A 223305-nucleotide genomic window follows, 5' to 3' on the forward strand; every position below is an offset into this window, starting at 1 on the left:
CGTCTCCTTCACTTCGGACTGGCTGTTTCCGACCGAGGAAAGCCGCACCGTGGTGCGTGCGCTCAACGCCGCCGGCGCCTCGGTTTCCTTCGTCGAGATCGAGACCGACCGCGGCCACGACGCATTTCTGCTCGAGGAGCCGGAATTCTTCGCCGCCGTCGGCGGATTTCTGGACTCCGCCGCCCGCGCCCGCGGCCTGGAGGATGCGCCGTGAGTATGAACCACGACGCCCGGGTCGACCTCGCCATGGTGGCCGGCCTGATCGACCCGCGCGCCCGCGTGCTCGACGTTGGATGCGGAGACGGGGCGCTTCTGGACCTTTTGATCACCGACAAGCAGATCGACGGCCGCGGCATCGAGATATCGCAGCGCGGCGTCAACGAATGCGTCGCGCGTGGCCTGTCGGTGATCCAGGGCGATGCCGACACCGACCTCAGCCATTATCCCGACCAGGGCTTCGACTACGTGATCCTCTCGCAGACGCTGCAGGCCACACGCAATCCCAAGGAAGTGCTCGAACAATTGCTGCGGATCGGTCGGCGTGCGATCGTCTCGTTCCCGAATTTCGGCCATTGGCGCGTGCGCCTGTCGCTGCTTTTGCGCGGGCGCATGCCGGTCACACGCGACCTGGCCTATAGCTGGTACGACACGCCCAACATCCATTTCTGCACGATCCGCGACTTCGTCGCTCTGTGCGAAGAGATCGGCGCGACCGTGGAGAGCGCAACCGCGCTCGACGGCAACGGCCAGAAGATCGGCGTCTCGCTGCCATGGTGGTTCTGGAACTTCTTCGGCCAGCAGGCGGTGTTCCTGCTGAGGAAATGACACTCACACCAACAAGGCGGTCGCGTACATGATCAACAGACCGGCCGCGACGCCGCCAGCGTAGTTCAAGCCGCCCAGGGCGGCGAACCCGCCCTTTCTCACCGTCAGCGCCGTCACCTCGACCATCACCTGGAAGATCGCCCCGGCACCGACGCCGAAACACAAAGCCAGCCAATAGGGCCCCGGTGCTTGCGTTCCGGCCCAAACGCCGGCGACCGCCGGCAGCCCCGCGAGCCCGGCAAGCAGGACGAACAACGACAAAGGCGGTTTTGCGCGTACGAGCGGCGCCGCGATGCCGATGCCCTCGGTCACGTTGTGAATGATGAAACCGACGACCAGAAAGGTCGCCAAGGCGCCGGCGCCGGCCGAAAGCGCGCCGCCCACCGCCAGGCCTTCGCCCAGATTGTGCAGCCCGATGCCAAGCGCGATGAAGCCGGCGAGCGCGGCGCCCTGCGGCGCGGCGCCGCGCCAGCGCCCGGCCACGAACAACGCCAGCGCCGTCAATGCCGCGGCCACCCATACCGCCGTCTGGCCGCGCAGACGCTCCAGGGCGGCCGAACCGGCCTCCAGCCCCTCGCCCAGCGTGTCGAGGAAAAGATAGGCCAAGAGCCCGACGGTCAGCGCCAGCAGAAAATCGAACGTACCGGCTGAAAGCCCGCGCATTGCGGGAAAGGCCAGCATGCCGGTCGCAACCGGCGCCACGCCGAGCAGGAGCCCAATCACGGCAAGCCGCCACAGCGAGCCGGCGTCGAGCCCCGGCGTGGCCTGTGCGACCTCCACCGTGTGTTCGAACGTCGCCCCGGTCGAGGTCACCAGCACGATATGATGCGCTTCGCCCTCGACCCAAGGATAGGGAACCGTGACCCGGGCGCCGTCAAGACGCCCGACCGGTCCGGCCGGCGTCAGGTCGAAAGCACGATAGGCCCCGTCGACCTGGACCTGGGCGATGGCGACCGGCTGCGATCCGTCGGCGCGGATGCCGAGCTCGATCATGCCCGGGCGCAGGCGCGTGCCTTCCACCACGACCTGTTCGACAGGCGGCGCGGCGGCCCCGATCCGGTCGAGCGGGCGCGCGCCCAGCACATAGGCGACGATCGCGGCCAGGATCAAAAGCGGAAGCGCCAGCCAGACGAAACGGACCATCACACCACCTCGAAATGGCTCATCCAGCCGAGTTCCGCAAATTCGGTCTGATGGGCATGGAACATGTAGAGGCCGGGTTCGTGGTTGGCGAAGCTCAGCTCGACGATGCCGCGCTGCGCCTGGCACTGCATGACGGTGTCGATCCGGCGATGGGTCGGCGTCAGCGTGGTGCCGTGATCGTAATAGTCGAAGAAATTCGCATGCACATGCAGCGAATTGATCGGATCGAATTCGGTGATGTTGATCAGATAGATGCGGACCGGCCTCGACCTTTCGATCCGGATCGGCCTGTCGAAATAGGCGAACGGAATGGTGTTGACGGCGTAGAATTCGTTCTCGTCGTCGAAATTGGTGTCGAAGCCGTTCATCACCATCACCAGTTCCTGCCAGTTCGCATTCTGCGGCGTGCCCAGCTTCCGCGCCGCGGCGTCGTCGCGCGACAGCGGATGTCGGTCCGGGTCGGGATCGACGATGAAGGCGCCGTAGAGCCCCTTGTGGATGTGGCGCTTGAGCGGGATCGAATGGCAGTGGTAGAGATGGCAGCCGTACGGCTCGGCCGCGAACTCGTAGGTGAACGCCTCGCCCGGCCCGATTTCGCCCGCCCCGGGCACGCCGTCCATGCGCGCCGAATGAATGCCATGGAAATGCATGGTGTGCGGGTGCGAGCCGGCGTTGAGGAAGCGGATGCGCAGACGCTCGCCCTCCGTGCAGCGCAGGGTCGGCCCCGGGATACGGCCATTGTAGGTCCAGGCTGGGAAGAACACGCCGGGCGCGATCTCCACCTCGCGATCGACGGCGGTGATCGTCCACTCGCGGACCGGCCGACCGTCGGGGTCCGTCGTCACGACACCGGTGTCGAACTCGGTCAGGAATTCCATCGGATCGAAGCCGTTGCGATCGGCGTCCACCGTTCCAACGACGCGGTTTTGACCATGCCGGCCGGCCATGCCGTGGCCAGCGGAGGGCGCGCCTTCGCCATCCTGTTCGCCCGCTGCCGAACGCTCCATTCCGAAGGCCGCACCCGCCAGCACGGCCCCGGCCCGCAGCAGGCCGCGTCTGGGAATGCGTCCGAACGGTCCCAAACCCATGATCGACCCTTTTTGCAAATGATTTGCATTACCAATAACAGGCAACCCCTCCAGAAGCAAGCGCGTCACGCGCGCCGTTGGCGGGTATCACCCCCGATGCCCACGAAGAACCGACCGCGCCATGTTCAGCGCTGCAAATCATGATGGAGAAAACCGCCCGGTCAGGGGCGACAGGCCCGACTGCTGCTCAGCGCGCGCGGGCACCGCGTGCCAGAAGCTCTCTCGCCCCGTCGGCGAGGTCACGCGTCAGCTCACCCGCCGGCATCGCCCGGCCGAGTGCCGCGGCCTGGCCGGCCCATAGGGGCGAGAAGTCGCGTGAACCGGTCTTTTCCGCCTGCCCCCGCAGCGGGGCGACGGCGGCCGCGGCCAGCGGAAAGGCAGGCGCCTCGGCGCTGAGCGGCCCAACCTCGCGCACGATCCGGTTGAGAAGCCCGCGCGCCGGCCGGCCGGTAAACACATTGGTCAGCACCGTTTGGTCGTCGCGCGCCGCGGCGAGCGCGGCCCGATGGACGGGCGCGGTCAACGCTTCGGGGCATTGCAGATAGGCGGTTCCGATCTGCACCGCCGCCGCCCCCAGCATGAAGGCCGCCGCGACGGCGCGCGGATCGGCAATCCCGCCGGCGGCGATCACCGGCACCGCAACGGCGTCGACAACCTGCGGCACAAGAGCCATCGTGCCGGGCTGGGCAGCGACGTCGTCGGTGAGAAAAAGGCCGCGATGACCACCCGCCTCGGCGCCCTGTGCAATAATCGCATCGCAGCCGCGCTCTTCCAGCCAACGTGCCTCGGCGACCGTGGTGGCGGACGCGATCACGCGGGCACCGGTTTTTTTTAACCGCCCGACCAACGCCGGCGCGGGCAGGCCGAAATGGAAGCTCACCACCTGCGGGCGAAGTTCCTCCACCAGCGCGCACCCCGTCTCGTCGAATGGGTTGCGACCGGCTCCCGGTGGAGCCGTGTCGGGGTCGATACCGAATTCGGCGTAGTAGGCCGAAAGCCGCATACGCCAGCCGGCTTCGCGCGCAGCGTCGGGGGCCGGCGGCACGTGGCAGAAGAAATTGAGGTTCACCGGCCGATCGGACCGCTGGCGGATCGCGCCGAACTCGGCACGGATCCGTTCGGGCCCGAGCAAGGCGCAGGGCAGAGACCCGAGCCCGCCCGCCGTGCTGACGGCAACGGCAAGCTCGGCGCCGGACGAACCGGCCATCGGCGCCTGCAGGATCGGCACCTCGATGCCGAAAAGCTCAACAATGCCGTTATCGGGCCACATCGGCCTGTCCCTCCTCGGTTCCCCGAACGCGCCGCGCATCGATTTCCGCCATCGCGCGTGTCGCGCCCTGCGGGGTCAGCGCCGGCACGAAGACGCGCCGCGAGCTGCGCTGCGCAACCGGCAATCCCTGATAGAGACGCTTTTGCGCCTCCACGATGGTGACGCCTGAAAAGATCGGCGAGAACCGCCGCCCGGTCTGCTCGATCAGGCGATGGAACCTGAGCATCCAGCGCCTGCGCGACGGCGGAAAAAACAGCGCCTCGCTCCACTGCCCCGGCGTGAAATTGGTGTCGCGCAAAAGGCTGGTGAGCTGGCCGCGCGACCAGGGCCTTCCGGTGCCGAACGGCGTATGCTCGAAGCGTGCCCACACGCCGCGCCGGTTCGGCACCACGATCACGAGCCGCCCGCCGGGGGCGAGCACCCGCCACAGCTCCATCAGCGTTTCGCGCGGGTTTTCCGCATGTTCCAGCGAATGCACCATCAAGATGCGATCGATGGAGGAATCAAACAGCGGCAGTTCCTCATCGAATACCAGCGCCGTCGTGGACGGGCCGTTGGGCGGCCAGTTCACCGCCCCCTGCGTGGCCGGCATGAATGCGAACACCCGTTCCGCGTCGGCCCCGAACCGCTCAAGCCAGGGCACGGCATACCCGAGACCGACCAGGCGCTCATTGGGTAAATTGGCCCATACGCTCGACAGCGCCATGGCGATCGAGCGCTCGGCCAGGCGCCCGAGCACGGATGCGTAGAAAGATCTAAGATCGACGATGTCCGAATACATGGCCGGACGGTATCCGCGCCCAGGCGCAACGGCAAGAATTCCCTGCGACGGGGTGACAGTTCCATGCCCGCCGGCTTATCGTCCGGCCTGAGAAAGCGAGGATGCCCATGGCCCTGGAAATCGACCAATTCATGTGCCGCGACGATAATTTCGGCGTGCTCGCGCACGATCCCGAAAGCGGCGAGACCGCCATCATCGACGCGCCCGAGACCGCGCCGATCCTGGAAGCGGTCGACCGCACGGGCTGGACGCCGACCGTGCTGCTGATAACCCATCACCACGGCGACCACGTCGCCGGCAATCTCGATCTCAAGAAGCGCTTCGGCCTGAAGATCGTCGGACCCGGGCCCGAGGCGGACAGGATCCCGGGCATCGACGAGACCGTCAAGGACGGCGACCGCTTCGCCTTCGGTTCGGACGAGGTCCACGTGATCTCCACGCCGGGCCATACCGCTGGCCATGTCTGCTACCACTTCGCGCGATCGGGCGTCGCCTTCACCGGCGACACGCTGTTTGCGCTCGGCTGCGGACGGCTGTTCGAATGCAAGCCGCCCGACATGTTCGCCTCGCTGAAGAAACTCGCCGCTCTGCCGCTGGAAACGGTGATCTATTGCGGCCACGAATATACCCAAGCCAATGCCCGCTTCGCGCTTTCGGTCGATCCGAGCAATTCCGCGCTCAAGGAACGCGCCGCCCTCGTCCAGACCAGGCGCGCGGCCAACCAGGCGACCCTGCCCACCACGCTGATCGAGGAGATGGCGACCAATCCGTTCCTGCGCGCGCACGATCCCGTCATCCGCCGCAATCTCGGCATGGAGACCGCCAGCGACGAAGCCGTCTTCGCCGAGATCCGCAAGCGCAAGGATATTTTCTGATCGGACGGGTCAGGCGAGCAGCACGCCGAGCGCGATCGCGAGCTGGCCGGCATAATAGAGCACCCAAACGGCCGGCCGGCTCCAGCGCCGGTGGGCGGACGCCTCGGCAAGCAGGAAACGTTCCGCCGCCAGAATGGCGTCTGAGGCCATGAACGACACCGCGCCGACGATCACCAGCGGCGCAGGCAGAAACAGCGCGGCAACTCCCATGGCCAGGATCGCAACGACATAAACGGCGACCGGCACCAGCAGTGCGGCCGGCAGGACCGGGCGCAATCGCATGTAGAGCACGCCGGCGAACGCCGCCAGGGCGAGCGCCGCCAGCGGCCGCCAGGGCTCGCCGGCAAACAGCGCCGCACTGCCAGCCCCGGCAAACAGCACCGCATAGGCCAGGTGCGCGCCCAGAAACGACGCCAGACCGGCCATGAAGGCGCCTTCGCCCTCCCGCGCCAGGCAGGCGTCGCCGAGCGCGCTCAGCGCCAGGGCGAGCGTGAGAAGCCACGGCCCGCCGACGGCCAGGGACAACACCGCCAGCAGCGCCACGCCGGCCGTCTTGGCGACCAGGCGCCGCCAGGACGGCGGCCGTGCCGTCATCGGCAGATAAAGCGTGGCCGCCACGACCGACAGGACGAGCGTGCCGTTGGCCGTGCCGACCAATCCGCCCTCGAACGGCATCATTTTGCGTCCCCTCCCGCGGCAACCGCGCCGTGCACGCGGCGGGATAAGAGATTCTTGGCCGCAAGCGCCGCGCCAGCGGTGATCAGCAGGCAGGCGGCGACGATACGCCATGTCGGCTCGGCGAAACCGAATACGATCAGCACCAGGGTCGACAACAGCGGCGCGGCATAGCTTGCCGCGCCAAGCACCTGGATATTGCCACGCTTGACCCCGTGATCCCAGGCGTAAAAAGCGCCGCCGACCGGCATCAGCCCGAGGCCCGCGATCGCCAGCCATTGTCCGGCACCCTCGGGCCACACCGTGCGCTCCAGCGCCACGTGGCACACCAGCGAAAGGATGGCGGCGGCCAGACAGAACCAGGTCACCACGCTGGTCGGCACGGCGGGAAAACGGCGCGACAACAGCGAATAGGACGACCATGTCAGCGCGCACAGAGCCGCCATGGCGTAGCCGAAACCATAGCGGGCGTCGAAGCCGAGCCCACCGCCCTTGGAGACGATCAGCACCGTGCCGGCCAGCCCCATCAGCGCGCCGACGACGTGGTGCCAGCCGAGCCGCTCGCCCGGCATGAGCGCCGAACCCAGCACGATCAGCAGCGGCCACAGATAGGCGATCAGGCTCGCCTCGACCGCGGGCGCGTTGCGCAGGGCGGTGAAATAGAAGAAATGATAGCCGAACAGGCCGCCGATGCCGACCACCCATGCAAGCGGCGGTATCGGCATCCGCTGCGCCGGCGACAGGCCGGCTGCGCGGGCGACCAAACCCAGCGCCGCGCCGACCGCGAACGCCATCGCCGCGAGCTGGAACGGCGGCACCCGTCCCGAGGCGTCGGTGAACAGCGCCAGCAGCGCCCACATCACAACAGCCGAAAATCCGATCAGGGTCGCCCGCCCCATGGCCTGTCTCCTCCCGCCCGGCCCGGCGGCACCGCCGCGCCGGCAGGATCGGACCTATCCGGCCTCGCCCGCGCATGGCAAGACCAGATTGCCATCTTTGCTAGTCCAGGAGTTCGAAACGTTTCGTTTCCAGCGTGAGCGTGCCGATCTTGGTCTTGGCCGTCACGCCGACGGGTGCGTAGACGCCGGTGGCGCCGATCTGTGCGAAGGCGATCCGGATATGACTCGTGTCGCGAATGTAACGCAGCGAGCGGTTGTCGCGGCGATAGCCCGATACCGGCACGAACTGCGCCCGGCACACCACCGTGTCGCCCTGATAGCCCTTTGCCGACAGCCTGCCGCGCCCGGCGGGCGAAAGGCGCAGATCGGCCCGCAGCGCGCCGTCGAACACGCTGATGGTGCGGTTGCACACATCGGCCTCGCGATCCGCCGGCACGAGCGTCGCCGACAGCGGATCGGCGACATCGACGAGATCGGTCGCGCCGTGCGCAATCCAGTCGTCGCGCTTGGTGTTGACCGGCGGCGCGTTCACCGCCTTGTGGACCCGCCCGTCGGCAAACGAAATCTGGGTCCGTTTCTTCTTCTTGCCGCTTTCATAATCGGCCACGTACCCCTTCGGGCGCGCTCTGTCGTTGTCGAAGCGGCCCATCGCGGTGACCGTGCCCCGCGTGTCGTCGAAAATCCTGGCAAGCCCGGCGCTCGACACGCGCCCTTCGACCTTGAAACGGTCCCGACTGACCATGGAGGAAAAACTCGAACGCGCGACGACGATCCCGTAGATCGTCACGACCTGTTCGACACGCATCGAGCGCCATTGCTCGGCACGCGCCGGCGCCGCGCTCAAGAGAACGGCGGCGAGGATCGGCAACACACAGGTCTTGAGACGCAAAGGACACACTCCGCAGTTCGGCCGCAGTTCGGCCGAAGCCGACGATCGCATCCCCTGGGCGTCCTAACACCACGAATCGGGCCTATCTGTGAATGGGCTGCGTCGGTATTGGGTAAACGGACCGATAATCGCCTTACACCGCGCCGACCAATCGCCTCACACATACGCCGGCGCTTGACGATCAGCGCAAATGCCACTATGGGAGGCCGACTTTTCCGAGAGGCCGCCCTGAAACGTCCGCGCGCCACATGATGATGGTGCGGTTCGGACTTTGGCCGGTGTCGAACCGAAGGTACGAATTATGTCCCGCGTTTGCGAACTGACCACCAAGTCCGTGCTCTACGGCAACAATGTAAGCCACGCCAACAACAGGACGCGGCGGCGTTTCCTGCCCAATCTCGTCAATGTGACGCTGATGTCGGAGACGCTGAACCGCAATGTGCGTCTGCGCGTGTCGGCCAGCGCTCTGCGCACGGTTGAACATCGCGGCGGCCTGGATGCCTTCCTGCTCAAGGCCGACTCCAGCGAGTTGTCGCCCAAGGCACGCCTGCTGAAGAAGCAGATCGTCAAGAAGCTCGACGAAACGCCCGTACCGGCCTGACATCGTCTTTCGAGGCGGGGGACAACCGCCTTACCCGGGCGCCGTGACGCAAGCCGCCGCGGCGCCCACTGGTTCCATCACCCAGGCTAAAAAAATGACGCGCTTTGCCTCCATTGCCCCGTTCGTGCTCGCGATGACCGCCGTCGTCGCGGCGTCCAACTATCTGGTCCAGTTTCCGTTCGCCCATTTCGGGCTCGAAGAGATCCTGACCTGGGGCGCCTTCACCTACCCCGTCGCCTTCCTCGTCAACGATCTGACCAATCGCCGCTTCGGCCCGGTCGCCGCGCGCAAGGTGGTGCTTGCAGGCTTCGTGCTCGCCGTCGCGCTGTCGATCTGGCTCGCGACACCGCGCATCGCGATCGCCTCGGGCAGCGCCTTCCTGGCCGCGCAGTTCCTCGATGTGGCGGTGTTCGACCGGCTGCGCAAGAACGCCTGGTGGCAGGCGCCGTTCGTCTCCACCGTGCTCGGCTCGGTGCTCGACACGGTGCTGTTTTTCTCGATCGCCTTCGCCGGGGTCTTCGCCGGTATCGACGCCCTGTTCGGCATGGAGGACGGGTCGCTGGCCTTTCCCGTCGCCTTGCTGGGCTGGCAGGTGCCGCTATGGGTATCGCTGGCGGTAGGCGATTTCGCCGTCAAGATCGGCGTCGGGCTTGTCATGCTGGCGCCCTACGGTGCGCTGCTTTCGGTGCTGAAGCCCGCCCCTGCGGCAAGATAGCTTGACGCGGGGCGCGCGCGCATCGGGCCGCCCGTCACTCCTCGTGCAGGCGGAATTCCAGGTAGAGATTGCGCTGCAGGATGGAGTGGTTGTCGTCTGAAATCAGCGACACCATGACGGCGCCGTCGGCGCGGCGCCACACGTCGAGCCCTTCCATGTTGTCGATCTGATAGCCCATATCGGCTTCGAGCAGCACGGGCCCGTCGGCCACCTTGCCCTTGCCGATGCTGTCGCCGTCGATCCGTTTCAGCCGGATCGCCACGCCCTTGGCGACCGAATAGCTGCGTTCCAGAAGCAAAAGATCGCCGCCCGGCAGGAAGGCGCCGTCGGTGATGTCGAAATCGCCGCTGCGCCGGACGGTGAAAATGCCGCTGGTCGGCCCTTCGAGGATCGCGGCGAAGATGTCGCCGTTCCGGTCGAGGCTTTTTTCGGAAATGACGATGCGCGCGCCCGCATGCGGCCCGTCGGCCGGCGCGTAGAGCACGGTTTCAAAACCGCGATTGCGCCGCAGCTCGTGGGCCGGCACCAGAAAGTCGAGATCGCCCAGCGGTCCCTTCATGTCTTTCGGCGTCAGCCGGAACACCGAGATGCGGTGCGCGCGCTCGAAGCCGACCGTCGCCTCATCGCCACTCACCGCCAGCCCCTCGGCGTCGGTGGTCCATTTGCGGCCGATGACATCGCCTTTGTCGTCGACCATCTGCTGCAGGGTGAAATCGGCGAAGCCGGAGGGGCGACCCGCCTCGTCCCGAACGAGGTGGCCGAAATACCAGAAGCCGGTATCGGTCACACCGACGAAACGCTGGCCTGCGTCGAGGAAACGGATCGCCGACATGGCGCCGAAATTCCAGGAGCCCGAGCCGAGTTCCAGCCCGCCGACGAATTCGAGCGGGCCGAAACGGGTTTCGCTGGACCCGAGCTTGAATTGGAGGATCGGTCGTGCGCTGATTTCGGCCCGCTCCACCGGCGCCGGCTGCGCCTGGGCGCCGATGGGAAGCGTCATTCCGGCGACCGCGATCCCGACCGCGAACCGAGCCGCCCGAAGCAAGCGCCGGGCCAAGGCGGTCAACCCGCGCGCCGCATCGCGGCCCCGCCACGGCGGTCGCCCTGGCCGTTTTCTTCCTCAAACAGCGAAGCAAGCTGCTCGGTCATGGCGCCGGCGAGTTCCTCGGCGTCGACGATGGTGACCGCGCGGCGGTAATAGCGCGTGACGTCGTGCCCGATGCCGATCGCGATCAGTTCGACGGGCGAGCGGGTCTCGATCATCTCGATCACCGCGCGCAGATGCCGTTCGAGATAATTGCCCGGATTGACCGACAAGGTGGAATCGTCGACCGGCGCGCCGTCGGAAATCATCATCAGGATCCGACGCTGCTCGCGCCGGCCGATCAGGCGGTTATGCGCCCACAACAGCGCCTCGCCGTCGATGTTTTCCTTCAGCAGGCCCTCGCGCATCATCAGGCCGAGATTGCGGCGCGCGCGCCGCCACGGCGCGTCGGCGGATTTGTAGATGATGTGGCGCAGATCGTTGAGCCGGCCGGGATTTGCGGGCTTGCCGTCCTTCAGCCACTTCTCGCGCGCCTGCCCGCCCTTCCAGGCCCGCGTGGTGAAGCCGAGGATCTCGACCGAAACGCCGCAGCGCTCCAGCGTGCGCGCGAGAATGTCGGCGCAGGTCGCCGCCACCGTGATAGGCCGCCCACGCATGGAGCCGGAATTGTCGAGCACCAGCGTAACCACCGTATCGCGGAAATTGGTGTCGCGTTCCTGCTTGAACGACAGCGGCTGCATCGGGTCGATCACCACGCGCATCAGCCGCGCGGTGTCGAGATAGCCTTCCTCGAGGTCGAAATCCCAGGAGCGGTTCTGCTGCGCCATCAGCCGGCGCTGCAGGCGGTTGGCGAGCCGGCCGACCACGCCCTGCAGATTGGCGAGCTGCTTGTCGAGGAAGGCGCGCAGCCGTTCAAGCTCTTCCTCTTCGCACAGCTCCTCCGCGCCGATCGTCTCGTCGAAGGACGTGGTGAACACCTTGTAATCGAAATCCGGCGGAAGCGACGTGTAAGGCAGGTCCGGACGCTTCGCCTCGCCGGGCGTCTCGGCGTCGTCGACATCCTCATCGGACAGGTCGTCGGAGGTGGCGTCGGTCGCTTCGCTTTCGCCCGCCTCCTGGTCCTCGTCGGAGGCCTCGCTGTCGTCGGACTGCGAATCCTCGCTGCCCTGCTCCTGGTCGTCGCCTTCCTCGCTCTGATCCTCGCCCTCGGGCGGGTCCTCGTTGTCCTCGCTGTCCTGGGTCTCCTCCTCGTCGCCCAGTTCCTCGGCCATTTCCATCGACACCAGCATGTCGCGCACCGTGCGTGCGAATGCCGTCTGGTCTTCCAGATCTCCCGAAAGACGCTCGATATCGGCGCCGGCCTTGTCCTCGATCCAGTCGCGCCACAGATCGACGAGCCGTTCGCCGCTCCTCGGTGTCGCGCGGCCGGTCAGCTTCTCGCGCACCACCAGCGCGATCGCCTCCTCGATCGGCGCGTCTGCCTGTTCGACCACAGCCGCCAGATTGGCCTTGGAATATTTGTCTTCCAGCATCAGCGCCAGATTGTCGCCCACGCCGGTCATGGCGCGCGCGCCGATCGCCTCGACCCGGGCCTGCTCGACCGCGTCGAACACGGCGCGCGCCTGCTTGCCTTCGGGCGCCAGCCGGGTGTGCACGGCATTGTCGTGGCAGGCGCGCCGAAGCGCCATCGAATCGCCGATGCCCCGCGTCACCGACAGCTCGTTCGCCGTCGGCCGCTTGGTGAGGTCGGGCAGGCGCGCCCGGTGACCGGCGAGCGCCGGCTTGTCCTTTGCGAACGCGATCTCGAGTTCGCCATCGCCCGAAATCGCCCGCATGCACACCGAAACGGCGCGCTTGAAGGCTTCCGCCTCGCCCGCCGTCTTAGGCTTGCCGCCGCGCTGGTTGTCGCCTGGACCCGCCATGCGTTTCCCGTATCAGCCCAAAACCACGTTGGCGGCCGATTCCCTCAGCTCTTCGCCGAAGGCGCGCTGGTAGAATTCGGCCACGAGAGCCCGCTCCAGCTCGTCGCACTTGTTGAGGAAGGTAAGCCGGAAGGCGTGGCCGACATCGCCGAAGATCTCGGCGTTCTCTGCCCACGTAATCACCGTGCGCGGGCTCATCACCGTCGCCAGGTCGCCGTTCATGAAGGCCGAGCGCGTCATGTCGGCCACCCGCACCATCTTGTTGACGATGTCGCGGCCCCGGTCGTTGCGATAGTGCTTGGCCTTGGCCAGCACGATTTCGACCTCGTTGTCGTGCGGCAGATAGTTGAGCGTGGTGACGATCGACCAGCGGTCCATCTGCGCCTGGTTGATCTGCTGCGTGCCGTGATAGAGGCCGGTCGTGTCGCCGAGGCCGACCGTGTTCGCGGTCGCAAACAGGCGAAACGCCGGATGCGGCCGGATGACGCGGCTCTGGTCGAGCAGCGTCAGGCGTCCGGACGATTCCAGCACGCGCTGGATCACGAACATCACATCCGGCCGGCCGGCATCGTATTCGTCGAAACACAGCGCGACATTGTGCTGGTAGGCCCAGGGCAGAATGCCGTCGCGGAACTCCGTCACCTGCTTGCCGTCCTTGAGCACGATCGCGTCCTTGCCGACGAGATCGATACGGCTGACATGGCTGTCGAGATTGACGCGCACGCACGGCCAGTTGAGGCGGGCGGCGACCTGCTCGATATGCGTCGACTTGCCGGTGCCGTGATAGCCCGAGATCATGACGCGGCGGTTGAAGGCGAAGCCGGCCAGGATGGCGAGCGTGGTGTCGCGGTCGAAGAGATAGTCGGGATCCACGTCGGGAACGTGCTGATCGGCGGCCGAATAGGCCGGCACGACCATATCCGAGGAAAAGCCGAACGTATCCTTCACCGAGATGGTGGTGTCGGGAAGATTGGCGATGTCGCGATCGATCTTGTTCATCATGCCTCCAGCGCGCCGGAACCCGTCGGGCGTCGCCGTTTGTTTCTCACGAATTCGGGGGCAGTGCTTACCAGACCTTGGCTTCAACAGAAACCGGATTGTTTCAGCACCCGGTAGGCCTGGATCACGTCGCGGAACCGGTCTTCCGAACCCCGGTCGCCGCCATTCGCATCCGGATGGTGGCGCTTTACGAGCTCTTTATAGCGCGCCTTGATATCGGCGCCAGTCGCTTTCTCGTCAAGCCCAAGCGTTTCCAGCGCCTTGGCCTCAAGCGGTTTGGCCTTGCGTGCGCGCGGCCGCGACGGTTCGGCGTCGCCGAATAGGTTGAACGGGTCGCGCACGCGCCGATAATACCCGGCCCGGCCGGATCGCTTGTCGGCGATGTCGGGGCTCGACCGGGAGGCTGATTTGGCGCCCATCGCCCAGGTCGGGCGGTGGCCGGTCAGCGCCTCTTTCTGATAACGCGCGACCTCGCTGTCGGCGAGGCCGGAGAAATAATTGTAGCCCTTGTTGTATTGGCGCACGTGATCCAGGCAGAAGCAGAAATATTCGCCCTCGCGCATACGCCCGACCGGCGCGCGATGCAGGCCGGCCTCGCCGCACCCGTCCCACTGGCAGCGCGGCGCCCCCCTCTTCACCTCTGCCTGAGGATCGGGGCGGACGCGGATGCGGTCAAAGAGTTTCGAATCCAGTTTCATGCCTGTCCGATTATGGGGGCTTCGGCCCCGGAAACAAGAATTGACATTTGCGCAAGGTTCCCCCTACGCCGGTGATTTGCGTATTCCGGCCCGAACCGGCCACTCAGGAGACCCCGCATGAGCCTTCAATCCGCGATCGAGACCAAGCTGCGCGCACGCTTTTCGCCCGAAAGCCTGGACGTCATCAACGAAAGTCATCTTCATGCCGGCCATCATCACCTCGACGGCGGCCACGAGGCCGTCTTCGACGGCAGCGGCGAAACCCATTTCCGGATCCGCATCGTGTCGGAGGCGTTTGCCGACATGAGCCGGGTCGAGCGCCACCGCGCCGTCAACGAGGCGCTGGCCGAGGAACTGCGCGCCGGCCTGCACGCGCTCGCCATCGAGCCGACGGCGCCGGGCGAAAACACCCGGCGCTGACGCAAGGCACGCTATTTCTCGGCGTCACGCACCCTCAATTTCACGATCCGGTTCTTGTTGCGCTTCATGACGATGAAGCGTTTGCCGTGGAAGGTGAAGGCCTGTTTTTCCTCCGGGATCGACTGTGCCTCGTGGATCACCAGCCCGGCGATCGTTGTCGCCTCCTCGTCCGGCAAGTGCCAGTCGAGCGCGCGGTTCAGGTCGCGGATCGGCACCGATCCGTCGACCACGACCGAGCCGTCCGCCTCCTGCTTGACGCCCTGGACGTCGACATCGTGCTCGTCGGCGATCTCGCCGACGATCTCCTCGATGATGTCCTCCAGCGTCACCAGCCCTTCGACCTCGCCATATTCGTCGACCACGATCGCCACATGCGCCTTCTTGCGCAGGAAGGCGTTGAGCTGGTCGTGCAGCGTCGTGGTATCCGGCACGAACCAGGGTTTGCTGGCCACCTTGAGGATGTCGACGCGCCGCGGGTCGTTGTCGACCTCGTGCAGGGCGCGCAACAAATCCTTGGCGTGGACCACACCGACGATGTTGTCGGTCGATTGCCGGTAGACCGGGATGCGCGTGTAGGGACTTTGCAGGATTTCGCGCACGACGACGTCCGGCGGATCGTCGGCGTTGACGAGCCGCATGCCGGTACGATGGATCATGACGTCGGAGACTTCGAGTTCGGCGAGATCGAGCAGGCCGCCGACCCGGTCGCGCTCCTGCTTGATGAAGGCGCCCTCGCGATGCAGCACCTCGACCGTACCCCGCAATTCGTCATGCGCCGACACCATCGGCGCGTCGCGGGCCAGGTTGATGCCGAAAAGCACCAGGATGCCGCGCACGATGACATTGGCGGCCGACGAAACCGGGCCGAACAGGAACACGATCGCGCGCGCGAACGGCGACACCGTCAGCGCGAACTGTTCGGGCCGGAACAGCGCCAGCGACTTCGGCAGGATTTCCGCGAAAATCACCAGCATCACCGTCATGACCAGCGTGGCGTAGACCACGCCAGCCTCGCCGAACAGCCTGAGAAAAAGGCTGGTCGTCAACGCCGAGGCCAGAATGTTGACCAAATTGTTGCCGATCAGCAGCGCGCCCACCAGGCGGTCCTTGCGCTCGATCAGCTTTTCGACGATCCCGGCGCGAACGTCGCCCCCCGCCGCAAGCGAGTGCAACCGCGCCTTGGAGGTTGCCGTCATGCCGGTTTCACTGCCCGAAAACAGGAAGGACAGCATGATCAGGAAAAGGATGACGGCGCCGGTCAGCCACAATTCGGAAGTCATCCGGGATGGTTCTCCCTGAGAAAGGACAGCACTTCCGCGGCCGGCACGTCCTTGGCGATATAGGACTGGCCGATGCCGCGGCTCAGAACGAAGGTCAGCGCACCGCGCGACACCTTCTTGTCCTGCATGATATAGGTGAGCAATGTCTCGGCGTCCGGAAGCCGTCCGGAAATATCGGCCATGCGCGTCGGCAGGCCGACGGCCGCCAGATGCGCCTCCACCCTGGCCGCGTCGTCGGCGCTGCACTGGTTGAGCCGCACCGAAAAGCGGTGCGCCAGCGTCATGCCGATCGCCACGCCTTCGCCGTGCACCAGTCTTTCGCCGTCATAGCCGGTGGCGGCCTCGAGCGCGTGACCGAACGTGTGGCCGAGATTGAGCAGCGCGCGCTCGCCGGCCTCGGTCTCGTCGCGGGCCACGATCGCCGCCTTGGACCGGCACGATTGCGCGATCGCCTCGGCCCGCGCCGCCCCGCCCGAAAACACCGCGCGCCAGTTTTCTTCCAGCCAGTCGAAAAAACCCGGCCGGTCGATCAGCCCGTATTTGACCATCTCGGCATAGCCGGCGCGGAATTCGCGCGCCGGCAGCGTGTCGAGTACGGCCGTGTCGGCAAGCACCAGGCGCGGCTGGTGAAACACGCCGACCAGGTTCTTGCCGCGGGCGGTGTTGATGCCCGTCTTGCCGCCGACCGAGGAATCGACCTGCGCCAGCAGCGAGGTCGGCACCTGGACAAACCCCATCCCGCGGCGAACGACGCCGGCGGCAAATCCGGCCAGGTCGCCGATGACCCCGCCGCCAAGCGCGATCACCAGGTCGCCGCGCTCCAGGCGGGCGCCCAGCAGGGCGTCGACGACCTGCTCGAACGGCCCGAAACTCTTGGTTTTTTCGCCCGGATCGAGCGTGATGGCGCTATGGTCGATCCCGGCCCTGGCCAGGCTATCGGCGAGCGCGTCGAGATGAGCGGCGGCGACGTTTTCGTCAGTGACCACCGCGCAGCGCACGCACTCCATCCTGCGCGCGATCTCCCCACCCGCCCGCGCGATCAGGCCCGGACCGATCAGGATGTCGTAGGCGCGCGCACCGAGGCCGACCTCGACGCGCGTGACCGGCATGTTCGCAGCGTCCTGCATCATGGCGCGACCTCCCTGTCTGTTCCGGCTTCGAGATGACGCACAAGCGCGTCGAGCACGTCCTGCGCGATCACCTCCTTCGGCTCATCGCGCGACTGAACGGTGACGTCGGCCAAGGCATAGACCGGGTGACGCTCCGCCATCAGTCGTTCCATCACCGCCCTTGGATCCGAGGTCTTCAGCAGCGGCCGGTTCCTGTTCTTCATGACCCGTTCCATCAACACATCGATATCCGCCTTGAGCCAGACCGAGACCGCGCGTTCCGCGATCGCCTGCCGGGTCTGGGCGTTCATGAACGCGCCGCCGCCGGTTGATACGACGCGCCCGCCCTCCTCGAGCAGCCGAGCGATCACCCTGCGCTCGAGGGCACGGAACTCGGTTTCACCGTAGAGCGCGAACAGATCGGCCACCGACAGGCGCGAAACGGCCTCGATTTCATGATCACTGTCGATGAACGGCAGATCGAGCACTTGTGCGACCTTGCGCCCGATAGCCGTCTTGCCCGCACCCATCAGCCCTGTGAAAACAATCGTCTTCTTGCCGAGCAGCGCACGCAGCTTGGTTTCGACGGCATTCGGCGCGATCGTCATGAAACAGTTCCTTCGCCGCGCGTATGCACATCAAAATCGCCAGGGCGTCAAGCGCTTGCGCGCGCCGTCGCCGGGGTTGAATTCGCCCCCTCGCCAAAGCATAAGTAGGCGGGCGGGCACAGTATTGGGGATTTTCAGGGCGAATGCCGACCCTTTTTCGGTTCTTGGTGACCATAGCGGTACTGGTTGGCATCGCGTACGGAGCTATGTTCGCGCTGGCCACGTTCGTGGAACCCAGGAAGGGCGAGATGTCGGTGAGAATACCGCCTGAAAAGCTCAACCCCTAGGGTTCAGGCCGGGGCGGTCTCCCGGGATGGGACGCGATGAACAGTCGGACCGCGATCGAAGCATTTCTGGAAATGATGAGCGCGGAGCGCGGAGCGAGCGCCAACACGCTCGACGCCTATCGCCGCGACCTTGAGGAAGCCCATGGCGACATGACCGGCGGTCTCGCCGACGCGGATGCCGGCGCCGTTCACACCTATCTGGGGGCGATCGCGGCGCGGGGTTTCGCGCCCTCGACCCAAGCCCGCAAACTGTCCGCCCTGCGTCAGTTCTTCCGCTTCCTCTATGCAGAGGGCTTGCGCACCGACGATCCCACGGGAACCGCGAGCGCACCGCGCAGGACCGCTTCCCTGCCCAAGATCCTCAGCGAGGCCGAGACCGGGCGGCTGCTCGATCTTGCGGCCGCCGAGGCGTCAAACCCGCCGCCCGGAATCGCCCCCGCCGCCGCCCTTCGCCTGCACGCCCTCGTCGAGACGCTCTACGCGACGGGCCTGCGGGTTTCGGAACTGGTCGCGCTGCCGATCGGCGTGGCGCTGCGCGACGACCGGTTCTTCATGGTGCGCGGCAAGGGCGGCAAGCAGCGCATGGTGCCGCTGACGGACGGCGCGCGCCGGGCAATGAGCGCCTGGCTCGACGCGCGCGCCGCCGGCAAGAGCACCGCCGACAGCGCGTTTTTGTTTCCGGCCGCCTCGGCGAGCGGATATCTGCCCCGGCAGGCATTCGCGCGCGAGTTGAAGGCGCTGGCCGCGCGCGCCGGCATCGCGCCGTCGAAAATATCGCCGCACGTGATCCGTCACGCCTTCGCAAGCCATTTGCTGCAGAACGGCGCCGATCTGCGTGCGGTGCAGCAATTGCTCGGCCACGCCGACATTTCGACGACGCAGATCTACACCCATGTACTGGAAGAACGCCTGGTGCGACTGGTCAACGACCATCATCCGCTTGCCGATTAGACCCGCGAACGTTATGTGAGGGCCTGTCCGGCGCTGCAACCGGCCGACAAACACCGGTTCAGCGCCCTTTTCGCGTATCGTGAGCACGGCTGATCCACAGCGAATGTATAATTATCTCGACTTCGAAAAACCCGTCGCGGATCTCGAGGGCAAGATCCTCGAATTGAAGACGCTGAACGAAAGCGGCGAAGCCGTCGACGTGGCCGACGAGATCGCACGCCTGGAAAAACGCGCCGCCGATGCCTTGAAAGATGCCTACCGCGCGCTGACGCCGTGGCAGAAGACCCAGGTCGCGCGCCATCCCGACCGTCCGCACTGCCTGGACTATGTCAAGCGCCTGTTCACCGACTTCACCGCGCTGGCCGGCGACCGCAGTTTCGGCGAGGACAACGCCATTATCGGCGGATTCGCCCGTTTCAACGGCCAACCGGTAGCGGTTCTCGGCCAGGAAAAGGGCGCCGACACCAAAAGCAGGCTGAAGCACAATTTCGGCTCGGCCCGGCCCGAGGGTTACCGCAAGGCCGTGCGCATCATGAAACTCGCCGATCGCTTCAACGTGCCCCTGGTAACGCTGGTCGACACGGCCGGCGCCTATCCGGGCGTGGGCGCGGAGGAGCGCGGCCAGGCCGAGGCGATCGCGCGTTCGATTTCCGCCTCGCTGGCCTTGCGTGTGCCCGTCGTGTCGGTGGTGATCGGCGAAGGCGGTTCCGGCGGCGCGATCGCGATCGCCACCGCCAACAAGGTCTACATGCTGGAACATTCGATCTATTCGGTGATCTCGCCGGAGGGCGCGGCCTCGATCCTGTGGCACGATTCCACGCGCGCCAAAGACGCCGCCACCTCGATGAAGATCACCGCGCAGAACCTGCTCGAGATGAAGATCATCGACGGCATCATCCAGGAGCCGATGGGCGGTGCCCATCGCGGACCCGAAGCCGTCATCGAGGCGACCGGCAAACAGATCGCGACCGCACTGGAGGAAATGACCGGCGCCGATATGGACTGTCGCGAGCACCGGCGCGAGAAGTTCCTGGCCATCGGCCGCTCGGTCTGATCCGCCGCGGCCGCGGCAAGTCCGCGCTGTCGGCGGGCCGGAAAATCGGTCGCCGCGAACCGCGAACGGCGCAATTTGGACCCGCTTCGCCACAAAATCGCCAAGTCTTGGCCGTCAATGACAAGCGCGTGAGGCACGCGGGACGGACCTTGTGATAAGGATTTTTCAAGGTTAACGACCTTAACGTGCGCCGAATGCGGGGCCGCGCCGGACGCGACCGCACCCGAAGCGATGTTTGTAGGCAGCCGACACCGATGATCTCAAACCTGATACGAAGGGGACTCCTTGTCGCGGCGATGGCGCTGGCCCTGGCCGGCTGCACGGAATCGACGCTGCAATCGGCAAGCGGCAAGGCCGAGCGGCCGGTGCCGGCCCGCCTCGTTTCGGAGATGAAAGCCAAGGGCATGAACCGCAATTCGCCGGTCATGGCCCGCGTCTTCAAGGAAGAAGGTCAGCTCGAGGTCTGGAAGCAGAAGACCAACGGCCGCTACGACCTGCTCGCCACTTACGAGATCTGCAAATGGTCCGGCAAGCTGGGCCCTAAATTCACCGAGGGCGACCGCCAGGCACCGGAAGGGTTCTACACCGTCAAACCGGCGCAGATGAACCCGCGTTCGAACTACCATCTCGCCTTCAACATGGGCTACCCGAACACCTATGACCGCGCCAATGGCCGCACCGGGTCGCATCTGATGGTGCACGGCGCCTGTTCGTCGGCGGGCTGCTATTCGATGAACGACAAGGAGATGGAAGAGATCTACGCGCTCGCCCGGGATGCCTTCCGCGGCGGTCAGCGCGAATTCCAGATCCAGGCCTTTCCGTTCCGCATGACGGCGCGCAACATGGCGCGCTATCGCAACGACCCGAATTACAAATTCTGGACGATGCTGAAGGAAGGTTACGATCATTTCGAGATCACCAAGGTACCGCCCAAGGTGGACGTGTGCGAGAAACGCTACGTGTTCAACCGCACCACGGAAGGCGGCGCTGCCTTCTCGCCCACCGGCGCATGCCCGCCGAGCGTTCAGCCCGAGGCGCTGATGACCGCCTTTCAAAGCTATCGGTCCAGTTACGACGCCGCCTTCGCCACCCACACCGCCCAGGGCGGCGGCGAGGCGCCGAAAGCCTCGATCGCCGGTCTCAAGGAGGCCGATCTGGTCGCCGACTGGACCCGCCGCCGCGCCCGCGGCGAGCGCGTGCCGGTCGAGCCGCCGTCGCTGTCGCCCGACGGCACCGTGGTCACCACATCGGTGATGGGGCGCATCGATTCGCCCGCCGGCCGCCGCCAGGCCGCGATCGACGCCGAAAAGGCGGCCAAGCGCAAGGCCGAGGAGGAAAAGGCCGCCGCCGTGCGCCGCGCCGCCGAGGCCAAGGCCGCCGCCGAAGCCGCCAGGAAGGCGGACGAAGAAGCGGCCGCGCGCGCCGCCGAGGCTCCCGTCGAGACCACGCCGCAGGACGATCCCGGCATGCTCGGCTCGGTGCGCAAGCGCTTTACCAATCTTTTCGGAAGCTGATGCCGCGGCCATGTCCGCTGCCACGGATGTCTACGATCTGAGGGGGCTGCACTGCCCGCTGCCCGTCCTGCGGACCCGCAAACGGCTGGAGGGCATGCAGGCCGGCGCACGGCTGTGGGTGGAAACCACCGATCCGCTCGCCGTGATCGACATTCCCGCCTTTTGCGCCGAGGCCGGGCACCGGCTGATGTCGAGCGAGGCCGCACAAGGCGGCGGCCACCGTTTCCTGATCGAACGGAGCGGGTAGCGCAGCGGCCGGCGGCGCACCGCCTCCTTCAGGGCCGGTATCCGCCGATCGCGAGCGGATTGTCCTCCAGCGCGCGGCGATCGGGCGTATCGATCCCCGGCCGCTCCGCGAAGGCGTCGAACAGGCGGCGGACATAATCCTGCGGCACATCCTTGGTGATCAGCACCAGCCGCGTCCCGCGCCTGCCGTCGGGCCAGGCGGCAAGCCGCACCGGCGGATGCAGAAAACGCCGCACACCGTGGATCACCAAAGGCCGTTCCGGCTCCTCGACCGTCTCCACGATGCCCTTCATGCGCAACAGGCCCTCGCCATGCGTGGAACGCAGGAGGTCGAGGAAATTGGCCACCGCCGCGAAGGCGATCGGCCGGTCCAATGTCAGCGAAAACGTCTCGAAACGATGGTCGTGCGCATGGTGGTGGTCGTGCCGGTGCCCGTCGTCGGCGTGGTCGTGGTGGTGGTGATCATCTGCCGCGACCGCGCGCAGCCATCGTTCGACATCGACGCTCTTGGTCGACGGATCGTAGAGCCCGCAATCGAACAAGGATCCGACATCCGCCTCGCCGCCGGCCGCATCGAGCACCGGCGCGCCGGGATTGATCCGCGCCAGCCGCGCGCGCAAGGACGCCTCGGCCTCGCGCGAAGCCAGGTCCGTCTTGGTCAGAACGATCCGGTCGGCCACCGCAACCTGGCGTACCGCTTCCTCGTGCGCGTCGAGCGTGGCCTCGCCGTTAAGCGCGTCGGCGACCGCGATCACGCCGTCCAGCCGATAGGCGGCCAACAGCGCCGGGTGCGCCATGATCGACTGCAGCACCGGACAGGGGTCGGCGAGCCCGGTGGTCTCAACGACGACGCGCGCCAGCGGGGCGAGCCGGCCGGTCTGCACCCGGTCGGCGAGATCGGCCAGCGTGTCGACCAGTTCGCCGCGCACCGTGCAGCACAGGCAGCCGTCGGACAGCTCGATAATACCGTCGGAGGCCTGTTCGACGAGCAGGTGATCGATCGGCACATCGCCGAACTCGTTGATGATGACCGCGGTCCCGGCCATGCCCGGCGCCTTCAAAAGCCGGTTGAGCAGCGTGGTCTTGCCCGCGCCGAGAAATCCGGTGAGCACGCTGACTGGAACCGGCGGGCGGGGAGCGGTCTGAAGGTCGGTATCCACGCGCGCTATTGCACCGCCGTTTGCCTGGCCGGCGTGTAGTCCGGACGCGGCGTCGGAATGGGCACGTTGGCGTATTCCACCGCCGCCGCCGGCGATTTCGGCCCCGTCGCGCCGCCGAGGCCGACGGCAACCAGGCGCGGCTCGCGGTCGAGATCGCGGATATGGGGCGAACGGATGATCATGCGGCCGTCCTCGTCGCGGTTTTCGGCCCGTTCCTTGCGCGCGTCCTCGGTGCAGATCACCGGGCGCATATTCGTCGCCTCGACGAGCATGCCGCCGTCGACCGGCAGCGTGGCGAGCGACGAGGCGAAGGACTGATTGCGTTGAAACCCGTCCTCCAGCAATTGCGCGGCCTTCTCGGCCCGTTGCGAGACGGACGGTTCGCCGACCAGCACGGCGATGATCGTGCGCCCCTTGCGGGTGGCCGAGGCCACGAGATTGAAGCCCGCCGGACAGGTAAAGCCGGTCTTCATGCCGTCGGCGCCGTCGAACCGGCCGATCAGCGTGTTGTGGTTGGGCAGTTTCACCTTGCCGGCCGCCAGCCCCTCGATGGCGAAATAGCCGACATGTTCGGGAAACTCTCTGCGGATCGCCACCGCCAGCAGCGCCATGTCGCGCGCCGTCGTATACTGCTCGTCGTCGTGCAGCCCGTGCGCGTTGACCCAGTGCGAGCCGCTCATGCCCAGGCGCCGCGATTCCGCGTTCATGCGCGCGGCGAACGCCTTTTCGGACCCGGCGATGCTTTCGGCGATCGCCGTGGCGACGTCGTTGGCCGACTTGACCATGATGATCTTGATCGCATTGTCCAGGGTCAGCACCGAGCCGGGCTTGTAGCCCATCTTGCTCGGCGGCTCCTTGGCCGCGTTCCTGGAGATCGTCACCGGCGATTTCAGCGTCACCTCGCCGGCCTTGACGGCGCGAAAGGCGACATAGGCCGTCATCAGCTTCGACAGCGATGCCGGATACCAGCGCCGGAACGCCTCCTCCTGGGACAAGACCTTGCCGGATTTCAGGTCGACGACGATTGACGGGCCGGCCTGCGCCGGCGATGCCGCGATGATGATCGCCGCCACCAGCCATGCCGGTTTCACGAGACGCATCGCCCAATTCCGTGTCGATTTCACTATGGCCTCTCCGGGGATTTGCGCTACCTTCGCCCGGTCCCGACAGGCCCGGATGGCGGGTCGGGACGCTTCAGTCGAGCGTCGGCGGGTCTTATTTAGCGCATGTGACGCCATGATGGCAAAGCCGGCCGGGACCGGCGCGACAGGGCGGATTTGCGCCTTGATGTGGAGTGGGAGCCTAAAGAATGCCAATACTCAACCGGGCGGCCGAGCTTCAGGAGGAAGTCAGCGGATGGCGCCGCCAGCTGCATCGCAGGCCGGAACTGAATTTCGACCTGTTCGAAACCTCGACCTTCGTGGCCGAAAAGCTGCGCGAATTCGGCTGCGACGAGGTCGCCACCGGGATCGCCAAGACCGGCGTCGTCGGGATCATACGCGGACGCCTGGGCGACGGGCCGACGATCGGGCTGCGCTCCGACATGGACGCGCTGCCGATCAACGAGGCGAGCGGCGTTCCGCACGCGTCGGAAACCCCCGGCAAGATGCACGCCTGCGGCCATGACGGCCACACCGCCATGTTGCTCGGCGCGGCCAAATATCTGACCGAGACCCGCAATTTCCACGGCACCGTGGCGGTCATCTTCCAGCCGGCGGAGGAAGGCGGCGGCGGCGGCCGCGTCATGGTCAAGGAAGGGCTGATGGAACGCTTCGGCATCGAGCGCGTCTTCGGCATGCACAATGCGCCCGGCCTGCCCGTCGGCCAGTTCGCGACCCGGCCCGGCGCGATCATGGCCTCGACCGCCGAATTCACCATCACGATCAAGGGCAAGGGCGGGCACGCGGCCTTTCCGCACCAGACGGTGGACCCGATCGTCATCACCAGCCGGATCGTCGACGCCATGCAGTCGATCGCCTCGCGCAGCGCCGACCCGGTCGACCCGCTGGTCGTGTCGGTGACGAAATTCCACGCCGGCGACGCCTATAACGTCATTCCCGAGACGGCCGAGATCGCCGGCACGGTGCGCACGCTGCGCCGCGAGACCGCGGACCTGGCCGAGGAGCGCATCCGCGCGCTGGTGACCGGCATCGCCGTGGCGAGCGGGGCGGAGGCGAATATCCACTACGACCGCAACTATCCCGTCACCTTCAACCATGCCGAAGAGACCGATTTCGCCGTCGACGTGGCGCGCGACGTCGCCGGCGACGCCAAGGTCGATCCGCAGATGCCCGCAATGATGGGCGGCGAGGATTTTTCCTATATGCTGGAGGCCCGGCCCGGATCGTTCGTCTTCGTCGGCAATGGCGACACCGCCAACCTCCACCACCCCGCCTACGACTTCAACGACGAGGCGATCCCGCACGGTATTTCCTATTGGGTGCGGCTGACGGAAAAGGCGCTCGCCGCCTGAACCGGGATCCGCGCCGGCCGGCGCGGGCTGCCGCTGACGCCACGGCGGATGTTCCGACGCCGCCGGGCTCCATCGCAGAACCGGAAGCACGGCGACGGCGATGCTATGGCCGTTACGGCATGGCCAAAACGCGGTTGGCGAAGCGGCGCGAAACCGCTATGAGGGCGACGGGGTCCCGTAGCTCAGCAGGATAGAGCATCAGATTCCTAATCTGAGGGTCGCAGGTTCGAATCCTGCCGGGATCACCAGTTTCCCAAAGGTCCGTTCAAGGATCATGCCGGCCCCGGAACGGCGCGGCGGCGCTGGAGACGCGATTATGCGGCGCGGCGGAGGCGCTCGTCTCGGGGGATGGTCGCGGTCAGTTGATCGTCATGACGACTGCATCATCGTCGTCATCGTCGCTCGCCCGCGCGACCGGATCTAAATCCAGATGCCATGCCGGCGGAAGCCGCTTGTTTTCCAGAAAGCGCCTGATTTCACCCGGCCGGTCGCACGCCGCCTTGGCGGCCAGAAACGCGCTGTAGGGAATATTCCGGGACTGCGTCTGCATCGCAACCTCCTCCTTGGCCAGCATTGAAGCCCCAGAAATTGGCCGAAATCTGACAGACACTAATTTTTCGTGAACACGGACGCCAAGCGGCACGACGGGTGCGTCTGCACGCCAGCACTCCACCGCGCCAGCAGTGGATTTCATCCCGCTGCAACAAAACCGTAGCCGGACTGTCATGCGCTGCCGATAGGCGACGGGCTGAAAGTACTGGAACTTTCGCCAACCCAATCCAGGGAGAGCATCATGAAGCCCTATGGTATCGCAGCCGGTCTCGCGGCCGGACTGTCGCTCCTTTCCGTCAATTCAGCCTTCGCCGTCACCGAGATTTCGTGGTGGCATGCAATGGGCGGCGCGCTCGGCGAGACCGTCAACGAGATCGCCACCGATTTCAACGCCTCGCAGGACGAGATCGTCCTGACGCCGGTCTTCAAGGGCACCTACGAGGAAACGCTGACGGCCGGCATCGCCGCCTTCCGCGCCGGCGAACAGCCCAACATCCTTCAGGTCTTCGACGCCGGCGCGGCCACCGTCATCGGCGCCAAGGGCGCGGTCAAGCCGGTGCAGGATCTGCTCGAGGACGCCGGCGCGTCCTTCGACATCGAGGACTACATCTCCGGCGTGCGCTATTTCTACGCCGACAGCCACGGCAAGATGATCGGCATGCCGTTCAACTCCTCAGCGCCGATCATGTATTACAACGAAGAAGCCCTAGAAAAGGCCGGTGTCGAAGCACCCAAGACCTGGGAAGAGTTCGAGCAGATCGCGCCCAAGCTCAAACAGGCCGGCTACATCCCGCTGGTGCAGTCGCATCTGACATGGGAATTCACCGAGAATTTCTTCTCCCGCCACAATCTGCCGTTCGCTACCAACAATAACGGCTATGACGGCGCCGAAGGCACCAAGCTGCTCGTCAACACCGACGGGCTGAAGATGATGTTCGCCAAGCTCGCCGCGTGGAAGCAGAACGGTCATTTCGAATGGTACGGCACGGGCTGGAGCGATAACCAGACCCCGTTCGAACAGGGCAAGGTCGCGCTCTGGGTCGGCTCGTCGGGATCCTTCGGCGGCCTGACCAAGTCGGCCACCATGCCCTTCGGCGCCGTGCCGCTGCCCTACTGGGAAGCGATCGCCGGCGAGGAAGGCTACCAGTCCTTCATCGGCGGCGCGGCGCTGTTTGCCATGGCCGGCAAATCCGAGGAAGAAAACAAGGCCACCGCCAAATTCTTCGAATACCTGACCTCGCCGGAGGTGCAGCTGATGTGGCACAAGAGCACCGGCTACGTGCCGGTCACCAACGCCGCCTATGAGCTCGCCAAGCAGCAGGGCTACTACGACGAGACGCCGCAGGCCGAAATCGGCATCCAGCAGCTCAACATGAAAGCCGGCGAGTGGACCAGGGGCTACCGCATGGGCTTCTACGTCCAGATCCGCGACGTGATGAACCGCGAATACGGCAAGCTGTTCACCGGCGAGACCACCGTGGACGAGGCGTTCAAGGCGATCGAGGCCGAAGGCAACCAGCTTCTCGAGCGTTTCGCCAAGACCGGTAGCTAGGCATCGGTTCCTTCCCGACAGCGGGGCGCATCCGGCAACGGCTGCGCCCCTTCCCTTCCCGGCAACGGAGCCTCGCGCCATGAACAAGGTCCGGTTCGGCCATTCAATCGTCCCTTATCTGTTCCTGCTGCCGCAGATGGCCGTCGTTGCGGTGTTTTTCTACCTGCCCGCCGGCGAGGCGGTGCGCTCGTCCTTCTTTCTGGAGGATCCGTTCGGGTTCAGTTCCACCTTTGTCGGTCTGGACAACTATGCCGATGTGCTGTCGAGCACGGAATATCGCCGTGTGGCGATCTTCACCGTCTGGTTCACCGTTCTGGTCGCCTTCTTCGCGCTCGCCATCGCGCTGCTGCTCGCCGTCAAGGCCGACGCGGTGCTGCGCGGCGCCAAGACCTACCGCACGCTGCTGATGTGGGTCTACGCCATCGCGCCCCCGGTCGCCGGCCTGCTCGGCATCCTGTTGTTCGACCAGCATGTCGGCCCGTTCGTCGACATCGCCTCCTGGTTCGGCTGGACCCTGCGCATCGGCGTCAACTATTACGACACCGCCTTCGCCATGATCACGACCGCGGTCTGGTACCAGGTGGCGGTCAACTTCATCTTCTTCCTGTCCGGCCTGCAGTCGATCCCGCGCGCGGTGCGCGAGGCAGCCCTGATCGACTGTCGGTCCGGCCTGCGGCGGTTTTTCACCGTGACGCTGCCGCTGCTGACCCCGACCGCCTTCTTCCTGCTGGTGATCAACGTCACCTACGCGCTGTTCGACACGTTCGGGCTGATCGACCTGATGACCAAGAACGAGCCGGGCAACAACCCCGTAACACTGGTCTACAAGGTGTTCCTGGACGGGTTCCGCGGCAACGATCTCGGCGGCTCCTCGGCGCAGTCCGTCATCCTGATGATCGTCGTCTTCGCACTCACCGTCGTGCAGTTCCGCTTCATGGAACGCCGGGTGCATTATGCGTGAGGCCCAGATGAGCGACGCCGTCTCCGCCGCCCGGCCGCTTGCGCCGGCAAGCCACAGGCCGGCCTTCAAATGGGGCCCGGTCTTCGACCACGCCATCCTGATCGCCGGCGCGGCCTTCATGCTCGTGCCGGTCTTCCTCGCCTTCATGACCTCGACCCACGACGCCGTGACGGTTCACACCGGCGGCGTCCAAGCGTGGCCCGGCGGCAGTCTGATCGACAATTACGCGACCGTGATGTTCGACGGTCTCGGCTTTTCCGGCGCGGTCAACGGCACCACGATGATGCTCAACTCGCTGATCCTCGGCCTGGGTTTCGCCGTCGGCAAGATCGTGCTTTCGATGATGGCCGCCTATGCGATCGTCTATTTCCGTTTTCCGCTGGCCGAATTCGCGTTCTGGGCGATCTTCGTCACCCTGCTCCTGCCGCTCGAGGTGCGCATCCTGCCCTCCTACGAGATCGTGCAGTCGATGGGGCTGATCAACACCTATACCGGCCTGATCGTGCCGCTGGTGGCCTCGGCGACCGGAACGTTCTTTTTTCGCCAGTTCTTCAAATCCGTGCCCGACGAGCTGATCGAGGCGGCGCGCATCGACGGCGCGGGACCGCTAAAATTCTTCCGCGACATCCTGCTTCCGCTCAGCCGCACGATGATCGCCGCGATCTTCATCATCATGTTCGTCTACGGCTGGAACCAATATCTGTGGCCGACCCTGATCACCACCAACGAGGACTATTTCACCCTCGTGCGCGGCATCAAGCAGATCATCCAGGTCTGGGTCGGATCGCAAATTCCCGAATACGGTCAGGCGATGGCGCTCGCCGTCCTCGCCATGCTGCCACCCGTCATCGTCGTGGTGGTGTTCCAGAGCTGGTTCATCAAGGGCCTGACCGAGAGCGACAAATAGGAGCAACACAGATGGCCCGGCTGCATATCGACCAGGTTTCCAAGATCTATACCGGCACCCAGCGCGCCGTCGACACGGTGTCGATCGACGTCGACGACGGCGAATTCCTCGTGCTCGTCGGTCCGTCCGGCTGCGGAAAGTCGACGCTTTTGCGTATGATCGCCGGGCTCGAGGCGATCACCGAGGGGGCGATCACCATCGGCGAGCGCGTCGTCAACGACCTCGACCCGGCCGAGCGCGACATCGCCATGGTGTTCCAGAACTATGCGCTCTACCCGCATATGAAGGTCTACGACAACATGGCCTACGGGCTGCGCAACCGCGGCATCGCCAGGGACGAGATCGACAGGCGCGTACGCGAGGCCGCGACCACGCTTGAGCTGGGCCCGCTTCTGGAACGCAAACCCCGCGAACTGTCGGGCGGACAGCGCCAGCGCGTGGCCATGGGCCGGGCGATCGTGCGCAACCCGGCCGCCTTTCTGTTCGACGAGCCGCTGTCCAATCTCGACGCCAAGCTGCGCAGCCACATGCGCGTCGAGATCAAGCATCTGCAGCGCTCGCTCGGCATCACTTCGGTCTATGTCACCCACGACCAGCTCGAGGCGATGACGCTGGCCGACAAGCTGGTGGTCATGAATGCCGGCAAGGTCGAGCAGATCGGCGCGCCGCTCGACGTCTACGAACGCCCGGCCAGCACGTTCGTGGCCAGCTTCATCGGCGCGCCGGCGATGAACCTCATCCCCTTCTCGGCCCTCGGCGACGACGGCCGGCTGGGCCTGCGCGACGCGGCGGTGGCCACGATCGGCTTTCGCCCGCAGGACATCATCGAGGTCGCCAACGACAATGAGGACGGCGACGGCCTGTCGTTGCGCTTTGTCGTCGATGCCGTCGAGCCGGTCGGCTCGGAAAGCTATCTGCACGGCAAGGTCGGCGCCGAACGCGTTGTGGTGCGCATCGACGGCCGGGCGCCGCATCGCGAAGGCGACAGGATCGGCATCGCCGTGCCGTCCGAACGGCTGCACGCCTTCGACGCCGACGGCCGGCGGCTGGACGACTGGCGCACGCCGGACGCAGTCGGCGACGCCGGCACCGCCATACGCAAGACCCGCGCCACGTGAGAGGGGTCGCGGAAGCGGCGGGCATAAGGTAGGAAACGGAAGGATCCGTCAGACTCCTTCCGTTTCGAGGCCGCCATGCCCAACCCGCTCTACGACGCTCTCCTCCGCCCGCATGAGGGCAGCGACCGGCCGTTCCTGATCCTCAAGACCGGCGAGCGGCTGAGCTACGGCGAATTCCTGGCGATGGCGGGCCGCTTCGCCCATGCGCTGCGCGCGGCCGGCATCGAGGTCGGCGACCGCGTGGCGCTTCAGGCGGCGAAATCACCACAGGCGCTCGCCGTCTATGCCGCCTGTGTGGCCGCCGGCGCGGTGTTCCTGCCGCTCAACACCGCCTACACGGCGTCCGAGGTGGAGTATTTCGTCACCGACGCGCAGGCAAGGCTCCTGATCTGCGACCCGGCGGCCGCGGCATCGCTGGCGCCGGTCGCCAAAGCCGCCGGCGCGGCACTGGCGACGCTCGACGCCGCCGGAGGCGGCAGTTTCGCGGCCGCCGCCGACGGCAAGCCCGGGCACTTCGATCCAGTCGAGCGCGGGCCGGACGATCTGGCCGCCTTTCTCTACACGTCAGGCACCACCGGCCGCTCCAAGGGGGCGATGCTGACCCAGGACAATCTATTGTCCAACGCCCGGGTGCTGGTCGACTACTGGCGCTTTTCGGCCGACGACGTGCTGTTGCACGCTTTGCCGATCTTTCACACGCACGGCCTGTTCGTCGCCACCAACGTCATGCTTCTTTCGGGCGGCGCGATGATCTTCCTGCCCCGGCTCGACGTCGACGACCTGATCGCCGGCCTGCCGGGCGCGACGGCGATGATGGGCGTGCCGACATTCTACACCCGCCTGCTCGCCGATCCGCGCCTGACGCGCGATCTGGTCGCGCATATGCGCCTGTTCATCTCCGGCAGCGCGCCGCTCCTTGCCGAAACCCACACCGCCTTCGAGGCCCGCACCGGCAAGCGCATCCTCGAACGCTACGGCATGACCGAAATCAATATGGGCACCTCCAACCCCTATGACGGCGAGCGCCGCGCCGGCACGGTCGGGTTTCCCTTGCCCGGCACGCAACTGCGCGTCTGCGATCCGGAAACCGGCAAGGCGCTGGCGCAAGGCGAGATCGGCGTCATCGAGGTGCGCGGACCCAATGTCTTCAAGGGCTATTGGAACATGCCGGAAAAGACCCGCGCGGAATTCCGCGACGACGGCTTCTTCATCACCGGCGATCTCGGAACGATCGACGCCGACGGCTACGTCACCATTGTCGGGCGCGCCAAGGACCTGATCATCTCCGGCGGCTACAACATCTATCCGAAGGAGATCGAGCTCGTGCTCGACGAGCAGGAGGGCGTGGCCGAATCGGCCGTGATCGGCGTGCCGCATCCTGATCTCGGCGAAGGTGTCGTCGGCGTCGTCACCGCCAGGCCGGGTACCGCCATCGACGCGCAGGCCCTGCTTGACGGCCTGGGCGACAGGCTGGCGCGCTTCAAGCAGCCGCGCCGGATCGTCATCGTCGACGAACTGCCGCGCAACACCATGGGCAAGGTTCAAAAGAACGTACTGCGCGAGCGTTACGCGACGATTTTCACGACCTGATCCGGGTTCAAAACAGCACGCCCCGCGTCATCGTCACCGGGCCAGAACGTCGTCCCAGTCGGGTTGATGGCGCTTGAACTCGTCGGCAACGAACCAGCAACCCGGCACGATCGTCCGGCCCGCCGCCCGCGCGTCGGCGACCAACCGTTCGACCATCGCCTCGGCGATGCCCTGCTCGCGATAGGCAACCGGCACGAAGGTGTGGTTGGCGTCAATCACCCCCTCGCCGAGATGACGCCAGGTCAGGCGCGAGTCCTCGCCATTGGGCATGGCAACGACATAGTGTCCGCCGGCCTGCGTTTCCGCCGCACGGATTTGCGGTTGTGTTTTGCTCATCACTTGGCCTTTTTCAAAACATCCGCCCATTCCGGGTGCCGGCGGAACTGCGACGCGGCGAACGGGCACAACGGAATGATCGTCTTGCCTGCGGCGCGCGCGTCGTCGACGGCCCGCGCAACGAGGCGCGCGCCCGCGCCCTGGCCGCGAAAACTGTCGGGAACGCCGGTATGATCGATGATGATCTGGCGTGTCCCGATCTTGGAGAAGGTCAGTTCCGCCTCGTCGCCGGCCGCCCCACGCAGGACATAGCGTCCTTTCGAGTCCGTCTCCTGGAGTTCGATGTCTTGCGACGGCTCGGTCATGAACGGGGCTCCCTGGCAACGAACAGGCTGATCGACAGGCTTTCTGGTCTCAAACTGCGAAGGATGGATCGTATCCGTCCTCGCGGCGATATATGGTGACATCACCGCGGGCCGTCTGCAAACGGCTTTCCGACCGGTTGATCCGCACCGGCAGACAGAGCGGGTTGGAACGTCGAAACGGATCGAATCGCCTTGACATGCGTTTGCCGTTCTCTTCTCTGGTTCTACCGGTAGCGGAAGATCATGCGCATAATCGCCCTCTTGAATCGCGGCGGCGGCACGCTCCGCACCACCGACCTCGACGCCCTGGAAGCTCATTTGCGCGAGGCGATGCGGGCTGCCGGACACATGATCGACATTCGCTTCATCGACGGCGAGGCAGTCGGCCGCGAACTCGAAGCAGCCGCCGGGAGCCCAAATCATGACGCGGTGCTGGCCGGCGGCGGGGATGGCACGATCTCGGCCGCGGCCGCGGCGCTGATGGGCTCCGGCAAGACGCTGCTGGTGCTGCCGGCCGGAACGATGAATCTCTTCGCCCGCGCGCTCGGCCTGCCGATGGACCTGCACAAATCGGTCGACGCACTGGCAAGCGGCGTCGCGCGCGACGTCGATATCGCCACCGCCGACGGCCGACCGTTCGTGCACCAGTTCTCGGTCGGTCTGCATGCGCGCATGGTGTTGATGCGTTCGCGCTTCGAATATGCCTCGCGGCTGGGAAAGATGCTCGCCTCGCTGCGCGCGGCATCCGCCGCCCTCGCCAAACCCTCGACCATCGAGGCCGAATTGGTCATGGGCGAGACGGTGGTCCGCGCCAGAACGCCGGGCATCGGCATCTCCAACAACCTGTTCGGGGACGGTCCGTTGCCGATCGCCGACAAGCCGGACGGCGGCGTGCTCGGCATCTATATTTTCCGCACCGCGCGGCGCCTGGAGATCGCCGTTTTGTTCCTCGCCATGATGCTCGGCCGCTGGAAGGAGATCGAGACCGTCGACATCCACCAGTCAAAAGAGGTTTTGCTGCGCATCCGTTCGCGTCGCCGCAACCAGGTCTGCGTGATCGACGGCGAACTGGTGCCTCTCGGCAACGAAACCGTCTTGCGTATCCACCCGAAGGCGCTGCGTGTCGTGGTACCCGCCGAAAAAAGCAGGTAGCGAATGCCGGAAGTCGGGCGGGCGATTTTCCAATAGCGCTATCATTCGGCCTCAGCCGGCTTCTTCGACCTGCATGCCGGCTTCCGGATCGATGGCCTCGCCCCACCATTGCGCGCCGCCCCATGCCAGGCCGGCAAGAAACAGAACGACGACGAGAACGATTTACGCTGGAAGGCCGCGACGGCCCTGACGGGCCTTTTCAGGACCAAGCGGGGTGGGCATGGGTTCAAACGCTGGCCTGCTGGAATGCGCGATGATCGGTAGCGGCGAATTCTGCACGCCGCGTCCGTGCTCCCGAGCCTAACGGTTCTGGCCCGGCATCGTCCCAACACGGCTCGCCGAACGGCTAGACATCGTCGTCGGAAGGCGGCTCGTCGCCGTCATCGATACTTTCGCGATAGATCGCATAGGCCGCGATCGCAGCGAGCGGAATGGCGATCTGGCCGACAAGGCTTCGTGAACGGATGATCGAGGGCAGCGCCGCAAGCGCGGCCGTCATGGCGAAGGACTTGACCTGTTCGGCTCGCTTTTCCTCCGCCCGCCGCCGCATTTGCAGACCGACGATCATACGGTGCACGATCAGGATCAGGCCGGCGAGCACGATGAAGCCAACGCCGAAACCGGCCGTGGCGTAGAGCGCCCCGTAGCGTTCGGACACGAAGATGAAGGCGGCGGCGATCAGAAATCCCAGGCCGAGCAGCAGTGCCGCGCCGGCAAGCGCGAAATCGATCACCGCCCGGCGAAACCGCCGCGCCGCCCGCTTGGCATCGAGGCCGGCGAGCATTTCGATTGCCGATCTGAACATGGGACGCAGCCGAGCCTCAGCGCCGCGCGATCAGGGCGAACAGGAAGCCGACGCCGGCAGCGATCGCCAGCGACGTGACCGGCTTGCGACGCACATTGTCCACCAGCTGGGTTTCGATATCCCTGGCGTTGGCGCGCAACTCTTCGAGCGCGGCCTCGCCCTGCTCGCGCAGGTGATCGCGGCCGCTGGCCGCCGCCTTGCGCGCCGCTTTCGCCGAGCGTTCGCCAGAACCGGCGAGCTGTGCCTTGACGGCCGCCAGTTCCTCTTTCAACGCCTCGATCTGCGCCTCGAATTCCGCCTGTGCCTCGGTCTTGCCGGCGGCGGCCGATTTGGCGCCTGCGCTCCGTGCTGCGTTCATGTCTGGCTCCCTGTCTTGTTGATGCGTGGCATGGACCGAACGCATACAGCCGACGGTCGTTCCCCAAAATCGTACTGGCCATGAAAAGGCGTTTCAACGGCCGTGTCCAGCCGCAATCTCATCGCCATGACGGCGACCGGCCGACGCCTTCGCCGCGCAGGGGCGCCAGTTGGCGCTACGGCGCGGACTGAGTGGGTTATTTGACATAGGGCGGAACCGAAGGGCGCTAACATCGTTTCCATAGGCGAAAGGAACGCGCCATGGAACACATTGCCGCCTTACTTCTCGTTATCGGATGTTCCGGTAATCTCGGCGACTGCCGTGAAATCCCGGTGGACGTCCCGATTTTCGAAACGCGGGAAGAATGCCGTAACGCCTTGCGCGACGTCCCCGAAACGGGCAATCAGGAGACGCCCCGGATCATGGCGACATGCGTCAATGTCGATCCTGCCCTGGTTTACGACGACGCCGAGCTGATCTGGCATGTTGATGCCGACGGCCGTCTCGAAGCCGCGCTGGAGCGAACCGACGTCCTGACGGCGTTCAATACCCATCGCGCGAGCGAGGGGCTTGCAATCACGCAGGATTTCTGAAGCTATCGCGCGGGCATCACCCTGATGCAAGGGCGAGGACCTGAAGGGACATCAGCGTAGAATGGAGAGAATGGAATGAAGAAATTCTTGCTAGTCGCGGCGGTCGTGGCGCTTGCCGGCTGCACGACCACTGAGCGCGACGCGGCGCTGGGCGGCGCGGCGGGCGCGGCGATCGGCGGGCTGGCCACGGGCACGGCTTCCGGGGCGGTCATCGGCGGCGTTGCCGGTGCTGCGACGGGTGTCTTGGTTAGCAAGGCGACACGGCGCGGATGGTGCGTGTACCGCGATCGTCGCGGCCGTCTCTACGAAGCCCGTTGCCGCGGCCTCTAAGGCCTGCCCGGCAGAACACTTGCGAACCGGCCGCGTGGTGACGCGCGGCCGGTTTTTTCGTCCATAAACCGCCTTTCGACACCATGGCGCGCCGCGGTCAGGCCACCGCGCTCAGCGCGCCGGGCCCCGGCGAGGCGCCGGCCGGGCATTTTCCCAAAATGATCATGCCCAGCACCTCGTCCTTGGTGACGTCGTTTGTGCTGGCGGTTCCGACCACCTGCCCGTTCTTCATCACGCACACCCGATCGGCGAGATCGAACACGTCATGGATGTCGTGGCTGATCAGGAAAATGCCGATCCCCTCGGATTTGAGCTGCTTGACCAGTTCGGCCACCTGGGCCGTTTCCTGCGGGCCGAGTGCCGCGGTCGGCTCGTCCATGATCAGGATGCGCGCGTTGAACAGGATCGCCCGCGCGATCGCGACCGACTGGCGTTGACCGCCCGAAAGCGCCTTGACCGGGTCCTTGAAGCGCTCGAAACGCGGATTGAGCCGCCCCATCACCTTGCGCGCCTCCGCCTCCATGGCGACGTCGTCGAGCGTGCCCCACGGCGTCAGGCGTTCGCGGCCAAGAAACAGATTGGCGGCGGCGTCGACATTATCGGCAAGCGCCAGCGTCTGGTAGATCGTCTCGATACCGTAATGCTTGGCATCGCGCGGATTGTTGATCGCGACCGGCTTGCCGTCGACGCGGATCTCGCCCACGTCGCGTTTGTAGGCCCCCGACAGGATCTTGATCAGCGTCGACTTGCCCGCGCCATTGTGGCCGAGCAGCGCCATCACCTCGCCCGGATAGAGATCGACGGACGCATCGTCGACGGCGCGGATGCCGCCGAAGGCGATCGAGATATTGGTCATCTCGACCAGCGGCGTTTGCGAAACGCTCATCGTGCCCTCCCTACTGAACCCTGCGCCGATAAAGCGTATCGAGCCATACCGCGACGACCAGCACGAGCCCGACCACGATGTTTTGCAGCGGCGTGTCGACGCCCAGCAAAACCATGCCCGACTGGAGCGACTGCATCAAAACCGCGCCCAGCATGGCGCCGGCCACCGTTCCCGCCCCGCCGGCAAGCGACGTGCCGCCGATCACCGCCGCCGCGATCACCAGCAGTTCGTCGAGCGTGCCCTGGGCGTTGGTGGCGGCATTGAGGCGCGCGGTCGAGATCGCCGAGCCGATCGCGGCCAGCGCGCCCATCAGCATGAAGATCTTCATCACCACCCAGCGGGTATTGATGCCGGCCAGTTCCGCCGCCTCCGGATTGCCGCCGATCGCAAAGACATAACGGCCGAAGCGGGTGCGCGTGGCGATGAAGGTCATCACCAGTCCGGCGCCAAGCGCGATCAGCACCGGGATGGCGATGCCGTGTGCGATGAACACGTCCTCGGGTACCGGCAGGCCCAGTCCCTCGAAATGACGGCGCACGATGCCGATCGGCCACGGATAGGAATTGACGACCCAGACCGCGCCGAGGATTAGCGCCGAGCCGACGACGCCGAGAAAGATTTCGGCCCAGACCGGACGCAGCGGAAACGCGAAACGCTTGCGCTGGATACGGCCGTTGACCAGCACGAGCATCACCGCGACACAGCCGACTATGCCGATGATCCAGCTCCAGGTCGCCCCGATCGAACCGGCCGGACCACCGCCCATCAGCCGAAACGTGGCGTCCATCGGCGCGACGGTGCGCCCGCTCGTGACCCACCAGGCCGCGCCGCGCCAGACAAGCAGACCGCCGAGCGTGACGATGAAGGCGGGAACCCCCAGATAGGCGATGACGAAGCCCTGTAGGCCGCCGATCAGCGCGCCGACGCCGATACCGGCGACGAGCGCGATCACCCAGATCCAGGGATTGCCGAAATCGAGGCTTTGCGGCAGCAGCTCCGCCTGCACGACGCCCATCACCATGCCGACGAAGCCCAGGATCGAACCGACCGACAGGTCGATATTGCGGGTGACGATCACCAGCACCATCCCGGTCGCCATCACCGCGATCGACGAGGATTGCACCGACAGGTTCCAGAGATTGCGCGGCGTCAGGAACAGGCCGCCCGACAGGAGGTGAAAGCCGACCCAGATCAGCACCAGCGCACCGATCATGCCGAGCATGCGTGTATCGAGTTCGGTCGCCTTCAAGAAGCCGGCCACCGGACCGGCCTCGGTCGTGCGGGCTCGGTCGGTCGACGCCGCCGAAGTCGCTTCGGACATCGTTTCCTCCCCCATTGTCCGCGGGGCCGTCACCGTCTGCGCGGTGTTATGTTGGGAAGACTAAAGCAATGCCGGGCCGGATTGAACCTCTGCGGTCGATCCGGCCCGCTTGTGAAGCGTACCACAACGTCCCTCACGTCGCGGCACGCGGGTCAGGTCGGTCCGTCAGCCGCAGACATCAACCTGGCCGGCGGGAACGCCCTGGCAGACCACGTCCTTTTCCACCCAGCCCGCGTCGATGACGACGTCGAGATTGTCCCTGGTGATCGGGATCGGCGCCAGGAAGACGGCGTTCATCTCCACGCCGTTCGGTCCGCCAGACCATTTTTGCGCGTCGGGAATGTCGGCCATCGCCGTACCGTCCGCCATCATCGAGGCGATTTCGGCCGCCGCCTTGCCGAGTTCGCGCGCGTCCTTCCACACCGAAACGGTCTGCGTGCCCAGGGCCACGCGGTTCAGAGCGGCATGGTCGCCATCCTGACCGGACACCGGCACCGAGCCGGCCAGGCCCTGCGCGTCGAGTGCCGCGACGACGCCGCCGGCCGTCCCGTCATTGGAGGCCACGACCGCGTCGACCGCGTTGTCGTTGGCCGTCAGGATCTGCTCCATGTTTTTCTGCGCGTTGGCGGGCAGCCAGCCGTCGGTATAGGCTTCGCCGACATTCTTGATCTTGCCGGCGTCGATCGCCTCTTTCAGCACTTCCATCTGGCCGGAAAACAGGAAATCCGCGTTCGGGTCGGCCGACGAGCCCTTGATGAAGGCGTAGTTGCCTTCCGGCTTGACTTCGAAGACCGCGCGGGCCTGCATGCGGCCGACTTCCTTGTTGTCGAAGGTCAGGTAAAAGGCCTCCGGGTTTTCGATCAGGCGGTCATAACCGACCACCGGGATGCCTTCCGCGACCGCCTTTTCGACCGCCGGGCCGATGGCGGAGGCGTCCTGCGCCAGGATGATCAGCGCGTTGGCGCCCTGCGCGATCAGCGCCTCGACGTCGGTCAGCTGTTTGGCGGCCGACGACTGCGCGTCGGCCGAGATATAGGTGTCGCCGGCGGCCTCGATCGCCGCCTTCATGGCCGCTTCGTCGGTTTTCCAGCGTTCTTCCTGAAAATTCGACCAGGACACGCCGACGATCTTGTCCTTGGCCAAGGCCGCGCCGGAGATCGGCAGGGCGAGGACGGCGCAGCTCAGCGCCAGAGCCAGTCTGTTCATGTTTTCCTCCCGGGTGCATTGTGCACGTCTTTGGCCGGAACGGTGCGAGCGGACCGGCCGCCGCCTCTATTAATTCGAGGCTCGAAAAAAATAGTGACTCACCCGGAAAGCTGTGTCAAGATGATTTTCGGACGCCCTAACGTGTTGCAATGCAACATGGAATTCCTGCAGAACTGCCGGGACGCTCAAGGGAGGAAGACGCCGCATGACGGCGATCGCACGTTCGGACGATGTGCGCCGGCAGAACCGGCGGCTGGTGTTGTCGGTACTCCGGCGCAGCGAGACGCTCTCGCGCACGGAGATCACCGCGCGTACCGGACTTAGCCCGTCTACCGTTTCCGCCATCACCTCCGACCTGCTGTCGGACGGCATCCTGCGCAAGCTTCGCGACGGCGATGCGGCGGCGGCAAGGCGGGGCCGTCCCCAGGTCGCGCTTGGTCTCAATCCCGACGCGGCGGCGGTGATCGGCGTCGTCTTGTCGCTGAACGCGCTGTCGGCGGCGTTGATCGACTATGCCGGCGACGTCATCGTCAGCGAACAGCTCCGCCTCGACACGCTGGCCGTGTCGGGCGCCGAGATCGTCGCCAGCGTGCGCGCCATGGTCGGCACGCTGGTCGACGAAGCCACCTATCGCGACCTGCGCGTTCCGCGGATCGCGGTCGCCTTTCAGGGCATCACCGATGCCGGTGCGCGCACGCTTCTGTGGTCGCCGATCACCCGCGAGATCGACATTCCGCTCGGCGACGCGCTCGAGGACGCCTTCGGCATTCCCGTCACCGTGGAAAACGACTGCAACATGATCGCCGTCGCGCTCAAGGCGAAGGATCCCGGGCACTATGGCGACAATTTCATCGCCATCCTGCTGTCGCACGGCCTCGGCATGGGGATGATGGTGCGCGGCGAGCTGTTCACCGGCACCAAATCCTCGGGCGGCGAGTTCGGCCACATGAACCATATCCCCGACGGGGCGCTGTGCCGCTGCGGGCGACGTGGGTGCATCGAGGCCTATGCAGGCAACTACGCGATCTGGCGCGCGGCCCGCGGTCTCGGCGGGGATACGCCTCCGGCGGCCGATATCGCCGATGACGACATCGCCGCTCTGGCGGCCGCCGCGCGCGCCGCCGACGGGCCGGAGCGCCGCGCCTTCGATGCGGCCGGCCGGGCGATCGGCTTCGGCCTGGGCAGCCTGTTCGCCATCCTCGATCCGGCGCCGGTGGCGATCGTCGGTCAGGGCGCGCTCGCCTTCGACCTGATCGAGGGACCGTTGCTGGAGGCGCTGGCCAAGACCGCCGGCGGCCAGCACCATCCCATCCCAAGCTTCTACACCGATCCCGACGAGATGCCGCTGATCCGCGCCGGCTGCGCCATGCGCGCCCTGACCTTCGTCGACCGGGAAATCTTCGCGCGCGGCGCGGCTTCGCCCGCAGACCGCCTCGGGCAGGCGGTGGCGTGAAACGCGGCGGCCTCACGCGCCTCATCTTTGCCGCCCTCGCCGGCCTTCTTGCCGCACGCCCGGCGACCGGCACGGAGCCCTGGGCCGAACGCGTCGTCACCCGTCACGTCGATCAGTCGCGGCTCGGCGGGCGACTCGACCGCGACGCGCTTGCCCGACTGCGCGCGGCGGGCCAGCACCTGTTCACCGGCCGTTTCACCGCGCTTGACGGCGTCGGCCGGCCACTCGCCACCCAGGCCATCATCCCCACCAAACGCAAGCGGCCGCCCGAAACAGCCTTTGCCCGGACGTCGGGTATGGATTCCAACGCCTGCTCGTCCTGCCACAACCAGCCGCTTGCCGGCGGCGCCGGCGATTTCGTCGCCAATGTATTCGTCTCGGAAGGGTTCGAGAGTTTCGACTTCGATTCCACCGATCCGCAATTCTCCAACGAACGCGGCACCAACCATTTGTTCGGCGCCGGGCTGATCGAGCTTCTGGGGCGCGAGATCACCGCCGAGCTGAAGGCGATCCGCAAGGCCGCGCTGGCCGAGGCGCGGGCAACCGGCGCGCCGGCGACCCGCGCGCTTGCCGCCAAGGGCATCGATTACGGCACGATCACCGCCCATCCAGACGGCGTGCTCGACATGGCGGGCATCACCGGCGTCGACGCGGATCTGACGGTCAGGCCGTTCAGCCAGAAGGGCGTGATGACGTCGCTGCGCCAGTTCACCGTCAACGCGCTCAACCACCATCACGGCATGCAGCCGCAAGAGCGTTTCGGCGCACGCTGGACCGGCGAGCGCGACCATGACGGCGACGGCCATGACGACGAGATCAGCGCCGGCGACGTGTCGGCGCTCGTCGCCTGGCAGGCCGGCCTGCCGGCGCCGGTGCGCGCCGTGCCCGACGAGGCCGCATGGCGCGCGGCCGCCGCCCGCGGAGAGACGACTTTCGCCGCCATCGGCTGCGAGACCTGCCACAAGCCGTTCCTGCCGCTGGCCTCGCTCGAATTCGCCGATCCCGGCCCCCACGACATGGCCGGCACGCTGCGCGCGGGCGATGTCGAGAAAGGCGCGATCTACGACCTTGCCCTGCTCGAATGGACCAAACGCCTGCCGCGCAACGCCAAGGGCGAGGTCATGGTCCCGCTGTTCGGCGACCTGAAGCGCCACCGGATCGCCGACCGCCAGGTCGCCGTGCTCGGCAACGAGCTGCTCGCCCAGCGTTTCGTGGAACGCAGCGTCTTCATGACCGCCGAGCTGTGGGGCGTCGGCTCGACCGATCCTTACGGCCATCGCAACGACCTGCCTTCGCTCGACAGCGTGATCCGCGCCCATGGCGGCGACGCACGCCGGGCGCGCGACAATTACCTCGCGCTAGCCGAAACCGAGCGCAGCGCCCTGATCGCCTTTCTGAAGACCCTGGTGATCGAGCCGGAGCGGGTAACGCCATGACCGCCTGCTCGCGCGCCCTCCCGCGTCTTGCGTGCTGGATCGCGGCCGCCGCGACGCTTTTGTCGACGCCGCTCGCCGCCGACGAAGCGCTGCCCGATCCGTCGGGCGACGTGCCGGTGATGGAGGAGCAGGCGCGCGCGGCGGGGCTCGTCCACGCCTATCGCGGCCCGTGGGAATTCTTCGTCGGCGGCGGCGCGGCTGCCCTCGACTGCGACGGCGACCGCCTGCCCGATTTGTTCGTGGCCGGCGGGCGCGAGCCGGCCCGGCTTTACCGCAACCGCAGCACGGCCGGCGGCGCACTGCGTTTCGACGAGGTCCCGCTCGGCCTCGAGCCGGACGATCTCGACAAGGTGCTCGGCGCCTATCCGCTCGATATCGACGATGACGGCCACCGCGATCTCGTCTTACTGCGGCTCGGCGAGAACCTGATCCTGAAGGGCGGACCGGACTGCGCTTTCGAAAAGGCCAATCGCGCCTTCGCCTTCGATGGGGCGCGCGCCTGGACGACGGCCTTCGCGGCAAGCTGGGAGGCCGGCCGGCGCTTTCCCACGCTCGCCTTCGGCAATTATGTCGACCGCAGCGCGCCCGGCTCGCCCTGGGGCACCTGCCACGACAACCGGCTCTACCGGCCGGGCGCCGGCCCCCGGCCAGACTATGCCGCCGCCAGTGCGCTCAGGCCGGGTTATTGCGCGCTGTCGATGCTGTTCACCGACTGGAACCGCTCGGGCACGCCGGCGCTGCGCATCACCAATGACCGGCATTATTATCGCGGCGGCCAGGAACAGCTCTGGCGCGTCGAGCCCGGCCGTCCGCCGCGCGCCTATCGCAAGTCCGAAGGCTGGCAGCACCTGACGATCTGGGGTATGGGCATCGCCGAGGGCGACCTCGACGGCGACGGCTTTCCCGAATACGCGCTGACCTCGATGGGCGACACCAAGCTGCAAAAACTCTCCCAAGAGGCCGCCGATGACGAGCCCGCCTATGTCGACATCGCCTTCGAAAAGGGCGCGACCGCCCACCGCCCCTACGCCAGCGACGATCTGAAACCGTCGACCGGCTGGCATTCCGAATTCGCCGACCTCAACAATGACGGCCTGCTCGATCTCTTTATCGCCAAGGGCAATGTCGAGCGCATGCCCGACTTCGCCGCGGTCGATCCCGACAACCTGCTATTGGGCCAATGGGACGGCACCTTCGTGGAGGCCGGTCACCTGGCCGGTATCGACCGGCCGACCAAGGGGCGCGGCGCGATCGTCACCGATTTCAACGCAGACGGCATGCTCGACCTCATCGTCGTCAATCGCGAGCAGAACCTGTCGCTGTTTCGCAATCGCGGCGCCAGGACGGCGTTCGGCACAAGGCCGATGGGCAATTTCCTGGCCGTGGAGCTCAGCCAGCCGGAACCCAACCGCCACGCCGTTGGCGCGCTCATTTCGGTCAAGGCCGGCAACAACACCTATAACCGCACCGTTCAGGTCGGCGGCGGCCACGCCTCCGGCCATGCCGGTTTCGTCCATGTCGGGCTGGGCACCGCCGAACGGGCCCAGGTGCGCGTCAAGTGGCCGGACGGCGAATGGAGCGCGCCTTACCGGGTGTTCGCCAACAATTTTGTGCTGATTGCGCGCGAGACCGACGCGGCGCGCTACTGGTATCCGCCCGACACACCGGACGCCGACAGCTGGAAGGCGAGCGGCGCACAATAACGCCGCGATCCATCGGTTCTAACCGTCCTTGATCGCGTAGCCCGCCCCGCGAATGGTGCGGATGACATCGGGCAGCCGGCCGACATTGACAGCCTTGCGCAACCGACCGACATGCACGTCGACCGTGCGTTCGTCGATATAGATCGTCTCGCCCCACACATTGTCGAGCAACTGGCTGCGCGAGAACACGCGGCCTGGATGCTGCATCAAGAATTCCAGCAGCCGGAACTCCGTCGGGCCGAGACGGATCTCGCTCTTGCCACGATAGACGCGGTGCGCCTCACGGTCGAGCATGATGTCGCCGACTTTCAAGACGCTCGACAGCACTTCGGGCTTGGCGCGTCGCAGCAACGCGCGCACGCGCGCGATGAACTCCGGCGTCGAGAACGGCTTGACGAGATAGTCGTCGGCGCCGGTCGACAGGCCGCGCACGCGGTCGCTTTCCTCGCCCCGCGCCGTCAGCATGATCACCGGCAGGCGCTCGGTCTCGGGCCGCATGCGCAGCCGCCGGCACAGTTCGATGCCCGATACCGCCGGGACCATCCAGTCGAGCACCAGAAGATCGGGCACGCTTTCCTGCAGGCGCAGTTCCGCCTCGTCGCCGCGGGTGATCACCTCGACCTGATAGCCCTCCGCCTCAAGATTGTATTTGAGCAGCACGCATAACGGCTCCTCATCCTCCACGACCATGATCTTCGCAGCGTTCATCGCCAAGTCGACACCCCGTCAGGCTTCGGAAGCCGCGCTCGAAACGGCTGTTTCGTCGAGCTTCGGCCGGTTGATGGGGAGTTGTTCGCCGGTCATCACATAATAGGCGTTCTCGGCGATATTGGTCGCATGATCGCCGATGCGCTCGAGGTTCTTGGCACAGAACAACAAATGCGTGCAGGCGGTGATGTTGCGCGGATCTTCCATCATATAGGTCAGCAGTTCGCGGAAGATGGCGGTGTATTTGATGTCGATCTTCTCGTCCCCGGCCCTGAGATCCTTGAGCGCCGCGGCGTCGCGCGCGACATAGCGGTCGACGATGCCCGAAGCCTGGGCATGCACCATCTCCGCCATCGATTCGATCGACTGCGACAGGCTTTTCGGGGTGGTCGTCTGGCCGACGGCCCCGACACGCTTGGCGATGTTCTTGGCAAGATCGCCGATCCGTTCCAGATCGCCCGCCATGCGGATCGCGCCGATCACCGCGCGCAGATCCTGCGCCATCGGCTGGCGCCGGGCGATCAGCGTGATCGCCCGCTCGTCGAGCTCGCGCTGCTTGGCGTCCATGATCGTATCGTCGGACACGACCCGCTGCGCCAGCGGATTGTCCGACGACAACAGCGACCGCGTGGCGTCGGCGACCATCGTCCCCGCAAGGTCGCCCATCTCGCGGATCAGGCGGTCGACGCCTTCCAACTCCTCGCCGAAAGAAGTGACGATATGTTCGCCCATCGGTTCATCCTTGCATTCGAAAAAACGCGCAAGCGCCGGGTCAGCCGAACCGGCCGGTGATGTAGTCCTGCGTGCGCTTGTCGTCGGGATTCGTGAACATCTTGTCGGTCGCCCCTTCCTCGACCAGATAGCCGAGATGGAACATCGCCGTGCGCTGCGAGACGCGGGCGGCCTGCTGCATGGAATGGGTCACGATCACGATGGTGTAGTTCTGCCTGAGTTCGTCGATCAGCTCCTCGACCTTGGCCGTGGCGATCGGGTCGAGCGCCGAACACGGCTCGTCCATCAGGATGACCTCGGGCGACACGGCGATGGCGCGGGCGATGCACAGGCGCTGCTGCTGGCCGCCGGAAAGCCCGGTTCCCGGCTCCTGCAGCCTGTCCTTGACCTCGTCCCAGAGCGCAGCCTTGCGCAGGCTCGATTCCACCACTTGGTCGAGCTCCGCCTTGTTCCTGGTCAGGCCGTGAATGCGCGGACCATAGGCGACGTTCTCGTAGATCGACTTGGGAAACGGGTTCGGTTTCTGAAACACCATGCCGACGCGGGCGCGCAGTTCGACGACGTCGATCCTGGGGTCGTAGATATCCTCGCCGTCGAGCGTAATATCGCCGCCGACGCGGCAGATCGCGATCGTGTCGTTCATCCGGTTGAGACAGCGCAGAAAGGTGGATTTGCCGCAGCCGGACGGGCCGATCAGCGCCGTCACCTGCTTTTCGGGAACGTCGAGATCGACCCCGAACAACGCCTGCTTGTCCCCGTAGTGAACGGTGACGCCCTTGCCGCGCATCTTGATCGCGGCAATGTCCGTCTGGTCGGCGATTTGCTGTTCAACACCAGCTTCGGTCAGCATGTTCATCGTCCTCACTCCGTTACCACCGCCGTTCGAAGCGCTTGCGCAGCACGACGGCGATGGCGTTCATGATCACAAGAAATCCGAGCAGGATCAAAATCGCGGCGGACGTCTTTTGCTGAAAGGCGGGTTCCGGAAAATCGGCCCACATGAAAATCTGCACCGGCAGGACGGTCGCCGCGTCGGTGAACCCGCCGGGTATGTCGACGATGAAGGCGACCATGCCGATCATCAGGAGCGGCGCCGTTTCGCCCAGCGCCTGGGCCATGCCGATGATCGTCCCGGTCATGATGCCGGGCATGGCCAGCGGCAAGACGTGATGGAAGACGGTCTGGACCTTGGAGGCCCCGATGCCCAGCGCCGCCTCGCGGATCGACGGCGGCACCGCCCTTAGCGCCGCGCGCGCGGCGATGATGATCGTGGGCAGCGTCATCAGGGCAAGCACCATGCCGCCGACAAGCGGCGCCGAGCGCGGCAGGCTGAACCAGTTGAGAAACACCGCCAGACCGAGCAGGCCGAAGACGATCGACGGCACGGCGGCGAGGTTGTTGATATTGACCTCGATCAGATTGGTGAACCGGTTCCTGGTCGCGAATTCCTCCAGATAGATCGCCGCGGCGACCCCGATCGGAAAGGACAGCGCCAGGGTGACGACCATCGTCAGCGCCGAGCCGACCACGGCGCCCCAGATGCCGGCGAGTTCCGGCTCGCGACTGGCGCCGGTGAAGAAGAACAGCGTATTCCAGCGGTTCTCGATCTTTCCCGCGCCGGCGAGCCGGTCGAGCCAGACGATCTCGCGATCCGTGATCTTGCGATTGGCCTCCGCCGTCTCGATCGTGCGCAGTAAAGCGTCGGCCGGTGTCTCCACACTGCTCTCCAGCGGCTCCAGCACGGTGCCTTTGCCGACCGCGCCGCCCGCCTCCCCCGACGACAATTCGGTGATCTTGACCGTGCCGCCGGCGATCTCCAGCAGCAAGGATTGCGATCCGCTGGTCAGGCGCAGACCGCCGCCCTCGCCTTCGACCGCACCCGCGCCGCGCGCCATCGCCAGGATTGCGTCGTCGGCAAAGCCGATCGCGACCTCGTCGCCCGCCCCCGAAACCCTTACATCCGCGATCCGGCGCGACGGCCCGGACTTCGCCAGCAGGCCTTTCAGATAAAGATCGGCGAAATCGTCGAGCGGCACGGCGATCTCGTGGGTCCCGCCGAGTATGGCCGGGTCCGCCTCGATCTCCTCGCGCAGCATCACGCCCGCTCCCGTCGAGACCAGCCCGCGCAGGAGCCGCCGCTCCTGCCGGCCGGAGACCTGCGGGAATTCGTTGCCCAGCCCGTCATGAACAAGGCCGAGAAAGTTTGCCGCGCGCGGGTCCGCCGGGTCGATCTTATCCGCCGACAGATCGACCTCCAGCATGACGTAATTCTGTTGGAAGGCCGGCAGCGCCTTGGTGACGATGGTGGAGAGCAGCAAAAGCAGGAAAAAGCCCGCCAGCGCCACCGCGCCCGCGCCCAGCCATTTGAAGCGTGCCTCCGCGGCGTAGCGCGCGCGCAGGCGTGCCTTCGCGGCATCGCCGGTATGAAGGCCGTCGGGCGAGGCAGGCCCGGTCGATAGGGTGGTATCAGTCATATTGCTCACGATATTTCTGGACCACGCGCAGCGCGATCACATTGAGAGCCAGCGTGATGACGAACAAGAGCAGGCCGAGCGCGAACGCCGCGCGCGTCTTGGCGCTGTCGAATTCCTGATCGCCGACCAGCAGCGTCACGATCTGAACCGTCACGGTCGTCACCGCCTCGAGCGGATTGAAGGTGAGATTCGCCGCCAGCCCCGCCGCCATCACCACGATCATGGTTTCGCCGACCGCCCGGCTTACGGCCAAAAGCAGGGCCGACACGATGCCCGGCAATGCCGCCGGCAGCACCACGCGCCGGATCGTCTCCGAGCGGGTCGCGCCCAGCCCGGCCGAGCCGTCGCGCAAGGATTGCGGCACGGCGTTGATGACGTCGTCGGACAGTGACGACACGAACGGGATGATCATGATGCCCATGACCACGCCGGCGGCGAGCGCGGATTCGGAGGCGACGTCCAGGCCGATGCTCTCGCCGACGCCGCGAAAGAAGGGAGCGACCGTCAGCGCGGCGAAGAAGCCGTAGACGACGGTGGGAATGCCGGCCAGGATCTCCAGTACAGGCTTCGCCACCGCCCGCACGCGCTGGGTGGCGTAGTCGGACAGGTAGATCGCCGCCATCAGCCCGACCGGCGCGGCGATCAGCATGGCGATGAAGGTGATCAGCAACGTGCCCGCCAGCAGCGGTACGGCCCCGAAGATTTCGGTGTTGACGTCGCCCGCCTCGCCGCCGGCGCCGGTAAAGGCACTTTGCGGCGACCAGTGCAGGCCGAACAGGAAATTGAAGATCGGGATTTCCGAGAAGAACAGGATCGATTCGAAGATCAGCGACAACACGATCCCGATCGTGGTCAGGATGGCGATCATCGAGCACAGAATGAGAAACCACTTCACCACCCGTTCGACGACGTGGCGGGCGCGATAGGCCGGTGCGATCCGCGAATAGCCGAAAAGGCTTCCGCCGGCCGCGAGAATGAGCGTGACCGCGGTGATCAGCCAGATGCTGGTCTGGTGGAGCGAGCGGAAAACGACGGCCGCGGCTTCCTTGGTTTCGTCGGGAAACGACACGATGCCGCCGAAGGCGATCGCGCGCGCATCGCGCAGGAAAGCCTGGAGCTGCGGTACGCCGAGTTCGGCCAGTTCCGCCGCGAAACGCGACTGCACGATGGAATCTTCGATACCCGGCGTGGCGATGCGCCAGATCAGGACGGCCAGCAGCGCCGGTCCGGCGGCGATCATGGCCAGAAACAGGCCGTGCTGGCCTGGAAGCGAGTGAAGCCGCGACACTTCGCCGCCGACGGTTGCGACAGCCCGCGAGCGGCCGACGAGATAGGCCGCGACAGCGAGGGCAACCATCAACAGGACGAGATAATTAACCATCGGCGACGACCCACCCCAAACAGTGTCTCGAAGTCCCGGGCGCTCTCACGCACCGGTCTTGCGGGTTTCGTATGGCGCGGCCGGCCGTTGACCGCCCGCGCCATATCGAACTGTGTCAGGAGCCCATGCCCTTGAGCGCCTTGGCTTCCTCGGCCTGTGCGGCGCGGTCGGCCTCCGGCAGCGGGATCAGACCCTTGTCGGCAAGATAGCCCTCGGGGCCCCAGGCCGCCTCGGACGTGTATTCGGCAATGAACTCTTCCATGCCCGGAATGACGCCGACATGTTCCTTCTTGGCGTAGACGAACAGCGAGCGTGACACGCCGTAGTCGCCCGACGCGATGTTTTCGAAGGTCGGCTCGACGCCCTCGACCGTTGCGCCCTGCAGCTTGTCGGCGTTCTGGTCCAGGAAGGAGAAGCCGAAGATGCCGAATGCCTTGGGGTTGGCTTCCAGCTTCTGCACGATCAGATTGTCGTTCTCGCCGGCTTCCACATAGGCGCCGTCCTCGCGGATTTCCGTGCAGGCCTTTTCATTGGCCGCCTCGACCGCTTCCTGGCAGGCCTCTTCCATCACCAGTTCGACGAACGCGTCGCGCGTGCCGGAGGTGGGCGGCGGGCCGAGCACTTCGATCTTGTCGGCCGGCAATGCCGAATCGATATCGGCCCAGGTCGCGTACGGGTTGGCAACGACTTTGCCGTCGATCTCGACATTCTTGGCCAGAGCCTTGAAAATCTGTTCCTTGCTCAGCTCCACTGCCGTGCCGGCCTTGGAATTGGCGAGCACGATCCCGTCGAAGCCGACCTTGATCTGCACCGGTGTCACGCCGGCTTCCCTGCAGCTCGCCAGTTCCTTGTCCTTGATGGCGCGCGAGGCGTTGGTGAAGTCGGGCGTGCCTTCGCCGACGCCGGCGCAAAACAGCTTCATGCCGCCGCCGGTGCCGGTCGATTCCACGACCGGCGTCTTGAACGCGCCGCTCTGGCCGAGTTTTTCGGCAACGGCGGTGGTGAACGGAAATACCGTCGACGAGCCGACGATCTGGATCTGGTCGCGCGCAGCCGCCACACCGGCGGAGGCGGCAACGGCGAGGGCCGCGGCCGACGCCGTAAGGAGAACTTTCTTCATGAGGCCTACTCCTGTTCGGAATTCTTCTTCGCCGCACTCCAGCGGCGACGAGGTCCGAGTAACCGGCCTGTGTTACAGTTCGATGACGGTTTTGTGTCGCGCCGATTACGCCGTCAGCAGGCGCCGGGAGGCCGTAGCGCCGGCGTCGCGGCGCGTCACCGATAATCCGCAAATATCAGGGGCTTGGTTTCGGGCATTGTCCCCGCCCGCGCCAGACGGCGCCGGCGGGACTGCGGGGTAGTTTTTTTTAAGGCGTCCCGGATTGCGGACCTCGAAATAAAAAGCCGGGCAGGTGAGCGCTGCGTGCGTCGTCTGGAGCACATGCGGCGGACTTGGTAGGAACCGGATCGGTTGGAGCTTGCGATTGCCGTGTTCGATCCGCCGCCGCTCATCCTGCCCGGAAACACTATCCGGCCTGAAGATTGAAATGATGGTAGCGGTTAACCATAGGGGGTGCGCTATGGCGTGATCACACCATGGTTTCACTTATCGCAAAAAAACGCAAACCAACGTCAAACGCCGAGTTCACGGCGCAGGGCTGTCGTTTCGTGCCATTTTTGGATCTTGGCCAGCAGCGCGTTCGGGCTGATCGGCTTGGGCAGGTAATCGTCCATGCCGGCCTCCATGCAGCGCGCCCGGTCACCCTTGAGCGCATGCGCTGTGACGCCGATGATCGGCGTGTGGGCCGCCTCTGGCGCCTCGGCCCGACGGATTGCCGCGGTCGCCTCCAAACCGTTCATCTCCGGCATGGAAACATCCATCAGGATAATGGAAGGTTGCATCTCGGCATGTGCCTCGACGGCCAGCCGGCCATTGCGAACGATCTCGTAGGTGAACGGCGTTTCGCCCAGGATCTGCGCGAACACGAGCTGGTTGACCTCGTTGTCCTCGGCCACGAGGATATCGACCCGGGACCGCCTCGCCGGCTCGGCGCGCGCCTTGTGGTCGTCTAACGTGTTTTCGTCCGGCGGCCGAACGGCGGTGCCCTGAAGTGACGGCGGCGCGGCGGGGCCGCGAATGGCGGGCGGTACGACGAGGACGGAAGCCTCGGCCGGCGCGTGTCGCATCCCGGTCGGACCACCATCGCGGCCGCGCCGATAGTGTATATGATCGAGAAGGACATCCCGCAGGGCGGAGGAACGCACCGGCTTGGTGAGCTGGGCGTCGATTCCGTATTCGGCGAATTCAGCGCTTGTCAGGGCATGGTCGACCGACGTCAGAAGAATGATCGCCGCCTTGTCGAGACCGGCGGTGTTGCGAATCGCGGCCGCAACCTCGAGCCCGCTCATCCCCGGCATCTGGTAGTCCAGAACCACGCAATCGACCGCGATGTCCCGCGCGGCCGCCGCTTGCAGGACCGCGAGCCCTTCGCTGCCGTTTTCGGCCGCGCATGCATCGAAGTTCCAGGAACGCATCTGTTCGAGCAGAATGGCGCGGTTGACTTCATTGTCATCCACCACGAGCACCCGCGCGCCGGAGACGTCCACGGGCGTGGGGTCGCTGCGCCTGCACTCGTCGGCGACAGGCAGTTCCACGACAAACCAGAAGGTCGAGCCTTCGCCGACTGCGCTTTCGACTCCGATCTTGCCGCCCATCAGCGCAACGAGTCGCGCGGTGATCGCCAGTCCCAGTCCGGTTCCCTCGTGACGACGTGTCGAGCTTGCGTCGCCCTGGCTGAATTTCTCGAAGACCTTTGGCAGCGTTTCCCGCGCGATACCGATGCCGGTGTCGGTTATGTCGAAGCGCAGCGCCACCTGTCCGTCCTCGACGGTGCCGGACACGTCCGCGAGCACATGACCGGAATCGGTGAATTTCACCGCATTGCCGATCAGATTTGTGAGTATCTGGCGCAGACGGCCGACATCGCCAGTCACCGTGCTTGGCAGATCGGGATCGACCCTGACGATCAACTCGAGGTCTTTTTCCTTTGCCCGCGTCGACATCAGCGTGGCCACATCCTCGACCGCCTCAGCGAGACTGAACGGCACCGGATCCAGGACGAGCTGGCCGGCGTCGATTTTGGAGAAGTCGAGAATGTCGTTGATGATCGTCAGCAGCGCGTTGCCGGATTTCAGGATGATGTCGGTAAAGGTTTTCTGCTTCTGATTGAGGTCGCTCTTCGCCAGCAGCTCGGCCATGCCGAGCACACCGTTCATCGGCGTGCGGATCTCGTGGCTCATGTTAGCCAGAAACTCGGATTTGGCCCGATCGGCAAGCACCGCGCGCTGCTCGGCGGCGCGCAGGTCCTCTTCGCGTTGTTTGAGTTCGGTGACGTCGGTGGTGGAGCCGATCAGATAAAGCGACCCGTCGGAAGCTATCATCGTGCTCTTGCGTGCGATCCGGTAGTTGGGAGCGCCGTCGGCGCCGGTGCCGGTTTCCTCGATGACCCGCATCTCGCCGGTTTTCAGAACCTCGCGATCCGCCGCCATATACGCTTCACCGTCTGCCCCGAACACCTCCACATCGGTACGCCCGACGGCAGCGTCCCTGGCAAGGCCGGTCAGGTCGCACCAGCCCTTGTTGACGTAAGCGATGCGCAGATCCGGATGCTTGGCGTAGATGGCAACCGGCACATTGTCGATCAGCGTACAAAACAGCTCGTTCTCCCGGGTCGCTTCCTGCAGAGACGCCTCACGGCGTTTCATGTCGGTAATGTCGACCCGAACCCCGACGAACAGACCGTCTTTTGTGCGTGTGTCATAGACCCGGAACCAGCGACCATCCGGGTTTCTGCGTTCGGATACCGAGTGCCCGACATGATACCGTTGCAGCGTCCGATCGATCCAGCTTTCACGATCCACATCGTAAAGGGCATCCACCTCCGGATCTCCGGAATGGCGGAAATAACCCGCATCGTGCGCCGTCTCGACCGCCAGCCGCAGCGACTGACCCGGTTCGATGAACGGCCGCAGGGCCGGCAACGAATCCTGGATGCGCTTGTTGGATAATACCAGCCGGTCGTTCTTGTCGTAGATGATGACGCCGGCCGGCAAGGTCTCGATCACCCGCGCCAGAAGCGTGCGCGCTTCATCGGCCTCGCGCTCGCGCCGCCTGATGTCGGTGACATCGAAAACGCAGCCGGCGACATAAACGGTGCCCGACGCCGTTTGCAGGCGGGTCTTGCGCACGACGTGCGAGCGCATGGTGCCGGCATAGTCAAAATCCTCCTCGACCTCGTAGGTCTCGCCGCTGGCCAGCACCGCGCGCTCGCTGTCCTCAAACAGCCTGGCGTCGGCGGGAGCCGCGATGTCGGCGGCGCGTTTGCCCAGGATCGCGGCAACGGTGGTGCCATTCAGACGCGCGAAGGCCTCGTTGACGAAGACGAACCGCAGATCCGCATCCTTGACGAACACCGCGTCCTCGACGCTGTTGATCGCCGCGTCTGCCAGATGCGCCCGCTTGAGGGTCTCGGCGAGCTCCGCCTCGCGTTGTTTCAACGCGGTGATGTCGGTGCAGATGCCCATCCGCCCGCCGTCATGGGTCGGCAGCTCGCGATGCATAAGCCAGCGCCCGTCCGACAGCCGCAGCGTTACGGCAGCATTCGGCTCCTTCGCTCGCCGCTCGAAAAACGCTTCGCGCCATGCAGCCGCGTCGAGCCCGTCGGTCGACCAGATCCCGCGCTCCAGACCGGTATCGATGAATTCGCCGACCGGCAGTCCGGGCCGGATCACATCCTCCATGCCGCGATAGAGGTCCAACAGCGCATCGTTGTAGAGAGCGATGCGATCCTCGCCGTCAAAATAGACGAACGCGTCCTGCATGACGTTGAGCGCCGCCATCAGACGTTCGGCGTTCGTCCGGCCGCCTTCGGCCACCGGCCCCGCGACGACCGCGGCCTCGGTCGGCACCCCGGTTTCGATCAACGCGGTCACGTCGCGCGCGATGCCGCGATAGCCGGCAAACCCGCCATCGGCGTCGACTTTCGGCAGGCCCGACAGCGCCACCCAGCGGCACGAGGCGCCGGGCACGTGTATCCGCTGCAAGAAATCCCGGAAGGGACGCCGCGCCGCCAGCGTTCCGCGATGCTTGGCGGCCGCCTCGGTCGACGCCGCATCGCGGTCGAGCGTGGCGAGCCGGGAACGGCCGATGATGCCAGACGGCTTGATCCCGGTCAGGATGGAGCAATTGTCGCCGATCTCGGTGTAACGGTGATCCGCGTCGGTTTCCCACGTCCAGTCGCAGGCAAGGGAGAAGAGTTCGGCGGCGATGGAGATATCGGCTTTTGCAGACATGGCGAACCCATCCGGCTCGCGCCTGACAGCGCGCGGTGTCGCCTTCTTCCGGCCTTTACCGGGACTATCGTCGCCTCGCTCCACCCTCGCAGCGTCCTTTCGGCAGCTCTAACCGAGCAAGGATGGGCGACAACGCTTAACGTATCGCTAACCTTGTTGCACGTCAGCCGCGAGCCAGGCCGCCAGCATGGTCGGCTTCGGCGTCAGGCGAAAGCGCCGTGGCAATGCTTGAATTTCTTGCCCGATCCGCACGGACAGGCCTCGTTGCGGCCCACCTTGCCCCAGGTCGACGGATCCTGCGGATCGCGATCCTCCGGCGCGACCGTGCGCGAGGACTGCAGCAAGGCAAGCGTGTCGCCCTCGTCACCGAAATCGTCCTCGCCGGTGCTGGCGTCGAGATGGTGACCCTCCGCCTCGGGCGCCTCGGGCGGCGGCGCGTCGGCCGCCTCGCGCACCAGTTCGACACGCATGAGCTGCGCCGTCACCGCCTGGCGCAGGTTGCCGAGCATGCCCTGGAAGAGTTCGAACGCTTCTGATTTGTACTCGTTGAGCGGATCGCGTTGGGCGTAACCGCGGAAGCCGATCACCGAGCGCAGATGATCGAGATTGACCAGATGCTCGCGCCACAGATGGTCGACCGTCTGCAGCAGGATGGATTTTTCGACATAGGTCATGACCTCCGGGCCGAAGCGCTCCGCGCGTTCGGCGGCCGCCTTTTGCGTCGCCTCGGTGAGACGCTCGCGGATGGCCTCCTCGTCGATCCCCTCTTCCATGGCCCAGTCCTCGACCGGCAGATCGAGGTTGAGATAGGCCGCCACCCCCTGCTTGAGGCCGTCGACGTCCCACTGCTCGGCATAGGCGTTTTCGGGGATATGCTTGGCGACCAGGTCGTCGATCACGTCCTGGCGCATTTCGGCGACGGTGTCCGACAGGTTCTCCCCGTCCATCAGTTCGATCCGCTGCTCGAACACGACCTTGCGCTGGTCGTTCATCACGTCGTCGAATTTCAGCAGATTCTTGCGGATGTCGAAATTGCGCGCCTCGACCTTCTTCTGGGCCTTCTCCAGCGCCTTGTTGATCCAGGGATGGATGATCGCCTCGTCTTCCTTCAGGCCGAGCTTCTTGAGCATGCCGTCCATGCGCTCGGACCCGAAAATGCGCATCAGGTCGTCCTGCAGCGACAGGAAGAACTTGGAACGTCCCGGATCGCCCTGACGGCCGGAGCGGCCGCGCAGCTGGTTGTCGATGCGGCGGCTTTCATGGCGCTCGGTGGCCAGGACATAAAGCCCGCCGGCGGCGAGCGCCTCGCCCTTCAGCCGCAACACGTCCTCACGGATCGCCTTTTCGAGCGCGTCCCGCTCGGGACCCTCGGGCATGTCGCCCAGCTCTTCCTGGATCCGCAATTCGGCATTGCCGCCAAGTTGGATGTCGGTGCCGCGACCGGCCATGTTGGTCGCGATCGTAATCGCGCCCGGCTTGCCGGCCTGGGCGATGATCTGCGCCTCGCGCTCATGATGGCGGGCATTCAGGACCTCGAAGCCGGGCAGGCCTTCCTTGCGCATCAGCTCGGCGAGATATTCCGACTTCTCGATCGAGGTCGTGCCGACCAGGATGGGCTGGTTGCGCCCGTTGGCATCGCGGATTTCGCGCACGATGGCGCGGAATTTTTCCTCTGCGGTGCGGTAGACCTCGTCGTCCTCGTCCAGACGCGCGACCGGAAGGTTGGTCGGGATTTCCGAAACGCCCAGGCCATAGATATTGCCGAATTCCTCGGCCTCCGTCGAAGCCGTACCGGTCATGCCGGCGAGCTTCTTGTACATGCGGAAATAGTTCTGGAAGGTGACCGAGGCCAGCGTCTGGTTTTCGGGCTGGACCTGTACGTGTTCCTTGGCCTCGAGCGCCTGGTGCAATCCCTCCGAAAAGCGCCGGCCCGGCATCATGCGGCCGGTGAATTCGTCGATGATGACGACCTCGCCATCACGCACGATATAGTCCTTGTCGCGCTGGAACAGGCGGTGTGCCTTCAGCGCGTTGTTGATGTGGTGCACGATGGCGACGTTCTCCACGTCGTAGAGCGAGTCGCCCTTGAGCATGCCCGCGTCGCGCAGCAGGTTTTCGACCTTTTCCGTGCCTTGCTCGGTGAAGGTCGCGGTACGCTGTTTCTCGTCGATCTCATAATCGGCCTCGTCCAGCCCGGGAATGAATGCGTCGACCTGGTTGTAGAGTTCGGAACGGTCGTCGAGCGGACCGGAGATGATCAGCGGCGTGCGCGCCTCGTCGATCAGAATGGAATCGACCTCGTCGACGATCGCGTAATTGTGACCGCGCTGCACCATCTGGGCCCGCTCATATTTCATATTGTCGCGCAGATAGTCGAAGCCGAGCTCGTTGTTGGTGCCGTAGGTGACGTCGCAGCCATAGGCCTCGCGCCGCTCGTCGTCGGAAAGACCGTGCACGATCACGCCGGTCGTCAGGCCGAGAAAGGCGTAGACCTTGCTCATCCACTCCGCGTCGCGGCGGGCGAGATAGTCGTTGACAGTCACCACGTGTACGCCCTTGCCCTCGAGCGCGTTCAGATAGACCGGCAGCGTGGCGACCAGCGTCTTGCCCTCGCCCGTCTTCATCTCGGCGATCGAGCCGTCGTGCAGCACCATGCCGCCGATGAGCTGAACGTCGAAGGGCCGAAGTCCGAGGGCGCGCTTGGCAGCTTCGCGCACGACGGCGAAGGCCGGCACCAGCAGGTCGTCGACCGGGGTACCGGCCGCGACCTTTTCCCGGAACTCAGCGGTCTTGGCTTTCAACTGCTCGTCCGACAGCGCTTCCATCTCGGGCTCGAGCGCGTTGATCGCCTCGACGCGCGGCCGAAGTCCTTTGATGCGGCGGTCGTTGGCGGACCCGAATATCTTGCGGGCGAGGACACCGAGGCTGACCATCAGATGGTCCTTTCGATCAATTATTTCCCGGCGAAACCGGCCGAAACGTGCTTACGATCGCGATATGTGCGGATCAAGGGGATAAAAGCGTCCGGAAAACGGTTCTGGACGCGAAGCCGAAGGACAGATAAGAGGGGCCCACCGTGATGTCAACTTGACGCCGGGAAGCGGTGGCACGCGGATTTTCGCCGTATTGACGCCCATATTGGCGCCATTCTGCGCGCTGTTTTCTGGAGACATTTCATGCCCGTGTCCTACGCCTTCCGCCCCCTGCTTGCCTGCGGAGCAGCATTGGCGCTCTCGATCTGCACCGCCACGGCCAGCCTTGCGGCGGAGACGGACGTGGTCGCGACCGTCGACGGCGCGCCGATCACCGAAGGCGATCTCGCCATCGCCGAGAGCGATCTCGATCCGCAATTCAACCAGTTGCCGGCGGACAAGCGCCGTGCCGCGGCGCTTTCCGCCATTATCGAAATCCGGCTGCTTGCAGCCGCGGCCGAGGCCGGCGGACTGGCCGACGACGACGCGTTCAAGCGCCGCATGGCGTTTCTGCGCGACCGGGCCCTGCACAGCGCCTTCGTCGAGCAAAACGTCGCCGCCAAGGTCGGCGAGGACGCGGTGCGCGAACGCTATGACCGCGAAATCGCCAACACCCCGCCGGCCAACGAGATCCGCGCCCGCCACATCCTGGTCAAGACCAGGGAAGAGGCCGAGGCGATTATCGACCAGCTCGAGGCCGGCGGTGATTTCGAGGCCATCGCCAAGGAAAAATCGACCGATGGCGCCGCCGCGCAGGGTGGCGATCTCGGCTATTTCGGCCCGGGGCAGATGGTTCCCGCCTTTGAAAAGGCCGCCTTTGCCATCGAGATCGGGGCGTTTTCCAAGGAACCGGTCGAGACCCAGTTCGGCTTCCATGTGATCAAGGTCGAGGACAAGCGCGCGCAGCAGCCGCCGGCCTTTGACAAGGTTCAGGAACAGTTGCGGTCGCTGCTCCTGCGCGAGGCCTATTTCGGCGCCGTCAAGGAACTGCGTGAAAAGGCCGAGATCGAGATTTCCGATCCGGCCCTCAAGGAGACGGTCGACGCGCTCGACCGAAGCGAATAGACGTCGCTTCTTCGAGGCAAGGCCATGCTGTCCCCCGTCTCTCCACTGGCCCCGAAAAAGGCCCCCGTCTTGCCAGCGCTCGGCGGTGTGCGGATCGCAACCGCCGCCGCCGGCATCAAATATAAGGGCCGCACCGACCTGATGGTCATGGTGTTCGAGCAAGGCACGCAGGCGGCCGGCGTATTCACGCGCTCGAAATGCCCGTCCGCACCGGTCGATTTCTGCCGCGCCAATCTCGCACCGGGCGATGCCCGCATCCTGGTCGTCAATTCCGGCAACGCCAACGCCTTCACCGGGCGCAGGGGCGCGGAGGCGACGCGGTTGACCGCCGAAGCGGCTGCACGCGCCGCAGCCTGCGAGACCGGCGCGGTTTTCCTGGCGTCGACCGGCGTGATCGGCGAGCCGCTCGAAACCGGTCGGTTCACCCATCTGCTCGACCGTCTCGTCGCCGAAGCCGAGCCCGATCGCTGGGCCGACGCCGGCAAGGCGATCATGACGACCGACACCTATCCCAAATACGCCACCGCCACGGTGAAGCTCGATGGTGTCGAAGTGACGATCAACGGCATCGCCAAGGGCGCGGGCATGGTCGCCCCCGACATGGCGACCATGTTGTCCTTCGTCGTCACCGACGCGCCGATCGAGGCGCCGGTCTTGCAAACGCTGCTGCGCCAGGGCGTCGGCCGGTCGTTCAATTCGATCACCGTCGACAGCGATACATCGACCAGCGACACACTGATGTTTTTCGCCACCGGCGCCGCGGAACGGCGCGGCGCACCGCGTATCAAGGACGCAGGCGACCGTCGGCTGGTGTCGTTCCGGCGGGCGCTGAACCGGATCCTGAAAGATCTTGCGCTCCAGGTCGTCCGCGACGGCGAAGGCGCGCGCAAGGAAATCGAAATCACCGTCTCCGGCGCGCGCTCGGCCCGGTCCGCCAAGCGTATCGCCCTGTCGATCGCCAATTCGCCGCTGGTCAAGACGGCGATCGCCGGCGAGGATGCGAATTGGGGCCGTGTCGTCATGGCTGTCGGCAAGGCCGGCGAGCCGGCCGATCGCGATCGTCTGGCGATCAGCTTCGGCGAATACCGGGTTGCTTTTGAAGGCGAACGCGACCCCTCCTATTCGGAGGACGCCGTATCGCGCTACATGCAGGGCGAGCGCATCGCCATCGGCGTCGACCTCGGCATCGGTCGCGGCCGGGCCACCGTATGGACCTGCGACCTGACGAAGGACTATGTCGCCATCAACGGCGACTACCGCAGCTAAGCAGGGGCGACACGTGCGGACGAACGTCGAAGACAGGACCGATCTGGCCAGAGTTCGGCGTTTCGAGGCGGCGGGATTTCGGGCCTGGCCTGCAAGTTTCGTGTTGTATGACGGCACATGGCTGGTCCGGCTGACCGCCGGCCTGCCGGCGAAACGGCTCAATTCCGTCAATCCGCTCGATCCGCGCGACGACGGCCGGCTCGAAGAAAGGCTGGCGCGCGTACGCCGGCGCTTCGAGGGCCATGGCCGGCCGCTGACGTTTCGCATGTCGCCGCTTGCCGGCCACACGCTGGCCCGCCATCTCGACCGGGAGGGCTGGTCGCGATTCGGCGAATCGATCGTCATGCACGCGTCTCTGGAGGAGGCCGGGCTCGAGAACGCTATCGACCAGATCCCGCTGCAGGACGTGGGACGTTTCGTCGGCGCGGCGCTGGACATCCATGCCCTCGATCCGGCCCTGCGCCCGGGCTTGTCGGAAGTGATCGGTTCGATCGAGCCCGAAACGGGATTGTTCGTGCTGGAAGGCGAGAGCGCGCCGGTAGCGACAGCGATCTGCGTTCTCGACAGCGAACTGGCCGGCCTGTTCGAAGTCGCCACATTGGCTGAAAAACGCGGACGCGGCTACGGCCGGCGCGTCGTGCAGGCCGCCTTGAAATGGGCCCGCCAACGCGGCGCGCGGGAGGCTTGGCTGCAGGTCGAGGCCGACAACGACCACGCGCTCGGTCTTTACCGCGCGCTCGGCTTTCGCCAGGCCTATCGCTACCATTATCGGCGCCCCCCCGGGTCATGACCGTTCCCCAGCCCAGCAAACCGGTCGTCCTGGTTGCCGCCTGCGCGCTGGTCGACGCCGACGGACGCGTTCTGATCGCGCAGCGCCCGGCCGGCAAGGCGCTGGCGGGCCTGTGGGAATTTCCCGGTGGCAAGGTCGAGACCGGCGAGACGCCGGAAGCGGCCTTGATTCGCGAGTTGGAGGAAGAACTCGGCCTGAAGACCTGGGCCTCGTGCCTGGCGCCGCTGACCTTCGCCAGCCATAGCTACGAGACCTTCCACCTGCTGATGCCGCTCTACGTATGCCGCCGGTTCGACGGCACGGCGGCGGGACGCGAGGGTCAGGCCATCAGGTGGGTCAGGCCGCGTGCCCTGCGCGACTACCCCATGCCGCCGGCCGACCAGCCGCTGATTGCGCATCTGATCGACCTGTTGTGATCTCCCGGTCCCCACGCCATTCGCGCAAACAGCGTTAATGGATCGTTTAGCCAGACGTGACATTTTTACCGAGCGGCCGGCCGATGCCGGACGCGCGACGCGACTGCCGGGATGGACCGATGCGATCAGAACGCGAATGGCGACCAGATGACGGGGACTATTTCCTGAACGGAAACGGCCTGAGCGCGATACGCCTGGCGCTGTTGTTCGGAGCCGGCGCCGTAGCGCTCGGCCTCGTCGTCGCCCCGCTCGCCGAAAAACGGTTCTCCGGCGGCATCGCCGCCGCCGACGCGTTTTACGGCGTCGACATGACCAGCACCGGCTCGATCGGCTCCGGCAAAACCTACACGGTGCGCAAGAGCGTTCTGCAATCGGTTCCCGGCGCGACCTGCATCATCAACGGGGATGGCCGCCAGATCGGCGATTGCTGAGCGCTTCGCAACGCATCCGCGCGGGACTGAGCGACGTCCTGCCCCGATCGGCCGGTAAGCGGAGGTTAACCGCCCTCGTTAAACCTTTCTCACGGCTTTGGGGCTAGTTTGACGACAAAGGAAAGGCGCCGAACGATGCTCTTGCGTTTCTGGAACGACCGGTCGGGCGCCACCATCATTGAGTATGGCGTGCTCTTGACGGTATTGTCGCTGGTGATCGTGGCGGCTGTCGCCAATGTCGCCGACAAGATCGAATTCCTATTCTCCGATCCCGCCAGCAAGCTGCAACAGGGGCTCGACTAGCCCGTTTCCACAATCACGTCTTGGTGCTGGCTGACCAATGCCGGCCGGCCGGTGGAATAGCGTCACGTCCCGTCAAGCCGAATTTCCTTCCGACAAGCCTTTCGCCCGCTCCAAAAGCAGATCAAGCGTACCAATCAGCGCCCGAATCTCGTCGCCCGAAAAACCCTCCAACAAGATCTTGTTGCGTTCGATCGCCGCGATTGTCAGGTCGGCATGAAGGGAGAGTCCGTTCGCCGTCAGGGTAATTTCGGCCTCGCGGCGATCCCGTGCGCTTTGGCGCCGCGAAACGAACCCACGCTCGGCAAGCGCTGACACGGCCCGACTAACCTGGGCCGGATCGAGCAAAGCGTGAAAAGTCAGCTCGCGAATCGAGATCGGCTGGAAGACACCCAATAGCGTAATCACCTGCCATTCGACCTGGCCGAGGCCGAAACGGCTGCGAGCATCCTGCACCGCTGCGCGGGTGAGGTATTTCGACAAGGTGTTGACGTGCGGCGCGACCAGGTCGCCCGCGCTGGGAAACGACGTCCGCGCTGCGTTCATACTGCCAGGTCCTCGGAATTTTTATCTCACCCGATCACTACTGGCCGATCGCGAACAATCTGTCGAGGTCGCTATAGGGCGGCAATTCGCTATTTACCGGACGACCCGCACGCAGGACGACGCGATCCGCCTGCGGACGGCTGAGAAGTTCCGACATCGACCGCGCGGGAAACAGGACAAGGTCGGCCGTCGCTCCGGCGCGCAGCGTGACGTCGCTACCCATCCGTGCTGCCGGAACCGTTGTGACCGCTGCCGCCCAGCCGGGCGTGACCTCATCCAGATGCGCCGTTCGGGTGGTTTCCCGCAACACTTCGAGCAGGTCGTAATCCCCGAACGGATGAAAGGGATCGCCGCAATTGTCGCTCGCCAGCGCGACCGGAATTCCGAGCGCGGCTGCTTCCTGCAACGGAGCGACACCGCGACGCAAAGGCGTCGAGGACGCATGGCGGTCCTGCAGCCACGAATTGACGAGCGGCAGGCTTACGAGACCGATGCCGGCCTCGGCGCACCGCCCGAGGATCGCCTGCTTGCGGGCATCGCTCATCACCGACAGGCTGCAGCAATGACCGCAGGTCACCCGCCCCTCGTATCCATGGCGAATAGTCGCCTCGGCGACGGCGAGCAGCGTGTCGGCCTGCGGATCAAGACTCTCGTCGACATGAAGGTCGATGTCGAGGTCGTGCGCGCCGGCAAGGCCGAACAGGGCGGCAAGCGAGCGCGACAGCGTTTCGGCCTGGCGTTCCGGCGGAACGCCGATCAGTTTCGTCACGCCGCCTAGCAACGCCCCGTTCTCGGCCGCCCTCGCGGCGAACGCGGCCGCCCCATCGTCAAGGTAAAACCCGATCGGCGCCATGGCCACGAATTGCAGCCCGACGCGAGCGGCCCATTCACGGCGCAATTCCGTCATCACACGCCAGAGGGCGCCCGACTGGGGTCCGAGCGCATCGAGATGGCTGCGCATCGCCGAGGTGCCATGGGCATAGGCACAGCGAAGGGCGAAGGTGGCCCGTCCACGCAGATCCTCCTCCGTCCAGTTGGCATGATCGGCCCGCGTCGCGCCGACGGCTCCCAGCAATGTCCGGTCCGGGTTTTTCACCCGCCGGCCGAGATGGGACTTGTCGAGATGGGTGTGCATGTCGACGAATGTCGGCCAAACCATCGCGCCGCCGAGGTCGAGCGCGTCGGCAGGAGCCGTGCCGGGTGGCGAGACTCCGACGAACGCGTCCCCGTCAACGGCAATGTCGGCCAGCACGAAACCGGCGGCATCGGCCTGGAAGTCCGTGGAATCTGCGACAAGACCGGCGGGAATGCGCGCCTTCGACAGCGCGAACGCACCGGACGAACGCGCCACATGATCGAGAATGCGCTGCTTCATTTTTCACGATCCATCGCGCTTTCGTGCCAACGGCCGAGAATACGCTGCGAGACGGCGCTGGTTGCCAGGAAGATCAGGACGCCCGTCAGCGAAATCAGCAGCAGGGCCGCAAACATGCGCGGGGTCTGCAGCTGATAGCTGGATTCGAGAATGCGGTAGGCCAGGCCGGATCCCTGCCCGCTGGTGCCCGCGACGAATTCCGCGACCACGGCGCCGGTAAGCGAAAGGCCGCCGGAAATGCGCACCCCGGTCAGGAAATAGGGCATGGCCGAGGGCACCCTCAGCTTCAGCAATGTCTGGCGCGGCGTCGCCCGGTAGAGACGGAACATGTCGCGCAAATTGTGGTCCGAGCTGTTCAACCCGACCGTCGTATTGGACAGGATGGGAAAGAAGGCGACCAGCCAGGCACAGGCAAGAAGGGCGAGCCTGACATTGTCGATCCAGATGATCAGCAGCGGCGCGATCGCGACGACCGGCGTCACCTGCATGATGACGGCGTAGGGAAACAGCGTCGTTTCCACGGTCTTCGACAAGCTGAACAGAATGGCGATCAGGCCGCCGCCGACGACGGCGCACACAAACGCCATTCCGGTGATCTGCAAGGTGACCAGCAGCGCTTCCGACAGCAAAGGCCAATCCTTGATCAGCGCTTCGGCAATGGCCGTGGGACCAGGCAGGATGAACGGCGAAACGCCGAAGCCGCGCACCGTGGCTTCCCACAGAACGAGACACACGACACCAAGCCCGACGGGCAGGCCGATTTGACGCCAGCGATATGAGGTATTCATAGGGCCATTGCCTTTTCGAGGGCGCTGGAAGCCTTGCGACACAGGGTCGAGTAGGCCGTGGAAGTCCGGAACTCCGCCCCTCGCGCGAGATCTGTCTGGATCGCGAGATCATCCGAAACCCTCCCGGGGCGCGCCGCCATGACGACAACCCGCTCGGAAAGATAGACCGATTCGAATACCGAATGGGTCACGAAGACCGCCGTGAACCGCTTTGCCTGCCACAATGCGAGAAGATCGTTGTTGAGCTTGAAGCGCGTGATCTCGTCGAGCGCGGCGAACGGCTCATCGAGAAGCAGGATGTCGGGATCGGTGGCGAGCGCACGCGCCAGCGACACCCGCATTTTCATCCCGCCCGAAAGCTCCCTTGGATAGGCGTCCTCGAACCCTTTCAGGCCGACCTGGTCGAGAGCCTCGGCCGCGCGGGCGCGCATCTGTGCCTTCGGCATGCCGGCGAGATCGAGCGGCAGCATGACGTTGGCGAGCGCCGTTGCCCAGGGCATCAGCGTCGGTTCCTGAAAAACGAAGCCGATTCGTCCGGCATCCCGGCGCCCCGACACCGCGCCCTCGCTGGGCTCCACCAGCCCGGCGATAATGCGCAGCACGGTGCTTTTGCCGCATCCCGAAGGGCCGAGCAGGCTTACGAAGCTGCCCGGCGCCAGATCGAGGTCCAGCTTCGACACCGCTGTGGTGCCGTTGTTGAACGTCTTGGAGATGCCCTGCAACCGGACGATTGCGTCCGGCATCACTGTCTCTGCCGTCACTTCCGGCCGACCCGCTTGTTGACAAACTGCAAGGTGTAGGCCCGCGAAAGATCGATCCCCTCCGGCAGGACGCCGGACTTGACCATCGTGTCGTAATATTCCTTCCAGCGCGCATCCGTCATCGCGCCGATGCCGAGCTCGGCGGCGTCTTCTGAATCGACGAACCCACCATTGCGGATCGCGTCGAGCGCGAACTCGAGCACGTCGTCGGCCATGTCGGGATTGCGCTCCTTGATCAGCGCGTTGCCGGGCGCCGGGTCGCCGTGCAGATAGTCCTGCCAGCCCTCGATCGAGGCATCGACGAATTTCTGCACATAGTCGGGCCGATCAGCGACGTTGTCGTGCGTTGTCATGATATTCACCGCGTAGGGGCGGTAGCCGTAATCATGCAACAAAAAGGTCACCGGGTTCTTGACGCCCGCCATCTCGAGCACATGCGGTTCGTTCGTTGCGTAACCCTGCTGGATCGCCGTTTTGTCGGCGACGAACGGAGCGATCGAGAACGTATAGGGTTTCACGTCCTCGTTCCTGAAGCCGAATTCCTGGCGCAGGAAGGGCCAGAACGTCGCCATGCCCAGCGCCCCGACATAGGCGGTATGTCCCACCATGTCCTCCAGCTTTTCATACCCCTGGTCGGGATGGCCGACCATGATGCGCGGGTCCTTCTGGAAGACTGCCGCCACGGCGGTAATCGGCGCGCCTTCGCGGGCGGCGTTGAGAGCCGTTCCGCTGGAACCGACGGTGAAATTGACCTTGCCGGCGATGAGCTGCGGCGCGGGATTGCTCTGCGGATTGCCAAGCTGGATTTCGACATCCAGCCCGTGCTTTTCGTAAAGCCCCGTCGCCAGCGCGTGGAAAAAGCCGCCGAACTCGGCTTCGGCGCGCCAGCCGATGTAAAGCACGGCTTTCTCGAGTTCGCCCTCGGCGGCCATGGCCGGCACGGCAGGAACCATCCCGCCGAGCGCGCAAAAGACGGCTCCGATCACAAAGTGTCTTCTCATCATAGCACTTCCCCTTGTTGTTTGATTGTCGCTGTCCGGTCGTATCGCCGGATCAGAAGAAACGGCCGCAATCGACGGGTTCCTGCAAAAGGCCGGCCCCCTGCAGCACTCTCACCCAATCCTCATACATCCCCCTGATCTCGGGAGCGTTCATCGGACACGCGTGAAAAAACGAGGTCTGAAACCCGATCTCGCGCAGCAGGTCGAGCCGTTGCCCCGTCTGGCGCGACATCGCATCCAACGCCGCGCCTTGATCGGCATAGATGCGCTCTATCGCCTCGTTGAGGGCCGCATTGACGGCTTCGAACAGCTCCGGCTTTTCCTCATAGGCCGGGCGGGTTGTCCACCAGTTGGAGACCAGCGACGGATTGCCGGTGGCCGCCATCGCCAGCGATCCGGCGCCGAAGATCTCATCGACGGTCGTTCCGAGATCGCGACGGCGCATGAGCGTCACGAAGGGCTCGACATTGACCGCGACGTCGACCTCACCCGCCGCCATTGCATCGGCCATGCGGTGGAACGGCATCGTCTTCCAGTGAATCGTCGCCGCATCGACGCCATGTTTGTTGAACAGGTAAAGCGGCGCAGAATGGGTTATGCCGCCATCCAGAGCGAAAACGGCGATCGTCTTGCCCTCGAAATCGGCGGGCACACGGATGTCCACGCCCCTTGCAGCCACGATGTTCATGAAGTCGGCCGAGTGGCCATTGTAGCTGCCCCGCAACGCGGCAGCCGAGACGAACTTTGTATCGAGTCCGAACTTCTCGTGAGCCATGATGGTCAGGGTCGGCCCTGAAAACGAAAGATCCATACGGCCCGCGCGCATATCCTCGATGGCCTGGACATTGGTACGCTCGACGAAAACCGGCTCGATTCCGCGCTTCTGGAAAAGCCCGAAATCGATTGCGCAGAACAGGGGCATCATGCCCATCATCGGATCGGGGTGGTGATCGATTCTCAATTGCATCTTGTGTTGGCCTCGATGTTTCCGCGTCGCATGTCCCGTCACCGCGGCCGCCGCCACTCGGCGCAGCACGGATGACGGTGATAGGAGGCGTATTTAAATGATTTTATCATTTTATTTTTCGAAGGCACGCCCGGTCCCTCACGAATGAGGACAGGAAAAGGAAACGTCTCCACTAACCTTTAGAACGATCGACCCCTCACCCCTCAACCGATAGACCATCTATTTACATGATATTATCATCTATTTGATCGAGGTCAATGCGGAATTTGCGAAAATGTTGCAGGCCCCAGCCGGCTGCGATATGTTCAAATATGGCAGAAACGTTCAAATAGGCGCGCACGCGGACAGGGCCGATCGGGGTTGGGGACACCATGACGCAAGCGAAAGCTGAGCCGGTCTATGTCGTGCCACCGGTCGTGCGCGCGATCGCGGTCCTGCGCCACGTTGCGGCTGGCAATCGCTGCCGCAATATCAGCAGCACCGCCAAGATGCTCGACATCAACCGGACGACCCTGATTCGACTTCTGGCCACGCTCGAGACCGAAGGTCTGCTTGAGGCGATTGCCGACGACGGCGGCTACCGCCTCGGCACCGGCTTGATCGCGCTGGCGTCCGAGGCGCTCAATGAGCGCAGCATCCTTCGCGTGGCGCGCCCGTTCCTGACCCAACTTGTCCGCGATCTCAACCTGTCGGCGCATCTGGGCGTGCTCGAGGGCCGCGAGATCGTCTATCTCGCCCGCGAGACACCCAATTCGCACCTCGCAAGCACGGTACGCGAGGGCACAAGATTGCCGGCTCATGCGACCACGATCGGCCGCATCTTGCTCTCCGAACTGCCTGTTGCCACGCTGCGGGCGCTTTATGCCGACCAGGACATGGAAGTGTTCTCGTCGAAAACCCCAACCACTCTGGCCGACCTTGAAGCCCAGCTTGGTGCCGACCGCGCACGCGGCATGTCCTGGAGCGTCGCCAATTTCGAGCCGGAGATCGGATCTGCGGCCGTCGCGATCCACGATCATCAGGGGCGTGCCGTTGGCGCCGTCAACGTCACGGGTCATGCAAGCATCTTCACCACCGAAAACCCGCAGACGCTTCGTATCGAGCAAAGTCTGAAGGCCACGGCGCGCGCCATGTCGGAAGCGCTTGGCTATCGAGGCCGGTCGGCCGATCAACTGTAGCAACAGGCGTAGACGCGCGCGAACGCATCGCTCGATAGGGCGCATTGGCGGCTCGCGTGCACCGCAGCCAAGGCCGTCCGCGAACGGGGCCGCGGCCGGGGCAGACATAGCGCCGCGCCAGCCGGTCTTGACGTAACAGCGGTTTTCCAGCGCGGCGGCGACCGTTGGATCATCAGGCGCGCACCGTCGCCGCCGCCCAGGGGTGCGGCGCGCCCGACAGATCGGTGTAGAACGCCTTTTGCGCCATATAGGCGCGGATGCCGTCACGCCCCTTCTCGCGCCCCATGCCGCTTTCCTTCTCGCCCCCGAACGGGGTCGAGATCGAGAACTGCTTGTAGGTATTGACCCAAACCGTACCGGCGTTGATGGCCGTGCCGACGCGCCAGCTTTTCGGAAAGTCGCGGGTCCAGATGCCGCAGGCGAGGCCGTATTCATTGTCGTTTGCCTGGGAAATGACATCGGCTTCGTCGTCGAACGGAAGAACCACCAGAACCGGCCCGAACACTTCCTCGCGGCAGATCCTGGCCGTGTTGGCGACGCCGGCAAGGACGGTCGGCAGGTAGTAGGCGCCCCGCGCGAATTCCGCTCCTGCGGGCGCAGATCCGCCGGCAAGCAGCTCGGCGCCGTCCTCACGCGCCCTGCGCACATGCTCGGCAACGCTGTCGCGGTGATCGACATGGACCAACGGCGCAACCTGTGTATCGGCCGCGAATGGATGACCGACCTTCAAGCGTTTGGTCGCCGCCACCAGCCGCTCGACGAACTCCCGGTAGATCGGGCGCTCGACAAAAAGACGTGCGCCGGCAATGCAGCTTTGGCCCGAGGACGAAAAAATACCGAAAAGAACGCCGGCCAGCGCCTGCTCGATGTCGGCGTCGGCAAACACGATGCTTGGCGACTTGCCGCCGAGTTCCAGGGACACCGGCATGAGCTTGCGCGCGGCTTTCAAGGCCAGCGCCCGGCCGGTCGCGGTGCCGCCCGTAAAGCTCACCTTGGCGATGGCCGGATGCTCGACCAGCAGGTTTCCGATCTCGCCGCCCGATCCCGGCAGCACCGAAAACAATCCCTTCGGAAGCCCCGCCGCCTCGATGATGCGCGCAAGCTCGAGCGAGACAAGCGGCGACCAGGAAGCGGGCTTGAGCAACACCGCGTTGCCGGCGGCCAGCGCGGGCGCGACCTTCTGCGCATCCGAGGCGATCGGCGAGTTCCAGGGCGTGATCGCCGCCACCAGCCCGAGCGGCTGGTGGATCGACATTGTCAGCGCATCGCCGCGACGGACCGTCAGCGCCTCGTCCGACGTTTCCAGCACCGCGCCGAAATAGCGGAACGTCCCGGCCGCCGAGCCGGCGAGCGCCGCCGTTTCGCGCAGTGTCTTGCCGGTGTCGCGGCTTTGTATATGTGCAATGCGCTGCGCATTCGCCTCGATGCCATCGGCAATCGCGTAAAGAATGCGGGCCCGTTCATGCGGCTTCAGGGCGCGCCATTCGGGATTGGCCTGCGCCTTGATCGCCCGTTCGATAGCGCGTTCGCCGTCGGCGATGCTGGCGCCGCGCAAAACGCGGTTGACGGTTCCGTCTGCCGGGAAGACCGAGCTTATCTCGGGACCGCTTCCCTCTTCCCATTCCCCGCCCACATAGAGCTTGCCCTGCGGCATTTCGATCATACCCGCCTCCAATCGCGGATCGCCCGCGTGCCCACCCGCCTGCAGGCGAAAGCAGCGCCCGGCCTGGTGGTGATTGTCTCAAGACCCGACACAGTCAGCGCTTCGGACATGCGCGCCGCAACGGCGCCAGATCCGATCGTTGCGTGCCGCATCGCCTCATCCGCTCTTGCCGGCCGCGCCCGCGGGTGGCCCGGCAAACGCTTCAGCGAACGGGCCAATGGCGCACATGTCGATTTCGATCAGGCACGGTCCTTCGGTCGCAACGGCCTCATCGAACGCCGCGGCGAAGCCCTCGACATCGCCGACGCGCTGGTGCGGCAGTCCGATCGACTGACAAAAGGCGGCGAAATCGGGTGTCGCAAGCGCCGAATAGTGCCGACGGCTTCCGTATTGCGCGTCCTGGATGTTCTGGATCACGCCATAGGCCTTGTCGTTCATCAGCAGATAGACCAGCGGCGCCCGCTCATCGACGGCCGTTATCATTTCGGCCAGCCCGAGCATGGCGCCGCCGTCGCCAAGCAGCGTGACGGCCTTGCCCCGGCACGTCGCCAAGGCTGCGCCGACCCCCATGGCCACGCCCTGGCCGATGCCGCCGCCCAAGGCATGAACGCCAAGGTTGGGCGCGGCGATACGTACATACCGATTGCCGAAGGTCGAGTTGGAAATCGTCACATCGCGGACCCAGGGATGGCCGTTTGCAAACACCCGCTCCGCCAGCGTGTCGGCAACGACCCGGTAGGGACCGAGCACATCACGCATGCGTCCTTCGGACTGCGCCCGCGCTCTGGCGATGTCGAAGGAGAGATTGGCATCGACGTCGAGCGCCGCGGGCAAGCGCTCGATGAGACGCGCCAGCGTGTCGGCGGCATCGCCATGCGCGAAGACGTCGACTGGATAGTTGCGGCCGCCCTGCGCGGCGTCGGCGTCCACCTGGATCAGCGGACTCGGCAGCGGCATCTTGTTGTTGCGCGTTTCGTTGCCGCGCAGCCGCGACCCCACCACGATCATCAGATCGCAGCTTGCGTAGAGTTCAGACGCCTCCGGAGTCATGTTGAAAGCGCCAAGGCTTGCCGGAGAGGCTTCCGACACAACCGCGCGCCCGTTGGTGGACGTGACGACGCCGAAGCCGCGACGCATCAACTCCGTGGCTTGCTTTTCCGCGCCGCGCGCGCCGCCGCCAAGCCAAAGGAGCGGACGTTTCGCGGCCATGACCAGCGCGGCGATCTCGTCGAGCACCGTTTCAGGCGCCACCGGCCGCGCCGGCTGCGGTTTGTGAACCCGGGCAGGCCCGCGCGCAGGTTTTCGCTGGATGTCGACCGGGATCTCGAGACTGACCGGCCCCGTGGGAGCGGACAGCGCCGCCGTACACGCCGCCGTCAGCACGCCGACGGCCCCGTTGGCGTCCCACATGCGAAACACCGCCTTGGAGATGCCCTGCAGCATCTGCGGCTGCCTCGGCACATCGTGAATCGCCGCGCGGTCACGGTCGGCGAACTCCAGATCGACCTGCGTGGTGATATGCAGGACCGGCGACCCAGCCGTCAGCGCCTCGGCCTGCGCGCCGGCCGCATTGCCGGCCGCGGTCCCTGTCGAGGTCAGGCACACGCCGAGCGTTTCCGATACGCGTGCATAGGCGTCGGCCATGTTCATGGCTCCCGCCTCGCCGCGCGCCGGCACGAAGCGGATGCGTTCCTGGCGGGCGATGGCATCAAGAATCGGCATGTTGTGAATCGAGATCACCCCGAACACCGTGGTGACGCCGATCTCTGCGAGATAGCGGGCAATGAAATCCCCGACCGTTTCGGAGACTGTCATAGTTTCGAGTTTCATCCCGTATCCTTCAAATGTAACGAGACAGGCCGCCCGATACTTCAAGCTGGGCGCCTGTGATGTAGCTCGCCGCCGACGAGCCAAGAAAAGCGATCGCCGCAGCCGCCTCTTCGGGCTTGCCGAGACGGCCGAGCGGAATGCCCTTTTTGGCCGCCAGCGCCGCGTACCAGTCCGCCCGGCTCTGGCTCTGGTCCTCGCGCTCGGCAAAGCGTCGCGACCATTGTCCCGAGCCGACGAGCCCGAGCAGGATCGAGTTCACCCGCACGTCTGGCGCCAACTCGACGCTCAGCGATTTGATCAGGTTCTGCACACCCGCGCGTGCCGACGAGGTGCACACCATGTGTGGTTCCGGCTGGTAGGCAAGCAGCGAGTTGACGGCAACGATCGCGCCTTTGGCCCTGCGCAGCATCGGCAGAAAGGCGCGCGTGGGATGAATCTGGCTGAACAGCTTCAACTCGTATTCGGCGCGCCAGTCGTCGTCGCCGGTTTCGGCGAAGGTCGACAGACGTCCCTGGCCGGCATTGTTGACGAGCAGGTTGCAGCGCCCGAAGCGCGCCTCGACCTCGCTGGCGAACGCCTTTACGGCGTCCGGTTCGAGCACCGACAGGGCGCGCGCCATGACGCGCTCTTCGCCATGGTCGCGCGCGAGAACCGACGCCACATCGTTCAGCCGGCTTTCAGTACGGGCGCACAGCGCCACGCTGGCGCCTGAGCGCAACAGCATCTCGACGGTGGCAAGGCCGATGCCGGACGAGCCGCCTGTGACCACCGCCACCTTACCGTCATAGCCAAGATCCATCAGGCGTCGCTCCTGGTGGGAGCGAGTTCGGGAAAGCCTGGATCGGGACGGCCCTGCATCACCGCGCGCTGGGCCGGCGTCGGCGGGCCGGCCGTCATCCACCGGTCCATCGCGTCGGGCTTGTCGCGCGGCCAGACCTGGGCTTCGTGGGTCGCCTCGTCGACCTGCTGCAGTTCGGAGGTGAACTCGATGACGAAGCCCGAGGGCGAAACGAAATAGGCGAAGGGGTTGTTGCCCGGTCCGTGGCGGCCCGGTCCCCAGGTTGGCACGTGCCCCTTCTGCTTCATACGGCCGATACCGCGCATGAACTCGTCGATCGACGGCATCTCGAAGGCAACGTGATTGACGCTCGGGTAATCGCCGCGCACGAGAGCGATCGAGTGATGATCGGAATTGCAGCGCAGAAACACCATCTGGTCGGCGGAGTAGTCGGAGACGCGGAAGCCCAGCACATCGACGTAGAAATCCTGCACGCCGTCCATGTCCGGCGTGTTCAGCACGACGTGGCTGACCTTGCGCGGCTTCGCCCATTCGGTCTCTTCATCAAGGCTCAGCGCCTCGGTACGAAACCGTAGGCGCCGGCTGTCGGGATCGAGGATCTCGAACCCGTAGCCGCCCGCATAGTCGTCGAACGGTCCCGGCTGCCCAAGCACGGTACCGCCGCGCGCCGCCACCTGACGGTGCAGCGCATCCATCGAGGCGCGGTCCGGCATTGCGAAATGCACATATTCAATGCCGTAGACCGGGCCGTCCTTCAAACCGTACAGGAACGGTTCGCTGCCGGTGCCGCGCAGCAGCGCCGTGCCCTCTTGGGCATGAGCCAGGCTGAGCCCCCACATATCCTGATAAAAGGGCAGGGTCTTGGTAATGCCGGGCCCGCGCATCATGATGCCACGCAGCCGGCCGACGCGAACGGTGTCGGTCATCGTCGTTTCCTCTCAAAATGTCCGTCGACAGTTTCAGCCAGCGCCTCGAGCGCGGCGACGAATGCTGCGGGCGCCTGCTGGTAAAGGGCGTGCCCGGCGGCGGGCACGAGGGTAAGCGAACCGCGCCAAGCCGGCTTGATCGCGGCGTGGGCCCGACGCGCGTATTCCGGCGGCGTGACAACATCTTCGGCGCCGACGATCACGTCGGTCGGCACCTGCAGTCGCGCCGCATCGTCTAGCAGTCGGCCGGCCGCAAGCATGCGGGCGGCCTGCCCATAGCCGGGACTCTGCACCCGCGCCATGCCATCACAGACCTGGTCCACGATTGCCGTATTCGCCTGCGGTGCGTAAACCAGCCGCGGCGCCCGCCGTCGGGCGAAACCATCCGGCCCGTATGCGTCGAGATCATCGATGCGCGCCTGGGCGGCGGCGCTGAGCTGACAACCGCGCGGCACGCCGTGCCCGAGCGCCGGGGAACTGAGCAGGAGCCGCCCGACGCGCTCGCGATGAGCCGCTGCGAAAGCCGCGCCGATCAGACAACCCAGCGAATGGCCGGCGAGAAACACGCGATCGAGACCAAGATGGTCGAACAGCAGCTTGAGCGCTTCGGCATAATCGCTCGCCAGCGGCCACTCGACATCGAGCGGAGCCGAGCCGCAATAACCCGGCGCGTTCCACGCTATCACGCGCCAACTTCTTGGCAGGCGGGCCAGGAGCGGCTCGAATGTTGCGGCATTGGAGCCGATTCCGTGCAGCAGCACCAACACCGCGCCCTGCGGCGCCGGCCTTTCCAGATATTCGAGACGACCGCGGACATGTTTTTCGAACGCCATCGTCGCCTCAACCAAAGACAAAGCCGTTATCGGGCTGCACACCGTGCCCGGCGAGCGCCAGGCTCCCCTCAAACGACAATAGGCAAACGGCGCCGCAAGCGACAAAGAGGATGCGCCTCGAAACCGAAGGGCTGAGCGCCTGTGCCGCCGCGCCCGCCTTCGGCCAGATGCCGCGCGCCTGGATGGCGGCACCACCACACCGGTTCGGGCCGTCGCTCGGCAAAGCGGGCAACATCCGGCTCGCCGCCTGCATGGCCCGCATCAGCGCATCGGCCAAGCCGGCTTCACCGCCGTCCAGCGCCCTGCCGCGAACCCGATATGCCCGTTCAAGCCGGGCCGCATCCTGAACCCGTTGCCAGAGCCAGTTCCTGAGAGCGTCCATCACAATGCCTGCTCGTGTGTTCTTATATGAACATTATGTTCATTATGAAATTGCCCCAACTGCTTTGGGGAGTCAACGCGGATTATTCCGGTACGCGCGGACACGGTGGCCGGCTGACGGCACATCTGACCACAATGATCGACCCCGATCCCGCGCCGGAAGCAGCCACGCCGCAGGTTCGACCGCGCCGGGATGGGCGACGGCCAGCCCCGGGCTCGTTGGCCGCGCGCTTACGCGGCCTCGTACACGACGGTGTCGGGTTCGGCGGTGCCAATTACCGACCAGACGGTGGCCGGCGCCGCGGAATTGTTGCGGAACCAATGCCCGCGGCCGGCGGGAGTCTTGACCAGATCCCGCGGCCCAAGCTCGATTTCGACCCTCTGGCCGTTTTCCTCCCAACCGACGACGAGAGACCCTTCGAGCACGAAATACGCATCCTCAACATCGCGGACGATCGGCTTGATGCCGACACCGGAAGGGATGCCCAGCATCTCCTTGCGACACGTATCGTGCTCGATTCCGCCCGGCCCGACATAGATCTTGCGGGTAAAACCTGCCTTTTCCCAAACGGTCGGAAGTTCACTATGGCGCACGACATAGCGGCTCATCAGTTTTTGCAGCGGATGATCGCCGTTGCGGTCAAACGGCAGGGTCTTGCCGGGCTCCGCGCCAAAACTGCGCGCGAGCTCGCTCGGATGCTCCCTGGGATGATAGTGATAGACGGGCGGCAACGGCTTGCCGACATCGACGGAAATCGACATCACCACCGGCTCAACGCCATCGACGCGGAAACCGTGTCCGATTTCGCGGGCATTCAGGATCATGTCTTTCGGGCCGAGATTCACTTCGACCACCTCGCCATCCTTCTCCCAGCCGACGATCAGCGCACCGTCGATGATCAGGAAGCTCTCCTCGATCTCGTGGCTGTGGCAGGCGGCATATCTGCCGGGCTGCTTGTAGATCAGGCTCAGGGTGAAATGGTCCGGCTTCAGGGTTGACGTGTCGCCGACCTTGGGCGAGCCGCCGGCGCCGATATAGCGCATCTGTGCGCGCGCCAGTTCGTCGAAACCGGCATTGGACGGGAAGGCGTTCCAGTCAAACGTCTTGTCCGTGAAGCGGCCGGTATGGGCGGCGAGCTCAGCGGCAAGGCCGGTGGTGGGCGTCGCGTGAAGTGTCATGGCGGTTCCTCTGTGTTCGACCCACCGACACGCTAGATCGCTGTCGTTTTACCTGCTAGATCATGTTTTATGGACAAAACAGACAGGGTCGATGCCGCGTCCAGGCCGGCCGAGGACAAATATCTCGTTCCCGGTTTGATACGGGGCCTGGAAGTGCTGCGGGCCTTTACGCCCGAGTGCCGCGAGATGTCGCTCTCCGAGATCGCCCGCCTGCTGGGAACCACACGCTCCGCCGCGTTCCGCGCGGTCTATACGCTGGCCCATCACGGCTATCTTCTGCATGACGCACGGCGCGGGCATTACATGCTCGGACCGGCCGTACTGCGGCTCGGCTACGGTTATCTCGCGACACGGGAACTGGTGGAGATCGCGCTTCCGGAACTGGAGAAATTGCGAGACGCCACCGACTGGTCGGCCCATCTTGGCGTGCGCGACGGGCGCGACGTGCTCTACATGCTCAGGGTTCCGAGCCATATGGGGCTTGTCAGCATCGTTCATGTCGGCAGCCGCCTGCCTGCGGCCGCGACAACGATGGGACGCGTCCTGTTGGCCGCTCTGGACGAGGCGAGTGTAATCAGGCTCTATCGCGAAGAGACCTACCCAAACACGCCCGGCCCGACCCCGCGATCGCTCGGCGAACTCCTCGCCCAATGGCGGCGCGACCGGCAATCCGACACAGTCTCGCAGATCGGCAATTTCGAAACGGGCGCCGCAAGCGTCGCCGCCCCGGTACGCGACCTCGAAGGCAAGGTCGTCGCCGCCATCAACGTCACCCAGGTCAACTCCGCCGATCCCGCCGCCGGCCATGACACCGGGATTGAGCAGGCAGTTCTGCGCGCAGCATCCTCCATCACGCGGCTTTTGGGCGGCGCGCCCAAACGCGCGACGGTGTCGACCGACACACCTTAGAACCACTCGTCTTCGAAGCGGGGCAGCGTAACGAACGGACCTTCTATCGCGTGGATAACGACTGCCCGCTCCGCAAGAGCCGGTCGCGCAGCGCGGCCGTTTGATCGTCGGACAAATCGATCGGCAGCACCAGGCAGATCGTGGCTTCGACATACCCCTCGGCATTGTAGATCGGGGCGGCCAGGCATTGCGTGAAAGCGTCAACCAGTCCCTTCGTCAGGCAAAAGCCGTCCTTCCGGGACTGCGCGATGGCCGCGATGAAATCGTCAATCATGATCCGGCGCCCATCGGGCAGCATCAGATCCTCCGGCGCGATGAGCGCCTCGATTTCCGCGCGGCTGTGTCCGGCGAGCAGGAGCCGCCCGGACGCCGTCCAAGGGATCGGAATCTGCAGACCGACGGCGGAACTGATGCGGAACGGACGGGTGCCCGGACACATATGCATGATGGTGTAGCGGCCGGTCTGCAACATGCAGAACTCGCAGGTCTCGCCGGTTTCCTTCGCCAGGCGGTCGACCTCCGCCCGCGCGCGCTTGGCGAGCGAATTCTCGCGGATATAATTCAGACCGTAGAGATACATCCGCTTGCCGAAAAAGATGCGCGCGTCGTCCGGGGAGACCTCGAGCAGGCCCGCCTCTGTCAGGTCGTTGACCACGGTATAGATCGACGAACGCGGCGCGTCCAAGGCCTTCGCCAGGGCCCCGATGCGGATGCCCTCGCCGTGACCATGCAGAAACTCCAGAATCTGCACGATGCGATCGACGCTGCGTTCTCGCCGAGTCGCGGGCTTCGCGTGCGCCGCGCGCCCTTCGGTATCAGTCCCCACGTCCTGCTCCACTTGCGTATTTCTCCGTCAATGCTATTCTGTCTTTAACACAAGACAACCGTCCTGTATACAGGACAAATTTGATCGTGAGCGACGCGCAATCCGCCGCCTTCCGACAAGGGGCGAGTACTGCCGACAAGGGGATTTCGGTGAGGTTGAGATGAGTGGCTTGTCCGGGATCCATGCGCGCATCCGCCAATCTATCGCGACGCTGCCGCGCCTCGATATCGCGCTCAAGAACACGCCACTCGAGGAAGCCGGAAACCTTTCCCGCGTGCTCGGCGGTCCGCGCATCTTCGTCAAGCGCGACGACCTGACCGGTGTGGCGCTCGGCGGCAACAAGCTGCGCAACCTCGAGTTCCGGCTCGCCCACGCGATGAAGGACGAGCCCGACACCGTCATCGTCGGTCTCGACCTGCAGTCGAATTCGGCACGCCAGACCGTCGGCGCTTGCAACAAGCTGGGATTGCGCACCATTCTCGTGCTGGAGGGGCGCCGGCCCGGCACGATCCAGGGCAATCTTCTGGTCGACTATCTTTTGGGCGCCGAGGTTCATTTCGCCGCCGACGTCCACGAACAGCGCGCGATGCTCGACCGTCTGGCCGCGGATGTGCGCGCCGGCGGCGGACGCCCGCACATCCTCAACGACAACCCGATGTTCGACGTCGCCTCCGCCGTTGCCTATCTGGAAGTGACGTTGGAGATCGTCGAGCAGCTCGACGAATTAGGGCGAGCGCCCGACTGCCTCTACATGTCGTCGAGCGGCAAAGGCCAGGCGGGCATGATTCTGGCCCAGAAACTGCTCGACCTGCGCTTCGCCATCCATGGCGTGACCGCCACGGACGAGTTCCACATTCCCTCGCGCACCGCAACCATCGCCAACCAGACCAGCACGGCCATCGGACTGGACGTAACCGTCGACGAAAAGGACGTGGTCAATTTCGACGATTTCGTCGGCGAGGGTTACGGCATCCCGAGCGAGGCCGGCAACGAGGCCGTACGCCTGTTCGCCCGAACCGAGGGTATCATTCTCGACCCCATCTATACCGGCAAGGCGGCCGCCGGCCTGGTCGCGCATGTGCGCGAGGGCCGCTTCGCAAGCGACGACGTGGTGGTGTTTGTCCATACCGGGGGCACACCGGCGATCTTCACCTGGAACGAATTATGGCTTTGACGCGCGACGCGCAAAGTCCGCACCCGGCAATGTCAACGAAGAAAAGGGGAATAGTCATGCAACGCAGAACACTTCTCACCGGCGCGGCAGGCGCCATGCTCCTGTCGGCACTGCCGGCAACGACGCTTCGGGCTTTCGCCCAGACAAGCCAGGGTGTCATCACCTTCGGCCAGAGCACCGCCGTGCTGACGCTCGATCCGGCGCACGGGGCGTTCACGGGCTATCCCGGCGGGTACGAGGCGGCGCTCGTGCTTTTCGACCGGCTGCTGGATTTCGATGCGGACATGACCATCGTGCCGCAACTGGCCGAATCCTACCGCATGAGCGACGATCTCCAGTCCTGCGAGTTGAAGCTGCGCAGCGGTGTCACCTTCCATGACGGAACCCCCTGCGACGCGGCAGCCGTCAAGTTCAACATCGAGCGGATGATGAACAAGGAGATCAACACCACCAACAGGCCGCTCTGGGACCCGATCTCGGGTGTCGACATGGTCGATGACACCACGATCGTCATCCGCATGTCGGCGCCTTTTGCGCAGCTGCCGAACACGCTCGCCCATGGGTCGGGGGCGATCGTTTCGCCGGCCGCGATCGAAAAATTCGGCGAGGACGGCTTTGCCCAGAACCCGGTCGGTGCGGGCCCCTATAGGCTGGACTCCTTCAACGCCGGACAGGAACTGGTGCTCAAGGCCTATGACGGATACTGGGGCGGCGCGCCGGGCGCGACTGGAATCGTCTTCCGCTTCATCGCCGAACCGGCGACACGCATCAACGCACTGACCACCGGAGCGGTCGACGTCATCGACGCCGTGCCGGTGCATCTGGTCGGCCAGCTCTCCGGCAATGCCGATATCGAGATCGCACGCCGCCCGGGCCTGCGCCCGATCGGTCTCGCCTTCAATCTCACCCGGCCCGCTTTGCAGGACGTGAAGGTGCGCAAGGCGCTCAATCTCGCCGTTCCCGTGGCGACGATCGCCGAGCGGGTCTTCTTCGGCTTCGCCAAGGCGCCCGATTCACCGCTGGCCTTCGACGCCATCGGCCACAGGACGGTGGGCGAAACCGTGTTCGATCAGGCCAAGGCCAAAGCCCTGCTCGCCGAGGCCGGCTATAGCGCGGGCGCCGACGGCATCCTGGAAAAGGACGGCGAGAAGCTCAGCCTGTCCTTCTTCGCGCCGGACGGTCTGTTCCCGGGCGACGTCGCAGTGGCGGAAATCGTCGCGGCCTCGCTGCGACAGGTCGGCGTCGACGCCGCGATCAACAAGATCGAGAAGGGCGCCTACTGGGATCACCTGCGCCAGGACAAGGCCAACCTCGCCTGGGACATGGCGATGTTCGGGTTCAATCCCTCCAACGCATCCGGCACCTATCACCTGGCCTCGCTGTTCAAGTCGAACGCCGACGACAATGGCAAGCCGGATGTCTGGAACATCGCCCGCTACCGCAACGAAAAGGTCGACGCGCTTCTGGAGACGGCCAGCAGCGCGCCCGAGGAAGTCGCACGCCTCGACGCGCTCGGCGAGGCCCAGGCGCTGATTTGGGAAGACGCGCCCTATCTGTGGCTGCAGATCAACGAGAACGTGTCGGCGGCCGGCAAGTCCGTCTCCGGTCTGGGCGTGCTGCCGATCGTCTTCACGACATTGCGCAACGCCTCCAGGGCATAACGACCGGCGGCACGATGTTCAGGTTCCTCGTCAAGCGTTTTGCGATGATTCCCCTGGTGGTGCTGGGAGTCGTGACGATCCTGTTCATCATCTTCAAGTCGGTGCCCGGCGACGAGGCGGCCTTCGTCGCCGGAGCCACCGCAACCCAGGAAGAGATCGAGGCGGTGCGCATCCGGCTCGGCCTCGACCGCCCCCTGGCGGAACAATATCTCAAGCATCTCGCGGGCCTCGCCGTGGGGGATTTCGGCTATTCCACCACCTTCCGCGGCAATCCGCTTCCCCATATCGTCGACAGACTGCCGGCTACCGTCGCCCTGACGGTATCGGCCATCGTGCTGACCATCCTTGCGGGCATACCCGCCGGCATCGCCGCCGCCGCCTTCCGCAATCGATGGCCGGACTACCTGATCTCGTTCACCGTCGTGGGCCTGCTCGCGGTGCCGAATTTCTGGCTCGGCATGCTGCTGATCGCCTTCCTGTCGGTCAATCTCGGGCTGCTGCCCAGTTTCGGCGCATCGGGACCAGCATCGCTGGTCATTCCCACGCTCGCGCTCGCCGCACGGCTGATCGCGCTGGTGGCCAGGATGACGCGGGGCGTCGTGATCGAGGAACTGCGCAAGGACTACGTACGCACCGCGCGCGCCAAGGGTCTTTCCCATGACGGCGTGCTGCGCGGACACGTGTTGCGCAATGTGATGATCCCGACGGTTACGGTGATCGGCCTTCAAACGGGATATCTTCTCGGCGGGTCGGTGGTCATTGAAAGGCTCTGCGCCTGGCCGGGCATCGGCGACCTGCTGCTGACGGCGGTCTCGGTGCGCGACTACACGCTCGTTCAGGCGATCGCGCTGATCTTCGTGGTATCCTTCCTCGTCATCAACATCGCCGTCGAGATCATCTACCGCTTCGTCAATCCGAGGTTGCGTTATGCATGAGGTGACGCCGGCACGACCGGCAAGGCGGCGGCGACGAGGCGTCAACGTGTTCCTGTGGCTGGGCGCGAGTCTGCTGGCACTCTTCGCGCTGCTGGCACTTTTCGGCGAGGCCGTGGCGCCGCACGATCCCAATGCCCAGGACCTTTTCGCGATGCTCGAGCCGCCCTCGGCGGCCCACCTTCTCGGCACGGACAATGTCGGACGCGACATCCTTTCGCGCATCATCGTCGGCACGCGCTTTACGCTGTCGATCGCGCTCGCTTCGGTGTTTTTCGCCGGCATTGGCGGGGTCGCGCTGGGCGCCATTGCCGGCTATTTCGGCGGCGTGACCGACCGCGTGGTCACCGGGATCATCGACCTCCTGCTGACCGTGCCCAACATCGTGCTTGCGATCGCGATCGCCTCGGTTGCCGGCTCCAGCGCAACCGGGCTCACCATCGCCATCACAGCGAGCTTCATCCCGCCGCTGGCACGGCTCGTCCGGGGCCGGGTGATCGAACTCGCCGAGGAGGATTTCGTTGCCGCCTCAATCACCGTGGGCATGAGCCATACGCGCATCCTCCTGCGCCATATCCTGCCCAACGCGGCGACTGTCATCATCATCGAGCTCAGCCTCAATGCGGGCCAGGCGGTGCTGATCGGCTCGGCGCTGGGTTTCCTCGGGCTCGGCGTCCAGCCACCCGCGCCCGAATGGGGAACCATGCTCGGCGCCAGCCGGGAATATCTGACCATGGCGCCGCACCTCGTGATCGCGCCCGGCATCGCCATCTCCCTCCTCGTTCTCGCCTTCAACGCCTTCGGCGATGGTTTGCGCGACGTCTTCGATCCAGGTTCCAGCTCATGACGGTGTCCACAATGGATTTCGGCATCATCGATTGCCACGCCCATATATTCCCGCCGGCCGCCGGCGCCGCCGGTTTTCCCGACGTTGAAACGCACCTTCTGCACCAGCAGCGCGCCATGCACATGCATGGAAACCAACCCTACCGCCGAACCCGCGACGGTTCCGTCGCCACTGAGCGCATGTTGTGGAACCAGACCGACCCGTCACCTGCGGGCCGGCGCGACTGCGCCTTCCGGGCCGGGCGGTTCGGCCGCTTCGAATGGACGAGCGGCGGCGAGGATTTTTACGTTCAGTTCCTGCCACCCTGGATGGACGACCTGTCGATGAGCGCCGAAAAACTTATGGCGTTCATGGACAATGCCGGGGTCGCGACCGCGATTCTCCAGAACGACCATATTTACGGCAATCTGGCCGAGGATTTTGCCGCCGCGGCAGGCGCCCATCCCGGCCGCTTTGTCGGCCTTGCCCAGGTCGAGGAGGCCTTCGCCTATACCGACGAGGAACTGCGGCGCCTTGCCGACGAGATCGGTCGTCTGAAGATGGCAGGCGTCTATTTTACCACGACGGGGCTGTTTCGCAGCGGCTACCGGCCAATGCACTCAGACGCCGTCTACGCCCCCTTCTGGCGCTTCATCGAGCAGAGCGGCCTGCCGGTGTTCTGGGTCCAGTCGGCAAACTCGCCGGTCGGCACCTATGAAGACGAGATGCGCCATCTGGAACGCATCGTCGAGCGCTTTCCCGGCATTCGCCATGTTCTGGTTCACGGCGTGCCGACATCGCTTTATGCCGACGACCAGGATCGTCTCACGCTTCCCGCCGTGATCGACACACTGCTTTCCCAGGCGCCGGTTTCCGCCGAAATCCTCTACCCGATCGCCTGGGGCGGGCGGCAGGACTACCCCTATCCCCGCGCGCACCTTCATATCCGCCAGCTGGTCGAGCGCTTCGGCGCCGAGCGCTTCCTGTGGGGCTCCGACGCGCCCAATGTCGACCGCTACTGCACCTACGCGCAGTCGCTGACCTATTTCACCCACTACGCCGACTATCTTTCGGACCGGGATCGGCGCGCCATCCTGCGCGACAACGCGGTCGCGCTCATCCCGGCGCTCGCCGGGCGGGACGGCACCGGATGACGCCGCTTCTCTCGATCCAGGACCTGACCGTGGAACTGACTGCCCGGGACCGCACATTCGATGCCGTAAGCGATCTGTCCTTCACCGTCGCGCGCGGCGAAGTGCTTGCGCTGGTGGGAGAATCGGGCTCGGGCAAGAGCATGACCGCACTTGCGATCATGCGGCTTTTGCCCGACCCGGTCGCGCGGATCAGCAAGGGCCGCATCCTGTTCGACGAACTCGACCTTGCCGCGGCGAGCGAGGCCAGCCTGCGCTCGATAAGGGGAAACCGCATCGGCCTGATCTTCCAGGAACCGATGACATCGCTCAATCCGTCGATGCGCGTCGGCCCGCAGGTCGCCGAGGCCCTGCGCCTGCACAAGGGGCTCGACGCCGTCGCCGCCAGACGGTGCGTGGAAGAGATCTTCGAACAGGTGCGCATACCCGATCCGAAGCGGCGCTTCGACGACTATCCGCATCAAATGTCGGGCGGCATGCGCCAACGCGTGGTGATCGCGCTCGCACTGGCCTGTGATCCGGATGTGCTGATCGCCGACGAGCCGACCACGGCGCTGGACGTGACCACCCAGGCCCAGATTCTGGAAACGTTCCGCGACCTGCAGGCCGCCGTCGGTGCCGCGACGATCCTGATCACCCACGATCTGGCCGTCGTCGCCGAAACGGCCGACCGCGTGGCCGTCATGTACGCCGGCAGGATTGTCGAGGAGACGACGACCGAAAGATTGTTTGCCGACCCCCAGCACCCCTACACGCACGGCCTGCTCGGTTCGATCCCGCATATCGCCGAAGCCGGCAGCGCCACCGAACGCGGCCGTCTTGCCGAAATTCCGGGCACCGTGCCCGCGCTGTGGGCCCTGCCCCGCGGCTGCGCCTTCGCGCCGCGCTGCCCGCGAGCCCGGCCGCGATGCGAGGTCGAACGACCGCCACTGTCCGACATGGCGCCCGGACACCGCGCGGCCTGCTGGTATCCGATGAAAGGCGCGGCATGAGCAAGCTGCTTGAGGTCAGCAATCTGGGCAAGCGCTTCACCATTGCCGGCGGGCTCGCCGGCAGGGCGCGAACCGTTCACGCCGTCGACGACGTTTCCTTCTCCATCGCCGCGGGCGAGACACTCGGCCTGGTCGGCGAATCGGGTTGCGGCAAGTCGACCGTCGGCAAGATGATCGTCAGACTGCTTGAGCCGAGCGACGGAAAGATTCTTCTCGACGGCATCGACATCTCCCATTTGTCCCATCGCCGCATGCGCCCGTTACGACGTCGCGTGCAGATGATTTTCCAGGATCCGAACGGTTCGCTCGATCCGCGACAGCGCGCCCAGGACATCGTCGCCGAACCGCTGCTGGTCAGCGGCATGCGCGGCGCCGCGCGGCGGCGGGAGCGGGTCGCCGACCTGTTCGAAAAGGTCGGATTGCGGCCGGACCAGATGCGCAACGTGCCGTCGAAATTCTCCGGCGGACAGCGCCAGCGGCTGGCGATCGCCCGCGCGCTGGCGCTCAATCCCGCGCTGATCGTCGCCGACGAACCCGTCTCGGCCCTGGACGTGTCGATCCAGGCACAGGTTGTCAACCTGATGTCGGACATCCAGCGCGAATTCGGTCTCGCCTATCTGTTCGTCGCGCACGATCTCGGCATCGTGCAGCACATCAGCGACCGGGTCGCGGTGATGTATCTGGGCCGCATCGTCGAAATCGGCGACACCGCGCGTGTCTATCAACAGCCCAGCCACCCCTATACGCGCACGCTGATGGATGCCGTGCCCAAGCCCGATCCGACGCGCCGCCACCGCCGCCTCAAGGTGCCGCGCGGCGAGGTGCCCAGTCCGCTGGACCCGCCCTCCGGCTGCGCGTTCCATCCGCGCTGCCCGGTCGCGACCGACATCTGCCGCCGCGAGCGGCCGCTTCTGCGCCGTGTTGCGTCCGGCGCCGAGGCCGCGTGCCACCATGCTGATTGATCAATCGCCGCGCCGCTGGCGCGGACACGGCCAACGCAAGCCCTGCGTTCGGCAATCATGGAGTCTTCGATGAACCTCGCATGTTCCGGCCAGGCGGCCGGTCGCTCCCCCGAGGAACGGCTTGCACAAATGGGGGTTGTTCTGCCGCCTCCCCCGCCGCCGATCGGCAACTTCCTGACGCATGTGCGCGAGGGCGAGCTTCTGTTCCTGTCCGGCCAGGGGCCGCGTGAGGCCGACGGACGCCTGCATACCGGCAAGGTGGGCGCCGATGTCTCGGTCGAACAGGCCTACGCGCATGCACGGCTGACCGGCATGAACCTGCTTTCGGTCGTGCGCGCCGCGCTTGGAGGGCTTCACCGCGTCAGGCGGGTGGTCAAGCTCCTGGGCATGGTCAATGCGACGCCGGACTTCACTCACCATCCCGACGTCATCAACGGCTGTTCGGATCTGCTCATCATGACTTTCGGCGAAAACGGCCAGCATGCGCGCTCAGCCGTCGGGCTGGGTTCGCTACCGGGAAACATCACCGTCGAGATCGAACTGGTGGTCGCGGTCGAACCATTCGCCCCGGAGAAACCGTAACCCATCTCTCCGGTACAATCTGTTACCCATGTCTCCGGAATGGACCCTATGGACCGTGGCGGAGAGGGGGGGATTCGAACCCCCGATACCCTTGCGAGTATGCCGCATTTCGAGTGCGGTGCATTCGACCACTCTGCCACCTCTCCGCGGGTCATGGTCAGCCGTTGCCGGCGCGGCGCACAGATAGCGAAGGTCGCCCGCCGAAACAAGGCCCATTGTGCCGAAAAACACCACGCTTGCTTGACTTGAAGCACCCGTTCGGCTAACGACGCGTGGCTTCCGGCGTGGAAACTCTCCGCGCCGTTTGTCATTTGAACCCGAAACAGACTGAAAAGAAGACGGCCGGGCGGAACGTATCCGCTCAACGAGCCGATCCGAACAGCGAAAGGCAAGAAATGTTCGCAGTCATCAAAACCGGCGGCAAGCAGTATCGCGTTGCCGCGGACGACCTCCTGAAGGTCGAAAAGGTCGCGGGCGAAGCCGGCGACATCATCGAATTTCCGCACGTGCTCGTCGTCGGCGAGGGCGAGGACGTCACATTGGGCGCCCCCTTCATCGACGGCGCCTCGGTGGCGGCCGAAGTGGTCGAGCAGGGCCGCGGCAAGAAGGTGATCGCCTTCAAGAAGCGGCGCCGCCAGAATTCGCGCCGCACGCGCGGCCACCGGCAGCTTCTGACCACGGTGCGCATTTCCGAGATCCTGACCGGAGGCGCCAAGCCGTCGAAGAAGCCGGCCGCCAAGAAGGACGCCGCGCCGAAGAAGGCCGACGACAAGCCCGCGGCCAAGAAAGAGGCGGCGCCGAAAAAGGCGGACGCCAAGGTCGACACCGCGGCCGCTCCGCTGTTCACCGCCCCGAAGGGCGACAAGGACGACCTGACCACGATCAAGGGCATCGGCCCGGTGGCGGCCGGGCAGTTGAACGAGCAGGGCATCACCACCTTCGCGCAGATCGCCGCACTGTCGGACAAGGACGTGGCGCGCATCGACGAAGCGATGCCGTTCAGCGCCGACCAGATCAAGGACTGGCGCGACCAGGCCAAGGAACTGGCCAAGGGCTGACCCCGAGCCCAAGGTTTGAAAAGCGGCGCGAATGCGCCCATAAGGTTGAAGGCGCCTCTGCGGCGCGAAGGAGCAGAAAATGGCACACAAGAAAGCTGGCGGTTCGTCGCGTAACGGTCGCGATTCGGAATCCAAGCGCCTTGGCGTGAAGAAATTCGGCGGCGAGAAGGTGATCGCCGGCAACATCATCGTGCGTCAGCGCGGCACCAAGTGGCACCCGGGCGAACGTGTGGGCATGGGCAAGGACCATACTCTTTTTGCGCTCGAGACCGGTGCGGTGTCCTTCCGCAAGAAAGCCAATGGCCGCACCTACGTATCGGTGAATCCGATTATGGAAGCCGCGGAATAGCCGGTTCCGCTTCAAGATACCGGCGCCCCCTCTCGGGAACCGGTGTCTGGACACTCCAGCAATAGGATCAGGGGAGATGGGGCGCCATCTCCCCTTTTTCATTGCCGGAGGACAGGACATGGTTGCCGAAAAGGAAGACGTCGAAGACGAAAGTCTGCGGATCGATTGCCCGGTACTCGTCACAGCCAGGCTGGTGCTGCGACCGCCGCATCGCGACGACCTGCCGGAGTTGATCGAGCTCGCCGACAATCGCCGCATCGCCGAGATGCTCGGGCGCATGCCGCACCCTTACGGCGAGATGGAAGCCAAGGCCTTCATCGCCACCGCGCGCAATCGCGGTCCCGGCTGCACCTATGCCATCACCAATTCCGAAAACGGCGCCTTCATCGGCTGCGCGGGACTGAACGTCACGCAGCGCGGACTGGAGATCGGCTACTGGATCGGCGAGCCCTACTGGGGTCGCGGTTACGCCACCGAGGCCGCGCACGCGCTGGTGGACCTGGCCTTCCGCGCAACCGCGATCGACACGTTGCACGCCTCCTGTCGCGTCATCAATGACGGGTCGCGCCGCGTGATCCACAAATGCGGGTTCCAGTATGCCGGCCAGGGCATGCTGGACTCGCTCTCCGCCGGGCAGGTGCCGGTAGAGCGCTACCGGCTCGACCGCAGGACCTGGGTAAGCCTGCGCACCTGGGCGCAGAGCTGAGCCGTCCGCTCCGACCGCCGCCCCGTCGCCCGTCGCCTGGACGGGCGGCGTCGCCCCTCAACCCAGCTCCATCCAGACCGGGCGGTGGTCGGAGCCGAGCGCCTGGGTGTCGACCCAGCAACGCTTCACCCGGCTCGCGAGACCGGCATAGACGAAACAATAGTCGAGGCAGCGCCGCGCGTTCCTATCGTCGAGCCGTTTCGGATCGAGCCAGGTCACGCGCCCGGCATGGTCTGGATCGACCAGCACCGCGGCGTCGATCGGCAGGCGGCTGCGCCGCGTCACTCCGAACTCGACGTCGGGATGGCCGGTCATGGCGATATATTCGGGCGAGCCGGGCACAAGGTTGAAATCGCCCATCAGCACGAACGCTTCGGGATGCGGCGGCTCGGGAAAGCCGCGTTCAGACGTACCGGTCAACGCCCCGCCTTCGATGCCGTAGGCAAGCGCCTTGTCGACCAGATAGCCGATCTGCTCGATACGTTCGGCCGGACTGGTATGGTCGAGATGGACCGAATAGAAACGCAGCGGCCCAAACGGCGTTTCGGCCATCGCCTCCAGCGCGCCGCGCTGCAAATTGAGCCGGTCGAAGGTGCGCTGGCGCGGCAACAGCAGGTTGCGCGAGGACAGGATCGGCGTCTTCGACAAAACCATATTGCCAAACTCGAACATGCGGGTGACCGCGCGCCCGTTCTCCACGGCAGACCCCATATCGCCCTGAAAGGGCGCGCCGAAGACGGAAAAATACTCGGGCAGAAGCTCCGCCATCTCCGCGACCATGTCGCGACCGGCATTGTCGGGATTGTTGCGCGAGACTTCCTGCAGCGCGATCAGATCGGCCCCGCGCACGGCATCGGCGATGCGGGACAGATCGTAGCGACCATCAAGGCCGATGCCGTACTGGATATTGTAGGTGACGCATTGCATGGTCTCGAGCCCGCCCCTGCCCAGCGGTTTACCGCACGGAGATTGCGGTAAACCGTCATTTCCGATATCGCTCTCGCGCCCGCATGCGCGAACGTAGCGGCTCAAGCAGATAGAACGGCAAGTTGTCAATCCGATGAAATTTCTCGACCAGGCCAAGGTCTATATTCGTTCGGGCGACGGCGGAGCCGGATCGGTTTCCTTCCGGCGCGAGAAATATCTCGAGTTCGGCGGGCCGGACGGCGGCGATGGCGGCCGCGGCGGCGATGTGTGGGTCGAGGCGGTCGACGGGCTGAACACGCTGATCGACTATCGCTACCAGCAGCATTTCAAGGCCAAGACCGGCATGCACGGCATGGGCCGCAACCGCACCGGCGGCAAGGGCGCGGACGCCGTGCTGAAGGTGCCGGTCGGCACCCAGGTGTTCGAAGACGACAACGAGACCCTGATCTGCGACCTGACCGAGGTCGGCCAGCGCGTGAGGCTTGCCGCCGGCGGCAATGGCGGTTTCGGCAACACCCATTTCAAGAGTTCAACCAACCAGGCGCCGCGCCGGGCCAATCCCGGCCTCGAAGGCCAGGAACGGACGATCTGGCTGCGGCTGAAACTGATCGCCGACGCCGGACTGGTCGGCCTGCCCAATGCCGGCAAGTCGACCTTTCTGTCGACCGTTACCGCGGCCAAGCCGAAGATCGCCGACTACCCCTTCACCACGCTCCACCCGGGCCTCGGCGTGGCGCGGGTCGACGCACGCGAATTCGTCATCGCCGACATCCCCGGCCTGATCGAGGGCGCGCACCAGGGCGCGGGGATTGGCGACCGATTCCTCGGCCATGTCGAACGCACCCGGGTCATCCTGCATCTGGTGTCCGCGCGCGAAGACGACCCCGCCGCCGCCTACCGCACCGTGCGCGGCGAGCTTGAAGCCTATGGTCACGGCCTCGGCGACAAGCCCGAAATCGTCGCGCTGGCGCAGATCGACACCCTCGACGAAGAAGAACGTGCCGAAAAGGTCGCCGCCCTGCAGGCGGCTGCCGGGCGCGCGCCCCTGCTCTTGTCGTCGGCCACGCGCGAAGGCGTCGAGCAAACCCTGCGCGCCTTAATGGCCGTGATCGAGGAGACCCGCGCCGCCGAGGCGCAAACAGATGACACGCCCGATCCGCGCTGGCAGCGCACGGAGCGATAATGGCCCGGCAACCGCTTTCCGCCTATCGCCGCATCACGGTCAAGGTCGGCTCCGCCCTGCTCGTCGACCCCGAGCGCGGCCTCAGGCGCGACTGGCTCGCATCGCTGTGCGCGGACGTCGCCAACCTGTCGGCGGCCGGTGCGGATATCTGCGTCGTCTCCTCGGGCGCCATCGCGCTCGGCCGCAAGCTGCTCGGCCTAGGCCGCCGGGCGCTGAAACTCGAGGAAAGCCAGGCCGCCGCCGCCGTTGGCCAGATTGCGCTCGCCGGCGCCTGGTCGGAAGAGCTCGACCGTCTGGGACTCGTCTCTGGACAGGTTCTGGTAACCCTCGGCGACACCGAGGAACGCCGCCGTTATCTCAACGCCCGGGCGACCATCTCGACTCTGTTCAAGCTCCGTGCCGTGCCGGTCATCAACGAAAACGATACCGTCGCCACCACCGAGATTCGCTATGGCGACAATGACCGGCTGGCCGCGCGCGTGGCGACCATGATCCAGTCGGACCTTCTGGTTCTCCTGTCGGACATTGACGGGCTTTACACCGCCCCGCCGGCGCGCGATCCCGCCGCCCGCTTCGTGCCCGAGGTCGACGCGATCACGCCGGAGATCGAGGCGATGGCCGGCGAGGCCGCCTCGGAATTCTCGCGCGGCGGCATGCGCACCAAGCTCGACGCCGGCAGAATAGCCACCCGGGCCGGCACCGCCATGATCATTGCGTCGGGCACCAGACTGTCGCCGCTTGCGGCCATCGACCGCGGCGAACCGTCGACTTTTTTTGCGCCCAGCCAGACGCCGGTGCGCGGCTACAAGACATGGATCGCGGGCCAACTCGAACCGGCTGGCCGGCTCGTCATCGACGACGGCGCGATCGGCGCGCTGCGCTCGGGCAAGTCTTTGCTGCCGGCCGGCGTGCGCGCGGTCGAAGGCGGGTTCGCACGCGGCGACACCGTGGCCGTGCTCGCGCCGGACGGCAGCGAGATCGCGCGCGGCCTGGTTGCCTACGACGCCGCCGATGCCGTAAGGATTGCGGGACTGAAGAGCGCCGACATCGCCCGCGTGCTGGGCTACGAAGCGCGCGCGGCGATGATTCACCGCGACGATCTCGTGGTGACGCCGGCCCCCTCGGCCAGGAAAGAGGCCCGCGGCTGAGCGCTGGGAGGACGACATGCTCACAACCAATGACGACGCCCGCATCGATGTGGTAACGCTCATGAACGAGATGGGCCGTGCCGCCCGCGCCGCGGCGCGACCGCTGGCCACGGCGTCGGAAACCGTCAAGAATGCCGCACTCCACGCTATGGCCGACGCGCTTGAGGCCAACGAGCGCCAGATCATGACCGCCAACGCCATCGATGTCGCCGACGGCACCGAAAACGGTCTCTCGGCCGCCTTGATGGATCGTCTCGTTCTGACGACTGAACGTATTCGCACCATCGCCGGGGGCGTGCGCGCCATCGCCGCCCTGCCGGATCCGGTGGGCGACGTCATTGCCGCGTGGGAGCGGCCCAACGGGCTCAAGATCGAGCGCGTGCGCACGCCGCTCGGGGTTATCGGCGTGATTTTCGAAAGCCGGCCCAACGTCACCGCCGACGCGGGAGCGCTGTGCCTGAAGGCCGGCAACGCCGTCATTCTGCGCGGCGGCTCGGATTCGGCCAATTCCGCGGCCGCGATCCACGCCTGCCTGACCGAGGGGTTGAAAACCGCCGGCCTGCCCGAGACCGCGATCCAGATCGTTCCGACCACCGACCGCGCCGCCGTCGGCGCGATGCTCAAAGGCCTCTCCGGCGCGATCGACGTCATCGTGCCGCGCGGTGGCAAGAGCCTGGTCAGTCGGGTGCAGGAGGAGGCCAGGGTGCCGGTCTTCGCCCATCTCGAAGGCTTGTGCCATCTCTATATCGATGCCTCGGCCGATCCGGACATGGCGCGCGCGATCGCCGTCAACGCCAAGATGCGTCGCACCGGCATTTGCGGCGCTACGGAGACCCTGCTCGTCGACCGCGCCGCAGCCGACACCCATCTCGTGCCGGTCCTGACCGCGCTCGCGGGGGCGGGCTGCGAAATCCGCGCCGACAGCGCGGTGCGCACCTATTATCCCGCCGCGACGCCGGCGAGCGACGACGACTGGACGACCGAATATCTCGACGCCATCATCTCGGTGAAGCTGGTCGAGGGTATCGCGGGCGCGATCGAGCATATCGTGACCCATTCGTCGCATCACACCGAGGCGATCGTGGCGGAAGACCCGGCCGTGGTCGAGCGCTTCTTCAACGAGATCGATTCTGCGATCCTGCTCCACAACGCCTCGACCCAGTTTGCCGACGGCGGCGAATTCGGCATGGGCGCAGAGATCGGCATCGCGACCGGAAAGATGCATGCACGCGGTCCGGTCGGCGTCGAACAGTTGACATCGTTCAAATACCGCGTCCGCGGTTCCGGCCAGCTCCGGCCTTGACCGGCGCCAGCCAGAGGCTTGAGGGCATTCCGGCCCGCTATCTGCGCATGCCCCATGTCGAGCGCGGCATGGCCGTCGGCATCTTCGGCGGCTCTTTCAACCCGCCGCATGCCGGCCACGCCCTGGTCGCCGAGATATCGCTGCGGCGCCTGCGCCTCGACCAGCTCTGGTGGCTGGTCACGCCGGGCAATCCCCTCAAGGACGTGAAGGAGCTCGCGCCGCTGGCGCGGCGGCTGGCGCAATCCGAGGCGATCACGCCGGACCCGCGCATCAAGGTGACCGCCTTCGAGGCGGCGCACCGCATCCGCTACACCGCCGACACACTGGAACTGGCGACACGGCGCAATCCCGGCGTCGATTTCGTCTGGATCATGGGCGCCGACAGCCTCGCCGGCTTCCATCGCTGGCAGCGCTGGCGCGACATCATGGCGATCATGCCGATCGCCGTCATCGACCGGCCCGGCGCGACGCTGTCCTTTCTCTCGTCGGTGACCGCCAAGGCCTTCAGCCGGGCCCGCATCGACGAGGACCAGGCCGCGCGACTGGCCCGCACCCCGGCGCCCGCCTGGACGTTCATCCACGGGCCGCGCTCCTCTTTGTCCTCGACCGCCCTCCGCAACGCGGACTAGCCCGGTCCCGGATACGCCGACGCTCGGTCGCGCGCCCACCGCCGCCGCCCGTCCAGTTCCAGACAGTTCGTGCCGTTTTCGTCGTGTTCCGCCGCGCCCGAAAGGAACATCATCGGCGCGATGAGCTTCGTTTCGAGCACAGAAGCGGCCAGTGCGCCGCCGACCGATCCGGCGCAATCCGCGCCGGCGATCGCGATCGCCAGCGTGATCCTGTCGACGGCGCTTGTGGCGGTCGGCAACGGGCTGATGTTCGCTTTCGTGCCGGTCCGGCTGGCCGTGGACGGATTTCCGCCAACCTGGGCCGGACTGATCCTGACCGGTCTTTCGGCCGGCGGCATGGCCGGTTGCTTCCTGACCGGGCGCATCGTCAACCGCGTCGGCCACGCCCGCGCCTATATGATCTTTTCGGCACTGATCATCCTGTCGAGCGTCGCGATCAGCATCAAGGTGACCCCCGCGCTCTGGGTTCCGGCGCGAGCGCTGTACGGCTTTGCCATATCGGGGCTCTTCATCGTTGCCCAGAGCTGGCTCAACGACGTCGTGGAAAACCACGTGCGCGGTCGCGTGATCGCCATTTTCTACGTCAGCTATATCGTCGGATTGGGCCTCGGGTCCTATCTGCTGACCTTTATCGACATCGCCACCAACGCAGCACCGGTGGTCGCGGTCGCGTTCGGCGCGCTGTCGATCATTCCCGTCGGCCTGACCCGGCTGCGCACCCCGCCGCCGCCGCCGATCGCCTCGATCGCGCTCCGGCGCGCCTGGCAGGTTTCGCCGGTCGGGCTGGCCGGCATGCTGGCCGTCGGCGGGCTGTCGATGATGGTCGCCGGCTTCGCGCCCATCCACGCCACCGCAATCGGATTTTCCAAGGACCAGGTCGCCCTGCTCCTGCTGGCCATGCCGCTCGGCACCATGCTGGTACAATTGCCGTTCGGCTGGCTGTCCGACCGCACGGACCGGCGCTACGTGCTGGTTGCCGCCTCCGTGATCGTGATCGGCGCCGGCGCGCTGGCGACTGGCGCCGACGGAAAGGAAATGGCGTGGATGATCCTGATCTACATGGTGTGGAGCGGCGCCACCGAATCGATCTATTCGATTTCCTCCGCGCACGCCAATGACCGCGCGGAAAAGGGCGACCTCGTCTTGCTGTCGAGCACCATGCTGTTCACCTGGTCTTTGTCGGGCTTCGTCATACCGGGGATAGCCACCGCCCTGACCGCCTTTGCCGGCACTGGCGCCTTCATCGCCGTGGCGATTGCCATCGCCGCCGTCTTCTGCGCCTTCGTCGTCTGGCGGCTGACGCAGGCAGACGCCGTGCCTGCCGACGAAAGCGGTGATTTCGCGCCTTTGTCCGCACAGGCGCCGCCAGCCCCCGAATTCGCCTATGCGACCGAGGAGTACGGTTCGGGGGACGCGAACGAGGCGGCCGGCCAGTCTTGAAACTGTTAAGGGTCCATGCCTATCTTTAGCATGTCACGTGACTCGCGCGTGGCGGAGTTGTTCTTACCGTGAAAGGAAAGACACTGAGAACAGCACTGGGCAAGAAGGCTGAAATCATGCCTTCGCCGGCCGGGATGACCCGACAGGGTGAATCTCAGGCCTTGAAAATCGTCCTTGAATCTCTGGAAGACTCAAAGGCGGAAGACATCGTCTCAATCGACATCCGGGGTAAATCGAGCCTTGGCGACCACATGGTGATCGCCTCGGGTCGGTCGAACCGTCATGTCGGTGCGGTGTCGGACCATCTGATCAAGGCGCTCAAGGAGGCCGGACTGGGTAGCGCCCGGGTCGAAGGCCTGGCGAATTCGGATTGGGTTCTGATCGACGCCGGCGACATCATCGTCCATGTCTTCCGGCCCGAGGTCCGCGAGTTCTACAACATCGAAAAGATGTGGCAGGCTCCCGATCTCGAGGACGAAACGGTTCACTGAACCGAAGGCGATGCGGATTGCCGTGCATGCAGTGGGCCGGATGAAGACCGGCCCCGAGGCGGAGCTTGCCGGCCGCTATTTCGATCGCCTCGCCAAAATCGGCCCGTCAGTCGGCCTGGAATGGGCGGGGCTATCCGAAACCGTCGAAAGCCGCGCCCCCGGTCCAGGCGAGCGCAAGCGCGAGGAAGCCGCGCGGCTCACCTCGGTGCTCGAGCCCGGATCTGTGTTGCTGCTTCTCGACGAACGCGGCAAGGCCCAGGGGTCGGAAGACCTCGCGCGCTGGATCGCAAAGACCCGCGATGAGGGATGCCGCAGGCTGGTGACCGCGCTCGGTGGCCCGGACGGCCACGATGCGGCGCTGCGCGACGGGGCCGGCCTTGTTCTCTCCATGGGCAAGCTCACCTGGCCGCATCAGTTGGCGCGCGTCATGATCGCCGAACAGCTCTACCGGTGCGCGACCATTCTGGCCGGTCACCCATATCACCGCATCTGACGGCGCGTTCGGGCGGCGTTTGCCGCCCGTCGCCACAATTTCCGACAAAAGCGGGCCGACTCTGCGCGCGCACCCGCACGATGCGATATGGTTGATGCTTCCTTAACCGGCCGCTCCTAGGGTCGCGACCCGAGAAACGCCGGCAGGATCAGGGCGGAGCGATGACGAGAAACCGCAGCGACAGGAACGGGAGGCGCGGACGGACCCTGCTTGCCGCTCTCGTGCTTGCGGTCGCCGTCCCGACCCCGCCTTTTGCCCAGGACATGGCGACCCTGGAGGAGAAGCGCACCGATACCGCCTCCGAATACCAAACAATCCTGCGCCAGATGTCGCTGTCGCAAGAGCGTCTCGATTCGCTGGCGGACGAGGTCGCGGCGATGCGCAAGGATAACGCGGCCATCACCACCGCCCTGATTCAGGCGGCAAAGACCGAAAAGAAGCTCTCCAACGACATCATCGCCATCGAGACACGCCTGGAAACGCTCAAACAGCAGGAAGACGCGCTAAAATCCTCGCTTCATGCCCGTCGCGGTGTCCTGGCCGAAGTCCTGGGCGCACTCCAGCGCATGGGGCTCAATCCGCCGCCGGCGATTCTGGTCAGGCCCGAGGACGCGCTGTCGTCGGTACGCAGCGCGATCATTCTGGGCGCGGTCGTGCCCGAACTCAGAGCCGAGACCGAAATCCTCCTCGGCGATCTCAAGGAACTGGCCGCGCTGCGTCGCGCGATCGCCGGCGAACGCGAGAGACTGTCTGCCACCGTGCAGGACCAGGCGGCGGAAAAGAAGCGACTGGCGCTGCTGCTGGAGGAAAAGAGCAGGCTCTTGCGGGCGAACGAATCAACCATGGAAAAAGAGCGCGAGAAGGCCGCCGCCCTCGCTGCCAGGGCAGGCAGTCTCAAAGAATTGATCGCCTCCATCGAGGCCGAGATCACCGGCGTTCAGGAAGCCGCGCGCGCGGCGCGTCTGGCGGAGGAAGAGCGCAGGCGCCGCGAGGCGGAAGCCGCGGGCCGCCCCGTGCCGGAAGCCAACCGGCTGGTAACGGGCCTACCCTTTGAAAGTCTTGAAGGAACGGTCGCGCTGCCGGTGTCGGGCACGTTCGTGCGACGCTTCGGCGAGAGCGACGGGCTCGGCGGTCACATGGCTGGCGACACGCTTCAAACACAATCCGGCTCTATCGTCACCGCACCTGCCGATGGCAGTATTTTGTACGCGGGCCCGTTTCGTTCATACGGCCAACTCTTGATCGTCGATGTTGGCGACGGTTATCATGTCGTGCTGGCGGGTTTGGCGACCACGAACGTTTCCCTGGGCCAGACGGTGCTGTCGGGAGAACCGATCGGCGCCATGGGGGAAGCAAGGGTCGCCAGCGTGGTGACATTGGGAAGTGCGAGCAGCAGTCCGGAGCTTTACGTAGAGTTCCGCAAGGATGGCAAACCCGTCGACCCGGGCCCATGGTGGGCCGACCGGGATTCTGGAAGGACGAAAGATGATTCGTAAGTTGTCGCTTCTTCTTGCCGGCGCCTTGATGGGCGCCTCCGTGATGAGCGTCGTTTACGGCCCCACGGGCTCTTCCGCGATCGCGGCCAGCTCGGAAACCTATCGCCATCTCGCGGTTTTTGGCGACATCTTCGAGCGCGTGCGTGCGCAATATGTCACGCCGCCCGAGGACAAGGACCTGGTCGAGAACGCCATCAACGGCATGCTCACCTCGCTCGATCCGCATTCGTCCTATCTCAATCCGGATGCCGCCAAGGACATGCGGGTCCAGACCAAGGGCGAGTTTGGCGGCCTCGGCATCGAGGTCACCATGGAAAACGAACTGGTCAAGGTGATCACGCCGATCGACGACACGCCGGCCGCCCGCGCGGGCGTGCTTGCCGGCGACCTGATCGCGGAGATTGATGGCGAGGACGTACGCGGCCTCAACCTGTCGGACGCGGTCGAGCGCATGCGCGGCGCCGTCAACACGCCGATTGAACTGACAATCCTGCGCGAGGGCGCCGTCGAACCGATCACGATCACGATCGTGCGCGCCATCATCAAGGTCAGGGCGGTCAAATACCGCGTCGAGGGCGATATCGGCTATGTGAAGATCGCCTCCTTCACCGAAAAGACCTTCGACGATCTGCAGGCGGCCATCACCGACATCGAAGCCGAGATTCCGGCCGACAAGCTGAAAGGTTTCGTGCTCGACCTGCGGCTTAACCCCGGTGGCCTGCTCGACCAGGCGGTGAGCGTTTCTGACGCCTTCCTCGATCGCGGCGAGATCGTCTCGACCCGTGGCCGCGACCCCAAGGACGTGGTCCGGTTCGATGCGCGTGCTGGCGACCTGACCGGCGGCAAGCCGCTGATCGTCATGGTCAATGGCGGCTCGGCGAGTGCTTCCGAGATCGTCGCCGGCGCCCTTCAGGATCATCGCCGCGCGACAGTGCTCGGCACGCGCTCTTTCGGTAAGGGATCGGTGCAAACCATCATCCCGCTGGCCGAGAACGGCGCCCTGCGCCTGACCACCGCGCTCTATTACACGCCGGCGGGAAAATCGATCCAGGGCAAGGGCATCACCCCCGACATCCGGGTCGAGCAACCGCTGCCGGACGAATTGCTCGGACGTGACGTGACGCGCGGCGAATCGGATCTGCGCGGCCATATCAAGGGTGACGAGGAAAGCGAGGAAGGTTCTGGTTCGGCCGCCTATGTGCCGGCGGAAGCCAAGGACGACGTGCAGCTTACCTACGCACTCGCGTTGTTGCGCGGTGAAAAGACCGACCCGGCCTTTCCGCCCAACCCGGACCAGGCGGTTCTCAATCAGTAAGCATGCGGCGCCGGCGGCTCAACCGTCCGGCGCCGTTCGCCCCATGCCTCGACACACCTGGTTCATTCCTGCCTGAAAGGCTCCTGGCTTGCCGCTCGACAAGCAGATCGAACGTCCCCTCGGTCAGCACGGCGCGCGACCGGCCAGCCGGCCGTGGCCGATGCCCGGCGCGGCCCAAATCGCCGGCGCTGTGAGCCTATGCATGGTTGCCGCAGCCGGGCTGTGGATCGCCCTGCTGCCAGATCCATGGCGCCAGCCCGCTGCCGAGGTCGTGGCGCTGGAGGCCGCGCGGCCCCCACCGCCCGAGCCATCCGCCGAAAAGGCCCTGGCGCCGGCCGACGAAACGGCGGCCCCGACGCCCTCCATCATTCGCGTTCCCGAAAGATCCGAGGCCACGTCGGGATCGAACGTGATCGTGATCCGCGATCCCTCCGCCATCGGCCAGGACCTGCGGGTCGCGCATCTTCCCGATCGGGCTCTCCTGGAACAGTCCGAGCATGGTCCGCTGCCGGTTCGGGCCGATGACGGGCGCCGGCCATTCGACGTCTATGCCCGACCGTGGTCGGGCGCGCGCGGCGCGCGCGTGGCGATCGTGATCGGCGGCATGGCCCTGTCGCAGACCGGCACACAGGCGGCAATCGCCAAGCTGCCGCCCGAAGTGACCCTCGCCTTCGCGCCGCAGGGCAACTCGATCGGCCGCTGGATGCAGGCCGCACGCAGCGAGGGGCACGAAATATTGATGCAGTTGCCGCTCGAGCCATTCGATTATCCGCGCGTCAATCCCGGCCGCGACACGCTGACGACTGAGGCGTCGAGCGAGCAGAATATCGACACCCTTCACAAGGTGCTGGGCCGCACGACGAACTATGTCGGCGTGATGAACTATATGGGCGCGCGCTTCACCGCCGAGGACGCCGCCTTCGCACCGGTTATGCGCGATCTCGGCGCCCGCGGGCTGCTTTATCTCGACGACGGCTCCTCCGCGCGCAGCCTCGCCGGAGAGCTGGCCGCCAAGAGCCGGGTTCCCTATGTCGAGGGCGATGCGACGATCGACCAGCGCCGCGACCGGGCCGCCATCCTGGAAAAGCTCGACGAACTGGAGCGAATCGCCCGCGCCCGCGGCTTCGCGCTCGGCACTGGATCGGCCTTCGACGTCACGGTCGATACCGTCGCGTCATGGGTGGCTGAGGCCAAAAAACGCGGCATCGAGATCGTCCCCGTCTCCGCACTCGCCGCCGATCCGGAAAAAAGGTAACACCGCACAATGGCAAGAGAGAACACCGCGGCGCGCAATACCGCGCTGCCCTACCGGCGCTGTGTCGGCATTGTCGTGTTGAACCGGGACGGCCATGCGTGGGTCGGCCGGCGCATCCACGTTCCCGACGGCGAGATGACCGGCTCCGACAAGCTCTGGCAGATGCCGCAAGGCGGGATCGACAAGGGCGAGGAACCGCTTCTGGCCGCGCGTCGGGAACTGTTCGAAGAGACCGGCATGGAAACGGTCAGCCTGCTTGCCGAAGCGCCGGACTGGATCGACTACGACCTGCCCGATCACCTCGTCGGCGTCGCGCTGAAGGGCAAATATCGCGGCCAGACGCAAAAATGGTACGCGTTCCGTTTCGACGGCTCAGACAGGGAAATCCGCATCAACCCGCCGCCCGGCGGACACGAGCCGGAATTCGACGCCTGGGCCTGGAAGCCGCTCAGCGACCTGCCCGGCATGGTCGTGCCGTTCAAGCGCGGCGTCTACGACGCGGTGATCGCCGCATTCCGGCATCTCGCCGCCTGAGGGCGGCCGCGACCGCGCGCGGCCCGTCTGTCGGCGGCCGGGGTTGGCTACCACGCGCCGCGTTTCAGCCCGGTCCACAAATAGAACCAGATGGTGGGATGATACCATTGCCGCGACGGCCCCTCGGGCGCGCGCGGCGCAAGCCTGCCTTCAAGCGCATCGCCGACCGCCTCCACGCACATATCGCGCGATAGCGCCGCCAGCCGGTGGGCATAGGTCATGATCGTGTCGCCGGGTTCGGGCGAGCCGCGCACCTGGCGCACGATCATCCCGGTGTCGACGCCGGCATCGACCAGATGCACGGTGGCGCCGAAATTCTCCCGATCGCCCATGGCCAGCGCCCAATAGCCGCCATTCATGCCGCGATAGGCCGGTGTGATGCCGGCGTGATAGTTGAGCACCGGACAGGATAGCCGCGCCAGAACCGATGGTCTGACGATGCGACAGCCGGCCAGAAGCACGACGCGCGGCTTCAGCCGGTCGATTTCCTGAACGAAGCGGTCGCTGTTGACCGACGCGACGCGTATGATGCTCTGGCCGGGACCGGGCGCGGTCTCGAGCCTCTCCGTCGCCACGATTCCCGCGATCCGGCGTGTCGACAGACGTTTGCCAAGCCGGATAAGCACCATCGTGCAAAACTGTCCGGCAAGCGAGACCCAGCCGGTCTTCCGCGCGCGCCGGCGCAGGAAGGCGAGTTGCGGTTCGCCATCCTCCTTGACGACGTCGATCGCTCCGTACCGCCGTGCGAGCGCGTTGACAATGATCCAGGGATAGGGACCGCCGGCCGTCACCACGCAAACGCCGGAGCGTTCTTGGTCACTGACGGGGCTCACGGTGTCCGCCCCATCAGGCCATTCCGCGCGCCGCGTCGGCTCGCCTCCTCCCAACCGTCTGGCGGGAAGCAGCGACGACGCGGGTAACGGCGCCCACCATCATGACGCCGATTGCCCGCCGGCCAACTCGTTGATGATCGGACAATCCGGACGATGATCGCCGTGGCAATGCTCGACCAGATGGCTGAGCACGTCGCGCAACCCTTTGAGTTCGGCGATCTTGCGGTCGATCTCGACCAGTTTCGCTGTCGCGATCTCCTTGACGTCCGCGCTCTCGCGGCCGGTATCGTCGTAAAGCGACAGCAATTGCCGGCACTCCGCGACGGAAAAGCCCAATCCCCGCGCGCGCTGAACGAAGCGCAGTCGGTGCACATCGGAGGTCGAATAATCGCGATAGCCATTGTCGCCGCGATCCGGCTTCAAGAGCCCGATATCCTCGTAATAACGGATCGTCTTGGCCGGCAGGCCGGATCGTTCGGAAGCGATGCCGATATTCATCTCATCAGTTCCCGTTCAACAGCACAAACCTTCCTAAAACAGGAAGCCTCATCAATCTGGCCCATCGTCGGTCCTATTTCAAGTCGAGACTGCGCAACCGCAGCGCGTTGCCGATCACGGAAACCGATGACAGGCTCATCGCCGCCGCCGCGATCATCGGCGACAACAACATGCCCAGCAGAGGATAGAGCACGCCGGCGGCCACCGGAACACCGAGCGCATTGTAGACGAAGGCGAAGAACAGGTTCTCGCGAATGTTGCGGATTGTCGCCCTGGCCAGCTTGCGGGCGCGCACAATGCCATTGAGGTCGCCCTTGACCAGCGTGATGCCGGCGCTCTCCACCGCGACATCGGCGCCGGTGCCCATGGCGATACCGACGTCGGCGGCAGCCAGCGCCGGCGCATCGTTGACGCCGTCGCCGGCCATGGCGACCTTTGCGCCACCGGCGCGCAGCTCCTCGATCAGCGCCTGCTTCTGCTCCGGCAGCAATCCGGCACGAATATCGTCGATGCCCAACGTCCTGGCGACGGCGCTGGCCGTTCGCTCATTGTCGCCCGTCGCCATGATCACGGTAAGTCCGCTTTTGTGCAGCGCCCGGATCGCAGCGGGTGTGGTCTCCTTGATCGGGTCGGCAACCGCTACCAGCCCGCCAAGGCGGCCGTCGACCGCGACGAACATCGCCGTCTTGCCGTCGGCGCGCAGGTCGTCGGCCCTGGCCTCGAGCGCCGCGGTGCCGATTCCCAGATCCTCCATCATCGCCCGGTTGCCGAGCGCCACTTTGCGGCCTGCTACCGAACCGTGCACGCCCTTACCTGTAACGGCGTCGAAATCCTTGGTATCGGCAAGCGAAAGGTCGCGCTGGCGGGCGCCTTCAACAATCGCCTCGGCGAGCGGATGCTCCGAGCCTTTTTCCACGCTCGCGGCCAGACTCAATATGTCGTCCTCGTCGAAGCCGTCGGCCGCGATCACATCGGTGAGTTTCGGCCGCCCCTCGGTCAGGGTACCGGTCTTGTCGACGATCAGCGTATCGACGGCGGCGAATCGTTCCAGCGCCTCGGCATCCTTGATCAGCACGCCGGCCTGCGCGCCGCGCCCGGTCGCCGTCATGATCGACATCGGCGTGGCCAGCCCGAGCGCGCATGGACAAGCGATGATCAGCACCGACACAGCAGCGAGAATGGCATAGACCATGCTGGGCTGCGGACCGAACAGCGCCCACACCCCAAACGCCACCACCGCGACCAGCACCACGGCGGGAACGAAGTAGTAGGACACGCGGTCGGCCAGGCCCTGGATCGGAGCACGCGAACGCTGGGCCTTCGCAACCATCTCCACGATCTGGGACAACACCGTGTCGGCGCCGACCCTGTGCGCCTCGATCACCAGCGTGCCGCTGCGGTTGAGCGTGCCGGCGGTGACCTGGTCGCCCTCCACCTTCTCGATCGGCACGGCCTCTCCGGTGATCATCAATTCGTCGATCGACGAACGCCCTTCCAGCACCGCGCCGTCGACGGGCACGCTGCCGCCGGGCCGCACCCGGAGCCTGTCGCCCTTTACGATCGATTCGAGCGGCACGTCTTCCTCGTTGCCGTCGGCGTCGATGCGACGCGCCGTCTTCGGCGCCAGATCGAGCAAAGCGCGGATCGCCGAGCCGGTACGCTCGCGCGCCCTCAGTTCCAACACCTGGCCGACAAAGATCAGCGCAACGATCACCGCGGCCGCCTCGAAATAGACCGGTACCGCGCCACCATGGCTGCGGAACTGTTGCGGAAACAGGTCGGGAAACAGCGTCGCAACGACGCTGTAGAGATAGGCCGTGCCGACGCCGATCGAAATCAGGGTCCACATATTCGGGATGCGGTTGACGATCGACTGGTAGCCGCGCACGAAGAACGGTATCGCCGCCCACAGTACGACCGGGGTCGCCAGAACGAGTTCGATCCACACCGCGAGGCGGCTGCCGAGCCACTCGCGAACCGGCAGACCGACCATCGGCCCCATCGCGATGATCAAGAGCGGCACCGAAAGCGCGCCGCTGACCCAAAGCCGGCGGGTGAAGTCGACCAGTTCCGGATTGGGGCCTTCCTCGCCTGTCGGCACGCCCATCGGCTCGAGCGCCATGCCGCATTTCGGGCACGACCCCGGCCCTTCACGTACGATCTCGGGGTGCATCGGACAGGTATAGAGTGTTCCCTTGGGCATCGGCGCCGGTTCGGCGCGCCCGTCGAGATAGGTTTGTGGCGCGGCCTGGAACTTGTCCAGACAGCGGGCCGAGCAGAAATAGTACCCGTTGCCGTCGTGCCGGTGGAAATGCTCCGCCCGCGCACGGTCGACATCCATGCCGCACACCGGATCGGTCGCGCTGATGTGATCTTCCGGCGCGCCTTCGAACGTGTCGCGACAGCGTTGCGAACAGAAATGATAGACGTGACCGCCATAGTCGAGGCTCGGCGTATCGGTTTCCGGCTCGACCAGCATGCCGCACACCGGATCGCGCACGATCTCCCCGTCCGCGCCGGAAGCCTGTGCATGGCCGCCGCAGCACGCAGCTTGTTTCGTGCCTGGCGATTTCGTCTGGTGTCGGCTCATGGTAGTCGCTCCCGGACCGCGTGGATATTGCAGGATCGGTTCTCCACCTTCCAGAAACAGGAAGGTCAAGCCGCTTCTGGCAGGCGTCTCGGGTCACGGGTCAACGCGGGCGCAACTGCTCCGCCCTTGACTTCCCCAAACGGTCGAAGGCCAACGCCGCGTCCGGGCGATGGTTCCCGGCATCGTCGCGGCCGATGGGAACACAGACCCGGTCTGCGCCAAGATCCGCGCCTATCCGCCGGCGTACCAAAAGCAAAACGGCCGTCGGGGGCACCAACGACCGTCTCGTATGTCTTTATGGGGTGTGGTCGGCGCTCGTGCCCCGCCTTATGCCGGCAGGATCGCGCGCTCCAGCGTGGTGAGCTGGGCCAGATAGGCCTCGGCCCTGGTGCGGGCTTCCTCGTCCTTGGCGTCGGACACGTCCTCACGCGCATCCTGGATGCGGCGAGCCAGCCCTTCACGGTCGATATCGTCGACATGGGTCGCCGATTCGGCCAACAACGTGCAGCCTTCCGGCAGAATATCGGCGAAACCGCCGAACACGACATAGCGGTCGGCCTTGCCGGCCGCGGACTTGACCGTCACGACGCCCGGCTGAACGGTGGTCATGACCGGCGCATGCTTGGCCATCACCGTCATTTCGCCTTCCGCGCCCGGAACGACGACTGATTCGACGTCCTCCGACACCAGAAGCCGCTCTGGAGAGACGAGTTCGAACTTGAAGCTCTCGGCCATCAGTGACCTGCCTGTTTCATCGTGCTTTCAGGGCTTCGCGACGCCTGGCCGCGAAGCAGTCTCGTCGGGTCGGGCTCAGGCCGCTTCCGCGGCGAGTTTCTTGCCCTGTTCCACAGCTTCCTCGATCGTGCCGACCATGTAGAAGGCCGCCTCGGGAAGGTGATCGTATTCACCCTCGCACAATCCCTTGAAGCTCTTGATCGTATCCGGCAGATCGACGAACTTGCCCGACTTGCCGGTGAAGACCTCGGCCACGAAGAACGGCTGCGACAGGAAGCGCTCGATCTTGCGGGCGCGCGCCACCGTCAGCTTGTCCTCTTCCGACAGCTCGTCCATGCCCAGAATGGCGATAATGTCCTGCAGCGACTTGTAGCGCTGAAGAATCTCCTGCACCTGGCGGGCGACAGCATAGTGCTCGTCGCCGACGATACGCGGATCGAGCATGCGCGAGGTCGAGTCGAGCGGATCGACGGCCGGGTAGATGCCCTTTTCCGAGATCGCGCGCGACAGCACCGTCGTGGCATCCAGATGCGCAAACGAAGCCGCGGGCGCCGGATCGGTCAAATCGTCGGCCGGCACGTAGATCGCCTGCACCGAGGTGATCGAGCCCTTCTGGGTGGTGGTGATGCGCTCCTGCAGCGCGCCCATGTCGGTGGCGAGCGTCGGCTGGTAGCCCACCGCCGAGGGGATGCGGCCGAGCAGCGCCGACACTTCCGAACCCGCCTGGGTGAAGCGGAAGATGTTGTCGACGAAGAACAGTACGTCCTGGCCCTGATCGCGGAAATGCTCGGCGACCGTCAGCCCGGTCAGGCCGACGCGCGCGCGCGCGCCGGGCGGTTCGTTCATCTGGCCGAACACCAGCGCGCATTTGGAACCTTCGGTCGAGCCGTTGTTCTTGTGCGGGTCCTTGTTGACGCCCGATTCGATCATCTCGTGATAGAGGTCGTTGCCCTCGCGGGTACGCTCGCCGACACCGGCGAAGACCGAATAGCCGCCATGCGCCTTGGCAACGTTGTTGATCAGCTCCTGGATCAAGACCGTCTTGCCCACGCCGGCGCCGCCGAACAGGCCGATCTTGCCGCCCTTGGCGTAAGGCGCGAGCAGGTCGACGACCTTGATGCCGGTGATCAGAATCTCGGCTTCCGTCGACTGGTCGATATATTCGGGCGCCGGCTGGTGGATGGCGCGCGTGCCGTCGCCCTTGACCGGCCCGGCCTCGTCGATCGCCTCGCCGACCACGTTCATGATGCGGCCGAGTGTGGCGTCGCCCACCGGAACCGCGATCGGAATGCCGGTGTCGCGCACCGCCTGCCCGCGCACCAGACCCTCGGTGGAGTCCATGGCGATGCAGCGCACGGTGTTTTCGCCCAGATGCTGCGCCACCTCGAGCACGAGACGGTTGCCCTGGTTCTCCGCCTCGAGGGCGTTGAGGATCGCCGGCAGCTCGCCGTCGAAGGAAACGTCGACGACCGCGCCGATGACCTGATGGATGCGGCCGGTCGCGGCGCCGGCGGCCTTCTTGGTGGCAGTCGCCTTGCTGGTGGCGGCCTTGGCCGCCGGCTTCCGTGCCGCGGCGGGCTTCGCCGCAGCCTTGGAGGCGGATGCGGCCGTCGTCTTCTTGGGGGTCGCTGCTTTCGCCATCTTCTGTGCCTCTTCGGTCCTTAATGTTCGAGACGCCGCGCCGCCGCAACAGGGCGGCGCCGCGCGCCTAGAGCGCTTCCGCGCCCGAAATGATCTCGATCAGTTCCTTGGTGATCTGCGCCTGCCGCTGACGGTTGTAGGTGATCGTCAGCTTGTTGATCATGTCGCCGGCATTGCGCGTGGCATTGTCCATCGCGCTCATCTTGGCGCCCATTTCGCCGGCCGCGTTCTCCAACAATGCGGAAAAGACCTGCACGGCAATGTTGCGCGGAATGAGATCGCTGAGCAACTCTCCCGCGTCCGGCTCGTATTCGTAGACGCTGCCGCCATTCGACACCTCGTTGCCCGCGGCTTCGGTCGCGGGTTTGGCGGGAATGAGCTGCTGCGCGGTCGGGATCTGGCTGATCACCGACTTGAACTGCGAATAAAACAGCGTGCAGACGTCGAACTCGCCGGCGTCGAACAGCGAGATCACCTTCCTGGCGACGCCGTCGGCATGGGCGAAGCCGATCTGCTTGGCCTCGCGCAGATCGACGCGCTCGACGATCAAGTTAGCGTAGTCGCGGCGAAGGATGTCGTAGCCCTTCTTGCCCACGCAGATGATCTTGACGGTCTTGCCCGCGCTCAGGAGCTTGCGCGTGTGCTCGCGCGCCAGACGCGCGATCTGCGAATTGAAGGAGCCGCACAGGCCGCGTTCGGCCGTGCACACGACGAGCAGATGCACGTCGTCCTTGCCCGTTCCCGTCATCAGCGGCGGGGCGTCGGTGCCGGACACCGCATTGGCGATGTTGGCGAGCACGACGGCCATGCGCTCGGAATAGGGCCGCGCTGCTTCGGCCGCCTCCTGCGCGCGACGCAGCTTCGCCGCGGCGACCATCTGCATCGCCTTGGTGATTTTCTGCGTCGCCTTCACGGAGGCGATGCGGTTGCGGAGGTCCTTGAGTGACGCCATAACGCGGGTTCCGTCAGCCTCAGGCGAAGTTCTTCGCGAAGGCGTCGATCTGCGCCTTCAGCTTGTCGCGCAGATCGTCCGACAGCGCCTTTTCCTTGCGGATGGCGTCCAGAACGCTCTTGCCCTCGGTGCGCAGATGGGTCAGCAGGCCCTGCTCGAACCGGCCGACATCGGCGATCGCGAGCTTGTCGAGATAACCCTGCGTACCGGCGAAGATCACCGCAACCTGCTCTTCGGTCTTGAGCGGAGAGAACTGCGGCTGCTTCAAGAGCTCGGTCAGGCGCGCGCCGCGGTTGAGGAGGCGCTGCGTCGCGGCGTCGAGGTCGGAACCGAACTGGGCGAATGCGGCCATCTCGCGATATTGGGCGAGTTCGCCCTTGATCGAGCCGGCAACCTGCTTCATCGCCTTGATCTGGGCCGAGGAGCCGACGCGCGACACCGAAAGGCCGACATTCACGGCCGGACGGATGCCCTGGAAGAACAGATTGGTCTCCAGGAAGATCTGGCCGTCGGTGATCGAGATCACGTTGGTCGGGATATAGGCCGAGACGTCGTTGGCCTGGGTCTCGATGATCGGCAGCGCGGTCAGCGAACCGGCGCCGTTGTCGTCGTTCATCTTGGCCGCGCGCTCGAGCAGGCGCGAATGCAGGTAGAAGACGTCGCCCGGATAGGCTTCGCGGCCGGGCGGACGGCGCAGCAGCAGCGACATCTGACGATAGGCGACCGCCTGTTTCGACAGATCGTCATAGGCGATCACGGCGTGCTTGCCGTTGTCGCGGAAATATTCGCCCATCGCACAGCCGGCGAACGGCGCCAGGAACTGCATCGGCGCCGGATCGGACGCGGTGGCCGCGACCACGATCGAATATTCGAGCGCGCCGCGCTCTTCCAGCACCTTGACGAACTGGGCCACGGTGGAGCGCTTCTGGCCGACGGCGACATAGACGCAATAGAGCTTCTGGCTCTCGTCGTCGCCGTCATTGAGCGGCTTCTGGTTCAGGAACGTGTCGAGAACGATGGCGGTCTTGCCGGTCTGGCGATCGCCGATGATCAGCTCGCGCTGGCCACGACCGACCGGGATCAGCGCGTCGATGGCCTTCAGGCCGGTCGACATCGGCTCGTGCACCGACTTGCGCGGAATGATGCCGGGCGCCTTGACGTCGACGCGGCGACGTTCGGTCGCCTTGATCGGACCCTTGCCGTCGATCGGATTGCCGAGTGCGTCGACCACGCGGCCAAGCAGGCCCGGGCCCACCGGGACGTCGACGATGGCGCCGGTCCGCTTGACGGTGTCGCCTTCCTTGATGTCGCGGTCGGCACCGAAGATCACAACGCCGACATTGTCGCTTTCCAGGTTCAGCGCCATGCCGCGAATGCCGCCGGGGAACTCGACCATCTCGCCGGCCTGAACATTGTCGAGACCGTACACGCGAGCGATACCGTCACCAACGGACAGAACCTGACCGACCTCCGATACTTCGGCTTCCTTGCCGAAATTCTTGATCTGGTCCTTGAGAATTGCGGAGATTTCCGCGGCCCGGATATCCATCAGCCGACCTCTTTCAGTGCAAGCTTGAGCGAATTGAGTTTGGTTTTGAGCGACGTATCGATCTGCCGCGAGCCGATCCTCACGACAAGCCCGCCGAGAAGCGAGGGATCGACGGTCAGATTGACCACCACATCCTTGCCGGCCACGCCTTTCAGCGTCGTTTCCAGCTCGTTGCGCTGCGCGGCCGTCAGATCATGCGCAGAGGTGACGTCTGCGGCCACCTCGCCACGATTCTCGGCGGCGATGCGCCGGAACGCTTCGATCATGCCGGGAACGGCGAAAAGCCGGCGATTCCTGGCGACGACCCGAAGAAAATTTGCGAAAAGTCCGCCGATCTTGGCCTTTTCGACGATGGCGGAAACCGCTTTGTACTGATCGTCGGCCGAAAAGACCGGGCTTGTGATCAGGCGCCGCAGGTCCGCGCTACCGGCAAGAAGCGCCTCGAATTCGCCCAACTCCTTTTCGACGAGCGAAACCGAATCGGCCTCAAGAGCCAGATCGAAAAGCGAGCCCGCATAGCGCTCGGCGACGTTGGAAACGGGTGAGTTAGACTGTGCCACGAACGGTCTTCTCTTCCTGGGAAGGCCGCAAGTTTTTTGCGCAAGCGTGAGAAGCCGGCTAAACCTTTGACCTTATTGATAAATCTCGACCGCTACGGCATACGCGCCGTATCCCCCGGTCGAAAGTCGCTTGCCGTCTAGCACACGCTTCCGTGACTCGCAACAACCCGAAACATCGCCGTTCCGGCACTATTGTCGCATCCGTGCGCGCTGAGGGAGCGGCCGCCCGCAATCAGGGCAGGAAACCGAAGACGAAGGCGAGAGGCAGCACCGCCAGCGCCAACTCAACGACAAGGCTCACCCAATTGAAGACAGTACCGCCCCTATCCGACAGCATGGAGATGATGCGGCCGAAGGCGGTAAACAGCCAGGATACGCCCAGCGTCAGATAAATGAATGGCTGGGCCAGAAGGATCGCGCACAGCCCGACCCCGAGATAGAAGCCGGCCATGGTGGCCCGGGCTTCGGAGACCGCCTCGGGATGGCCGGCCGCCGTTTCGAGCCGCAGCAGCCGCAACGACAGCCGCGGCGCGAACAAAAGCACCAGGCCGAAAAAAACCGTGATCGCCGCGGCACTCCAGGCGAGCCACTCGCCATTGCTGGTCGGCATTGGAAAAGCGAAATCCATCAAATCCCCCCGGAATGTCGCGGCGGGACTTGACCCACCGCCGAGCGTCTCAACCGCCCCACGTTCACACCCCGCAATCGCCCTGGAAGGCGACCGTCTCGGATCCGTAGGGGCCGTCGACCGCGATCGTGCCCGTATAACCGGTCGATTCGGTCCCCGCCTCGCCGGCCGTCATCGTGACGACGACATCGTGTTGGGACGCCCCCAGACTGCGATAGCGTCTTTCCTCGCCGGTCTCCACTTTCGTGGCCGACACCAGTTCGAGCTGCCGTAATTGATGGCCGAGCGCGATGAAGCCCGTTTCCGGATAGGGCTCGTGCAGGCCGTCTTTCTGCGTGAAAAAGACGAAGCGCCAGCTCTCGGGATCGTTGAAATTGAAGCTGTGGTCCTTGCGCCAGAATGTGCAATAGCTGTCGATATAGGGCCAGTGAATATCGGTCACGACCGGCTGGTTCGCGGCCGCCGGCGCGGCGGCCAGTAGGGCAGATCCGGCAAGCGCCCGTGCCAGGAACTTCATCGATGTCCTCCCCGTTTCCAGCGCGACTTTGACAGAAGCGGACGCCAATGCAAACCGCCGACGGACACCGGTGCCGCGCATTCCCCGGTCAATCACGGCTCCGCGTCCCGCGTCCGGCCGGCTGCGACGGCGGCAGATGCTCGATCACTTCGACAACGGCGTCGATCCCGATGTCGGGATAGTGCTCGCGCATGCCGGCGAGCATGACCGGGGCGGACCATTCGTCCTTTCTGCCGACGAAGGCTGCGGCGGCGCGCAGCGGCATTCTGGTCACCCGGGTCACCTCGACCACCAAGGTGCGTTCCGGCGCGTCCTGGCAGACATAGATCATCGGGCCGGGCCTGATCGGGGTTTCGCGCCAGCGGATCGTCGAGCGTTTCGCGCCGCTTTCGATCTGCGGAAACAACCGCGCCACGACTTCGAGCTTCTGCATGCCGGGTCTTCTCCGCTCCGGTCGCGACGGGTTATGCCTGTCGGCAACTTTTCGCAGGTCCGATGGCCGGCCCGTCCCTACAAAAAACTCTGCGGGTCGATGTCGATCTGCACCCGGACCGACCCGCGCGGCGACGGCGCGGCCTTGACCATCGCTCGCAGGAAGGCCTGCAGATCGGCCCGCAACCCGCCTTGTACCATGAGCCGAAACCGGTAGCGCCCGGCCACCAGCGACAGCGGCGCCTCGGCCGGGCCGAGAACGACGATCCCCGCATCGCCGGGCGCGGCGCGGCGCAGCGCCCGCGCATGGCCTTCGGCTTCCGCGCGCGTTGCCGCGCTGACGATGATGCCGGCAAGCCGGCCGAAAGGCGGCAGGCCGGCACGCTCGCGCTCGGCCGTCTCGCGCTCGTAAAACGCCTCCCAGTCTCCAGAGACGATCGCCCGCATCACCGGATGGTCGGGCTGGTAGGTCTGCAACAGGCCCTTGCTCTTCTTGCCGGTGCGACCGGCCCGGCCGGTAACCTGGGACAGGAGCTGGAACGTGCGTTCGGCCGCGCGCGGATCGCCATTGGCCAGGCCCAGATCGGCATCGACCACACCGACCAGCGTCAGGTTCGGGAAATTGTGCCCCTTGGCGACGAGCTGGGTGCCGATCACGATGTCGGCCTCGCCCTTTTCGATCGCCTCCAGTTCCAGCCGCAGCCGCCGTACGCCGCCGGCAAGGTCGGACGACAGAACAATCGAGCGCGCATCGGGAAAATGCGACACCACCTCCTCTGCGATCCGCTCCACCCCCGGCCCGCAGGCGACGAGATGATCGAGCGCGCCGCAGGAAGGGCAGGCTTCGGGGCGCGGTTCGGCGTAGCCGCATTGATGGCACAAAAGCTGACCGCGAAACCGATGCTCAACCAGCCAGCTCGAACAATCCGGGCACTGGAAGCGGTGTCCGCACACCCGGCACAGCGTCAGCGGCGCATAGCCGCGGCGATTGAGGAACAACAGCGATTGTTCGCCGCGCCGCCAGGTCTTGGCGATTTCGTCGATCAGCACCGGCGACAGGAAGCCGCCGCGCGCCGGCGGTTTGCGGCGCAGGTCCACCGTGTCGAGCTCGGGAAGCGCCGCCTCGGCGAAGCGGGCGGGAAGCGCCACGCGCCGGTAGCGGCCCTGCTGGGCATTGTAGCGGCTTTCGATCGACGGCGTGGCGGAGGCCAGCACCACCGGGTGCCCACCGAGATGGCCGCGCACCACCGCCATGTCGCGGGCGCTGTAGAACACCCGGTCTTCCTGCTTGTAGGACGGGTCGTGCTCCTCGTCGACGACGATCAGGCCGAGATCGCGAAACGGCAGGAAAAGCGCCGAGCGCGCACCGGCGACGACACGGACCTGATTCTCCGCTACCTGCCGCCAGACCCGCTCGCGCATGCGCGGCGGCAGGTCGGAGTGCCATTCGGCCGGCTTGGCGCCGAACCGGTCCTGGAACCGTTCAAGGAAGGCATGGGTGAGCGCGATCTCCGGCAGCAGGATCAGCACCTGCCGGCCCTGGCGGATGGCCGCCGCGACGGCCTCGAAATAGACTTCGGTCTTGCCCGATCCGGTTACCCCGTCGAGCAGGCAGACGCCGAAACCGCCCTGCTCGACCATCGCGCGCAACTCCCGACCGGCCGCGACCTGATCGCTGGAAAGATCCGGCTGCTTGAAGGCAGGATCCGGGTCGGCCACCACCGGTCGCGGCGGCAAGACGACGTTCTCGAAGACACCCTGGGCCCTCAGCCCCTCGATCACGCTCGCCGACACGCCCGCCGCCCGCGCCAATCCGGGCCGGGTCCAGCCGGAGCCGGTCTCGGCAATCTCCAACACGCGGCCGCGCGCCGCGGTCATGCGGTCGGGCAAGCATTCGGTACGCGCAATTCCGTCGACCTGCGGCTCCGGATCGAGCGCAGCGGGCGCGCGCAGAAACATGCGGGCCACCATGCCGGGCGGCGTCATCGTGTAATGCGCGATCCAGGCGATGAAACGCAGGCTTTCGCCAGATAGCGGCGGGCAATCGAACACCGCCGAGATCGGCCGCAGCTTCCTGGCGTCGACGGCGCCGGCCGGCTGATCCGAGACGATCGCGGCTACCTCGCGCGGCCCCAACGGCACGCGAACGATCGAGCCCGGCACGACGGTCATATCGTCGGGCACCGCATAGGAATAGGGCGTCTCCGTCGGAACCGGCACCAGCACCGGCACGACCGCCTGGCGGGGCGAATCTTGTTTCATGGCGCGTGACCTTGCCCCGACTTTCGTCTAGATCAAAGCCCGACACGACGGACGGCGCCAGGCCGCCGCAGAAAATTCGCTAAGGAGACGGTCATGAAGTTTTTTGTCGACACCGCCGACGTGAAGGATATCCGCGAACTGAACGAGCTGGGTCTCCTCGACGGCGTCACCACCAACCCCTCGCTGATCATGAAGGCCGGTCGCGACATCAAGGAAGTCACCAAGGAAATCTGCGACATCGTCGACGGCCCGGTTTCGGCCGAGGTCACCGCGACGGAATTCGCCGCGATGATGCAGGAAGCCGACATTCTGTCGAAGATCGCCGACAATATCTGCATCAAGGTGCCGCTCACCTTCGACGGGCTGAAGGCCTGCAAGGCGATCACCTCCGACGGCCGCAAGGTCAATGTCACCTTGTGTTTTTCGGCCAATCAGGCGCTGCTGGCCGCCAAGGCGGGCGCGACCTTCATCTCGCCCTTCATCGGCCGCATCGACGACATGGGCGTAGACGGAATGGAGCTGATTTCGGAGATCCGCACCATCTATGACAATTACGATTTCAAGACCGAAATCCTTGCCGCCTCGGTGCGCACCGTCAACCACGTCAAGCAGGCCGCGCTGATCGGCGCCGATGTCGCCACGGTGCCGCCGGCGACGCTGCGCGCCCTTGTCAAGCATCCGCTGACCGACAAGGGCCTGGAGGCGTTTTTGGCCGACTGGGCCAAGACCGGCCAGAAGATCGGGTAATCCCGACCACGGCATCAAGAAAAGCCGGGCCCGCGGCCCGGCACCGCCGGTTCACCATCGAAAAGCGGCCTACGCGGCAGACGGCGCCTCGAAGGAGGCCTGCGGATCGGCCGCGAGCCGATACACGGCGTGTTCCTGGAGACCGGCGGTCAGCACGGCCTGGTCGCCGTCGAGGACGTCCGAGGGAACCGGTTTTCCGAAGGTGATCGAGAAGTGGAAGCGCTTCTTGTTCAACAGTTCGTGGAACAGCGTCATGTCGCGCAGTTCCGTCGAATATTTGCCGAGGAAGTAAAACAGTCCCGAATTGCGCGCGGTGATGTGGACGGGTACGATCGGCGTGTCGAAACGGCGCGCCAACGCGACCGCCGAGCTCTGCCAGGGGCGTTCGGTGAGATGGCCCTCGTGCCAGTAGGCGATGCGGCCGGCGGGAAACAGCACCACCGCCCTTTCGTCGGCGAAGGCGCGCGCCGTCATTTCCAGCGTATCCCGGCTCTTTGAATGCGACTTCTCGCCCGCGCGCCATTCGACCGGAATGATCATGTCGCGAAAGCCCTGCGCCACGCGCAAGGCATCCCGGTTGGCAAAGAAGACGAGGTCGCCGCGCAGGCGCTTCAGCGCATCGTACATGGCGACACCGTCGGCAATGCCGGTCGGATGGTTCGGCGCGATGATGACGGAGCCTTCACACGGCAGGTTCTCCAGGCCGGCAACGTCGATCTCCAGCGACAGAAGACCGCTAATATGTTCAATAGCCTCGCGGCCGCCCATGGCCGCGATCCGGTCGGCCATGCGCACGGCTTCGCGATAATGAAACGCGCGATACAAAAGCGGCTTGAACACCGGCCACAGCGGATTACGCGACAGGTTGACCGTGCGCTCCTCGATGAGCTGGTCGATAATATGGGCGTCGCCGTCAGACATATGACCGTAGAGGGCCCGCCCTCCGATGAGCTTGGCGATAGAGGACGGCGACGTCGGCATATCCATGGTCATCCACTCCGGTCGACCTTGTTTGGCCAAACTCTGTGACGCAAGAATGACGCCCGCCCGCTGTGGGCGACTGACCGGGCTGAACGCTCAATTTGCCGGAAGGTTCTCCAAATCCTGCGCGAGCGCGACCCGCAGCATTTCCGCCAGTTCCCGCGCGGCGCGGTTTTCGGCGTCGCGTTCGGCGCGCAGGACTGCAAATTCCTGCCGCGGCTTGTCGAAGGCGGCGTTGACCGAGCGGTTTCCGTTGGCGACGGCCTTGCCGGTCTCCGCGTCGATCAGCCGGTAGCGCGATGTCATCACCACCGCGCCGGCCGTCGGTTCATTCTCACGCGCCACCTGGACGGACGCCGAATTGCGGAAGGTGGAGGTGACGTTGAGGTCAAGCAGGTAGCGCGGGGTCGCCGGCTGGCCGGCACCGCCGTTGAGGCCGAAGATCAGATGATTGCGCACCTCCTGCGCATAGCGGCTGGTGACCGGGTTGACCGCGATCGACCCGAGGCCGGCGCCAGCGCCGATCGACCCGGACGCTTCGCCGTAAAGCGGTCGCACGGTGCAGGCCGACGCGACCACAAGCAGCACCAGCAGCGGCACCAGGAACAGAAGCCGCAGCACGGACCTGTCACGGAAAGCCATGGGCTCAAACGACGACATTGACGATTCTCCGCAGCACCACAATCACCTTGCGCGGCGCCTTGCCGTCAAGCGCCTTCTTCACGACGTCCAGATCGAGGACCGCCTGCTCGACGGCAGCTTGATCCGCGTCGCGTGCAATTGTCAAATCACCGCGCTTCTTGCCGTTGATCTGCACGGGATAAGTGTATTGGTCGTCGACGACCAGCGCGGCGTCGTAGGCCGGCCAGGCGCGTTCGCCGACAAGTCCGGCCTCGGGACCGGCAAGCGCTGCCCAGCATTCCTCGGCCAGATGCGGCATCATCGGCGCGATCATGACGATGAGGAACTCCAGCGCCTCGCGGGCGGCGCCGGCAACGGCGGGTTCGGACTTGCCCTCCGCAATGGCCGCCAGCGGCGCCTGCAGGGTATTGGTCAGCTCGTAGAGACGGGCAACCGCCTTGTTGAAGGCGAGCTTTTCGATGTCCTCGCCGACCGCCTTGACCGTCTTGTGCGCCGTTTTGGACACCGCAGCCGCCTCGCCCTCGCGCGCCGCCGCCGGTTGCACGTCGGCAAGCAGCGGCGCGGCGCCCGACACCAGCCGCCACAGCCGCTGCACGAAGCGATGCGCGCCCTCCACGCCAGCCTCCGTCCAGATCACGTCGCGGTCGGGCGGCGAGTCGGACAGCATGAACCAGCGCGCCGTGTCGGCGCCGTAGCTGGCGATGATGTCGTCGGGATCGACGACGTTCTTCTTCGACTTCGACATTTTCTCGATCGGGCCGATGACCAGCTTCTCGCCGGTGGCGACCAGCGTCGCCTGGCGCGTGCCGCCATTGTCGTCGATCCTGATTTCGGCCGGGGTCACGAAGCCGTCCGGCCCCTTGTAGGTTTCGTGCACGACCATGCCCTGGGTGAACAGGCCCTCGAACGGCTCCTCGACGGCGTTGAGATGGCCGGTCGCCTTCATTGCGCGGGCAAAAAACCGCGAATAAAGCAGATGCAGAATCGCGTGCTCGACCCCGCCAATATACTGGTTGACCGGCAACCAGCCGTCCTTGCCGTCGACATGGGCCAGCGTCGTGGGACGCTCAATGTTCCACGGATCGGTAAAACGGGCGAAATACCACGATGAATCGACAAAGGTGTCCATCGTGTCGGTGTCGCGCTCGGCCGCGCCGCCGCATTGCGGACAGGCGACGTGTTTCCAGCGCGCATGACGGTCGAGCGGGTTGCCGGGCTTGTCGAAACTGACATCGGTCGGCAGTTCTATCGGCAGCTGCGCGTCGGAGACCGGCAGCGAACCGCAGGTCGCGCAGTGAATCACCGGGATCGGGCAGCCCCAATAGCGCTGACGCGATATCAGCCAGTCGCGCAGCCGGAACTGCACCTTGCGTTCGGCCATCGGCCGGGTGCCCGAGGGGATCTTCTCCAGCCGCTGTGCGACCTCGTCGAAGGCCGCCTTGGGCGTCATGCCGTCGAGAAAGCGCGAATTGATCATCACCCCGTCGTCGACATAGGCCTCGTCGAGGATCTGGAAGGTCGCGGCGTCCTCACCCTCGGGCATCACCACCGGCACGACCGGCAATCCGTATTTGTTGGCGAAGTCGAGGTCGCGCTGGTCGCCCGAGGGGCAGCCGAAAATCGCGCCGGTGCCGTAATCCATCAAAACGAAATTGGCGACATAGACCGGCAGCGTCCAGCTCTCGTCGAAAGGGTGGACGACGCGGATGCCGGTATCAAAACCCTTTTTCTCGGCGGTCTCCAGGGCGGCCACCGACGTGCCCATGCGCCGGCACTCCTCGCAGAACGCCGCCAGTTCGGAATTCCGTGCCGCCGCCTTCCTGGCCAGCGGGTGGTCGGCTGCGATCGCCATAAACGAGGCGCCGAAAATCGTGTCCGGCCGCGTCGTGTAGACCTCCAGCTCGGATTCGCCCTGCGGCGCGGTTTCCGCCGCGAGCGGCCAGCGGATCAGCAGGCCTTCGGAGCGGCCGATCCAGTTCTGCTGCATCAGCCGGACTTTTTCGGGCCAGCGCTCGAGCGTGTCGAGCCCGTCGAGCAGGTCCTGGCTCATCGACGAGATCTTGAAGAACCATTGCGTCAGGTCGCGTTGCTCGACCGGCGCGCCGGAGCGCCAGCCTCGCCCCTCGATCACCTGCTCGTTGGCGAGCACCGTCATGTCGACCGGGTCCCAGTTGACCTTGGCCGATTTGCGTTCGACGAGACCCGCCTTCCAGAAATCGAGGAACATTTTTTGCTGATGCTTGTAGTAGGACGGGTCGCAGGTCGCGAACTCGCGCGCCCAGTCGAGCGACAGGCCCATCGTCTTCAACTGGCCCTTCATCGTCTCGATATTGGCGTAGGTCCAGTCGCGCGGATTGACCTTGTTGTCGCGCGCCGCGTTCTCGGCCGGCAGGCCGAAGGCGTCCCAGCCCATCGGGTGCAGCACGTTATGGCCGGTCGCCCGTTTGTAGCGTGCCACCACGTCGCCCATCGTGTAGTTGCGCACATGCCCCATATGGATGCGCCCGGACGGGTAAGGGAACATCTCCAGCACGTAGTATTTCGGACGCGGGTCGTCGTTTTTCGTCTCGAACAGCTTTCGTTCGGACCAGACTTTCTGCCAACGGGGTTCTGAGACGCGGGGATTGTATCGCTCGGTTGCCATGACCGGTATTTCACTTAAGAGAGGATGCTGGGATATGTCGGGGCGGACCTTCACCATGGTTTGGCGAAGGCGTCAACTCCGGCGCGGCGCCGCATGCCGCAACGGCCAGCGTCGCGATCACGAATTCAAGGGCATAACATGGACAACGTCATCACCCGGCTTGCCGCCGTCAGGGCCGAAATCGCCAGCGCGGAGGAAGAAAACGACCGGCCTGCCGGGTCGGTCACGCTGGTGGCCGTTTCCAAGACCTTCGACGCCGCCGCGATCCGCCCGGCCATCGACGCCGGCCAGCGCGTGTTCGGCGAAAACCGGGTCCAGGAGGCGCAGGCCAAATGGCCGGCACTGAAGGCTGAGTTCGCCGATATCGAGTTGCGCCTGATCGGACCGCTGCAATCCAACAAGGCCCGGGACGCGGTCGCCCTGTTCGATGTGATCGAGACCGTCGACCGCGACAAGATCGCCGCCGAACTGGCCAAGGAAATCGCCAGGCAGCAGCGGCGGCCACGGCTTTATGTCCAGGTCAATACCGGCTCTGAGCCGCAAAAGGCGGGCCTCGACCCGCGCGAGGCCGTCGCCTTCGTGCGCCGCTGCCGCGACACGCACGGGCTCGCCATCGAGGGCCTGATGTGCATCCCGCCGGTCGAAGACAATCCCGGCCCGCATTTCGCGCTTTTGGACAAGCTTGCGGGCGAAGCCGGGCTCGATCGCCTGTCGATGGGCATGTCGGCCGATTTCCCGCTGGCGATCGCCTTCGGCGCCACCAGCGTGCGCGTCGGGTCGGCGATCTTCGGCACACGCTGACGCAGCCCCCGCGCCCCCGGCGGCCGATGCAATCAGTGCAACACGAGCTCGCCTTCGATGCTGCGCCATTCGCTCGGTGTGATCAGCCGCTTGTGCGTATACGCGATCGAATGCAACGGGCCGTCGAGCTTTTCCTTCCAGAAATCGAGAAAGGCGCCGAGCACCGGAAACCGCGGCGCGATATCGTAGTCCTGCCAGACATAGGTCTGCAAAAGATGCGGATGGTCGGGCATGTGATAGAGAATGCGTGCCGTCGTCAGCCCGTAGCCATCGAGCATCCGCTTCAGTTCGGTTCTGTCATCCATGATGCTACCCCGGTGTTCCGGTTCTCCTCCGCGAGCCTATCGTGCGTCGCTTTGGTTAATGATTTCCTCAAAAATCCAGTGAAATCAAGTTTTATGATATAAAAATCAATAGTTTAGCAGCGAACATGGCTGAGTGCTGACAATCGCCGGACTGTTGGCCGGACTTGCACTGGCATGTTTGGCGAGACGAACCCAATGTCTAATGTTGTGCCCGACGAGCGAATGGTAATAATGCCGCCAACGCCCCCGCGCGGCACAATCGCGGCAGCGCGAAGGCTTGTCGGTCACGGTTTGAAGGAATGAGGAAATAATGTCCGAGGTTCACGTTCACCGCGTTCAGCCTGCGTGGAAGAAGAATGCGCTTATCGACAACGACACCTATCTCAAATGGTACCGCGACTCGATCAAGAATCCGGATAAATTCTGGGCCAAGCACGGCAAGCGCATCGACTGGATGAAACCCTTCACCAAGGTCAAGGACACCTCCTTTTCCGGCAAGGTGGCGATCAAATGGTTCGAGGACGGTCGCCTCAACGTCTCGGCCAACTGCATCGACCGCCATCTGAAAAAGCGCGGCGACCAGGTGGCCATCATCTGGGAAGGCGACAATCCTTACGACGACCGGAAAATCACCTATCGCGAGCTCTACGATCATGTGTGCCGGCTCGCCAACGTGATGAAGAAGCACGGCGTCAAGAAGGGCGACCGCGTCACCATCTACATGCCGATGATACCCGAGGCCGCCTATGCGATGCTGGCCTGTACGCGTATCGGCGCGGTGCACTCCGTGGTTTTCGGCGGCTTTTCGCCCGACGCGCTTGCCGGGCGCATCGTCGATTGCGAATCCACCTTTGTCATCACCGCCGACGAGGGCCTGCGCGGCGGCCGCACCATTCCTCTGAAGGAAAACACCGACAAGGCGATCGCGATCGCGGCCAAGAAGAAGGTCGACGTCGAGACCGTGCTGGTGGTGCGCCGCACCGGCGGCAAGACCGGCTGGCAGGAAGGCCGCGACCTGTGGTACCACGACGAGGTCCGCACCGTGAAAGGCGACTGCAAGCCGGAAAAGATGAAGGCGGAGGATCCGCTGTTCATCCTCTACACCTCCGGCTCGACCGGCCAGCCCAAGGGCGTGCTGCACACGTCGGGCGGCTATCTCGTCTACGCCGCCATGACGCATGAATATGTCTTCGACTACCATGACGGCGACGTCTACTGGTGTACGGCCGATGTCGGCTGGGTCACCGGTCATTCCTATATCGTCTACGGACCGCTGGCCAACGGCGCGACCACGCTGATGTTCGAGGGCGTGCCGAACTACCCGAGCGCAGCGCGCTTCTGGGAGGTGGTCGACAAGCACCAGGTCAACATCTTTTATACCGCGCCGACGGCGATCCGTGCCCTGATGGGTGCCGGCGACGAGCTGGTCAAGAAGACCTCGCGCAAATCGCTGCGCGTGCTCGGCTCCGTCGGCGAGCCGATCAATCCGGAAGCCTGGGAGTGGTATTTCAAGGTCGTCGGCGAGGAAAAATGTCCGATCGTCGACACCTGGTGGCAGACCGAGACCGGCGGCATCATGATCACGCCGCTGCCCGGCGCGACCGAACTCAAGGCCGGCTCGGCGACACGGCCGTTCTTCGGTATCCAGCCGCAGCTCGTCGACAATGACGGCAATGTGCTGGACGGCGCGGCAGACGGCAATCTGTGCATCGTCGATTCCTGGCCGGGCCAGATGCGCACGGTCTACGGCGATCACGAACGTTTCGTGCAGACCTATTTTTCCACCTACAAGGGAAAATATTTCACCGGCGACGGCTGCCGCCGCGATGCGGACGGCTATTACTGGATCACCGGGCGCGTCGACGACGTCATCAACGTGTCGGGCCACCGCATGGGCACGGCCGAGGTGGAATCGGCGCTGGTCGCACACGACAAGGTCTCGGAAGCCGCCGTGGTCGGCTATCCGCACGACGTCAAGGGTCAGGGCATCTATTGTTACGTGACGCTTATGTCGGGCGAGGCACCGGACGACGATCTGAAGAAGGAACTGCGCGACTGGGTCCGCTCGGAGATCGGCCCGATCGCCTCTCCCGATTTGATCCAGTTCGCCCCCGGCCTGCCGAAGACGCGCTCGGGCAAGATCATGCGCCGCATCCTGCGCAAGATCGCCGAGGACGATTTCGGCGCGCTGGGCGACACCTCGACGCTGGCCGACCCGGCAGTGGTCGACGATCTGGTCGAGAACCGGCAGAACCGCAAGTGACACGCCGCGCGCACCGCCGGATGGCGGGCGGGCTGCGCGGGGTGCTTGAAACGCGGCGTCGAATGTCCCACCTTGGGCTCGTGTTCAACGAAACGAAAGGAGGTGATCCGATGTCGAGTGATTTCGTTTTCCGTAGTGTGGTCTCGGCGGATTGCCGCGTCGGGGAGCAGCCTTCCTGACCAGGGCATGACGCGCGGCCGGTGATTGCGATCACCTCCAGCGGCCGCGCTACGAACGGAAACACGGGGGGCCGCCTGTCGGGGCGGCCCTTTCCGTTTCAAAGATTCCTATTTGATTATGGCCAGCCGCTCGATATTGCCGGCGATTTCCTGAAAGGCGGCGTCGAGTTCCTGGCCACTTGCCGCTTCGAAATAATGCTGGATCGACCCCCGGTCCGGCGAGGCGCAGGCCTGCATGACCTGCTTTGCGTTGCGTTGGCGCAACTGAAAGCCGACGGTGAAGATCTCGATGCCCTGCTTCTTCATCTCCTCGCAGAGCCGTTCGGCCTGGTTGCGCGAACGGCCGGCCTGGCCGCCCTTTGTGGCGCCGCGCCGGGGCACACCGGCAAAGGCGGTGTTGAACTCGCCGTCGGTCATCAGGATGGCGAATTTGCCGACCTTCTTGGCATTGTGGGCAAGCGGCCGCGACCCCGCGGGCAGCACGTCCGCCCATTTGCGCGACAACATGTACCAGCTCCACTGGATGCCGATATGGCCTGCCGTGTATCCGCTCGCGCGGAACGCGCCGATCGTCGCCTTCAGCCGCGAGACGTCTGCGGTCAGCGGCTCCAAGGCCGCCGAGGGACAAAAGGCCAGCCGGTAGTCGCGGTTGACCATGGCCGTGCGCGGCGAGGCATCGCTGAATTGCTGCGCGCCCTTGCGCTCGGTCGCGCAGGAATCGGGCCGGCGCGAACCATCCGGCAGGCGGCGCGACCGGCGCAGGCCGGCCGAGACTATCTTTGCGCCGTCCAGCGCGGGAGGCTCGCCGGTGGCGAACTCCGTCTCCACATGCACCACCGGCGCCAGCACGCCGGTATTGACCGCGTCGGCATATGGCACGATGGCAAGACGCACGCGCGGGTCGGTCGCGTTCTGCCCGGCCAGAAACGTGTCGACGACATTGCCGGCGGCGGTCTGGAGATCGCGCAGCTTTCTGCCGTTCATCGAACCCGTTATGTCGAGCATCATCGCCACTTCGATCTTGCGGTCGGAATAGAGCGCTTTCGATTCGACCCGGATCAGGCGCGACGCCGCCGCGTTGAAGACGGGAAAGGCGAGATCGATCTCGGTGCTGGCCACGGCCGAAACGGTACGCGCCTGCCTGTCGATGGTCACCCGGTCGAGCGTGATCCGGTCCTGGCTGGCAAAGCTGCCCGATCCGTTCGCCTTCAGGAAGGCCAGCACCAGCGCATCGGCGTCGTCGGGCGCAATCTTGCCGGTGGTCAGGTCGCGCGCAGTCGACGTCACCGCCGCGTCAAGCGCGTTCGACAGGTTCGAACGTGTCAGCGTCACCTGGGCCAGATTGAGTGCAAACCCGCCACCGGCAACCAGAGCGGACATTACCGCAGCGGTCGCCAGGGCGAAATTGCCCGAACGATCGGTGCCGAAATTCCGTAAGCGGCTGCAAAGTCCCGTTTTGGCGCGCATTCCTGTCTTCCTCTTCGACGGATGGATGTGTCGCGAGGAGCCATGCAGCTTTCCTGCCGACGACGGCTCCAAACCGGCGCGCCGCCGAGTTGTCCGGCCAGGATGTTGATTTCATTGAAAACCGGTGTGGGGCAGGCTTACCGAGCGGTTAACGCCATCACGTTCTCAGAAGCGAATGAGGCAGGCACATCGCCCCCTGTCCCGAAACGAAACAGGACCGCGACACCGATCCCGTCAGCACCATGTGTCCCGGCGCCCGCCGCGGTAAGGCCGCACGACGGCGAGCGCGAGCAGGGCCGGCGCGAGCGCGGTGCCGCCCGGTGTGGCGACATCGGCCAGCACCCGGCCGTAATATTTGCCGCCCGCCACGTTCGAGATCGCGACCCGGCCATGCCCGACCATCCCTTCAAGGGCGGCGCGCGCCATCTTCGCGGCACGGCGTTCGCGCCAACATCTGCTCTTAAGCTCCGGGGCGTCGATGCCGCGCAGGCGCACCGTGACCGCGAGCCTGTGGCCCGGCCACAACAGCGCCTCGGCCACGAACGTGTCGCCGTCGATCACCCTGACCACACGCGCCTCGACAGGACCGCGGAACATTTCGCCCGCCGAAAGCCGGGGCGACCATGCCGACACGACCGCCGTCACGATCAGAACGAGGAGGAAAAGGCGCGAACGATTGGCAGGCGGTGCAGCGACAAGCATGGTTGGCAGAATATATTCCTATCATCCATCGAGCGCAACACCCATGCGATCCAGCTCCGCGTTCCCGTCGTGCAGAGAAATTCGGGTTGGCGGGCGTGATGCCCCGAACGCTCAGAAGTCCGTGGCGATGCCCTTGACCTCCCAGTCGCCGTAGCGGCCGGGTTCCAGCCCGCCGCGCCCGCCGACCTCGGACGGGCGTTCGGCTTCGCGATGCTTGTATTCGGCGCGTCGGGCCTCGGCCTCGGCCAGCGCCCGGCGGGCCTGCGGCGACAGCGGCCTGGAAGTGTCGCACTCTTCCGCCCGGCGCTGCTCAGCGTCGTCTCGCCCGGTGCTGTCCGTCATGCGCGCCTCCGCGGAAAATATTGAAGTTGGCCGGCGACCCACCCATCATATAGACCGGTTCGAATCCGTTTTCGAGTATCGCAAACGGCCTATCACTCTGGAGCGTCCGATGAACATGATCCGCACAGCCATGCTGCTTGCCGCGATGACGGCGCTCTTCATGTGCGTCGGGTATCTGATCGGCGGCTCGGGCGGCATGATGATCGCCTTCGTTCTGGCCGCCGGCATGAACCTGTTCAGCTATTGGAACGCCGACAAGATGGTGCTGCGCATGCACCACGCCGTCGAGGTCGACGAGGCCGCCGCGCCGGAATTCTACGAGATCGTGCGCGGGCTGTCGCACAATGCCGGCCTGCCGATGCCGAAGGTCTACCTGATCAGGAACGATCAGCCCAACGCCTTCGCCACCGGCCGCAATCCGCAAAACGCGGCGGTAGCCGCGACCACGGGGCTGCTGGAGCGGCTGTCCTACGAGGAGGTCGCCGGCGTGATGGCGCACGAGCTCGCCCATGTGAAGAACCGCGACACGCTGATCATGACGATTACCGCCACGCTTGCCGGCGCGATATCGATGCTGGGCAATTTCGCCTTCTTTTTCGGCGGCAACCGCGACAACAACAACCCGCTCGGCTTCGTTGGCGTGCTGGCGGCGATGATCGTGGCGCCGCTGGCGGCCATGCTGGTGCAGATGGCGATCAGCCGCACCCGCGAATATTCGGCCGACCGGCTCGGCGCCGAGATCTGCGGTGCGCCGCTGTGGCTCGCCTCGGCCCTCGACAAGATCGCCCGCGCCGCCGGCCGCATTCCCAACCAGGACGCCGAGCGCAACCCGGCGACCGCGCACATGTTCATCATCAACCCGCTGTCGGGCGAACGCATGGACAATCTGTTTTCCACCCATCCCGACACCGCAAACCGCATCGCGGCGCTGCAGGCGATGGCGGATGAGTTCGCGGCCGATCCGGGCGCGCGCGCGGCCGCGCCGAAGCAGGCTACCCCGCAGACCCCGGCCGATCCCGGGCCGTGGGACCGCGCCGGCAAGAACCCGGCGCCGCCGAAGGCCGAGGAGCCGAAGCGCCGGCCCAATCCCTGGGGCCGCAATCCGACCGGGCCCAAGGGGCCGTGGTCGTGACCGCACGGGCAGCGGCCGGGCGGCGGGGCAAAACCGGAGCGAAGGCGAAACCGGACGCCAGCACCGCGCCGGCGACGGAAATGCCCGGCCTTGCCGCCCGGCGCGCCGCGGCGCGCCTGCTGGCCGCCGTGGTCGACGCCAGGACCTCGCTCGACGGCCTCACCGATGCCGAGCACGGCAACCCGCAATTTACCGCACTTGAAGCGCGCGACCGCAGTCTCGTGCGCGCGATTTTGGCCGCCGCGCTGCGACACAGGCTGTCGATCGGCGCGCTGATCGACAGCCGCCTCGACCGCCCGCTGCCCGCCAAGGCCGGCACGCTGCTCCACATCCTGCACGTGGCCGCGGCGCAGATCCTGTTTCTGGACGTGCCCGACAGCGCCGCCGTCAATCTCGCCGTCGCCCATGCCGGCTCCGATCCGCGCACGCGCCGTTTTGCCGGCCTGGTCAACGCGGTGCTGCGGGCGTTGGCCGCGCGCAAGGACCGGGCTCTGCCGAAAGTGCTGGCCACGAAGCGCGACACGCCGGACTGGTTTGCCGAGCGCCTGATTGCCGCCTATGGCCCCGAGACCGCCGACGCGATCATGGCCGCCCACCGGATCGAGGCGCCGCTCGACCTCACCGTACGCACCGACCCCGGCGGCTGGGCGCAAAGACTGGGCGGCCGCCTGATGCCCAACGGCACCGTGCGCCTTGTCCAGCCGGGCACGCCGGTGCCCGAGCTTGCCGGCTACGCCGAAGGTGCGTGGTGGTGGGTGCAGGACGCCGCCGCCAGTCTGCCGGCGCGGCTGCTTGGCGCGGTCGGCGGGCGCGACGTCGCCGATCTCTGCGCCGCCCCCGGCGGCAAGACCGCGCAACTCGCCAATGCCGGCGCACACGTGACCGCCGTCGACGGCTCGGCCAACCGGCTGCGGCGGCTCGCCGTCAACCTCGACCGGCTCGGCCTATCGGCCGAGATCGTTCGCGCCGACCTGGCAACATGGCGCCCCGCGCGCCTGTTCGACGCCGTGCTGCTCGACGCGCCCTGCTCGGCGACCGGAACGCTGCGGCGTCACCCCGATATCGCCTGGACCAAAACGCCGGAGGACATCGCCCGGCTCGCCGCCGCGCAGCGCCGCCTGCTCGACGCTGCCTCGGCGCTGGTCCGGCCCGGCGGGCGGCTGGTTTTTTCCAATTGTTCGCTCGACCCCGAAGAGGGCGAACAGCTCGTCGCCGGCTTTCTGAGCGAGCGGCACGATTTCAACCGCGAACCGGTCGGCCCCGCCGAATTCGACGGGCTCGAGGGTCTCGTCAACGCACATGGCGACCTGCGAACGACGCCCGCCGACTGGCCGGCCGAGGACCCGCGCTGGTCGGGCATGGACGGTTTTTTCGCCACCCGGCTGCGAAGGAGCGGTTGACAGCCGGATTTTTGCTGTCGCACGGGTTTTTGAATCGGATACACTCCAAAAAGGGTGGAAAGTTCGAGGGATAGCGATTCGTTGGTGACGGCGGCAGGTCAATCACCGCGCCTGTGGGGGCTTGTTGCGCAAGAGGTCTGGCGTCGAACGCGCCAGCGGCTGCGCACGGCGCCGGCCTATCGCTGGCGTTATGCCGGGCGCACGCCGGAGCGGGTTCTGATCGCCCCGCCCGACCTGCGACTGGCCGACCCCCAGATTGCCTCGGAGATCTATCACGGGCGTTTCGCTCTTGCCGGCAAGGTCGTGGAGACCGGCGGCCGCTCGCCGTTCGCCATCGACCATGCCAGCCCGATATGGCGCGAGGCGCTGCACGAATTCCGCTGGCTGCGCCATTTGCGAGAGGCCGGCACCGACTTGGCTGCCGCGAATGGGCGCGCGCTGGTCTCCGACTGGATAGACACGCACGGCGCCCATATCGCCGGCACCGCCTGGGAGCCGGCCATCACCGCCAAGCGGGTGATCGCCTGGCTCCAGCACTCCACCGTCGTGCTGCAGGGCGCGGAGTTCCAGTTCTACCGCAATTTCCTGAAATCGCTCACCACCCAGATCCGCTATCTGCGCGCCATCGCCCCTTACATGCGCGGCGGCGAGGACCGGTTGCGCGCGCGCATCGCCCTGGCCTTTGCCGCCCTGTCCCTGCCGACCTCGCCGGCGACCCTGCGCACCGCCACGCGCAACCTGGCGCGCGAGCTCGACCGGCAGATCCTGCCCGACGGCGGACACGTCTCCCGCCAACCGGCCGCGGTGATGGAACTGCTCGCCGACCTTCTGCCGCTGCGCCAGACCTATGCCAACCAGGCCGAGGCGCCCCCGCAGGCGTTGATGGGCGCGGTTGACCGCATGCTGCCGGCGCTGCGCTTCTTCCGCCACCGCGACGGCAGTCTTGCCCGCTTCAACGGCATGGGGGCGACGATCCCCGACCGGATCGCCGCCATTCTGCGCCATGACGACACCGCCGGGCAGCCGCTGCTGCATGCGCCGCATTCGGGCTTCGAGCGGCTGTCGATGAACGAGACGACCGTGATTGCCGACACCGGCGCACCGCACGTGCCCGAAGCCGCCATCCCCGCCCATGCCGGCTGCCTGTCCTTCGAACTGTCCTGCGGCCGGCGCATGTTCATCGTCAACGCCGGCGTCGACCGGCACGGTCCCGAAGAGTTTCGGCCGCTGTCGCGCGCCACCGCCGCCCATTCGACCGCGACGCTCAACGACACCTCCTCGTGCCGCTTCACCACCTCGCCACGGCTGACACGACTGATCGGCGCCTCCGTGATCAGCGGACCGGGCACCGTCACGTCCAAGCGTACCGACGCAACAGGACGGCAGGGATTCGTCGCCGCGCATGACGGCTACGTACTCACATTCGGGCTCCTGCACGAGCGTACGCTCGAACTCACCCAGGACGGCGACGTGCTCGACGGCACCGATCGGTTTTTCCGTCGCGACGGAGCCGCGCCGGGCGACCGCGATACCGTGGCGATCCGCTTTCATGTCCATCCCGACATCGACTTGCTGCGCGACGAAGCCGGACGGCTGGTGCTTGCGGCGCGTGACGGCCTGGCCTGGGTATTTTCGTGCGACGGCGTCGAACCGGTGGTGGAGGAATCGATCTTCTTTGCCGGCATCAGCGGCCCACGCCGCAACCTCCAGATCGTGCTCGCCTTCCCGTCTAGGGAGGTTCCCGAAGTCGCATGGCGGCTGACCCGCACAACGCTCGAGCGGCTGTAAGCCGTTCGCGCGCCTTTGCCATGCGCCGTGCGCATTTGTTTTGCGCCCTGCTTGTGATAGGTCGCGCACGCCCCTTCCCTCGGACACAGGAGACCGCCGGTCGATGGCCGTGACGTCGAAGAACATTCCCGCTCCCGATCTGGTGCCGGTGCGCCGGGCGCTGATCTCGGTCTCCGACAAGACCGGGCTGGCCGCATTCGCCGGCAGGCTGGCCGCGGCCGGAATCGAGTTGGTCTCCACCGGCGGCACGGCGGCCGCGATCGCCGAAGCCGGGCTGGCAGTTACCGACATCTCCGATGTCACCGGCTTCCCCGAAATCATGGACGGGCGGGTAAAAACCCTGCATCCGCTGGTTCATGGCGGACTGCTCGCCATACGCGATGATCCGCAGCACGCTGCCGCGATGGACACGCACGACATCCGTCCCTTCGACCTCGTGGTCATCAACCTTTATCCCTTCGAAGAGGTCCGCAACGCCGGCAGCGACTACGCCACCACGGTGGAGAATGTCGACATAGGCGGGCCGGCCATGGTGCGTGCTGCGGCCAAGAACCATGCCTATGTCGCGGTCCTGACCGAGCCGGCCGATTACGGGCGGGTCGCCGACGCACTGGCCGAAAACGGCAATTGCCTGCCCTATCGCCTGCGCCAGGAACTCGCCGCCAAGGCGTTCGCGCGCACCGCCGCCTACGACGCCGCGATCTCGGGCTGGTTCGCCGAAACGCTCGATCTCGCCGATCCGGACTGGCGCGCCTTCGGCGGCCGGCTCGGCGAAGCGATGCGCTACGGAGAAAACCCGCATCAAAAGGCCGGCTTCTACCGCACCGGCGACACGCGTGCCGGCGTCGCCACCGCCCGCCAGGTCCAGGGCAAGCAATTGTCCTACAACAATATCAACGACACCGACGCCGCCTTCGAGCTGGTCGGCGAGTTCGATCCGGCCGAAAGCGCGGCGGTGGCGATCATCAAGCACGCCAACCCGTGCGGCGTGGCCCGGGCGACGACCCTTAGCCAGGCCTACGGCAAGGCCCTCGCCTGCGATCCGGTCTCCGCCTTCGGCGGCATCGTCGCGCTCAACCGCATCCTCGATGCCGAGGCGGCGGCCGAGATCGTCAAAACCTTCACCGAAGTCATCATCGCGCCCGGGGCCGACGCCGACGCGCTCGCCCTGATCGCGGCCAAGAAGAACTTGCGGCTGCTGCTGACCGACGGGCTGCCCGACCCGCGCGCGAGCGGCCTGACCGTGAAATCGGTCGCCGGCGGCCTGCTCGTACAGTCGCGCGACTGCGCCGTGGTCGAGGATCTCGACCTGAAAGCGGTGACAAGGCGCGCGCCCGACGCGCGCGAACTCGCCGACCTGAAATTCGCCTTCAAGGTGGCCAAGCACGTCAAGTCGAACGCGATCGTCTATGCCCGCGACGGCGCCACCGTCGGCATCGGCGCCGGCCAGATGAGCCGGGTCGATTCGGCCCGCATCGCCGCGCGCAAGGCCGAGGATGCCGCCGCGGCCGCCGGCGCGGCCGAACCGCTCACCCGTGGCGCGGTGGTTGCTTCGGATGCCTTCTTCCCCTTCGCCGACGGTCTGCTGGCGGCAGTCGAGGCGGGCGCGACGGCGGTGATCCAGCCGGGCGGCTCGATGCGCGACGAGGAGGTGATCGCCGCCGCCGATGCACATGGCATTGCGATGGTGTTCACCGGCACGCGCCACTTCCGCCACTGAAGCAGCAAGGCGGCGAGCGCCGCCTCACCTCTCGGCGGCTTCGGCCTGGTGTCGGCTCTTGACCATCGGCAGGAGAACCAGCCCGAGCAGGAACAGCGCGATCACCGGCGTGACGCCGAGCCGCTGCGCATCCTGGGTCGACAGGCCGAGTGCTTCGGACGCGAAGAAGCCGGTTGCCAGCGCGATCGTCAGCGGACCGATAAAGGTCGTCGCCTTGCCGGACAGCGCGTAAAGCCCGAACGCCTCCGTCACCCGCTCGCGCTCGACCTGATCGACCAGCAGCGTGCGCGAGGCGGCCTGGATGGCGCCGCCCGCGGCCCCGATCAGCCCGCCGGCACAATAAAAGACGATGTCGGGCAGCGAACTGCCGCCATCGGCCGCCACCGTGACGAACAACACCTCGGTCTGCGTCGTGGAGATCACCAGGATACAGCACGCCGTCAGGACCACGGCGGCGATCGCGACCACGAAGCGCGGACCGAAACGCTGGTCGAGCCGGCCGCCGAACCAGGCGCCGGCCGCGCCGGTCAGGTTGGCCAGAATGCCGAATATGCCGATCTGGATGATCGACCAGCCGAGCACGCCGGCCGCATAGATGCCGCCGAAGGTGTATAGCGCATTGAGCGCATCGCGATAAAACATGCTCGACAGCAGAAAGCTGAAATAGCTGCGCTGCGAGGGCAGGCTGCGCAGCGTGCGCCCGAGCTGCGACAGGCCGCGGCGCACCGCGCCGCGCGCCGAGGTACGCCGCGCGATGTCGGGCGTAAACAGGAACATCGGCAACGCGAAAACCATGTACCACAGCGCGGTGAAGGGACCGGCCGCGCGATCACCCTCGCGCATCGCCGGGTCGAGGCCGAAGATCGGCTCGAGCCCGAGCAGCGTGCGCCCGCTCTCCGGCGAGGCCGACATGAAACCGAGCACCAGCACCAGCGTGATCAGGCCGCCGAGATAGCCCAGCCCCCAGGCCGAGCCGGAAAGACGCCCCAGTTCGGAGCGCGGCACCAGGTCGGGCATCATCGCATTGTTGAACACGGCGGCGAATTCCATGCCGAACACGGCCAGGGCGATGAAGAATAGAACCGGCCCGATCGCCTCCATGCCCGGCACCGCCCGCCACAACATGAAACAACCGATCACGCCCAGCACGGAGAAGAACAGGATCCAGGGCTTGCGCGGCCCGGTCGCATCCGCGATCGCACCCAAGACCGGCGACGACAGCGCGATCAGCAACCCGCCTACGCCGGTCGCGTAGCCCCACAATTCCTGTCCGCGGGCTGCGTCGCTGGCCACGCTCGAGGCAAAATAGGGGGCAAAGACGAAGGTGATGATCAGCGTATGGAACGGTTGCTGCGCCCAGTCGAAAAGCATCCAGCCCCATATGCCGCGGCGCGGCGCGCGGCGCTCTTGTGTGTCGGCCATGTCCCCTCCGTCGCCCCCGTCGGCGACATGTTGCGTCAAAGCTCGGATAGATCGGCCATCATGCCTGCCGCGACCGTGAGCCGCGACAGGGAAATATCGCCGGCCTCGGTCAGGGCCTGCAGTCTTTCGCGCGCGCGTGCCACCCGCGGCCCGCCCGCCACGATCCATTCCGCCACCGGATCCGCGGCCGATCCGTGCGCGGCAAGGACCGCGACCGCCATGCCGCGGCGCGCCATGCCGATCATGTCGGTCGCGCGCGACAGGGCCAGCCCGTCATAATAGTCGACCGGCGCCACGGCGCGCGCCGCGTCCTCGATCCGCGCGACACGGAAGGTCTCGGTGAGCCCCAGATAGGCGCGCGCGGCCGTATCGAAATCGGCGCCCGCCTTCTGGGCGACCAGGTCGATGTCGGGCACGATCTCGGCGATGCCGAAATAGGCCAGGCGCGCGGCCAGTGCGTCGGGCGCGCCGGCCGCGCGGAAATCTTGGCAACGCTCCTCGAGACGGCTTCGCATGAAGTCGGGCAGCAGGTCGGCCAGTCTCGGCTCCAGCGTCTGGCGCGCCTTTTTCAACTCGGCGATGCGCGCGCCCACGCTCTGGCTGCCGTCCCCGTTTTTCAGCATCCATGCGGTCGCGGTGTGGATCAGCCGGCCGACCGTCTGGTAGAAGCGCAATTGCTGCTGACCGTCCACCCTGGTGTCGAGCGCGTCGATCTCGGCGAAGGTCGCGGCAAGGTCGAACCCGTCCCGCACCACGGCGAAGGCGCCGACCGCCTCTGCGGGCGAACAGGCGGTCACGTCCTGGAGCCGGCTGATGAAGGACGGACCGCCCCGGTTGATCGCGTCGTTGGCCAGCAGCGTGGCGACGATCTCCCGCCGCAATCGGTGAGCCAGGATCTCGTCCTTGTATTTCTTGGCCATACGCTGGGGAAAATAGCCGAGCAGGTCGGCCGCGAAATGCGGATCGTCCGGCAGCTCGCTCTCCGCCAGGTCGGCAAACAGCACGATCTTGGCGTAGGCGAGCAGAACGCCGAGCTCGGCCCGGGTCAGCGGCTCGCCGCGCGCCGTGCGCTCGGCGAGCGCCTGTTCTCCCGGCAGGGTTTCCACCGCCCGGTCGAGCAGGCCGCGCGCCTCGAGCGCGGTCATGAACCGCGCCTGGTGGCCGAGGTCCGAAAGCCCGCGCCGCGCGGTCAGCGAAAGCGCCAGCGTCTGGTGGTAGTTGTTGGCCAGCACGAGACCGGCGACCTCGTCGGTCATGGCGGCAAGCAACGTATTGCGGGTGTCCCGCGTCAAGCTGTCGGAGCGCATGGCGGCGGCCAGCGCGATCTTGATGTTGACCTCGACGTCGGACGAGTTGACGCCGGCCGAATTGTCGATCGCGTCGGAATTGCAGCGGCCACCGGCAAGCCCGTATTCGATGCGCGCGCGCTGGGTCATGCCGAGATTGGCGCCCTCGCCGACAACCTTGGCGCCGACCTCGCGCCCGATGACGCGAATGCCGTCATTGGCGCGGTCGCCGACATCCTGGTTCGATTCGTCGGCCGCCCGCACATAGGTGCCGATCCCGCCGAACCACAAGAGATCAACATCGGCCTTCAGGATCGCGGTCATGATCTCGGCCGGCGAGGCCTTGGTCTTGCCCAGGCCGATCGCATCCGCGGCGGCCTGCGAGAGCGTGATCGACTTCTGCGAACGCGGGAAGACGCCGCCGCCCTTGGAGATCTTGTCCGCGTCGTAATCCTGCCAGCTCGACCGGCCGAGTTCGAAGACGCGCTTGCGCTCGGCAAACGAGGCCGCCGGATCCGGATCGGGATCGATGAAGATGTCGCGATGGTCGAAGGCCGCGATCAGCCGGATCTGTTCGGACAACAGCATGCCGTTGCCGAACACGTCGCCCGACATGTCGCCCACGCCCACCACGGTGAACGGCTCGGACTGGATGTCTCGATTCATCTCGCGGAAATGGCGCTTCACCGCCTCCCACGCGCCCCGCGCGGTAATGCCCATCTTCTTGTGGTCGTAGCCGGCCGAGCCGCCGGAGGCGAAGGCATCGTCAAGCCAGAAACCATGCGCCTGGCTGATCGCGTTGGCGGTGTCGGAGAAGGTGGCCGTGCCTTTGTCGGCGGCGACGACGAAATAGGGATCGTCGCCGTCATGGCGCACGACATGTTCCGGCGGCATAACCGTGTCGCCGTCGAGATTGTCGGTGATCGACAGCAGGCTGGAGATGAAATTGACATAGGCGCGCTTGCCGGCCTCGAAGACCGCGTCGCGTGTCCCGCCCTGCGGCAAACGCTTGGGATAGAAGCCGCCCTTGGCGCCGACCGGCACGATGACGGCGTTCTTGACCTGCTGCGCCTTGACCAGGCCGAGCACCTCGGTGCGATAGTCCTGCGCCCGATCCGACCAGCGCAGACCACCGCGCGCTACCGGCCCGAAGCGCAGATGCACGCCTTCGACCTCGGGCCCGTAGACGAAGATCTCGCGCCAGGGGCGCGGTTCGGGCAGGCCCGTCAGCATGCGTGAATCGAATTTGAAGGCCAGCGAACGCGTTTCACCCTCGGCTTCCGGTTTGAACTTGCTGGTCCGCAGGGTCGACTGGATCAGGTTCAGGAAGCGCCGCACGATCGTGTCATCGTCGAGCACCGGAACGTCTTCCAGCGCCCGCATCACCGCCTCGGCACGTTCTTCCTGCAGCCGCGCCGCGTCTTTCGTATCGAGACCAGGGTCGAACCGGGCCAGGAACAGACCGTAGAGATCGGCCGCGATCTCGGGATAGCGGTTCAGCACCGATGCGATGAAATCCTGGCTTTGCGGGATGCCGGCCTGCTGCAGATAACGCCCGTAGGCGCGCAGGATGGTGATTTCGCTCGACGCCAGCCCCGCCGTCTGGACGAGGCCGTTATAGCCGTCATTGTCGGCCAGACCGCGCCAGACCGAGAGGAAAACGGTCTCGAACCGGGCGGCGTCCTGTTCGAGCGCCGGCGCTCTGCCGAAGGCGCTTTCCAGTTCCATGTCGTGCACGAACACAGCCGCACCATTGTCGAGATCGACCTCGAAGGTCCGCTCGGAAATGACCCGGAAGCCCATATTCTCCAGAAGCGGCACGCGCCGCGACAGGGCGACGGCCTCGCCGTGATGATAGATCTTGAGCGCGACCTGTTGCGGCGTCTGGTCGGCGTGGCGGTAGAAATCGATTGCGATCGGGTTGTCGGCGTCGAGGGCTGCGATCCGTCCGGCGTCGCGCAGCGCCTCGACCGGCTTGAAGCTGGTGCGATAGGCTTCGGGAAAGCGGGTGGCGATGGCGGTATGCGCGCTGCCTTGGCCCGCCTGCGCGGCCGCCTCGCGCAGCGCGTCGTCCCAGGTGCGCACGATGTCGCGGATCGCGGCCTCGATCGACTGGGCGCTCACCTTGGGTGTTTTGCCGCCGGAACGGCCGATGATGAAGTGGACGCGCGCCAGCGCGCCTTCCGGGAAAGCCGGATAATAAGCCGACAAGCGGCCGTCGAACGCGGTCCTCAGATAATCGCCGATCTGCGCCCGGGCACGCGAATCGTAGCGGTCGCGCGGGACGTAGACGAGCACGGAAACGAAGCGGTCGAACTGGTCGACGCGCACCAGCGCGCGCACCCGCGGCCGTTCGCCCAGCGCCAGAACCGCCATCGCGTGCTTGCGCAGAATGTGGGTATCGATCTGGAACAACTCGTCGCGCGGGTAGGATTCCAGCACGTTGATCAGCGCCTTGCCGGAATGGTCGCCCTTGTCGAAGCCCGATTTGGCCAGCACCCGTTCCGCCTTCGAGCGCAGATAGGGAATGCGGAACACCGAACGCGTATAGGCGGTCGAGGTGAACAGGCCGACCATGCGCAATTCGCCGGTCAACTTGCCCTCGGCATCGAAGGTCTTCACCCCGACATAGTCGAGATAGGCGCGGCGATGAACGATCGAGCGCGCATTGGCCTTGGTGACGATCAGCGGCTCCGGCCCGAGCAGGAAGTCGCGGATTTCCGGCGTGGTGATCGAGGTCGAGTTGCTGCCGCGGAGAATTTTCAGATCGGGGTCCGACAGGATGCCCAGGCCCCGGTTGCCGGCACGCTCCAGAATCCCGGAATCGCCCTCGCCGGTATAGCTGTATTCGCGCATGCCCAGAAAGGTGAAATTGTCGTCGCGCAACCATTCCAGAAAGGCGATGGCTTCCCCGACCGCGCCTTTGTCGAGCGGGATCGGCATGTAGCGATAGTCCGAGATCGTGTGCTCGAGCCGGGCAAGCATCGGTTTCCAGTCGACCACCGCCGCCCTGACCTGCTTCAGCACCTCTTTCAGCCGGGTTTCGAGCTGCTCGGCTTGCTGCTGCGGAATCGGCGGAACGTGAACGTGGATGACGCTGACGCGGTCGCCTTCCGCCTTGCCGCCGGGATCGCCGCGAATCTCGCACACGCCCTGGCCGTCGTGATCGACCAGGAACACCGGATGAGCGACCAGCAGCGGCTCCACGCCGCCGGCGCCGATCTCGCCCATTACCGAATCGAACAGGAACGGCATATTGTCGTTGATGACGGTGATGGCCGTCACCGGGCGACCGGCCCGCTCGATACCGCTGTCGCGCGCGATCGCGATCACGCTCTCGCCCTTGCGGTGATGGGTGAGAGCCTGCCGCACCAGATCGGTCGCCTTCGACAGCATGGCCGGCTCGTAGGCTTCGACGTCCTCCGCCGGCGAACGCGATAGCAACAATTGTTTGAAATCAGAAAACTGAGGCTCTTTCGGACGGGCGTCGCCCCTGCCGCTTGCGGGTTTGGCCTTACCCTTGCTTGCCGTCATACTTTCCTCCGGCGGGAAACTTCCGCTATCGTATCAGACGTTATCGCGAATGCGAGCCCGGCTGGACCTGAACTCCCAGCCAAGATGGGGAAAGGCAGTAAAAAGAAGATGACGGAAAGCGACCAAAGACCGACGGCCCTCGATATTCCCCCGACGGGCGACCTCAGCCCCGGGACCAGAGCCTATTTCGACAAGTGCCGGGAAAAACTCGGCCTCGTCCCCAACGTGCTCTTGTCCTACGCCTTCGACGAAAAGAAGCTGCGCGCCTTCACCGACATGTACAACGATCTCATGCTCGCCGACTCGGCCCTGTCGAAGCTCGAGCGCGAGATGATCGCCGTCGCCGTGTCCTCGGTGAACCACTGCTACTATTGCCTGACCGCCCATGGCGCCGCGGTGCGCCAGCTCTCGGGCGATCCCGAACTCGGCGAAAAGATGGTGATGAACTATCGCGCGGCCGATCTCGACCCGCGCCAGAAAGCGATGCTCGACTTCGCCGTCAAGCTGACCGAAACACCCGACAAGATCGAGGAGACCGACCGCCAGGCATTGCGCGACGCCGGCTTTGCCGACCGCGACATCTGGGACATCGCCTCCGTTGCCGCCTTCTTCAACATGTCGAACCGGGTCGCGGCCGCCGTCGATATGCGCCCCAATCGCGACTATCACGCCATGGCCCGCTGAAGGCGGGACACTACTCGCGAAAACGTCATTTCGTATCTTTGTTAAATGATGCGAAAACCCTCCTCGTGCCGACGTTCAACCTATCGGGCACACCATGGGGAGAGGACCAATGCCGAAATTTCTCTACGTCTATCACGGCGGCAGCGTGCCGGAGACCGAGGAGGAGGGCAGAAAGGTCATGCAGGCCTGGACGGACTGGATGGGCTCGCTGGGGGACGCCATCGTCGACGGCGGCAATCCGGTCGGCCAATCGAAGACCGTTATGCCCGGCGGCGGCGTCGCCGACAATGGCGGCGCCAACCCGGCCAGTGGCTACAGCCTGATCGACGCCGCCGACATGGACGATGCGCTCGCCAAGGCCAAGGGCTGCCCGATCCTGCAGGCAGGCGGCAGCGTCGAGGTCGCCGAGACGATGGACATGTAGCGCCGGACGGCGATCGGCAGTCGACGCCCATTCAACAAGACGCAATCGACCGAAGCCGCATGAACGTCGCCGGTTGCCCTGTGCATGCCGGAATCCGTTCCGGGACGGTAACCGGACAAAACACCGGCCCCGCCTAGGGCGTTTCCAGGCGAAGCGGGAGCCGGTTCGCCGTTCGAAAAACGCGTGAAAACAATAGATTAGAGCCGGTCTGCGATTCCGCGAAAAGCAGACCGGCTCTAACGCGCGGCGATCGCCGCCGCCGCGCTGGCCATCGTCGTGGCGCTCAGCCGGTTCGCGATCCGCATCGCCCGCCCGCTTCTCAGGAGCCGGCGCGCCTGAGCGGCCGCAAGCACCCAGGCGCAATCGATGGCGATCAGGACAAGCGCCATCGTCGCCGTCAGTTCGACCCAGCCGACAAGGCCGACCGAGCCCAGGTCGACGATGGTGGGCAGCAGCGCCAGGTAAAACATCATGATCTTCAGATTGCCGAGCGTGACCGCCATGCCGGCGAAAAACAGGCGCCAGGGTGCCTCCTCGCGCGGCATTTCGCCTGCGCGGACCGTGGCCGGTGCGGTCCACAATTTCCAGGCCAGCCAACACAAATAGGCAACGCCGGCATATTTGATGACCACGAAGACGAGATGAAAGCTCTGGGCGAGCATCGCCAGGCCGAAAACCGCCAGCGACAGCCAGATCGCCTCGCCGATCCACATGGCGAGCACAAACGGCAAGACGTCGCGAAATCCCTTCGCGAGAACCCGCGCCACCAGCGCGGCGATGCTCGGTCCGGGCGACCCGGCCGCGACCAACAGCGCGCCGGCGAAGATCAACAGCGAGGCGAAATCCATCTCAACGTCCAATCGCTTCGGGCTTACGATAGCGGGATTTGGCCATGAAATGACAACCGCGGCAAGCCCGGCTGCCGTGACGCGTTGGCCGCTCAGTTCCCGTCTTCGTCGGGCGCACCGGCCAGGATGCGGCCGAGCGCCAGTACCATGTGGGCTTCGATGTCGTCGCGCAGGCGCAGGCGGATATCGGCGCGGTCCTCGACCAGGTAGAGATCGACAAGCGTACCCAGCAGCGCGTTGAGAAACGCCAGCGCGTGCGGGTCGGGTGTTGGCATCGCGGGCGCGAAACGGGAAAGAAAGGGGCCCAGAAGGTCGCCGACGATACGGTCTTCGGCCTGGCCCTGGTCGTGTTCGACCGGCCGCAAGCGACGCATGACGCGCAGCAGGCCGACATGGGCCGGCACCGCGTCGGCCGCCGCCAGATAGCGGTCCAGCATCGCGCGCGCCGCCTTGTCGAGCGGCAATGTCGGGTCCAGCCGGTCGAGTTCCGCCGCGCAGCCCGCGACGATCCGCGCCACGGTATCGTCATAGGCCGCCAGAAGCAGCGCGTCGCGATCGGCGAAATAGCGGTAGACAGAGCCGACCGAGACACCGCATGCCGCGGCCACCCGAGAAGTGGTCACCGCCGCCTCGCCCTCGCTTGCCACCAGCTTTTCCGTCGCCTCGATCAGGGCCGCGCGGGTCTTCCGCGCGCGCGGCTGGCGCGGCGTCGAATTCCTTTTCGCCGACGCGGACAATCTGGCGTGCTGCATCCCCATGACCCGACTTTACGAAACTGAAACAGTTTCATTTTTATTGACACCACACGCTTTCGGACGCATCGTCAAGCGCGTTTGGGGAGGACGAGCATGCGAAATTCCGCCTGGAGAACCGTCATTGGCGCCGCGCTGATCCTGGTTTTGCCGGCCGGCGCCCTTGCCGCCGAGATCCGCGTCGAACCGGGCGCGGACGCCAACGAAAAACTGATCGAGGCGCTGATCCTGGCTGAACCGGGCGACACGGTCACGATCGCGGCCGGACGCTACGCGCTTACGGACGGCCTGTCGCTGGACGTCGACGACGTGATCGTCAGGGGCGAAGGCCCCGACCGCACCATTCTTTCCTTCACGGGTCAGACCGGGTCCGGCGAAGGCCTGCTGGTGACCTCCGACCGTGTTGTCCTGGAGGACTTCGCCGTCGAGGATACCAAGGGCGACGGCGTGAAATCCAAGGGCTCCGACCAGATCACCTTCCGCAATCTGCGTGTCGAGTGGACGGGCGGGCCGAAGGCCGAAAACGGCGCCTACGGCGTCTATCCGGTTTCGTCGAAAAACGTGCTCGTCGACGGCGTGCTGGTGCGCGGCGCCTCCGACGCCGGCATCTATGTCGGCCAGAGCGAAGATATCGTCGTGCGCAACAGCCGCGCCGAATACAACGTCGCCGGCATCGAGATCGAGAATTCCTTTCGCGCCGATGTCTACAAGAACGTTGCCACCCACAATACCGGCGGCATCCTGATCTTCGACCTGCCCAACCTGCCGGTCCAGGGCGGTCACGACATCCGCGTCTTCGACAATGACGTCGTCGACAACGACACGCCGAATTTCGCGCCGGAAGGCAACATCGTCGCGATCGTGCCGAAAGGCATGGGCATCATGGTGATGGCCAACCGCAACGTGCATGTGTTTGAAAACCGACTATCCGGCAATGCGACCGCCCATGTGCTGATCGCCGCCTATCCGGAGGATTATGACGACGACGCCTATATGTTCGTGCCGCGCGGCGTCTATGTGCACGACAACGAGTACGGCGAGGGTGGCGGCGCGCCTGACGGCGAAGTCGGCAAGACGATTTCCGACGTCTCCGGCACGCCGGTTCCCGACATCGTGTGGGACGGCGTTACCACCATCCCGGAATATTTCTCCTGGGTCGCAGCCGAAAACCGCATCTATGTCGACGAGGCCGAGGGCACGACCTTTGCCAATTTGAAGATGATCTCGCAGCTTCTTCTGCCGTGGTCGACCGCGCCCGATACCGATATTTCCGACTACAAGGGCGCCCTGCCAGAGCCGAAACCGGTAGAACTGCCGCAGGATCAGGCAGGCTGAGCGGCCGGGCGATGCGGTATTGGCTGCGTCTTCTGTCTCCCGGCCGGCGCCTTGTCGCCGCCCGCCGCGCGGCGGGCGCGGCCTTTGTCGTGCTTACCGCGATGATCGCCGGTCCGGCGGCAGCCGTCGACGACGCGGCCCTTGCGGCCAAGAGGCCGCCGAAACTCCTGTCGCAGACCGGGCTCTTCGCCGATCCGGCCACCCAGAAACCGGCGGCGGGCGTGATCCCCTTCGCGATCACCACCCCGCTATTTTCCGACCATGCGCTCAAGACGCGCTTCGTCTATGTCCCCGAAGGCAAGACGGCCCGCTATCACGATACGGAAGCGTTCGAGTTTCCGGTCGGCTCCGTGCTGGTCAAGACCTTCGCCTTTCCCGCCGATATGCGCCAGCCGGAAAAGGCGGTTCGCCTGATCGAAACCCGGCTGCTTATCCGCGGGCACGACGGCTGGCGGGCCTGGGCCTATCTGTGGAACGACGAGCAGACCGACGCGGCGTTGAACATCGCCGGCGCCAAGGTCGAAATCGCGCTCGCCGGTATCGGCGAGACGCCCGACGAACCGCTGCGCTTCACCTATTCCGTACCCAACAAGAACCAGTGCAAGGCCTGTCACGCCCTTGACGGCGCGATTACCCCGCTCGGTCCCAAGGCGCGCAATCTGAACGGTGTCTTCCCCTATGTCGACGGCCCGCGCAACCAGCTTGCCTATTGGCACGACAAGGCAATCCTCGCCGGCGCGCCGGCGCCGTCGGCCGCGCCCGTCGTGCCGGACTGGCGCGATCAAGGCGCCCCGCTCGACGCCCGCGCCCGCGCCTGGCTCGACGTCAACTGCGCGCATTGCCATCGCCGAGAAGGTCCGGCGAGCAACTCGGGGCTGTTTCTGACCTATGGCGAGACCGACCCGGTCGCGCTGGGAATCGGCAAGCGGCCGGTCGCCGCGGGCCGTGGCTCGGGCGGCCGCGCCTTCGACATCAGCCCCGGCGATCCCGACGGGTCGATCCTGCTCTACCGCGCCGAAAGCACCGAGCCCGGCATCATGATGCCCGAACTGGGGCGCACCCGTCATGACCAGGCAGCGGTCGAACTTCTGCGCGACTGGATCGCAAATCTGCGTTAACTGTTTGCCGACAAAAGCCTATCGATAGATTTGACCGCCAATATTCGGTTACATCTTCTCATATAATGTGATTCCCTTGCCCCCTATGCCTATGGCAAACGGAGGCCGGGGTACGAATTCATTCGATGTGGGGACTTCGACGACATGTCGAGACGTTATTTCGGTACCGACGGTATCCGCGGTAGAGCCAATAGCTTTCCAATGACCGCCGATGTCGCCATGAAAGTCGGCATGGCGGCCGGCCTGTCGTTCCAGCGTGGCGACCATCGCCACCGCGTGGTGATCGGCAAGGATACCCGCCTGTCCGGCTACATGATCGAAAACGCCCTCGTGGCCGGCTTTTGCGCCGCCGGCATGGATGTGTTCCTGCTCGGGCCCGTGCCGACACCGGCCGTGGCCATGCTGACGCGGTCGCTGCGCGCCGACCTCGGCGTGATGATATCGGCTTCGCACAACGCCTTTCAGGACAACGGCATCAAGCTTTTCGGACCGGACGGCTACAAGCTCTCCGACGAGATCGAAATGCGTATCGAGGGCATGCTGGATCGCGATCTGGCCGCCGAACTGGCCCACTCCGACGGACTCGGCCGGGCCAAGCGCATCGACGGCGTCCACGATCGTTACATTGAATTCGCCAAGCGCACCCTGCCGCGTTCGGTCTCGCTGGCCGGCATGCGTGTCGTCATCGACAGCGCCAATGGCGCCGCCTACAAGGTCGCGCCGGCCGCCCTTTGGGAACTCGGCGCCGAAGTCTACGCCATTCACGACGAGCCCAACGGCGTCAACATCAATGCCGGCTGCGGGTCGACCCATCCCGAAAGCCTCTGCGACAAGGTCCGCGAACTCAAGGCCGATATCGGCATCGCGCTCGACGGCGACGCCGACCGGGTCCTGATCGTCGACGAAACCGGCGCCGTCGTCGACGGCGACCAGATCATGGCGGTGGTCGCCGACTCCTGGCACCAGGCCGGCCGGCTGGCCGGCGGCGGGCTGGTGGCGACCGTGATGTCCAATCTCGGCCTCGAGCGCCATCTCGCCGACCAGGGGCTCACGCTGCACCGCACCAAGGTCGGCGACCGCTACGTCGTCGAACACATGCGCGCGCACGGCTTCAATATCGGCGGCGAGCAGTCGGGCCACATCGTCCTGTCCGATTTTTCCACCACCGGCGACGGGCTGGTTTCCGCGCTTCAGGTCCTGTCCTGCATCAAGCGCTCGGACCGGCCGGCCAGCGAAGTGTGCCGCAAGTTCGAACCCGTGCCGCAGATCCTCAAGAATGTCCGTTTCAACGGCGGCAAGCCGCTTGAAACCGATCAGGTCCGCGCGGTGATCCGCGACGCCGAGGACAGGCTCGGCGCGACCGGCCGCCTCGTCATCCGGCCGTCGGGAACCGAACCGCTGATCCGCGTGATGGCGGAGGGCGATGACCCCTCGCTGGTCGAGACCGTCGTCGACGACATCGTCGGTGTGATCGGCGAGACCAAGACCGCAGCCTGAAAACACGGCCGCCGTCGCGCATTCGCCCGCGCGCTGCGGGTCGACCGTTTCGGCCCGTGCCGTCGCCGCGCCCTTAGCGTCGTGGCAGCCGCAAACAGGCCGCTCATCTTCCTCGATACATCGCCAAGCATGACTGATGCTTAAAATGCCATGCTTTCATGGTAAAGAAGCACGGTTAAGCCGGCCTTAACTTTTCCGATTCATTATTCCGGTCGAGTTCAATCGAACCCGGCCTCACGCTGTCGGGAAACGCTAAGGGTGATCCTCATGACAAAGCCTGCCAGGCTAACGCTCTTCGGCGCGCTTCTTCTCGGCAGCGCCACCGCCGTATCCGCCGCCGATTTCTACGATCCGCCGGTGGTGGAGGCTCCCCCGCCCCCCGTCGTCTATGAAGAGGTCGATTCCGGCGGCTGGTACATTCGCGGCGACATCGACTATCACTGGTCGAACTTCAAGGACGCCGACTACGTCACCTACAGCCCGCCCGGTTATGGCGGCTTCGATTTCGGCGATCTGCGCGGCGCGTGGTCCTTCGGCGCCGGCGTCGGCTACCAGGCCAACAAATATTTCCGCACCGACCTGACCATCGACTATTGGGCAAAATCCAAGTTCACCGGCCAGACGTCTGGTTTCTGCGGCGGCCTGCCCTGCCAGTCGGTGGACGAAACCTCCTACTCCGCCCTGGTGCTTCTGGCCAACGCCTATGCCGAATTCGGCACCTGGAACGGCGTCACGCCTTATGTCGGCGCCGGTATCGGCGGCGCGCGCATCAAGTGGGACGATTTGAACAACACGGTCGGCGGCGTCACCACGGTGCACGAGGGCACCGACGAATGGCGTTTCGCCTGGGCGCTCATGGCCGGTGCCTCCTACTGCCTCACCGACAACATCCTGCTCGACGCCGGCTATCGCTTCACGCGTGTGAACGGCGGACGGATGTTCGAATACGCGCCCGTTGCCGGCCCCGGCTTCGACGAGGGCATCGACGTCCACGAGGTTCGTGGCGGCCTGCGCTATCAGTTCGGCGGATCGAGCCGCTGCGCGCCGCCGCCGCCAGCCTACGAACCGATCCCGATCGACCCGCCGGTCTACAAATAGACCGGTTCAAAAGACCGACCATCCAGACCGCCCGGCCCGCGCCGGGCGGTTTTTTGTGCCCGACAGATTGCTTGCAAGAGAAAGCGGCAAGCGGATGCGTGTTGCGTCTTATGCTTAACCGGCATTTAACCACTATAGTTAACAATGCCTCACGAACCGGCGGCCGCATCTGGACGGTGTCGACCCCGCGCAACCGGAGTGAGGTCCATGAAACTGCTTAAAGCCATCCTGCTTGCCGGCGCAGCGACCACGGTGGTCGCGCTTGCGCCAGCGGTCCACGCCGCCGACTACGATCCACCGATCTTCGTCGAGGAGGCGCCCGAATACGTGCCCGTGGAGGTCGGGTCGGGCTGGTATCTGCGCGGCGACATCGGCTATGCCGTGTCCACCAGCTCACCGGGGTCTTTCGATTACCGCACGTTCAACGCGATCACCGGCACGTACGGCCAGTCGACATTCGCCACGGGTTCGGTCGACACCAGCTTTTCCTATGGTGGCGGCGTCGGCTACCGGTTCAACGAATGGTTCCGCGCCGAAGGCGTGATCGAGGGTTTCCAGGGCAAGTTTGAAGGCACCACGGTGGCCGCCGTGCCGTGCCTCGATCCCGTCGCCAATCCCGCCTATGTTGGAACGACCTGCCGGTCTGAGGACAGCGCGCGCTATAACGGCATGTCCTTGATGGCCAACGGCTACGTCGATCTGGGTACCTATGCCGGCTTCACGCCCTATGCGGGCGCCGGCGTCGGTTATACCTATCTGCGCTGGGCCGACCTCAACAACGACACCTATTGTGTCGACGGCGCCGCGGCCTGTCCGCCGCCACAGGCCTATCTGTCGAGCACCACTCACCCCGGAGAGAAGAGCTGGCGCTTCACCTACGCGCTGATGGCCGGCATGGCCTATGACATTTCCGACGTGCTGAAACTGGATGTCGGCTATCGCTATTCCAAGATCGAGGGCGGCCCGATGTTCGGCTTCGACGCGGCAACCGCGACCGCCGGCGCGGTCGGCGTGCAAGGCACCGATGACGGACTCGAAACCCATGAGATCCGGGTGGGTGTGCGCTACGAGCTCTGGTAGTCCCTCCCGGACGCGAAATTCAGTCCTCGAGAACGGCGGGATCACCCCGCCGTCTTTCGTTTTGGCGACGCGTGGCGCGCAAAAAACCCGGCATGCGCGCCGCGCTTTTATGTTGACGTCGCCGTCTCGTGGCTCTATCGCCGTCCGTGGGCTACCCCTCCCCACCGAGGGGCGAGCTATCTGGAAGGATAGGAACACGATGACGACTTACCCCACGCCCGGACTCCGTCCGGCGAATCCCAATTTTTCCTCCGGTCCCTGCGCGAAACGTCCCGGCTGGTCGCCAGCCGCCCTCGATGTTTCCACTCTGGGACGCTCCCACAGATCGAAACCCGGCAAGGCGGCGCTGCAACAGGCGATCGCGCAGACGCGCGACGTGCTGCAGGTGCCGGCCAGCCATGTGATCGGCATCGTACCGGCCTCCGATACCGGCGCGGTCGAGATGGCGTTGTGGTCGCTGCTCGGCGCGCGCGGCGTCGACATGGTCGCCTGGGAATCCTTCGGCTCCGGCTGGATCACCGACGTGGTCAAGCAGCTCAGGCTCGACGATGTGCGCCGCATTGAGGCCGATTACGGCGAATTGCCCAAGCTTTCGCAGATCGATTTCAATCGCGACGTGGTCTTCACCTGGAACGGCACCACGTCGGGCGTGCGCGTGCCGAACGGCGACTTCATTCCCGCCGACCGCAACGGCCTGACCATCTGCGACGCAACCTCGGCCGCTTTCGCCCAGCATCTCGATTTCGAAAAGCTCGATGTCGTCACCTTCTCCTGGCAAAAAGCGCTCGGCGGCGAGGCGGCCCACGGCGTGCTGATCCTGTCGCCGCGCGCCGTTGAACGCCTGGAGAGTTACACGCCGGCCTGGCCGATGCCGAAAATCTTCCGCCTGACCAAGGGCGGCAAACTGATCGACGGCATTTTCAAGGGCGAGACCATCAACACGCCCTCCATGCTGTGCGTGGCCGACTATCTCGACGCACTCGGCTGGGCGAAATCGGTCGGCGGGCTCGACGGCCTGGTCGCCCGCGCCGACGCCAATTTTGCCGTCATCGACGCCTTCGTCGAAAATTCGGCCTGGGCCGCGCATCTAGCCCTCGTACCGGAGACGCGTTCCAACACGTCGGTGTGCCTGTCGATCGTCGATCCCGAGGTGACCGCGCTCGACCCAGACCGGCAGGCCGCCTTTGCCAAGGCCATGGTCGCGCTGCTCGACGCAGAGGGCGTCGCCTACGACATCGGCGCCTATCGCGACGCGCCGCCTGGTCTGAGAATCTGGACGGGCGCAACCGTCGAGACCGCCGATCTCGAGGCGCTGATGCCCTGGCTCGACTGGGCCTTCGCCACCCAGAAAGCCGCGCTCAAGGCTGCCGCCTGACCGCGCGAGCGCCGCGCCGGCCCGGCCGGCGCGGGCGCCACTCACCGCATCGATCCAAAATCCCGCGCCGCAGGGTCGCTACGCGATCCCTCTTCGCCAGGAAGAGCCGGCCAACCGGAAGGAAATCCCATGCCCAAAGTGCTCGTTTCCGACAAGCTGTCCCCGACCGCCGTCCAGATTTTCAAGGATCGTGGCGTCGAGGTCGACTACATGCCCGATATCGGCAAGGACAAGGACAGGCTCCTCGAGATCATCGGCGATTATGACGGCCTCGCCATCCGCTCGGCGACCAAGGTTACGGCCAAGCTGATCGAGGCGGCCACGAACCTCAAAGTTGTCGGCCGCGCCGGCATCGGCGTCGACAATGTCGACATTCCCGCCGCCTCGCGCCGCGGCATCATCGTCATGAACACGCCCTTCGGCAATTCCATCACCACGGCCGAGCACGCCGTCTCGCTGATGCTCGCCGTCGCCCGCCAGATCCCCGAGGCCAACGCCTCCACCCAGGCCGGCAAGTGGGAAAAGAACCGCTTCATGGGCGTGGAGATCACCGGCAAGACGCTCGGCGTCGTCGGTTGCGGCAATATCGGCTCGATCGTGGCGACACGCGGCGTCGGCCTGAAAATGCACGTGATCGCCTTCGACCCCTTCCTGTCGGAAAAGCGCGCCGTCGAACTCGGTATCGAGAAGGTGGAGCTCGACGAACTGCTGGCCCGCTCCGACTTCATCACCCTTCACACGCCGCTGACCGACAAGACCCGCAACATCATCAACGCCCAGTCGATCGCCAGGATGAAGGACGGCGTGCGCATCATCAACTGCGCCCGCGGCGGGCTGATCGTCGAGGCCGACCTGGTCGCCGCCTTGAAATCCGGCAAGGTCGCCGGCGCCGGCATCGACGTCTTCGAGGTCGAGCCGGCCACCGAGAACGCGCTGTTCGGGCTCGACAACGTGGTCTGCACTCCGCATCTGGGCGCCGCCACCACCGAGGCGCAGGAAAACGTCGCCCTGCAGGTCGCCGAACAGATGTCTGACTATCTGGTCAAGGGCGCCGTCACCAACGCCATCAACATGCCCTCCATAACCGCGGAGGAAGCGCCGCGGCTGAAGCCGTTCATCAAGCTCGCCGAAGTGCTCGGTACCTTTGTCGGCCAGGTCACCGAGGATGCGATCAAGGAGGTCGAGATCCTGTTCGACGGCCAGACCGCGTCCATGAACACCCGCGCCCTGGTCAGCGCGGCCTTGGCCGGCCTGATCCGGCCGCAGGTTTCCGACGTCAACATGGTCTCGGCTCCGATCATGGCCAAAGAGCGCGGCGTCATCCTGTCGGAGATCAAGCGCGACAAGTCCGGCGTTTTCGACGGTTACATCAAGCTCACCGTCAAGACGCCGACCAAAACCCGCACGATCGCCGGCACCTGCTTTTCCGACGGCAAGCCGCGTTTCATCCAGATCAAGGGCATCAATCTTGAGGCCGAAGTCGGCGAGCACATGCTCTACACGACCAACCAGGATACGCCCGGCATTATCGGCCTGCTCGGGTCGGTGCTGGGCAAGGGCGAGGTCAACATCGCCAACTTCCAGCTCGGCCGCAACCGGGCCGGCGGCGACGCGATCGCGCTGCTTTATCTGGACGCGCCGATTCCCGACGCCGTTCTGGCCGAGCTGCGCGCCAATCCCAAGATCGATTCGGCCAAGCCGCTACATTTCGACATTAACGGCAGCTGACCCGGGCCATGCCTCAACGTCCGGCCGGGTAACCGGCCAGACGCCGCCCAGAACGCTCGGCGATGAAGATGCCGCCGAGCGTCATCGCCAGCGCTAGGGCGTGATAGGGGCGCAGGTCTTCGCCGAGCACGAGGATCGACAGCACCGTCCCAAAAATCGGCACCAGATTGACGAACAGTCCGGCGCGGTTCGAGCCGATCAGCTCGACGCCGCGCACGTAAAAGACCTGGGCAAGCAGCGACGGGAACAGCGCGATGAAGGCGACCAGCGCCCAACCCCGCCCGTCCGGCCAGGTCAGCGCTCCGAAAGCGTATTCGACGGCCACGAACGGCAGCGTTCCCACAAAGGCGGCGGCCGACAGCACCATCAAGAAGCTCTGCCAGTGGATCGCCGGCCTGAACCGCAGCGCGACCGTGTAGCCGGCATAAACAAGCACCGCGCCCAGCATCAGCGCATCGCCGAGATTGAGTTCCAGCGCCAGCAGCCGCGCCGGCGCGCCGTGGCTCGCCACCAGTACGATACCCGCCACCGACACCACGAAACCGACCATCTGTCCCGGTGCGACGCGCACGCGGAAGACCAGGAAGTTGAGCAGAAAAATGAACATCGGAATGCCGCCCTGTTCGATGCTGACATTGATCGCGCTCGTATGGGCAAGGGCGGTGTAAAGCGCGACGTTGAACAAGGTGAAGCCGAAGAAGCCGAGCAGGAATAACAAGGCAAGATGCCGCCGCGCCAGCGCCCAGTCGACCCGCAATCGCCGGTGACCGATGCAGAAAAGCACCACAAAGGCGACCGCCCAGCGCAGCGCCGTCAACATCATCGGCGACACGTGCCCCACCGCCAGCTTGCCGGCGACGGCATTGGCGCCCCAGAAAAGGGTTGTCGCCAAAAGCAGAAAATAAGCGTTGCGCTGCATGAGCCATGTCCCCTGGAGGGCAGACTTTGGCCTACGCAGTTCGCGTTGCGATGTAAATCCGTGCCCGCGGCGCTTCTATCGGCGGCCAAGATGGGGTAGGCTTGCCTCGAACGAGGAAGCAGGACGCTCGGCGCATGCTTCAGAACTCATCGCCCGCCCTTATCCGCCACGCGCTTGCGCTCGCCGCACTCGTCGGGTTTTTCTTCCTGATCGGACAGAGCCCGCCGGCCTTTGCCCGCGACGGGGCGCTGCTCGTCAACCCCCGGCAGCAGACGACGCCGAAACCGAAGCCGAAAAAAGTCGAAACCAGAAAAGCCCCGGCAGCCGCCCAACCGGCAAAAACCACGCGCAAGAAGGCAACGACGCCGCGCAGCGCCACGCGCAAGTCCACACGGCGCAAGACCCGGGCGCGTGCACCGCGTGAAACCGCGCCAAGCGGTAATCCGCCCGCCGGCGAAACCCGCTTCGTCGCCGACGAAGTGATCGTGCGTTACCGGCTTGCCGCCGCGCAACCGGCGATGGACGCTCTGGTGCGGCGCCTCAATCTGCGCCATATCGAGGGTCGAACCTTCGCGCTCGCCGGCATCACCGTCCATCGCTACGCCATTATCGACGGCTCGCCGGTCACAACGGTGATCGCCGCGCTGGAAGCCGATGCCACGGTCGTCTACGCCCAGCCCAACTATCTCTACGAGCTGGCCCAGGCCGCCGCCGCCGCGTCTGGCGGCCCGCAATATGCGCTCGCCAAAATGGCGATCGACGCCGCCCAGGCCGTCACGACCGGCAAGGACGTACCGGTGGCGGTGATCGATTCGGCCATCGACGTCACCCATCCCGAACTGGAGGCGGCCTCGGTGGAGACCGCCGACGTGACCGGCAGTAAGCCGGAGCCCCACCAGCATGGCAGCACCATCGCCGCGCTGATCGCATCGCACGGCACGTTGCGCGGCATCGCGCCGGACGTGAAGATGCTCGGCATTGCCGCCTTCGATTTTGACGCCGATACCGGCGCGGTCAACAGCAGCTCGTGGCGGGTCGCCGCGGCCATCGACCACGCGCATCGATGGGGTGCGCGCCTGGTCAATATGAGCTTTGCCGGCCCGCAAGATCCGCTGATCGCGCGCAGCGTCGCCGGCATGGGTCGACGTGGCATGATCGCCGTCGCGGCAGCCGGCAATGCCGGTCCCGACGCGCCGCCGCTCTTCCCGGCCGCCTATGCCGGCGTGATCGCGGTCACGGCGACCGACCGCGACGATGCGGTCTTCGCCAGGGCCAATCGCGGCGACTATGTCGCGCTCGCCGCGCCCGGTGTGGAGATCCTCGGCATCGCACCGGGCGGACGCTACGTCGTCTCGTCCGGCACCTCGCTGGCCGCGGCCCATATTAGCGGCCTGGCCGCGCTGCTGCTCGGCCGCGCCAAGCACCTGACGGCCACCGAACTTCTCGACGCGCTGACCACGTCCGCGCACGATCTCGGCGACCCTGGCGTTGACCCGGTCTACGGCGCGGGCCTGCCCGATGCAAGCAGCGCCATAAGCCGGTTCGGCTCCTGAAGCGAAGCGCAGCCGGGCGGTCGCACCGGCCGCATAGGCGCCAAAGTTTTTCTTGAAAAAATTCAATCGCTTGAGCAAGTGGTGCGGTTTTTCTCCGTGGATTGTGAACCTATTGCCGCGTCATGGCGACCAACGGACATGGCTTTCGGGCCTGGCAAGAAGCAAACCCTGGAGGACACCATGCTGACCAAACTGCTCACCACCGCGATCGTTTCCGGTCTCATCGCCACCGCCGTCGCGCCCGTGACCGCCTATGCCCGCGACGGCGCCGGGCTGCCATTTGCCCGCATGCACAATCCGGACGGCTCGACCGTCACCTCGCGCGGCCGCCGCGACGGTTCGCGCGTGGAGACCCACCGCAACAAACACGGCAAGGTCGTGAAGCGCGTTCCGCACCGCAAACCCATCGTTCGCAAGGGCAAGCGCCGCAGCGTGCCGTGGGCGAGCTCCTACGACCGACGCACCGGCACCAGCATCACCGCGATCGGCAACGGCGATGGCACCCGTACCGTCATCACCTTCGGCATCGGCGGTTTCGGTATCCATATTTCGCGCTGAACACGGAGAAAACCGGCATCAGGCCCGCCGATCCCGGCGGTCCTGACGTCGCGCCACATCGGAGGCGGCTCATGAACGCGCGATCTGTTTCACCTCGCCCCCAACATCGGCTAGGCTGCACCGATACGCTTTTGCGGTTGCGACAGCCGTCGACCGTCGGGAGGGCCAGCCACGCCGATGCAGGGTGCGCAGGAAACGGATACGGTCTTGTTGGGCCGGATCGGCGCGGGCGACCGTGCGGCCATGCAGGCGCTTTATGCGCGCCATGCCAAGCGGCTCTACCATTATCTGCTGCGCCTGACCCGCGACGGCCCCACGGCCGAGGACCTGGTCAACGACGTCTTCATCGATTTGTGGAAGGGCGGCAGCACGTTCGAGGGCCGCGCCCAGGTTTCGACCTGGCTGCTGGCGATCGCCCGCTACAAGGCGCTCTCGGCGCTGAGACGCCGCAAGAAGACGGTCGATTCCGACGCCGCGCTGGAAAACTGGGAGGAACCGGGCGACTCACCGGAAGTCGCCGCGCAGAAAACGGACAAGGGCAAGCGGTTGCGCGCCTGTATCGAGCAGCTTTCGGCCGAACACCGCGAGGTGATCGACCTGATCTATTACCAGGAGAAATCCATCCGGGAGATCAGCGACATCGTCGGGATCCCCGAGGCGACCGTCAAGACGCGCATGTTTTACGCCCGCAAAAACCTTTCGGCGCTGATGGCGCAAGCGGGGCTCGATAGAGGCTGGCCATGACAAGAACCCTGACCAAGGACGAGCGCGAGGAACTGGAGCTGCTGCTGCCGTGGTACGCGGCCGGCACGCTCGAGGAAGACGAGCGGCGGCGCGTCGAGATCGCCCTCGAAGCGGACCCGGATCTGGCCGACAGCCTCGCGCTGGTGCGACAGGACCGCGACGCCGCGCTCGAACTGATCGCAAAAGAGGCGGTTCCCGCCTCGATGGCGGCGCGCTTCGAGGCCGCGCTCAACGCCACGCCGCACCCGGTCGAAACGCGCCAGGCAGCGCCTGTCCGGTCGACCCGGGAAGGCACTCTGGCCCGGTTCGGCGTCTGGCTCTTGGAGATTTTGTCGCCGCCGCGGCTGGCCGTGGCCGCCATGGCCGCCGCCCTGTTGATCGTGGTTCAGGCCGGGCTCCTCGTCTCGCTGATTGGCCCGGACGGAGACGGAAACGGCTTCACCGTCGCCAGCGAAGAGGACGACATCGCGCAGGCCGCGGGGCTGGCCGTGCTCGTCCAGTTCGCACCCGGTCTCGACATGGCCGCGCTCGCCACCTTCCTCGACGGGGCCGGCGGTCGCATCGTCGACGGCCCGCTTCCCAGCGGCATGTTCAAGCTGCGCTTTGCCGAGGCCGCCGACCAGGACGCGCTGGCTGCACGGCTGCGCGCCGAGACGGCGTTGTTCGCCCTGGTGCTGCCAAGCGAATGAGTGCTGCTGTTGCCCGCACGAGAGCGCGCGGCACAGGCAACCGAAACGTGAAGTGGAAAAATGGTACTCCCAAGGGGACTCGAACCCCTGTTTCCGCCGTGAGAGGGCGGCGTCCTAGACCACTAGACGATGGGAGCCCGGGAACCGCGCCGATATAGGCCTTCGCACGCACAAATGCAACATCGCGCTGCGCCCAATCGACAATTCAAGACCGCACACGGGTCTCAGCGCTTTTGCCAGGTGCAGGGTCAGCCCTGCCGGGACACGATCAGAGACCATAATTTGCCACATGGATCCACGCGGCGTCGTTCTCCGACGGCATGACCACCGGGCATCGCCGCGATCTTCAATCAGCTCGGAACCGAGCTTGTCACGGCACCAACCGATCGCCTCGTCATCGTCGCACGCGACGACGTGACGGTCGCGATCCGGCGCTAGGCGCTTACTGAACGCGAATGTCGTAACGGCCGAGAAGCCGGCGCGCACCCAAATCGTAGATGAAAATCGCCGCCTGCCCGTCCGGCAAGGCGACATGCAGCGCGACCCGATCGCCCGACAACGACTGCGACAGGATCTGCGCACCGGCAGGCAAGACGATTTCCGCTTCGATGAACGGCGCATCGGCGGGCGCCGGTACCGGGCTGTCGCCGGCGGTTTCGGGCACCTTGCCGGAATAGCTCACCTTGTAGACAACCGCTCCGAGCACGGCCATAACGGCCACGAACAGGATGCCAAGATTGATGGCGACGAACCGGACCAGCTTGCGGCGCACTTTTTCGGCAGCCGGATCGAGCGGCTTGTCCTCGGCCTCATCGGTGGCAAATTGCGGTTGTTCCATGGACGGTGTTTCCGGAGCGGACGGGCAGGATTGACGAGCGCTCCTGATAGCCGAGGCACCACACGATGGAAAGAGGCGTCGAGATGAGGCAAAGTCACGCGGACATATGCGCCGGCGACGAGCGCCGCCTGACCGTCGGAGACGACGATGGCGGCGGCCGGCTCGACCAGTGGCTCGTCGGCCAGCTGGACGGCGCTCTGTCGCGCAGCCGCATCCAGGGACTGATCAAGGCCGGCGCGGTGACGGTCGGCGATCGGGCGGTGCGGGAGCCGAAGCACAAGCTTGCCGCCGGCGACCGCGTCGCGCTGACCCTGCCCGAGCCGGAACCGGCCGAGCCGATAGCCGAAGCGATCGCGCTCGACATCCTGTTCGAGGACGATCATCTGATCGTGCTCGACAAGCCGGCCGGCATGGTCGTGCATCCCGCCGCCGGCAATTGGACCGGAACGCTGGTCAACGCGCTGCTTTATCATTGCGGTGCATCCCTGTCGGGGATCGGCGGGGTCCGACGTCCCGGCATCGTGCACCGACTCGACAAGGAAACCAGCGGCGTGATGGTGGTGGCCAAATCCGACGCCGCCCATCGCGGCCTGGCCGCCGACTTTGCCGATCACGGCCGCGACGGCATGCTCGAGCGCGCCTATTCGGCCTTCGCCTGGGGCGCGCCCGAGCGCGATACGGGCACGATCGAGGCCGCGCTCGGCCGTTCGTCGAAGGACCGCACCCACCGCGCGGTCGTCGCGCCCGAGCGGCCTGATGCGCGCCGGGCCGTCACCCACTACAAGGTCGTCGAGCGTTTTCGCGCGGCCGACGGCAAGGCCGACGCGGCCGCCCTGTTCGATTGCCGCCTGGAAACCGGCCGCACCCACCAGATCCGGGTTCATCTGGCGCATATCGGTCATCCGCTGATCGGCGATCCGGACTATGGCCGCGCCCTGCGGACCAAGGCCAACCGCCTGTCCGGACCGGCGCGCGATCTGGCGCTCGCCTTCCCGCGCCAGGCCCTGCACGCCCGTCTGCTTGGCTTTCGCCATCCCGTCAGCGGCGAAACCATGCGCTTCGAGACCCCCCTGCCGGACGACCTCGCACGCCTGGCCGCCTGCTTGCGCACGCCGTAAAAAGTTGATAATTTGAGTTCACTTTCGAGCGATCGCAATTTCCGGCGACGGAAATTCGTGAAATCGCCCGAATCCTACCTATATTTCTTATATGGTCGCGGTGCGTCTTCTTAGCGGCCGCGCATCACCGGCCCGCCGGTTTCCGGGGGCGAATTCCATCGCAGGGAGGGTGCTTTATGGCCCAGACATTACCCAGTATCGTATCGGGAGAAGGCGGTCTCAGCCGCTATCTTGAGGAAATCCGCCGATTTCCCATGCTTCAGCCCGAAGAAGAATACATGCTCGCCAAGCGCTATCACGAGCACGGCGACACGGAGGCTGCTCATAGGCTCGTGACCAGCCATCTGCGGCTCGTCGCCAAGATCGGCATGGGCTATCGCGGCTATGGCCTGCCGATCGGCGAAGTCATTTCGGAAGGCAATGTCGGCCTCATGCAGGCCGTGAAGAAATTCGAACCGGAGCGTGGTTTCCGCCTCGCCACCTATGCGATGTGGTGGATCAAGGCGGCGATCCAGGAGTATATTCTGCGTTCCTGGAGCCTGGTCAAGATGGGCACCACGGCCAACCAGAAGCGGCTGTTCTTCAACCTGCGCAAGGTCAAGAGCAAGATCCAGGCGCTCGACGACGGCGATCTCAACCCCGAACAGGTCAGCGAGATCGCCACGCGGCTCAACGTCAGCGAGGAAGAAGTCATCTCGATGAACCGCCGGCTTTCCGGCGACGCGTCGCTCAACGCGCCGATTCGCGCCACGGAAGGCGAGTCGGGCGAATGGCAGGACTGGTTGGTGGACAACAGCCGGTCCCAGGAAGAAATCCTTGTCGAGCAGGACGAACTGGAGAACCGGCGCGGCATGCTCGGCGAGGCGCTCGACGTCCTCAACGAGCGCGAAAGGCGCATCTTCGAAGCCCGCCGGCTGTCGGAGGATCCGCTCACGCTCGAAGAACTGTCGGGCGAGTTCGACATCTCGCGCGAGCGCGTGCGTCAGATCGAGGTCCGGGCCTTCGAGAAGGTCCAGGAAGCCGTCAAGGCGGCGGCGAAACGCAGGGATCAGGCTATTCGCACCATCGACGCCGGCGCCGAGGCCTGAAATCGACCGGCGGCTCGCCGCAGCCCGGGGGCGCCTTCCCCACGCGCGGGCGCGCAGATTTAAAATCGGCGAGCCGACGCGAACGGCGTTGCGAGGCCGCTTGAGCCCGCTTCGGCTTTTTGAACCGATCATCCTGATTTGGGACCGACGGGCGCCGGTACCCGGTCGCCCGATTCGGCGCAAAGCGAACTCCCGTTTGCGCGACAAGCCGGTACATACCCGCGCTCGACAACGTGGAAACCCGCCTCGGGCGGTGCCTCCATGCGCAGAAAAAGAGCTACCCGCTCGAGGCGGATTCCCACGCTTTCAGCGCTTCCTCGAAGATCTTTTCTCCAGGCAGCCCCTTTTCCATCGTCACTAGCGCCCGCCGGCCGGACTTGTAGACGATCGGCAGGTCGATCCAGTTCTGGTCCCGCAGCATGCGCATGTTCTGCGCAAGGTCGGTTTCGGCATCGTTGAGTGCGACAAGGAAGAACCCGTCGGCGATCTTGGCCGGAATCCCGCGCAGCGGATTGCCCGCCGCCTGCTCGGTGTCCTTCATTGTCATCCTGAGCACATTGTCGATCGGGCCGCTGGCGAAATTTTCCGGCGTCAGGAAAATCAGTTCCACGATATGGCTCGCCGGAAGGGTCTGGTCGGCGTTGCGGCGGATCGTCAGGCGCAACTTCAGATCCTTGTCGGGAATGCTCGCCTCGGCACGGATCGCCGGCTCTGGCGGCAGGTCGTTGCCGGGTGATTCCTGTGCCAGCGACCACACAACGGTGCCCGAATCGGCCGTGCCTTCCGCAACCGCCGTGCGTTCCTCGTAAAAAATCGCCTTTTGCGCCACCGGAACGCCGGCCTCAGCGGTCGTGGACGTGCCGCCAGCGCTGTCATCGGCTTCCGCGGCGGCCTCACCCGCACCCGGCTGTGGCGCGCCGTCAGGCGGCGTTGCCGCCGCCATCGACGTTCCCTCACCGACCGTGGCCTCGCCGCCGGCCGGGCCTTCGTCGGTTTCGCTGCCATCCGTGTTGAGACGCTGGGTGAATTTCTGCGGCGCCTCGGCTGCCGTCTCGGCCGGAGCGTCTGGATCCGGCGCCGCGGCCGTCTCCTCTTCCGCTTCGGGCTGCGGCTCAGGCTCCTGCGTTGCGGCGGCAGGCTCGCCGGCCGCCATGTCCTCGGCCGCGTCCTGGGCCGCGATTTCGGTTTGCCCAGCCCCGAACAGGCCGGTGAACCCGTCTCTGTTCAGCCACATCGCATAGCCGGCGCCTCCGACAAGGACCACCACCGCGGCTGCAGCGACCCAGCGGCCGACGGGCCGCTTGGCGCGATTGTCCGGCGGCGGCGGCGGCACGTCTTGCGGCAGGAATACCGCATCGCCCGGCGGCGGCGCCTCGTCCTTCTCCACCGGATCATCCACATCGACTTCCGGTCCCTGAACCGGGGGGCGCGCAGGCGGCGCGACCGGCGCGGATGCGGGCACAGCCGCGGCCCCCGTCTTGACGCCCGCCGGCTGACGGCCGGCTGACGGCGCGGCCGGCGCCGCGCTCACCGCCGGCGCGGCGGCGACTGCCGGTTCGGGTTTGGCCTTGTCCGGCTTCGGTTTCGAAAGGTCGGCAAAAAGCGCATCCAGTTCCGCGAGCGGATCGGACGTATCAGCCGGCGCCTTGGCCTGATATTCCCGCTCGATCTCGCGAATGGCGTTTTCGAGTTGTTGGCGCTGCCGCTCGGCGACGGCCTCAGGCGGCGGCGGATTCATGGCGTCCAGCTTGGCGCCAATCGTCGTACGGGCCTTCTGATAGACCTTCGCGCGAATCTCAGGCGTGGTTTCGCCGAGATTCCCGATCGTTTTTTTCAGAACCGCTACGAAATCTGCCATTCGTCGCCGACCTGTCCTTCCCTTTTCATGCGGCGAACCGGCATGTTTCCGGCCCGCGCCGGTGCGCCAAACTAGTCCTGAAACGGGTCCGTCACAAGTATCGTGTCGTCCCGCTCGGGGCTGGTCGAAAGCAGCGCGACCGGCGCGCCGATCAGTTCTTCCACATGACGCACATATTTGACCGCCTGTGCCGGAAGATCGTTCCAGCTCCTGGCGCCCTTGGTGCTGTCTTTCCATCCTTCGAGCGTCTCGTAGATCGGCTCGACCCGCGCCTGCGCGCCCTGACTGGCGGGCAGGTAGTCGATCTCGCGGCCGTCGAGGCGATACCCCGTGCAGACCTTGATTTCGTCGAGGCCGTCGAGCACGTCGAGCTTGGTCAGCGCGATCCCGTCCATGCCGTTGACAGCCACCGACTGCCGCACCAGCACGGCGTCGAACCAGCCGCAGCGCCGCTTGCGCCCGGTCACCGTTCCGAACTCGCGCCCCTGCTGGCCGAGGAACTCGCCGATCTGATTGTCCTGCTCGCTGGGGAACGGTCCTTCGCCGACCCGCGTCGTGTACGCCTTCGTGATGCCCAGCACATACCCGATCGATCCGGGACCGGTACCGGCTCCGGTAGCGGCCTGACCGGCCACGGTGTTGGAGGAGGTCACGAACGGATAGGTGCCGTGGTCGATGTCGAGCAGGCTGCCCTGCGCGCCCTCGAAAAGGATGCGCTCGCCGGCGCGGCGGGCATCGTCGAGAATCTTCCAGACCCGGTCCATATAGGGCAGCACCTTGTCTGCAACCTCCTGAAGCTCGGCCAGGATGACGCCGGGCTCGGCTTGCGGATGCCCCAGGCCGCGTCTGAGCGCGTTGTGGTGGGTCAGCAATCGATCGACCTTGTGTGCGAGCGTCGCCGGGTCGGCGAGATCCATGACCCGGATGGCGCGACGACCGACCTTGTCCTCGTAGGCCGGGCCGATGCCCCTGCGGGTCGTTCCGATTTTCGTACCGGAATCCGAGGCGGCATCTTCGCGATAACCGTCGAGTTCCCTGTGCAAAGACAAGATTAGCGACGTGTTTTCGGCAATTTTCAGGCGCGACGGCCCGATATCGACACCCTGCTCGCGCAAACGTTCGATTTCGGCGACAAAAGCGTGCGGATCGAACACGACGCCGTTGCCGATGACCGACAGCTTGCCCGGCCGTACGACCCCTGAAGGCAACAGCGACAGCTTGTAGACCTTGCTGTCGACGACGAGCGTGTGGCCGGCATTGTGCCCACCCTGGAAACGCACGACCAGATCGGCGCGCTCCGAGAGCCAGTCGACGATCTTGCCCTTGCCCTCGTCGCCCCACTGCGAGCCGACGACCACCACATTGGCCATGTTAAATCCTCTCTTGAACTTAGGGCGCGCGCACCCGCCGGACGGGCGCGCTTCTAGCCGCTTTCATGGCTGAATGGAATGGCTATCGCGTGCCGGCCGACAAAACAGCCTCGCAATACGGCCGCACCGAGACTTCGGTACGGCCGCTGCTGGTTCGGTGATAGTCGACGACCGGGAAAACCTGTCGCCTCCCCTGCAGGGCAGGCGTCAGCCCTGCGGCTGCGGTTCCATGCCCCCTTCGGGTTCGTCGCCGCCCGATTTCTTGCCCTCGCTGCGATGGCCCGCCTTCGGCACCGCCGACCCGCGCGACGGCGGCGTATCGTCGCCCTGGTCGCGCGACGGTTTCTGGCCGGCGATCAACTGCTTGATCTCGTCGCCTGACAGCGTTTCGTATTCCAAAAGCCCCTCGGCGATCGCGATCCAGGCCTTTTTCTTCTTGGTCAGGATGCTGCGCGCGGAATCGTAAGCCTCGTCGATCAGGCGCCGCACCTCGGCGTCGATGAGCTGCTGGGTTTCCTGCGACATGTTCTGCTGGCGCGCCACCGAGTGGCCGAGGAAGACCTCCTCCTGGTTCTCGCCATAGGCGACCTGGCCGAGCTTGTCGGAAAAGCCCCAGCGCGTAACCATCGCCCGCGCCAGTTTGGTCGCCTGGTCGATGTCGGACGCGGCGCCCGAGGTGATGTTTTCCTTGCCGAACTTGATTTCCTCGGCCACGCGGCCGCCCATCATGATCGCCAGCCGGGAGATCATGTATTTGTAGCTCATCGAATAGCGATCGCCCTCGGGCAACTGCATGACCATACCCAGGGCACGGCCGCGCGGAATGATCGTCGCCTTGTGCAACGGGTCCGACGCCGGCACGCTGAGCGCCACGATCGCATGGCCCGCCTCATGGAAGGCGGTGAGTTCCTTTTCTTCCTGGGTCATGGCGTGCGAGCGCCGCTCCGCGCCCATCATCACCTTGTCCTTGGCGTCCTCGAACTCGGCCATGGTGACAAGCCGCTTGTTGCGACGCGCGGCCAGCAAGGCGGCCTCGTTGACCAGGTTGGCGAGATCGGCGCCCGAAAAGCCGGGCGTGCCGCGTGCCAGCACTTTCAGGTCGACATTCGGCGCCAGCGGCACGTTGCGCACATGCACCTTCAGAATTTTCTCGCGCCCGGCAACATCCGGGTTGGGCACCACCACCTGACGGTCGAAACGGCCCGGACGCAGCAACGCCGGATCGAGAACGTCCGGACGGTTGGTCGCCGCGATCAGGATGATGCCCTCATTGGTCTCGAAGCCGTCCATCTCGACCAGCAACTGGTTCAGCGTCTGCTCGCGCTCGTCATTGCCGCCGCCAAGACCGGCGCCGCGATGGCGGCCGACCGCGTCGATCTCGTCGATGAAGATGATACAGGGTGCGTTCTTCTTGGCCTGCTCGAACATGTCGCGGACGCGGCTTGCGCCGACGCCGACGAACATTTCCACGAAGTCGGAGCCCGAAATGGTGAAGAAGGGCACGTTGGCCTCGCCGGCGACCGAACGGGCCAGCAGCGTCTTGCCGGTTCCGGGAGGGCCGACGAGCAGCACGCCGCGCGGAATCTTGCCGCCAAGACGCTGGAATTTCTGCGGATCGCGCAGGAATTCCACGATCTCCTCGAGATCTTCCTTGGCCTCGTCGACGCCCGCCACGTCGGCGAAGGTCACGCGACCGTGCGCCTCCGTCAGAAGCTTGGCCTTCGACTTGCCGAATCCCATGGCGCGTCCGGATCCGGACTGCATCTGGCGCATGAAGAAGATCCAAACGCCGAGGATCAGGATCATCGGCAGCCACGAGATCAGATAGCCGAACAAAGTATTCGAGCCATCGGATTCGGGACGCGCATTGATGGTCACGCCACGCTCTTCCAGGCGCGTCACCAGCGACGGATCGCCCGGAGAATAGGTCTGAAAACTGCCGCCGCCATCATTATAGGTGCCGGTGATGCGTTCGCCCGAGATCGTTACCGACTTCACGCGGCCGGACGATACCTCCTGGATAAACTCGGAATAGGCGATCTCACGCGAGCTTCCGCGCTGCTGCGGTGTCTGAAACAGATTGAACAGCGCGATCAGCAAGACAGCGATGATCGCCCACAGCGCGAGATTGCGATAATTTGGATTCATACGTTGCGTCCCGTACGCGTCAGATGCGGCGACGCGTGTGCCTGGCTCAGTGTTGGACCTAACATAGGGTTGGGCCGCGCCGTTGCCAAGCGATTGGCTCCGGCTCGGTTAAGGAGTTTATGCGGCATTGTGACCGCGCAATGGCGGCGCCGGCAAAGGCGGGCAGCCGAACACGGCGCCAAGCGCGGCAGCGAGTTCGAAATCGAACATCGGCAGATAGCAGGCAAAGGGCGCAACGACGCGGACGAAACCGTCCGCGCCGTCTTCGATCTCGCGACCTTGCGCGTCGACGAAGACCGGCTCCCCCGCCAAGGCCGAACGCTGCAGGGCTGCCGGAAGAACGTCGGAACCCTCCGTCGTATGCGCGCGCCCGCGGCCGCGCGCCTCCACCGCGACAGCGCCGGCGGGAATGGCAACGACCCGGCAACGCCGGTCCCAGAGCGCGCCGACGCGGGCCGGCACGGCGCCGGTCCAGCCTGCCCGCAATTCGCGATAAAGGAAGATGCCTGTCTTGCGGGCATCGATCACCGTGCCCGAAAGGGTCGCCCGGCACGACCCCCGAGCGAACCGGGCAAGCAGTTCTTCGGCCCGACCGTCCGCGACAAGTCGGGCCCGCCCACCCACGGCCGCGATCAGGACGGACAGAGCAAGAGCGACGGCGGGCGCATCGTCGGCCCTGGCCACATCGCGGTCGAGGCGAACGAGACCCGGCGCCGCCATCCGCGCATGATCGCGTATGAGCGCCGCGGCGCGCAGGCCGAGCGCGACGCGGTCTCGCCGCGCCGTGCGGCCCATCGCCACGAGCGCGTCCGTCAGGTCGGGATCGGCGGCAAGACGGGAGCGCGCCCGCACCCGTTCATAGGCGCGGTCGCGATTGCTGGGATCGTCTATCCAGGCAAGCCCACGCTCGCGCAGCACATCGCGCAACGCCGCGCCCGAGATGTCGAGCAGCGGGCGCACCACCCATACGAGGCCGCGCAACAGGGTCGCCGGCGCGATGCCGGCAAGGCCACGGCCCGCGCCGCGCGTGCGTCGCATGAAGACCGTCTCCGCCTGGTCGTCGCGTGTGTGCGCGGTCACGATCATCGACGCTCCGCTTTCCCGCGCCGCCTGGAAAAGCAGGTCGTGGCGTGCCTGGCGCGCCGCCGCCATCAGCCCCGTCTTGGGCTTGGCGTCCTGCCAGGCGAGAATGCGATGGGCGATGCCGAGTTGCGCGCATACGGCGCCGACATGATGCGCTTCGCGCGCGGCGGCGGGGCGCAGGCGGTGATCGACGGAGACGGCGAGAATCGCCTGATCGGGCGCATGTCGGCTGAAATGATCGTTGAGAAGAACAAGCAGGGCAAGCGAATCACCGCCGCCCGATACGGCGACCAAGACCGGTCCGGTCGCGGGAAAAACGAGATCGGAAAAAAGAGGGGCGGGCTCGGTTCCAGGCGGGCTCAGCAACCGGCGAGCGCCTGTTCGGCCTTCACCCGTTCCTTCAGCGCCGGCGAGATGTCGCGGTAGCGTTTGCCGATCTCCAGATAGGTCGCGCAGGCGACGTCGCGCTGGTTGAGGGCGGCGAGCGACACGCCCAGTTTCAGCAGCATGTCCGGTGCCTTGCGCGAGCCGGCATAGTCGCGGCTGGCGTTCAAGAACACCTCCGCAGCACTGCGATATTGCTCCATGCCAAGCAGCGCCTCGCCGAGCCAGTAATGGGCGTCCGGCGCCTTGGCGTCGTTGGGAAAGCGCGCAATATGCTCGCGAAAGCCGGCCTCCGCCGTCGGGTAGTCGCCCGAAAGAATGAAGGAGTAGGCGTTGCGATAAAGCTCTTCGGGATTATTGGTGTCCGGCAGGGCAGCCACCACCGTGCCGTCGGTATCGCCGCCACCGGCACTTGGGACCTCCACGCCGGGCAAGGTCCCGTCGTCCGCGGCCGCGACGCCGCCGGTCGGATTGCCGTCGGCGTCAAAGGTAATGGTGCCAAGCGTGCGCGGCGGATCGGCCCGCGCGGGTGGGTCGGCATCCGCCGTCTGGCGCTCGGTGGAGGTCGTGCCGGCGTCGGAGCGTTTTTCCTCGAGCTGCCGGAAGCGGAACTCGTTGTCTTCCTGCATCTTGCGCGCCTGATCCTGCATCTGCAGAATCATGAAGGTCAGTTCCTCGACCTTGCCGGTAAGCTGGCGCACCTGCTCTTCAAGCTGGCCGATACGCGGATCGGTCGCCTGAACCCGATGCACAAGGCCGCGCTCCGCCGCCGGCTGCATTGCGGCAGAGGCGACATCGGGTCGCGCCATGAGGGCCGGAGAACCGGCACCGGCGGGACCGCTCAGCAGGAACGGCAGCATGGCCGCCGCCCAGATAAATCTATTCGGTTTCATCCAATGTCTCGCTTCGAGGCAGAATTGCAGGGCTCAAAAGCCCGTACCAACACTAACAGTGCCCGCGAGTTCGGCCAAATTTTGGTGATCGATCGCGAACGGCCGGCGGCCGGGCGATCGATCACGGATCAGGCCTGGATCGGGTTAGCTTCCCGCGCCGTTCAGCACCGTCACGGCGCGTCGGTTCTGAGACCAGCAGGAAATGTCGTCGCACACCGCAACGGGCCGTTCCTTGCCGTAGGTGATCGTCTTGATGCGGTTGGCCGCAACCCCGCGCGCCACCAGGAAGTCACGTGCCGCGGCCGCCCGGCGCGCGCCGAGCGCGAGGTTGTATTCGCGCGTACCACGCTCGTCGGCATGGCCCTCGACGGTGATGGCGTAGGAGCCGTACTGGTTCAGCCACTGCGCCTGCTTGGCCAGCGTCGCCTGGGCATCGGCGCGGATCAACGTGGAATCGGTATCGAAGAAGATGCGGTCGCCGACATTGACCGTGAAATCCTGGGCCGAACCCGGCGTGGCCGAGCCAAGGCCGAGATCGGCCGGATTGTTGGGAACCTTCTTGGATGCGCACCCTGCCACGGCAAGCGCCATGAAAAGCGCGATGACCGCCGGATTCCGTGTGAGCGCTGCGATACGGCGCATGACCGCCACTCCTTCGCAAATAGATGGGTTTCTTTGACACTCCAGTAACCACATCGGGGTTAATCGGCGGCCAAGAAACACGGTTAATTCTTCGTTACCCGACGGGCATGGCCGTCCGTCCAACGACCCTTGGCAGCGCAAATGATGGCGAAATACGGCGGAAACACGACCCCGCCGCCGGAAATCGCCGCATCCGCGCCGAATTGCGCCCGGTTCGCCCTCATTCCAGCAAGGGCGACCAAGCCGGATCGGAGGCGAAGTTGGGGCTTGCGATCGGCTGCTCGTTGCGCCCGGTCAGATCGATGGAAAACAGCCGCGGCCCCGCCGAGCCGGCCGGCTGGCGGAAGAACATGATCACCCGGCCGTTCGGGGCCCAGGTCGGCCCTTCTTGGCTGAAGCCGCTCGACAGGATCCGTTCGCCGGACCCGTCGGTGCGCATCACGCCGATCTGGAATTCGCCGCCCGACTGCTTGGTGAAGGCGACCAGATCGCCGCGCGGCGACCAGACCGGGGTCGAATAGGAGCCGTCGCCGAACGAGATACGGCGCTGGTTGGAGCCGTCGGCGTTCATGACGTAGATCTGCGCCCGCCCGCCGCGATCCGATGTAAACACGATCTGCGTGCCGTCGGGCGAATAGGACGGCGAGGTGTCGATCGCGCTCGAATCGGTCAGCCTGGTGGTCGTCCGACTGCGCAGGTCAAGCGTGTAGATGTTGGAATTGCCGTCGTCGCGCAGCAGGCTCATGATCACCTTCTGCCCGTCGGGCGAGAAGCGCGGGGCGAACGTCATGCCCGGGAAATTGCCCACCAGTTCGCGCTGTCCCGTCTCGATCTGCAGGAGATAGACCTGCGGTTGGCCGCTCTCGTAGGACATGTAGGTGATTTCCTGCCGGTTGGGCGAAAAGCGCGGCGTCAGCGCGATCGCCCGACCGTCGGACAAATAGCGCGCATTGGCGCCGTCCTGGTCCATGATCGCCAGCCTCTTCTTGCGCTGGTTCTTCGGACCGGATTCGTCGATGAAGACGATGCGGGTATCGAAATAGCCCTTCTCGCCGGTCAGGCGCTCGTAGATCGCGTCGGCGATGATATGGGCGACCCGGCGCGTATTGGCCTTGGAGGCGAAGAACTGCTCGCCGATCAGTTGCTGACCGGCGAACGTGTCCCAGAGCCGGAATTCGGCGCGCACGCGCCCGTCGCTTTCCTGGGTGACACGGCCGGTGACCAGGGCCTGGGCGTTGATCACCTTCCAGTCCTCGAACCGCGGTGCAGCGTCGGGGTTGGAAATCTTCTCGATGAAGGCGCCGCGATCGATCGGCGCGAACAGCCCCGAGCGTTGCAGGTCGGCCGCAACGATGTCGGAAATCTCCTTGCCGAGCGTGTCGCCGGACAGGAATTCGGTGATGGCGATCGGCAGCGGCTCGATCACGCCCTTGTTGACGTCGATCTCCACCAGCGCGCGCGCCGGCTGCGTCGTCAGGACGCCGGCAACGGCCAGCGTCATGGCTAGCATCACGGATCTGAAAATAGCTGTCATGTCGGTCCCTTCATCAGGATCGGTGGCCTGGCGCCGTTGCGGTCTCGGTCGCGCCAGCAAGGCTTCTAGAACATATCGGTTGGATCGAAGTGAACAATGACCTCGGACCATGTCTCGTATTTGTCGCCAGGCAGGTTGAACGGGGCGCATTTCTGCACCGCCCGCAGTGCCGATTCGGCGGCGGTGCGGCCAGGTCCAGAACTGGCGCCACCCTTGATTAGTTCCGGCGGCCCGTCGAGATTTCCGGCCCGGTCGAGCCGGAAGCGCACCGACACCTTGAGCAGTTCGTAGTCGACAATGCCGGCCGGGAGCGACCAGCATCCGCCCAGCCGCTGGCGCAGCGCGTCCATTTCGCTGCGCGACAGTTTTTCGGCCGGGCGCTTGGTTTCCGCGCCGAGCGAGGCTTCACGGTTCGACCGCTTGGCGCCGCCGCCTGAGGGTTTTTCCTTGTTGAGCAGCGCCGCCACGTCATCGAGCAGGTTGTCCGTGTTCTCCGATTGCGGCTTGCGCGCCTGATCGGTCTTGGGCTTGTCGGCGTCCTTGCGCTCGGGCGCCTTGGCCGTCTGCGCCTCGGGCGGGGTCGGCCGCGCCTGCGGCGCGGGCGCGGAGTCCGGCAATTCAGCCGCATCCGCCTCGGGGCTCTCCGCCGCCACGGCCTCGGGTGCGGGGTCGGGCTTGACGTCCTGTTTCGGCTGCGGCTCGGGCCGGATTTCGGTTGCCGGAACCGGGGCCGGCGCGGCCTCGTCGGGCTGGGTCGGGGCCGGGTCCGGCGTCGGATCGGGGGCCGGCATGGGTTCGGGCTGCGCTTCCGGCAAAGCGGCGGTCTCAACCGGTTTCGGCTTCGCATCGGGCACCGGCGGCGCGTCGGTGTCGACGGAATTTTCGCCGACCTTCTCGGCGTTCTCGACCACGTCCGGCCGTTGCGTCGGCAAGGGCGCCGGCCTGTCGGCCGCCGGCGCGTCCTTGTCGCCGGTCTGCAGACGGGTCCATTCCTCGACCGGGATGGTGTCGACCATCACCGCCTGTTCTTCGGCGACTTCATAGGCGCGCGGCGCCGACAGCGTCACCAGGCCGAAACCCAGCACCACCGCGTGCAGCACCGTCGAGGCGACGAGGCCCGTTTTCATGATCCGCCAGAACCTGCAGCCGGACGCATCGGCTAGCCGTCCTGTTCCTGCAGCGTTACCAGGCCGAGATTGCGAAAGCCGGCCGCCGAGATACGGGCCATCACCTTCATGACCGTGCCGTAGTCGGCCGCCTTGTCGCCGCGCACATAGATGCGCTCGTCATAGCCGGTGCGCGCGATCGCCTCGAGCTTGGCAACCACCTCGTCGATCGGCACCTCGGTTTCCTGGAGAAAGATCTGGCCCTTGTCGTTGACCGACACCGTGATCGGCTGCGTATCGGCATTGAGCGCGTTGGCCTCGGTTTCGGGCAGGTCGATCGGCACGCCGACGGTCAACAGCGGCGCCGCGACCATGAAGATGATCAACAGCACCAGCATCACGTCGACGAACGGCGTGACGTTGATTTCCGACATCAAGGCGTGGTGACGACCACGGCGCCGGTGACCGCGTCCGCCGCGTCCACCCGATTGCACTACCGACATGGCCATGGTGCTGCTCCTGCCGCTCAGGCTTTCTGCGGAATTCTTTCATCGATTTGGCGCGAGAGTATGGCGGAGAATTCGTCCGCGAACCCTTCCATGCGCATGGCAAGCTTGCCCGCGTCGGAGGACAGCTTGTTGTAGGCGACGACCGCGGGAATGGCGGCCAGAAGGCCGATCGCGGTGGCCAGCAGCGCTTCGGCGATGCCCGGCGCGACCACGGCGAGACTGGTCGATTTCGACCCGGCGATCGCCTGGAAGGAGGTCATGATGCCGACCACCGTACCGAACAGGCCGATAAACGGCGCCGACGAGCCGATCGTGGCGAGGAAGCCGAGCCGCCCCTCCAGTCCCTCCATCTCGCGCGTCAGCGCCAGGTCCATCGCCTTGTCGATCCGCGTCTGCAAACCGATCGGCGAACGCGCCCCTTTTTCGAAACTCTTCTTCCACTCCGCCATGGCCGCCACGAAAATCGCACCCATGCCGGCGGTCGTGCGCTCCGACAAGGAGCGATAGAGTTCTTCGAGCGACTGCCCCGACCAGAAATTCTCCTCGAAGCGATCGAGCGTCGCGCGCATGCGGCGATAGGCGATCAGCTTGTCGATAATGATCGCCCAGGTCCAGATCGACGCCAGCAGCAGGCCGATCATCACCAGCTTGACGATCCAGCCCGCCTGCCAGAAGAGCGACCACACAGAAAGGCTGGTGGCAAGCTCGGGAAGAGCTGAAGATTCCATGGATATCCTGTCCTTAAGAATGGGGCGCCGGAGCCGCCGGCCCGCGCCTGTCTCCCGCCGGTCCGGTCGAACGCAGTCTCCCGGACATCACCCCACGCGCTGTCGCGGCCTTTTCCGTAGGAATCTTGGTAAAACCAAGGCGCGCCGGGACGTGACGATCCGATCGGTTCGATTCATGATGGGTTAAGGTTAAGGAGCGGTTAGGATTCGCCCCGTCTCCGCGTGGATTGGCTGTCGGCTCAGGCTTCCCGCCCCGGCATGAAGGCGGCAATCCATTCCTTTGGAAAGCGGCGCGGCCGCCCCCCTTCACCCACGATCGCCGCCTCCACCCTGGCCGTCACCAGCACGTCGTCGCCGCGCTTCAGCTCCTGGTCCATGAATATCCGCGCGCCGGAAATCTCGGCCGTACGGGTGTCGATGGTCAGGATATCGTCGATCTTCGCCGGCGCCTTGAATTCAATCGCCATTTTGCGCACCACCCAGACCAGCCTTTCGCCATGCTTGCCGTCGGCAAGCTCGGTATGATGCACCCCGGCCAGCCGCAGGAAATCGGACCGTCCGCGCTCGAAGAACTCCAGATAGCGCGCGTGGTAGACCACGCCGGAAAAATCCGTATCGGCATAATAGACCCGGGCGTGCAGCCGGTGGCCGACATCGGTCATCTCCCCGGCAATGCCCGCCGGACGTTCACCATGATCCGCCATCCCGCTTTCCTTCGTCCGATCCGTCTGGCAAGGAGCGCCCATGGGGCGCGCGCGCAAATCGATGGCATTCCTGGCCGTATTGTTCAAGCATGGCCTTGCCGGTCTGGTGCTTGTGCTGGCCGCGACCAGTTGGACGAACGCGGCGACCTTTTCGGCCCAGCGCGGCCTCAATCTCGACATTTGGGTCACCTGGCCCGACGAAAGCCGCTGGAGCGAGGAAGACGCGCTGCTGCCCTTTCCCGAATGGCGCCGCACCGTCAACCATGCCGCCCTGACACGCCTCAGGGAAGCCGGCTTCGACTTCGTGCGCATGCCGGTTGATCCCTCTCCCTTCCTGTCCGACAAATCGGCCCGTTTCCACGACCGGCTCTTTGGCGAAGTGTCGGACGCCGTACGCGCCGTCACGGCAGCCGGGCTGAAGGTCATTGTCGACATGCACCTGTTTCCCGCCGGCGGCAACCGCGCCATCGGCATGAGCCAGGTGATGGACGATGCGGCGCTGTTCGAGCGTTACGTCGAGACGGTCCGGCGCATGGCGCGCACGCTCGCGCGCGAAAACCCGTCCATGGTCGCCTTCGAGCTGATGAACGAGCCGATCGTGGACTGCGCGCCCGGTACGACGGCCTGGCCCGACCGGCTCGGGCGGCTGTTTGCCGCCGCGCGCGCCGCCGCGACCCGGCTGACGCTGGTGCTTTCGGGCGGGTGCTGGGGCTCGGCCGAGGGTCTGGCCGCGCTCGACCCGGCCACGATCCCCGACGACAATGTGCTGTGGTCGTTTCATTCCTACGCGCCCTTCCTGCTCACCCATCAGGGCGCGGGCTGGGCCGGCGACTTCATCCGCTATGTCACTGGACTGCCCTACCCGCCGCACACCGTGCCGCGCGCCGAACTCGACGCCGCGCTCGAAAAAATCCGCGCACGGATCCGCGCCGACGCGCCCTGGGCGCGCCGGGCCGGCATGCTGGCCTATCTCGACGAGGAGATCGCCAAGCTGGACACCGCCTACGAACTCGCCGCCGTGATGGCCGCCCCCTTCGTCCAGGTCGCCGCTTGGGCGCGCCGGCACGGCATCCCGCCAAAGGACATCCTGCTCGGGGAGTTCGGCATGATCCGCCAGGAATACGGCAGCCAGGCCGTCATGCCTGCCGAATGGCGGGCCGCCTATGTCGCCGACATGATCGGGCTTGCCGAAGAAAACGGCTTCGCCTGGTCTATCTGGGGCTACGGCGGCGCCTTCGGCGTGGTCGAGGCCTTCGCGGGAGAACCGACCGAAGGCGCGATACTTCGGGCGGTGGGAAAATTGCCGAAGCCTTAGATCCGTCTTGCCGGCAGCCGCGTCGATCCGGCACAGGCTGCTTGCGCCACCGACCTCATTCGTCCGCACCGAACAGGCCCGTCGGCCTGCCGTCGATACTGGTCAGGTTTTTGCGGCGCCAGTAGTCGCGCACGCCGTCCGCGCCCATCGCCTCGTAGAACGGCAAAAGTTCCTCCGGGCCCCTTTGTCCGGCAAACCGCATCAGCGGCACGCCGGTCCCGCACGAGGTTTGAACGAGGTCGATCGCCAGATCGAAAATCTGCCGGCTGCCGGCCATCTCCGGGAAACGTTCGACATGCTCGCGCCAGGCGTCGTCGCGCGCATGCACCGCCCTTGCCTGACCATAGACCCGCAGGATCAGCGGCGCGTCCTCGAACGCGGCGAACATCAGCGTCATCCGTGGCGTATCGCGGAGATGGGCCGCCGTCTCGTTGCCGCTTCCCGAAAGGTTGAGCCACACGATCCGCCTGTCGTCGAGGATGCGCAGACTGTCCAGGCCCTTCGGCGAGACATTTACCCTGCCGTCGCGGGCTGCCGTGGCGACGAAGAACAGCGGTTGCCGTTCGATAAAGGCGCGCAGGGTGGCGTTAAGCTTGCTCGAAACGGGCATGGCGACTCGGATTCGGATCGATCGCCACCCTAGCGCCTGCGTGCTGACACCGTAGTGTCAGTACATCACCGTCACTCCTCTTCGAACAGACGCCCCTGCATCTCGGCCAGGTTGCGCGGCGCTTCGAACCCGAGATGACGCCAGGCATTGCCCGTCAACAGCCGCCCGCGCGGCGTGCGCTGGATAAAGCCCTGCTGGATCAGGAACGGCTCGATGATGTCCTCGATGGCGTCGCGCGGCTCCGAGAGCCCCGCGGCGATGGTTTCGATCCCCACCGGGCCGCCGCCGAAATTCCGCGCGATCATCGACAGATAACGCCGGTCGAGCTGATCGAGACCGAGCGCGTCGACCTCCAGCCGCGACAGCGCCTCGTCGGCGATCTTGCGGTCGACCACCTCCACGCCGGCAACGGAGGCGAAATCGCGTACCCGGCGCAGCAAGCGTCCGGCGATCCGCGGCGTACCGCGCGCCCGGCGGGCGATTTCCGTCGCGCCCTCCTCGGCCATCGGCAGATTGAGGATGCGCGCGCCGCGGCGCACGATCTTCTCCAACTCCTCGACCTCGTAGAAATTGAGCCGCACCGGGATGCCGAAGCGGTCGCGCAGAGGATTGGTGATCAGCCCGAGACGCGTGGTAGCGGCCACCAGGGTGAACCGCGATAGGTCGATCTTGACCGAGCGCGCCGCCGGCCCCTCGCCGATGATCAGGTCGAGCTGGAAATCCTCCATCGCCGGATAGAGGATTTCCTCGACCGCCGGCGTCAGGCGGTGGATTTCGTCGATGAACAGGACGTCGCGATCCTCGAGATTGGTGAGCAGCGCCGCCAGATCGCCCGCCTTGGCGATCACCGGTCCGGAGGTGGAGCGGAAGTTCACGCCCAGCTCCTTGGCCATGATCTGGGCCAGCGTGGTCTTGCCGAGCCCGGGCGGGCCGACGAACAGCACGTGATCGAGCGCCTCGCCGCGCGCCTTGGCGGCTTCGACGAAGACTTTCAAATTGGCGCGCGCGGCCGCCTGGCCGACGAAGTCGTCCAGCGATTGCGGCCGCAGCGAGACGTCGACGTCCTCGCCTTTCTTTTCGGAAGAGATCAGCCGGGGCGCGGTGTTCATGACGTCCTCATCGCACGCCGGCCGGACCCCGGCAAGCCGGCGTTCATCTGGCCAGCTCCTTCAGTCCGAGCCGGATCAGCCTGGCCGAATCGGCCCCCTCGCCGGCCTCTTTCAACGCGGCGGAGACCGCGTTTGCGGCCACGTCGCGACCATAGCCGAGATTGGTCAGTGCGGAGACAGCGTCGGCGACCGGCGCCGGCGCCACGCCTTCGCCGAGTTCCTGCTTCAGGCCGATCGTGCCCGACGCCGCACCGGCATGGGCCGGCGCCTTGTCGCGCAACTCGGTGACGATGCGTTCGGCGACCTTCTTGCCGACGCCCGGCGCGCGGCTGACCATGGCGATGTCGCGCAGCGCCACCGCATTGGCCAAATCCGCCGCCGACAGGGTCGACAACACGGCGAGCGCCACCTTGGCGCCGACGCCCTGGACATTGTTCTGCAACAGCCGGAACCATTCGCGCTCGAGCGCGGAGGTGAAGCCGTAGAGCCTGATCATGTCCTCGCGGACATAGGTTTCGATATAGAGCGTCACCGCCTCGCCCGGCCCCGGCAGGCCGGCAAGCACGCGGGCGGGACAAAAGGCGACATAACCGACGCCGTGCACGTCGACCACGCAATAGTCCTCGCCAACCTCGTCGAGCGTGCCCTTAAGCTTGCCGATCATGCGCCCGCGCCCGCATAGGCCGCGGCCAGCTTCGCCGGTACGCTTTGGCGGTGATGGGCGTGGCATATTGCGATCGCAAGCGCGTCGGCCGCGTCCTCGCTGTCGAAAACCGCCTTGGGCATCAAAACCTTGACCATCATGTGGATCTGCTTCTTGTCGCCATGACCGACCCCGATCACCGTTTTCTTGACCGCGTTCGGGGCATATTCGGCAACCGAAAGGCCCGAAAGCGCCGGCACAAGCATGGCCACGCCGCGCGCCTGGCCGAGCTTCAGCGTCGCCGTGGCATCGCGGTTGACGAAAGTCTGCTCCACCGCCGCCTCGTCCGGCTCGAGCGCACGCATCACCTCTGCGAGCCCGTCATGCAACTGGCGAAGGCGAACCGCGAGCGCCGCCGAGGCATCAGAGCGCACGGTGCCGGCGGCAACGAACCGCAGCGCATTGCCCGCCGCCTCGACCAGCCCCCAGCCGGTGCGGCGCAGCCCCGGATCGATACCGATGATACGAATCGTGCTAGCCATGGCCCCACCTTAATCTGACGCAGGACCATTGCCAGCCGAATGTGAACAAACGAGAAACGAAATTGCCGCCTTCGCCCGCCCTGCCTCGTTTTCTAAACAGCACCGGAACGCCATTTGCCTCTTCCCGACTTCGACCTGTCGCTTGCCATACTGCTTGGCACCGTGCTTGTCGGCGGCATTGCCCGTGGCATGTCGGGCTTCGGGACCGGCATGATCGTGGTGCCCGTCGCGGCGGCGCTCTACGGGCCGAAAGCGGCGCTGGTGATTGTTGTGCTGATCGACACGCTGCCGATCATCCCGGTGACGATCCCCGCACTCAAGGTCGCCCGCTGGCGCGAGGTCCTGCCAGTCCTGGCCGGGCTCGGCCTGTTGTTGCCGGTCGGCATCCAGGTCCTCAAATGGGGCGACCCCACGGTCCTGCGCTGGCTGATATGCGTGGCGATCCTGCTCTGCGCGACGGCCCTGGTGAAAGGCTGGCGTTATGCCGGCCCGCGCACCGCCGGCACATCGCTGCTGGTCGGAGCGGTGGCCGGGCTGTTGTCGGGCATCGCGTCTATTCCCGGGCCGCCGGTCATCATCTACTGGCTCGCTTCGCAGCTGCCGCGCCTGATCGTGCGGGCCAATCTGATGACATTGTTTTTCCTGACGGAGGCGCTGTCGATTGGCAATATCTGGCTGGCGGGCCTGTTCGAGCGTCAGGCGGTGCTGTTGAGCATCGCCGCCGCCGGCCCCTATTTCGTCGGCCTGATGATCGGCTCGCGCCTGTTCGGCCTGGCCAGCGACAAGACCTACCGCCGGGTGACCTTCGTCCTGATCGCGGCCGCCGCGCTGTTGGCGCTGCCTGCGGCCGATCCGCTTTTTGCCGCTCTCGGCCGGCCGGTCGCGGACTGACCAATCAACCGCGGGCGAACGCGGTGTTCAGGAGCGTGATCTGGTCGGAAACCGGATTGGTCATGCCGGCGCCGGCGAGCGGGTCGGCGCCGCCGCCATAAATTTCATCGTCGAGCCGACGCACCCGTCCCTGCAGATTAAGCGAATGCGAAACCAGCGCGCGGAAGTCCTCCGGCAGCTCGGACCAGCCTTCAGCACGGTCATGGGCGGAAGCCGTGTCGAGCCGGACCTTCGATTTTTCCGCCGCAACCTGTTCGCGCGTCATCTCGCCGGAATTGGCCGCCCGCTGCAACAGCAGCCAGGAGGCAACCTGCATCAGCCGCGTCGTCAGCCGCATCGATTCGGCGGCATAAAGCGTGGCCGCCAGCCGCGACAGCTTCTTGGCCTCGGCCCGGCCTGGCCCGTCGAGATATTCCGCCGTCTGTTCAACCAGCCCCATGCCTTCGTCGTAGAGCGGCTTGAACGACGGCGAAAACAGCCTGCGCTCGGCAAGATTGATGGTATTTTCGTCGCCTCTGACCGCTTTACTCATGGACGTCACCCCGTACGCTCGACTGCTTCCGACCAGTGGCCACGCCTATAGCCCGATCAGGCCGGCGACCTAACGGTCCCGGAGGCAGAAATTGCGCGTTCTCCCCGTCGAACGCAAGGCGATGTTTAACAAAGGGTTAACGCCGCCGCCCGGATTCGTCCCGAAATCGGACAAAAAAAGAGCCGCGCTAAGCGGCTCTCAGGAGTTTAACAGGGAGGCGTCAAACAGAGCAGACCCAGCCGCTCGGTAAGAATCCAGCAAAACCGGACGAACTTAGTAAACCCCCATAAAGCTTAACGGCCGGTTAACGCCGAAGCGAAAGTCGGAGCGTTCCGGCGCGGGCGTAGACCCGGCATGGTGCCGGCCGTCACAGTGTTTTCGCCATCTCACGCAGGCGGAACTTCTGGATTTTGCCGGTCGAAGTCTTCGGGATTTCAGCGAAAACCACCATCTTGGGACATTTGAAACGCGCGAGCAGCGTTTGGCAATGCGCGAGAATTTCTGCCTCGCTCGCCGTCTTGCCCGGCTTTAGTTCGACATAGGCGACCGGCGTTTCGCCCCATTTGTCGTCCGCCCTGGCGACAACGCCGCAGGCCGCCACCGCCGTGTGCTTGTAGAGCGCGTCCTCCACCTCGATGGAAGAGATGTTCTCGCCGCCGGAAATGATGATGTCCTTCGAACGGTCCTTGAGCTGGATATAGCCGTCGGGATGCATGACGCCGAGATCGCCGGAATGGAACCAGCCGCCGGCCAGCGCCTCGTCGGTCGCCGACTTGTTCTTCAGATAACCCTTCATCACGATATTGCCGCGAAACATCACCTCGCCGATCGTCTCGCCGTCGGCCGGGGTCTTGTCCATCGTCTGCGGATCCATAACGGTCAGGTTTTCCAGCGCCGCGTAGCGCACGCCCTGCCTGGCCTTTTTCGATGTGCGCTCGCCCTTGTCGAGCGCGTCCCATTCCCCCTTCCATTCGTTGACGACCGCCGGACCGTAGGTTTCGGTCAGCCCGTAAAGATGGTTCACCATGAAACCCGCATCGGCCATGCCCGACAGCACCGCCTCGGGCGGCGGCGCGGCGGCGGTGTTGAAGGTGACGGTTTGCGAAAACGTGCGCTTTTCCGCATCGGGCGCGTTGAGCAGGCTCGACATCACCACCGGTGCGCCGCACAGATGGGTGACGCCGTGATCGGCGATCGCGTCGTATATCGCCCCGGCGCGCACCCAGCGCAGGCACACATGGGTTCCCGCCTGCACGGCCAGCGTCCAGGGAAAGCACCAGCCGTTGCAGTGAAACATCGGCAGCGTCCACAGATAGACCGGATGTTGCCCCATGCCGGCATGGATGGTGTTGGCATAAGCCATCAGCGCAGCGCCGCGATGATGATAGACCACGCCCTTGGGATTGCCGGTCGTGCCGGAGGTGTAGTTGAGCGAGATCGCGTCCCATTCGTCGTCCGGCATCGACCAGGCGAACTCGGGGTTGCCCGACGCGACGAACGCCTCGTAATCGACAGAACCGATGCGCTCGCCCTTGGGATAGGGCGCATCGGCGCCGTGCTCAAGATCATCGTAGTCGATCACCAACGGGCTCATGTCGGTGCGTGCGAGCGCGTCCTTCACCACCGCCGAGAATTCCCGGTCGACGATCAGCACCTTGGTCTCGGCGTGATCGAGCTGGAACGCGATGATGGCGGCGTCGAGGCGTGTATTGAGCGAATGCAGCACCGCCTTGACCATCGGCACGCCGAAATGGGCCTCCAGCATCGCCGGCGTGTTCGACAGCATCACCGACACGGTGTCGCCCTTGCTGATGCCGCGTGCGGCCAGCGCCGAGGCCAGTCGGCGCGAACGGGCGAAGAAATCGCGGTAACTCGTGCGAGCGGCGCCATGAATGATCGCGGTCCGGTCGGGAAAGGTCATGGCCGCGCGTTCCAGATAGGACAGCGGCGTCAATGGCTGGAAATTGGCCGCATTGCGGTCAAGGCCGATCTCGAAAATGCCAGGCACGTCTACCTCCCCATGTGCGGTTCTCGGCGAGAGTAGCGAGCCGGCGTCACCGCGTCATCCGTCAAATTGGTCGCCAAATCGGGCAGGCCCGGCGGCGGCCGGAACGCCGGCGCGGGTCAGCCGGAAAACGCCGATACCCCGTCCCACACAAGCTTCAGCGCGACCACGAAAACCGTCGCATAGGCGAGCGGATAAAAGACCTCCGCGCGCATGCGTTTCACCACATAGGCGCCGGCCAGCGTGGCCAGGGGCGCGAACGGCAGCAGCGCCAGCGACGTGCCGAGATTGACGGCGTCGAACTGGCCGAGCGCGAAATACGGGATGAGCTTGACCGCGTTGACGACCGAAAAATAGATGACGCTGGTTCCGGTATAAAGCTTCGGATCGTAGCGCAGGGGCAGGGTATAGACCTGATAGGGCGGGCCGCCGGCATGGGCGACGAAGCTGGTGAAACCGCTGACCGCGCCCCAGAACACACCGGCAGGCGGATTGTGCGTGCTCGCCTGCCCCGTGCCGGCCACCATCGAATAAAGCCAGCGCGCGACGAAGAGCAGGGTCACCACGCCCAGCACCAGCCTGACCATGTCGCCTGTGACCAGTGTCGCCGTCAGCCAGCCGATGCCGATGCCCAAAAGCGCGCCCGGCAGCATGATGGCCAGCGTACGCCGGTCGTAATAGCCCCGCCACGACCACAGCGAGACCACATCCATCAACACCAGGATAGGCAGCAGGATCGCGGCCGCCTGGACCGGCGAGATCACCAGCGCCATCAGCGGCACGCCGAGGAAACCCATGGCGCCCCCAAGCCCGCCCTTGGCCAGGCCGACGAGAACGACCGCGGGGATCGCGACGAGGTAGAAGGAGGGATCGGTAATCAGGGATGGCATCGGCGAGCGGATTTGTTTGAGGCGCAGCCATAGCGGCTGGAGAACGCGAAGGCGAGCACCAATCGGACATACGCCACGTTCCGGCCCTTCGAGGAGTGCTGGTCATTCAACGCGAGCTCGGCTATGCCCCATTCCCACCAAGATCGCACGCCATGAGCGGGCCGGAGAGCATGACCATGACACAAAAACCCCCCAATCGCTGCCGTCTTGTGCTGATCGCGCCGCAGTCGCGCGATCTCGACACGCTCGCCGCGCAGATCGAACAAGCCTGCGGCGGCGGCGATGTGGCCTCCCTGATACTGCCCCAGTTCGACATGCTCGAGGCTGAATTCCAGGATCTGGCCGAACGGATCGTTCCGCCAACCCAGGCGTGCAACATCGCGGTGGTGATCGCCGGGGCGCCGCGCATCGCCGCGCGCGCAAAGGCCGACGGCATTCATGTCGACGGCCCTCATGCCGATCTCGCCGACGCCATCAGCCGCTATCAGCCGACGATGATGGTCGGCGCCGGTGGCGCGCGCGACCGCGACCGTGCGCTGGAACTGGGCGAACTGCGTCCCGACTACCTGTTCTTCGGGCGCTTCGGATACGATTCCAAGCCGGAGCCGCATTCCCGCAACCTGGCGCTTGGCCGCTGGTGGTCGGAGATGATCGAGATTCCGTGCATCGTGCTCGCCGGCAGTCGCATCGGTTCGGTCGTCGAGGTCGCGCAAACGGGCGCGGAATTCGTTGCCGCGAGCGCGGCTGTGTTTGCCGAAGATGCCGATCCGCAAGCGGCCGTTGCCGAAATCAACCGTCTGCTCGACGAAACCGCTTCCGTCCGCGAGACGCCGCGATGAGAAGCCTGCCTCCGCTCGCCACGTTGCTTTTGGCCACTTTGACGCTCGCCGGTTCGCCGGCGGCCGCTGCCGATGGCGACCGCGCGGGCGGGTCGGACAAACCGTCCGTCGACCTGCAGCGCTTTGGTGAGAAACAGACCGATCCCGCATTCGGCGCCTACCAGCGCGGCCTTTACAAGACCGCCTACAACCTCGCCCTGCCGCGTGCCGAGAACGGCGACGCCGCCGCCCAGGCGCTGGTCGCCGAGATCCTGGCGCGCGGGCTCGGCCTGCCGCGCGACCCGGCCGAAGCGGCAAAATGGTATGGCAGGGCGGCAGAGGCCGGCATCGCCGAGGCCCAGTTCCAATACGCGCTGGTCCTGTCCGACGGCAAATATGCCGGGCCCGATCCGGACCGCGCCTTCGAGCTCATGAGGTCCGCGGCCGACGCCGGCAACCGGCTCGCCATGTTCAACTTCGCGCAGATGCTGATCAATCGCGAAGCCGGCGAGGCGGGCCTTGCCAAGGCGGTGCCCTATTATGAGAAGGCGGCCGAGGCCGGCCTGCCCGACGCCCAGTACGCCATGGCCCAGCTTTACGCCAACGGGGCAGCCGGACGCCCGCGCGACGAGGCGCGGGCGCGCGAATATCTGGTTCTCGCCGCGCGCCAGAACTACGACACCGCGCAGCTCGATCTCGGCACCTGGCTCGTGGAGGGCCGCGGCGGCGAACGCGACTACGATGCCGGCTTCGGCTGGATGAAACGTGCGGCCCAAAGCGGCAATGTCGCGGCCCGCAACCGCCTGGCCAAGCTCTACGTGCACGGTCTGGGTACCGAGCCGGACCCGATCGAGGCGGCCGCCTGGTACATCACCGCGCGCCGCGCCGGCCTGCGCGACCGCGATATGGACGATTTCCTTCAGGGCCTCACCACCGAGGAACAAAAAAGGGCGATCGAGCGGGCCAACCGCCTGCGCTGAACCGCCCGCCACGCCGCTCTCGTCTTGCCTCCCCGACGGAATTGTGTTCTTGGGAGCCGCGAAAAGGCGCCACCCGCGCCGCAAGGCACTTTCTGGATTTGAACGCATGAAGATCAACGGCAACGAAATCCGTCCCGGCAACGTGATCGAACACAATGGCGGTCTGTGGGTCGCGGTGAAGACCAACGCCGTCAAGCCAGGCAAGGGCGGCGCCTACAACCAGGTCGAGTTGAAGAACCTGATCGACGGCACCAAGCTCAACGAACGTTTTCGCGCCGCCGAGACGGTCGAAAAGGTCCGGCTCGAGCAGAAGGATTTCACCTATCTCTACCAGCAGGACGACTCGCTGGTGTTCATGGATGCCGAAACCTACGAACAGCTCGAGCTGCAGAAGGATTTCGTCGGCGACCGTTCCTCCTTCCTGCAGGACGGTATGACCGTGACGGTCGAACTTTATCAGGAAAAGCCGATCGGCGTGTCGCTGCCCGATCAGGTGACGCTGACGATCGCGGAGGCCGACCCGGTGGTCAAGGGCCAGACCGCAGCGTCGTCCTACAAGCCGGCCGTGCTCGAAAACGGCGTCCGCGTCATGGTCCCGCCCTTCATCGCGTCGGGCGAACGCATCGTGGTCGACACCAACGAAATTACCTATATCCGCCGCGCCGACTGACGGCGTCCGCGAAGAAAGACCGGATACATGGCGCGTTCAGCGATCATCAACGTCATGGTGCAGGCCGCCGTCAAGGCCGGCCGCTCGCTCGCGCGCGATTTCGGCGAGGTGCAGAACCTGCAGGTCTCGCTGAAGGGGCCGGGCGACTATGTCAGCCAGGCCGACCGCCGCGCCGAGGATATCCTCCATACCGAACTCGCACGCGCCCGCCCCGGCTATGCCTTCCTGATGGAGGAGAGCGGCGCGATCGACGGCGACGACAACCAGCATCGCTGGATCGTCGACCCCCTCGACGGCACGACCAATTTCCTGCACGGCATTCCATTGTTCGCGGTCTCGATCGCGCTCGAACGCCAGGGCCAGCTCGTCGCCGGCCTGGTCTACAACCCGGCTATGGACGAGCTCTACACCGCCGAACGCGGCGGCGGTGCCTTCATGAACGACCGTCGGCTGCGCGTCGCCGGCCGTTCGAGGCTCACCGACTGCGTGATCGGCACCGGCATTCCGCATCTGGGCCGCGGCCACCACGGCAACGCACTGATCGAGCTGCGCAACGTCATGGGCGAAAGCGCCGGCATCCGGCGCATGGGCGCGGCGGCGCTCGATCTTGCCTATGTGGCGGCAGGACGGCTCGACGGTTTCTGGGAACACGGCCTGTCGGCCTGGGACATGGCGGCCGGCGCGCTCATGATCCGCGAGGCGGGCGGCTTCGTCACCGATTTCGACGGCGGCGCGGATTTCCTCGACACCGGCTCGATCGTGGCCGGCAACGAGACGATCCACCGCGTCCTGTCCAGGCAGCTGAAGAAAACGCCGTCAGCGCGCTGAGCGGTCGGCACGGTCCAGCTCCGCCGGCGGAGCTGGAAATATTTCCCTCTGCGCGGCAACTGCTCTACAGTTTCGTCACATCCGCCCGATAGTGTAACGGCATGGACGAGATGCGGCACGACGACCAGACCGAGCCTCCCTTTCGCGGACGATTTCAACACAGCCCGGCCGAACGCTGGGCGGACGGCATCGTGCACGCGATCGGCATCGTGCTGGCGATCGCGGCGGGCTCGACGCTGCTCGCCCTGTCGGCATTCAGCGCCGCGCCGGCCGAATATGTCGCGGTGACCTTCTACGTTGCCTCGCTGCTGACCGTGTTTTCGGTCTCGTGCGCCTACAACCTATGGCCGATATCGCCGACGAAATGGGTTCTGCGCCGTTTCGACCACGCCGCCATCTTCCTTTTGATCGCCGGCACCTACACGCCGTTTCTGGCGCAGCTTACCACCGGCACGGCAACCACGATGCTCGTCGTGGTCTGGACGGCCACGGTGCTCGGAGTTTCGGTGAAGCTTTTCCTGCCCGGCCGCTTCGACCGCCTCGCCGTCGCCTTCTACCTGGCGATCGGCTGGAGCGGTGTGGTCGTGGTCGGCGATATCGTCGACGTTCTGCCCCATTCGACCCTTTGGCTTATCGTTGCCGGCGGCATGGCCTATTCGTCGGGCGTCCTGTTTTTTGCCTGGCAACGGCTGCGTTTCCAGTCCGCGGTCTGGCACGGTTTCGTGGTTTCTGGCGCCGGGCTCCACCTCGCCGCGATGCTGGACCTGATGGTCATCAGCCGCGTCTAGCTGTGGAACCTCAACGGCTTGTCCGTGTCGAGGCCCGGCGGACAGCTTTCATTTTCGTCACAATTCCGCTTAGGATCGCGCACACGGTTTGGGCGGGATCGAATTCGAGGCTTGGCAATGGCATGGTTACGAAATCTTGCGGACGACGGACTGTCGGGAGAGACCGACTATGATCCGCATAAGCTGTCGAGTCCGCAGATTTTTCTGCTCTCCATGCTCATTTTCCTGGCGATCGCAGGCTTCGTCGCCGCGATCCTCTACCGGCAGATATCCTCGGCTTTCACGACCAATCCGGGCCTGAACGGCCTGATCCTCGGCGTCCTCGGCGTCGGCATCCTGCTGGTGTTCAGCCATGTGGTGCGGCTTTTCCGCGAAGTGCGCTGGGTGAACTCCTTCCGCCTCGGCACCGAGACCGGCAATCCGGTCCTGCTCGCGCCGATGAAAGTGATGCTAAGCCGCTCCTCGGCAACGGCGCTGACCACCTTGTCGATGCGTTCGATCCTCGATTCGATCGCCACGCGGCTCGACGAAAGCCGCGACATTTCCCGCTATCTGATCGGCCTGCTGGTCTTTCTGGGTCTGCTGGGAACCTTCTGGGGACTGCTGCAGACGATCGGCGCCATCGGCAACACGATCCAGTCGCTCGACCCCGCCTCCGGCGACACCAACGACGTGCTCGATGCGCTGAAATCCGGACTGGCCGCGCCGCTGGCCGGCATGGGGACCGCGTTTTCCTCGTCGCTGTTCGGCCTGGCCGGCTCGCTGGTTCTCGGCTTTCTCGATTTGCAGGCCGGCCGCGCGCAGAACCGGTTCTACACCGAGCTCGAGAACTGGCTGTCCTCGGTCACCGATCTCGATTCCGACACGGCGGTGGCCGCCGAAACCGCCACGGCCGGTTCCGCCGAGGAGATCCGCATGGTCGCCGAGCGGCTCCGCTCGCTGCAGGAGGCCGGCGGCTCGAGCCAACGCGTGGCGACCTCGATGGCGAGCCTGGCCGAAGGCATCTCCGGACTGGTCAAGAACATGCGCAACGAGCAGCAATTGATGCGCGATTGGGTCGAGGCGCAGTCGGAAGAGCAAAAGGCGACGCGCGCCGCCCTCGAAAAGATCGCCGACGCCCTCGATCACGACAAGCAGGGAGCCGGCTGAGATGGCCCTGGCGCGCGGCCGGCAGCGCAATCGCGGCGTCGACTACTGGCCGGGCTTCGTCGACGCGCTGTCGACGCTTCTGCTTGCCATCATGTTCCTGCTGTCGGTCTTCGTGCTGGCGCAATTCCTGCTCAGCCGCGAAATCACCGGCAAGGATGCGGTCTTGAACCGCCTCAATTCACAGATCAACGAACTGACCCAGCTTCTCGCCCTGGAACGCTCCAACAATCAGGATTCGGAAGACCAACTCGCCAATTTGCGTGCCTCGCTCGAGGCCACCCAGGCCGATCGCTCGCGGCTGGAGGAGCTTCTCGCCGCCGGCGCCGGCGCCGACCAGGCCGCTGAGGAGCGCATCGGCGCGCTGTCGGGCGCGCTCGACCAGGAGCGCCGCATCTCGCAGCGCGCGCTGTCGCAGGTCGAGTTGCTCAACCAGCAGATATCGGCCCTGCGCAAGCAGATCGCCGCGCTCGAGGACGCGCTCGAAGTGTCGGAGAAACGCGACCGCGAATCCAACGTCAAGATCGCCGATCTCGGGCGCCGCCTCAACGTCGCGCTGGCGCAACGCGTGCAGGAACTCAACCGCTACCGCTCCGATTTCTTCGGCAGGCTGCGCGAGATCCTGTCCGACCGCGAAAATATCCGCATCGTCGGCGATCGTTTCGTCTTCCAGTCGGAGGTTCTGTTTCCGTCGGGGGCAGAGGTGATCAACGAGGCCGGGCGCGTGGAGATGAAAAAACTCGCCGACGCCATCCTCGATCTGCAACGGGAAATCCCGCCGGAGATCAACTGGGTGCTGCGCGTTGACGGCCATACCGACAATGTGCCGCTGTCGGGCACCGGGCGGTATCGCGACAATTGGGAACTGTCGTCGGCGCGCGCCACCTCGGTGGTGAAGTTCCTGATCGAGAACGGCGTCCCGGCCAACCGCCTGGTCGCGGCCGGCTTCGGCGAATTCCAGCCGCTCGAGGAAGGCGACACGCCGGACGTGCGTGCCCGCAACCGACGCATCGAACTCAAACTGACCGAGCGTTAGTGCCCTACCAGCCGGCGACAAGCGCCAACAGCGCCAATGCGCCCGGGATCGCCTGCACGAACAGGATCTTGCGCGACACGGTCGCCGCGCCGACCAGGCCGGCGACCACCACGCAGCCAAGAAAAAACGCCTTGATGGCAAACCCCTCCACGCCCAGCCACACCCCCCAGACGAGACCGGCCGCCAGAAAACCGTTGTAAAGGCCCTGATTGATCGCCAGCGCCTTGGACCGGGCGGAAAACTCGGCCGTGGTGCCGAAGACCTTGCGGCCGGCGGGCGTGTCCCACAAGACCATTTCCAGATAGAGGAAATAGAGGTGAAGCAAGGCCACAAGGCCGGTCAGCGCGGTTGCAATCATGGTCGGCGGTCCGTTGTTGGCGAAAGATCCGCGCCGAGCTTAGGCCGATCGAGCGCGAATGGAAGCAGTTGCGCCGGAATGGCGGCGGCGCGATTGTCAGCCGGCGCAAATCGCCTACGATGACGGCAACGGGCGGCGCGGCGGCACGATAAAGGAAGGCAGCGACATGGCGACAGACGCGGATGCGATCATCATCGGCGGCGGACTGGCGGGGCTGGTGGCCGCCGCGGAGATCGCCGATGACGGCAAGCGCGTCATCATCCTCGACCAGGAGGGGGAGAACTCGCTCGGCGGCCAGGCCTTCTGGTCGCTCGGCGGCCTGTTTTTCGTCGACAGTCCCGAGCAACGCCGGCTGCGCATCAAAGACAGCCGCGATCTGGCACTGCAGGACTGGCTCGGCTCGGCCGGGTTCGACCGACGGGAGGACCACTGGCCACGGCGATGGGCCGAAGCCTATATCGATTTTGCCGCCGGCGAAATGCGGTCGTGGCTGCACGCCATGGGCATGCGCTGGTTTCCCGTCGTCGGCTGGGCCGAGCGTGGCGGCGGCTTCGCCGACGGCCACGGCAATTCCGTGCCGCGGTTCCACATCACCTGGGGAACCGGGCCCGGCGTGCTCGAACCGTTCGTGCGCCGCGTGCGCGCGCACGCCGCCGAAGGCCGGATCACACTGAAATTCCGCCACCGGGTCAGCCGCCTGGTCAGGACCAATGGCAGGGTCACCGGTGCAGCCGGCGAAATCCTCGAACCGTCCACGGTCGAACGCGGCGAGCGGTCGGGCCGGGCCGTCATGGGTGAATTTGAGCTCGCCGCAGGCGCCGTCGTGGTGGCGAGCGGCGGCATCGGCGGCGATTTCGACTTGGTGCGCAAGAACTGGCCGGTGGAGCGGCTCGGCCTGCCGCCGGTCACCATGGTCGCCGGCGTGCCGCATCATGTCGATGGCCGCATGATCGCGATCACCAGGGATGCCGGTGGCGCCGTTATCAATGCCGACCGGATGTGGCACTATACGGAGGGGGTGAAGAACTGGTCGCCGATCTGGCCGAACCATGGCATCCGCATCCTGCCCGGCCCGTCCTCGTTGTGGCTCGACGCCACCGGTAACCGCCTGCCCGCGCCCTGCCTGCCGGGCTTCGACACGCTCGCGACCCTGAGGCACATCCTTTCGACCGGGCACGACTATTCCTGGTTCATCCTGACCCAGAAGATCATCAAGAAGGAATTCGCGCTCTCCGGCTCCGAACAGAATCCCGATTTCACCGCCAAGAGCTGGCGCGCGGTGCTGAAAAGCCGGCGCGGGGCCGGGGCGCCGCCGCCTGTCGAGGCCTTCAAGCAAAACGGCGAGGATTTCGTCGTCCGCGACACGCTCGCCGAGCTGGTCGAGGCGATGAATGCGCTCACCGATGAAAAACTGCTCGATCATGACCGCATCAAGGCCCAGATCGAGGCCCGCGATTGCCAGATCGACAACCCGTTTTCCAAGGATGCCCAAATCACCGCCATCCGTGGCGCCCGCGCCTATCTCGGCGACAAGCTGATCCGCACCGCCGCGCCGCACAAGCTGCTCGACCCGAAAAACGGTCCGCTGATCGCGGTTCGCCTGCACGTGCTGACCCGCAAATCGCTCGGCGGGCTGCATACCGATCTCGACAGCCGCGTGCTCGACAGTGCCGGCAACCCGGTTCCGGGCCTTTACGCGGCCGGCGAGGTCGCCGGTTTCGGCGGCGGCGGATATCACGGCTATAACGCGCTCGAAGGCACCTTTCTCGGCGGCTGCATCTTTTCCGGCCGCGCGGCCGGGCGCCACGTCGCCCGTTCATGACCTCATTTGGAAGCGCGGGACGCATGACCATCAAAGCCGCTTCCACGGTCGAACACATCGCCGCCCACATCACCGCGGCCGTACGCGCCGGCCAGCTCGCGCCCGGCCAGCGGCTGACGGAAGCCGAATTCTCCGCTCGGCTCGGCGTGTCGCGATCCTCCGTGCGCGAGGCCTTCCGCCGGCTGTCGGCGGACGGTCTGCTCGCGTTTGCCCCGCATCGCGGCGTCACCGTTCGCCGGCTGACCCGCGGCGAGGTCGACGATCTATTCGCCATGCGCGGTGTGCTCGAGGCGCTGGCCGTGCGCCTGGCAACACCGGCACTCAGCGCGGCGCCGGCACGACTCGCCGCGTTGCGTCGCGACCTCGACGCGGCCGCCGAAGCCAATGACATGACGCGCTTTTCGGATCTCAACGCGCGGTTTCACGCCCTTTTCACCGAAACCGCCGACAACGCGTTGCTCGGCGATACCATCGCCAGATTGTCGAACTCGATCTATTGGCTGCAGTTCCGGGTGATGGTCGACCGGCACGACGTGTTTCGTACCAACCGCGAACATGCCCGTATCGCCGAGGCGGTACTGGCCGGCGATGCGGCCGGCGCTGAAGCGGCAATGCTTGCTCACGTCGAGACCGCCCGCCAGTTGATCCAGTCGTTGAGCGACGACCATTTCGCACGCAACGACGCCCAGATAGGGTCAGCTTGACGTCTCGAATATTGTCCGACAATATTGCCTGACAATAATGCGCAATGGAACGAACCGTGGAAAACGCCCGGACCGCCCACTATCAGCCCGTCCCCCTGCCGGACTATCGCGAACTGCCCGTTGAGGAAATGCGCGCCCGCGCGCAGGCGTTCTACGAGGAGATCCGCACGCGCCACACCGTGCGCGACTTCGCCACGCGCCCGGTGCCGCGCGACATCATCGAGACCTGCATTCGCGCCGCCGGCACCGCGCCCAATGGCGCCAACCACCAGCCCTGGCATTTCGCTGTCATCGGCGACCCCGCGCTCAAGAAGCGCATCCGCGACGCCGCGGAAGTCGAGGAACAGGCCTTTTATGCCGGCCGCGGCGGCGAGGAGTGGCTGGCCGCCCTCGCTCCGCTCGGCACGGACGCCCAAAAACCTTTCCTCGAAGAGGCGCCTTGGCTGATCTGCATTTTCGGCGAGCGGCGTAGCCGGTCGGCCGACGGCGTCCGCCGCAAGAACTACTACGTACCGGAATCGGTCTCGATTGCCGCCGGATTCCTGATCGCGGCTCTGCACCGTGCCGGCCTGGCGACACTGACCCACACGCCCAACCCGATGAGTTTCCTCAACAAATTGTGCGGCCGCGACCCGCACGACAAGCCTTATATCCTGATGGTCGTGGGCTATCCGAAGGAAAACGCGACGATTCCCGCCCACGCCATGGACAAAAAGCCGCTCGAGGAGATCGCCACCTTTCTGTAAGCGGCGGCGTCACTCCGCCGCGCGAGTGAGCGCGCCCGCACCGGTTTCGAACTGCAGCCGGGCCAGTCGGGCATAGACGCCGTCCAGCGCCACCAGGCTGGCATGCGTCCCTTCCTCGACGATCCGGCCATTGTCGATCACCAGGATGCGGTCGGCCTTGAGGATCGTCGCCAACCGGTGCGCGATCACGATCGTGGTGCGATCCTGCATCAACCGTTCCAGCGCCTCCTGCACCAGCGTCTCGCTTTCGGCGTCGAGCGCCGAGGTCGCCTCGTCGAGCAGCAGGATCGGCGCGTCGCGCAGGATGGCGCGCGCGATCGCCACGCGCTGCCGTTGCCCGCCCGACAAGGTCACGCCGCGCTCGCCGACCGGCGTGTCGTAGCCCTCTTCCAGTCTGCCGATGAATTCGTCGGCATGCGCATCGCGCGCCGCAGCCAGGATCTCCGGCTCGGAGGCCCCGGGACGGCCGAAGGCGATATTATCGCGCACCGTTGCGGCAAAGATCGTCAGGTCCTGAGGCACCAGCGCGATATGGCGGCGCGCGGCGCGCGGATCGGTGCGGGCGAGATCGACACCATCGATCAGCACCCTGCCTTGCTGCGGGTCGTAGAAGCGCAGGAGCAGCGAGATGATCGTGCTTTTGCCGGCGCCCGACGGCCCGACAATCGCCACCGTCTCCCCCGGGCTGACATCGAAGGACAGGCCGTGCAGCGCCGACTGGCCCGGCCGCGACGGATAGGCGAAGGCGACGGTCTCGAACGTGACCTGGCCGCGCACCCGGTCGGGCAGGGCGAGTGGCGCGGCCGGCGTGCGCAGGCTGGTTTCCTCGTCCAGAAGCTCGCTCAGCCGTTCGGCGGCGCCGGCCGCCTGGCTGAGTTCGCCCCACACCTCCGACAGCGCGCCGAGCGCACCGGCCGCGAACACCGAATAAAGCAGAAACTGTCCGAGCGTGCCTGGCGATATCGTCCCTTCGAGCACGTCGCGCGAGCCCATCCACAACACCGCCACAACCGAGGAAAACACCATGAAGATGGCGAAAAACGTCAGAAAGGACCGCGCGAAAATCGAGGATTGGGCGGCGCGGAAGGCATTTTCGACCGCGGTCGCGAATTTGCGCGCCACGTAGGTTTCGTTGGTAAAGGCCTGCAGCGTGCGCACCGCGCCGATCTGCTCGCTGGCAAAGGCGGTCGCTTCGGCGAGCATGTCCTGCGCGGCACGGGACTTGCGCCGCACGGCGCGGCCGAACGCGACGATCGGCACCACGATCACCGGGATCGCGCCGATAACCAGCAGCGACAGTTTCGGGCTGGTCACCACCATCATGCCGAGCGCGCCGACCCCCAGGATCGTATTGCGCAGGGCAAGCGACGCCGTCGCGCCGACGGCGGACTTGATCTGCGTGGTGTCGGCCGTCAGCCTGGACACGATTTCGCCCGATTGCACCGTGTCGAAGAACCCCGGCGACAGCATCGTGACATGGGCGAAGACGTCGCGGCGCAGATCGGCCACCACGCGCTCGCCGAGCGAGATGACGAAATAATACCGGCACGCCGAAGCAAGCGCGAGCACCGCCGCGATCACGATCAGCATGGTGAAATAGTTCGCGATAAACACGGAATCGGCGCCGGAAAATCCGTGATCGACCATACGGCGCACCGCCAGCGGCAGGGTCAGCGTCGTGGCCGCGGCCAGCACCAGAAAGACGACCGCGCCGGCGACGAGCCCGGGATAGCGCTTCAGATAGGGAAGCAGCCGCGCAAGCGGCCGCAGCGAGCGCCTACGCTTTTCGGTCTCGTCTGGTGATCGTGCCATTTGCGCGTCTCCTGAAGGCGGCGTCTCGCTGCCCGGCGCTGCGGTCTTGTGATTCCGGGGCGGCTGATGTATAGGCCGCGCAGGATTTGGCGAAGCCGTAGCCGTGAATGGCCGCGGCTTCAAGTTTTACAGACCAGGCGCATCGCCGCAGGCGGCCGGCACCAGCGCCGTTGAAGACCAGGACGAGATCGATGAAAGCGAAAATCCACCCCGACTACCACACCATCAAGGTCGTGATGACCGATGGCACCGAATACATGACCCGGTCGACCTGGGGCAAAGAGGGCGACACGCTCAACCTCGACATCGACCCCAACACCCATCCGGCCTGGACCGGTGGTCAGCAGCACCTCATGGACCGCGGCGGTCGCCTCTCGAAGTTCAAGAAGCGCTACGAGGGCCTCGGCCTCTGAGACGGGCCGCCCGGCTTCCAGTTGCGAAAACCCCGCTTCGGCGGGGTTTTCTTTTGGCGGCTCGCCGGGTGAAGCTCGGGCAGGCCGCGCGGGCAACCTGCCGCGGCTCAGCCGGCTCGGTCGGCATGGCCGAGATCGCGTTCCGGCCACGCGGCGTCGCGCATGCGTTCCCAGATGGTCTCGCCGTCAATCGTAATCCGGAACGCGCCGCCGGTGCCCGAAACCAGCGTCACGGCGCCCAGATCTGACCCGAAGGTCGACAGCAGTTCCTGCGCCATCCAGGTCTCGGCAGCAGCCAATGGCACTGCGTGCTATTGACTATGCAGACCGTCGGACGGCCATCGACGCTCACGCAGCGCTCAGCTTGGCCAGGGTTTCGTCGTCGATCTCGAAATTGGCGTAGACGTTCTGCACGTCGTCATCGTCCTCGAGCACGCCGATCAGCTTCATCAGCGACTGCGCCCGCTCTTCGTCCACCGGCACGCCGTTTTGCGGCTTCCAGATCGTCTTGACCGATTCCGGCTCGCCCAGCGCCGCCTCGAGCGCCTTTGAAACGTCGCCGATGCCCTCGAACGCACATAGAATCGTATGTCCGTGTTCGTCGGACTGGATGTCCTCGGCTCCCGCCTCGATCGCGGCTTCCATTACCGTGTCGGCATCGCCCGCCGACGCCGGATAGACGATCTCGCCGACCCGGTCCCACATGAATGCGACCGACCCGGTCTCGCCGAGTGAGCCGCCCGCCTTGGTGAAGGCGGCGCGCACATTGGAAGCGGAGCGGTTGCGGTTGTCGGTCAGCGCCTCGACGATAACCGCCACACCGCCGGGACCGTAACCCTCGTAGCGGACCTCCTCGTAATTCTCCGAGTCACCGCCCGACGCCTTGTTGATGGCGCGCTGGATGTTGTCCTTGGGCATCGACTGCGCCTTGGCGTTCTGGATCGCCAGCCTGAGCCGCGGGTTCATGTCCGGGTCGGGCATGCCCTGCCTGGCCGCAACCGTGATCTCGCGGGCGAGCTTGGAAAACATCTTGGAGCGGGCGGCGTCCTGCCGCCCCTTGCGGTGCATGATGTTCTTGAACTGTGAATGGCCGGCCATGGCACCTCTTGTCGTCAAATCATGGGAATTGGCGCGCTTTATAAATATTCCGCCGCACCAGGTCCAGAAGCGCGGAGGAAAACGCTCGCGAAATCGTGACTACGCGACGGAACGCGGCCATGCGCTAATATGCATAGAACCCGCGGAGAAAAAGGAGATTGGCATGTCCCTTCATCTGCGCATTCTTGCAGCCATGCTGGTCATCGCGGCGGCTATGTGCGGCGCCGCCGCACAGGATCGCGCCCCCGTTCCTTCACAATGCCTTGCCGTTGCCGAAGCCCTGCCCAGGACGGTGTTCGTCAGCGTCTCGCCCGCCGGATCGAGCGAAGCCGCCGAGCAGGTGACCATCACCTATGCCGGCCACTCCACCTATATTATCGAGACGCCCGGCGGCGTGCGCATCGCGACCGACTTTTCCGGCGTCCACGGCGCCGACCCGCTGCCGCGCGTGGCGACCATGAACAAGGCGCACCGCACCCATTTCACGCCCTCGCCCGATCCGCGAATCGAGCATGTCCTGCCCGGCTGGAACCCGGACGGAGACGGTCCGGCCCGACATGCGCTGGTTGTCGACGACGTCTATATCCGCAACGTGCCGACCGACATCCGCCGCTTCGGCGCCATGGAACGGGACGGCAATTCGATCTTCATCTTCGAGGTCGCCGATTTGTGCATCGGCCATCTCGGCCACCTCCACCACGACCTGACCGACGCCCACTATGCCGCCATCGGCCGGCTCGACATCGTCATGGTGCCGGTCGACGGCGGCATGACGCAATCGCTGTTCAATATGAGCGAGATCGCGCGGCGGCTTTATTCCTCGATCGTGCTGCCCATGCACCGCCATTCCACGCCGATCGGCGAGTTCCTGGCGATGATGGGCGAGAATTTCGCCGTCGATTTTTCCAGCGATCGCAGCTTCGCCGTCTCGTTGGCCAGCCTGCCGCGGCGGCCGACCATCCTGGTCCTGGACGGCGTGTGATCAGGGCCATGGCCGCCTCCGCCGGCTGGCAAGGACATCTGACCCGAGCGGGGCCTTGCACAACCGATTCCCGGGACGACCCGGGGACCGGATTGGCTAATCGCCGCCCAGCTCGCCTCCGCCGGTGGCCGCCTTCAGCCGCTGCCGCTTGCGCCGCGCCAACATGTTGAGCGCCTCGACCAGGGCGGAAAAGCCCATGGCGGCATAGATGTAGCCTTTCGGCACATGGAAGCCAAAACCGTCGGCGATCAGCGTCGTACCGATCATCAGCAGGAAGCCGAGCGCCAGCATGACGATGGTCGGATTCTTGGCGATGAAGCGCGACAGCGGCTCGGCGGCGATCAGCATCACCGTCACCGCGCAGATGACCGCGATATACATGATCGCGATCTCGTCGGTCATGCCGACCGCGGTGATGATCGAATCGATGGAAAACACCAGGTCGAGCAGCAGGATCTGAAAGATCGCCGCGCCGACGCCGAGCGTCGCGGCGCGACCGACAATATCGGCCTTGGGATCTTCCGGATCGACGGAATGGTGGATTTCCTTGGTCGCCTTCCAGACCAGGAACAGGCCGCCCGCGATCAGGATCAGGTCACGCCAGGAAAACCCGTGATCGAAGGCGGTGAAGACCGGCGTCGTGAGCTGAACGATGAAGGAGATCGTCGCCAGCAGCACAAGCCGCAGCACCAGGGCCGCGCCGATGCCGATCCGGCGCGCGTTCTTCTGCTGCTCGGCCGGCAGCTTGTTGGTCAGGATCGAGATGAAGATCAGATTGTCGATGCCGAGAACGACCTCGAGCACGATCAGCGTGGCGAGCGCGACCCAGCCGGTCGGGCTCCCGAGCCAGACAAAATGCGGCGCCAGAAAATCCATCAGTGCCATGCGGGCGTCCCTCGGCGGTTCGGTTGAAAATCGTCAGACTGGGGATAGGGATGAGACACCGTTGAAACGCGCGGCGTCAACCTTCGTTCCAGAAGGCGGGGACCGTCTCTTCCAGGCGTGGCCCGAGCCTCAGCGGTGCGACCTTTTCGGCAAGGCCCGTCCGGTCGGAGATTTCGACACCCAGACCACAAATGGTCGCGGGCCCGGCCGCGGCCTCGAAGCGCCCCTTGGGCACCTTGTACAGAAACCGGTTGAGCGGCTCCTCCTTGTCCATGCCGAGCGAGGAATCGTAGTCGCCGCACATGCCCGCGTCCGACATGAACGCCGTGCCGCCATTGAGGATCTGGTGATCGGCGGTCGGATGATGGGTATGCGTGCCCACGACCAGGCTTGCCCGCCCGTCGACGAAATGGGCGAAACACATCTTTTCGCTGGTCGCCTCGGCGTGGAAGTCGAAGACGACCGCGTCCGCCTGCTCGCCCAGCGGACAGGCGGCGATCTCGCGTTCGGCCGCCTGGAACGGATCGTCGAGTTCGGGATGCATGAAGACCCGGCCCATAATGTTGGCGACCATCACCCGCGCGCCGTTCCTGGCAATGAACAGCCCGGACCCGCGCCCCGGCGTGCCGCCGGGAAAATTGGCCGGACGCAGGAACCGCTCCTCGCGCGGCGCGAATTCCAGCGCCTCGCGCTGGTCCCACACATGATTGCCGGTGGTCACCACATCGGCGCCGGCCTCCAGCGTGGTCTTGAAGATGTCTTCGGTGATGCCGAAGCCGCCGGCGGCGTTTTCGCCGTTGACGATCACGAAATCGAGCCGGAGATCGGAAATCAGGCCGGGCAGGCGCTGCCATACCGCCATGCGTCCCGTCCGCCCCACCATGTCGCCGAGAAATAGAAGCCTCATTCGGCCGGATACCTGCTTGCGTCGCATGATGCCGGCGACCGGTGTAAAGCCGGTCGTCGGCTATGAACGGTCATCTAGCGATCGGAGCCCGATGTGTGCAAGCCGGTTTCGGTCAGGATGTCGGGGATGACGGCATCGTGAGGCAAATCCGGCTCGACCTCGACCTGCTGGCAATCGAAAGCGATCCCCACCAGGCGAAGCGGGGCGCCCCCCGCCCGCAGACGGGCGATTGCCCGTCTGTAATCGCCCGCGCCGCAAACGATCCGGTGGCCGCCACGATCGAAGGCGGCAAGCGGGACGAGCATAACGTTCGGGTCCAGAACCGGTGCCTCCGCGCCGGGCCCGACCATGCCGGAATCCGCCTCGATAAGCGGCACGCCGCGCAGCAATTCACGAAAATCGGTACAGGTCGCGTTGTGAAAGACCGGCAGGCACAGTCGCGCATGTCTTTCGCGCAAGCCGAACATCAGCGGCCGCACGTCGACTTGCGAGTGCATCGGCCAGTAACCGGCGACGACATCGCCGGCCGACACGGGTATCGCCGCGCCGAATTCGGCGATGCGCAACGAGGCCTCGACGCGATAGACCGGGTCGAGCGCGTCGCGCCGCGCAAGCGCGGCCGCTCGAATTGCCTGTTCTTGTCCTCCTGGCAACGCCATGGTCGTCCCCCGGACACACCCAAACCGACGACACGTCAACGGTCAAGGCCGGCCGGACAGGCCGCGAACGCCGTATCCTATCGGGGGGCAAACATGCATGCGCCCGAAACATACCCGCCTTTGCCGGCAGTGTTGGGGCATCGCGACGATCCACGCACACCGGTGGAGAGGTTGATCCCGGGTGCCTACAAAGTAGGTGGGCGCCGTATGAAAGGACCCACGGGTCCAAACAGGGACAGCTCCCTTGGGATCAATAAGGCCCCGGGGAATGTTACTCCTGCCGCGAGGCGCAGACCGTCACGGGCGAATATAGGCTTCGGGCCCCGGTTCCGCCAGAGCCGTTGCATCGCATTTCCCTCATTACCGGACCTTGCGCCAATACCCGTGTCTCCGTACGGTTTGCGTCAAACCTGAACAATCATCCGGGAAGACACTATGCGTTTTGAAGGCACGTCGGCTTATGTCGCCGACAAGGATCTGATGGTGGCCGTCAACGCGGCGATCGCGCTCGAGCGGCCGCTGCTCGTCAAGGGCGAACCGGGCACCGGAAAGACCGAACTGGCGCGCCAGATGGCCGCCGCCCTTGGCCTCGAGCTGATCGAGTGGCACGTCAAATCGACCACCAAGGCACAACAGGGTCTTTACGAATACGACGCCGTCTCGCGCCTGCGCGACAGCCAGCTCGGCGACGCGCGCTTCAACGACATCGCCAACTACATCAGGCGCGGCAAGTTGTGGGAAGCCTTCGCCGCCGACAAGAAGGTCGTGCTTCTGATCGACGAGGTCGACAAGGCCGACATCGAGTTTCCCAACGACCTGCTGCAGGAACTCGATCGAATGGAGTTCTTCGTCTATGAGACCGGCGAAACCGTGCGCGCTAGGCATCGGCCGATCGTCGTCATCACCTCCAACAACGAGAAGGAACTGCCCGACGCCTTTCTGCGCCGCTGCTTTTTCCACTATATCCGTTTCCCCGAGGCCGAGACGCTGGCCCGCATCGTCGACGTGCATTATCCGGGCATCAAGCAGAACCTGGTGCGCGCCGCGCTCACTCAGTTCTACGAGATCCGCGACGTGCCGGGCCTGAAGAAAAAACCGTCGACCTCCGAGGCGCTCGACTGGATCCGGCTCTTGGTCGCCGACGACGTCGACCCGGCCGATCTGCGCGCCGATCCGAAAAACGCATTGCCGAAGCTGCATGGCGCGTTGCTGAAGAACGAGCAGGACGTGCATTTGTTCGAGCGCCTGGCCTTCATGGCGCGCCGGCAGGGTTAGGCCTGGCCGCACAGGTGCAAGCATCGCCGCGATGCTGGCCCTTTCCCGTCCCGGCCGGTGGCGGCAAACTAGCGCAAAACGGGCGGGGAGAAGATCGACCGTGACAGATATTGCCATCCGCCCGTTGCGACAATCCGACCATGCCGACTGGCGGCGTCTGTGGACCGCCTATCTCGCCTTTTACGAAACCACGGTGCCAGAGGCGGTCTATGCCGCGACCTGGACGCGGCTGTTCGATCCCGGCGCCTTCGAACCCAACGGCCTGCTTGCGCTTTGCCGCGGCAAACCGGTCGGGCTGGTCCATTTCATCTTCCACCGCACCTGCTGGTCCGACAAGAACACCTGCTATCTGCAGGATCTTTTCGCCGATCCGGATATGCGCGGCAAAGGCGTCGGCCGGGCGCTGATCGAAGCGGTCTACGCCGAGGCCGACCGGCGCGACGCCGCCGCCGTCTACTGGATGACGCAGGATTTCAACGAAACCGCACGCAAGCTTTACGACCGTATCGCCAGGCAGACCCCGTTCATCAAGTACCAGCGTTGAGACAGACCGTGCCGGCACACCGTCAGCCCGCGATCCGCCGACAATCCGGCAACGATCGCAACGGCTTGTTTTTGGCTGACAACCGGACGAAGGCGAATTAACGTCGGCCCATGTTCATTCCCTTCTTCCTCGAACTGAAAGCCGCGCGCGTGCCGGTTTCGCTGCGCGAATATCTGACCCTTCTGGAGGGCATGGACGCCCGTCTCGTCGACTACGATGTCGAAGGGTTTTATTATCTCGCCCGCGCCGCGCTGGTGAAGGACGAGCGCCATATCGACCGTTTCGACCAGGTGTTTTCGCATATCTTCAAGGGTGTCGAGGCGGTGTCGGGCGAAGCCGCGGTCGATGTCGCCAGCATCCCGGAGGAATGGCTGCGCCGGCTTGCCGAAAAGCATCTGAGCGAGGACGAAAAAAGGCTGGTCGAGGCGATGGGCGGTTTCGACAAGCTGATGGAGACGCTGAAGAAGCGGCTGGAAGAGCAGAAGGGACGCCACCAGGGCGGCTCGAAATGGATCGGCACCGCCGGCACCTCGCCGTTCGGCGCCTATGGCTACAATCCCGAGGGTGTCAGGATCGGCCAGCATGAATCGCGCCACCGCCGCGCGGTCAAGGTCTGGGACAAGCGAGAGTTCAAGAATTTCGACGACTCCGTCGAAATCGGCACCCGCAACATCAAGGTGGCGCTCAAGCGGCTCAGGCGCTGGGTGCGCGAGGGCGCACACGAGGAACTCGACCTCCCCGGCACGATCCACGCGACCGCCGAGCACGGCTATCTCGACGTCCAGACGAGGCCGGAACGCCGCAATGCGGTCAAGCTGTTGATGTTCTTCGACGCCGGCGGGTCGATGGACGATCACGTCCGGGTCGTCGAGGAGCTGTTTTCGGCCGCGCGCGCCGAATTCCGTCAGCTCGAATATTTCTATTTCCACAACTGTCTTTACGAGGGCGTGTGGAAGGATAACCGCCGTCGCCACTCCCAGGCGCTGCCGACTTACGACGTGCTCAACAAATACGGCCACGACTACAAGGTGATCTTCGTCGGCGACGCCTCGATGAGCCCCTATGAAATAGCCTATCCGGGCGGCTCGGTCGAACACTGGAACGAGGAGGCCGGCATCGTGTGGCTGCAGCGCGTGCTCGCGCAGTGGCCGAACGCGGTCTGGATAAACCCCGTCACACAAAAGCACTGGGACTACACGCACTCGATCCAGATGATTCGCGAGATTTTTTCCGAGCGCATGTATCCGCTGACGCTCGCCGGGCTGGAAGCCGCGACGCGGGACCTCTCGCGCAAGCACTGATCGCCGGGTGGCGGTCCCTTCCGGTGGTCTCTTTAGGCGACGCCCAACTCCATGGAACGCTCAGGCCGGCTTCTTCTCGTCGATGCTGCGCGGCATGCCCTCGCGGACCTCGATGGTGCGGTAGAAATCGGCAAGCTGTTTGCCCCGCTCCGGTTTGAAGGTGCGCCCGCCGGCCGTCAGGCTCGCGATCCGGTCGATGCGAAAGGCCCTGAAATCGCCGCGCATCTCGCACCAGGCGACAAGCGTCCATACCTTGCCCCAGAACCACAGGCCAAGCGGGCGCACGTCGCGCATGGTGCCGCGGCCGGCCTCGTCGCGATAGTCCAGCGTCAGCACCGAACGCGCCTCGATCGCGCGCTCGACCACGTCGATCGATTCGCGGTCGTTCTGGCTCACGACATAGAGCGGCGCATGGATTTCGGTTCGCGCGATGCGCTCGCGCTCATTGTCGGGCAGCACCGCGCCGATCTTGACCAACGCCTCCTCGGCCGAGCGCGCCATCGCCGCACCACCGAAGGCACGCACCATGCGCGCCCCGGCGACAAGCGCAACGATCTCGTCGCGCGTGAACATCAGCGGCGGCAGTTCGTAGCCCGACCGCATGATGTAGCCGACGCCGGCTTCGCCATCGATGGGCACGCCGGTCGACTGCAGGTCGGCGATATCGCGGTAGATGGTGCGTTCGGAGACTTCAAGCCACTCTCCCAGCATGCGGGCGGTGACGAGACGCCCACCGCGCAAATGTTGGACGATCTGGAACAGGCGGTCGGCACGTCTCATGCGGGCAGGCCCTCTTGGCTGCAACGTCCGCCAGCGCGATTGACCTCTGAGCCGGGCCGCCTCGTCGCGAACGTCTTCATCTCGATCACGCGCCGCAATGGCGCGACCTCACCGATCGGAGCCCCCCCGTTCCGGCGCGTCATGCGCGATCCCGGCAACGGCGCGCGCATGATAGCCGGGAACTGCCGGGTCTGTCACCAGCGCCGGGAACGCCGGCAAACCGCCGGGACACGGTCTTGCTCCATTCCTCCGAACGGGCGATGCCGACCTGTCCGCCCGCTCTTCCACCGGTCCCCTGCCGCCTTCTAGGCGCAGAAAATGCCGATGCTGTTGCCGTCGGGATCGATGCAGTAGGCAAAACGGCCTGCCGGAATCTCGATCACCGGCGACACCACCGAACCGCCATTGTCGGTGACGCGCTTCAGCGCGTCCTCAAGCGGTGCCGCGACGGCCAGATGGATCGTGTTTCCGCCGCCCTGGCTGGCCGGCTTGCCGGGGTAAAGATGACCGGACACGGCCTCACGCTCCTTACAGGCGAACACCGCCATCGGGTTGGGTCCGTCATTCTGGTCGGCAGGCGCATTATCCAGCACCGCGCCGTAAAAGGCCTTGGCGCGGTCCATGTCGGTGACCGGGATTTCGGCCCACACCACGGCATTTTCGGGGATGAAGCTTGTCATGGATTATCCTTTCGGTTGGGGGAGAATGCCACGCCCCTCCTGACAACATCGTGTCAGGAGGCGAGGGGGATCGCCGTCACGCAGAGCGGCGCGCACCGACCAGAAGTGGTCGGGCGTCAGGGACGCGAGGGTCCGTCGCCGTCGCGGCGGATGAAATCGGCAAGCGGGGTATCCGGCCAGCCGATATCCTTGCGGATATACGCAGGCAACGTGCAGATCAGGCGCTGTGTGCGGGCTCGGTCGCGCATGGTGCGCCAGCGCCCCGCAAAGCGGCCGACCCGGTGGACGAGCGTATGGGAAAAGGACATGGCGGCCTCCGTCGACTGTTCGATGGAGACACAGTCGCACAGGGCTGCTGACAGCCTCGCGTCAGCAGTCCGTGGCGAGCGCGGCGACGGTGCGGTTCAGTCCGAAGCGACCGGCACCGTATAGTTGAGCGGCAGCCGTCCGCCATCGGCATAAAGCGTCTGGCCGGTGATATAGCTGGCATCGTCGGAAACCAGGAAAGCGGCGACCGAGGCGATTTCGGACGGCGCGCCGATGCGACCGAGCGGCGTGCGCGACAGGATGCGGTTCCTGGCCGCCGGATCGGCGTTCACGCTGGAAAGCAGATCGGTCATGATTGAACCCGGCCCGATCGCATTGACACGGATTCCATAGGGTGCCAGCGACAGCGCCATCACCTTGGTAAGCTGGTTCACCCCGCCCTTCGACACCGAGTAAGGCACCTGGTTGGCGATCGCGAACACCGCGTTGACGGACGACATGTTGACGATCGCACCCGGCGCGCCGCCGCTCTTGACCTTGTCGACCATGTAGCGCGCGACCGCCTGTCCGACGAGGAAGGTGCCTTTCAAATTGACGTCGAGGACACGATCGAAATCCTCCTCGTTGAGGTCGAGGAAGTCGGCGCCGTGGACGATGCCGGCATTGTTGACCAGGATGTCGATATCGCCGAAACCGTCGATCGCGGCGGCGATCAGGTTGTGCACGTCAAGCCGTTTCCCGACATCGGATTTGACGAAACGGACCTCGCCGAGCAACGACAGGTCCTTTTCCGCCTTCTCGCCCTTCTCGGGATCGATGTCGGCGACGATCACCTTTGCCTTCTCGCGCAGGAAGCGCTCGGCGATGGCATAACCGATCCCGCCGGCCGCGCCGGTCACGATCGCGATTTTTCCGTCAAGCGGCATGATGCGCTCCTTGCAATTCACCAGCCGGCCTTATAACCGCCGGCACCGTGCCCGGCCAGAGGGCCGGCGCGGGCTGAAATCGTGATCAGACACCGATACCGTGCGCGTTGAGCGCGACGGTGATTTCGTCGAGGATCGCCGGATCGTCGATCGTGGCCGGCATCGCCCAGGCCTGCCTGTCGGCGATCTTCTGCATCGTGCCGCGCAGGATCTTGCCCGAACGCGTCTTCGGCAATCGCTTGACCACGACTACCGATTTGAAGGCGGCAACCGGTCCGATCCTGTCGCGCACCAGGCTGACGACCTCGCTTTCGATATCGCCCGCCCCGCGCGCGACACCGGCGTTGAGAACGACGAAGCCGCACGGCACCTGGCCCTTCATCGCATCCGCGATGCCGATCACCGCGCATTCGGCGACATCGGGATGTTCGGCCACAACCTCCTCCATGCCGCCGGTCGACAGCCGATGGCCGGCGACATTGATGATGTCGTCGGTGCGCGCCATGATGAACAGATAGCCGTCCTCGTCGATATAGCCGGCATCGGCCGTCTTGTAGTAACCGGGAAACTCGTCGAGATAGGCGCTGCGGAAACGGTCGTCCGCGTTCCACAGCGTCGGCAGGCAACCGGGCGGCAGCGGCAGCTTGACCACCACGTTGCCGAGCGTGCCGGTTTCCACCTCATGTCCGGCATCGTCGAGCACGCGCATGTCGTAGCCCGGCATCGGCACGGCCGGCGAGCCGTACTTGACCGGCAATTGCCCCAGACCCACCGGATTGTTGGAGATCGGAGCCCCGGTCTCCGTCTGCCACCAATGGTCGATCACCGGAACGCCAAGTTTCTGCTCGGCCCATTTGATGGTTTCGGGATCGGCACGCTCGCCGGCCAAGAACAAGGTACGGAATTTCGACAGATCGTATTTGCCGACATGTTCGCCCTTCGGGTCCTGCCCCTTGATCGCCCTGAAGGCGGTCGGCGCGGTGAACAGCGCCACGACGCCGTGCTCGGCGATAACGCGCCAGAACGTGCCGGCGTCGGGCGTGCCGACGGGCTTGCCTTCGAAGAGCACCGTCGTGCAGCCATGCAGGAGCGGCGCATAGACGATGTAGGAATGACCGACCACCCAGCCGACATCCGAGGCCGCCCAGAACACCTCGCCCGGCTCGATGCCGTATTCATGGCCCATCGACCATTCCAGCATGACCATGTGGCCGCCATTGTCGCGCACCACCCCCTTGGGCTGGCCGGTCGTGCCGGACGTGTAGAGCACATAGAGCGGATCGGTTGCCGCCAGTTCGACGCAGGGTACGGTGCGCCCCGATGTCTTGGCCGCGGCGACCTCGGCGGTGAAATCGACATCGCGCCCTTCGACAAGCTCGCAACCCTGCTCGGGCCGCTGCAGCACAATGCAGCGCGCAACCTTGTGGCGCGCCATCGCGATCGCCCCGTCGAGCAGCGGCTTGTAGGCCACGATGCGTCCCGGCTCGATACCGCAGGAGGCCGAAACGATCAGCTTCGGCTTCGAATCCTCGATACGGGTCGCCAGCTCCTTGGCTGCAAAGCCGCCGAACACCACGGAATGGACGGCGCCCAACCGCGCGCAGGCGAGCATGGCGAAAACCGCCTCCGGCACCATCGGCATATAGATGATGACGCGGTCACCCTTGCCCACGCCCTGGTCGGCGATAACGGCGGCAAGCGCCTCCACCTCGGCCTTCAGTTCGCCATAGGTGAAGGTTTTTTTCCGACCGGTGATCGGGCTGTCATAGATCAGCGCGGCCTGGTCGGCTCGCTCACCGGCCACGTGCCGGTCGACGGCGTTGTAACAGGTGTTGCAGGTGGCATCCGGGAACCACTGGCCATAGACGCCGGCCTCGGCGTCGAAAATCCTGTCCGGCGGCGAAAACCAGTCGATCGCCGCGGCCGCCGCCGCCCAGAACGCCTCCGGGTCCCGTTGCCACAATTCGTAGACCGCCTGATAGCGCGAAGCCATTGTTCACCTCCCGATCGAGCCACGCCCGTTTGCCCTCATTTAGCCGCCCCTCGCCGCACGCGTCCATTTGACTATGATCTAACACCGAGCGGTAGCGCCATGATGGCGCGGGCTTTGACATGCTGCCTTGATGCTGGTCAAAGGTCGAGACGAGCGCCGCACCGACAGCGCGTCGCGGAGGTCCGATGACCAAAATCCTGTCGCTGATGATCCTCTTGATGATGGTGGTTCAGCTCATCAAGCCGCTCGGCCTGCCCGGCCTGCGCCATCGCCGCGATTTCTGGAAGCTGGCGCTACTGGCGCTGGCCGCGATCTCGCTCACCGTCGCGCTGAGCCATGGCCGCTAAAGCTACGATTTCCGTATCGTCGAGCACGATCAGCGGCAGGAGATGGTCGGCCCAGGCCTGATATCCCGCCACCGAGGCGTGGAACCCGTCATGCGAGAATCCGGCTGCCGGATCGACGACCGGTAGCCGCGCGGCCGGCACCGCGCCGCGCTCCAGACACAATCTCGCTCCAATGCGATTGATCGCGCGCGCCCGTATTTCCAGAATACGCCCGAGCAATGCCGGCAAGGCGGGCACCCGCGTCATGTCGATCACCGGCGACCAGACGATGCGCGCCCGCGGCCATTTCGCCCTGACGGCGTAGAGAAGGCCGCCGAACTCCTTCTTGAAGCGCGAGACGGAATGAAAATTCTTGGTGTCGTTGGTGCCCACCGAGAGCACGATATGGGTCCAAGGCTCGGCCGCCATATTGGGCACGACATGGTCGCGCAGCTGACCCGAGGTCGCGGAATTGAAGCCGGCCGCGCGCCAGGCGACCGGCCGGCCGGCGTCGCGGTTGAGTGCGTGAGCCAGCCGCGAGGCCAGCCCCTTCTCGCTGTCGTCGATGCCGACCGAAGCCGCCGAGGAATCCCCGAGCACCAGAAGCCGTACCGGCTCGCCGCGCCCGGTCAAGGTATGCAGTACGGGCCCCTCGGGCGGCAGAAGGCGGGGTGCGCGCCGCCTGACCGCCAGCCCTTGCCAGACATAAATTGGAAAGGCGAGCCAGGAAAGCAGGGGCAGCAAACGTGACATGGCGTGGGTCCGTTGGGTCTCGCATCCCGAATAGTGCGCCGCGGCCAAAAGAAAAAGCCCGAACGCTGTCGTCCGGGCTTTTCAGGCGCTTACCCTTGTGATTGGAAACCCAGCCTGTGCCCTGCCCCGCGGAACGTCAGGTGCTGCGCGACGCCTCAAAGATGCTGTCGATCGCCGAAGCCAGCGCCGCGTCGAACTCGGCGTCGCTCTGGCGTGCGGAAAGCCCCTCCGTCAGGGCGCGCGAGAAACTTGCGATCATGCCCTTGTTCTGCGCCAGCTTTTCATTCGCCTCCGCGCGCGAATACCCGCCGGACAGCGCCACCACGCGCATGACGCGCGGATCGTCGATCAGCGGCTTGTAGAGGTTCGCCGTCGTCGGCAGCGTCAGCTTGAGCATGACCTGCTTGCCCGCCGGCACGCCGTCGAGATGCTTTTGGATTTCCGACAGCAGAATCTCTTCCGCTTGCGCCTTATCCGAGATCGAGATCGTGACCTCAGGCTCGATGATCGGCACCAGCCCATGGTCGAGGATCTGCCTGGCGACCTCGAACTGCTGGGCAACGATCGCCGCGATACCCTTGGCATTGGCCGCGTCGATCACCGACCGCATCTTGGTGCCGAAGACGCCCTTGGCGACAGCGCGTTCCAAAAGCGCGTCGAGATCCGGCATCGGCTTCATCAGCTTGACGCCGTCCTGCGCATCGGCAAGGCCCTTGTCGACCTTCAGGAACGGAACGACGCTGCGCTTTTCCCAGAGATACTGAGCGGTCGGCGTGCCGTCGATGTCGCGGTCCATCGTTTGCTCGAACAGGATCGCGCCCATCACCTTGTCGCCGGTAAAGGCGGGCGACTTGATGATTCTGGCGCGCATCTGGTGAATGAGGTCGAACATTTCCGCCTCGTCCGACCAAGCCCCCTCATCGATGCCGTAGAGCTTGAGCGCCTTCGGCGTGGAGCCGCCCGACTGATCGAGCGCCGCGATGAAGCCGTCTTTGTTCTCGGCCTGCGCGGCCATGGCCTGCACGTTGTCTTTCAGACGCTCACTCATTATCCGGCCTCATCCTGTCTCTTCAACTGGATTGGCGCTCTATCAGAGCGGGCGCGGAAACGGAACTGTGCCGCCATCGCTTTGAATCGATTGAAAGAATTTCAATCGGTTTAGCCCACCGGCATTTTGCCTCAGCCTTAACGCACCGTCGAACCGGCCGCCGCACCCGTCCTGGCGGCGGGTCAACCGCGCTTCTTGAGCGCGTCCACCCCTGGCAGGGCTTTGCCTTCCATCCATTCCAGGAAGGCGCCGCCGGCGGTCGAGACGTAGGTGAAGGCGTCGGCCACCCCGGCATGGTTGAGGGCCGCAACCGTATCGCCGCCACCGGCCACCGAGATCAGCCGACCGTCGACGGTCTGCGCCGCGGCGAATTTGGCGGCCGCCACGGTGGCGGCGTCGAACGGCGCGATCTCAAACGCGCCCAGCGGTCCGTTCCACACCAGCGTCGCAGCACGGTCGATGCGGTCGGTCACCGTCTCGACCGTCTTCGGACCGACATCGAGGATCATCGCATCGGCCGGCACCGAATCGATAGCGACAGTTTCGTTGTCCGCGCCCGCCTTGAATTCGCGCGCCACCACCGCGTCGACCGGCAACACGATCGCGCAGCCCGCCGAAGCGGCTTCGGTCATGATCTGCTTGGCCGTTTGGGCAAGGTCGTGTTCACACAAGGATTTACCGACCTGCGTGCCCCGCGCCGCCAAAAACGTGTTGGCCATGCCGCCGCCGATTACCAGCACGTCGACCTTGCCGACCAGGTTCATCAGCAGGTCGATCTTGGTCGAAACCTTGGCCCCGCCGACGATCGCCGCCACCGGCCGGGCGGGATCGCCGAGTCCCTTTTCGAGCGCAACCAGCTCCGCCTGCATCGTTCGCCCGGCATAGGCCGGCAAGACATGCGCAAGCCCCTCCGTGGAAGCGTGGGCGCGGTGCGCGGCCGAAAAGGCATCGTTGACGAAGAGATCGCCGTTTTCAGCCAGCGCCGCAACGAAATCAGGTTCGTTGGCCTCTTCTCCCTTGTGAAAACGGGTGTTTTCCAGGATCAGGATGTCGCCGGCGGCCATCGCGTTCACCGCTGCCGCCGCAACCGGGCCGATGCAGTCGGCCGCGAAATGAACCCGACGGTCCAGCACCGCCTCGGTCGCGGTCGCGATCGGCGCAAGCGACAGGGCCGGATCCGGACCGTTCTTCGGCCGGCCGAAATGCGCCAGCAAAATCACCTTCGCGCCCCGGTCCGACAGTTCGGCAATGGTCGGCGCAACGCGCTCGATACGCGTGACGTCGCCCACCTTGCCGTCTTTCGTCGGCACGTTGAGATCGACGCGTACGAGCACCCGCTTGCCTGAAACGTCGCCGATATCATCGAGTGTCTTGAAAGCCGGCATCGCCGCAAATCTCCCGTCAGAAATCGCGCCGGACCATAACGATTGCCGGCCCGGGCGCAAGTCGCCCTCCGCCTTATTGCGGCAAAACCATCTGCGATGGATCGTCGTCGTTGTCGGACTTGTGCGGCGGCGGCTTGTCAGCGGCCCGCAGCCGCTTTTCGCGCCGTCGCTCGCGCCACGATTTGAACGCTTCCAGCGCGCGGTCGCGAATCTCGCCCGCGCTCAGGAAGACCGGAATTTTCGGCGCCTCCTGATGCGGCTCAAAGGACAGCCCGACCTCGGCGATCCGTGCCTTGTCGTCGACATCGCGCACGATCAGTTCGACCGGGCCGATCGTGACCCGGTCGGCATATTCGGCCTTGCCGCCGAGACGCTCCGTCATCAACTCCACGATCGGTTTTGCCGCGTCGGCTTCCGACAGGCCGAGCCCGTAGGCGGCGTCGAGATCGGCGGCGGGACGGGTCGCGTCGATGGCGAAGGCGCCGAAGAAGTCCGCATCCTCCGGGTCGAGTTCGGCCCGGCTCGCAAACAGCCGGTCGAGCAGCCGCGGATAACGGTCGGAGACGAAGATGTAGACGTGATCTTCGGCCTCCAGCCTGCCTGCATATTGATAGGTCATCGATCGCCCGTCGCGCACCACCAGCGACGGGCGCGCCCAGCGCGGTATGCGTACGCCGGTCGCCACCGGACTGCCGGCAACGACGCGATAGGCGAGCAGTTCGTGATGGGCGGCGCCAGGCAGCTCAAGTTCAACCTTGTCGAGCGGCCCGATGCGCGGCGGCACCACAAGGCCGAGCCGGCGCGCCAGTGGCCCGATCGTCCAGCCCTGCACGATCAGCGAGACCAGTACGATGATGAACGCAGCGTTGAAGATGACGCCCCCGACGGCGAGATTCTCCAGCAGCGGCGTCAGCGCGAGCAGGATGGAGACCGCGCCGCGCAGGCCCACCCAGGACACGAAGGCCGTCTCGGCGCGGGTGAAGCGGAACGGCGCCAGGCACAGCCACACCGCGATCGGGCGGGCCACGAAGATCAGGAACAGGCCGAGCGCGACCGCAGGCAACGCGATCGCGGGGAATTGTGACGGCGTTGCGAAAAGGCCGAGCACCAGAAACATGATGATCTGCGCCAGCCAGGTGAGCCCATCCTGGAACTGCTTGAGATGCGCGGCCGAACGCACGCCGGAATTGCCGGCGATCAGTCCGGCGACATAGACGGCCAGGAATCCCGAACCGCCGACCGCGCCGGCCAGGCCGAACAAAAGCAGCGACAAGGTGATGGTGAAGATCGGCAGCAGGCCGCGATCGAGTTTCAGCCACTCCACCAGCCGCGCGATCACAAAGCCGCCGCTGACGCCGGCGGCGAGGCCGAGCCCCATCTGGATGGCGAACCCGGTCAGGATATCGACCAACAGCACCTCGGCCTTCGGATCGCTGCCGGTGGCGATCAGCGTGACGAAGGTGATGGTCAGGAAGATGGCGATCGGGTCGTTCGAGCCCGATTCGACCTCCAGCGTCGAGCGGACCCGGTCGCGGATGTTGAGATTGCCGGCCCTGAGCAGAAAAAACACCGCCGCGGCGTCGGTCGAGGCCACGGCCGCGCCGAGCAGGAAGGATTCCATCCAGCCGAGCCCGGTGAGATATCGCGCCGCGACGCCGAAAAGCGCCGTTGTCAGCGCGACGCCGAGCGTGGCCAGCGACAGCGCCGGGCCGGCCGCCTGGCGAAACGAGGCCAGCCGGGTGCCGAAGCCAGAATCGAACAGGATAACCGCCAGCGCAAGCGAGCCGACGAAATAGGCTACCGGAGCATTGCTAAAGGCGATCCCGAGACCGTCGACACCGGCGACGAGACCGATCCCCAGAAACAGAAGCAGCAGTGGCGCGCCGAAACGGAAGGCGATGAGGCTGGAAAAGGCGGCGGCGAGGATCAGCGCCGTACCGACCAGAACCACCACATAAATGCCTTCCATACGCCCGCTCCGCTCGACCTCCCGGATAGCCTCGACGCATAGAGTGCGGCGAAGGCGGGGAAGGACGCAAGCCGCAAGTCGCTTTTTTCAAGGCAAGCGAACGAATTACGCAAAAAAACGCCCGGGCAAGCCCGGGCGCCCTATCGGCATGTCTGGTGCGACGGCGCGCTCAGGCCATGGTTTTGGCGAGCGCGACCGTGGTGTCGGCCATGCGGTTGGAGAAACCCCACTCATTGTCGTACCACGACATCACGCGCACCAGGTTGCCCTCGACGACCTTGGTCTGGTCGAGCGCGAAAGTGGACGAAGCGGGATTGTGGTTGAGGTCGATCGAGACCAGCGGCTCGTTGGTATAGGCGAGAATGCCCTTCAACGGCCCGTCCGCCGCCGCGACCAGCGCCTGGTTGACTTCATCGACGGTGACATCGCGCTTGGGAACGAACTTGAAGTCGATCACCGACACGTTCGGCGTCGGCACGCGGATCGACACGCCGTCAAGCTTGCCCTTGAGTTCGGGCAGCACCAGCCCGACGGCTTTGGCCGCGCCGGTCGATGTCGGGATCATCGACACTGCCGCGGCGCGCGCGCGATAGAGATCCTTGTGCATCGTGTCGAGCGTCGGCTGGTCGCCCGTATAGGCGTGCACCGTGGTCATGAAACCTTTTTCGATGCCGAAAGCGTCGTTGAGCACCTTGGCCACCGGCGCCAGACAATTGGTGGTGCACGAGGCGTTGGAGATGACGATGTGGTCCTTGGTCAGCTTGTCGTGATTGACGCCGTAGACCACGGTCAGGTCGGCGCCGTCGGCGGGTGCCGAAACCACGACCCGCTTCGCGCCGGCCGTCAGATGCGCCGAAGCCTTCTCCTTGGACGTGAAAATGCCCGTGCATTCGAGCACGATGTCGACGCCGAGCTCCTTCCAGGGCAGTTTCGACGGGTCGCGTTCCGACGTCACCTTGAAGCTGTCGCTGCCGACCGAGATCGTGTCGCCGGAAACCTTCACCTCGGAGGGAAAGCGCCCGTGCACGCTGTCGTAGCGCAAAAGATGGGCGTTGGTCTCCACCGGCCCGAGATCGTTCACGGCCACGATGTCGATGTCCTTGCGACCCGATTCGTAGACAGCCCGGACGATGTTCCGGCCGATGCGGCCAAATCCGTTGATGGCGACTTTTACGGTCATCGATATTTCCTTCAGGAGCTCTTGCGCGGAGGCACGCCGGTGATCGTTCGAACGCCGCCGGCCCGGCCGGCGCGCAGCGATGGCGCCCAAGGCCCGCGGACGAGGCGCTTCATAGCCCTGGCAAGGCAAAGAATCCAGCCGCAACCTGATCTGGACCGGTGGATTCAGCCTTGCTGCCGCGCCGGCGTGGCTCAGTTCCGGCCGGCGAGACGCGCTTCCACGGCCTCCACCACCGCTTCGGCGGTGATGCCGAAATGTCTGTAGAGCTGCTCGTAGGGAGCGCTGGCGCCAAAACCGTCCATCCCGATGAAGATGCCGTCGGACCCGATCAGCCGGTCCCAGCTCTGGCGCACACCAGCCTCGATCGCCACCTTCACCGCCGCCGATCCCACGATCGCGGCGTGATATTCCGCGCTCTGCATGGCAAAGCGTTCCATCGACGGCACCGACACGACACGCGCGGGATGCCCCTTTGCTTCGAGCAGGCGTTGTGCGGCAAGCGCGATCTCGACTTCCGATCCGGTGGCAAACAGCGTCACGACCTCGTCGTCGCTGGCCGGCGCCAGATCGTAAGCGCCGAAGCGGCAGAGATTTTCCTCCGAGTGGTTGGTGCGCACCGCCGGCAGGTTCTGGCGCGTCAGGGCGAGGATGGAAGGGGCCTTGCCGTCTTCGAGCGCCAATTGCCAGCACTCCGCGGTTTCGACCGCATCTGCGGGCCGGTAGACGCGCAGATTGGGAATTGTCCTGAGTGCCGACAGGTGCTCGACCGGTTGATGGGTCGGCCCGTCTTCGCCGAGCCCGATCGAATCATGCGTCATCACGTAGATGACACGCTGGCCCATCAGCGCCGACAGCCTGATCGCAGGGCGGCAATAGTCGGTGAAGACGAGAAACGTGCCGCCATAGGGAATGATCCCGCCGTGCAGCGCCATGCCGTTCATCGCCGCCGCCATGCCGTGTTCGCGGATGCCGTAATAGACATAGCGACCAGAGTAGTCGCCCGGCGCGATCGGCCCGGTCTGGCTGGTCTTGGTGTTGTTCGATCCGGTGAGGTCGGCCGAGCCGCCGATCGTTTCCGGCAGCGCCGCATTGATGATCTCGAGCGCCATCTCGGAGGATTTCCGGGTCGCGACCTTCGGCTTGTCCTTGGCGAGCGCCTTCTTGTAGTCGGCGATCGCCGCTTCGAAACCGCCCGGCAGCTCGCCGCGCATGCGCCGTTCGAACTCGCTGCGGATCTCGGCTTCGGTTTCGGTCAACCGGCCTTCCCACTCCTTGCGTTCCTTGACCGAACGAAGTCCGGCCAGACGCCACATGTCGAGAATGTCGGACGGCACCTCGAAGGGTGCCGCGTCCCAGCCAAGAGCGGCGCGCGCGCCGGCGATTTCTTCGGCGCCGAGCGGCGAACCGTGCGCCTTGCTGGTGCCGGCCCGGTTCGGCGCGCCGAAGCCGATCGTCGTCTTGCAGGCGATCATGCTCGGCCGCTCCGAGGCCCGTGCCGCCTCGATCGCCTTGGCGATCGCGTCCGGATCGTGGCCGTCGCAACGCTGCGTGTGCCAGCCCGACGCCTCGAAGCGGGCGCATTGGTCGGTCGAATCCGAAAGCGACACGGCGCCGTCGATCGAAATGCCGTTGTCGTCGAAGAACACGATCAGCTTGCCGAGCTGGAGATGGCCGGCCAGCGAGATCGCCTCCTGGCTGATGCCCTCCATCAGGCAGCCGTCGCCGGCCAGAACATAGGTGTGATGGTCGACCAGCGCATCGCCGAACCGCGCATTGAGGATGCGCTCGGCCAGCGCCATGCCGACCGCGTTGGCCAGTCCCTGGCCGAGCGGGCCGGTGGTGGTCTCGATGCCGGCGGCATGACCGAATTCCGGGTGCCCCGCCGTCTTCGAGCCGAGTTGGCGGAAATTCTTGATCTCGTCGATGGTGATGTCTTCGTAGCCGGTCAGGTAAAGCAGCGAATAAAGCAGCATCGAGCCGTGACCGGCCGAGAGCACGAAACGGTCGCGGTCGGGCCAGTCGGGACGATGCGGATCGTGCTTGAGAAACTTCTTGTACAGAACCGTCGCGATGTCGGCGGCGCCCATCGGCAGGCCCGGATGACCGGAATTCGCTTTCTCGACCGCATCGGCGGACAAGAACCGGATCGCATTTGCCATACGGTCGTGTTTATCGCGTGAAGACATGTTTGCTCTCTAGGTCGTGAAGCCGCCGTGCAACGAAGCGGAAAAATCCCCGAAATCCGCGCCTTGTGAAAGGCAGGCTCCACATAGCAGGTGACCACCTGGAGTCAATAAAGCCGCCAGCGCCCCTCCGACCAAAGCGGATTTCGCGCATTTGCGACCATTAGCTGGGGAGGCCGGCCGCTGCTTGTTGACGCAACATTCACGCGCCGTCTAATCTTTCGCGGATAAGGCGTTAGGAAACCGCCTTGATTCGGGATTATCCCAAGGGAATGACCGGCGAAGCCACATTGAAAGAGGTTCTGGCGCGTCTCGCGAAGGCGATGGATGCGCTTGAAAACGCCGCCGCGGCCCGCCTCGAACAGGACCAGGACTATGCCGAGGCAGAAGCCGAGGTTCAGCGCATGAATGCCGACCGCTCGCGCCTGGCCCAGGAGCTCGACGCATCGGAAGCGCGCGCCGAACGCCTGGCGGACGCCAACAAGGAGGTGTCGCGGCGCCTCGTCACGGCGATGGAAACGATCCGCGCCGTGCTTGACCGATAACGGATGACGACAAATGGCGCAGGTCACCGTCACGATTGATGGAAAATCCTACCGGATGGCCTGCGACGAGGGCCAGGAGGAGCATCTGGTCGAACTCGCCGGCCGCTTCGACCGTTATATCGGCCACCTGAGGGGCTCGTTCGGCGAAATCGGCGATCACCGGCTCGCCGTCATGGCCGGCATCATGGTGATGGACGAGCTTTCCGAACTGCAGCGCCGCATGAAGGGGCTGGAGAGCGAGGTCGGCACCTTGCGCAAGACGCGCGACGACGCCCTGGTCAAGGCCGACAAGAACGACGCCGCACTGATCGGCACGCTCGGCGAACTGGCCGAACGCATTGAGGCGCTGTCGGCGCGACTGTCCGTCAAGACCAAAGCCGACGGGTAGTTTCACGCACGCTTTTGACGGTCCCGTCATCTCGCCGGGTTTTCACGTCTCGCGCGATATCGATTGCATGGTCGGCGTGATGGTTGCAACGCGACAGACCGCTTGACCCGGCCCCCGGGCTGGGGCATCCACGCGCTCGACCAGCGCCGGCATCCCGGCGGCGCGTTTGCGAATCGTTGCGGAGATCGACATGGCCGACGACATCACCGAGCCCACCACCGAAACCGTCGCAGCCGGCCAGTTGCGGGCCTTCATCGAGCGCATCGAGCGCCTGGAAGAAGAAAAAAAGACCATCGCCGACGACATCAAGGAAGTCTATGCCGAGATGAAGGGCACGGGCTTCGATACCAAGGCGGTGCGCACGCTGGTGCGGCTGCGCAAGCAGGATCAGGCCGAGCGCCAGGAAGCCGAAGCGATCCTCGACCTCTACAAGGCTGCCCTGGGCATGGCATGAGCCGTTGCGGGCGCCGGCGCGTCAGCGCCGCCCCGCACTTCGACCGATAGACGACACCAACATGCCGGCCCTGACGAGGGTTGGCGTCGTTTCGACGAGGCGCCGTCTGCTTCTCGCCTTTGCCTCGATCCGGCGTTCTTCGGCCTTCGGGAACCTCGGTGAGCGATCGCGTGCTATTCCACGTCGAGCACGATCTTGCCGATATGCTGTCCCTCCTCCATCCGCTCGTGCGCGCGCCAGGCGTCGCGCAGCGGAAAGATCATGTCCATGACCGGGGCGACCCGCCTTTCGGCCAGAAGCGGCCACACCCGGCGTTCCAGCGCCGCCGCGATCGCGCCTTTGAAGTCCGCCGTTCTCGGCCGCAGGGTCGATCCGGTATGAACCAGGCGCTTGAGCATCAGCTTGGAGAAATCCGCGCTGGCGACAGCACCGTTCAGGAAGGCGATCTGTACGATGCGGCCGTCGACCGCTGCCGCCTGATAGTTGCGCCCGATATAGTCGCCGCCGACCATGTCGAGAATCACGTCGACCCCCTTGGCCTGCGTCGCCTCGGCGACGACGGCGACGAAATCCTCGTTGCGATAGTTGACGGCGCGATCCGCACCCAGTTCCAGGCAGGCCGCGCATTTTTCGTCCGACCCGGCCGTGGCGATCACATAGGCGCCGAATGCCGAGGCGAGCTGGATCGCGGTGGTGCCGATTCCCGACGAGCCGCCATGGACCAGGAAGCGCTCGCCCTCCTTCAACCCGCCGCGCTCGAAGACATTGTGCCAGACGGTAAAGAAGGTTTCCGGCAGGGCCGCCGCTTCCGTGAGCGTGAAACCGTGCGGCACCGGCAAGGCATTGCTGGCCGGTACGACGCAATATTGCGCATAACCGCCGCCGGGCGCCAGCGCGCAGACCGGATCGCCCACCGACCAGCGGCGCGCGCCCTCGCCGAGCGCGGCCACCTCCCCAGCCACCTCCAGACCCGGCAGATCCGAAGCACCCGGCGGCGGCGGATAGGCGCCCTTGCGTTGCAGGACGTCGGGTCGGTTCACGCCCGCCGCGCGAACCCTGATCAGGATTTCGCCAGCACCCGGCCGCGGCACCGCGCGTTTTTCCGGTTTCAGCACCATCGGCCCGCCGGGCTCGGTGATGGCGATTGCCGTCATGGTTTCGGGGATCTTGCTCGACATGTCCAATATCGCCTCCTGCCGGAACGCGCGGCGCGAATTGATTCTCCACCGCCCGCGAATGTATCCTCCAATCGCCGCCCGGCCAATCAGGAGGAGACGATGATCTTCGCGGACGACGAACCGAAAAAGGCGCGCCCACACGTAATCGGACAGGATGTGTCGCTGCTGTCGGAGCACGAACTGGCCGAGCGCGTCGAAATGTTGCGCGCCGAAATCGCGCGGCTCGAAGCCGAGATGGCGGCACGGGGCACGACCAAGGCCGCGGCCGAAGCGCTTTTCCGACGCGGCTGAGGCCGGCCGGAACCCACCGGACGAATGCGCGAACCGCCCCCCGAGATTGCCAGACTGGATCGCTGATCCGGACCGCAATTCCGCCGCAATCATCCGTGTTCAAGCGACACTCGCCAGCCCTTCGTGGAGCCCGCCATGTTTGCCAGTTTCGGACCGATACTCGCCCTGCTCGGCGGCACCGCCTTTCTGCTGATCGGCTCGGGGCTACACGGCCTGCTGCTGCCGCTGCGCGGCCAGATGGAGGGATTCTCCACCGCATCGCTCGGCCTGCTCGGCACCGCCTGGGCGGGCGGCTTCGTCGCCGGCTGCGTCATCGCCCCGCATCTGGTGCGCCGTGTCGGCCATATACGCTCATTCGGCGCCTTTGCCGCCACCGGCGCCATCGTCGCGCTTCTGACCGGACTGGTGGTGCAGGAATATTTCTGGATCTTCCTGCGCGTGTTCACCGGCTTCGCCATGGCCGGCGCCTTCATGGTCATCGAAAGCTGGCTCAACGAGCGCGCCACCAACGAAAACCGCGGCACGGTGTTCGGCCTCTATATGATGGTCACCTACGCGTCGCTGATGGCCGGCCAGATGATGCTGGCCAGCGGAACGGTCGCCACGCCGACCTTTTTCATGATCACCGGCATCTTTTTCTGCCTGGCCCTGATCCCCACGACCGTTTCGGCCCAGGCGAGCCCGCGGCCCCTCCACAATGTCTCCCTCGACCTGAAGGGGCTCTATCGCAATTCACCGGTCGCCTTCGCAGGCTGCCTGCTGATCGGCGTCGCCAACGGCGCCTGGGGCACGCTCGGTGCCGTTTACGGCGCGCGTATCGGCATTTCCACAGCCGAAATCGCACTGATGATGAGTATCGCGGTGATCGCCGGCGCCGCACTGCAGATGCCGGCCGGGCGACTGTCGGACCGCACCGACCGCCGCTTCGTGCTGGCCGGCGCGTCCGGCGGGGCGGCCGTGATCGGCCTGGCGATCTTTCTGCTGGCCGCGCGCTCCGGAACGGTCGTGATCGCGCTCACCGCCGCTTACGGCGCTCTCGCGTACACGCTCTATTCGATCGCCGTCGCGCACGCCAACGACCACGCCGATGCCGAGGATTTCGTCAAGGTGTCGGGTGGACTGCTGCTGCTCTACGGTTTCGGCACCATGATCGGACCGGTTCTGGGCGCCGTGTTGATGGCGGCCTGGCGTCCCGAAAGCCTGTTTATTGCCACCGGCCTCGCCCACCTGGCGCTCGCCGGCTACACGATGCTGCGCGTCAGCCGCCGCGCACCGATCCCTGTCGAGGAGCGCGAGACCTTCACCTCGCATCCCTCCGAGCGCGCGCTGACCCCGGAAGGACTGCATCTCGATCCGCGCAGCGAAGCAGGCGCGGAAGCGGAAGCGGAAGCGGAAGCGGAAGCGGAAGCGGAAGCGGAAGCGGAAGCGGAAGCGGAAGCGGAAAAGGCGCTGGAAGCGGCGTCCGTGTCAAACGCGTAGACCGGCGCGCCGAACGGAGCCCCGACATGCGATCGGAAACGATGGTGGTTCGTGCAAGGACGCGGCGCGGAGATGCGGACGCCGCGACACCGCGTCACAGGGCGGAGCGCATCGCGATCCAGTGGGCTGCCGTCCGGACGCCGCCTGACAAAAAACGCTTCCCACTCTTTTCCCCGATGCTCTACCATGACCGCAATGAGCACACCCGACGCCTTTGCCGCGATCGCTGATCCGAACCGGCGCCATCTGCTGGAAGAACTGCGCCGCGGCCCCAAGACCGTCAATGAACTGGCCGCCGGACTGCCGATTTCACGACCTGCCGTCTCCCAGCATCTGAAAATCCTGCTCGATGCCGGATTGGTCGTGTTCGAAGCCACGGGAACGAAACGCGTCTATGCCGTCGACAATAACGGTTTCCTCAGGCTCAACCTGTGGCCCGATCAGTTCTGGGAAGGATAGAGGGTCGCCGGGGATGGGCTACGGGCCTGTAGCTCAAACCGGCCCGCAGCACGCCATGGTCAGTGCCTGGTCGGCGGCAATTCCATCTTTTCGATTTCGTCCTTCAGCGCCAGTTTTCTGCGCTTCAGCCTGTTGATTTCAAGGTCGTCGACCGACGGATGGGCCAGGGCCTCGTCGATCTTGCGTTCGAGTTCTCCATGCTTGCGCCGCAATTCCTCAAGATGGGATGCTAGAGACATGTGTATCGTTCCCTTTCATCTGGTCCTCGAAGCGTCCGTCACGAACCCTTTCTCCGCGATTCGTGACGGTGCCATGGCAGTGTGCCACCTGATTGCCGACAAGTCGAATGCCGGGTAGTAGCATTTTCTGAACGGGCGAGATGTGCTATGTGCAACAGGCGATGCGGCGCCCGTCGGGCTCGCCGGAAAGGCGGGAATTCAGCGCCGGGGAACCTTTGATGCAAGACCAGGACCAAGCCGAAATTCGTCTCGAATTTGCGCGCTTGAAGCAGGAACACGCTGACTTCGACGCTGCCATACAAGCGATGATCTCCACGGGCTGCGACCCCTTGCAGGTGCAGCGCATGAAAAAGAAGAAACTGTCGCTCAAGGATCGCCTGCGCGAACTGGAAGACAGCATCATTCCCGACATCATCGCCTGACCCGCGCAGACAGGCAGCCGGAGCCTGCATCGTAGCCCGTCGCTTGCGACGACCGGACGTTTCGGCTATGGCGCCTCTTGCCTCCTTCACACGGGACCAGCCCTTGCAAAGCCCCGCTCGCGACGTCGCCATCATCATGGGAAGCCAGTCGGACTGGCCGACCATGCGCCATGCCGCCGATACATTGGCAACGCTCGATATCGGCCACGATGCGCTGATCGTCTCGGCGCATCGCACGCCGGAGCGGCTTTACGAGTTCGCCCGCACGGCGCGCGACAAGGGATACCGCGTCGTCATCGCCGGCGCCGGCGGCGCGGCCCACCTGCCCGGCATGACCGCATCGATGACGCCGCTGCCGGTCTTCGGCGTGCCGATTGAATCGAAAGCGCTTTCGGGCCGGGATTCGCTGCTTTCCATCGTCCAGATGCCGGCCGGCATACCGGTCGGAACGCTGGCGATCGGCCGCGCCGGCGCCGTCAACGCCGCTCTGTTGGCAGCTGCCGTGCTTGCCCTTGGCGATGCCGCCCTCGCGGCCAGGCTCGACCGCTATCGCAAGCAGCAGAGCGATCAGGTCGCGGCACGTCCCGCCGACGACGCATGACCACGCCGCTCGCCCCGGGCGCGACCATCGGCATTATCGGTGGCGGCCAGCTCGGTCGCATGCTCGCGGCAGCCGCCGCGCGACTGGGTTACAAGACGGTGATCCTCGACCCGCAGCCCGGATGCCCGGCCGCGCAACTGGCATCAAGCCAGATCGTCGGCGCCTATGACGACCCGACCGCGCTCGCCGCGCTCGCCGACAGCGCCGACGTCGTGACTTACGAATTCGAGAACGTGCCCGTCGCGGCCGCGAGATCGCTGGCCGAGCGGCTTGACGTGCTGCCGCCGCCCAAGGCGCTGGAGGTCGCCCAAGACCGGCTGACGGAAAAAACCTTCCTCAACGACGCCGGCATATCCACAGCCCGCCATTTCGCTGTGGACAGTGACGCCGATCTCGCCGACGCGCTCGACGTGCTTGGCGGAAGCGGCGTGCTCAAGACGCGGCGCCTGGGCTACGACGGCAAGGGCCAACGGGTGCTGCGCGGCGTCGCCGCCAAAGAGTGCCGGGGCATGGTCGCGGCGATGGGCGACGTTCCCCTGATCCTGGAGGAACTCGTCGATTTCAGCTTCGAATTCTCCATCATCGCGGCGCGCGGTGCCGACGGAACCGCGCATGCCTACGACCCCGCCCGCAACGAACACCGCGACGGCATTCTGCGCCGTTCCCTGGTTCCGGCCGGCATCGAACCGGCAACCCTCGCCGGCGCGCGCGCCGGCGCTTTTGCACTTATGGAGGCTCTCGGTTACGTCGGCGTCATCGGCGTCGAGTTCTTCGCGCGCGCCGACGGCGGCTTCCTCGTCAATGAGTTCGCGCCGCGCGTCCACAATTCCGGCCACTGGACCGACGCCGCCTGCGCCGTCTCCCAGTTCGAACAGCACATTCGAGCCGTGGCCGGCCTGCCGCTCGGCGATCCCCGGCGCCACTCGAACGCGGTGATGGAAAACCTGATCGGAACCGAAATCAACGACGCGGCCGGCATCATGCGCCAGCCGGGCGCGGTGCTGACGCTTTACGGCAAGGCCGAAACGCGGCAAGGCCGCAAGATGGGTCATGTCACCCGACTAGCACCGCTGTCGGCCAAAGGTTGACACGCCGCCGCCGGATCGTTTATGGACCGCCCGAGTTTACGGCGCGCCTTCCTGGCGCGCCTTTCACGTTGGGCCCACTCGGGTCGGCATGACGGACCGGAACAATGAAGATCAAGAATTCGCTCAAGGCGTTGAAATCCCGTCACCGCGACAACCGGATGGTTCGCCGCAAGGGCCGGATTTACATCATCAACAAGTCCAATCCGCGCTTCAAGGCGCGTCAGGGCTGAGGCCGAGGCATCGAACCGGAAGGGCGCAAGCCGGCTTTCGGACAGATGCCCCGTCGCGACGGACCCGGCGCAGTGCGCCGCGGCCGTCGGTCTCCGTGGCGCGCCGTGACCTCATCACGGTATTTTCAGTTTGACGTTCCGCCGCCGAGAGCTAGATTCTCGGCCATGCGGAACGTTTTTCGATTCCTTCGACCCCTTTTCCTGGGCGCCATATTGCTGCTCGTCGTCCCGGCCGCGGCGACTGAGCCTGAGCCCGCGCCGCTCGATAAGGCCTCGCGGCTCGACACGCTGTTTTTTGACCTTAAGCGCGAACGCAACGAAAAGGCCGCCGAACGCATCGCCCAGCGCATCTGGGACGAATGGATGAAATCGGGCAGCGCCACGGTGGATCTTCTGCTTCAATGGTCGAGCGAGGCGACGCGCAAGCAGGATTTCGCCGTCGCACTCGATTTCCTCGACCAGATCGTCACGCTCGAGCCCGGCTATGCCGAAGGCTGGAACAGGCGGGCGACCGTCCACTACATGATGGACAGCTATTCCAAATCGATGGCCGATATCGAGCGCACCCTCAATCTGGAGCCACGCCATTTCGGCGCCCTGTCCGGCATGGGCGCGATCCTCAAGGCGACCGGGCGCAAGAAACTCGCGCTGCGCGCCTATGAACGCGTGCTGGCGATCTACCCGATGATGCGCAACGCCCAGAACGAGGTCGTCACCTTGACCGAAGACCTGGCCGGCGAAGGCATTTGACCGACGCCCGGCCTTGCCCGCCCCCGCCGACAAGGCAATCCCTCCACACCAGTGGTGAACCCTGCCAGCGATGAACCTCGTCTACGCGTTCTGCGCCTTCCTGCTTGCCCTTGTTCTGGTCGCCGCCGGCGTCACGCGCATCGGCGTATGGATGACGGAGAGAAAAAATCCGCCGTCGGGAAGCTTCGCCACCGTTAACGACACCCGCATGCATTTCGTCCATGTGCCCGCCGCCGATGCATCGCTCCCGCCGGTGGTTTTTATCCACGGCGCCAGTGGCAATCTGCGTGACACGATGCTGCCCCTGCGCGGGCTTCTGGAGGGGCGGGCCGAGATGCTGTTCGTCGACCGCCCCGGTCACGGCTGGTCGGCGCGCGGGCCGGCGGAAAACGCCACGCCGGCCGGCCAGGCGAAAACCATCGCGGCGCTGATGGACCAGCTCGGGTTCGGCAGGGCGATCGTGGTCGGCCATTCCTTCGGCGGCGCGGTTGCCGCCACCTTCGCCCTCGATCATCCGCGAAAGACGGCCGGGCTGGTGTTTCTGGCGGCGGTGTCGCATCCATGGCCCGGCGCCGGAACCGCCTGGTATTACGAACTGACCGCCACCCCGCTGATCGGCTATTTGTTTTCCGAAACGCTCGCGCTTCCGGGCGGCGTCCTGCGCATGACGGCCGCGACCGCCTGCGTTTTCGCCCCCAATCGCGTCCCGGACGACTATGCCCAAAAGGCCGGCATCGGTCTTGTCCTGCGGCCGGCTACCTTTCGCGCCAATGCGCAGGATGTCGCCGGCCTTTACGACTATGTCACGCGGGTGGCCCCCCGCTACGGCGAGATCGATACTCCGACCGTGGTGATCTCGGGCAGGCGCGACACCGTCGTCTTCGAGGAGATCCATTCCGTCGGGCTTGCGCGCGACATTCCCGGCGCGGAGGCGGTGTGGATCGACAATCTCGGTCACAAACCGGACTGGACCGCGCCCGATCTCACCGTGGCGGCGATCGAAACCGTCGCCGGCCTCAACCGCGACCTCGCCGCGGTCGCGCGCCAGGTCGAAGCCCGCATCGCCGGCGACGCGTTCGGCCCGATCGAGAATTGTCCCGACGAAAAACCGTCTACGAGCGCCGCATCCCGGTAAGAGACGAACGCCTGCCCGTGCGGATCAGATGCCGCTCAGCCCGTCCGAGCCGATATAGGCGATCCTGAGCATATTGGTGGCGCCCGGCGTCCTAAGCGGCACGCCGGCGGTGACGATGATACGGTCGCCGGGGCGGCAGAAGCCTTCGGAAAAGGCGATCCGGCAGGCGCGGTCGACCATGTCGTCGAGATCGGTCGCGTCCGGCGTGACCACGCAATGCGTGCCCCACACGAGCGACAGGCGACGTGCCGTCTCGACCACCGGCGACAGCGCGATGATCGGCACTTGCGGCCGCTCGCGCGCCGCGCGCAGACCCGTCGTGCCCGACGAGGTGTAGCACACGATCGCCGACAGTTTCAGCGTTTCGGCAATCTGGCGCGCGGCCAGCGAGATCGCATCCGCGCCGGTGGCTTCCGGCTCGGCGCGCTGGGCATGGACAATGCCGGCATAGGTCGGATCCTTCTCGACCTGTTCGGCGATCGCGTTCATCATGCCCACCGCCTCGACGGGATAGTCGCCGGCCGCCGATTCGGCCGAAAGCATGATGGCGTCCGCGCCCTCGAAGACCGCGGTGGCGACGTCCGACACTTCCGCCCGGGTCGGTGCCGGGGCTGAAATCATCGATTCCAGCATTTGCGTGGCGACCACCACCGGCTTGCCGGCGCGCCGCGCGGCGCGGGTGAGCTGCTTCTGGATGCCGGGCACCGCCTCGATCGGCATTTCCACGCCGAGATCGCCGCGCGCCACCATCAGCGCGTCCGAAAGCTCGATAATCTCGGAAAGCCGCGCCACCGCTTGCGGTTTTTCGATCTTCGACATCAGTGCCGCGCGTCCCCGCGCCACCTTGCGCACCTCGGCCAGATCCTCCGGTCGCTGGATGAAGGACAGCGCGATCCAGTCGACGCCCGCGTGAAGCACGGCGTCGAGGTCGCGGCGATCCTTGTCGGTCAGCGCTCCAACGGGCAGGTCGGTGTCGGGCAGGCTGACCCCCTTGCGGTCGGATATCTTCGTGCCGGCGACAACTTCGGCCTTGATCGCGGTCCCCGTCGTGCCGACCGCCTTGAGCTGCAACCTCCCGTCATCGATCAGCAGCCTGTCGCCCTTCTTGACGGAGCGCAGGATTTCCGGATGCGGCAGCTCGACACGGCTCGAATCGCCCGGCTCGGGATTGTCGTCGAAGGTGAAGGTCTGGCCGACTTCCAGCTCGACCGCGCCGTCGGCGAACTTGCCAACCCGCAATTTCGGTCCCTGCAGGTCCGCCAGAATGCCGATCGGCCGGCCGACCGCCTTTTCGACCGTCCGGATACGCTCCACGAGCGTGCGCATCAGCGGATGGTCGGCATGGCTCATATTGATGCGGAAGACATCGGCACCCGCTTCATAGAGCTTGCGGATCATGGCCTCTTCGGACGAGGCCGGCCCGAGTGTCGCGAGGATCCGGACCTTACGGCTGCGTTTCATTGATTTCCCGTTCCCGTGACGGCGGCCGTCCCGTCGGTTGCCGGTTCGTCGGTGAGCTGGACCATCCAGCTCGCCTGCTGACCTGTATCATATTCCTGGAACCCGGCCCGCTGGAAACCGCGCGGGATGCAGTCGCGCACACCGACGATTTTGAATTCCTTGTCGGCGATGCACATGTTGACCGGCCCGTCCCAGCGCCCGCCGCGTTCGGCATCTTCCGCATAAAGATAATAGTACCGTGACGACAGGCGGCCCTCGATCAGCGTCTTGCAGGTCGAACCCTCGATATGCCACCAGCCCTCGGTGATCCAGCCCGCGCTGGCGCGATAGCCGATGGCCACGCCGACGAGGTTCTGCGTAGCGTTACAGACGCGGAAATCGGCTCTGGCCGACTGCGTGGTGCCCGCGAGAAAAAGGAAAACCAGAACGGGGAGCGACACGCTGACGCAGCGGACTGCAGATCGAACGCCTGCAAAATCCATAACGCTGTCCCTCACCCGTGAACGAAACATGGTCCGTTCCTCCTTTTCGGAAAACTGCAGGCCCGTGTCAACGCGGCCCCGCCGCGATTGCCCGATCCGCGGCCGCACGATCGCCTTTGGCATCAGCCACAACAGTGTCGAAACAACGGCATTGCCATCCGCCATCGGTCGTGAAAGGACATGCACCGCCTCTTCCATTCGGTCAATCGGACAGGTTCCTGCTTTTCGGTTTGCTACGCCCATGACCCGCACCGCCCTCTTTTCCCCTGTCGAGATCGTGGACGGCGCCCGCGAGCGCGGTATCGTCCTGATCGGCGACCACGCCCGCAACGCGGTGCCTGACGAATATGGAAATCTCGGTCTTCCCGCCGCCGAATTCGAACGCCACATCGCCTACGATATCGGCGTGGAATGGGTGACGCGGCGCCTTGCCGCCCTGATCGGAGCGCCGGCCGTTCTGGCCGGATTCTCGCGGCTGCTGATCGACCCCAATCGCGGCGAGGACGACCCGACACTGATTCGCCAGCTCTATGACGGCACCGTCATAACCGGCAATTATCCGATCAGCGCGCAAGAACGCGCGCGCCGGCTCGACCGGTTCTACCGTCCCTACCACGACGCCGTCGCGGCCATGACGGCCTCGGTCGCCGCGGCGAGCGGCCGGGCGCCGTTCATCATCTCCATCCATTCCTTTACTCCCGCCATGCAGGGTCGGCGCCGGCCCTGGCATGTCGGCATTTTGTGGGACAGCGACGACCGCGCGGTCAAACCGGTACTGGAGGCGCTGCGCGCCGATCCCG

The 223305-nt window shown here is 65.5% G+C and carries 217 protein-coding genes, 3 tRNA genes, 1 other RNA gene and 1 pseudogene (2 of these 222 only partly in view); 107 read left to right on the forward strand and 115 right to left on the reverse strand.

Features of this window, described 5'->3' with window-relative positions; genetic code table 11:
- Positions 1–214 carry the 3' portion of a homoserine O-acetyltransferase MetX gene (metX, locus tag ACT2B0_RS17095; RefSeq protein ID WP_473466057.1) on the forward strand. It extends 968 nt beyond the left edge of the window, so the window shows 214 of its 1182 coding nt (coding positions 969–1182); the start codon falls outside the window, past its left edge; its stop codon occupies positions 212–214.
- A 2-nt stretch (positions 215–216) separates the two neighbouring features.
- On the forward strand, positions 217–825 hold the full coding sequence (gene metW, locus ACT2B0_RS17100) for a methionine biosynthesis protein MetW (protein WP_473466060.1): 609 nt from the start codon (positions 217–219) through the stop codon (positions 823–825).
- A gap of 3 nt (positions 826–828) precedes the next feature.
- Here the strand turns inward: metW and ACT2B0_RS17105 are convergent, their stop codons facing one another.
- The 4 genes from ACT2B0_RS17105 to ACT2B0_RS17120 form a co-directional block, all read right to left on the reverse strand.
- Entirely contained in the window at positions 829–1968 is a 1140-nt protein-coding gene (locus ACT2B0_RS17105) for a ZIP family metal transporter (RefSeq protein WP_473459484.1), read from the reverse strand.
- Positions 1968–3056 carry a multicopper oxidase domain-containing protein gene (locus ACT2B0_RS17110; RefSeq protein ID WP_473459486.1) on the reverse strand — a complete coding sequence of 363 codons (1089 nt, stop codon included), beginning with the start codon at positions 3054–3056 and terminating at the stop codon, positions 1968–1970. The genes ACT2B0_RS17105 and ACT2B0_RS17110 overlap by 1 nt, the downstream gene beginning before the upstream one ends.
- Positions 3057–3243: 187 nt before the next feature.
- Positions 3244–4326 (reverse strand): NAD(P)H-dependent flavin oxidoreductase, encoded by a 1083-nt coding sequence (locus tag ACT2B0_RS17115; protein WP_473459488.1) that lies wholly within the window; start codon positions 4324–4326, stop codon positions 3244–3246.
- A complete protein-coding gene (locus ACT2B0_RS17120) occupies positions 4313–5107 on the reverse strand; it encodes a class I SAM-dependent methyltransferase (RefSeq protein WP_473459490.1) in 795 nt (264 codons plus the stop codon). The genes ACT2B0_RS17115 and ACT2B0_RS17120 overlap by 14 nt, the downstream gene beginning before the upstream one ends.
- A gap of 107 nt (positions 5108–5214) precedes the next feature.
- Between ACT2B0_RS17120 and gloB the strand changes: the two genes are divergently transcribed.
- Positions 5215–5982 (forward strand): hydroxyacylglutathione hydrolase, encoded by a 768-nt coding sequence (gene gloB, locus ACT2B0_RS17125; protein ID WP_473459492.1) that lies wholly within the window; start codon positions 5215–5217, stop codon positions 5980–5982.
- 9 nt (positions 5983–5991) lie between these two features.
- On the opposite strand, the gene ACT2B0_RS17130 is transcribed toward gloB, so the two are convergent.
- The 3 genes from ACT2B0_RS17130 to ACT2B0_RS17140 all read right to left on the reverse strand — a co-directional run bounded on the left by ACT2B0_RS17130 (position 5992) and on the right by ACT2B0_RS17140 (position 8445).
- A complete protein-coding gene (locus ACT2B0_RS17130) occupies positions 5992–6660 on the reverse strand; it encodes a lysoplasmalogenase family protein (RefSeq protein ID WP_473459494.1) in 669 nt (222 codons plus the stop codon).
- Positions 6657–7556 (reverse strand): aromatic amino acid exporter YddG, encoded by a 900-nt coding sequence (gene yddG, locus ACT2B0_RS17135; protein ID WP_473459496.1) that lies wholly within the window; start codon positions 7554–7556, stop codon positions 6657–6659. Before yddG ends, ACT2B0_RS17130 begins: the two co-directional genes overlap by 4 nt.
- A 100-nt stretch (positions 7557–7656) precedes the next feature.
- Positions 7657–8445, reverse strand: coding sequence for a DUF3108 domain-containing protein (locus tag ACT2B0_RS17140; protein WP_473459497.1), 789 nt, complete (start codon positions 8443–8445; stop codon positions 7657–7659).
- A 301-nt stretch (positions 8446–8746) separates the two neighbouring features.
- On the opposite strand from ACT2B0_RS17140, the gene rpmB reads away from it, so the two are divergent.
- Together rpmB and ACT2B0_RS17150 are read left to right on the forward strand one after the other, a co-directional pair.
- On the forward strand, positions 8747–9046 hold the full coding sequence (rpmB, locus tag ACT2B0_RS17145) for a 50S ribosomal protein L28 (RefSeq protein ID WP_473459499.1): 300 nt from the start codon (positions 8747–8749) through the stop codon (positions 9044–9046).
- Positions 9047–9140: 94 nt separating this feature from the next.
- Entirely contained in the window at positions 9141–9761 is a 621-nt protein-coding gene (locus tag ACT2B0_RS17150) for a queuosine precursor transporter (RefSeq protein ID WP_473459501.1), read from the forward strand.
- A 34-nt stretch (positions 9762–9795) separates the two neighbouring features.
- Here ACT2B0_RS17150 and ACT2B0_RS17155 read toward each other — a convergent pair whose 3' ends face one another.
- The 4 genes from ACT2B0_RS17155 to ACT2B0_RS17170 form a co-directional block, all read right to left on the reverse strand.
- Positions 9796–10761, reverse strand: coding sequence for an esterase-like activity of phytase family protein (locus ACT2B0_RS17155; RefSeq protein ID WP_473459503.1), 966 nt, complete (start codon positions 10759–10761; stop codon positions 9796–9798).
- A gap of 62 nt (positions 10762–10823) precedes the next feature.
- Positions 10824–12728: a cobaltochelatase subunit CobT gene (cobT, locus tag ACT2B0_RS17160; protein ID WP_473459505.1), complete on the reverse strand. Its 1905-nt coding sequence runs from the start codon at positions 12726–12728 to the stop codon at positions 10824–10826.
- A gap of 12 nt (positions 12729–12740) precedes the next feature.
- A complete protein-coding gene (gene cobS / locus ACT2B0_RS17165) occupies positions 12741–13727 on the reverse strand; it encodes a cobaltochelatase subunit CobS (RefSeq protein ID WP_473459507.1) in 987 nt (328 codons plus the stop codon).
- A gap of 83 nt (positions 13728–13810) precedes the next feature.
- On the reverse strand, positions 13811–14425 hold the full coding sequence (locus ACT2B0_RS17170; protein WP_348511873.1) for a J domain-containing protein: 615 nt from the start codon (positions 14423–14425) through the stop codon (positions 13811–13813).
- 117 nt (positions 14426–14542) lie between these two features.
- Here ACT2B0_RS17170 and ACT2B0_RS17175 point away from each other — a divergent pair, with 117 nt between their 5' ends.
- Positions 14543–14845 carry a BolA family protein gene (locus tag ACT2B0_RS17175; RefSeq protein WP_348511872.1) on the forward strand — a complete coding sequence of 101 codons (303 nt, stop codon included), beginning with the start codon at positions 14543–14545 and terminating at the stop codon, positions 14843–14845.
- An 11-nt stretch (positions 14846–14856) separates the two neighbouring features.
- Here the strand turns inward: ACT2B0_RS17175 and ACT2B0_RS17180 are convergent, their stop codons facing one another.
- From ACT2B0_RS17180 to ACT2B0_RS17190, 3 genes are read right to left on the reverse strand one after another with little or no spacing between them, the layout of a single operon-like run.
- Positions 14857–16125: an HlyC/CorC family transporter gene (locus ACT2B0_RS17180; RefSeq protein ID WP_348511871.1), complete on the reverse strand. Its 1269-nt coding sequence runs from the start codon at positions 16123–16125 to the stop codon at positions 14857–14859.
- A complete protein-coding gene (gene aroB / locus ACT2B0_RS17185; protein ID WP_473466063.1) occupies positions 16122–17252 on the reverse strand; it encodes a 3-dehydroquinate synthase in 1131 nt (376 codons plus the stop codon). Before aroB ends, ACT2B0_RS17180 begins: the two co-directional genes overlap by 4 nt.
- A complete protein-coding gene (locus tag ACT2B0_RS17190; RefSeq protein WP_473459510.1) occupies positions 17252–17842 on the reverse strand; it encodes a shikimate kinase in 591 nt (196 codons plus the stop codon). Before ACT2B0_RS17190 ends, aroB begins: the two co-directional genes overlap by 1 nt.
- Before the next feature lie 143 nt (positions 17843–17985).
- Here ACT2B0_RS17190 and ACT2B0_RS17195 point away from each other — a divergent pair, with 143 nt between their 5' ends.
- The 5 genes from ACT2B0_RS17195 to ACT2B0_RS17215 all read left to right on the forward strand — a co-directional run bounded on the left by ACT2B0_RS17195 (position 17986) and on the right by ACT2B0_RS17215 (position 21895).
- Positions 17986–18129 (forward strand): histidine kinase, encoded by a 144-nt coding sequence (locus ACT2B0_RS17195; protein ID WP_106573260.1) that lies wholly within the window; start codon positions 17986–17988, stop codon positions 18127–18129.
- A 36-nt stretch (positions 18130–18165) separates the two neighbouring features.
- Positions 18166–19080, forward strand: coding sequence for a site-specific tyrosine recombinase XerD (locus ACT2B0_RS17200; RefSeq protein WP_473459512.1), 915 nt, complete (start codon positions 18166–18168; stop codon positions 19078–19080).
- A gap of 103 nt (positions 19081–19183) precedes the next feature.
- On the forward strand, positions 19184–20134 hold the full coding sequence (locus ACT2B0_RS17205) for an acetyl-CoA carboxylase carboxyltransferase subunit alpha (RefSeq protein WP_473459514.1): 951 nt from the start codon (positions 19184–19186) through the stop codon (positions 20132–20134).
- 254 nt (positions 20135–20388) lie between these two features.
- Entirely contained in the window at positions 20389–21648 is a 1260-nt protein-coding gene (locus ACT2B0_RS17210) for a L,D-transpeptidase family protein (protein WP_473459516.1), read from the forward strand.
- A gap of 10 nt (positions 21649–21658) precedes the next feature.
- On the forward strand, positions 21659–21895 hold the full coding sequence (locus ACT2B0_RS17215) for a sulfurtransferase TusA family protein (protein ID WP_473459518.1): 237 nt from the start codon (positions 21659–21661) through the stop codon (positions 21893–21895).
- Positions 21896–21923: 28 nt separating this feature from the next.
- Here ACT2B0_RS17215 and ACT2B0_RS17220 read toward each other — a convergent pair whose 3' ends face one another.
- Positions 21924–23054, reverse strand: a complete 1131-nt coding sequence (locus ACT2B0_RS17220) for a CobW family GTP-binding protein (protein WP_473459520.1) — start codon at positions 23052–23054, stop codon at positions 21924–21926.
- A gap of 5 nt (positions 23055–23059) precedes the next feature.
- The gene (locus tag ACT2B0_RS17225) at positions 23060–24154 is read right to left on the reverse strand and encodes a D-alanyl-D-alanine carboxypeptidase family protein (protein ID WP_348511864.1); all 1095 of its coding nucleotides are present in this window, start codon (positions 24152–24154) and stop codon (positions 23060–23062) included.
- 209 nt (positions 24155–24363) lie between these two features.
- Here ACT2B0_RS17225 and ACT2B0_RS17230 point away from each other — a divergent pair, with 209 nt between their 5' ends.
- Together ACT2B0_RS17230 and ACT2B0_RS17235 are read left to right on the forward strand one after the other, a co-directional pair.
- Entirely contained in the window at positions 24364–25527 is a 1164-nt protein-coding gene (locus ACT2B0_RS17230) for a M20 aminoacylase family protein (RefSeq protein WP_473459522.1), read from the forward strand.
- Positions 25528–25698: 171 nt separating this feature from the next.
- Positions 25699–25775 (forward strand) — tRNA-Arg (locus tag ACT2B0_RS17235).
- 110 nt (positions 25776–25885) lie between these two features.
- Here the strand turns inward: ACT2B0_RS17235 and ACT2B0_RS17240 are convergent.
- Positions 25886–26077 (reverse strand): hypothetical protein, encoded by a 192-nt coding sequence (locus ACT2B0_RS17240; RefSeq protein ID WP_473459524.1) that lies wholly within the window; start codon positions 26075–26077, stop codon positions 25886–25888.
- A gap of 243 nt (positions 26078–26320) precedes the next feature.
- Between ACT2B0_RS17240 and ACT2B0_RS17245 the strand changes: the two genes are divergently transcribed.
- From ACT2B0_RS17245 to ACT2B0_RS17265, 5 genes are all read left to right on the forward strand, one after another.
- Positions 26321–27631, forward strand: coding sequence for an extracellular solute-binding protein (locus ACT2B0_RS17245; protein ID WP_473459526.1), 1311 nt, complete (start codon positions 26321–26323; stop codon positions 27629–27631).
- Positions 27632–27710: 79 nt separating this feature from the next.
- A complete protein-coding gene (locus ACT2B0_RS17250; RefSeq protein ID WP_473459528.1) occupies positions 27711–28592 on the forward strand; it encodes an ABC transporter permease subunit in 882 nt (293 codons plus the stop codon).
- A 7-nt stretch (positions 28593–28599) separates the two neighbouring features.
- Positions 28600–29499: a sn-glycerol-3-phosphate ABC transporter permease UgpE gene (ugpE, locus tag ACT2B0_RS17255; RefSeq protein WP_473459530.1), complete on the forward strand. Its 900-nt coding sequence runs from the start codon at positions 28600–28602 to the stop codon at positions 29497–29499.
- Positions 29500–29510: 11 nt separating this feature from the next.
- A complete protein-coding gene (ugpC, locus tag ACT2B0_RS17260; protein ID WP_473459532.1) occupies positions 29511–30617 on the forward strand; it encodes a sn-glycerol-3-phosphate ABC transporter ATP-binding protein UgpC in 1107 nt (368 codons plus the stop codon).
- Positions 30618–30692: 75 nt separating this feature from the next.
- Positions 30693–32207: a malonate--CoA ligase gene (locus ACT2B0_RS17265; protein WP_473459534.1), complete on the forward strand. Its 1515-nt coding sequence runs from the start codon at positions 30693–30695 to the stop codon at positions 32205–32207.
- Positions 32208–32240: 33 nt separating this feature from the next.
- On the opposite strand, the gene ACT2B0_RS17270 is transcribed toward ACT2B0_RS17265, so the two are convergent.
- Entirely contained in the window at positions 32241–32543 is a 303-nt protein-coding gene (locus ACT2B0_RS17270) for a GNAT family N-acetyltransferase (RefSeq protein ID WP_473459537.1), read from the reverse strand.
- The gene (locus ACT2B0_RS17275) at positions 32543–32848 is read right to left on the reverse strand and encodes a GNAT family N-acetyltransferase (protein ID WP_473459539.1); all 306 of its coding nucleotides are present in this window, start codon (positions 32846–32848) and stop codon (positions 32543–32545) included. Before ACT2B0_RS17275 ends, ACT2B0_RS17270 begins: the two co-directional genes overlap by 1 nt.
- Positions 32849–33091: 243 nt before the next feature.
- Here ACT2B0_RS17275 and ACT2B0_RS17280 point away from each other — a divergent pair, with 243 nt between their 5' ends.
- The gene (locus tag ACT2B0_RS17280; protein WP_473459541.1) at positions 33092–34000 is read left to right on the forward strand and encodes a diacylglycerol/lipid kinase family protein; all 909 of its coding nucleotides are present in this window, start codon (positions 33092–33094) and stop codon (positions 33998–34000) included.
- 346 nt (positions 34001–34346) lie between these two features.
- On the opposite strand, the gene ACT2B0_RS17285 is transcribed toward ACT2B0_RS17280, so the two are convergent.
- Together ACT2B0_RS17285 and ACT2B0_RS17290 are read right to left on the reverse strand one after the other, a co-directional pair.
- A complete protein-coding gene (locus tag ACT2B0_RS17285; protein WP_473459543.1) occupies positions 34347–34805 on the reverse strand; it encodes a hypothetical protein in 459 nt (152 codons plus the stop codon).
- A 16-nt stretch (positions 34806–34821) separates the two neighbouring features.
- Positions 34822–35163, reverse strand: coding sequence for an ElaB/YgaM/YqjD family protein (locus ACT2B0_RS17290; RefSeq protein WP_473459545.1), 342 nt, complete (start codon positions 35161–35163; stop codon positions 34822–34824).
- Positions 35164–35423: 260 nt separating this feature from the next.
- On the opposite strand from ACT2B0_RS17290, the gene ACT2B0_RS17295 reads away from it, so the two are divergent.
- Positions 35424–35756, forward strand: a complete 333-nt coding sequence (locus ACT2B0_RS17295; RefSeq protein WP_473459547.1) for a hypothetical protein — start codon at positions 35424–35426, stop codon at positions 35754–35756.
- A 75-nt stretch (positions 35757–35831) separates the two neighbouring features.
- On the forward strand, positions 35832–36086 hold the full coding sequence (locus ACT2B0_RS17300; RefSeq protein WP_473459549.1) for a glycine zipper domain-containing protein: 255 nt from the start codon (positions 35832–35834) through the stop codon (positions 36084–36086).
- A 97-nt stretch (positions 36087–36183) separates the two neighbouring features.
- Here the strand turns inward: ACT2B0_RS17300 and ACT2B0_RS17305 are convergent, their stop codons facing one another.
- The 3 genes from ACT2B0_RS17305 to xylF all read right to left on the reverse strand — a co-directional run bounded on the left by ACT2B0_RS17305 (position 36184) and on the right by xylF (position 39499).
- The gene (locus ACT2B0_RS17305) at positions 36184–36972 is read right to left on the reverse strand and encodes an ATP-binding cassette domain-containing protein (protein WP_473459551.1); all 789 of its coding nucleotides are present in this window, start codon (positions 36970–36972) and stop codon (positions 36184–36186) included.
- Between the two features lie 10 nt (positions 36973–36982).
- A complete protein-coding gene (locus ACT2B0_RS17310; RefSeq protein ID WP_473459553.1) occupies positions 36983–38293 on the reverse strand; it encodes a sugar ABC transporter permease in 1311 nt (436 codons plus the stop codon).
- Between the two features lie 165 nt (positions 38294–38458).
- Positions 38459–39499 (reverse strand): D-xylose ABC transporter substrate-binding protein, encoded by a 1041-nt coding sequence (xylF, locus tag ACT2B0_RS17315; RefSeq protein WP_473459555.1) that lies wholly within the window; start codon positions 39497–39499, stop codon positions 38459–38461.
- Positions 39500–39704: 205 nt separating this feature from the next.
- Here xylF and ACT2B0_RS17320 point away from each other — a divergent pair, with 205 nt between their 5' ends.
- Genes ACT2B0_RS17320 through ACT2B0_RS17330 form a run of 3 tightly spaced genes read left to right on the forward strand, consistent with a single transcriptional unit; the run spans position 39705 to position 44091 of the window.
- Positions 39705–40952 (forward strand): ROK family protein, encoded by a 1248-nt coding sequence (locus tag ACT2B0_RS17320; RefSeq protein WP_473459557.1) that lies wholly within the window; start codon positions 39705–39707, stop codon positions 40950–40952.
- Positions 40949–42388 carry a cytochrome c family protein gene (locus ACT2B0_RS17325; RefSeq protein ID WP_473459559.1) on the forward strand — a complete coding sequence of 480 codons (1440 nt, stop codon included), beginning with the start codon at positions 40949–40951 and terminating at the stop codon, positions 42386–42388. Before ACT2B0_RS17320 ends, ACT2B0_RS17325 begins: the two co-directional genes overlap by 4 nt.
- Positions 42385–44091: an FG-GAP repeat domain-containing protein gene (locus tag ACT2B0_RS17330; protein ID WP_473459561.1), complete on the forward strand. Its 1707-nt coding sequence runs from the start codon at positions 42385–42387 to the stop codon at positions 44089–44091. The genes ACT2B0_RS17325 and ACT2B0_RS17330 overlap by 4 nt, the downstream gene beginning before the upstream one ends.
- 18 nt (positions 44092–44109) lie before the next feature.
- Here ACT2B0_RS17330 and phoB read toward each other — a convergent pair whose 3' ends face one another.
- The 8 genes from phoB to secA all read right to left on the reverse strand — a co-directional run bounded on the left by phoB (position 44110) and on the right by secA (position 57671).
- Positions 44110–44799 carry a phosphate regulon transcriptional regulator PhoB gene (gene phoB, locus ACT2B0_RS17335; protein ID WP_156711151.1) on the reverse strand — a complete coding sequence of 230 codons (690 nt, stop codon included), beginning with the start codon at positions 44797–44799 and terminating at the stop codon, positions 44110–44112.
- A gap of 18 nt (positions 44800–44817) precedes the next feature.
- A complete protein-coding gene (gene phoU / locus ACT2B0_RS17340; RefSeq protein ID WP_473459563.1) occupies positions 44818–45531 on the reverse strand; it encodes a phosphate signaling complex protein PhoU in 714 nt (237 codons plus the stop codon).
- 40 nt (positions 45532–45571) lie between these two features.
- A complete protein-coding gene (gene pstB / locus ACT2B0_RS17345) occupies positions 45572–46387 on the reverse strand; it encodes a phosphate ABC transporter ATP-binding protein PstB (protein WP_473459565.1) in 816 nt (271 codons plus the stop codon).
- 13 nt (positions 46388–46400) lie between these two features.
- Complete coding sequence (gene pstA, locus ACT2B0_RS17350; RefSeq protein WP_473459567.1) at positions 46401–48005, reverse strand: phosphate ABC transporter permease PstA; 1605 nt, start codon at positions 48003–48005, stop codon at positions 46401–46403.
- Positions 47998–49386: a phosphate ABC transporter permease subunit PstC gene (gene pstC, locus ACT2B0_RS17355; protein ID WP_473459569.1), complete on the reverse strand. Its 1389-nt coding sequence runs from the start codon at positions 49384–49386 to the stop codon at positions 47998–48000. Before pstC ends, pstA begins: the two co-directional genes overlap by 8 nt.
- A gap of 115 nt (positions 49387–49501) precedes the next feature.
- Complete coding sequence (locus ACT2B0_RS17360) at positions 49502–50506, reverse strand: substrate-binding domain-containing protein (protein WP_473459571.1); 1005 nt, start codon at positions 50504–50506, stop codon at positions 49502–49504.
- A 512-nt stretch (positions 50507–51018) separates the two neighbouring features.
- Positions 51019–54738, reverse strand: a complete 3720-nt coding sequence (locus ACT2B0_RS17365; RefSeq protein WP_473459573.1) for a response regulator — start codon at positions 54736–54738, stop codon at positions 51019–51021.
- A 203-nt stretch (positions 54739–54941) separates the two neighbouring features.
- Positions 54942–57671 (reverse strand): preprotein translocase subunit SecA, encoded by a 2730-nt coding sequence (gene secA / locus ACT2B0_RS17370; protein ID WP_473459575.1) that lies wholly within the window; start codon positions 57669–57671, stop codon positions 54942–54944.
- A gap of 243 nt (positions 57672–57914) precedes the next feature.
- Here secA and ACT2B0_RS17375 point away from each other — a divergent pair, with 243 nt between their 5' ends.
- The 6 genes from ACT2B0_RS17375 to ACT2B0_RS17400 all read left to right on the forward strand — a co-directional run bounded on the left by ACT2B0_RS17375 (position 57915) and on the right by ACT2B0_RS17400 (position 61981).
- A complete protein-coding gene (locus ACT2B0_RS17375) occupies positions 57915–58775 on the forward strand; it encodes a peptidylprolyl isomerase (protein WP_473459577.1) in 861 nt (286 codons plus the stop codon).
- A gap of 24 nt (positions 58776–58799) precedes the next feature.
- Entirely contained in the window at positions 58800–60041 is a 1242-nt protein-coding gene (gene argJ, locus ACT2B0_RS17380) for a bifunctional glutamate N-acetyltransferase/amino-acid acetyltransferase ArgJ (RefSeq protein ID WP_473459579.1), read from the forward strand.
- 13 nt (positions 60042–60054) lie between these two features.
- Positions 60055–60831 carry a GNAT family N-acetyltransferase gene (locus tag ACT2B0_RS17385; RefSeq protein WP_473459581.1) on the forward strand — a complete coding sequence of 259 codons (777 nt, stop codon included), beginning with the start codon at positions 60055–60057 and terminating at the stop codon, positions 60829–60831.
- Positions 60828–61247, forward strand: coding sequence for an 8-oxo-dGTP diphosphatase MutT (gene mutT, locus ACT2B0_RS17390; RefSeq protein WP_473459583.1), 420 nt, complete (start codon positions 60828–60830; stop codon positions 61245–61247). Before ACT2B0_RS17385 ends, mutT begins: the two co-directional genes overlap by 4 nt.
- A 119-nt stretch (positions 61248–61366) precedes the next feature.
- Positions 61367–61678, forward strand: a complete 312-nt coding sequence (locus tag ACT2B0_RS17395; protein ID WP_473459585.1) for a hypothetical protein — start codon at positions 61367–61369, stop codon at positions 61676–61678.
- A gap of 135 nt (positions 61679–61813) precedes the next feature.
- Positions 61814–61981: a Flp family type IVb pilin gene (locus ACT2B0_RS17400; protein WP_473459587.1), complete on the forward strand. Its 168-nt coding sequence runs from the start codon at positions 61814–61816 to the stop codon at positions 61979–61981.
- Positions 61982–62053: 72 nt separating this feature from the next.
- Here the strand turns inward: ACT2B0_RS17400 and ACT2B0_RS17405 are convergent, their stop codons facing one another.
- From ACT2B0_RS17405 to ACT2B0_RS17430, 6 genes are read right to left on the reverse strand one after another with little or no spacing between them, the layout of a single operon-like run.
- A complete protein-coding gene (locus ACT2B0_RS17405) occupies positions 62054–62524 on the reverse strand; it encodes a MarR family winged helix-turn-helix transcriptional regulator (protein WP_473459589.1) in 471 nt (156 codons plus the stop codon).
- A gap of 37 nt (positions 62525–62561) precedes the next feature.
- A complete protein-coding gene (locus ACT2B0_RS17410; RefSeq protein WP_473459591.1) occupies positions 62562–63899 on the reverse strand; it encodes a cytosine deaminase in 1338 nt (445 codons plus the stop codon).
- Positions 63896–64687, reverse strand: a complete 792-nt coding sequence (locus ACT2B0_RS17415) for an ABC transporter permease (protein WP_473459593.1) — start codon at positions 64685–64687, stop codon at positions 63896–63898. The genes ACT2B0_RS17410 and ACT2B0_RS17415 overlap by 4 nt, the downstream gene beginning before the upstream one ends.
- Positions 64684–65430: an ABC transporter ATP-binding protein gene (locus ACT2B0_RS17420; RefSeq protein WP_473459595.1), complete on the reverse strand. Its 747-nt coding sequence runs from the start codon at positions 65428–65430 to the stop codon at positions 64684–64686. The genes ACT2B0_RS17415 and ACT2B0_RS17420 overlap by 4 nt, the downstream gene beginning before the upstream one ends.
- A gap of 14 nt (positions 65431–65444) precedes the next feature.
- Positions 65445–66449, reverse strand: coding sequence for an ABC transporter substrate-binding protein (locus ACT2B0_RS17425; protein ID WP_473459597.1), 1005 nt, complete (start codon positions 66447–66449; stop codon positions 65445–65447).
- 52 nt (positions 66450–66501) lie between these two features.
- Positions 66502–67473, reverse strand: coding sequence for an ABC transporter substrate-binding protein (locus ACT2B0_RS17430; RefSeq protein ID WP_473459599.1), 972 nt, complete (start codon positions 67471–67473; stop codon positions 66502–66504).
- A 359-nt stretch (positions 67474–67832) separates the two neighbouring features.
- Between ACT2B0_RS17430 and ACT2B0_RS17435 the strand changes: the two genes are divergently transcribed.
- On the forward strand, positions 67833–68594 hold the full coding sequence (locus ACT2B0_RS17435) for an IclR family transcriptional regulator (protein WP_473459601.1): 762 nt from the start codon (positions 67833–67835) through the stop codon (positions 68592–68594).
- Positions 68595–68766: 172 nt separating this feature from the next.
- Here the strand turns inward: ACT2B0_RS17435 and ACT2B0_RS17440 are convergent, their stop codons facing one another.
- The 7 genes from ACT2B0_RS17440 to ACT2B0_RS17470 all read right to left on the reverse strand — a co-directional run bounded on the left by ACT2B0_RS17440 (position 68767) and on the right by ACT2B0_RS17470 (position 76205).
- Positions 68767–70257, reverse strand: coding sequence for an aldehyde dehydrogenase (locus ACT2B0_RS17440; RefSeq protein WP_473459603.1), 1491 nt, complete (start codon positions 70255–70257; stop codon positions 68767–68769).
- A 156-nt stretch (positions 70258–70413) separates the two neighbouring features.
- A complete protein-coding gene (locus ACT2B0_RS17445) occupies positions 70414–72087 on the reverse strand; it encodes a thiamine pyrophosphate-binding protein (protein ID WP_473459605.1) in 1674 nt (557 codons plus the stop codon).
- 10 nt (positions 72088–72097) lie between these two features.
- Complete coding sequence (locus ACT2B0_RS17450) at positions 72098–72886, reverse strand: SDR family oxidoreductase (RefSeq protein ID WP_473459606.1); 789 nt, start codon at positions 72884–72886, stop codon at positions 72098–72100.
- The gene (locus ACT2B0_RS17455; RefSeq protein WP_473459607.1) at positions 72886–73812 is read right to left on the reverse strand and encodes a VOC family protein; all 927 of its coding nucleotides are present in this window, start codon (positions 73810–73812) and stop codon (positions 72886–72888) included. Before ACT2B0_RS17455 ends, ACT2B0_RS17450 begins: the two co-directional genes overlap by 1 nt.
- A complete protein-coding gene (locus tag ACT2B0_RS17460; RefSeq protein WP_473459608.1) occupies positions 73809–74645 on the reverse strand; it encodes an alpha/beta fold hydrolase in 837 nt (278 codons plus the stop codon). Before ACT2B0_RS17460 ends, ACT2B0_RS17455 begins: the two co-directional genes overlap by 4 nt.
- Positions 74646–74652: 7 nt before the next feature.
- Entirely contained in the window at positions 74653–75027 is a 375-nt protein-coding gene (locus ACT2B0_RS17465) for a hypothetical protein (protein ID WP_473459609.1), read from the reverse strand.
- Positions 75028–75257: 230 nt separating this feature from the next.
- Entirely contained in the window at positions 75258–76205 is a 948-nt protein-coding gene (locus ACT2B0_RS17470) for a cupin domain-containing protein (protein ID WP_473459610.1), read from the reverse strand.
- 69 nt (positions 76206–76274) lie between these two features.
- Between ACT2B0_RS17470 and ACT2B0_RS17475 the strand changes: the two genes are divergently transcribed.
- The gene (locus ACT2B0_RS17475) at positions 76275–77114 is read left to right on the forward strand and encodes an IclR family transcriptional regulator (RefSeq protein WP_473459611.1); all 840 of its coding nucleotides are present in this window, start codon (positions 76275–76277) and stop codon (positions 77112–77114) included.
- Between the two features lie 43 nt (positions 77115–77157).
- Here ACT2B0_RS17475 and ACT2B0_RS17480 read toward each other — a convergent pair whose 3' ends face one another.
- Positions 77158–77952: an IclR family transcriptional regulator gene (locus ACT2B0_RS17480; protein ID WP_473459612.1), complete on the reverse strand. Its 795-nt coding sequence runs from the start codon at positions 77950–77952 to the stop codon at positions 77158–77160.
- 148 nt (positions 77953–78100) lie between these two features.
- Here ACT2B0_RS17480 and ACT2B0_RS17485 point away from each other — a divergent pair, with 148 nt between their 5' ends.
- The 8 genes from ACT2B0_RS17485 to ACT2B0_RS17520 all read left to right on the forward strand — a co-directional run bounded on the left by ACT2B0_RS17485 (position 78101) and on the right by ACT2B0_RS17520 (position 86220).
- Positions 78101–79114 (forward strand): pyridoxal-phosphate dependent enzyme, encoded by a 1014-nt coding sequence (locus ACT2B0_RS17485; RefSeq protein ID WP_473459613.1) that lies wholly within the window; start codon positions 78101–78103, stop codon positions 79112–79114.
- Between the two features lie 56 nt (positions 79115–79170).
- The gene (locus ACT2B0_RS17490) at positions 79171–80775 is read left to right on the forward strand and encodes an ABC transporter substrate-binding protein (protein WP_473459614.1); all 1605 of its coding nucleotides are present in this window, start codon (positions 79171–79173) and stop codon (positions 80773–80775) included.
- A gap of 14 nt (positions 80776–80789) precedes the next feature.
- Positions 80790–81710: an ABC transporter permease gene (locus tag ACT2B0_RS17495; RefSeq protein ID WP_473459615.1), complete on the forward strand. Its 921-nt coding sequence runs from the start codon at positions 80790–80792 to the stop codon at positions 81708–81710.
- 46 nt (positions 81711–81756) lie between these two features.
- Positions 81757–82554 carry an ABC transporter permease gene (locus tag ACT2B0_RS17500; protein ID WP_473459616.1) on the forward strand — a complete coding sequence of 266 codons (798 nt, stop codon included), beginning with the start codon at positions 81757–81759 and terminating at the stop codon, positions 82552–82554.
- Complete coding sequence (locus ACT2B0_RS17505; RefSeq protein ID WP_473459617.1) at positions 82551–83687, forward strand: amidohydrolase family protein; 1137 nt, start codon at positions 82551–82553, stop codon at positions 83685–83687. The genes ACT2B0_RS17500 and ACT2B0_RS17505 overlap by 4 nt, the downstream gene beginning before the upstream one ends.
- Complete coding sequence (locus ACT2B0_RS17510; protein ID WP_473459618.1) at positions 83684–84676, forward strand: ABC transporter ATP-binding protein; 993 nt, start codon at positions 83684–83686, stop codon at positions 84674–84676. The genes ACT2B0_RS17505 and ACT2B0_RS17510 overlap by 4 nt, the downstream gene beginning before the upstream one ends.
- On the forward strand, positions 84673–85638 hold the full coding sequence (locus ACT2B0_RS17515; protein ID WP_473459619.1) for an ABC transporter ATP-binding protein: 966 nt from the start codon (positions 84673–84675) through the stop codon (positions 85636–85638). The genes ACT2B0_RS17510 and ACT2B0_RS17515 overlap by 4 nt, the downstream gene beginning before the upstream one ends.
- 69 nt (positions 85639–85707) lie before the next feature.
- Complete coding sequence (locus ACT2B0_RS17520; RefSeq protein ID WP_473459620.1) at positions 85708–86220, forward strand: RidA family protein; 513 nt, start codon at positions 85708–85710, stop codon at positions 86218–86220.
- Positions 86221–86276: 56 nt separating this feature from the next.
- Here ACT2B0_RS17520 and ACT2B0_RS17525 read toward each other — a convergent pair.
- Positions 86277–86366: transfer RNA gene (locus tag ACT2B0_RS17525), tRNA-Ser, on the reverse strand.
- A gap of 249 nt (positions 86367–86615) precedes the next feature.
- Here ACT2B0_RS17525 and ACT2B0_RS17530 point away from each other — a divergent pair.
- From ACT2B0_RS17530 to ACT2B0_RS17540, 3 genes are all read left to right on the forward strand, one after another.
- Complete coding sequence (locus ACT2B0_RS17530; RefSeq protein WP_348488656.1) at positions 86616–87278, forward strand: 50S ribosomal protein L21; 663 nt, start codon at positions 86616–86618, stop codon at positions 87276–87278.
- Between the two features lie 79 nt (positions 87279–87357).
- Entirely contained in the window at positions 87358–87627 is a 270-nt protein-coding gene (rpmA, locus tag ACT2B0_RS17535) for a 50S ribosomal protein L27 (RefSeq protein ID WP_348488657.1), read from the forward strand.
- A 118-nt stretch (positions 87628–87745) separates the two neighbouring features.
- Positions 87746–88333 (forward strand): GNAT family N-acetyltransferase, encoded by a 588-nt coding sequence (locus ACT2B0_RS17540; RefSeq protein ID WP_473459621.1) that lies wholly within the window; start codon positions 87746–87748, stop codon positions 88331–88333.
- Positions 88334–88390: 57 nt separating this feature from the next.
- Here ACT2B0_RS17540 and ACT2B0_RS17545 read toward each other — a convergent pair whose 3' ends face one another.
- Positions 88391–89260: an endonuclease/exonuclease/phosphatase family protein gene (locus tag ACT2B0_RS17545; RefSeq protein WP_473459622.1), complete on the reverse strand. Its 870-nt coding sequence runs from the start codon at positions 89258–89260 to the stop codon at positions 88391–88393.
- 133 nt (positions 89261–89393) lie between these two features.
- Between ACT2B0_RS17545 and obgE the strand changes: the two genes are divergently transcribed.
- The 11 genes from obgE (at position 89394) to ACT2B0_RS17600 (ending at position 100547) form a co-directional block, all read left to right on the forward strand.
- Positions 89394–90443 carry a GTPase ObgE gene (obgE, locus tag ACT2B0_RS17550; protein WP_473459623.1) on the forward strand — a complete coding sequence of 350 codons (1050 nt, stop codon included), beginning with the start codon at positions 89394–89396 and terminating at the stop codon, positions 90441–90443.
- Positions 90443–91591: a glutamate 5-kinase gene (gene proB, locus ACT2B0_RS17555; RefSeq protein WP_473459624.1), complete on the forward strand. Its 1149-nt coding sequence runs from the start codon at positions 90443–90445 to the stop codon at positions 91589–91591. The genes obgE and proB overlap by 1 nt, the downstream gene beginning before the upstream one ends.
- Positions 91592–91607: 16 nt before the next feature.
- Complete coding sequence (locus ACT2B0_RS17560; protein ID WP_473459625.1) at positions 91608–92894, forward strand: glutamate-5-semialdehyde dehydrogenase; 1287 nt, start codon at positions 91608–91610, stop codon at positions 92892–92894.
- Positions 92895–92941: 47 nt separating this feature from the next.
- Positions 92942–93523 carry a nicotinate-nucleotide adenylyltransferase gene (locus tag ACT2B0_RS17565; protein ID WP_473466065.1) on the forward strand — a complete coding sequence of 194 codons (582 nt, stop codon included), beginning with the start codon at positions 92942–92944 and terminating at the stop codon, positions 93521–93523.
- 120 nt (positions 93524–93643) lie between these two features.
- A complete protein-coding gene (locus tag ACT2B0_RS17570) occupies positions 93644–94963 on the forward strand; it encodes an MFS transporter (RefSeq protein ID WP_473459626.1) in 1320 nt (439 codons plus the stop codon).
- Between the two features lie 116 nt (positions 94964–95079).
- Positions 95080–95454 carry a ribosome silencing factor gene (rsfS, locus tag ACT2B0_RS17575; RefSeq protein ID WP_473459627.1) on the forward strand — a complete coding sequence of 125 codons (375 nt, stop codon included), beginning with the start codon at positions 95080–95082 and terminating at the stop codon, positions 95452–95454.
- A gap of 10 nt (positions 95455–95464) precedes the next feature.
- Positions 95465–95947 carry a 23S rRNA (pseudouridine(1915)-N(3))-methyltransferase RlmH gene (rlmH, locus tag ACT2B0_RS17580; RefSeq protein WP_473459628.1) on the forward strand — a complete coding sequence of 161 codons (483 nt, stop codon included), beginning with the start codon at positions 95465–95467 and terminating at the stop codon, positions 95945–95947.
- A gap of 263 nt (positions 95948–96210) precedes the next feature.
- Positions 96211–97443, forward strand: coding sequence for a murein hydrolase activator EnvC family protein (locus ACT2B0_RS17585; protein WP_473459629.1), 1233 nt, complete (start codon positions 96211–96213; stop codon positions 97441–97443).
- Complete coding sequence (locus ACT2B0_RS17590) at positions 97433–98758, forward strand: S41 family peptidase (protein WP_473459630.1); 1326 nt, start codon at positions 97433–97435, stop codon at positions 98756–98758. Before ACT2B0_RS17585 ends, ACT2B0_RS17590 begins: the two co-directional genes overlap by 11 nt.
- A gap of 202 nt (positions 98759–98960) precedes the next feature.
- A complete protein-coding gene (locus ACT2B0_RS17595) occupies positions 98961–100013 on the forward strand; it encodes a divergent polysaccharide deacetylase family protein (RefSeq protein WP_481658417.1) in 1053 nt (350 codons plus the stop codon).
- A 9-nt stretch (positions 100014–100022) separates the two neighbouring features.
- Positions 100023–100547 carry an RNA pyrophosphohydrolase gene (locus ACT2B0_RS17600; RefSeq protein WP_473459632.1) on the forward strand — a complete coding sequence of 175 codons (525 nt, stop codon included), beginning with the start codon at positions 100023–100025 and terminating at the stop codon, positions 100545–100547.
- Positions 100548–100594: 47 nt separating this feature from the next.
- Here ACT2B0_RS17600 and ACT2B0_RS17605 read toward each other — a convergent pair whose 3' ends face one another.
- From ACT2B0_RS17605 to ACT2B0_RS17660, 12 genes are all read right to left on the reverse strand, one after another.
- Entirely contained in the window at positions 100595–101380 is a 786-nt protein-coding gene (locus ACT2B0_RS17605; RefSeq protein ID WP_473459633.1) for a formyl transferase, read from the reverse strand.
- 99 nt (positions 101381–101479) lie between these two features.
- Positions 101480–101878 carry a Cu(I)-responsive transcriptional regulator gene (gene cueR / locus ACT2B0_RS17610; RefSeq protein ID WP_473459634.1) on the reverse strand — a complete coding sequence of 133 codons (399 nt, stop codon included), beginning with the start codon at positions 101876–101878 and terminating at the stop codon, positions 101480–101482.
- Between the two features lie 73 nt (positions 101879–101951).
- Positions 101952–104468, reverse strand: a complete 2517-nt coding sequence (locus ACT2B0_RS17615; RefSeq protein WP_481658418.1) for a heavy metal translocating P-type ATPase — start codon at positions 104466–104468, stop codon at positions 101952–101954.
- A 327-nt stretch (positions 104469–104795) separates the two neighbouring features.
- Positions 104796–105203, reverse strand: coding sequence for a F0F1 ATP synthase subunit epsilon (locus ACT2B0_RS17620; protein ID WP_473459636.1), 408 nt, complete (start codon positions 105201–105203; stop codon positions 104796–104798).
- A 75-nt stretch (positions 105204–105278) separates the two neighbouring features.
- Positions 105279–106844, reverse strand: coding sequence for a F0F1 ATP synthase subunit beta (atpD, locus tag ACT2B0_RS17625; RefSeq protein ID WP_473459637.1), 1566 nt, complete (start codon positions 106842–106844; stop codon positions 105279–105281).
- A gap of 67 nt (positions 106845–106911) precedes the next feature.
- Positions 106912–107796 carry a F0F1 ATP synthase subunit gamma gene (locus tag ACT2B0_RS17630; protein WP_473459638.1) on the reverse strand — a complete coding sequence of 295 codons (885 nt, stop codon included), beginning with the start codon at positions 107794–107796 and terminating at the stop codon, positions 106912–106914.
- A 19-nt stretch (positions 107797–107815) separates the two neighbouring features.
- On the reverse strand, positions 107816–109345 hold the full coding sequence (atpA, locus tag ACT2B0_RS17635; RefSeq protein ID WP_473459639.1) for a F0F1 ATP synthase subunit alpha: 1530 nt from the start codon (positions 109343–109345) through the stop codon (positions 107816–107818).
- Positions 109345–109905 carry a F0F1 ATP synthase subunit delta gene (locus ACT2B0_RS17640; RefSeq protein ID WP_473459640.1) on the reverse strand — a complete coding sequence of 187 codons (561 nt, stop codon included), beginning with the start codon at positions 109903–109905 and terminating at the stop codon, positions 109345–109347. Before ACT2B0_RS17640 ends, atpA begins: the two co-directional genes overlap by 1 nt.
- Before the next feature lie 232 nt (positions 109906–110137).
- Positions 110138–110533, reverse strand: a complete 396-nt coding sequence (locus ACT2B0_RS17645) for an AGROH133_08824 family phage infection protein (protein WP_473459641.1) — start codon at positions 110531–110533, stop codon at positions 110138–110140.
- Positions 110534–110597: 64 nt separating this feature from the next.
- Positions 110598–111050, reverse strand: coding sequence for a hypothetical protein (locus ACT2B0_RS17650; protein WP_473459642.1), 453 nt, complete (start codon positions 111048–111050; stop codon positions 110598–110600).
- 88 nt (positions 111051–111138) lie between these two features.
- A complete protein-coding gene (locus ACT2B0_RS17655) occupies positions 111139–111483 on the reverse strand; it encodes an ASCH domain-containing protein (protein ID WP_473459643.1) in 345 nt (114 codons plus the stop codon).
- A gap of 77 nt (positions 111484–111560) precedes the next feature.
- A complete protein-coding gene (locus tag ACT2B0_RS17660; protein WP_473459644.1) occupies positions 111561–113744 on the reverse strand; it encodes a primosomal protein N' in 2184 nt (727 codons plus the stop codon).
- 93 nt (positions 113745–113837) lie between these two features.
- Here ACT2B0_RS17660 and fsa point away from each other — a divergent pair, with 93 nt between their 5' ends.
- A complete protein-coding gene (gene fsa / locus ACT2B0_RS17665) occupies positions 113838–114491 on the forward strand; it encodes a fructose-6-phosphate aldolase (protein WP_473459645.1) in 654 nt (217 codons plus the stop codon).
- A 69-nt stretch (positions 114492–114560) separates the two neighbouring features.
- Here fsa and ACT2B0_RS17670 read toward each other — a convergent pair whose 3' ends face one another.
- The 3 genes from ACT2B0_RS17670 to leuS all read right to left on the reverse strand — a co-directional run bounded on the left by ACT2B0_RS17670 (position 114561) and on the right by leuS (position 118758).
- On the reverse strand, positions 114561–115478 hold the full coding sequence (locus ACT2B0_RS17670; protein ID WP_473459646.1) for a GNAT family N-acetyltransferase: 918 nt from the start codon (positions 115476–115478) through the stop codon (positions 114561–114563).
- Between the two features lie 90 nt (positions 115479–115568).
- Positions 115569–116132 carry an LPS assembly lipoprotein LptE gene (locus tag ACT2B0_RS17675; protein WP_473459647.1) on the reverse strand — a complete coding sequence of 188 codons (564 nt, stop codon included), beginning with the start codon at positions 116130–116132 and terminating at the stop codon, positions 115569–115571.
- Positions 116119–118758, reverse strand: coding sequence for a leucine--tRNA ligase (leuS, locus tag ACT2B0_RS17680; protein ID WP_473459648.1), 2640 nt, complete (start codon positions 118756–118758; stop codon positions 116119–116121). The genes ACT2B0_RS17675 and leuS overlap by 14 nt, the downstream gene beginning before the upstream one ends.
- A gap of 60 nt (positions 118759–118818) precedes the next feature.
- Here leuS and ACT2B0_RS17685 point away from each other — a divergent pair, with 60 nt between their 5' ends.
- Complete coding sequence (locus tag ACT2B0_RS17685) at positions 118819–119559, forward strand: YggS family pyridoxal phosphate-dependent enzyme (RefSeq protein WP_473459649.1); 741 nt, start codon at positions 118819–118821, stop codon at positions 119557–119559.
- Between the two features lie 32 nt (positions 119560–119591).
- Here ACT2B0_RS17685 and ACT2B0_RS17690 read toward each other — a convergent pair whose 3' ends face one another.
- Entirely contained in the window at positions 119592–119864 is a 273-nt protein-coding gene (locus ACT2B0_RS17690) for an usg protein (RefSeq protein WP_473459650.1), read from the reverse strand.
- A 310-nt stretch (positions 119865–120174) separates the two neighbouring features.
- On the opposite strand from ACT2B0_RS17690, the gene acs reads away from it, so the two are divergent.
- Positions 120175–122127 (forward strand): acetate--CoA ligase, encoded by a 1953-nt coding sequence (gene acs / locus ACT2B0_RS17695; protein ID WP_473459651.1) that lies wholly within the window; start codon positions 120175–120177, stop codon positions 122125–122127.
- A 287-nt stretch (positions 122128–122414) separates the two neighbouring features.
- On the opposite strand, the gene ACT2B0_RS17700 is transcribed toward acs, so the two are convergent.
- The 3 genes from ACT2B0_RS17700 to ACT2B0_RS17710 all read right to left on the reverse strand — a co-directional run bounded on the left by ACT2B0_RS17700 (position 122415) and on the right by ACT2B0_RS17710 (position 124817).
- Positions 122415–123773 (reverse strand): vWA domain-containing protein, encoded by a 1359-nt coding sequence (locus ACT2B0_RS17700; protein WP_473459652.1) that lies wholly within the window; start codon positions 123771–123773, stop codon positions 122415–122417.
- A 234-nt stretch (positions 123774–124007) separates the two neighbouring features.
- Positions 124008–124475, reverse strand: coding sequence for a thermonuclease family protein (locus tag ACT2B0_RS17705; protein ID WP_481658419.1), 468 nt, complete (start codon positions 124473–124475; stop codon positions 124008–124010).
- Positions 124476–124586: 111 nt separating this feature from the next.
- On the reverse strand, positions 124587–124817 hold the full coding sequence (locus ACT2B0_RS17710; RefSeq protein WP_473459654.1) for a DUF1674 domain-containing protein: 231 nt from the start codon (positions 124815–124817) through the stop codon (positions 124587–124589).
- Between the two features lie 109 nt (positions 124818–124926).
- On the opposite strand from ACT2B0_RS17710, the gene htpX reads away from it, so the two are divergent.
- The 4 genes from htpX to purH all read left to right on the forward strand — a co-directional run bounded on the left by htpX (position 124927) and on the right by purH (position 130857).
- Positions 124927–125949, forward strand: a complete 1023-nt coding sequence (gene htpX, locus ACT2B0_RS17715; RefSeq protein ID WP_473459655.1) for a zinc metalloprotease HtpX — start codon at positions 124927–124929, stop codon at positions 125947–125949.
- A gap of 80 nt (positions 125950–126029) precedes the next feature.
- Positions 126030–127349, forward strand: coding sequence for an RsmB/NOP family class I SAM-dependent RNA methyltransferase (locus tag ACT2B0_RS17720; protein WP_473459656.1), 1320 nt, complete (start codon positions 126030–126032; stop codon positions 127347–127349).
- Between the two features lie 54 nt (positions 127350–127403).
- The gene (locus ACT2B0_RS17725; protein ID WP_473459657.1) at positions 127404–129137 is read left to right on the forward strand and encodes a heparinase II/III family protein; all 1734 of its coding nucleotides are present in this window, start codon (positions 127404–127406) and stop codon (positions 129135–129137) included.
- A gap of 103 nt (positions 129138–129240) precedes the next feature.
- Positions 129241–130857, forward strand: a complete 1617-nt coding sequence (purH, locus tag ACT2B0_RS17730) for a bifunctional phosphoribosylaminoimidazolecarboxamide formyltransferase/IMP cyclohydrolase (protein ID WP_473459658.1) — start codon at positions 129241–129243, stop codon at positions 130855–130857.
- 24 nt (positions 130858–130881) lie between these two features.
- Here purH and ACT2B0_RS17735 read toward each other — a convergent pair whose 3' ends face one another.
- The gene (locus tag ACT2B0_RS17735) at positions 130882–132279 is read right to left on the reverse strand and encodes an MFS transporter (protein ID WP_473459659.1); all 1398 of its coding nucleotides are present in this window, start codon (positions 132277–132279) and stop codon (positions 130882–130884) included.
- 35 nt (positions 132280–132314) lie between these two features.
- Positions 132315–137099 carry an NAD-glutamate dehydrogenase gene (locus ACT2B0_RS17740; RefSeq protein WP_473459660.1) on the reverse strand — a complete coding sequence of 1595 codons (4785 nt, stop codon included), beginning with the start codon at positions 137097–137099 and terminating at the stop codon, positions 132315–132317.
- Between the two features lie 108 nt (positions 137100–137207).
- Here ACT2B0_RS17740 and ACT2B0_RS17745 point away from each other — a divergent pair, with 108 nt between their 5' ends.
- Positions 137208–137783, forward strand: a complete 576-nt coding sequence (locus ACT2B0_RS17745) for a peroxidase-related enzyme (RefSeq protein WP_473459661.1) — start codon at positions 137208–137210, stop codon at positions 137781–137783.
- Positions 137784–137892: 109 nt separating this feature from the next.
- The gene (locus ACT2B0_RS17750; protein ID WP_473459662.1) at positions 137893–138207 is read left to right on the forward strand and encodes a hypothetical protein; all 315 of its coding nucleotides are present in this window, start codon (positions 137893–137895) and stop codon (positions 138205–138207) included.
- 236 nt (positions 138208–138443) lie between these two features.
- Here ACT2B0_RS17750 and ACT2B0_RS17755 read toward each other — a convergent pair whose 3' ends face one another.
- Together ACT2B0_RS17755 and ACT2B0_RS17760 are read right to left on the reverse strand one after the other, a co-directional pair.
- Complete coding sequence (locus ACT2B0_RS17755) at positions 138444–139055, reverse strand: LysE family translocator (protein WP_473459663.1); 612 nt, start codon at positions 139053–139055, stop codon at positions 138444–138446.
- 92 nt (positions 139056–139147) lie between these two features.
- Positions 139148–139807: a TetR/AcrR family transcriptional regulator gene (locus tag ACT2B0_RS17760; RefSeq protein ID WP_473459664.1), complete on the reverse strand. Its 660-nt coding sequence runs from the start codon at positions 139805–139807 to the stop codon at positions 139148–139150.
- A gap of 96 nt (positions 139808–139903) precedes the next feature.
- Between ACT2B0_RS17760 and ACT2B0_RS17765 the strand changes: the two genes are divergently transcribed.
- From ACT2B0_RS17765 to serA, 7 genes are all read left to right on the forward strand, one after another.
- Positions 139904–141142, forward strand: coding sequence for a parallel beta-helix domain-containing protein (locus ACT2B0_RS17765; RefSeq protein WP_473459665.1), 1239 nt, complete (start codon positions 139904–139906; stop codon positions 141140–141142).
- 11 nt (positions 141143–141153) lie between these two features.
- Complete coding sequence (locus tag ACT2B0_RS17770) at positions 141154–142260, forward strand: SO2930 family diheme c-type cytochrome (RefSeq protein ID WP_473459666.1); 1107 nt, start codon at positions 141154–141156, stop codon at positions 142258–142260.
- A gap of 144 nt (positions 142261–142404) precedes the next feature.
- Positions 142405–143757, forward strand: coding sequence for a phosphoglucosamine mutase (gene glmM, locus ACT2B0_RS17775; protein WP_473459667.1), 1353 nt, complete (start codon positions 142405–142407; stop codon positions 143755–143757).
- Between the two features lie 267 nt (positions 143758–144024).
- Positions 144025–144855 (forward strand): outer membrane protein, encoded by an 831-nt coding sequence (locus tag ACT2B0_RS17780; protein ID WP_473459668.1) that lies wholly within the window; start codon positions 144025–144027, stop codon positions 144853–144855.
- Between the two features lie 207 nt (positions 144856–145062).
- Positions 145063–145935, forward strand: a complete 873-nt coding sequence (locus ACT2B0_RS17785; protein ID WP_473459669.1) for an outer membrane protein — start codon at positions 145063–145065, stop codon at positions 145933–145935.
- A 199-nt stretch (positions 145936–146134) separates the two neighbouring features.
- Entirely contained in the window at positions 146135–147310 is a 1176-nt protein-coding gene (locus ACT2B0_RS17790; protein ID WP_473459670.1) for a phosphoserine transaminase, read from the forward strand.
- A 129-nt stretch (positions 147311–147439) separates the two neighbouring features.
- Positions 147440–149038, forward strand: a complete 1599-nt coding sequence (serA, locus tag ACT2B0_RS17795) for a phosphoglycerate dehydrogenase (RefSeq protein WP_473459671.1) — start codon at positions 147440–147442, stop codon at positions 149036–149038.
- Between the two features lie 13 nt (positions 149039–149051).
- Here serA and ACT2B0_RS17800 read toward each other — a convergent pair whose 3' ends face one another.
- Positions 149052–149957 (reverse strand): DMT family transporter, encoded by a 906-nt coding sequence (locus ACT2B0_RS17800; protein ID WP_473459672.1) that lies wholly within the window; start codon positions 149955–149957, stop codon positions 149052–149054.
- Between the two features lie 134 nt (positions 149958–150091).
- On the opposite strand from ACT2B0_RS17800, the gene ACT2B0_RS17805 reads away from it, so the two are divergent.
- From ACT2B0_RS17805 to ACT2B0_RS17820, 4 genes are all read left to right on the forward strand, one after another.
- On the forward strand, positions 150092–151510 hold the full coding sequence (locus tag ACT2B0_RS17805; protein WP_473459673.1) for a S8 family serine peptidase: 1419 nt from the start codon (positions 150092–150094) through the stop codon (positions 151508–151510).
- 81 nt (positions 151511–151591) lie between these two features.
- The gene (locus ACT2B0_RS17810) at positions 151592–152068 is read left to right on the forward strand and encodes a hypothetical protein (RefSeq protein ID WP_473459674.1); all 477 of its coding nucleotides are present in this window, start codon (positions 151592–151594) and stop codon (positions 152066–152068) included.
- Positions 152069–152245: 177 nt separating this feature from the next.
- Positions 152246–152812 carry a sigma-70 family RNA polymerase sigma factor gene (locus ACT2B0_RS17815; RefSeq protein WP_473459675.1) on the forward strand — a complete coding sequence of 189 codons (567 nt, stop codon included), beginning with the start codon at positions 152246–152248 and terminating at the stop codon, positions 152810–152812.
- The gene (locus ACT2B0_RS17820; RefSeq protein WP_473459676.1) at positions 152809–153501 is read left to right on the forward strand and encodes a hypothetical protein; all 693 of its coding nucleotides are present in this window, start codon (positions 152809–152811) and stop codon (positions 153499–153501) included. Before ACT2B0_RS17815 ends, ACT2B0_RS17820 begins: the two co-directional genes overlap by 4 nt.
- A 61-nt stretch (positions 153502–153562) precedes the next feature.
- On the opposite strand, the gene ACT2B0_RS17825 is transcribed toward ACT2B0_RS17820, so the two are convergent.
- Positions 153563–153638: transfer RNA gene (locus ACT2B0_RS17825), tRNA-Glu, on the reverse strand.
- 305 nt (positions 153639–153943) lie between these two features.
- Positions 153944–154339, reverse strand: coding sequence for a fimbrial protein (locus ACT2B0_RS17830; RefSeq protein WP_473459677.1), 396 nt, complete (start codon positions 154337–154339; stop codon positions 153944–153946).
- Positions 154340–154422: 83 nt separating this feature from the next.
- Between ACT2B0_RS17830 and ACT2B0_RS17835 the strand changes: the two genes are divergently transcribed.
- Together ACT2B0_RS17835 and rpoH are read left to right on the forward strand one after the other, a co-directional pair.
- On the forward strand, positions 154423–155457 hold the full coding sequence (locus tag ACT2B0_RS17835) for an RluA family pseudouridine synthase (RefSeq protein ID WP_473459678.1): 1035 nt from the start codon (positions 154423–154425) through the stop codon (positions 155455–155457).
- 176 nt (positions 155458–155633) lie between these two features.
- A complete protein-coding gene (gene rpoH / locus ACT2B0_RS17840) occupies positions 155634–156545 on the forward strand; it encodes an RNA polymerase sigma factor RpoH (RefSeq protein ID WP_473459679.1) in 912 nt (303 codons plus the stop codon).
- A gap of 277 nt (positions 156546–156822) precedes the next feature.
- Here rpoH and ACT2B0_RS17845 read toward each other — a convergent pair whose 3' ends face one another.
- The 11 genes and pseudogenes from ACT2B0_RS17845 to ybgC all read right to left on the reverse strand — a co-directional run bounded on the left by ACT2B0_RS17845 (position 156823) and on the right by ybgC (position 169504).
- A complete protein-coding gene (locus ACT2B0_RS17845; RefSeq protein ID WP_473459680.1) occupies positions 156823–158403 on the reverse strand; it encodes a hypothetical protein in 1581 nt (526 codons plus the stop codon).
- Between the two features lie 71 nt (positions 158404–158474).
- The gene (locus tag ACT2B0_RS17850; RefSeq protein ID WP_473459681.1) at positions 158475–159773 is read right to left on the reverse strand and encodes an adenylosuccinate synthase; all 1299 of its coding nucleotides are present in this window, start codon (positions 159771–159773) and stop codon (positions 158475–158477) included.
- A 207-nt stretch (positions 159774–159980) separates the two neighbouring features.
- On the reverse strand, positions 159981–161921 hold the full coding sequence (ftsH, locus tag ACT2B0_RS17855) for an ATP-dependent zinc metalloprotease FtsH (RefSeq protein WP_473459682.1): 1941 nt from the start codon (positions 161919–161921) through the stop codon (positions 159981–159983).
- Positions 161922–162038: 117 nt separating this feature from the next.
- The gene (gene tilS / locus ACT2B0_RS17860) at positions 162039–163298 is read right to left on the reverse strand and encodes a tRNA lysidine(34) synthetase TilS (RefSeq protein WP_473459683.1); all 1260 of its coding nucleotides are present in this window, start codon (positions 163296–163298) and stop codon (positions 162039–162041) included.
- A 65-nt stretch (positions 163299–163363) separates the two neighbouring features.
- The gene (gene ybgF, locus ACT2B0_RS17865; RefSeq protein WP_473459684.1) at positions 163364–164281 is read right to left on the reverse strand and encodes a tol-pal system protein YbgF; all 918 of its coding nucleotides are present in this window, start codon (positions 164279–164281) and stop codon (positions 163364–163366) included.
- A 144-nt stretch (positions 164282–164425) separates the two neighbouring features.
- Positions 164426–164923, reverse strand: coding sequence for a peptidoglycan-associated lipoprotein Pal (gene pal / locus ACT2B0_RS17870; RefSeq protein WP_473459685.1), 498 nt, complete (start codon positions 164921–164923; stop codon positions 164426–164428).
- Positions 164924–165143: 220 nt separating this feature from the next.
- A pseudogene (tolB, locus tag ACT2B0_RS17875) lies at positions 165144–166394 on the reverse strand (Tol-Pal system beta propeller repeat protein TolB); the annotation flags it as partial.
- Positions 166395–166522: 128 nt separating this feature from the next.
- The gene (locus ACT2B0_RS17880; protein ID WP_473459686.1) at positions 166523–167584 is read right to left on the reverse strand and encodes a cell envelope integrity TolA family protein; all 1062 of its coding nucleotides are present in this window, start codon (positions 167582–167584) and stop codon (positions 166523–166525) included.
- Positions 167585–167616: 32 nt separating this feature from the next.
- A complete protein-coding gene (gene tolR, locus ACT2B0_RS17885; protein ID WP_473459687.1) occupies positions 167617–168072 on the reverse strand; it encodes a protein TolR in 456 nt (151 codons plus the stop codon).
- 17 nt (positions 168073–168089) lie between these two features.
- Positions 168090–168800 (reverse strand): protein TolQ, encoded by a 711-nt coding sequence (tolQ, locus tag ACT2B0_RS17890; protein WP_473459688.1) that lies wholly within the window; start codon positions 168798–168800, stop codon positions 168090–168092.
- 239 nt (positions 168801–169039) lie between these two features.
- Positions 169040–169504: a tol-pal system-associated acyl-CoA thioesterase gene (ybgC, locus tag ACT2B0_RS17895; RefSeq protein WP_473459689.1), complete on the reverse strand. Its 465-nt coding sequence runs from the start codon at positions 169502–169504 to the stop codon at positions 169040–169042.
- A gap of 61 nt (positions 169505–169565) precedes the next feature.
- Here ybgC and ACT2B0_RS17900 point away from each other — a divergent pair, with 61 nt between their 5' ends.
- Positions 169566–170819 (forward strand): glycoside hydrolase family 5 protein, encoded by a 1254-nt coding sequence (locus ACT2B0_RS17900; protein ID WP_473466068.1) that lies wholly within the window; start codon positions 169566–169568, stop codon positions 170817–170819.
- A gap of 55 nt (positions 170820–170874) precedes the next feature.
- Here ACT2B0_RS17900 and ACT2B0_RS17905 read toward each other — a convergent pair whose 3' ends face one another.
- The 4 genes from ACT2B0_RS17905 to ruvC all read right to left on the reverse strand — a co-directional run bounded on the left by ACT2B0_RS17905 (position 170875) and on the right by ruvC (position 173723).
- Entirely contained in the window at positions 170875–171429 is a 555-nt protein-coding gene (locus ACT2B0_RS17905; RefSeq protein ID WP_473459690.1) for a pyridoxamine 5'-phosphate oxidase family protein, read from the reverse strand.
- 71 nt (positions 171430–171500) lie between these two features.
- The gene (gene ruvB / locus ACT2B0_RS17910) at positions 171501–172538 is read right to left on the reverse strand and encodes a Holliday junction branch migration DNA helicase RuvB (protein ID WP_473459691.1); all 1038 of its coding nucleotides are present in this window, start codon (positions 172536–172538) and stop codon (positions 171501–171503) included.
- Between the two features lie 43 nt (positions 172539–172581).
- Entirely contained in the window at positions 172582–173202 is a 621-nt protein-coding gene (gene ruvA, locus ACT2B0_RS17915) for a Holliday junction branch migration protein RuvA (RefSeq protein ID WP_473459692.1), read from the reverse strand.
- Positions 173199–173723, reverse strand: a complete 525-nt coding sequence (gene ruvC, locus ACT2B0_RS17920) for a crossover junction endodeoxyribonuclease RuvC (RefSeq protein ID WP_473459693.1) — start codon at positions 173721–173723, stop codon at positions 173199–173201. The genes ruvA and ruvC overlap by 4 nt, the downstream gene beginning before the upstream one ends.
- Positions 173724–173837: 114 nt before the next feature.
- On the opposite strand from ruvC, the gene ACT2B0_RS17925 reads away from it, so the two are divergent.
- Positions 173838–174614: a TSUP family transporter gene (locus ACT2B0_RS17925; protein ID WP_473459694.1), complete on the forward strand. Its 777-nt coding sequence runs from the start codon at positions 173838–173840 to the stop codon at positions 174612–174614.
- A 4-nt stretch (positions 174615–174618) separates the two neighbouring features.
- Here ACT2B0_RS17925 and rcdA read toward each other — a convergent pair whose 3' ends face one another.
- From rcdA to ACT2B0_RS17940, 3 genes are all read right to left on the reverse strand, one after another.
- Positions 174619–175146 carry a protease adaptor protein RcdA gene (gene rcdA, locus ACT2B0_RS17930; protein ID WP_473459695.1) on the reverse strand — a complete coding sequence of 176 codons (528 nt, stop codon included), beginning with the start codon at positions 175144–175146 and terminating at the stop codon, positions 174619–174621.
- A gap of 367 nt (positions 175147–175513) precedes the next feature.
- Positions 175514–177154 carry an acyl-CoA synthetase gene (locus tag ACT2B0_RS17935; protein ID WP_473459696.1) on the reverse strand — a complete coding sequence of 547 codons (1641 nt, stop codon included), beginning with the start codon at positions 177152–177154 and terminating at the stop codon, positions 175514–175516.
- Between the two features lie 116 nt (positions 177155–177270).
- On the reverse strand, positions 177271–178041 hold the full coding sequence (locus ACT2B0_RS17940; RefSeq protein ID WP_473459697.1) for a sulfite exporter TauE/SafE family protein: 771 nt from the start codon (positions 178039–178041) through the stop codon (positions 177271–177273).
- Between the two features lie 176 nt (positions 178042–178217).
- Here ACT2B0_RS17940 and ACT2B0_RS17945 point away from each other — a divergent pair, with 176 nt between their 5' ends.
- From ACT2B0_RS17945 to ACT2B0_RS17975, 7 genes are all read left to right on the forward strand, one after another.
- A complete protein-coding gene (locus ACT2B0_RS17945) occupies positions 178218–178880 on the forward strand; it encodes a thiamine phosphate synthase (RefSeq protein ID WP_473459698.1) in 663 nt (220 codons plus the stop codon).
- Complete coding sequence (locus ACT2B0_RS17950; RefSeq protein WP_473459699.1) at positions 178877–179839, forward strand: tetratricopeptide repeat protein; 963 nt, start codon at positions 178877–178879, stop codon at positions 179837–179839. The genes ACT2B0_RS17945 and ACT2B0_RS17950 overlap by 4 nt, the downstream gene beginning before the upstream one ends.
- Before the next feature lie 106 nt (positions 179840–179945).
- Positions 179946–180509 (forward strand): elongation factor P, encoded by a 564-nt coding sequence (gene efp / locus ACT2B0_RS17955; protein ID WP_473459700.1) that lies wholly within the window; start codon positions 179946–179948, stop codon positions 180507–180509.
- 27 nt (positions 180510–180536) lie between these two features.
- Complete coding sequence (locus tag ACT2B0_RS17960) at positions 180537–181337, forward strand: inositol monophosphatase family protein (protein ID WP_473459701.1); 801 nt, start codon at positions 180537–180539, stop codon at positions 181335–181337.
- Between the two features lie 101 nt (positions 181338–181438).
- Complete coding sequence (gene trhA, locus ACT2B0_RS17965; protein WP_473459702.1) at positions 181439–182125, forward strand: PAQR family membrane homeostasis protein TrhA; 687 nt, start codon at positions 181439–181441, stop codon at positions 182123–182125.
- 117 nt (positions 182126–182242) lie between these two features.
- On the forward strand, positions 182243–183274 hold the full coding sequence (locus tag ACT2B0_RS17970) for a MotA/TolQ/ExbB proton channel family protein (protein WP_473459703.1): 1032 nt from the start codon (positions 182243–182245) through the stop codon (positions 183272–183274).
- Position 183275: 1 nt separating this feature from the next.
- Positions 183276–184307 (forward strand): peptidoglycan -binding protein, encoded by a 1032-nt coding sequence (locus ACT2B0_RS17975; protein WP_473459704.1) that lies wholly within the window; start codon positions 183276–183278, stop codon positions 184305–184307.
- Between the two features lie 4 nt (positions 184308–184311).
- On the opposite strand, the gene ACT2B0_RS17980 is transcribed toward ACT2B0_RS17975, so the two are convergent.
- A complete protein-coding gene (locus ACT2B0_RS17980) occupies positions 184312–184665 on the reverse strand; it encodes a DUF1304 domain-containing protein (protein ID WP_473459705.1) in 354 nt (117 codons plus the stop codon).
- Between the two features lie 166 nt (positions 184666–184831).
- Here ACT2B0_RS17980 and ACT2B0_RS17985 point away from each other — a divergent pair, with 166 nt between their 5' ends.
- Genes ACT2B0_RS17985 through ACT2B0_RS17995 form a run of 3 tightly spaced genes read left to right on the forward strand, consistent with a single transcriptional unit; the run spans position 184832 to position 187937 of the window.
- Positions 184832–186487: an FAD-binding dehydrogenase gene (locus ACT2B0_RS17985; RefSeq protein ID WP_473459706.1), complete on the forward strand. Its 1656-nt coding sequence runs from the start codon at positions 184832–184834 to the stop codon at positions 186485–186487.
- 23 nt (positions 186488–186510) lie between these two features.
- The gene (locus ACT2B0_RS17990; protein ID WP_473459707.1) at positions 186511–187191 is read left to right on the forward strand and encodes a GntR family transcriptional regulator; all 681 of its coding nucleotides are present in this window, start codon (positions 186511–186513) and stop codon (positions 187189–187191) included.
- Positions 187192–187235: 44 nt separating this feature from the next.
- Positions 187236–187937: a nitroreductase family protein gene (locus ACT2B0_RS17995; protein WP_473459708.1), complete on the forward strand. Its 702-nt coding sequence runs from the start codon at positions 187236–187238 to the stop codon at positions 187935–187937.
- A 9-nt stretch (positions 187938–187946) separates the two neighbouring features.
- On the opposite strand, the gene ACT2B0_RS18000 is transcribed toward ACT2B0_RS17995, so the two are convergent.
- Entirely contained in the window at positions 187947–189749 is a 1803-nt protein-coding gene (locus tag ACT2B0_RS18000; RefSeq protein ID WP_473459709.1) for an ABC transporter transmembrane domain-containing protein, read from the reverse strand.
- 191 nt (positions 189750–189940) lie between these two features.
- Between ACT2B0_RS18000 and rpmE the strand changes: the two genes are divergently transcribed.
- Positions 189941–190162: a 50S ribosomal protein L31 gene (gene rpmE / locus ACT2B0_RS18005; RefSeq protein ID WP_156713448.1), complete on the forward strand. Its 222-nt coding sequence runs from the start codon at positions 189941–189943 to the stop codon at positions 190160–190162.
- A 107-nt stretch (positions 190163–190269) separates the two neighbouring features.
- On the opposite strand, the gene ACT2B0_RS18010 is transcribed toward rpmE, so the two are convergent.
- Both ACT2B0_RS18010 and ACT2B0_RS18015 read right to left on the reverse strand, forming a co-directional pair.
- Positions 190270–190440, reverse strand: coding sequence for an Rdx family protein (locus ACT2B0_RS18010; RefSeq protein WP_473459710.1), 171 nt, complete (start codon positions 190438–190440; stop codon positions 190270–190272).
- A gap of 70 nt (positions 190441–190510) precedes the next feature.
- On the reverse strand, positions 190511–191260 hold the full coding sequence (locus tag ACT2B0_RS18015) for a YebC/PmpR family DNA-binding transcriptional regulator (protein WP_473459711.1): 750 nt from the start codon (positions 191258–191260) through the stop codon (positions 190511–190513).
- A 163-nt stretch (positions 191261–191423) separates the two neighbouring features.
- On the opposite strand from ACT2B0_RS18015, the gene ACT2B0_RS18020 reads away from it, so the two are divergent.
- Positions 191424–192242: an MBL fold metallo-hydrolase gene (locus ACT2B0_RS18020; RefSeq protein ID WP_473459712.1), complete on the forward strand. Its 819-nt coding sequence runs from the start codon at positions 191424–191426 to the stop codon at positions 192240–192242.
- A 96-nt stretch (positions 192243–192338) separates the two neighbouring features.
- Here the strand turns inward: ACT2B0_RS18020 and ACT2B0_RS18025 are convergent, their stop codons facing one another.
- The 4 genes from ACT2B0_RS18025 to ssrS form a co-directional block, all read right to left on the reverse strand.
- Positions 192339–193118, reverse strand: coding sequence for a TerC family protein (locus tag ACT2B0_RS18025; RefSeq protein ID WP_350141779.1), 780 nt, complete (start codon positions 193116–193118; stop codon positions 192339–192341).
- An 85-nt stretch (positions 193119–193203) separates the two neighbouring features.
- Positions 193204–194034 (reverse strand): TIGR00282 family metallophosphoesterase, encoded by an 831-nt coding sequence (locus ACT2B0_RS18030; protein WP_473459713.1) that lies wholly within the window; start codon positions 194032–194034, stop codon positions 193204–193206.
- 74 nt (positions 194035–194108) lie between these two features.
- Complete coding sequence (locus tag ACT2B0_RS18035; RefSeq protein WP_473459714.1) at positions 194109–194693, reverse strand: 5-formyltetrahydrofolate cyclo-ligase; 585 nt, start codon at positions 194691–194693, stop codon at positions 194109–194111.
- A gap of 143 nt (positions 194694–194836) precedes the next feature.
- Positions 194837–194992, reverse strand: a non-coding RNA gene (gene ssrS, locus ACT2B0_RS18040) — 6S RNA.
- Between the two features lie 136 nt (positions 194993–195128).
- Here ssrS and ACT2B0_RS18045 point away from each other — a divergent pair.
- From ACT2B0_RS18045 to ACT2B0_RS18055, 3 genes are all read left to right on the forward strand, one after another.
- On the forward strand, positions 195129–195968 hold the full coding sequence (locus ACT2B0_RS18045; RefSeq protein WP_473459715.1) for an AAA family ATPase: 840 nt from the start codon (positions 195129–195131) through the stop codon (positions 195966–195968).
- 100 nt (positions 195969–196068) lie between these two features.
- Positions 196069–196512, forward strand: coding sequence for a GNAT family N-acetyltransferase (locus ACT2B0_RS18050; RefSeq protein ID WP_473459716.1), 444 nt, complete (start codon positions 196069–196071; stop codon positions 196510–196512).
- Between the two features lie 110 nt (positions 196513–196622).
- Entirely contained in the window at positions 196623–197813 is a 1191-nt protein-coding gene (locus ACT2B0_RS18055; RefSeq protein WP_473459717.1) for a vWA domain-containing protein, read from the forward strand.
- A gap of 60 nt (positions 197814–197873) precedes the next feature.
- Here the strand turns inward: ACT2B0_RS18055 and ACT2B0_RS18060 are convergent, their stop codons facing one another.
- The 5 genes from ACT2B0_RS18060 to ACT2B0_RS18080 form a co-directional block, all read right to left on the reverse strand.
- Complete coding sequence (locus ACT2B0_RS18060) at positions 197874–198593, reverse strand: helix-turn-helix transcriptional regulator (protein ID WP_473459718.1); 720 nt, start codon at positions 198591–198593, stop codon at positions 197874–197876.
- A gap of 305 nt (positions 198594–198898) precedes the next feature.
- Positions 198899–199273: a VOC family protein gene (locus ACT2B0_RS18065; RefSeq protein WP_473459719.1), complete on the reverse strand. Its 375-nt coding sequence runs from the start codon at positions 199271–199273 to the stop codon at positions 198899–198901.
- A 116-nt stretch (positions 199274–199389) separates the two neighbouring features.
- Positions 199390–199581, reverse strand: coding sequence for a hypothetical protein (locus tag ACT2B0_RS18070; protein WP_473459720.1), 192 nt, complete (start codon positions 199579–199581; stop codon positions 199390–199392).
- 96 nt (positions 199582–199677) lie between these two features.
- A complete protein-coding gene (locus tag ACT2B0_RS18075; RefSeq protein WP_473459721.1) occupies positions 199678–200466 on the reverse strand; it encodes an SDR family NAD(P)-dependent oxidoreductase in 789 nt (262 codons plus the stop codon).
- A gap of 85 nt (positions 200467–200551) precedes the next feature.
- Complete coding sequence (locus ACT2B0_RS18080; RefSeq protein ID WP_481658420.1) at positions 200552–202459, reverse strand: propionyl-CoA synthetase; 1908 nt, start codon at positions 202457–202459, stop codon at positions 200552–200554.
- Between the two features lie 185 nt (positions 202460–202644).
- Between ACT2B0_RS18080 and ACT2B0_RS18085 the strand changes: the two genes are divergently transcribed.
- The gene (locus ACT2B0_RS18085; protein WP_473459723.1) at positions 202645–202806 is read left to right on the forward strand and encodes a hypothetical protein; all 162 of its coding nucleotides are present in this window, start codon (positions 202645–202647) and stop codon (positions 202804–202806) included.
- Here ACT2B0_RS18085 and ACT2B0_RS18090 read toward each other — a convergent pair.
- The 6 genes from ACT2B0_RS18090 to tkt form a co-directional block, all read right to left on the reverse strand.
- Entirely contained in the window at positions 202753–203538 is a 786-nt protein-coding gene (locus ACT2B0_RS18090; protein WP_473459724.1) for an SGNH/GDSL hydrolase family protein, read from the reverse strand. The two genes, ACT2B0_RS18085 and ACT2B0_RS18090, sit on opposite strands and share 54 nt — an antisense overlap.
- Positions 203539–203674: 136 nt before the next feature.
- Entirely contained in the window at positions 203675–204586 is a 912-nt protein-coding gene (locus tag ACT2B0_RS18095; protein ID WP_473459725.1) for a fructose bisphosphate aldolase, read from the reverse strand.
- A 182-nt stretch (positions 204587–204768) separates the two neighbouring features.
- Complete coding sequence (locus tag ACT2B0_RS18100; RefSeq protein WP_473459726.1) at positions 204769–205971, reverse strand: phosphoglycerate kinase; 1203 nt, start codon at positions 205969–205971, stop codon at positions 204769–204771.
- Between the two features lie 73 nt (positions 205972–206044).
- Positions 206045–207940 carry a potassium/proton antiporter gene (locus ACT2B0_RS18105; RefSeq protein ID WP_473459727.1) on the reverse strand — a complete coding sequence of 632 codons (1896 nt, stop codon included), beginning with the start codon at positions 207938–207940 and terminating at the stop codon, positions 206045–206047.
- 169 nt (positions 207941–208109) lie between these two features.
- Positions 208110–209120 carry a type I glyceraldehyde-3-phosphate dehydrogenase gene (gap, locus tag ACT2B0_RS18110; protein WP_473459728.1) on the reverse strand — a complete coding sequence of 337 codons (1011 nt, stop codon included), beginning with the start codon at positions 209118–209120 and terminating at the stop codon, positions 208110–208112.
- A 191-nt stretch (positions 209121–209311) separates the two neighbouring features.
- Positions 209312–211306, reverse strand: coding sequence for a transketolase (gene tkt, locus ACT2B0_RS18115; protein ID WP_473459729.1), 1995 nt, complete (start codon positions 211304–211306; stop codon positions 209312–209314).
- A gap of 269 nt (positions 211307–211575) precedes the next feature.
- Between tkt and ACT2B0_RS18120 the strand changes: the two genes are divergently transcribed.
- The 3 genes from ACT2B0_RS18120 to ACT2B0_RS18130 all read left to right on the forward strand — a co-directional run bounded on the left by ACT2B0_RS18120 (position 211576) and on the right by ACT2B0_RS18130 (position 212690).
- Entirely contained in the window at positions 211576–211848 is a 273-nt protein-coding gene (locus ACT2B0_RS18120) for a DUF4164 domain-containing protein (RefSeq protein WP_473466073.1), read from the forward strand.
- A 13-nt stretch (positions 211849–211861) separates the two neighbouring features.
- On the forward strand, positions 211862–212236 hold the full coding sequence (locus ACT2B0_RS18125; protein WP_473459730.1) for a cell division protein ZapA: 375 nt from the start codon (positions 211862–211864) through the stop codon (positions 212234–212236).
- 190 nt (positions 212237–212426) lie between these two features.
- On the forward strand, positions 212427–212690 hold the full coding sequence (locus tag ACT2B0_RS18130; protein ID WP_106570110.1) for a DUF2312 domain-containing protein: 264 nt from the start codon (positions 212427–212429) through the stop codon (positions 212688–212690).
- Between the two features lie 173 nt (positions 212691–212863).
- Here ACT2B0_RS18130 and ACT2B0_RS18135 read toward each other — a convergent pair whose 3' ends face one another.
- Complete coding sequence (locus tag ACT2B0_RS18135) at positions 212864–213868, reverse strand: NAD(P)H-quinone oxidoreductase (protein ID WP_473459731.1); 1005 nt, start codon at positions 213866–213868, stop codon at positions 212864–212866.
- Positions 213869–213967: 99 nt separating this feature from the next.
- Here ACT2B0_RS18135 and ACT2B0_RS18140 point away from each other — a divergent pair, with 99 nt between their 5' ends.
- The 3 genes from ACT2B0_RS18140 to ACT2B0_RS18150 all read left to right on the forward strand — a co-directional run bounded on the left by ACT2B0_RS18140 (position 213968) and on the right by ACT2B0_RS18150 (position 216097).
- The gene (locus tag ACT2B0_RS18140) at positions 213968–214159 is read left to right on the forward strand and encodes a DUF1192 domain-containing protein (protein ID WP_473459732.1); all 192 of its coding nucleotides are present in this window, start codon (positions 213968–213970) and stop codon (positions 214157–214159) included.
- Positions 214160–214294: 135 nt separating this feature from the next.
- Positions 214295–215638, forward strand: a complete 1344-nt coding sequence (locus tag ACT2B0_RS18145) for an MFS transporter (protein ID WP_473459733.1) — start codon at positions 214295–214297, stop codon at positions 215636–215638.
- Positions 215639–215833: 195 nt separating this feature from the next.
- A complete protein-coding gene (locus tag ACT2B0_RS18150) occupies positions 215834–216097 on the forward strand; it encodes an ArsR/SmtB family transcription factor (RefSeq protein WP_473459734.1) in 264 nt (87 codons plus the stop codon).
- A gap of 59 nt (positions 216098–216156) precedes the next feature.
- Here the strand turns inward: ACT2B0_RS18150 and ACT2B0_RS18155 are convergent, their stop codons facing one another.
- Positions 216157–216336: a YdcH family protein gene (locus ACT2B0_RS18155; RefSeq protein ID WP_473459735.1), complete on the reverse strand. Its 180-nt coding sequence runs from the start codon at positions 216334–216336 to the stop codon at positions 216157–216159.
- 218 nt (positions 216337–216554) lie between these two features.
- On the opposite strand from ACT2B0_RS18155, the gene ACT2B0_RS18160 reads away from it, so the two are divergent.
- The 6 genes from ACT2B0_RS18160 to ACT2B0_RS18185 all read left to right on the forward strand — a co-directional run bounded on the left by ACT2B0_RS18160 (position 216555) and on the right by ACT2B0_RS18185 (position 220562).
- The gene (locus ACT2B0_RS18160; RefSeq protein WP_473459736.1) at positions 216555–216758 is read left to right on the forward strand and encodes a YdcH family protein; all 204 of its coding nucleotides are present in this window, start codon (positions 216555–216557) and stop codon (positions 216756–216758) included.
- A 136-nt stretch (positions 216759–216894) separates the two neighbouring features.
- A complete protein-coding gene (gene purE / locus ACT2B0_RS18165; protein WP_473466075.1) occupies positions 216895–217359 on the forward strand; it encodes a 5-(carboxyamino)imidazole ribonucleotide mutase in 465 nt (154 codons plus the stop codon).
- Positions 217356–218447: a 5-(carboxyamino)imidazole ribonucleotide synthase gene (locus ACT2B0_RS18170; protein WP_473459737.1), complete on the forward strand. Its 1092-nt coding sequence runs from the start codon at positions 217356–217358 to the stop codon at positions 218445–218447. Before purE ends, ACT2B0_RS18170 begins: the two co-directional genes overlap by 4 nt.
- A gap of 104 nt (positions 218448–218551) precedes the next feature.
- Entirely contained in the window at positions 218552–218677 is a 126-nt protein-coding gene (ykgO, locus tag ACT2B0_RS18175) for a type B 50S ribosomal protein L36 (protein WP_156711340.1), read from the forward strand.
- A gap of 165 nt (positions 218678–218842) precedes the next feature.
- A complete protein-coding gene (locus ACT2B0_RS18180) occupies positions 218843–219427 on the forward strand; it encodes a tetratricopeptide repeat protein (protein WP_473459738.1) in 585 nt (194 codons plus the stop codon).
- A gap of 70 nt (positions 219428–219497) precedes the next feature.
- Positions 219498–220562, forward strand: a complete 1065-nt coding sequence (locus ACT2B0_RS18185) for an alpha/beta fold hydrolase (RefSeq protein ID WP_473459739.1) — start codon at positions 219498–219500, stop codon at positions 220560–220562.
- A gap of 24 nt (positions 220563–220586) precedes the next feature.
- Here the strand turns inward: ACT2B0_RS18185 and pyk are convergent, their stop codons facing one another.
- Positions 220587–222023 (reverse strand): pyruvate kinase, encoded by a 1437-nt coding sequence (gene pyk / locus ACT2B0_RS18190; protein WP_473459740.1) that lies wholly within the window; start codon positions 222021–222023, stop codon positions 220587–220589.
- Complete coding sequence (locus tag ACT2B0_RS18195; RefSeq protein WP_473466078.1) at positions 222020–222463, reverse strand: DUF1036 domain-containing protein; 444 nt, start codon at positions 222461–222463, stop codon at positions 222020–222022. The genes pyk and ACT2B0_RS18195 overlap by 4 nt, the downstream gene beginning before the upstream one ends.
- A gap of 283 nt (positions 222464–222746) precedes the next feature.
- Between ACT2B0_RS18195 and ACT2B0_RS18200 the strand changes: the two genes are divergently transcribed.
- Positions 222747–223305 carry the 5' portion of an N-formylglutamate amidohydrolase gene (locus tag ACT2B0_RS18200; protein ID WP_473459741.1) on the forward strand. 257 nt of this gene lie beyond the right edge of the window, so the window shows 559 of its 816 coding nt (coding positions 1–559); it begins with the start codon at positions 222747–222749; the stop codon falls past the right edge of the window.

The sequence above is a fragment of the Nitratireductor sp. J20-h4 genome (genome assembly GCF_056780505.1).

Coding starts and splice junctions, on each gene's coding strand:
- ACT2B0_RS18080 (WP_481658420.1), bottom strand. CDS start 202,459: ATGGCTTCGCGCTATCAGGCGGTCTACGAATTGTGGCAACGGGACCCG.
- ACT2B0_RS17790 (WP_473459670.1), top strand. CDS start 146,135: ATGACGACTTACCCCACGCCCGGACTCCGTCCGGCGAATCCCAATTTT.
- pal (WP_473459685.1), bottom strand. CDS start 164,923: ATGCGCCGTATCGCAGCGCTCACACGGAATCCGGCGGTCATCGCGCTT.
- ACT2B0_RS17200 (WP_473459512.1), top strand. CDS start 18,166: ATGAACAGTCGGACCGCGATCGAAGCATTTCTGGAAATGATGAGCGCG.
- rlmH (WP_473459628.1), top strand. CDS start 95,465: ATGCGGATTGCCGTGCATGCAGTGGGCCGGATGAAGACCGGCCCCGAG.
- ACT2B0_RS17130 (WP_473459494.1), bottom strand. CDS start 6,660: ATGATGCCGTTCGAGGGCGGATTGGTCGGCACGGCCAACGGCACGCTC.
- ACT2B0_RS17115 (WP_473459488.1), bottom strand. CDS start 4,326: ATGTGGCCCGATAACGGCATTGTTGAGCTTTTCGGCATCGAGGTGCCG.
- ACT2B0_RS18075 (WP_473459721.1), bottom strand. CDS start 200,466: ATGCCGCTTGACGGAAAAATCGCGATCGTGACCGGCGCGGCCGGCGGG.
- ACT2B0_RS17800 (WP_473459672.1), bottom strand. CDS start 149,957: ATGCAGCGCAACGCTTATTTTCTGCTTTTGGCGACAACCCTTTTCTGG.
- ACT2B0_RS18100 (WP_473459726.1), bottom strand. CDS start 205,971: ATGCCGGCTTTCAAGACACTCGATGATATCGGCGACGTTTCAGGCAAG.
- ugpC (WP_473459532.1), top strand. CDS start 29,511: ATGGCCCGGCTGCATATCGACCAGGTTTCCAAGATCTATACCGGCACC.
- ACT2B0_RS17900 (WP_473466068.1), top strand. CDS start 169,566: ATGGCATTCCTGGCCGTATTGTTCAAGCATGGCCTTGCCGGTCTGGTG.
- ACT2B0_RS18120 (WP_473466073.1), top strand. CDS start 211,576: ATGACCGGCGAAGCCACATTGAAAGAGGTTCTGGCGCGTCTCGCGAAG.
- secA (WP_473459575.1), bottom strand. CDS start 57,671: ATGGTCAGCCTCGGTGTCCTCGCCCGCAAGATATTCGGGTCCGCCAAC.
- ACT2B0_RS17150 (WP_473459501.1), top strand. CDS start 9,141: ATGACGCGCTTTGCCTCCATTGCCCCGTTCGTGCTCGCGATGACCGCC.
- ACT2B0_RS18045 (WP_473459715.1), top strand. CDS start 195,129: ATGCGTTTTGAAGGCACGTCGGCTTATGTCGCCGACAAGGATCTGATG.
- tolR (WP_473459687.1), bottom strand. CDS start 168,072: ATGGCCATGTCGGTAGTGCAATCGGGTGGACGCGGCGGACGCGGTCAC.
- efp (WP_473459700.1), top strand. CDS start 179,946: ATGAAGATCAACGGCAACGAAATCCGTCCCGGCAACGTGATCGAACAC.
- ACT2B0_RS17700 (WP_473459652.1), bottom strand. CDS start 123,773: ATGCGCGCCAAAACGGGACTTTGCAGCCGCTTACGGAATTTCGGCACC.
- aroB (WP_473466063.1), bottom strand. CDS start 17,252: ATGCAGGACGCTGCGAACATGCCGGTCACGCGCGTCGAGGTCGGCCTC.
- obgE (WP_473459623.1), top strand. CDS start 89,394: ATGAAATTTCTCGACCAGGCCAAGGTCTATATTCGTTCGGGCGACGGC.
- ACT2B0_RS17265 (WP_473459534.1), top strand. CDS start 30,693: ATGCCCAACCCGCTCTACGACGCTCTCCTCCGCCCGCATGAGGGCAGC.
- ACT2B0_RS18095 (WP_473459725.1), bottom strand. CDS start 204,586: ATGAGTGAGCGTCTGAAAGACAACGTGCAGGCCATGGCCGCGCAGGCC.
- ACT2B0_RS17110 (WP_473459486.1), bottom strand. CDS start 3,056: ATGGGTTTGGGACCGTTCGGACGCATTCCCAGACGCGGCCTGCTGCGG.
- ACT2B0_RS17990 (WP_473459707.1), top strand. CDS start 186,511: ATGACCATCAAAGCCGCTTCCACGGTCGAACACATCGCCGCCCACATC.
- ACT2B0_RS17780 (WP_473459668.1), top strand. CDS start 144,025: ATGACAAAGCCTGCCAGGCTAACGCTCTTCGGCGCGCTTCTTCTCGGC.
- ACT2B0_RS17105 (WP_473459484.1), bottom strand. CDS start 1,968: ATGGTCCGTTTCGTCTGGCTGGCGCTTCCGCTTTTGATCCTGGCCGCG.
- ybgF (WP_473459684.1), bottom strand. CDS start 164,281: ATGAAACCGAATAGATTTATCTGGGCGGCGGCCATGCTGCCGTTCCTG.
- ACT2B0_RS17285 (WP_473459543.1), bottom strand. CDS start 34,805: ATGTTCAGATCGGCAATCGAAATGCTCGCCGGCCTCGATGCCAAGCGG.
- atpD (WP_473459637.1), bottom strand. CDS start 106,844: ATGGCGAAAGCAGCGACCCCCAAGAAGACGACGGCCGCATCCGCCTCC.
- ACT2B0_RS17570 (WP_473459626.1), top strand. CDS start 93,644: ATGAGCTTCGTTTCGAGCACAGAAGCGGCCAGTGCGCCGCCGACCGAT.
- ACT2B0_RS18180 (WP_473459738.1), top strand. CDS start 218,843: ATGCGGAACGTTTTTCGATTCCTTCGACCCCTTTTCCTGGGCGCCATA.
- ACT2B0_RS18125 (WP_473459730.1), top strand. CDS start 211,862: ATGGCGCAGGTCACCGTCACGATTGATGGAAAATCCTACCGGATGGCC.
- tkt (WP_473459729.1), bottom strand. CDS start 211,306: ATGTCTTCACGCGATAAACACGACCGTATGGCAAATGCGATCCGGTTC.
- fsa (WP_473459645.1), top strand. CDS start 113,838: ATGAAGTTTTTTGTCGACACCGCCGACGTGAAGGATATCCGCGAACTG.
- acs (WP_473459651.1), top strand. CDS start 120,175: ATGTCCGAGGTTCACGTTCACCGCGTTCAGCCTGCGTGGAAGAAGAAT.
- ruvC (WP_473459693.1), bottom strand. CDS start 173,723: ATGGCTAGCACGATTCGTATCATCGGTATCGATCCGGGGCTGCGCCGC.
- ACT2B0_RS17975 (WP_473459704.1), top strand. CDS start 183,276: ATGGCCCTGGCGCGCGGCCGGCAGCGCAATCGCGGCGTCGACTACTGG.
- ACT2B0_RS17655 (WP_473459643.1), bottom strand. CDS start 111,483: ATGCAGAAGCTCGAAGTCGTGGCGCGGTTGTTTCCGCAGATCGAAAGC.
- ACT2B0_RS17880 (WP_473459686.1), bottom strand. CDS start 167,584: ATGAAAACGGGCCTCGTCGCCTCGACGGTGCTGCACGCGGTGGTGCTG.
- ACT2B0_RS17740 (WP_473459660.1), bottom strand. CDS start 137,099: ATGACGGCAAGCAAGGGTAAGGCCAAACCCGCAAGCGGCAGGGGCGAC.
- ACT2B0_RS17595 (WP_481658417.1), top strand. CDS start 98,961: ATGGTTGCCGCAGCCGGGCTGTGGATCGCCCTGCTGCCAGATCCATGG.
- ruvB (WP_473459691.1), bottom strand. CDS start 172,538: ATGAACACCGCGCCCCGGCTGATCTCTTCCGAAAAGAAAGGCGAGGAC.
- leuS (WP_473459648.1), bottom strand. CDS start 118,758: ATGGCAACCGAGCGATACAATCCCCGCGTCTCAGAACCCCGTTGGCAG.
- ACT2B0_RS17600 (WP_473459632.1), top strand. CDS start 100,023: ATGGCAAGAGAGAACACCGCGGCGCGCAATACCGCGCTGCCCTACCGG.
- ACT2B0_RS17310 (WP_473459553.1), bottom strand. CDS start 38,293: ATGTCCGAAGCGACTTCGGCGGCGTCGACCGACCGAGCCCGCACGACC.
- ACT2B0_RS18090 (WP_473459724.1), bottom strand. CDS start 203,538: ATGTCACGTTTGCTGCCCCTGCTTTCCTGGCTCGCCTTTCCAATTTAT.
- metW (WP_473466060.1), top strand. CDS start 217: ATGAACCACGACGCCCGGGTCGACCTCGCCATGGTGGCCGGCCTGATC.
- ACT2B0_RS17845 (WP_473459680.1), bottom strand. CDS start 158,403: ATGGCAGATTTCGTAGCGGTTCTGAAAAAAACGATCGGGAATCTCGGC.
- ACT2B0_RS17705 (WP_481658419.1), bottom strand. CDS start 124,475: ATGCTTGTCGCTGCACCGCCTGCCAATCGTTCGCGCCTTTTCCTCCTC.
- ACT2B0_RS17270 (WP_473459537.1), bottom strand. CDS start 32,543: ATGAGCAAAACACAACCGCAAATCCGTGCGGCGGAAACGCAGGCCGGC.
- rsfS (WP_473459627.1), top strand. CDS start 95,080: ATGCCTTCGCCGGCCGGGATGACCCGACAGGGTGAATCTCAGGCCTTG.
- pstA (WP_473459567.1), bottom strand. CDS start 48,005: ATGACTGATACCACCCTATCGACCGGGCCTGCCTCGCCCGACGGCCTT.
- proB (WP_473459624.1), top strand. CDS start 90,443: ATGGCCCGGCAACCGCTTTCCGCCTATCGCCGCATCACGGTCAAGGTC.
- ACT2B0_RS17945 (WP_473459698.1), top strand. CDS start 178,218: ATGACACAAAAACCCCCCAATCGCTGCCGTCTTGTGCTGATCGCGCCG.
- ACT2B0_RS17770 (WP_473459666.1), top strand. CDS start 141,154: ATGCGGTATTGGCTGCGTCTTCTGTCTCCCGGCCGGCGCCTTGTCGCC.
- ACT2B0_RS17330 (WP_473459561.1), top strand. CDS start 42,385: ATGACCGCCTGCTCGCGCGCCCTCCCGCGTCTTGCGTGCTGGATCGCG.
- pstB (WP_473459565.1), bottom strand. CDS start 46,387: ATGAACATGCTGACCGAAGCTGGTGTTGAACAGCAAATCGCCGACCAG.
- ACT2B0_RS17180 (WP_348511871.1), bottom strand. CDS start 16,125: ATGACTTCCGAATTGTGGCTGACCGGCGCCGTCATCCTTTTCCTGATC.
- ACT2B0_RS18140 (WP_473459732.1), top strand. CDS start 213,968: ATGATCTTCGCGGACGACGAACCGAAAAAGGCGCGCCCACACGTAATC.
- ACT2B0_RS17320 (WP_473459557.1), top strand. CDS start 39,705: ATGACGGCGATCGCACGTTCGGACGATGTGCGCCGGCAGAACCGGCGG.
- ACT2B0_RS17190 (WP_473459510.1), bottom strand. CDS start 17,842: ATGACGATCGCGCCGAATGCCGTCGAAACCAAGCTGCGTGCGCTGCTC.
- ACT2B0_RS17565 (WP_473466065.1), top strand. CDS start 92,942: ATGCCCCATGTCGAGCGCGGCATGGCCGTCGGCATCTTCGGCGGCTCT.
- ACT2B0_RS17175 (WP_348511872.1), top strand. CDS start 14,543: ATGAGCCTTCAATCCGCGATCGAGACCAAGCTGCGCGCACGCTTTTCG.
- ACT2B0_RS17495 (WP_473459615.1), top strand. CDS start 80,790: ATGTTCAGGTTCCTCGTCAAGCGTTTTGCGATGATTCCCCTGGTGGTG.
- ACT2B0_RS17290 (WP_473459545.1), bottom strand. CDS start 35,163: ATGAACGCAGCACGGAGCGCAGGCGCCAAATCGGCCGCCGCCGGCAAG.
- ACT2B0_RS17425 (WP_473459597.1), bottom strand. CDS start 66,449: ATGAGAAGACACTTTGTGATCGGAGCCGTCTTTTGCGCGCTCGGCGGG.
- rpmB (WP_473459499.1), top strand. CDS start 8,747: ATGTCCCGCGTTTGCGAACTGACCACCAAGTCCGTGCTCTACGGCAAC.
- ACT2B0_RS17410 (WP_473459591.1), bottom strand. CDS start 63,899: ATGAAGCAGCGCATTCTCGATCATGTGGCGCGTTCGTCCGGTGCGTTC.
- purH (WP_473459658.1), top strand. CDS start 129,241: ATGGCCGTGACGTCGAAGAACATTCCCGCTCCCGATCTGGTGCCGGTG.
- ACT2B0_RS17250 (WP_473459528.1), top strand. CDS start 27,711: ATGAACAAGGTCCGGTTCGGCCATTCAATCGTCCCTTATCTGTTCCTG.
- ACT2B0_RS17470 (WP_473459610.1), bottom strand. CDS start 76,205: ATGACACTTCACGCGACGCCCACCACCGGCCTTGCCGCTGAGCTCGCC.
- ACT2B0_RS17735 (WP_473459659.1), bottom strand. CDS start 132,279: ATGGCCGACACACAAGAGCGCCGCGCGCCGCGCCGCGGCATATGGGGC.
- ACT2B0_RS18055 (WP_473459717.1), top strand. CDS start 196,623: ATGTTCATTCCCTTCTTCCTCGAACTGAAAGCCGCGCGCGTGCCGGTT.
- mutT (WP_473459583.1), top strand. CDS start 60,828: ATGACCGTTCCCCAGCCCAGCAAACCGGTCGTCCTGGTTGCCGCCTGC.
- purE (WP_473466075.1), top strand. CDS start 216,895: ATGGGAAGCCAGTCGGACTGGCCGACCATGCGCCATGCCGCCGATACA.
- ACT2B0_RS17675 (WP_473459647.1), bottom strand. CDS start 116,132: ATGTCGTCGTTTGAGCCCATGGCTTTCCGTGACAGGTCCGTGCTGCGG.
- cobT (WP_473459505.1), bottom strand. CDS start 12,728: ATGGCGGGTCCAGGCGACAACCAGCGCGGCGGCAAGCCTAAGACGGCG.
- ACT2B0_RS17980 (WP_473459705.1), bottom strand. CDS start 184,665: ATGATTGCAACCGCGCTGACCGGCCTTGTGGCCTTGCTTCACCTCTAT.
- ybgC (WP_473459689.1), bottom strand. CDS start 169,504: ATGGCGGATCATGGTGAACGTCCGGCGGGCATTGCCGGGGAGATGACC.
- ACT2B0_RS17645 (WP_473459641.1), bottom strand. CDS start 110,533: ATGGATTTCGCTTTTCCAATGCCGACCAGCAATGGCGAGTGGCTCGCC.
- ACT2B0_RS17660 (WP_473459644.1), bottom strand. CDS start 113,744: ATGAAACAAGATTCGCCCCGCCAGGCGGTCGTGCCGGTGCTGGTGCCG.
- ACT2B0_RS18170 (WP_473459737.1), top strand. CDS start 217,356: ATGACCACGCCGCTCGCCCCGGGCGCGACCATCGGCATTATCGGTGGC.
- ACT2B0_RS18145 (WP_473459733.1), top strand. CDS start 214,295: ATGTTTGCCAGTTTCGGACCGATACTCGCCCTGCTCGGCGGCACCGCC.
- serA (WP_473459671.1), top strand. CDS start 147,440: ATGCCCAAAGTGCTCGTTTCCGACAAGCTGTCCCCGACCGCCGTCCAG.
- ACT2B0_RS17590 (WP_473459630.1), top strand. CDS start 97,433: ATGATTCGTAAGTTGTCGCTTCTTCTTGCCGGCGCCTTGATGGGCGCC.
- ACT2B0_RS17455 (WP_473459607.1), bottom strand. CDS start 73,812: ATGACCGACACCGTTCGCGTCGGCCGGCTGCGTGGCATCATGATGCGC.
- ACT2B0_RS18025 (WP_350141779.1), bottom strand. CDS start 193,118: ATGGATTTTCTGGCGCCGCATTTTGTCTGGCTCGGGAGCCCGACCGGC.
- ACT2B0_RS17300 (WP_473459549.1), top strand. CDS start 35,832: ATGAAGAAATTCTTGCTAGTCGCGGCGGTCGTGGCGCTTGCCGGCTGC.
- ACT2B0_RS17615 (WP_481658418.1), bottom strand. CDS start 104,468: ATGAGCCGACACCAGACGAAATCGCCAGGCACGAAACAAGCTGCGTGC.
- ykgO (WP_156711340.1), top strand. CDS start 218,552: ATGAAGATCAAGAATTCGCTCAAGGCGTTGAAATCCCGTCACCGCGAC.
- ACT2B0_RS17405 (WP_473459589.1), bottom strand. CDS start 62,524: ATGAACGCAGCGCGGACGTCGTTTCCCAGCGCGGGCGACCTGGTCGCG.
- ACT2B0_RS17720 (WP_473459656.1), top strand. CDS start 126,030: ATGCCCGGCCTTGCCGCCCGGCGCGCCGCGGCGCGCCTGCTGGCCGCC.
- ftsH (WP_473459682.1), bottom strand. CDS start 161,921: ATGAATCCAAATTATCGCAATCTCGCGCTGTGGGCGATCATCGCTGTC.
- ACT2B0_RS17460 (WP_473459608.1), bottom strand. CDS start 74,645: ATGGCGTTCGAAAAACATGTCCGCGGTCGTCTCGAATATCTGGAAAGG.
- ACT2B0_RS17835 (WP_473459678.1), top strand. CDS start 154,423: ATGAGGCAAAGTCACGCGGACATATGCGCCGGCGACGAGCGCCGCCTG.
- ACT2B0_RS17305 (WP_473459551.1), bottom strand. CDS start 36,972: ATGAGCGTTTCGCAAACGCCGCTGGTCGAGATGACCAATATCTCGATC.
- ACT2B0_RS18130 (WP_106570110.1), top strand. CDS start 212,427: ATGGCCGACGACATCACCGAGCCCACCACCGAAACCGTCGCAGCCGGC.
- ACT2B0_RS17375 (WP_473459577.1), top strand. CDS start 57,915: ATGCCCGTGTCCTACGCCTTCCGCCCCCTGCTTGCCTGCGGAGCAGCA.
- argJ (WP_473459579.1), top strand. CDS start 58,800: ATGCTGTCCCCCGTCTCTCCACTGGCCCCGAAAAAGGCCCCCGTCTTG.
- ACT2B0_RS17785 (WP_473459669.1), top strand. CDS start 145,063: ATGAAACTGCTTAAAGCCATCCTGCTTGCCGGCGCAGCGACCACGGTG.
- ACT2B0_RS18065 (WP_473459719.1), bottom strand. CDS start 199,273: ATGACAAGCTTCATCCCCGAAAATGCCGTGGTGTGGGCCGAAATCCCG.
- ACT2B0_RS17225 (WP_348511864.1), bottom strand. CDS start 24,154: ATGCGTCTCGTGAAACCGGCATGGCTGGTGGCGGCGATCATCATCGCG.
- ACT2B0_RS17120 (WP_473459490.1), bottom strand. CDS start 5,107: ATGTATTCGGACATCGTCGATCTTAGATCTTTCTACGCATCCGTGCTC.
- ACT2B0_RS17280 (WP_473459541.1), top strand. CDS start 33,092: ATGCGCATAATCGCCCTCTTGAATCGCGGCGGCGGCACGCTCCGCACC.
- htpX (WP_473459655.1), top strand. CDS start 124,927: ATGAACATGATCCGCACAGCCATGCTGCTTGCCGCGATGACGGCGCTC.
- ACT2B0_RS17155 (WP_473459503.1), bottom strand. CDS start 10,761: ATGACGCTTCCCATCGGCGCCCAGGCGCAGCCGGCGCCGGTGGAGCGG.
- ACT2B0_RS17485 (WP_473459613.1), top strand. CDS start 78,101: ATGAGTGGCTTGTCCGGGATCCATGCGCGCATCCGCCAATCTATCGCG.
- ACT2B0_RS18015 (WP_473459711.1), bottom strand. CDS start 191,260: ATGGCCGGCCATTCACAGTTCAAGAACATCATGCACCGCAAGGGGCGG.
- pyk (WP_473459740.1), bottom strand. CDS start 222,023: ATGAAACGCAGCCGTAAGGTCCGGATCCTCGCGACACTCGGGCCGGCC.
- trhA (WP_473459702.1), top strand. CDS start 181,439: ATGGACGAGATGCGGCACGACGACCAGACCGAGCCTCCCTTTCGCGGA.
- ACT2B0_RS17985 (WP_473459706.1), top strand. CDS start 184,832: ATGGCGACAGACGCGGATGCGATCATCATCGGCGGCGGACTGGCGGGG.
- ACT2B0_RS17805 (WP_473459673.1), top strand. CDS start 150,092: ATGCTTCAGAACTCATCGCCCGCCCTTATCCGCCACGCGCTTGCGCTC.
- ACT2B0_RS17520 (WP_473459620.1), top strand. CDS start 85,708: ATGAACCTCGCATGTTCCGGCCAGGCGGCCGGTCGCTCCCCCGAGGAA.
- ACT2B0_RS17960 (WP_473459701.1), top strand. CDS start 180,537: ATGGCGCGTTCAGCGATCATCAACGTCATGGTGCAGGCCGCCGTCAAG.
- ACT2B0_RS17650 (WP_473459642.1), bottom strand. CDS start 111,050: ATGAAGTTCCTGGCACGGGCGCTTGCCGGATCTGCCCTACTGGCCGCC.
- ACT2B0_RS17505 (WP_473459617.1), top strand. CDS start 82,551: ATGACGGTGTCCACAATGGATTTCGGCATCATCGATTGCCACGCCCAT.
- ACT2B0_RS17450 (WP_473459606.1), bottom strand. CDS start 72,886: ATGGATCTTGGCTATGACGGTAAGGTGGCGGTGGTCACAGGCGGCTCG.
- ACT2B0_RS17210 (WP_473459516.1), top strand. CDS start 20,389: ATGATCTCAAACCTGATACGAAGGGGACTCCTTGTCGCGGCGATGGCG.
- ACT2B0_RS17215 (WP_473459518.1), top strand. CDS start 21,659: ATGTCCGCTGCCACGGATGTCTACGATCTGAGGGGGCTGCACTGCCCG.
- ACT2B0_RS17630 (WP_473459638.1), bottom strand. CDS start 107,796: ATGGCGTCACTCAAGGACCTCCGCAACCGCATCGCCTCCGTGAAGGCG.
- ACT2B0_RS18185 (WP_473459739.1), top strand. CDS start 219,498: ATGAACCTCGTCTACGCGTTCTGCGCCTTCCTGCTTGCCCTTGTTCTG.
- ACT2B0_RS17970 (WP_473459703.1), top strand. CDS start 182,243: ATGGCATGGTTACGAAATCTTGCGGACGACGGACTGTCGGGAGAGACC.
- ACT2B0_RS18085 (WP_473459723.1), top strand. CDS start 202,645: ATGACCAAAATCCTGTCGCTGATGATCCTCTTGATGATGGTGGTTCAG.
- ACT2B0_RS18020 (WP_473459712.1), top strand. CDS start 191,424: ATGTCCCTTCATCTGCGCATTCTTGCAGCCATGCTGGTCATCGCGGCG.
- ACT2B0_RS17475 (WP_473459611.1), top strand. CDS start 76,275: ATGGACAAAACAGACAGGGTCGATGCCGCGTCCAGGCCGGCCGAGGAC.
- phoB (WP_156711151.1), bottom strand. CDS start 44,799: ATGAACGCTGCGAAGATCATGGTCGTGGAGGATGAGGAGCCGTTATGC.
- ACT2B0_RS17530 (WP_348488656.1), top strand. CDS start 86,616: ATGTTCGCAGTCATCAAAACCGGCGGCAAGCAGTATCGCGTTGCCGCG.
- atpA (WP_473459639.1), bottom strand. CDS start 109,345: ATGGATATCCGGGCCGCGGAAATCTCCGCAATTCTCAAGGACCAGATC.
- ACT2B0_RS18150 (WP_473459734.1), top strand. CDS start 215,834: ATGAGCACACCCGACGCCTTTGCCGCGATCGCTGATCCGAACCGGCGC.
- ACT2B0_RS17905 (WP_473459690.1), bottom strand. CDS start 171,429: ATGCCCGTTTCGAGCAAGCTTAACGCCACCCTGCGCGCCTTTATCGAA.
- ACT2B0_RS17245 (WP_473459526.1), top strand. CDS start 26,321: ATGAAGCCCTATGGTATCGCAGCCGGTCTCGCGGCCGGACTGTCGCTC.
- rpmA (WP_348488657.1), top strand. CDS start 87,358: ATGGCACACAAGAAAGCTGGCGGTTCGTCGCGTAACGGTCGCGATTCG.
- ACT2B0_RS18135 (WP_473459731.1), bottom strand. CDS start 213,868: ATGTCGAGCAAGATCCCCGAAACCATGACGGCAATCGCCATCACCGAG.
- ACT2B0_RS17445 (WP_473459605.1), bottom strand. CDS start 72,087: ATGAAACTCGAAACTATGACAGTCTCCGAAACGGTCGGGGATTTCATT.
- ACT2B0_RS17545 (WP_473459622.1), bottom strand. CDS start 89,260: ATGCAATGCGTCACCTACAATATCCAGTACGGCATCGGCCTTGATGGT.
- tolQ (WP_473459688.1), bottom strand. CDS start 168,800: ATGGAATCTTCAGCTCTTCCCGAGCTTGCCACCAGCCTTTCTGTGTGG.
- ACT2B0_RS18160 (WP_473459736.1), top strand. CDS start 216,555: ATGCAAGACCAGGACCAAGCCGAAATTCGTCTCGAATTTGCGCGCTTG.
- ACT2B0_RS17465 (WP_473459609.1), bottom strand. CDS start 75,027: ATGGACGCTCTCAGGAACTGGCTCTGGCAACGGGTTCAGGATGCGGCC.
- ACT2B0_RS17950 (WP_473459699.1), top strand. CDS start 178,877: ATGAGAAGCCTGCCTCCGCTCGCCACGTTGCTTTTGGCCACTTTGACG.
- ACT2B0_RS18155 (WP_473459735.1), bottom strand. CDS start 216,336: ATGTCTCTAGCATCCCATCTTGAGGAATTGCGGCGCAAGCATGGAGAA.
- ACT2B0_RS17560 (WP_473459625.1), top strand. CDS start 91,608: ATGCTCACAACCAATGACGACGCCCGCATCGATGTGGTAACGCTCATG.
- ACT2B0_RS17620 (WP_473459636.1), bottom strand. CDS start 105,203: ATGGCCGAGAGCTTCAAGTTCGAACTCGTCTCTCCAGAGCGGCTTCTG.
- ACT2B0_RS17585 (WP_473459629.1), top strand. CDS start 96,211: ATGGCGACCCTGGAGGAGAAGCGCACCGATACCGCCTCCGAATACCAA.
- ACT2B0_RS18035 (WP_473459714.1), bottom strand. CDS start 194,693: ATGGCGTTGCCAGGAGGACAAGAACAGGCAATTCGAGCGGCCGCGCTT.
- ACT2B0_RS17400 (WP_473459587.1), top strand. CDS start 61,814: ATGCTCTTGCGTTTCTGGAACGACCGGTCGGGCGCCACCATCATTGAG.
- ACT2B0_RS17670 (WP_473459646.1), bottom strand. CDS start 115,478: ATGGATATGCCGACGTCGCCGTCCTCTATCGCCAAGCTCATCGGAGGG.
- ACT2B0_RS17275 (WP_473459539.1), bottom strand. CDS start 32,848: ATGACCGAGCCGTCGCAAGACATCGAACTCCAGGAGACGGACTCGAAA.
- gloB (WP_473459492.1), top strand. CDS start 5,215: ATGGCCCTGGAAATCGACCAATTCATGTGCCGCGACGATAATTTCGGC.
- ACT2B0_RS17360 (WP_473459571.1), bottom strand. CDS start 50,506: ATGAAGAAAGTTCTCCTTACGGCGTCGGCCGCGGCCCTCGCCGTTGCC.
- ACT2B0_RS17755 (WP_473459663.1), bottom strand. CDS start 139,055: ATGGATTTCGCCTCGCTGTTGATCTTCGCCGGCGCGCTGTTGGTCGCG.
- rpmE (WP_156713448.1), top strand. CDS start 189,941: ATGAAAGCGAAAATCCACCCCGACTACCACACCATCAAGGTCGTGATG.
- ACT2B0_RS17750 (WP_473459662.1), top strand. CDS start 137,893: ATGCCGAAATTTCTCTACGTCTATCACGGCGGCAGCGTGCCGGAGACC.
- ACT2B0_RS18070 (WP_473459720.1), bottom strand. CDS start 199,581: ATGTCCTTTTCCCATACGCTCGTCCACCGGGTCGGCCGCTTTGCGGGG.
- phoU (WP_473459563.1), bottom strand. CDS start 45,531: ATGGGCGAACATATCGTCACTTCTTTCGGCGAGGAGTTGGAAGGCGTC.
- ACT2B0_RS17230 (WP_473459522.1), top strand. CDS start 24,364: ATGCCAATACTCAACCGGGCGGCCGAGCTTCAGGAGGAAGTCAGCGGA.
- ACT2B0_RS17765 (WP_473459665.1), top strand. CDS start 139,904: ATGCGAAATTCCGCCTGGAGAACCGTCATTGGCGCCGCGCTGATCCTG.
- ACT2B0_RS17820 (WP_473459676.1), top strand. CDS start 152,809: ATGACAAGAACCCTGACCAAGGACGAGCGCGAGGAACTGGAGCTGCTG.
- ACT2B0_RS17395 (WP_473459585.1), top strand. CDS start 61,367: ATGCGATCAGAACGCGAATGGCGACCAGATGACGGGGACTATTTCCTG.
- ACT2B0_RS17540 (WP_473459621.1), top strand. CDS start 87,746: ATGGTTGCCGAAAAGGAAGACGTCGAAGACGAAAGTCTGCGGATCGAT.
- ACT2B0_RS17690 (WP_473459650.1), bottom strand. CDS start 119,864: ATGGATGACAGAACCGAACTGAAGCGGATGCTCGATGGCTACGGGCTG.
- ACT2B0_RS17205 (WP_473459514.1), top strand. CDS start 19,184: ATGTATAATTATCTCGACTTCGAAAAACCCGTCGCGGATCTCGAGGGC.
- ACT2B0_RS18030 (WP_473459713.1), bottom strand. CDS start 194,034: ATGAGGCTTCTATTTCTCGGCGACATGGTGGGGCGGACGGGACGCATG.
- xylF (WP_473459555.1), bottom strand. CDS start 39,499: ATGAACAGACTGGCTCTGGCGCTGAGCTGCGCCGTCCTCGCCCTGCCG.
- ACT2B0_RS17490 (WP_473459614.1), top strand. CDS start 79,171: ATGCAACGCAGAACACTTCTCACCGGCGCGGCAGGCGCCATGCTCCTG.
- ACT2B0_RS18060 (WP_473459718.1), bottom strand. CDS start 198,593: ATGAGACGTGCCGACCGCCTGTTCCAGATCGTCCAACATTTGCGCGGT.
- ACT2B0_RS17745 (WP_473459661.1), top strand. CDS start 137,208: ATGACGGAAAGCGACCAAAGACCGACGGCCCTCGATATTCCCCCGACG.
- ACT2B0_RS17440 (WP_473459603.1), bottom strand. CDS start 70,257: ATGATCGAAATGCCGCAGGGCAAGCTCTATGTGGGCGGGGAATGGGAA.
- ACT2B0_RS17195 (WP_106573260.1), top strand. CDS start 17,986: ATGCCGACCCTTTTTCGGTTCTTGGTGACCATAGCGGTACTGGTTGGC.
- ACT2B0_RS18105 (WP_473459727.1), bottom strand. CDS start 207,940: ATGGAAGGCATTTATGTGGTGGTTCTGGTCGGTACGGCGCTGATCCTC.
- rcdA (WP_473459695.1), bottom strand. CDS start 175,146: ATGAGTAAAGCGGTCAGAGGCGACGAAAATACCATCAATCTTGCCGAG.
- yddG (WP_473459496.1), bottom strand. CDS start 7,556: ATGGGGCGGGCGACCCTGATCGGATTTTCGGCTGTTGTGATGTGGGCG.
- ugpE (WP_473459530.1), top strand. CDS start 28,600: ATGAGCGACGCCGTCTCCGCCGCCCGGCCGCTTGCGCCGGCAAGCCAC.
- ACT2B0_RS17515 (WP_473459619.1), top strand. CDS start 84,673: ATGAGCAAGCTGCTTGAGGTCAGCAATCTGGGCAAGCGCTTCACCATT.
- ACT2B0_RS17415 (WP_473459593.1), bottom strand. CDS start 64,687: ATGAATACCTCATATCGCTGGCGTCAAATCGGCCTGCCCGTCGGGCTT.
- ACT2B0_RS17170 (WP_348511873.1), bottom strand. CDS start 14,425: ATGAAACTGGATTCGAAACTCTTTGACCGCATCCGCGTCCGCCCCGAT.
- ACT2B0_RS17420 (WP_473459595.1), bottom strand. CDS start 65,430: ATGCCGGACGCAATCGTCCGGTTGCAGGGCATCTCCAAGACGTTCAAC.
- ACT2B0_RS17510 (WP_473459618.1), top strand. CDS start 83,684: ATGACGCCGCTTCTCTCGATCCAGGACCTGACCGTGGAACTGACTGCC.
- ACT2B0_RS17295 (WP_473459547.1), top strand. CDS start 35,424: ATGGAACACATTGCCGCCTTACTTCTCGTTATCGGATGTTCCGGTAAT.
- cueR (WP_473459634.1), bottom strand. CDS start 101,878: ATGAATATCGGCATCGCTTCCGAACGATCCGGCCTGCCGGCCAAGACG.
- ACT2B0_RS17240 (WP_473459524.1), bottom strand. CDS start 26,077: ATGCAGACGCAGTCCCGGAATATTCCCTACAGCGCGTTTCTGGCCGCC.
- pstC (WP_473459569.1), bottom strand. CDS start 49,386: ATGGTTAATTATCTCGTCCTGTTGATGGTTGCCCTCGCTGTCGCGGCC.
- ruvA (WP_473459692.1), bottom strand. CDS start 173,202: ATGATCGGCAAGCTTAAGGGCACGCTCGACGAGGTTGGCGAGGACTAT.
- ACT2B0_RS17995 (WP_473459708.1), top strand. CDS start 187,236: ATGGAACGAACCGTGGAAAACGCCCGGACCGCCCACTATCAGCCCGTC.
- ACT2B0_RS17830 (WP_473459677.1), bottom strand. CDS start 154,339: ATGGAACAACCGCAATTTGCCACCGATGAGGCCGAGGACAAGCCGCTC.
- ACT2B0_RS17365 (WP_473459573.1), bottom strand. CDS start 54,738: ATGTCTGCAAAAGCCGATATCTCCATCGCCGCCGAACTCTTCTCCCTT.
- ACT2B0_RS17710 (WP_473459654.1), bottom strand. CDS start 124,817: ATGACGGACAGCACCGGGCGAGACGACGCTGAGCAGCGCCGGGCGGAA.
- rpoH (WP_473459679.1), top strand. CDS start 155,634: ATGGCCCAGACATTACCCAGTATCGTATCGGGAGAAGGCGGTCTCAGC.
- cobS (WP_473459507.1), bottom strand. CDS start 13,727: ATGAACAAGATCGATCGCGACATCGCCAATCTTCCCGACACCACCATC.
- ACT2B0_RS17850 (WP_473459681.1), bottom strand. CDS start 159,773: ATGGCCAATGTGGTGGTCGTCGGCTCGCAGTGGGGCGACGAGGGCAAG.
- ACT2B0_RS17940 (WP_473459697.1), bottom strand. CDS start 178,041: ATGCCATCCCTGATTACCGATCCCTCCTTCTACCTCGTCGCGATCCCC.
- ACT2B0_RS17815 (WP_473459675.1), top strand. CDS start 152,246: ATGCAGGGTGCGCAGGAAACGGATACGGTCTTGTTGGGCCGGATCGGC.
- gap (WP_473459728.1), bottom strand. CDS start 209,120: ATGACCGTAAAAGTCGCCATCAACGGATTTGGCCGCATCGGCCGGAAC.
- glmM (WP_473459667.1), top strand. CDS start 142,405: ATGTCGAGACGTTATTTCGGTACCGACGGTATCCGCGGTAGAGCCAAT.
- ACT2B0_RS18010 (WP_473459710.1), bottom strand. CDS start 190,440: ATGGCGCAGGAACTGCTGTCGACCTTCGGGTCAGATCTGGGCGCCGTG.
- ACT2B0_RS17760 (WP_473459664.1), bottom strand. CDS start 139,807: ATGCAGCACGCCAGATTGTCCGCGTCGGCGAAAAGGAATTCGACGCCG.
- ACT2B0_RS18000 (WP_473459709.1), bottom strand. CDS start 189,749: ATGGCACGATCACCAGACGAGACCGAAAAGCGTAGGCGCTCGCTGCGG.